This is a genomic window from Pseudomonas sp. F9001 (genome assembly GCF_013385435.1).
Classification (GTDB): domain Bacteria; phylum Pseudomonadota; class Gammaproteobacteria; order Pseudomonadales; family Pseudomonadaceae; genus Aquipseudomonas.
The window spans coordinates 53,323-221,252 of sequence record NZ_JACAPX010000014.1; the positions used below are offsets into that span (position 1 = coordinate 53,323).

Sequence of the window (167,930 nt, forward strand, 5' to 3'; positions counted from 1 at the left end):
AAGCCCGCTCCCACATTGGATAGTCGTTGTTTTCCAGACCGTGTTCCCGCAGCGAGAACCCCATGTCTCAAACCCCACCCACCGGCCAACCCGCCTACGTCTTGCACAGCCGCGCCTACCGCGAGACCAGCGCCCTGGTGGACTTCCTCACGCCCCAAGGCCGCCTGCGCGCGGTCTTGCGCAGTGCACGCGGCAAGGCCGGCACCCTGGCGCGGCCCTTCGTGGCCCTGGAAGTGGAGTTTCGTGGACGCGGCGAGTTGAAGAACGTCGGCCGCATGGAAGCTGCCGGCGCCTCCAACTGGCTCAACGGTGAGGCGCTGTTCAGCGGCCTCTACCTCAACGAATTGCTGATCCGCCTGCTCCCCGCCGAAGACCCGCACCCCGGCGTCTTCGATCATTATGCCGCCACCTTGCTCGCCCTCGCCGAAGGCCGTCCCCTGGAACCGCTGCTGCGCGCATTCGAATGGCGCCTGCTGGATGACTTGGGCTACGGCTTCGAACTGAGCAACGACCTGCACGGCGAGCCCATCGCCGCCGACGGCATGTACCGCCTGCAAGTGGACGCAGGCCTGGAGCGGGTCTACCTGCTGCAACCCGGCCTGTTCCAGGGCACCGAATTGCTCGCCATGAGCGAAGCCGACTGGACCGCCCCCGGCGCCCTGTCCGCCGCCAAGCGCCTGATGCGCCAAGCCCTGGCCGTGCATCTGGGCGGTCGGCCACTGGTCAGCCGCGAGTTGTTTCGAAAGCCCTGACATCCCCGTGTATGCTGTGCAGCGATTCCTTCCCTCTTCAGGAGCGCTTTTCGTGACCACCAGCAATCGCATTCTTCTCGGCGTGAACATCGACCACGTTGCCACCCTGCGCCAGGCCCGGGGCACCCGTTACCCGGACCCGGTCAAGGCCGCGCTGGACGCCGAAGAAGCGGGCGCCGACGGCATCACCGTTCACCTGCGCGAAGACCGCCGCCACATCCAGGAGCGCGACGTGCTGCTGCTCAAGGACGTGCTGCAAACCCGCATGAACTTCGAAATGGGCGTCACCGAGGAGATGATGGCGTTCGCCGAGCGCATCCGCCCGGCGCATATCTGCCTGGTGCCGGAAACCCGCCAGGAACTGACCACCGAAGGCGGCCTCGATGTGGCTGGCCAGGAAGCGCGGATCAAGGCTGCCGTGGAGCGCCTGTCGAAGATCGGCAGTGAAGTCTCGCTGTTCATTGATGCCGACGAGCGCCAGATCGAAGCTTCGCGCCGTGTCGGTGCCCCGGCCATCGAACTGCACACCGGCCGTTATGCCGACGCGACCACGCCGACCGAAGTTGCCGACGAATTACAGCGCATCATCGACGGCGTCAACTGCGGCCTGGGCGAAGGCCTGATCGTCAACGCCGGCCACGGCCTGCACTACCATAACGTCGAAGCCGTGGCTGCGATCAAGGGCATCAACGAGCTGAACATCGGCCATGCGCTGGTGGCGCACGCGCTGTTCGTCGGCTTCAAAGGCGCCGTCGCCGAGATGAAGGCCTTGATTCTGGCCGCCGCCAAGGCCTGAAGTAACGAAGATCCAATGTATGACTTGTGTGGGAGCCGGGCTTGCCCGCGATGGCGTCACCTCGGTATTTCAGTTGCACCGAGGTGATGCCATCGCAGGCAAGCCAGCTCCCACACCAAGCCCGCTCCCACATGTGGCAATGCGAACCCTTACTGTTTAGGTGATGCCGGTGTATGGTATCTGCCCTTTGCGGGTCTCGGACCCGCGGCAGATACGTGAGGTTGTTGTGTCCCAATCGTTTTCCCGTCGACAAATCCTGGGTGGTCTTGCCGGTCTCGCGGTGGTGGGCGTCGGTGCCGGTGGCGCCTATCGCTACTGGCTCGGGAAGGTGGCCGAGGCCGAGGCGGGGCACGATTACGAGCTGATCGCCGCGCCGCTCGACGTGGAGCTGGTGCCGGGGCACAAGACCCAGGCCTGGGCCTTCGGCCCTTCGGCGCCGGGCACCGAGTTGCGAGTGCGCCAGGGTGAATGGCTGCGGGTACGCTTTATCAACCACCTGCCGGTCGCCACTACCATCCACTGGCATGGCATTCGCCTGCCGCTGGAAATGGACGGCGTGCCGTATGTCTCGCAACTGCCGGTACTGCCGGGCGAATACTTCGACTACAAATTCCGCGTGCCCGATGCCGGCAGCTATTGGTATCACCCCCACGTGAACAGCAGCGAAGAACTGGGCCGTGGCCTGGTGGGCCCGCTGATCATCGAGGAGCGCGAACCCACCGGTTTCAAGCACGAACGCACCTTGAGCCTGAAAAGCTGGCACGTGGACGAAGAGGGCGCCTTTGTCGCCTTCAGCATTCCCCGCGAAGCGGCCCGGGGCGGCACCGCCGGACGCCTGTCGACCATCAATGGCGTGTCCCAGGCGGTGATTGATTTGCCGGCCGGGCAGATCACCCGTGTGCGCCTGCTCAACCTCGATAACACCCTGACCTATCGCATCAACATCCCCGACGTTGAAGCGCAGATCTATGCCCTGGACGGCAACCCCATCGAACCGCGCCCGCTGGGCAAGGAATACTGGCTCGGCCCTGGCATGCGCATCTGCCTGGCGATCAAGGCGCCGCCCGCCGGTGAAGAGTTGTCGATCCGCAACGGCCCGGTACGCCTGGGCACCTTCCGCTCGGTGGCCAGCACCGACACGGCGACCGAATGGCCGCCTGCGTTGCCGGCGAACCCGATTGCCGAGCCGGACCTGGCCAATGCCGAGAAACTCAACTTCAATTTCGAATGGGTTGGATCGGTCTCGGTGAACGTGGACAATAAGCCACCGAGCCTGTGGCAGATCAACGGCCAGGCCTGGGACATCACCGACAAGACCTGCGCCGACCGCCCGATTGCCAAGCTTGCAAAGGGCAAGAGCTACATTTTCGAATTGAAGAACATGACCCAGTACCAACACCCGATCCACCTGCACGGCATGAGTTTCAAGGTGATCGCCTCGAACCGCCACAAGGTGATTCCGTACTTCACCGACACCTACCTGCTGGGCAAGAACGAGCGTGCCCGCGTGGCGCTGGTGGCGGATAACCCGGGTGTCTGGATGTTCCACTGCCATGTGATCGACCACATGGAAACCGGCCTGATGGCCGCCATCGAGGTGGCGTGATGCGTCAGTTTCGCCCCACGGCGATTATCGACCGCAGCCGCGACCAGGACTTCATGCGTGAAGCGCTGGCCCTGGCTGCCCAGGGGGCCGCGCTGGGCGAAGTGCCGGTGGGCGCGGTGCTGGTGCAGGATGGCGAAGTGATCGGGCGCGGCTTCAACTGCCCCATCAGCGGCAACGACCCCAGTGCGCATGCCGAGATGGTCGCGATTCGGGCCGCTGCTCAGGCCGTCAGCAATTACCGGCTGCCGGGCAGCACGCTCTACGTCACGCTGGAGCCGTGCAGCATGTGCGCCGGGCTGATCGTGCATTCACGGATTGCCCGGGTGGTGTACGGCGCGCTGGAGCCGAAAGCCGGGATTGTGCAAAGCCAGGGGCAGTTTTTTACCCAGGGCTTTCTCAACCATCGGGTGCTGTATGAAGGCGGGGTGTTGGCCGAGGAGTGCGGGACGGTGTTGAGCGAGTTCTTCAAGGCGCGAAGAGCCAAAGGCTGACACGATGCCCTGTGGCGAGGGAGCTTGCTCCCGCTGGGCTGCATAGCGGCCCCACAATCTGGGGAGCGCTGCGCACTCCAGCGGGAGCAACCTCCCTCGCCATAACAGCAGTCTTATTTCTTCGCGACAATCACCGCCCGCATCGGCGCCGGCAGCCCTTCGATGGTCTTGCTGTGATCTTCAGGGTCCAGGAAGTCGCTGAGGGACTGATACTTCATCCACTCCGTGCCGCGCTGTTCCTCGACCGTGGTCACGCTCACGTCCACACAGCGCACCTCACTGAAGCCCGCACGTCGCAGCCACAGCATCAGCGCCGGCACCGACGGCAGGAACCAAACGTTGCGCATCTGCGCGTAGCGGTCTTCCGGCACCAGCACCTGCTGCTGATCGCCTTCAACCACCAGCGTCTCCAGCACCAGCTCCCCACCCTTGACCAGGCAATCCTTCAGCGCCAGCAAATGCTCGATGGGCGAGCGGCGATGGTAGAACACGCCCATGGAAAATACCGTGTCGAAGCCTTCCATGTTCGACGGCAGGTCTTCAAACGGGAACGGCAGGTGCCAGGCCTTGGGCGTCGGCAGATAACGCTGCACCGCCTGGAACTGGCAGAAGAACAACCAGTTCGGGTCGACGCCAATCACACTGTCGGCGCCGGCGCCGAGCATGCGCCACATGTAATAGCCGTTGCCGCAGCCCACATCGAGGATGCGTTTGCCCTTGAGGTCCAGGTGCGGCGCGACCCGTGACCACTTCCAGTCCGAGCGCCATTCGGTGTCCACGTGCACGCCGAAAAGATCGAACGGCCCCTTGCGCCACGGGCAAAGGCCCATCAGCGCAGTACGCATTTGCGCACGGGTGTCGTCGTCGCAATCGGTATCCAGCACCAGGCCGTTCAGCAGGTCGATTTCACTGGGCATGATCTTCGGCAGCGCATCCAGCGCGCTCTGCCAGCGTTCCAGGTCGCCATGGCCTTTTTCCATCTTTGCATCGAGTTGCGCTTGCAGGCCCTGGGCCCATACGGCCAGGGGAGTGCCGACCAGGTGGCGGGCGAGGGGAGACAGATCAATCATGGCAAGGCAATCAACGAAGCAAAGTTAAGACACTGGAACCACGGCACGACTTTCGAGAACCCGGCCGCCAGCAGGCGTTCGCGGTGTTCTTCGAGGCTGTCGGGCTTCATGACGTTTTCGATGGCGCTGCGCTTCTGGGCGATTTCCAGTTCGCTGTAGCCGTTGGCACGCTTGAAGGCGATGTGCAAATCGGTGAGCAGCGCATGTTCTTCCGGGTCATTGAAGCGCAGCTTTTCCGAAAGGATCAGCGCGCCGCCCGGCAGCAGCGATTGGCGAATGCGCGAGAGCAAGGCCAGGCGTTGTTCGGGGGCGATAAATTGCAGGGTGAAGTTCAGCGCGACCACCGAAGCCGGCTGGAATTGCAGGGCGAGGATATCGCCCTCGATCACCTCCACCGGCAGCAACTCCTGGAACATCGAGTCCTGGCCGTTGAGGTATTCGCGGCAACGCTCGACCATCGCCGCCGAGTTATCCACCGCGATCACCCGGCAACCGTCGGTGCGCACGTGACGGCGCAGGGCCTGGGTCACCGCGCCGAGGGATGAGCCGAGGTCGTAGAGCACGCTATTGGGCTGGGCAAACTGCGCCGCGAGTACGCCGAGGTTTTCGACGATGGTCGGGTAGCCGGGCACCGAGCGCTTGATCATGTCCGGGAAAACCCGCACCACGTCTTCGTTGAAGGCGAAGTCCGGCACCTGGGGCAGGGGCTGGGCGAATAGGCGATCGGGTTCTTTGCTCACGGCTGTTCCGGCGACGAAGGGGGAAAGCCGGGCATTTTAGCGTAGGAGCTGGCTTGCCGGCGATGTTCGTTAACGATGACGCGGACTTTCTGGATGAACGCGGCAACTGTGGGTTTTTTCGCTGGCAAGCCAGGTCCTACAGGTTGACGGTTTTTTTCTGAGGAAAGGAAGAGGCCGTAATGCCCCACTGCCCCAGCCAGTAGCTGACAATCAGCAAATACGGCGCCGCTTCAAACGCCACCACAAACCGATTGATCCCGATCAGCGTGTCGGAAAACACGAACGACACCGCACCTGCGGCCGCCAGGTATGCCGAGCGCTTGGGCGCGCCGCTGCCCAACCGCGCAAGCGCTCGCCACAGCATCGCGCTGATCACCAGCGCATACACCACCACCGGCACCAGCAATGGGCCCAGGCCATGGGAAATCAGAATGCTCAGCAAGATCGCGCCCACCACCAGCGCCAGTACCAGCGGCAAAATCGCCGGGCGGCGGCAGTCGCTCAAGTAGGCTTTCAGGTACGCCAGGTGTGCGAACAAAAACGCACCGAGGCCGAAGATGAACAGGTCGCCGGGCCAGGCCAGCAGCACGTCGCCCACCAGGGAAAAAATCAGCCCCAGGCTGATCCAGCGTCGATAGTCAGTGGGCGGCGCATCATGCAGCCAGCCCAGCAGCGCCAGTACCGGCAATGGCTTTACCAACAGGCAGAGCAGGGTGGCGTGGGTGCTCAGGCCGTAGATAAAGGTTACCGCCCCCATCAACGCAAGGATCATCCATGGCATATCAGTTCACCGTAATGGCGCAGTCGAAGGTTTCGGCCGGTTCTGCTTCCGGCTCCCAGGGTTGTTGTGAGGTGAGGCGCAAACGGCCCTGGCCGGCGTTGAAGGCCTGGAAGCGCCAGGTGGATTGGCCGCCACTGCCGACCACGCCGGTGTCGTCGGTGTTGCTGTAGACCTCGGGGCTCAGGCTGCGCAGCACGCCGCCGGCCGAGTCCTGGATGGCCCAGCGGTAACCGGTGGTGGGATTGCTGGGCAGGGTCAGGATCAGGTTTTGCCCGGTCTTGAGTTGCAGCGGGCAGGCGCTCTGTTTTTCCACGGTGACGTTTTGCTTCGGCGCACTGGCGCAGGCGGCGAGCAGGCAAAGGCTCAGGGGGAGAAGCAGACGGGCAGCGGTCATGGGGGCTCCGTTGTTTGGCGACGAAGGGCGAGCATAACCGAAGATGAGACAAGGTGTGACAGATGGCGTTGTGTTGGCTGCACCGGCCTCTTCGCGAGCAAGCCCGCTCCCACATTCGACCGCATTCCAAAGCATGGACTCGGTCAAGTGTGGGAGCGGGCTTGCTCGCGAAGAGGCCAGCTCAGGCGCTACATAACTATCAGAACAACACCTTCGCCACATCCGCAAAGCGCTTGGCAAAGTGCACCGTCATCCCTTCCTTCAGGTACTCCGGCAGCTCTTCAAAGCTCCCCCGGTTAGGCTCCGGCAAGATCAACTCGTGAATCTTCTGGCGCCGCGCCGCAATCACCTTCTCGCGCACCCCGCCAATCGGCAGCACATGCCCGGTCAGCGTCAGTTCACCGGTCATCGCCACGCCTTTTTTCGGCGGCTGGTTACGCGCCAGCGACAGCAGCGCACTGGCCATGGTCACGCCCGCGCTCGGGCCGTCTTTCGGTGTGGCGCCTTCCGGCACGTGCAGGTGCACGAAGGCTTCATCGAAGAACTTCGGGTCACCGCCAAACGACTTCAGGTTCGAGCTGATGTAGCTGTAGGCAATCTCGGCCGACTCCTTCATCACTTCACCCAGTTGCCCGGTGAGCTTGAAGCCACGGTTCAGCGTGTGGATGCGCGTCGCCTCGATCGGCAGGGTCGCGCCGCCCATGCTGGTCCAGGCCAGGCCGGTGATCACACCGGTGCCCGACAGCACTTGCTCGTTACGGAACACCGGCATGCCCAGGGAGGCTTCCAGGTCCTTGTTGCCGATCTTGATCACCGAGTCCGGCTCATCCAGCAGCTTGACCACCGCCTTGCGCACCAGTTTGCCCAGCTGTTTCTCCAACTGACGCACCCCGGCTTCGCGAGCGTAACCATCGATCAGGGCGCGCAGGGCGCCGTCGCTGATGGACAGGCTGTTTTTCGACACGCCGGCTTTTTCCAGCTGCTTTGGCCACAGATGACGCTTGGCAATCGCGACCTTTTCTTCGGTGATGTAGCCCGACAGGCGAATCACTTCCATCCGGTCCAGCAACGGGCCGGGGATCGAATCCAGGGTGTTGGCGGTGCACACGAACAGCACTTTGGACAGGTCCAGGCGCAGGTCCAGGTAGTGGTCGAGGAATTCGACGTTCTGTTCCGGGTCGAGGGTTTCGAGCAGGGCCGAGGCCGGGTCGCCCTGGTAGCTCTGGCCCATCTTGTCGATCTCGTCGAGCATGATCACCGGGTTCATCACTTCCACATCTTTGAGGGCTTGCACGAGCTTGCCCGGCATCGCACCGATGTAGGTGCGGCGATGGCCCTTGATCTCGGCCTCGTCGCGCATGCCGCCGACGCTGAAGCGGTAGAACGGCCGGCCGAGGGATTCGGCAATCGATTTGCCGACACTGGTCTTGCCCACGCCCGGCGGGCCCACCAGCAGCACGATGGAACCGGCGACTTCGCCCTTATAGGCGCCCACGGCGAGGAACTCGAGGATGCGACTCTTGATGTCATCCAGGCCGGCGTGGTGTTTGTCGAGCACTTTGCGGGCGTGCTTGAGGTCAAGTTTGTCCTCGCCATACACGCCCCACGGCACCGAGGTGGCCCAGTCCAGGTAGTTGCGGGTGACCGCGTACTCCGGCGAACCGGTTTCCAGGATCGACAGCTTGTTCATTTCTTCGCTGATGCGTTTCTGCGCCTGGGTCGGCAGGACCTTGTCCACCAGGCGCTGTTCGAATTGCTCGACGTCGGCGCTGCGATCGTCCTTGGTCAGCCCCAGCTCTTGCTGGATGACCTTGAGTTGTTCCTTGAGGAAGAACTCGCGCTGGTGTTCGCCGATCTTGCGGTTCACTTCGGCGGAGATTTCTTTTTGCAGGCGCGCGACTTCGACTTCCTTGCGCAGCATCGGCAGGACTTTTTCCATGCGCTTGAGCATGGGCACGCAGTCCAGCACTTGCTGCAGTTCAGTGCCGGTGGCCGAGGTGAGGGCGGCGGCGAAGTCGGTCAGCGGCGACGGATCGTTGGGGCTGAAGCGGTTGAGGTAGTTCTTCAGTTCTTCGCTGTACAGCGGGTTGAGCGGCAGCAGTTCCTTGATCGCATTGATCAGCGCCATGCCGTAGGCCTTGACCTCGTCGGTCGGCTGGGTCGGCTGGTGCGGGTATTCGACTTCCACCAGGTACGGTGGGCGGTGGTGCTTGAGCCAGGTCTTGATCCGCACGCGGGTCAGGCCCTGGGCGACGAATTGCAGCTTGCCGTTTTCGCGGCTGGCGTGGTGCACCTTCACCAGGGTGCCGTATAGCGGCAGGCTGGAGGTGTCGAAGTGGCGCGGATCTTCGGGCGGGGTTTCCATGAAGAACAGGGCAAGGGAGTGGTGGTCGGACTTGCTCACCAGCTCCAGGGTTTCGGCCCACGGCTCTTCATTGACGATCACCGGCAACACTTGCGCCGGGAAGAAAGGCCGGTTGTGGATCGGGATGATGTAGACCTTGTCGGGCAGGTTTTGCCCTGGGAGGGCCAAGCCAGTGTTGGCGGAAGTGTGTTCAGCGTTTTCCGGGTCGGCGTAGTCGTTGAGGTCGATGTCCGGGAATTCTTGCTGGTCGCTCATGGGGCACCTGCATAAGGAAGTATGCAAGTTAGATGGGGCGGGTCGGCAGTGGTTTCAATGGGTGGGGTGAGATAGCAACATATTGCACACTATTTTCAAAAGCACCGCTGAACAAATGTGGGAGCGGGCTTGCTCGCGAAGGCGGTCTGTCAGTCGATGCATCTGTGACTGATGCGCCGCCTTCGCGAGCAAGCCCGCTCCCACATTTTCGATTGCATTTCGTCAGCTGAGTTTGTGCAAGTAGGCCGGTAAAGGTTGTTCAGGCAGCACCGACAGCACCTTCAAACGCTGCAACATCCGCTGCCGGGCCCGTTGCAGGTGCTCGCGCAGGTTCAGTGCGGCGGCGTCGAAGGCGCCATGCAGCAACAGCTCAAGGATCAGACGGTGCTCGGCCAGCATCGCCGGATCGGCACCGATGCCCAGCAGCCGGTAGAAAATCCGGCTGATGATCATCGGGCTTTGCCCCTGGCGAATCAGCGCGGCGATCTTGCGATTTTGCAGGCCGGCGAGGCAGTGCTGGTGCAGGTCTTCCTCGATCTGCTCGATTTCTTCCAGGCTGCAATGGGCGCTGTTTTGCGCATCGAGCACGCGCTGCAACATGGCGTGCAGCAGGTCGCGGTCGAGGTTCGGCGCGCTCTGGCGCAGGGCTTCGGGCTCCAGGCAGGCGCGCAGTTCGTAGTCTTCGGTGACTTCCCGGGCAGTCAGTGGCCCGGCCAGCCATTGGGAATAGGGTTCCTTTTCCACCAGGCCACGGTCCCGCAGGCGCATCAGCGCTTCACGCACCACCGCGCGGCTGACGTTGTAGTGCTCGGCGGCGGCCTGTTCATCGAGGCGATAATGCCCGAAGGCGATACAGGTCGAGAGCGCTGCGCCGATTTCCTCGACGATGCGCTCCCCCAGTGGCCGGGTGTCCACCAACTCATCTTCACCGTTGAGGCCCAGGTGCGCATGGCTCAGGGGCAAGCGCAGCGGCTCCATGTCCAGGCCGTCGGGGTTGATCAGGTAACCCCGGCCATCAAAGCGGCAGATCAGTCCTTCGTCATGCAACAGGTTCAGCGCCTTGCGCACCGGCACCCGGCTGGTGCCGAACAATTCGGCCAGCGGCGCTTCCAGCAACACCAGGCCATGGCGGGCGGTGCCGTGGGTGATGGCGTCGCGCAGAACCTGGTGAATCATCGCGTAACGGGAAGCCGAGGCTGACACTGCTTTCATCGGGCTCTCTGGAGCAAACGGGTCGGTGGCCGGGGATTCTCTCATAGTTGCGCCTGTCACTCTGCGCCACGTCGGTGGCACTTTTTTGGGGCCTTCAGAGGGTTGATGTTACTTTTCTGCACCAAAATGTATTTATTAATAAAAGATACATTATTTCATTCCTGGCGAGCCTTAAACACCAGCCGATATTTCTTTTAATGCCTGAAACCCATCTAGCCCGTGGATCTGCTCCAAAGTGCCAGGTGTGGCAACCGAGCTGTCCACAAGACTGGCACGAAAGCTGCCTTTGTAAAATGTACATTTTATTAATATGTACATTTTTTAAAGGTCGTTCCCATGTCAGACGCCACTTCAATGGCCGAGGATTTCGCCAGCGGTCGCAGCGACCCGGTGCAGGTCCTGGAACAGGCAATTGCCCACGCGAGCATGGCCCCCGGCGTGTTCATCTCCCTGACCGCCGAGCGCGCTCGCCGTGAGGCCGAAGCGTCGGCCGCCCGTTGGCGTGCCGGCCAGCCGTTGAGCGTGTTCGACGGGGTGCCACTGGCCTGGAAAGATCTGTTCGATGTGGCCGGCAGCATTACCACGGCGGGCGCGGCCTATCGCCGTAATGCGCCGGCCGCCTTGCTGGACGCGCCAAGTGTGGGCCTGTTGTGCCGCGCCGGAATGGTCAGCGTCGGCAAGACCAACCTCAGCGAGCTGGCCTATTCCGGCCTGGGCCTGAACCCGCATTTCGGCACGCCGCACAACCCGGCCAGCGTCGATCAACCGCGGATTCCCGGCGGCTCGTCGTCGGGCTCGGCGGTCGCCGTGGCAGCCGGCATCGTGCCGATCGCCATGGGTACCGACACCGCCGGCTCCATCCGTATTCCGGCTGCGCTGAATGGCGTGGTCGGTTATCGCAGCAGTTGCCGGCGCTACAGCCGCGACGGCGTTTTTCCGCTGGCTCACACCCTCGACAGCCTCGGCCCGCTGACCCGCAGCGTGCGCGATGCACTGGCCATCGACGACCTGCTCAATGGTCGCGACCAGCGCCCACCACGCCCGCCCCGCAGCCTCAATGGCCAGCGGTTCTGGGTCGAGCAAAGTGTGCTGGAAGACGCACGGGTTGAACCTGCGGTGCGCGATAACCTGCAACGTTGTGTGGACCGATTGAAGGCAGATGGCGCGCTGATTGACGTGCGCCCCTCGAAGACCTTCCAGGCCACCCTCGACCTGATCCTGCACCAGGGCTGGCTCGGCGCCTTCGAAGCCTTCGCCCTCCACGAAGCCCTGCTCGACAGCCCTGATGCCGAGCAACTCGACCCCCGCGTTCGCCGTCGCCTTGAAGCGGCCCGCACACTGCCGGCCAGCCAACTGCTGGCGCTGTACGACGCCCGTCGCCGCCTGCAACAGCAGCTTGTCGACGAACTCGACGGCGCGATCCTCATCACCCCCACCGTGGCCCATGTGGCCCCGGCCCTGGCGCCGTTGGAAGTCGACTTTGAACTGTTCGTCAGCACCAACCTCGCCACCCTGCGCCTGACCATGCCCGGCAGCCTGCTGGACATGCCCGGCGTCAGCCTGCCCAGCGGCCGTGATGCCCTGGGCCTGCCCACCGGCCTGTTGCTCAGCGCCCCCAGCGGCGAAGACGCGCGCCTGCTTCGGGCCGCGCTGTCAGTAGAAACCGCACTCACTTTTTAAGGAGACACATCATGGCTAAAGACATCCTCTGTGCATTTGGCGTCGACGTCGACGCGGTCGCCGGCTGGCTCGGTTCCTATGGCGGCGAAGATTCCCCGGACGACATTTCCCGCGGCCTGTTCGCCGGTGAAATCGGTGCGCCACGCCTGCTCAAATTGTTCGAGCGCTACGGCCTGCGCACCACCTGGTTTATTCCCGGCCACTCGATGGAAACCTTCCCCGAGCAGATGAAGGCGGTGGCCGACGCCGGTCACGAAATCGGTGTGCACGGCTACAGCCACGAAAACCCGATTGCGATGACGGCCGAGCAGGAAGAAATCGTCCTCGACAAGTCCATCGAACTGATCACCCAGGTCACCGGCAAACGCCCCACCGGCTACGTCGCGCCGTGGTGGGAATTCAGCAAGGTCACCAACGAACTGCTGCTGAAAAAAGGCATCAAGTACGACCACAGCCTGATGCACAACGACTTCCACCCGTACTACGTGCGCAAGGGCGACACCTGGACCAAGATCGACTACAGCCAGCACCCCGACACCTGGATGAAACCCCTTGTGCGCGGCGAAGAAACCGACCTGGTGGAGATCCCGGCCAACTGGTACCTAGACGACCTGCCGCCGATGATGTTCATCAAGAAAGCCCCGAACAGCCATGGCTTCGTCAACCCGCGTCACCTCGAAGAAATGTGGCGCGACCAGTTCGACTGGGTCTACCGCGAGCACGAACACGCGGTGTTCACCATGACCATCCACCCCGACGTGTCCGGGCGCCCGCAAGTGCTGCTGATGCTTGAGCGGCTGATCGAACACATCCAGAGCCATGCCGGCGTGCGCTTCGTCACCTTCGACGAAATCGCCGATGACTTTATCCGCCGCCAACCACGTACCTGACACCCGTACCTAAACCCTGGCCAACCTCCCGAGGCGCGATTCATGTCTATCTACAACAAGCTTGATCTGACTGGCTGGAAACCCCGGCAACTGACGCCCAAGGAAGTGCGTTTCGCCACCTGGATCGCGTTTTTTGCCTGGGTGTTTGCGGTGTATGACTTCATCCTTTTCGGCACCTTGCTGCCGGAAATCGGGCGGCACTTTAACTGGGGTGAAGTGGAGCAAGCGGAGATTGCGACATGGGTGGCGGTAGGCACCGCCGTGGTCGCGCTGGCCATCGGTCCGATCGTGGACAAACTGGGTCGGCGCAAAGGGATTATTTTCACCGTGGCCGGTTCGGCGATCTGCTCGGCGCTCACCGCCATTGGTGGTGCGTGGGGCAAGTCGTCGCTGATCCTGATCCGTTCGCTGGGCGGCCTGGGTTATGCCGAGGAAACCGTCAACGCGACTTACTTGAGCGAACTGTACGCAGCTTCCGATGATCCAAAACTGGCCAAGCGTCGCGGCTTTATCTACAGCCTGGTGCAGGGCGGCTGGCCGGTGGGCGCGTTGATCGCGGCGGGTTTGACCGCGCTGTTGCTGCCGGTGATTGGCTGGCAGGGGTGCTTCGTGTTTGCGGCGATCCCGGCGATTGTCATCGCGGTCATGGCGCGCAAGCTCAAGGAAAGCCCGCAGTTCCAGATTCACCAGCGCATCAGCGAGCTGCGTAAAAGCGGCGCGGTGAAAGAGGCGCAAAACGTCGCTGTGACCTACGGCGTGGACTATGACGAACACAGCAAGGCCGGCCTCAAGGCCGCATTCCGTGGCCCGGCCCGCCGTGCAACCCTGGTGATCGGTGCGGCGCTGCTGCTCAACTGGGCGGCGATCCAGGTGTTCAGCGTGCTGGGTACGTCGGTGATCGTCAGCGTGCACCACATCTCGTTCGAGAACTCGCTGATCATCCTCGTGCTGTCGAACCTGGTGGGCTACTGCGGCTACCTCAGCCACGGCTGGATGGGCGACAAGATCGGCCGGCGCAATGTCATCGGCCTGGGCTGGATGCTCGGCGGGCTGTCGTTTGCCGGGATGCTGTTTGGCCCGAGCAACATGGCGATGGTGGTGGGGCTGTACAGCCTGGGCCTGTTCTTCCTGATCGGGCCGTACTCGGCGGCGCTGTTTTTCATCAGTGAAAGTTTCCCCACCAGCATCCGTGCCACCGGCGGCGCGATCATCCATGCCATGGGGCCGATTGGTGCGGTGGTTGCCGGGTTCGGCGCGACCCAGGTGTTGTCGGCCGGGAGTGACTGGCAGACCGCTGCGCTGTGGTTTGGCGCAGTGCCGTGCTTCCTCTCCGGTGCGTTGATGTTTGCCGCGCGCCATGTGCGTCCGGAAACCGTCCAGTAAGGAGTTGATTCGATGAGTCGTAAAGTTGCATTGATTACCGGTGCCGCCAGCGGCATCGGCCAGGCCCTCGCGGTGGCGTACGCCCGCAGCGGCGTGGCGGTGGTGGGTGGGTATTACCCGGCCGATCCCCATGACCCGCATCACACGGTTGCGCTGGTGGAAGAGGCGGGCGGTGAATGCCTGATGTTGCCGCTGGACGTGGGCGATACAACCTCTGTGGATAACCTGGCGGCGCAGGCGGTCCAGCACTTCGGTCGCCTCGATTACGCGGTGGCCAACGCCGGTTTGTTACGCCGTGCGCCACTGCTGGAAATGACCGACGAGCTATGGAACGAGATGCTCAACGTCGACCTGACCGGGGTGATGCGCACCTTCCGGGCGGCAACCCGGCACATGCATGAAGGCGGTGCGCTGGTGGCGATTTCGTCGATTGCCGGTGGCGTGTATGGCTGGCAGGAGCACGCGCACTATGCGGCGGCCAAGGCCGGCGTGCCGGGGTTGTGTCGGTCGCTGGCGGTGGAATTGGCGCCGTTGGGGATTCGTTGCAACGCGGTGATTCCGGGGTTGATCGAGACGCCCCAGTCGCTGGACGCGAAGAACTCCCTCGGCCCGGAAGGGCTGGCGAAAGCCGCGCGGGCGATTCCGCTGGGCCGAGTCGGGCGGGCGGATGAAGTGGCGTCCCTGGTGCGGTTTTTGACCAGTGAGGAGTCGAGCTACCTGACCGGGCAGAGCATTGTGATTGATGGTGGCTTGACCGTGCGCTGGCCGGACTAACCCCCAGTTTTAAGCCGGACTCGCTCCAAATGTGGGAGCGGGCTTGCTCGCGAATGCGGTGGATCAGTTCCGCATGTATTGGCTGGCACTCCGCTTTCGCGAGCAAGCCCGCTCCCACATTTTTGACCGCGTTCGCCGTTTGATTATTTCAGGAGTTCACCATGCCCCAACTCGCTAACCGCCGTGCCGTGATCACCGGTGCCGGCAGCGGCATCGGCGCCGCCATCGCCCGTGCCTACGCCGTCGAAGGCGCGCGCCTGTTGCTGGCCGACCGCGATGCCGCCACCCTCGCCGAAACCGCCATCACCTGCCGCAACCTCGGCGCCGAAGTCCTCGAGTGCGTGGCCGATGTCGGCACCGTCGACGGCGCCCGGGCCAGCGTCGATGCCTGCGTCACCCACTACGGCGGCATCGACATCCTGGTCAACAACGCCGGCATGCTGACCCAGGCCCGTTGCGTCGACCTGACCCTGGACATGTGGAACGACATGCTGCGCGTCGACCTCACCAGCGTGTTCGTCGCCAGCCAGCGCGCCTTGCCTCACATGATCGCCCAGCGCTGGGGCCGGATCATCAACGTCGCCTCGCAACTGGGGATCAAGGGCGGCGCCGAGTTGACGCACTATGCGGCGGCCAAGGCCGGCGTGATCGGCTTCACTAAATCCCTGGCCCTGGAAGTGGCCAAGGACAACGTACTGGTCAACGCCATCGCACCCGGGCCCATCGAAACGCCATTGGTAGGCGGCATCAGCGACACCTGGAAACGCGCCAAGGCCGCCGAGTTGCCCCTGGGTCGTTTCGGCCTGGCGGACGAAGTCGCGCCGACTGCCGTGCTGCTGGCCAGCGAGCCGGGCGGCAATCTGTTCGTCGGCCAGACCCTTGGCCCGAACTCCGGCGACGTCATGCCATGAGCGGGTATTAAGCATGTGCGGACTTTGCGGCCTGTTGGGCGAAGACCTGCACTGGAGCGATCCCTTGGGCGATGAATTGCCGCGCCGACGCGAACGTCTGCGCCGAATCGCGGCGATCAACCAGGTGCTGGCGGTGTTCCGGCTCAAGGTCGAAGACTTCCAGGGCGCGTCCTATCTGCTGCTGGGCGCCACCGGCAAACAGGAACTGGCCAGCGGCCTGGATCAACTGTGGCAGGCGGCAGAGACCATGCTCGGTCGACCGCTGGACCCGTTGGACCCGCGCCTGCTCGATCATCTGGAACTGTAGGAGCCCGGCTTGTCGGCGATGGCGTCCTTGATATCGCCATCGCCGGCAAGCCGGACTCCTGCAGGGGCATCATTGAGGTAGAACTATGAGCATCGCGCTAAACGTCATCACCGGCTTCCTCGGCAGCGGCAAGACCACCTTGCTCAAGCGCCTGCTGCAAGGTGAAAGCCTGGGCGACACGGCGTTGCTGATCAATGAGTTCGGCGACGTCGGCATCGACCACCTGCTGGTGGAGGAAGTCGCGCCGGACACGGTGCTGCTGCCCAGCGGCTGCGTGTGCTGTTCGATTCGCGGCGAGTTGAAAGACGCCTTGCTCGGCCTGTTGCAGCGTCGTGAGCGGGGTGAGATTCCGGCTTTCAAGCGGGTGATCCTGGAAACCACCGGCCTGGCCGACCCGGCGCCAATCCTCGCGACCTTGAACAACGACGTGCAACTGCGCGGGCGCTTTCATATCGGCCTGGTGGTGACGCTGGTGGACGCCAGCCACGCCGCTTTGCAAGAGCGCCTGCACCCGGAATGGCTGGCGCAAGTGGCCGCTGCCGATCGCCTGCTGTTGAGCAAGACCGACCTCGTCGAAGACTGTGGCCCGTTGCGCTTGCACTTGCAGGCACTGAACGCCGGTACGCCGATCCTCAATACCTGCGATATCGACAGCGGTGAACAACTGCTGCTTGGCGAAGGCCTGCGCAGTGCCGAGCCCGTTGCAGAAGTCCGCCGCTGGAAACTCCATCAAACCACCGCCGCCAACCACGGCGCTGCGCAAGTCTGTTGCCTGACCTTCGATCAGCCGCTGGATTGGGTCGGTTTCGGGGTCTGGTTATCGATGCTGTTAAGATGCCACGGCGAACGTATTCTTCGCGTCAAAGGACTGCTCAACGTGAACGCCAGTAACGCTCCCATCGTCATTCATGGCGTGCAGCATTGCCTGCATGCCCCGGTTCACCTGCCTGCCTGGCCGGGGACCGATCGGCAATCGCGCCTGGTGTTTATCCTGCGCGGGCTCGACCCGGCTCTGCTGCGGCGCTCCTTTGAAGTGTTCTCCAGAAGGTTCGCCGCATGATCACGCTTCGCGTCCTCGGCACCTCGGTGACCTTGCTCGAAACCTTGCGTGTGCGAGCGGAAAAAGAGCTGGGCATTCGCCTGGTGTACCAGGTGCATGATGTCGAGCAGGCCCAGCGCATTGCGGTGATGCAACCTGACAGCTACGACCTCTACGACCAGTGGTTTCACAACGTCGATTTCGTGTGGCCGGCGCGGGCGATCCAGCCGATCGACACCCGGCGCATCGCGCTGTGGCACGAGATCAACGACCTGCCCAAGCGCGGACGCTTGTCCGCCAACGACCGTCTGGGCAGCGGCAGTGTGCCCAGCGAGCGCCTCTTCGTGCAGCACGACGGCAGCCTCGGCAGCACCGTCACCGAACGCATCAGCATGCTGCCCCTGACCCACAACGCCGACAGTTTTGCCTACCGCCCCGAGCGCTTGCCCGAAGGGTTCAACCGCGCCAACGAGAGTTGGGGCTGGTTGCTGGACCCGGCCTGGGGCGCACGCACTGCGTTGCAGAGCGACGCCGCCATCGGCGCCCTCGACGCGGCGCTGGCCGTGCAAGGCGCGGGCCTCGCGAGCTTCAAGGACATCGGCAACATGAGCATCGAAGAGATCGATGTACTGGCCGATATCCTGGTGCGTAAACAGAAGGAAGGCCACTTCGCGGCGTTCTGGTCCGATGACGAGGAAGCCGCGCAACTGATGCTCAGCCCGAGCATCGATATCCAGAGCCTGTGGTCACCGACCCTGATGCGCCTGCATCGGGCCGGGGTCAAATACCGCCTGGCGGTGCCCCGTGAAGGCTATCGCGCCTGGTTCGGCGGGTTGTCGCTGTCGCGCCATGCCAAGGGCCCGGTGCTGGATGCGGCCTATGCCTACCTCAACTGGTGGCTGTCCGGCTGGCCGGGTGCGGTGATGGCGCGCCAGGGTTATTACATCGGCAACCCGGCTCGCAGCCGTGATCACCTGAGCAGTGCCGAATGGGACTACTGGTACGCCGGGCTGCCCGCCCGGGAAGAGCTGTTGGGCAGCGATGGCTTGCCGCTGATCGATGTGGGTGACGTGCGCGACGGCGGTTCCTATGAACAGCGCATGGGGCATATCGCGGTGTGGAACTCGGTGATGGATGAGCACAACTATCTCGTGCGGCGTTGGGGGGACTTCATGCGGGCGCGAACGTCGTAACGGCACCCTGTCGCCAAATTAATGACATATAAACTCCCGTATTTATTGGGTGCACTTCTTCTCTTGCGCAGCTAATCTGGATAATTCAAATATCCCTGTAAAAAGGATATTTATTTGACGCCGGTTCAGCTATCGCGAGGGACGCGTATGACGAAGGGACGTTTCGGCTGGAGGGGGCAGGCGCTGCCAGAGGGCAACAGAATGAGGTGGCGCCATACGTTTCAAACCCGGATTGCCGGGGTGCTGGCGCTGCTGTTGCTGGTGGTCGTGGCGGCGGTGTATTTCGCGGTGAAGACCGCCACCAATCGCGCCGTGGAAAACCAGGCCCAGGTGCAGCTGGAAACCGGCAGCCAGGTGTTCGAACGCCTGCTCGACCTGCGTGGCCGGCGCCTGCAATACGGCTTGAACTGGCTGACGGCGGACCTGCCGTTTCGCCAGGCTGTCGCCGATGGCGAGCCCGACGCGATTCTCGCGACCCTGCGCCGGCATGGCACCGGCCTGAGTTCCAGCGAGGTATTTGTGCTGGGGCTCGACGGCCGCGTGATGGTCAGCACGTTACCGGCGCTGACGTCCGGCCAGGCCTTTCCCTATAACGATGCCTTGCGCCAGGCCCGGCGCAGCGGCCTGCAAATGTTGATCGTGGCCCTGGATGGCCGGCCTTTCCTGCTGGTGCAACAGGAAGTCGTCGACCCCGCGCCGATCGCCCGTGTCGCCATGGGCTTTCCGATGGACGAAATCTTTGCCAGTGAATTGCGCTCCATGAGCAACCTGGAAGTGTCGTTCATCAGCGCGCAGCATGGTCAGCCCGGCGAATTGTTCAGTACTCAGCCCGAGGCGCTACAGGCGTCGATTGCCGGCGACCTGCAGGGCGCGTACATCACTCCGGTGGCGCAATTGAACCTGTTCCACGGCCAGCGCTATCTCAGCCAGGTGCTGCCGTTGGGCAACACGGCAGACGGTGGCGAGGTCCGGGTGCTGCTGCAAAGCCCGCTGGACCACGCCCTTGAATCCTTCGCGCCGCTGGACCGGCAATTTCTCGCGATCGCCCTGGTGGTGCTGCTGGTGTCGCTCGCGGGTGCGTTGTTTCTGGCGCGGCGGGTTTCACGCCCACTCAATGCGTTGGTGCAGGCGGCCGAACGCATCGGGGCCGGTGACTATCGCACACCGGTACAGGTGCGCAGCCACGATGAGTTCGGCCTGCTGGCCCAGGCCTTCAACGCCATGCAAAACGGGATTGCGGTACGCGAGCGACAACTGGCCCACAACGCCTTGCACGACCCGCTCACCGGCCTGCCTAACCGCGCGCTGGCCATGGAGCGCCTGGGCAGCGCCATCAGCGCTGGCCGGCCGGTGGTGTTGCTGTACCTGGGGATTGAAAACTACCGGGTGATCAACGAAGGCTACGGCCCGGAAGGCGTGGAAGAAATGCTCCGCGAAGCCAGCCGCTGCCTGCTGTCGAGCCTGTCGGCCAGCGACACCGCCGCGCGCATCACCGGCAGCGAGTTTTTGCTGCTGCTGGAAAACACCGCGATCGACCGCGCGGTGGCCCTGGCTGACCGCTTGTATGGGCTGCTCACCGAACCCCAGCGCATTGGTGGTGATGAATTGCGCCACGAAGTGAGCATCGGCATCGCCGCCTACCCGGCCGACGGCCAGCAGGTTGAAGAGCTGATCAGCCGCGCCGCGATTGCCCGCCACGATGCGGCAGCGTTCCCGGGTTACTTACAGATCTACCAGCAGGACCGCGACCTCGCCCATCAACGCCAGATCAGCCTGATTCGTGACCTGCGCCGGGCGCCGACTGAGGGCGAGTTGTACCTGTGTTACCAGCCCAAGCTCGACCTGCACCATGGCCATGTGCGCCAGGCCGAAGCGCTGTTGCGCTGGCAGCACCCGACCCTGGGCCTGGTGTCGCCGGCCGAGTTCATTCCCCTGGCCGAGCGCACCGGCAGCATGGGCAGCCTGACCCAGTGGGTGATCGAAGAAGCCATTCGCCAACTGGCCGAGTGGGCGGTGCGCGGGTTGGAGGTGCAGTTGTCGGTGAACATCTCGGTGGATGACCTGGCCGATGACGGCCTGGCCCCGCGGGTGACCGAGTTGCTGGCGCACTACCGGGTATCGGCCCGGCAACTGATTTTCGAAATCACCGAAAGCGCGATCATGCACAACCCGGCCCAGGCCCTCAGCGTGCTGGAGCAACTGCGCGCTTGTGGCATCAGCCTGTCGGTGGATGACTTCGGCACCGGCTATTCATCCCTGGCGCAACTGCAACGCCTGCCGGTGCAGGAATTGAAGATCGACCAGTCGTTTGTGCGCAACCTCGACAGCACTTCCGGCGACGGCGTGATCGTGCGCTCGACCATCGAAATGAGCCACAACCTGGGGCTCAAGGTGGTGGCCGAAGGGGTGGAGTTCGAGCCCAGCCTCAAGCTGCTCAAGCTCTGGAAGTGCGACACGGCCCAGGGCTATCTGATCAGCCGGCCGTTGAATGCCATGGCGTTTGAGATGTGGATGCGCCGCGAGCGCGTGCCGGTCTAGGGCGTCGGTGGCTGCACCGACGCCGGTCTTTCAGTGTTCCACCGTTGCATCGACCAGGCTTTGCAACCGTTCCCACAAGCCTTCGACGTGGTGGCGCTCCGTCCCCAGCGCGCCAATGGACACGCGTACCATCCAGCGCTCGTCGAGCACGGCGGGGGTGACGTAGGCGCTGCCTGAATGGTTGAGCTTTTCCGCCCAGGCCCGGGTGTAGGTATCCAGCGCCTCACCATCAAGGCCTGGTGGCTCGTGGCGAATGCACAAGGTTTGCAGGGCGACGGCGGCCACCAGTTTCCAGTGTTTGCTGCCTTCAATCTGTTCTGCCAGCCAGCGGGCATTCGCCAGGTCACGCCGCAGCCGGGCCTGCAGGCCGCTGACGCCTTGCTCGCGGATCAGGAACCACAGCTTCAGCGCGCGGAACCGGCTGCCCAGGGAGATCCGCCAGTCGCGGTAGTTCCTGACCTGGCCGTCAGCCTTGGACTGTAGATAGCTGGGGTTGGTGGTCATGATGCGAATCAAGTGCTCGGGGTCGCGTACAAAGTACACCGAGCAATCAAACGCCGCCCCCAGCCATTTGTGAGGGTTGAGGACCAGCGAGTCGGCGTTCTCGATGCCGTGCCACAGCGCGCGGCATTCCGGGAGGATCATCGCGGCCCCGGCCATGGCTGAGTCGACATGCAACCACAGGCCGTGGCGTTGCGTCAGGGCGCCGATGGCTTCCAGGGGATCGATGGCCATGGCTGCCGTTGTGCCGGTGGTCGCAATCACCACACAGGGTCTGTTCCCGGCAGCCAGGTCTTGTTCGATTGCCCGCTCCAATGCATGCGGTGACATTGCATTGTGTTCGTCGGTTGCCACGGTACGGATATTGTTCTGGCCGAACCCCGCCAGGATCGCGGCCTTGTTCACTGAACTATGGGCGTGGGCCGAGGTGTAGACGATCAAGGGGGCGCCGCTGTTTTGCAGGCCATCGTGCATCAGCGCGTAGTGGGAGCTGCGTTCGCGGGCGCTGATCAGCGCCACGAGGGTGGAGGTCGAGGCCGAGTCCTGGATCACTCCGCTCCAGTTGGCGCTCAGGCCGATCATGTCGCGCAGCCAATCGGTGGTGACTTCCTCTATTTCAGTCAGGGCCGGGCTCGATTGCCACGACAATCCCACCACGCCCAGGCCGGTACTCAAGCAATCGCCGAGGACGGAGGACAGTTCCACATTCGACGGGAAGAACCCGAAGAAGCTTGGATGCTGCCAATGCAACAGACCGGGCATGATCAGTGTTTCGACGTCGCCCATGATCTGTTCGAACGGTTCGGCTGTCTCAGGCGGGCTGGCCGGCAATGCGGACCTGATTTCTCCCGGGGCCGTGGTGGGTTGCACACCGCGTTGCTCGATGTTTTGTCGATAGTCTGCAATCAGGTCGATCATGGCGTGGCCATGTCGGCGGAATTCTTCAGGTGTCATATCAGGGTGTCCGTCAGGAAGAGAAATAAAGGCGTTAGCACCAGAAGTAAAACGGCTGGCCAGTGGTATAGCCGATAAACGACTGGATGCTGATGCGCTTGCCTGAATCGAAACCGCAAATGGCATGGGGACGGCGAGTATTGATAATCACCAGTTCGTTTTTCTGCGGCTGGATGCGCAGCGGTTTTTGCAAACGATCTTCGGGCAGTTCCGCCCCTTCGAAACGGATGACCTCGTCGTAGGTAAACGCCTCGGTATCCCAAATGACCAGTTCACCTCCGGAAGGGGGTACTTCGAGGTAAATATTCGCGCTGAATTGATGTTCCAGTTCGGCAATCGACAAGGGCAGGCAATCGACATGGGGGACTGTTTCGGAGAGGTGGGCTGTCTCCGGGAACATGGCGCGGATAATGCCGCAGAACATCGGCTGGCCCTGGAACGCCGCGGTTGTCGCACCTTCTGGCCACACCTGCCGGATATGCTCCATCAGTAGATGGATGGGTGGTTTGCGCGGGGCACAGAGGTCATCGATCACGCAGCGCATGTGGGTGGCGTCTGCGTAGTATTTCTGCTGCGAATAGCTGTCTGCGGCCTTGCCGTAGGTGGAGTTGAACGGTGTTCCCCAGCGATGGACACCATAGAAATGCTGGACAACTTTTCCGTGCTCATAGGTCTCGTGGTTATATTCCTGGAGCGTCGCCGTTTCGTTGATATGTTTATTTAGTACTTCGCTGGTTTGTTCATTCGCGTAGTCAGGTACCCGGATGGCAAGTATTTCTCCGCGAATAAGTTTTTCCAGGCTGAGTGTGTCGAGTTGCTCAAGCGCCAGGATCCCGGGCACCTGGCTATGCGGGACTGCAGGTATTGATTCAACGCTGTTGAGGTCCGTCATGATGAAAACTCCATGTTAGTTACAGCACGTCATATAGATAACGTTTGTTTGGCTGGGGATTTACTGGCGACAGTGAGCGTCGGATGGCGCAGGGCCAAAGTTGAGGGAAAGACTTTTGGGGAGGTATAGGACTTTTCCGAGTAAACTTTTAAATACATCGGCGCTATCGGATCGCTTTATTTCACGCATAAAAAAAGGCGGCTACCCACTTAGGTAGCCGCCTTTTTCTTACTGCCGGTTTTGCTTAATCCGGCAGTTTGAACGCCATCACATAGTCACCCTGCTTGGTGCCCAGGGAACCATGACCGCCGGCCATGACCAGCACGTACTGCTTGCCGTCCTTGCCGGTGTAGGTCATTGGTGTGGTTTGCGCGCCTGCTGGCAGGCGGCCTTCCCACAACTGCTTGCCGTTTTTCACGTCATAGGCACGCAGGTACTGGTCAAGGGTACCGCTGAGGAAGGACACGCCACCGGCGGTGGTAAAAGTCCCGCCCAGGCTTGGCACGCCCATGGTCAGTGGAATCGGAACCGGCGAGCTGTCACGCACGGTGCCGTTCTTGTGCATCCAGATGGTCTGGTGGTTGGTCAGGTCGACAGCGGCCACATAACCCCACGCCGGCGCCTGGCACGGCAGGCCCAGTGGCGACAGCATGGCTTCGAGGATCACGCCGTATGGCGCGCCTTTGTTTGGCTGCACGCCTTCGGTTTCGCTGACCCGTGGGCCTTGCTTGGCAATATCGGCAGCCGGGATCAGTTTCGATTTGAACGCCATGTAGCTTGGGTTCACGAACGCGATCTGGCGAACCGGGTCGACGGAAATGCCACCCCAGTCGAACACGCCGAAGTTACCTGGGTAAACGATCGAGCCCTGCAGCGACGGCGGGGTGAACGGACCGTCGTAGCGCATGGATTTGAAGTCAATCCGGCACAGCATCTGGTCGAATGGCGTCACGCCCCACATGTCGCGCTCCTTGAGGGGCGGTGGCATGAAGTTCAGGTCGGACTTCGGTTGGGTCGGTGCGGTGTGATCGCCGGCCACTGCGCCTTGCGGTACAGGGATTTCATTGATCGGCACTACAGGCTGACCGTTCGAGCGGTCGATCACGTAGATGCTGCCTTGCTTGGTCGACGCCATCACCGCTTGCTTCACGCCGTCAGCGGTCTTGATGTCGATCAGCGAAGGCTGGCCGCCCACGTCCATGTCCCACAGGTCATGGTGAGTGAACTGGAAGGTCCACTTCACGTGGCCGCTGTCGATGTCCAGGGCAGTCAGGCCGGCGCTGTACTTCTCGGAGTCCGGAGTCCGGTCGCCGCCGTACTGGTCGGGCATCTGGTTACCCATCGGCAGGTAGAGCATGCCGAGTTTTTCGTCCACCGCGAACATCGACCACATGTTTGGCGAGTTGCGGGTGTAAGTCTTGCCCTCGGCCAACGGGGTGGTGTCGTCCGGGTTGCCGCTGTCCCAGTTCCACACCAGCTTGCCGGTGTGCACGTCGAACGCACGGATCACGCCGCTAGGCTCGTCGGTGGAGACGTTGTCGGTCACGTGACCGCCGATTACCACCAGGTTCTTGGTAACGGCCGGTGGCGAGGTGGAGTAGTAACCGCCCGGGGCGAAGGTGCCGATGTTGGCACGCAAGTCGATCTGGCCTTTGTCACCGAAGTCTTCGCACATCTTGCCGGTGTCGGCGTTCAGGGCGATCAGACGGGTGTCGGCGGTAGGGACGAAGATGCGTTTCGGGCAGGCATTCGGCGCGGCGGCCGGGCTGGCGCTGCCAGTCGGGCTCTGTTCCGAGGCATACACGGCATCATCGTGATACGACACGCCACGGCAGGTCATGTGCGCCCAACCCTTGAAGTTGGCAGCGCCTTCGCTGCTGATCTTCGGGTCGAAACGCCAGATTTCCTTGCCGGTGTCCGGGTCCAGGGCAATCACCTGGCTGTGGGGCGTGCACACGTAGAGCATGCCGTTGACTTTCAGCGGGGTGTTTTCCGCGGTGGTTTCACCGGGATCGCCTGGGCCAGGGATGTCGCCCGTACGGAAGGTCCAGGCTGGAACCAGCTTGTGGGCGTTTTCCGGAGTGATCTGTGCGAGTGGCGAGTAACGATCACCGAAGGCTGAACGGCCATAGGAGTTCCAGTCACCATCAGCCTGGGCTGGCGCAGTGCTTGCCATGCCCGGTACCGCATCGCGGTCCAGCTGGCCTTTCTTGACCATGGCGCCCGGGTCGGTGAATTGGCTGGCCAATGCAGCGGCGCCGGCCAGTACGACCGCGACGCTCAGCGCGCCAGTGCCCAGCGGCGAGGCTTGGCCACGCAGCAACGGACGGCGGAACCACGGGAGCAGCATGACGATGCCGAGGGCAAACAGCAGGGCCAGGCGCGGTACCAGTTGCCACCAGTCCAGGCCGACTTCCCACAGCGCCCATACGGTGCTGGCAAACAGCACCAGTGCGTACAAGCCCAGCGCCGCACGGCGTGTTGCCAGCAGCAACAGGCCTGTGACGGTGATGCCGAGACCGGCCAGCAGGTAATACAGCGACCCGCCGAGCATGCTCAGCTTGATCCCCCCGGCCAACAAGGCCAGGCCCATTATCAGCAGCAAGATCCCCAGCAGCCTGGGCAGCAGGCGACTTGGACTTGAAGCACCATCAGTGCTCATAGTGTGGTTCTCCGTTACGTTTTGAATTGATTGCGCACAGTTCACTGTAGATGACGTTCCGGCGCAGGCTTGGTTCAGGGCTAATTCGTTTTCTTCAGAATTTACTTACAACGTCAGAATGAGCTTTGCAGCTTGATCCCGCCGATGAGCGCGTCATCCACCTGGGCCACGGCTCCGGGGTGACGGATGTATTGCAGGTTCGGGCGCACCGTCAGCCACTGGGTGACATGGATGCCGTAATAGAGCTCAGCGCTGTATTCCGTGTGTTGAATCGGCAGGTAGGATGGGTCATCGAAGTCGTATACCGCGTGGGCCTGGTTGCTTGCCTCGGCATTCTTGCGGTAGGCCGGGTTGACGTGCACCCGGGCCACGGCGAAACCGATATCGTCCTTGGCGCGGGCGTCGAACAGGCCCTTGTAGACCACGCCGGCTTGCACGTAGTTATCCACAGCGTTGGTTTTCTTGTCGTGCATCGTGCCGTTGGCGAACACGTTCAAGCCCCGAGAATGGTCGCTGGCCAGGCTGGTGACTTGCTGCTGCACCCCCAGCCACACCCCGTGCTTGCTGGAGGCGCTGCGATAGGCCTCGCCGCTGAGGGCTGCCGGCTGGTCGTTGCGGTCTTTATACACATCGCTGGCCTTGGCGCTGCTGTAGTAGTAGCCGGCGCGGTATTCGCCGGGCAGGCCGTTCAGCGTAGGCGTCCACACCAGCTCAACCGGGAGCAGGGCGCCTTGGGTGCCGCTGCCGCTGAGCTTGAAGCCGTTGCCGCGATCGAGGTTGGACGGGTTCTGTTCGTAGGCGCCGACCTGGGCGTACAACTCGGGCGTCAGGTGATATTTGACCCGCAACGCCCACTGGCTCACCGGCCAGTTGTACCAGATGCTGCCAACCCAGTTACCGACCTGCGAGCCGCAGAATGCGAGGTTCTGGAAGTCGCAGGGGAAGCTGTTGAAGTCTTCACCTTCGCCAAAGCGCCCGGCCTTGATGTCGAGCTTTTGGTCGAAGAATTTCTGCTGGTACCACATCTGCGTCAGGCGCCAGGTCTGGCCACGGCCCCAGACTTCCTGGGACGAGGTAAAACCGCCCACACGCGGATCGTTGACCCGGTCATTGGTGATGTTGTTGCCGCTGCGCTCGGTCACCGTCAACTGGAACTCGGCGTCGTGCCAGCCGAGGATCTTCTGCAGATCCAGGTGCGTGCCCAGGCCGAATTGGTCGCTGTAGCGCGCAGTGCGGTCGTGATCCGAGCCGCCGTGCAGGTTGCTGCCCATTTCGCCGGTGTAGTCGAATTTGAAGTCGTAGCCTTGTTGAGACAGCGCTGTCCGAGCGCCGCCGAAATCACCCAGCATCCACGGTGATTCAGCGTCAAAGGCAGGTGCGGCCTGGGCACAGTTGATCAGGCCGAACGGTAACAGCGCAGCGCACAGGCGCAGGTTTGGGAAAGCAGGCATAGGCAAAATGGGGTCTTAATATTTTATGGTTTTGAAACGCAAACAGCGGCCTGGCGCGTTCGCACAAGGGCGTTGAACACGGGCGGTCGATGGTTTGGTGGAATGATGAAACGTTTCAGTTTGTTGCTGACAAGGATAAAGCCCTGGCGCGGGGAGAGAAAGGGCTAAACGGAAGATGGATTCTTTCGGATTTGGTAATAGTGCGCTGGATCGTCGGATTTGGTAGCAATCTGTGCGTTGGTTTGTGTTTGAGGGCGTGGTTATCTGCGTCACCAAAACAGATGGGGGGTCGACATGGAAGGCGACGATAACGTGGGTGAGGCAAAGGCCGTAACAGCCGGGGAACTAGTCATTATTCTCGGTCAGTATCACAGTGCAATTGCTAGGCTCGGCTCCGGCATCATTAGCTTGTCCGGTGCGCTCAAACATAGTGAAGACGTGGATGTAAAACAGGCGGCAGATGAAGCATGGGTGAAGCTGAATGAATTTATCGACTGCATGGAAGGTGTAGCTGATGGACTGAATGCTTTGACCCAAAAGAAGGAGGCCTGAAATGGCGAATGACCTCAAGGATAATGTGAGCTATCTTCGCCAGGAGTACCGTCAAGGTTCGTCATCAGGCTACGACCGCAAAGGCGGCGCAGGCGGTGGGGGCAACGGAGGAGAAAACGATTTGGAAAAGCGTATTTCACAAGTTGAGGCAAGATTGGAGCGCGTCGAGACGAAGTTGGATGGCATGCAGGAGCACATGGCCACCAAGTCCGATCTGATGCAGACCAAAATCGACCTGCTCGAAGCAACCTCCAGGTTGGATCTCTCAATCGCCAATTTCAGAACGGATATGCAATCGTTGGAAACCCGACTGCTGAAATGGTTTGTCGGAACAGCTGGCGCCTTGTCTGCCATCGCCTTTGGCGTCGCCCGACTCGTCCACTGACGTTTTCCGTTCGAAGCCCGGCTTCCCGCCGGGCTTTTTGGTTTTTAAGCCAACTTCGCCAAACACTCTTCAAGAATATCCAGCCCTTCCTCCAGCACCGCCGCTTCAATCGTCAACGGCGCCAGCAGGCGGATGATATGCCGCGATTTGCCGCTGGGCATCAGCAACAAACCCGCCTCGCGGGCCAGTGCCAGCAGCTGGGTCAGTTGTTGTGGCGCCGGGCTGCCGTCGGCGTTGGCCAGTTCGATGCCACGCATGGCGCCCACGCCGGTCAAGCGGCCGAGGTAGGGGGAGAGCCTTTTCGAACACCATGATTCATAGCGACTGACGATCGCTTCTTCCTGCTGAGTGCCCCAACCTTGCAGGTGCTCGTCCGTCATTTCATCCAGGGTGGCCAAGGCCGCCGCGCAGGCAATCGGGTTACCGGAGTAGGTGCCGCCGAGGCCGCCTTTGGGCAGGTTGTCGAGCAATGTCTTGCGACCCACCACCGCACCCAACGGCACACCGCCGGCGATGCTTTTGCCCAGCAGGATCAGGTCCGGTTCGATGCCCAGGCGTGAGAAGGCGAAGCGCTGGCCGGTGCGGCCGAAGCCGGACTGGATTTCATCGGCAATCAACAGGATGTTTTTCTCATCGCAGAAGCGTCGCAGGGCCTGGGAAAATTCCACGTCCAGCGCCAGGAAACCACCTTCGCCCTGCACGGGTTCGATGATGAAACAGGCCACGTCGTCGACGTCGATTTCCACGCTGAACAGGCGGTCCATCGCCTTGAGTGCTTCGCCGCAGGTCACGCCGTTGTCGCGGCTGGGGTAGGGCAGGTGGAACACCGGCCCCGGCAATACGCCGACTTTTTGCTTGTATGGCGCGACCTTGCCGTTGAGATTGAGCGTCGCCAGCGTGCGCCCATGAAACGCACCGTCAAAGGCGATGACGGCGGTGCGGCCAGTGGCGCCGCGGACAATTTTCAGGGCGTTTTCCGCTGCTTCCGCACCACTGTTGGTGAGCATGCCACTGACCGGGTAATCCACCGGGATGAATGCGGTAAGACGGTCCATCAGTTCGATGTAGGGCGCGTGAGGCGCAGCATTGAAGGCGTAGTGGGTGAGCCTGGTGGCCTGGTCGCGGATCGCCTCCACCACACGCGGGTGGCAGTGGCCCAGGTTGAGCACGCCGATGCCGCCGACGAAATCGATGAAGCGCTTGCCGGTGGTGTCCCAGACTTCGGCGTTCCGGCCATGGCTGAGACTGATGGGGTGGACGATGGAAATCGACTGGCTGATGGTTTCGCGGCTCATGGATCCGGGACTCAAGAATAGGATGCGTCCTTTTATCTAAGCCGTGAGCCGCCTTGCCCCGCAAACGAAATAAAGTCGCCGGGTCATTATTAAAAGTCGGGATGTGCTATGGCGAGGGAGCAAGCTCCTTCGCCACATCCACCATCCAGTTCAGGAACGCCTTCACTTTCGGGATCTCCCCGGCATGTTCGGCATGGGCGATAAAGTGCGCGCCGGCACTCGGCATTCTGTAATCCCAGGGGATCATCAGGCTGGCGTTCGCCAATTCCTCGGCCACCAGATACTGTGGCACCAACGCCACGCCGTACCCCGATTGCGCGGCGCGGATGCACATGTAGAACGTGTCGAAACGCGGCCCGTGGTAGCTGTTTTGCGAGTGCAGGCCCTGTTCCAGAAACCACTCGTGCCAGGCTTCCGGGCGCGAGGTGCATTGCAGCAAGGTGTGGCGGGACGAGGCGTTGCTGCCAGCGGCAACAAACCCGGGGGCACAGACCGGCACCACGGCTTCGCGAAACAACTCGATGCAAGTTGCCCCCGGCCACGCTCCCTGGCCGAAGAAAAACGCGATATCCGCCTTGGCCTGCAACACGTCGAACGGCTCCAGTTCGTTGCGCACGTCCAGGTGGATATTGGGATGACGCGCGGCAAAATCCTTGAGCTTGGGCACCAGCCAGCGGTCACCGAAGGTCGGCTGGGTGGCGATGCGCAGCACTTCGGTCTCGCCACCGTAGGTGAGGATGTAGCGGCTGGAAATATCCACCTGGTTGAGGATCTTGCGTACTTCCTCCAGGTACAGCGAGCCCGCCGGCGACAGGTACAAGCGCTGGCGCACTCGCTGGAACAGCGGGTGGCAGAGCATCTCTTCGAGCTGTGCCACCTGCTTGCTCACCGCGCTCTGGGTCAGGTGCAGTTCTTCGGCCGCGCGGGTGAAACTCAGGTGGCGGGCGGCGGCTTCGAAGCACTGCAGGGCGGTCATTGAAGGGGTCAAGCGTTTCGAGATCATGAGAAGTTCATTCCAAATCGGAAGGAGCCTTTGCCTAAACGTCGTTTGTGGCCAAGGTGTAAAGCCGTTGATACTGACCGGCAACACTATAAACGGCGCGGGTTTGTGGCGCCGAATAATAAAGACCGACAGGGAGCGCCTTGCATGAAGCACATGAAATCCACGTTGGCGGCATTCACCGCCGCAGCACTATTGGGGCTGGCCGCAAGCGCACACGCGGGGGCAACCCTGGATGCGATCCAGAAGAAGGGTTTTATCCAGTGTGGGGTCAGTGATGGGTTGCCGGGTTTTGGCGTGCCGGACGCCAACGGCAAGATGACCGGCATTGATGTGGACGTGTGCCACGCCGTCGCCGCAGCACTCTTTGGTGACGCGTCGAAAGTGAAGTTCAGCCAGTTGACCGCCAAGGAGCGTTTCACTGCGTTGCAATCCGGCGAGATCGACCTGATTTCCCGCAACACCACCTGGACCAGTTCCCGTGACGCGGGCATGGGCATGGTGTTCACCGGCGTGACCTACTACGACGGCATCGGGTTCCTGGTGAACACCAAGCTCGGTGTGAAGAGCGCCAAGGACCTGGACGGCGCGACCATCTGCATCCAGGCCGGCACCACCACCGAGCTGAACGTCTCGGATTACTTCCGCGCCAACGGCCTGAAGTACACGCCGATTACCTTCGACACTGCTGACGAAAGTGCCAAGGGCCTCGAAGCGGGCCGCTGCGACGTGCTCACCACCGACCAGTCGGGGCTGTACGCCCAGCGGATCAAGATGGCTCACCCGGATGAGTTCGTGGTGTTGCCGGAAGTGATTTCCAAGGAGCCATTGGGCCCGCTGGTGCGCAAGGGCGACGACGAGTGGTTCAGCATCGTCAAGTGGACGTTGTTCGCCATGCTCAATGCCGAGGAAATGGGCATCACTTCGCAGAACGTTGAAGAGCAAGCCAAGTCCAGCAAGAACCCGGACGTCGCCCGTTTGCTCGGCGCAGACGGTGACTACGGCAAGGATCTGAAACTGCGCAAGGACTGGGTCGTGCAGATCGTCAAGCAAGTGGGCAACTACAGCGAGGTGTTCGAGCGCAACATCGGCCAGGGCAGCGTGCTGAAGATCAAGCGCGGCCTTAATGCCCTGTGGAGCAATGGCGGGATCCAGTACGCGCCGCCGGTTCGCTGAGGTTTCACGAAGAAACCGTGTCCTTGCCCGCCGCCTTGGAGCGATACAACGCCTGATCGGCCCTGGCCATCAGGCAGGCGGGTGACTCATCGTTGCGTCGCTCTACCACGCCGAGGCTCAACGTCACCTTGAAGCTGCCCACGGCGGGCAAGTCCTTGAGCGCACAGCGCATCCGCTCGGCCAATTCCCGCGCGGTCTCCAACGTGCTTTTGGGCACGATGACCATGAATTCATCGCCGCCCCAGCGGGCCAGCAAGTCGCCGTGGCGAATGCAGGCCTCCAGGCATTCCACCACGCGCACCAGGGTTTCATCGCCTACGGCATGGCCGTGCTGATCGTTGATGGGCTTGAAGTCGTCAATGTCCATGGCGATCAGCGACAGCGGCAGGCGAAACCGTTGGGCGCGAGCGCACTCTTCCAGCAGGACGCGTTCAAGGCGGTAACGATTGGCCACGCGAGTCAAGGCGTCGCGTTCGGCCAGGGAGCGATTCTCGTCCAGTTGCAACTGCAGTTGTTGATTGACACGCGACAGCTCGCGGGTGCGCTCGGCCACCAGGGCTTCAAGGGATTGATTGCGGCGCTCCAGCTGTTCGATGGACTGTTTGCGCGCCTGGATACTGCGGTGGGCGCCGACCATGCGTGCCACCGAGCCGTCGTCGTTACGTGCGATCACGTAGCCGCGGTCTTCGATCCACAGGTAGGAGCCGTCTTTCTTGCGGCAGCGGTATTCGGCTTGATAGTGAGTGGTGCGGCGGTTGATGTAGTTATCAAACAGCACCATCACTTGGGGATAGTCATCGGGATGAATCACGTTTTCCCAGGTGAATACGCTGTTTTCCAGGGAGTGATGGGCATAGCCGAGCATTTCGTACCAGCCGGGGTTGCGGTAGACGAACCCGGTGTTGGCGTTCCAGTCCCAGATCCCGTCGCTGACCAGTTCCATGATGGCATGCAGCATGTCGGCGTTAAGGTCGCAAAAGTCCTTCCTTGACGGTTCGCTGTCGGATGTATCGTCCATTGCGCACTCCCTGCGTGGACTGGCTCCTGGGGCCAGCCAAAATTGATGCCGATACTCCGTGGCTGGCGGTACTGTACAACGGCGCCTTGGCGCTTAGAAGGGGGTCTTTGGTCTAGTGAGAATGTGGCTAAAAGCCACTACTTGCTTGGGTTCAGCTTCTGATCAGGCGCCGCCATCCTGGTCCTGGGCGCCCCATTGGCATTGTGCTGATAAATCGCCTCAGGCTGCCCCTGCCGGTTAAAAAACACCTGCCCGATCCCGGCAGAATTCCAGAGCCGTTCGCCCGCTTCAGCGTGTTCCGGAATATGCGGCACTACCTGCATGAGTCGGCGACGGGTGAACCAGTTCAGCGGTGAGCGCGGTGAGTAGAGCCATCGATTGAGACGGTCGAACCATTCCAGCAAGCGCGGCGGGAATTCGTTCTTGATGCCGCTGCTGGTGATCTGCCAGATTTTTGGACCGGCATTGCGGTGGCGAATCAGCACTTCATAGACAAACGAGTAGTGCACGTCTCCCGAGAGGATCACGTAGTTGCCCGGTGTGCGGGAGTGACGAAAGATGTTGAGGATCACCTGTGCCGCGCCGCGGTGGGCCATCCAGTTTTCCGCGTCCACCAACAGCGGGTAGCCGCACCAGCTGAAGGCCTTCTGCACGGTTTCGATCAGCTTGACGCCGAAGATCGGCGCCGGTGAAACGATGATCGCGCAAGGGTGATCCAGCAGCTCCTGTTGCAGTTCGCTCAGTGCTTCCCAGTCCAGCAGGCCGGAGGGTTGCTTGAGGTTGAACTCGCTGCGCCAGCGCCGGGTACGGGTGTCGAGCACTACCAGTGCGGGGGTGGTGGGCAGCACGTAATGCCATTGCTGGAACTTCAGCAGGTCATCCACCAGCTCATCTTGAGCGTCAGGCTGCAGGTAGTTGTCGTGGGCCTGTGTGGTGAGCGCCAGGGTTTTGCCGATCACCGTATCGAACGCATCCGGGTTATTGCCCCAGCCCTGGCACAGCATGTAGGCCAGCAGTGCGTTGCCGATGATGCGCTTGGAGAACGGATGCCCGTAGGCGGTTTCTTCCCATTGGGCGCTGAGGTTCCAGTCGTCGGTGATGTCGTGATCATCGAAGATCATCAGGCAGGAGAGGTGGGCGAACACCCTGGCCACGCCACCCAGGCCGTCACGGAACGTGTCGATCTGCACTTGCTCGTGCCCATAGCGTACGTGCCCTTCGGCGCGCAGTTGCGGCGCTTGCGGTGTGATCAGTTGCCACGGTACGGGCGACCACGCCAGCAGGTACATCGCCATGACTTCGGCAAAAGTCACCAGGTGGTTGTCGGCGCTGCTGCTGGTGAAAATAGGCTTCTTCACCCCGCCAAAAAAACGCTCGCGCAGGGTCTCGTTGCTCTTCAGGGCGGGCAACAGGTCGGCTCGATGGTAGTAGCTGGCGGCATGCTCATAAAGCGCGGCGCTGTTGTCGACGACGGCACCGTCGAGGTGTTCGTCGAACAGGCCGAGGCGCGTGATCAGCGCATGAATGGCCCGCAGCATCGGCCCCGCGACATCGTCGGCGTAGACCTGGTCGCCACTCATCATCAACAAGGCCGGGCGTTCCTCCAGGGTGTTCGATGCGGCCAGCAGCCGGTCGACACACAGCAAACCGTCGGCTGCGCTGTGATGGGGCTTGCGGCAGGAACCGTGGACCAATTGGTGGATGCGGCTGTGCAGGACGAAATGCGGGCCTTGTGCGCCCGGGTAGAGCAGGTGCGGCGCCCATTCGGCGATACCGGCACGGTTTACCAGCAGGTCGTAGCCTATGCTCACGTCCTGGGGCAGGGCTTCCGCCAGCGGTACGTCGATCAGGTGGATAAAGGCCTGGCGCCCGACGGGCACCACCTTGCATTGGCTGGCGTCCAACTCGATATCGAGCGCCGCGCCTTGGGCGACTTGCAGCCTTAGGGTCAATGCCAGGGGACGACTTCCCACCAGCCACATCACCAGGCGCCGCGGTTCCAGGCGTCGCAGCAACGGGCCGGCGAGTACAGCGGGAAGTGTGTCGGGGTGAGGCATCAAGGCAACGGCTCTGGGCAAGGTTGGGCCGAAAAGGTAACGCATTGAATGTCAGCGTTTTGTTAAGGCGCGATACCCGGGCGAGCCGCAAATTACCCGGCGCCCACTGGCCCGGGCTATAAACCTTTCATCTCAAATCATGACTGCGTGGCGCAGGTCTCGCCTTCGGCAATCATCCAGCGCAGCACTTCGGCCAGGGCCACACTGTGCTGGCGCTCGACCCAGCGCACACCCTGCGGGCTGTACCGTTCGACATAGCGGCTCAGCACCAGGCGGCCCTGCTCCGACGACAGGCTCAGGCGGGTCTCCCGGCAGAGCAGGGCGCTGGTCCCGCGTTTACGAACCTGACGTTGCAGGACCAGTGAGCTTGATTCAGAAATCATCGCCGGCTCCCTGTGCACAATTATCGGCCTGAGGCGACGTCGCCCCCTGCTTGCCCTCCAGCACAAAGGCCGCGCGGTGTTCGGCCACCACGTTACGCAAGGCACTGTAGTAGTCCGGCAGCTTTTGCAGGCTGTCGGTCAGCGGCAGCAACGAGGCGCGCGTGTCCACTGTGCCACCCACCAGGCTGATGGTGCCCAGGGTTTGCACGGTATCGCTGTCGCCCAGCGGCGCCACCAGGAAGTTCAGGACCTTGCCCGCCGCATCGCGGCTGTTGCCGGTGCCCAGCAACGGCAGTTCGACAATCGGCCCGTTGCCAATCCCCCACACGCCAAAGGTCTGGCCGAAGTCGGCGGTGTGGCGAGGGATGCCCAGCGGGTCCGAGACATCGATCAAGCCGACGATCCCCACGGTGGTGTTCACCGCAAAACGTCCCAGGGTGTTGATCGAGCGCCGTGGGTTGCCTTGCAGCAGGTCGTTGATGAAGACCTTGGGCTCGCTGAAGTTGCTGGCGAAGTTATGCACACCCTGCTGGAAAAACTCCGGCATGTATCGGTAGCCCCGGGCTACAGGCGCCAGGGCGTAGTCATCCACCGCGCGGTTGAAGGCGAACACGCCCCGGTTGACTGGTTCGGCGGGGTCATACACCGGGTAGGAAACCTGTGCGCAGCGTGTGGTACTCGTTACGTTGGCCGGGCTCGCGCAGCCTGTGAGGTAAGACACAGTCAGCAACAACACCGCCTGGCGAGCCAGGTGCTGGGGATACGTCAGCGAGCGCATGGGGTCAGTCTCCGGGAAAAGGAAGCCGATGCTGGCAGCCGCAGCTTGCGCAAAGATGTCTGCTTTATTGCGCCGTTGACGCTTTATTGCACGATTGAAATATATGACGGGCCGCGTCGAATGGTTTTAGATGGCGCATCGACAAGACCAAGTGATGCCCATCGGTGAGCCATCTTTTAATCGTGGACGATGACCTCGAGGTCCTCGCCCTGCTGAAGAAATTCTTCCTGCAACATGGCTACACGGTCGAGACCGCCGCCAATGGCGCCGAGCTGTGGGCGGCCATGGAGCGTACACCTGCCGACCTGATCATCCTCGACCTGATGCTGCCGGGGGATAACGGCCTGTTGCTGTGCCAGCGCCTGCGCCAGCAATACGCAACACCGGTGATCATGCTGACCGCCATGGGCGAACTGAGTGATCGCGTGGTGGGCCTGGAAATGGGCGCCGATGATTACCTGAGCAAACCTTTCGATGCCCGTGAATTACTTGCCCGGGTGCGCGCCGTACTGCGTCGGGCGGGTGAAAACCGGCCGACGTTGGGCGACGTGTCGCGCCCGCTGATTCGTTTCGCCGGCTGGCAACTGGACCTGACGCGCCGTGAGTTGCGCTCGCCGGACCAGGTGATGATCCCGTTGTCGTCCGGGGAGTTCGACCTGCTGCTGGTGTTCGTCGAACACCCTCAGCGCGTACTGACCCGCGAGCAATTGCTGAACCTGGCGCGGGGCCATAGCCACGACGCGTTCGACCGCAGCATCGACGTGCAGGTCAGCCGCCTGCGACGCAAGCTGGAGTTCGACACCAAGCGCCCGGCGATGATTCGTACCGTGCGCAACGGTGGTTACCAGTTCACCGTCGCGGTGACCCGCTCATGAGCCGCTTCAAACCTCGGGACACCGTGGCCCGCTGGATTGCCCTGACCATCCTGATTGCGATGCTCACAGCGCTGGCCTTCAATGCGCTGTTTGTGCAACTGGCTGGCGTTTGGGCCAGGCCGCCGTTGGGTGAAACCGGCCTGTTGGAGAAGGTCGCGGTGATCGTGCGGATGATCGAAGCGGCAGAGCCGTCCCAGCGCGCGCAACTGACTCGGGCAGTGGCCGATGACAGCTTCAATGTGAGTTGGTCGGCCACCCGCACAGGCATTGATGTGCCGGTTCTGGAAGACCCGGGGTTTCACTCCGACCAGGTGTTCAAGCAGCTGCTCAAGGGGCCGGAGCGGCGAATGGAAGCCTACGAACCGTCCGACTGGCCTGGCCCCGGCGGGCGCTATGCGCTGGTGGTGCAGCTGGTGGATGAATCCTGGCTGATGTTCAGCGCGCCGTCGCGCAGCTGGGGCCTGGCGGAAGGCCCGCGAAGCCTGATCGTGCTGATGCTGGTACTGATTTCCACCGCGCTGGTCACGCTGATCGCCACCCGGCGCCTGGCCCGGCCGCTGCAGTATTTCGCCCAGGGTGTGCGACGTTTCGGCGCCGACTTTCGTGCGCCGCCTATCGAGCCGGTCGGCCCCCAGGAAATCCGCCAGGCGATTCTCGCGTTCAACGGCATGCAGGCGCAGTTGCAGCACTTCATCCAGGACCGCACCCAGATGCTCGCCGCGATTTCCCATGACCTGCGTGCGCCGCTGACCCGCCTGCGCCTGCGGGGGGAATTCATCGAAGATGCCGACCAGCAGCACCGCCTGTTCCGGGATGTCGACGAGATGCAGGCGATGATCAACACCGCGCTGGAATTCTTTCGCGACGATGCGCGCCTGGAACAGGCCACCCAACTGGACCTTGCGGAGTTGCTGCAAACGCTGATTGACGACTACCGCGACCAGTCCATCGACATCGGCTTCAATGGCCCGCCACGGCTGGTGTATTTCGGTCGTCCGCTGGGGCTCAAGCGAGTGATGACCAACCTGATGGACAATGCGATCCACTACGGGCTGGCGCCGGAGATTGAGCTGCAACAGAGCCCGGGAAGGGTGACGGTGCGGGTGCTGGACCGTGGCCCGGGCATCCCGCAGGAGCAGCATGAGCAGGTGTTCCTGCCGTTCTTTCGTCTGGAAGGTTCACGCAATAAAAGTACCGGGGGTGTCGGTTTGGGACTCTCCACGGCACGGGCGATCGTCCTGGAACACGGTGGAACGCTGACCCTGGAAAATCGCCCGTGCGGCGGGTTGGCCGCCGTGGTGGTGTTGCCGGTTTAGGAAGGCTTAACGGTCAGAGCAAATTGGGTCCCAAACCGCTCAGATTACTGCTGTTCGACTGAAAACTTTGCTGGTTGGAACTGCTACGCGAGGGCTCATCGTTTGGTTTGGGGGCCGGCTGAACAGGTTGGACGGGTTGAGTGGCTTGAGGCGAATGAGTGGGTCCATTGAAGGATTGGATATGGAAAGCGCTGCCAATGATTGGAAAGGACATAGATGTTGGCTCTCATTAGAAAGGACGTGAAGTGTGCGCATTCACCTCCCTTTGAGTGCGTCCTGATCAGTGGCCCTGGCCCGGTCCGGCGTTCCGGGCCTTTGGGTTTCCATATGCTTCGCCGTCTCGATGAGGCGCCGTTTCAAGCCGGCTTGGGCACCGTAAACCGAAACTCGCTGCCTCGCCCCAACTCACTCTCAGCCTCGATCCGCCCGCCGTGGGCCTGCACGATGCCTTGGGTGATGTACAAGCCCAGGCCGCTGCCGGTGGGATTGTTTTCGGTTTGCGTCCAGTAGCGATCAAACACGTGAGGCAACTGATCAGGGGCGATCCCTTCGCCGGAGTCACGCACCGAAAACACGATCTCTTCGCCATTGCTCAACGCACTGATGCCGATATTGCCCTGGCGCGGGGTGAACTTGATGGCGTTGCCGATCAGGTTCGACAGCACCTGGAACAACCGTTCCGGGTCGGCATGGATTTGCAGCCCGGGTTCGGCATTGAAGGACAGGTCGATGCCCTTTTCCATCGCCAGGGGCGCGAGCAGTGAATAGGCCTCCTCGAACATCTGGCTCACGTCCAGGGCCACCGGCTTGACGGTGTAGCGCCCGGCTTCGATCTTCGAGGTGTCGAGCAAATCTTCCAGCAGCACATTCATGCGCCCGGCGGCTTGTTGCATGGTATCGATGGCCGAGGAAATCCGTCGCGAGGTGTGTGGGCCATCGGAACTGAAGGCCTTTTGCATCATGCCGCAGAGCATCGAGATCACCGTCATCGGGTTGCGCAGGTCGTGGGAAACCACCGCCACCAGTTCATCCCGGGCGCGCACCGCCTGTTGTTCACGCAGCACCTGGCGGGCCAGGTCATTTTCCAGGGCCGAGCGGCGCAGGTCGTTGGCGGCGAAGCGGTCACCGTGGCTCCATTTGGTGGAGATGCCAGCCATCTCCACCTTCCAGATTTCAAACGAGGTGCGTGGGCGAAGGTGCAGGCCCGCGTCGGTGCTTTCCAGGTCCAGGGGTTTGTTCGGGTCGCCGCTCCAGTTGATGTTTTCCTTCACTTCGGGACGAAACCACAACACGCCGTTGTCCACCGGCTTGGGCAAGCTCATGGCCAGCACGCCACTGGCTACGTGCTGGTATTCAGCCGCCGGCGGGTAAACCGAGGCCAGGTTATGGCTGGCAAACACCGGCTGCCCGGTCTCTTGCAGCCACTTGTGCAGGGCGCGAATCTGCGCAGGTTCCGGGCAATTACCGTAACGGTGCAGTTGCTTGTCTTCGATGATCGCCACACCGCCTGCGAGGGTCAGGTCCATCAGCAATTGCGGACGCTGCGCCAGGCCATCGAAGACGTTTGCGGGCGAGGCCTGCATGGCCTGGCTGAGCAAGGCCAGGGCCTCGACTTTTTCTTCGCGCTGGCGGCTTAGGTCCAGGGCCTCCATGGCGCTGATCTGCAACGACAGCACCTGGCCGATGGTCTGGCACGCGGTGCGCAAATCATTGGGCACCAGCAGCGGCTGGCGGTTGCCGCAACTGATCAGGCCCCAGAGTTTGTCGCCGGCCATCAGGGAGATGCTCATGGACGACAGCACCCCCATGTTTTTCATGTACTGGCAGTGAATCGGCGACACGCTGCGCAGGGTGGCGAAGCTCAGGTCCAGGGGCTGGCCGGTGTCCGGGCGCAACCTGGGCACCAGCGGCACTGCCTCGTAATCGGCATTGGGGATGATCCGCAGCCAATTGGTGCGGTACAGCTCCCGGGCTTGTTCGGGGATGTCAGACGCCGGGAAGAACAGGCCGTTGAACAATTCCATCGACGGGGCGGACGCTTCGGCGATCACCTGGCCGTGGCCTTCCTCTTCGAAACGATAAATCAGCACCCGGTCATAGCCGGTCATGGCCTGGATTTCGTTGACGCTGATTTCATACAAGGCTTGCAGGGTTTTCGCTGCCTGCAGGCGTTGCAGCATCTTGCCCAGGTTGCTGGTCCGACCATTGAGTGCCCGCGGCTGGAAGTCCTTGAGCCGTGGTTCGAACTCCAGCACCAGCACATCCTGATGGCGGTGCAGCAAGCCTTCGAACTCGGCGCCGTTGAGGGTCATGTGCAGCGGTGCGGCGTCGAAAAAGCTGTTTTGCGTGACCATGGCCCGGACGGCTTCGGCATGTTCAATGCCGATCAATGTGTGCAGCGGCTGGCCTAGCAGGGATTCCGGTGAGTGGTTGAACAGTTCGGCTACGTTGGCGCTCACCTGCACGATATGCAGGTCCGGCTCGGACAGGGTCAGCAGCGCACCGTGGGGCTGGATGGCCCCCGGGAAGCGGATGGGTTCGTCTGCACAGTTGGCAAGCAACTCTTCAAAATCTTCGGGTTTCATAGCAGTACCTCCTGGATGTCGAGCCATTGCTCAAAGCAGCTGAATGTCGAGCGAGCCGCGTTCACGGCGCGCAGTTTGGCGTGCGCATCGAGGGGCACATGGCTCAGGTAGTCGAGAAAGTCTTTCCAGCGCCGACCGGTTTCAGCGCCGTACACGTTGAGAAACGCGCCGCCGTTGTCGGCATCCAGTCCCAGGCGCTGGGCCATTTCCCGGCGCAGGATCTGCCCGCCCAGGGTGGCGCCTTCCAGCACATACAGCGCGCCCAGGCAGGCGGCCGGCGTGTCGAGGAGCGGTAGCGACATGCAATGGGGAAGGGCGGCGATGGCTCGGGCGTCCAGGCCCAGGGCGTGAAGATCCGTCAGCAAGGTGGGAGTTTTGCGACGCAGCACCTGATCAAACCCCACGGGGATCAAGCCGCTGTCGTTCAGCGTCGTTTCCAGAGGGTTGTAGAACCCGTAATAGGCCTGGAGCAGGCGTTTATACCGAGTGTGATCGAGCTGCGGGGAGAAAAACGGCAAGCGCTTTTCCAGGGCGACGTGCAGTAAAGCGGTACCCGAGCGCAGGGCTTCAAGTACAGGGGGCGCACCAACGTCATGGGCCTGTGAATGCATTCAGTAAACTCGAACTGGGGGCCTGCTGGCCATGTAAGGTTGCTTAATAACTGACCGCAGGAGTCGCCGTGAAGTTCGCCTTGGCTGATATCGCGATGCTATCAGTGCATGGGCGAACCCTGCACCAGGGCCGACTGCACGCAGTCGATCAGGCGCTTGGTGGTCCACGGCTTGGGCAGGAACCGCACGGTGCTGCCCAACTGCGAGGCCATTGCGGTGTTGCCCGAGGTCAGCACCACCGGCAGCGTCGGCCAGCGATGGGCGACTACTTTGCTCAAGTCGTAGCCATTGAGCAGGCCGGGCATCTGGATATCGCTGACAATCAAGTCTACCGGATCACTGGCCCGTTCAAGAAAAATCATTCCTTCGTCTGCGGACGGGAACGAGGTCACCACCGCGCCGAAATCCTCCAGTACATCTACCATCAACGAGCGAATGATTTCGTCGTCTTCCAGCACCAATATCGATGGCTGAGCCATGATCCTTACTCCACCATCCGGGTTAAGTAAGGTGGAGTGGGGCGCCGTTGATTAGGTTCGATTGGATGTTTTTTTTGCGATGGGTGGTCATTTGGTTGTCTTTGAATTGCGTCAGGGCAGGGCGCTCCACTGGCGAAACCTGCTAGAAGCGTTCATCCAGCAGCGCCGGCAACGTCAGCTCCTTGACGAAACTGGCGCCGGACAGGCTCAAGACCATACGCACCACCTGCACCACGTCATGCACCGGAATCAATTGGCCCTCACCGCGCTGTTCGGCCTGGGTGCGTGAGGTGCTCAAGGAATCTTCGGTATTCAGATAGCCCAGGTTCAGGCAAGTGACGCCCAGGCGCTGCTGGCGATAGCCTTCACGCAGCGCATCGGCGATGCCGCGCAAGGCGAATTTCGAGGCGCCGAACGCCACTTCGGGCCGGCCGCTCTGGGGCAGTCCCGAGGTCGAGCCTGTGAGGATGATGCGCGGCTGTGGGCTCTTCAATAACACCGGCAGCAGCCGCTTGATCAACAACAGCGGTGCGGTGATGTTGCAACTGACGATGGCTTCCAGTTGCGTGTCCTCGTCGGTGAGATAGCTGTACGCCGGATCAAACGCCCGCGCCTCCCAGATGCCCAGGTTATAGATCAGTGTGTCCAGCCCGCCTGCCGCCACCGCCTGCTCGATGACGTGCGCCGCTTGGCCAGGCACGCCAAGGTCTGCTTCCACCCAGCGCACCTCGGCGCCAGTGCTGCACGTCAAGGGATCAGGGCGACTGCGGGACACCCCGATCAGCGTATCCCCAACCCCGCCCAGCCCTTCCATCAAGGCCCTGCCCAATCCTTTGCTTGCACCGACCACCATGGTTTTCATCGCTTGTCTCCTGAACCGCTGTGCCGAGAGGAGCGGGCATGCAAGCAGAGTGGTGGGGTGATATCAATTGAGTGGCTGTTTCCAGATGTTAATCTCAGGTGTTTCAACGATCCCGGGTTGCCTCATGCTCACTGTTATCCGACTTGCCGCCGCACCCGACGCAGTGTGTTTACCTGCAATAGAGCGCAGTGCGGCCCAGTCCTTTCGTGCGATCGAATCCTTGAGCTGGCTGGCCGATGCCGAGGTCATGAGTGTTGAACGTCATCTGCAGTTGATCGCGTGGGGTACGTGTTGGGTGGCGGTGGATGCTGCTGGCCAGGTCCAGGGTTTTCTCAGTGCACAGATGTTTGATGACGACCTGCACATCCATGAACTGTCGGTGGCGCAGGTCATGCAGGGCCGTGGCGCAGGGCGGCAATTGCTTGAGGCCGTGATGAATGAGGCTCGCTCGCGCCGGTTGCGGGCAGTCACCTTGACCACATTTTGCGACGTGCCCTGGAACAGCCCGTTTGATCAGCGGCTGGGATTTGAGCAAGCACATTCGCTGGCGCCGGATCATCGTTTGGCAGAGGCTCTGCGTGAGGAGTATCGTCACGGTTTTGCGCCGGGCAGTCGCTGTGCCATGTCATGGCAAGTCCCCAGCTGAACCGGCACAACGGATGGAAAGTTACCCATGAAGTACGTCGTATTATTCAGCCTCGCCCTGATTGCCGGTCTCGTCAGCCTGCCGGCAGCGGCGGCGGGAGACGCCGAAGCCGGTGGAAAGTTATTCAGCAAAACCTGCGGCGGTTGCCATAGCGTCGGCGAAAATGCCCGGGGCGGTTTCGGGCCGCAGCTCAACGGCATCATTGGCCGCCCGGCCGGCACGACCACTGATTACCAGTATTCAGATGCGATGAAGAATTCAGGCGTGGTCTGGACGCGGGACAAGCTGGCCGCCTACATCGAGGCACCGAAAAAGGTCGTGAGCGGCACTCGGATGATTTTCTGGGGGATCAGCGACCAGGAGAAGATCGATAACCTGCTGGCGTACCTTGCGACGTTCCAGGCGCAGTAATTCACATTGATTGACGGCACGCGTCCCGATAATGCCTCGGGGCCTTTCCTGTCACTCGCTTGAAGGCGTTGCTGAACGCACTTTCAGAACCGTACCCCAACGACTGCGCTAGCACGCCCACTGACAGATTCCCCTCGCGCAACGCTCGTTGCGCAAGGCGCATGCGCCACTCGGTCAGGTACGCCAACGGTGGTACCCCGGCAACGCTCTTGAAGTAGTGCGAAAAGGTGGTGCGCGACATCGCAGCCGCCGTAGCCAGGTCTTCCAGTGTCCAGGCACGCCCCGGCTCGCTGTGTATCAAGCGCAGCGCGGGGGCCAGGCGCTTGTCGCTGACCGTGCGCAGCCAGCCTTCGGGTAATACGCCCGAGGTCTCGACATAGGCCCGCAGGATCTGGATAAACATCAACTGCGCCAGTTGCGCCGACGCCAAGCTTGCCCCGAGCAAATTGGCTTGCCCCTCATGTGCCAACTGGCCGAGTAGCCATTGCACGATTGTCGCTTGCGGCGACGTGGCCCGCACGTGGATCAGGGGCGGCAGCGCGTTGGCCAGCAGGCCGCCACTCTCCGGGTCCAGTTGCACGTAGCCGCCGATTTGCACACAGCCCTGGCCGTCACCGATTTGCGGGAAGCGGCCGGCGTCAGCGAATAATTGCCGCGCTTCCAAAGGCGCGACCGACACATCGCCTGCAAGCACAAACGAGCGTTGCGCACACAGCAGGAACACATCGCCCGCCTCAATCAACACCGGCGCCAGTTCGCCATCCATCCACAACCAGCACTGCCCCTTCACCACCCCGAAAAACTTGATCTTGTCCGGCGCGGGAAAACGCAGGGCCCAGGCGCCGCCCGCGCTGAAGCCGCCGGTCATAACCGATTGGGCATTCACGAACGTGAGAATCTCGGAAAACGGGTCGCTGGGCATATTCGTACTTTTACGCATGTAAATGGGATAATCGAGTATTCAGAGTACGGCTTTCGAGGGGTAGCGTGTTAACCACACGTCCAATGGAGACTCTGTCATGCCCACAGTACAAAAACCGATCCACAGCGGCTATGGAGCAGCAACCACCGTCGCCGAAGTCATCCGGGGCGTCGATCTCTCGGGCAAGGTGGCGATTGTCACGGGCGGCTACTCCGGCATTGGCCTGGTCACCGCCCGTACCCTGGCTGCCGCGGGCGCCCGCGTGATCGTCCCGGCCCGTGACCTGGCCAAGGCACGCGCCGCACTCAAACCTTACCCACAGCTGCAACTTGAACCCCTGGACTTGATGGACGCCCAGTCCATCGAACAGTTTGCCGAGTGCTTTCTGGCGAGAGGCTGCCCGCTGCACCTGCTGATCAATAACGCGGGCATCATGGCGCCGCCGTTGAGCCGCAATGCCCAGGGCTACGAATCTCAGTTTGCGACCAACCATCTCGGGCATTTCCTGCTTACCCAGCGCCTGTGGCCGGCCTTGCAGCGCGCCGAAGGTGCACGGGTGGTGACGCTGTCCTCACGGGGGCATGTGCACGGCGCCGTCGACTTTGACGACTGGAATTTCGAGCGCCAGGCCTACGATCCATGGAGGGCCTACGGTCAGTCCAAGACTGCCAATGCGCTGTTCGCCGTGCATCTGGATACGCTCGGTGCGGCGAGTGGGGTAAGGGCTTTTGCGGTGCATCCCGGTGGAATCATTACCGATCTGGTGCGGCACATGAAGCCTGAAGTCTTGCAGGCATCAGGCTATGTCGACGAGCACGGGAAACCGGTGATCGACCCTGAGCGGAACATGAAAACCCCGGAGCAAGGCGCGGCCACCAGTGTGTGGTGCGCGGTGAGTGGGCAGTTGGCGGGAATGGGCGGGGTCTATTGCGAGAACTGTGATGTGGCGGCGGCAGTGAGTGCGGAATCGGAAGAGCAGTTGGGTGTCAGGCCGTGGGCGGTGGATACCGGGTTGGCGCAGCGGCTGTGGATACTTAGCGAGCAGCTTGTCGCAGGGCGATAGGCCGCAGTGTGGGGTCAGCTCACTGACCCCATCGGCCCATCAAGAACCCTGCGGCGTTTCTCCGCGCGCCAAACGCGCATTGATATCGTCGATCACCGCCGGCAGTTCGACGATGGTGTCGATCAGGTAATGCGGCCGCGAGCCCTCGAACATCTGTGTAATGCGCGCACGCTCCAGCGCCAGCTCAGCAGCAGGCAGCGCCTTGTATTGCTCGTAGGTCAAACCCAGTGCGTTGCCGGAACAGGTCAGCGCCACCGTCCACATGCCGGCGCTACGGCCTTCCAGGATCCCCGGCCAGGTGTCGTCGACCTTCACGCACGCGGCCACATCGCTGACCCCCAGGGCAATCACGTTGGCCAGTGCCTGCGCCGGATGCGGGCGCCCGTTGGGCACTTCGTCGGTCGCCACCACATGGTCGGCGACGTAGCCGTTCTGTCGCGCCAGCTCGACCACCTTGGCCATCACCACCGCCGGGTACCCGGAGCAGGAGCCAATCTTCAAGCCCTGCCCGCGCAGGGTGTTGATCGCCTCAAGGGCGCCGGGAATGACCGCCGAATGCAGCGCGATTTTCTCGATCTGCAACGGCATGAAGCGCTCATACAGTGCGGTGACATCCTCGTCAGTCGGCAAGCGATCAAATACCGCCCGATAACGCTCGGCAATCTGCGGCAGGTTGCACAAGGTGCGGATGTGATCCCACTTGCCCATGCCCATCGGGCCGCGGGCTTCCTCCAGGGAAACGGCGACGCCGAACTCGCCGAACGCCTCGACAAAAATCTGCGTGGGGGCGAAGGAACCGAAGTCGACGACGGTGCCGGCCCAGTCCAGGACCACGGCTTGCAGCTTGGAAGGTTGTTGGTAGTGCATGGCAAGTCTCCATTTTCAGGTGTGAGCAGGCCGTCCCTCTCTCAAAGAAGAGGTAAGCGCCTGGTGAGGGTTTAAACGGTCAAGACGATCAGGTGGCCGGGATCGGGCTGGCCTCGAATAGCTCGGCGATCATCGGTCGGTTGCGGCGGATGCCCAGGCAACACAAGTGGTAGTCGATGAAAAACGGATGGTCGACGAAGGTGATCGGCGTGGTGCCCGGGGTTTCGGCGTATTCCACGGCAGACACAAAGCCGATGCCGATGCCCTTGGTGATCGCGTGCACAATGGCTTCGCGACTGTTCAGCTGCATCACGCAGTTCACGGCGATGCCCTGGCGCTTGCAGCTTTCTTCCACCAGTTGCCGGGTGCGTGAGCTTTTCTCGCGCATCACCCACTTTTCGCGGCTGATCTGTTCCACGTGCACCTCTTTCTGCCGGGCCCACGGATGGTCATCGCGCACCACCGCAATAATCGGATAGCGCCGATACAGCTGGGTATCGAAGCGCTGGTCGAACTCCGAAAGGGCCAGGATCGCCACGTCGATATCGAAGTTGAAGAGCCGGTCCAGGGTTTCCTTTTCCGGGGAAAACGAGGTTTCCAGTTCGATGTCCGGGTGGCGCTGCATCAGCTCGTAGGTCAGGTTCATCGCGATCGGCGGCGACACCGCGCCCAGGCGCAGCAGCCCGGTCTTGCGCTGCTTGAAACTCTGCAACAGTTGCATGGCTTCATCCTCCTGGCCGAACAGCCCCTGGGTGATCCCGTAAAGGGCGTGCCCGGCGGCACTCATCTCGATAAACCGCCCGCGACGGTGGAACAGCTCCACCGAGAACTGCTTCTCCAGCCCGTTGACCTGCTCGCTGACCGTCGGCTGGCCGACGCTCAGGTATTCGGCGGCGAGGGTGAAACTGCCGGTCTTCGCCACCGCATGAAACGAGCGCAGCCACTTGTGGTACTGGTACATAACGAGTCCTGTTCCTGAGGTCCGCCGGGCCGGTCATCAACGTCGGATAAACAACGCCACCGCTGCGCTGCACAGGCAGGCCGAGGTCACGACGATGAAGATCAGCGAGGTATTGCCGGTACTGTCGAGCATACTGCCGATCAGCGGTTCCGCCAGGCCGGCGAACAGATAGGATGAGAAGTTCATCACGCCCGTGGCCGTACCCGCACGCTTGGCACCGACCAGGTCCGGGCACAGCGCCCAGAAACTCGACGCCGGCCCGTACACGAAGAACCCACAGAGGAACAACGCCACCAGGCCGATTGCGCTGTGGGGCGGCAAACTCCACATCCACAGGCTGGTGGCGGCGCCGAGGAACATGTAGAGCATGATCGCCAGGTAGCGTTTGGAGCCGAACAGCTTGTCCGAGACCCAGCCGTTGCTCAGGGCGCCGATGGCCATGCCCACCGGCAGGGCCACGGTGATCCACTTGGGGTCGATCATGCTGTCGCCGCTTTTCCAGTTGGCCCCGAGGAAGTGCACCGGCACCCAGACGATCAGGCCGTAGCGGGCGGCGTTCTGGAAACCCAGGGAGATCGCGGCGATGATCAGCCGCGGATTTTTCAGCACCGCCTTGTAGCGCTGCGCCGAGGATTCGACTTCGCCGTGGGCCACTTCATGATTCTTGTCTTCGGCATTCGCCACGCCGGTATCGGCCAGGGGCTCGAAGCCCATGTCTTGAGGCCGCTCGCGGGCCACCAGGTAGAAAATGATGCCGCCCGCCAACATCAACAGCACCGGCAGGCGGAAGATCCAGCGCCATTCCAGTTGGAACACTTCCAGCACCACAATGGAGGTGACGTACGACAGGACCGAGGCGCACCCGGCGGCGAACACATAAAAGCCATACACCTTGCCGCGCTCGCCGGCGCTCCACCAATTGGAAATCAACCGGCTGCCGGGTGCCCAGCCGAGAGCCTGGAAGTAACCGTTGATGCCCCACGGCAGGATCAACCCGGCAAAGCCGCTGGCGAAACTGGTGACCCAGTTGGCCGCGCAGGACAGCACCGCGCCCAGGGTCATGATGCGGCGGCCGCCGAACTTGTCGGCGAGGTTGCCGTTGATCGCCTGGCCAATCGCATAGGCCCAGAGCATCGCCGCGGAGGCCCAGCCGAGGGTTTCCTTGGTCAGGCCGAACTCGGCCTGGATCCCGGGGATGGCAAAGCCGAAGGTCTGGCGGCCGGTGTAGAAAAACAGATAACAAAACATCGCCGCCAGCAGCATGCGCCACTGGGCTACGCGAAACGATGAGGTACGGACGGCAGGAACAGGCAGCACGTGTGCACGATTCATGATGTTTTCCTTATTGTTATTCGCCCCGGCGACCGCAGCCGCAGGGGGGCACTCTTGATAGGTGCAACAGGAAACGACCGAATTACGATGAGTCTAGGCCGCTTGCGCGCCGATGAAATTCTTGCCGCGTGCGCCTTGCAGGGCGAAGCGGATCATCGCCTCGGCCTCGGTGGCGTTCACGCCGTAGTCGGCAAATTCGGTCTTCACGTCCAGGCTGTGGAGGAAGTCGCGCAACTGCGCCTGGGCCTGCTGCAGGTCGGTGCCGAATACCCGTTGCAGGGTGCGGTCCCGCGCGGCGTCGTGCCCCCATGCCAGGCCCAGTACCAGCGGCAAAGTGAAGGAACAGGCGATGCCATGGGGCAGGCCGTGGTGCAGAGTCATCTCATAAGAGATGGAGTGGGCGAGGGCGGTCTTGGTGTTGGAAAAAGCCAGGCCGGCTTTCAGCGCCGCCAAGGCCATGCGCGAGCGCAATTCCTGGTTGCCGAGGTCACGCCGCAAGCGCGGCAGGCATTCCAGGATGTCTTCGATGGCGGAGATGGCGAAGGTGTCGGAGACCGGGTTGGCGTTGACGTTCCAGATCGATTCCAGCGCATGGGACAAGGCATCCAGCCCGGTGGACACCGTGACCCCTGCCGGCACCGTCAGCATCAACTGCGGGTCGATGATCGCCACTGTCGGCCAGGTGCAGTCCAGGTGCAGCGAATACTTCTTGAGGCTGGCGGAGTCCCAGATCGTCGCCCATGGCGTGACTTCGCTGCCGGTGCCGGCGGTGGTCGGTGCGGCAATCAACAGCTTGTGGCGGGCCGGCGCGAAAGGTTTGCCGGTGGACAGCAACGCCAGCAGCTCGTCGAAATCCCCGGAATCGGTGCCGACGATCAAGGCCTTTGCCGTATCAATTGCACTGCCACCGCCGACGGCGACCACCACCTGGCAGTCACCGGCCTGCAGCCAGAAACGCTCGTAGGTGTCGCGCAGTTGGGCCACGTCAGGGTTGGGCTGTACGTCTTCAATGACGTACACCAGGCGCTCACCCAGCAGGTCCTGGATGCGGTCTACCAAACCGAGCCCGCGGGCTTCGGGAAAGGTCACGAGGGCGACGCTCTGGCCTTCGGTAAGAGCGGCGAGTTCTTGCAGGCAGCCCCAGCCGAAGCGGGTGTCTACCGGGTTGTGGAAGCGGGCAGTCATGGCGGGTTCCTGGTTTTTGTTATTGGAAGTGCCGCCATAGTCGGGGAGGGTGAGGTGGACCTCAAATCGATAGATTGTGGGGATGGATTGGCTGGGCCGATAGTACAGCCCGACCGTCAGGTGACTTCAGCGCACGTTCCGGAACAACATCAACCGCGCGCTCTCATGCAGGCCACGAGTCAGCCCCTGCAACCGCTCAAACTCCTCGGGATACTGCTGAGCCACATTGTCCCTCGGCGTTTGCGACGCCAGGTCATGCAGGGTCGGCGAGCTGCCGTCGTGCTCCATTTGCAGCAGGAAGTCCTTGGTCACGCCGCCGATCAGCGGGAACGTGCCCTCGCGCAATACCAGCGGCACCACGCGCTCGCCTTCCGGCGCAGGTTGCTGGATATCCCGGCCCATCGCGCCATTGCGGAACGGTATGCCCGCCATGCCGGCCACGGTCGGCAGCAGGTCCGCCAGGCCGACGGCTTCTTCGATCACCCGGGGTTGCAGGCCGGGCGCGTGGATCATCATCGGCACGTTGTTGCTTTCCAGCCCAAGCTGCTCGAATGCCGGCGCCATGTGCGGAATCTGGCTGATTCGGGTGTTGTGGTCGCCGAAGAACACGAAGATGGTGTTGTCGTAGTAACCGCCAGCCTTGGCGATTTCCATCAGGCGGCCGATGTTGAAGTCCAGCAGGCGCACGGCGTTGTACTGCTCGACGCTGCGGCTGCCTGCGGACTGGACTTGTTCCACGGTGAGGTCATGCACCTTGAAGCCATCGTTGGTCTTGGGGATGGTAAACGGTCGGTGGTTGCCGGAGGTTTGCAGGTAGGCGAAGAACGGTTGGTCCTTGGGGATGGCCCGCAGCAGTTCGTCGCCTTCCTTGAACAGGTCCAGATCCGAAACGCCCCACACGTCCACCCGTGGCGAGCGCCAGTGGCTTTCGTCATACAGCTTCACGCCGTCGATGCTCTGGCGGATCAAGGCGTTGATATTCGCCCAGCCGGCATTGCCGCCGATCATGTAGAGCTTCTGGTAGTCCTCGAACGCATTGATCAAGGTGTGTTGCCGGGTGATCAGCGGGTTGCGGGTCGCCGTCTCCTGGCGGGTAACGTCGGGCACGCCGGTGATGCTCGCCCACACGGTTTTGGCGGTGCCGGTGACGGGCACGTAGAAGTGTTTGAAGAACCAGCTTTCCTTCGCCAGCTTGTCGAGGTTCGGCGTGGGGTTCAGCGGGTTGCCATAGGCGCCCACGGCGCTGGTGCCGAGGGACTCGAGCATCACGAAGATCACGTTCGGCGGGCGCTCGCCCTTGAGCCGATAAGGCTGCACGGCTTGTTCACGGGCGAAGTTCAACTGCTCGGGGTCGGGCTGGCTGACCCCCAGATAATTCGCGACTTGCGGGTAATGCTCTCGTACCCGCGCCTCATCGAATTGCGACTGGCCGACCTTGAGGGTGTCGTACAGAAACAGCACCGGGTTGAGGCCCGCGGCGGCGATCTGGTTGTTGCCGGAAAAGAACGCGTCGCTCCAGCGCAGGGGCACGGGATTTTCGATATTGAGGTTGGCGACGCGGCCGAGCAGGGCCAGCAATACCGCGATCACGCCGACGGTGGCCACGGATGCGATGGCCAGCTTGCCAATGGGTTTGCGTTCGCCATCCAGGGTGATGCGTTCAAGGCGAACCAGGGCGTAGGTCCATAGGCCGACGGCGGCAAGCCAGCTCAAGGTTATCCACAGCACCGGGTAGGTTTCCCACACCATCTGTTGTGAAATCTGCGCGTCTTCCAGGTAACGCAGCACCGTGGCGTTGATGCGCACACCGAGGTAGGCGTAGTGGCCGAAGTCGATGATGTACACCAGCCCGACGATGGCCAGCGCCAGCAGCAGATAACCCCGTGCCAGCCAGCGCAGGGCGGGGACAGTCACCAGGTTCCAGCGTGGCAGCCAGGCGAGCAGTGCCAGGGGCAACAGGATCAGCACCGCCAGGCGCAGGTCGAAACGCAGGCCGATGCCCACGGTTTCCAGCAGTGCGGGCTCCCTCAGGCCGACCCCGGAAAATCCCCATACAAACACCAGCCGCAGTGCCGCCAGCAACGCAAATACCAAACCGATCGCGCCCACGCCGTAGCGCAGGCGGCGCGAGTGCAACCATCCCATCATTGACCTCTGTGCAATTTTAAAAGAGGGCGCCAGGCAGCCATCGCCAGCATCCACAACCCGGCCACCAGGCAGTAGCCCGTCAGCAGTGGGTCGATCAGATAGTCCCAGTAGTTTTCCGAGGCCTTGAGCCGCAGCGCGAACGCCAGGGTGCCCGCCGCGAGCATCCACACCGCCAGCGTATTACGCAGCCAGAGCATCAACAGTGCTGCCGCGCCTATCAGCACGATCATCGGCCGAGGGTTGAAACCCCAGCGGTAGGGGTCAAAGTACGTCAGGCCCATCGTTGCCGGGTACAGCACCAGGCTCAGGATGCCAAACAGCAGCAGCACCTGGACCTTCAGCGGGCGCTGGAGCGGCTGCACCACACCCAACCGGCACAGGCTGACCCACGCCAGCAACACCAGGGTGCTGATGGCCAGGTCATCGGTGAAGCTGCGCACATACGCCGCCAACGGCAGTTCGTTGACCGGGATAAAACTCACCACCACCAACACCGGCAGCAGCCAGGGGCGCCAGGGTGTTGTGACGCGCAACAGGCTGAGCAGCACAAAACCCAACAGCACAAAACTCAAATGCGCTTGCCATACAGAAACCATCACAGGCGCTCCGACAGCCAGGCTTCGTTGAAGCTGACATGTTTGATAAAGGTGTTATTCCACGAGTACACCAGGTGGTACATGCCGTCCGGGCTGCGGCTGAAGTACGGGTACTCGTATTCGAAATCGCAGCCACGGGGCTTGCACACCCGGTAATCCAGGTTGCTGAGAAAGCGTTGTTCCAGCGGCAGGCGCAGGGCACCGCTGGAGGCGCGGAAGCCTTCGCCGATGATTTCCTTGTAGGCCTCGGGGGAGAACGGTTGGCCCAAGGGGTCGGGGGATTGATCCAGTTCCACCACGGTGCGCCACTGATTGAGCTTGGCATCGGTGCCGTACAGGCTGAGCTTGAAGCGGCCGTCCTGCAGGTCGTTGAGGGCCACGAGCAAACCGTCGCCTTCAGTGCTGACGGCTGCCAGCGAGGAGTTGGGATTGGACGGTTCCAATGGGTAAGGCTCGCTCCAGGTTTGGCCGGCGTCTTCGGTGCGACTGGCGAGGACTCGGTGATGGGTTTCGCCGGCGTAACGCAACATGGCGATGGCGCGTTGGCCGTCCTGCGGGACGATGGTCGGCTGCAGCGAGTTCTTCCCACGGCTGATACGGAATTTGTCGACCACCGCACCGTCGGGGCTCAAGTACAGGTACTCGGCGAATTTGCCCATGAACTCGTGGTACACCGGCAGGCCGATGGAACCGTCAGCGTGGAATACCGGTGCGGCGCGCACCAGCGTGCTGATATTGAAGAATGGCGAGGTGATCAGTTGCCGAGGGGCCGACCAGTTCGTCCCGAGGTCATCCGAGACCATCACGTTGATCGCGCTGGTGGCCCAGCCGCCTACCGACACCGAAACGTAGAACATCCACAGGCGATTGTCCGGTGCCAGGGCGATCACCGGGTTGCCCAGCTTGCGGATGTAGCGGTGCGTGCCGTCGCGCGTGCTTTCGCGGGTGGCCAATACTTGCTCCGGGCCCCACTCGGCGCTTTTCGCGTCAAAGCGCGCGGTGCGCACCTGCACATCGGCGGCGCCCTCGCGGGACCCGGCAAACCACACGGCCATCAGGTCGCCGCCGGGCAGGGCGGTGACCGAGGAGGAATGCACAAAGTCATTGAGCTGCGAGGAGACAAAGCGGCTGCTGTATTGCGGGGCGGCCGCTGCAGGGGACGTGTCCTTGCCAGCTTGGGCAAACGGCGCCAGCACGTGGGGCGGGTGACTGGTCCAGGCAACTAGAAACACCAGTAGCAGACTGCAGATCGTTAAAGGCGCGCGTATCGAAAACGTGTCGAAAAAAGGCTTGTTGCGCACAGAAACACTCTCAACAGGCATAGGAGGTTTCACTGTGCAAAACCAACCTTAGCGAAAGCTTAGTTGGCAACGGCCCGTAACATCTTTCCCGAAATAGCCTCGACGGTTACACGGCATCATGCCGCCGGTTACTCCAGAGAATCAGTTATGCGCCTGCTCCTTGTCGAAGATGATCGTGCCCTTGGCCAAGGGATCCGCGTGGCCCTGGGCGCCGAAGGCTACACCCTGGACTGGTTGCAGGATGGCGTCAGCGCCTTGCACGCGTTACGCACCGAAAGCTTCGACCTGCTGCTGCTTGACCTCGGCCTGCCGCGCCTCGACGGCCTCTCACTCCTGCAAACCCTGCGCGCCGAGCAATACGACCTGCCGGTGCTGATCCTTACCGCCCGCGACGGCACCGCCGAGCGCATCGCCGGCCTGGACGCCGGCGCCGACGACTACCTGGTCAAACCCTTCGACGTCGAAGAGTTCAAGGCCCGTGTGCGCGCCCTGTTGCGCCGCAGCCAGGGCCGCGCGCAGCCATTGCTGGAACATGCGGGCGTGAGCCTGGACCCGGTGACCCAACAGGTCAGTTATCAAGGCGAGGACGTTGTGGTCACGCCGATGGAATACCAACTGCTCCATCAACTGATGGTGCGCCCCGGCAAAGTCGTCACCCGCGAACGTCTGTCCCGCGCGCTGTACGGCTGGCAGGACCGCGTCGAAAGCAACACCCTCGAAGTCCTTATCCACAACCTGCGCAAAAAACTCTCCACCGAACTGATCCGCACCGTACGCGGCGTGGGCTACGTGGTGGAATTCAAGGCATGAACTCGGTCCGCGCGCGCATCCTCATTCCGGTGCTGGTGCTGATCCTGCTGGGAGATGGCCTGATCAGTTGGCTGGTGCTGCGGGACAGCCACCACGAAATCGAAGAAGTCTACGACGCCCAACTCGCCCAAAGCGCCCGTTTGCTGCAAGGCGTACTGCGCCAGCGCGACCCCGGCGATGCCGACTGGGACCGCCTCTACCAGGCTTTCGATCAAGCCATGAGCCGCGTCGGCGAAGACGGCGCCGCGCACCCCTACGAAACCCGCCTGACCTTCCAGGTATGGCGCGCCGACGGCCAACTGCTGGTGCGCTCCACCGACGCGCCGATCCTCAACGCACCGCCCGCCACCCTCGGGCCTCACGACCTGATGGAAAACGGCAATGATTGGTGCGCGTTCATGCTCGCCGACATGCAACAAGGCCTGCTGATCTGGGTGGGCGAGCGCGACGACATTCGCCAGGACGTGATCCAGCGCATCATCCGCCACACCCTCTGGCCGATCCTGGTTGGCGTGCCGCTGCTGGCGTTGTTGATCTGGCTGACCATCGGCTGGGGCCTCAAGCCCCTGCGCGCCATGGCCCAGGCCATTCGCGGGCGGGACAGCAATACGTTGCGACCGCTGCAACTTGAGCCATTGCCCACCGACCTGGAACCGATGCAAACCGCGCTGAACCGCCTGCTGGTGCAGGTGGATGACCTGCTGGAGCGGGAGCGTCGGTTTATCGCGGACGCGGCGCATGAACTGCGCACGCCGTTGGCGATATTGCGCATTCACGCGCAGAACGCCCAGAGCGCGGGTACCGGGGAGGAGCGGCGAGAGGCGTTGGACTTCCTGGTGAATGGCGTGGACCGGGCGACGCGCATTGGCAGCCAGTTGCTGACCATGGCGCGGATCGAGCCGCAGTTGAACAACACCGTTCGCGTGCGCGTTCCGTTGACGGAGTTGGTGCGTGAAGAGCTTGCGGAGTTGACGCCCCTGGCGATGGAGAAAGGCGTTGAGTTGGTGCTGGAAGGGGATGAGGAATGCTGGATTGAAACGGACCCCGTGGCGTTGGCGATTGCGCTGCAGAACCTGGTGACCAATGCGCTGAATTTCTCGCCGGCGGGGAGTGAGGTGAGGGTGATGGTGCGGGGGACGGATTCAGGAGGGGTGCAGCTGTGTGTGGAGGATGCGGGGCCGGGGATTGATGAGGGGGAGATTGGGCGGTTGTTCGAGCGGTTTTATAGCCGTGGGAATGCAAATGGGGCGGGGTTGGGGTTGGCGATTGTGCAGATGATCGTGGGGAAAATCGGGGGGCGGTTGGAGTTGTATAACCGGGAGGTGGGTGGGTTGTGTGCGCGGTTGCGTTTTAGCGAGGGGGCTGCTTGAAAAGGCCGTCGTTATAACCACGGCTTTCATCGCAAGGCTACGGTGCTGTGCTGAATAAATGCGGATGTTCTGCCTGAAATGCTTTGAAAGTCTTGTACTTCCAGCGGTCGCCGCCCGGGTCTTCATCCGATGAACTGACCTCGCCGAAATACCAATGCTCTGACTCGAACTGTTCTCCGTCCTCATCTTCGTGGATGAAGTGAAAACCCACCTCGTGTAGGCCTGGGGGGATGATCAACCCCCATTCGTTTGCAAGGCTTCTGCCCGTTATTCGGGTTTGACGAAAGTAGTCGTAGTCGAAGGGCAGAATAGCGCCGAGGTAGCGGCTTTTATCGATGTAGACGCAGACTTCGCTTGAGAACATGTCGGGCACCAGAATGGCTGCTACGATCCAGCATTCAGGTGTTTCATCGGGCCGGGCTTGAATCAGGTGCGCGGCCGCGTTGATCAATTGCTGAGCGCAGTGTGCCTGGATCGCCGGGGTTGTTTGCTTGCCTTCGACCAAGGTTTCTATGACGGGGATTTTGAAATTTTCAAATCCTCGCCTCACTGGGAAGTCTTCTAAAAACCAGCCTTCGAAACTATCTGCCCATCGGCTTATTGCGCGCAAGCGCCTGGGGATGTTGCGGAGTTTTTTGTCTGAAAGTGCAAGACGACGCATAGGGTATGAATACTCTTGGTTTGCTTCTGTTTGTGAGGCCCGGGCTTATTCTTGATCACCAGGACTTTCTATAATCGAGAGCGAGAAAGTAGTCACTTTCCGACGAAATAATTTTGTGACTGAAGAGCGGCTGTATAGTTAATAGCCATTCTTCACGCAGCTGGAACATTCCGTTGTTAATGTCGTCTTCAACGGACAGTCTGAGCGAGTCGACAACGGTATAGTCCTCGCCCAAGTCTGCGGAGCGCTCTATTCCTAAACCAAGCTCTGTCGACTTATCGAACCATTCCAGTCTTAATTTCAGTCCCATATGCCCTCACAAAAATTTTTTGATATTTCGTTTTTTCTTAGGCTTTTTCAGCCGTTCACCAGTTATGTGGTTGAACGCCCCCAAGTGACTGCCATCGCTTGCTCTATACGCCTCTAGTTCGCCGTGCTGCGAGTCCCACTCGTAAATTATCCGTCCTTTGTCATCAATCCAGCGCTCTCTAAGCCCTGCCCCACCTTGCTTTGGGGTCTTGGGTTTTGCCTTGCTCAGGTTTAGGAAACCGGTGATTTCGTCTGTGCCAGGAGCGGAATGGTATTTGTGATCGCCCGCCCTAACGCTAACCACCACATACAGCGGCCGAACCCCCGACTCCACTGGAAACACCAGAATAAAATCCCGATACTCCGGCGGATAAATCGGGTTAACCAGAATCTGCTCGGCAGCCTCCGTCGGCGGATAAATCCACATCACCGGAGCTTGCGGTGCAGCTTCCAATGCCGGAATGCCAAGGGTGTCGCCAGGATCAATGGCCGGCGTCCAAATCAGCTCCACACCCTCGCCAAGATCCGCCACGAATTGACTGTCACGACTCTGAAACTGCACCACATCGATCATCTGCCAGTCGGTATTTTTACCGGTGTAAAACCCATACCCCTTGAGCGTCCCGTCGTCGCGTTGCTCGATATGCAAGCGCATCCGCGAGCGGGCTTTTTGCAGGTTACGAAGCTGCTCTTCGCTATAGAGCGCACTGTCGCCAAGCTCCGATGGCCAAGCCAGCGCCACCAGCCCTGCAAGCAAGCTCCCCGCTGCGGCGCCGACCGCCGCAGCCGAGGACTCCAATGCCGCTGTGCGCAATACAAGCTGGCCAAGCCCTACGGGCAGGGCACTACCACTGATTTTCCTGAGGGACACGCCGCCGTGGCTGTCCATCTCCCGCCCGCCTAACAGCGTGAAGTGGCCGTAGTCCTTGATCAGCTCAAGCGGCACATAGCCGGTGGGATTGTTGTAGCTGATGATCCCGTCGGGCAACTGGCACGACTTGGCGAATACGTGGCCTGGAATCCTCGCGGGTTCAGGCGATGGCGGGGGAGGCGCTTCATACAAATCAATGAACGGTGAATTCGAAATCTGCTTAGGCTGCGGAGTCAGGATTCGCCGCTTCAGCTGCTCTTCTTCGGTAATTGGATACGCGCGCTCTGTCATGACGACTCACTTCCCTGTGCAAGGAAGCGAGCCTATGAGAGCGGAGAAGAACCTGAAATTCTCGCTGTTCGATGGGAGGTGTGGGAAATGTCATCAGATCAACAGCGACAATCGCGTCCCACGCTGCAGGCCGCAAAGTACGACGAGTAAGTAGATTCGTCCCCTGTGCTCCTTACTGACGAACAGCTCACTGACTAGCGGTCGTTTCGTTTATTGCGATTTTCGTTTATTTCGTCTAGCGTTGGTCTCACTCAGTTGAGTACTTGCCGGAGCGAAATCATGATTGCCAGCCATCTCCCCAAAACCGTCCTGCCGTTGGAAAAGGAAGTCGAAGCCGCCGTACAAGGCCAGCGAGCGTTGGCGTCTCTACTATCGACCAAGTTTGAGACCCAGCGTATCGACATTTTCGACAAGGAAGACAAGCCTCATACGCTGGTGCTACCTACCTCAGCGCTGCGCCTGCTGGTCGATATTTTGGGTGAGTTGGCCATTGGTAATGCCGTAAAGGTTGTGCCGGTCCACGCTGAACTGACTTCCCAGGAAGCTGCCGACATGCTCAATGTGTCGCGACCGCATTTGGTCAAGATGCTGGAAGAGGGCGCTATTCCATTCACCAAAACCGGACGGCATCGGCGGATACGGTTTTCTGATTTGATGGCGTTCAAGCAGCGGCGTGAGGATGAAAGTCAGGAGGCGATGGATGCGTTGGCGCAGCAGGCGCAGGAGTCGGGAATGGGGTATGAGGGATGAGGTGTTCGCCTTTTACTGCGGTATACGACGCCTGTGTTCTCTACCCTGCGCCACTCAGGGACTTGCTTATGTGGCTTGGCCTTTCGGGGCTTTTTCGAGCGCGATGGACTAATCAGATTCATGAAGAGTGGAAGCGAAATGTGCTCAAGAATCGACCTGACTTAACGGTAGCTCAAATGGATTGCACTTCGGCGCTGATGGACATGGCGATACCGGATGCTCTGGTGACGGGGTACGAGGATCTTTGTTCGAGCCTGGATTTGCCTGATCCTGATGATCGTCATGTGCTCGCGGCGGCGATCAGGAGTAAGGCCGAGGTTATCGTGACCTTCAACTTGAGGGATTTTCCAGCGCGGGTGTTGGACGCTTACGACATTGAAGCGATGCATCCGGATGACTTTGTTTCGGATCTTTGGGATTTGGATCAGGCAGCTGTGTTGGCTGCGGCGCAGAAGCAAAGGCGATCGCTGAAGAGGCCGCCGATGGATGCGGGGAATTACCTGGAGATGTTGATGCGGCAGGGGTTGGTGCAGACGACTAAGTTTCTTGGGCCTTATGAGGTGATGTTGTAGAGATTGTGTCAGATGGGCTGCATCTGCCGGTCAGATGTTTCTTGGCATATCTGGAGTAAATAGATCTGCCCCCCTAAGTTTCTGACCCCTAAGTTTCTAATGTTGAGATTGATTTCACTCGTCACAGGCGAGGTAGAGCGACGCATTTTTTGGAAGAACCTGTGACGTGAGGTTTTCAATGACCTTGATCTGATTTGCTGTAAGCAGATAGTCGTAGACGCCGTCACTCTCTGTCTGCCAACCCATGATGGTGCGCAAATCTTCAGCTTTCACATTGAGGGAGATTTCAGCTGAAATGTTGTCGCTACTTATAGGCACAACGTATATCAAGTGCTTCACGGCTTTACTCTTTTCAAGTCATCTGTGTCTTTAGTTTCTTCACCCGTTATCGGATCGAAATTCGCCGCTTCAGCTGTTCTTCTTCGCTAATTGGATACGCGCGCTCTGTCATGGCTGCTCACTTCCCTGTACAAGGAAGCGAGCCTATGAGGGCGGAGGCGAACCTGAAATTCCCGTTGTTCGATGGTGTGCGTGGGAAAACTCACTTTCTGAATGGGTGCTCACCTCCTAATCAGGTGTAGGAAGCTTCCAGTTCGCGTGCAGGCGTCGAAAAACCGGTGTGTCGATATGCTAGGGTCGTGCGCCATAACCGATAGGGATAAGGCGAGTGCCTGCCCTCAGTGGAAATTGGACAGGACGCCAGTTGATGATTTATGAAGATGTAGACCCGCAACTACTTGCCTTTTTGCATGACCCTATGGCGAACACGACTGCCCTCCCGCCAGCTGGCAAACGTCTCACCTGGCGCAGTCGAATGCTTTACAAAATACCCGCACTGCGTCGGCTGATTTGTCCCGAACAGGTTCAGGCAATACTCTGGGAGAAACTTAAGGCAAACCTGGAACAGGCCCGACAATCGCTGCCGCAGTATCTCTTCGAAGACAACACACCGCTCAACCCTAATACGGTTAACCGGTTCACAGATCAACTGGGTAGCTATTTCAGGATTGAGGTGGCGTCTGCAGGTCATGGTGCGTCATCAGCGTCGGGAAGTGATACTTACGCTGATTTTAGTAAAGCCTACACATGGGCGGCGCTTGAATATACGTGCAACAGGATTGCCGAAAACCTGCAGCTGCGAGCCGTACATAACTTATCCATCCTGAAGAATGCTAACTTGTGGTTGTGTTATTACCTCAGTGAAATCTATTTTCTCATGGGGCATGGGCTTCTGACTGCCAGGTTGGTTGGGAGCACTCTTCACATTGTACCTACCGCGAAACTACAGCGACGGATCAAGGGGTATTGGTTGGCGGAGGTTACTGAGGCTAATTCTAAAATCAGTGATACACGCACATTGTATGACATGGCGGAACTGTTGCAGAAATATGGCCGTTTGAATCCGGATTTGCGTGGGCTTCTGGTGGATCAGACTCTCGATAAATGCCTGTCTATACATTCGGAGTACTTGTCCGCCGCCATGACACGGCATCCCAAGTATCATTACTTGCGAGAAATAGTCGATTTTGCCGTTCACCTGGAGCTGCGTGTGATGTCGGGCGAACGTACAACCGATGAAGCTTACCTGAGGACTATTGTCAGTCCTGCCACGGTGGATATGATCAACAGTGCCTTGGCCGGACGCGCACCAACGTTGGACTCCGCCAGCAGTTTCATAGAATACAAGGGCGGCGTTTATGTGCGGGGAGCGCTGAACTTTAAGTATGGGTTGAGAAAATTCGTCAGGTACTTGCTAGGTACCGCAACCATCAATGGGAAAGAGGCGGACTTTGGCCAACTGCTCGGAGCCGGCTTCGAAAAAGATTACGTTTTAAATTACATTAAAAAACTCAACGATCCACGCCTGGAAGTGTTTGGGGAATTCAAGCCGGGCAATAATGCGAAAATCAAGGGGTATGATATTGATTTGGTGGTTCGGGACCTAGAGGATGATATTTATTACTTTATTCAGGTTAAATATCAATTATCGGAAATTCCAACCTATCTTTCGGAGCAGTGCCAGCTATTTCTTAATGCTAATTTTCGTACCGGCTTTGTCAGGCAGTTGGCCGTGCTAAGGGACACTATTTCCGATGAAAGTATTCGCCAGAAACTGAGCCAGCATGGCCTGGCCGGTGCTCACGCAGGTAATAGTCACTTTGTATTGTTGCACAATATCCCCTTCCTGAACTTTTATGAACTGGATGGTATTTTCTTTTATGAGTGGAATCTGCTTCGGAATATTCTACGTGATGGGCGGGTGCAGGTTCGAAAAGATCAACACATTACCGAAGAGCGAGTGTTGAGCAAACCACGGATGCATCGGCCTCAGGAGATGGTAGACGCTTACTTCAACCAGTCGCAGAGCGGAAGGCAGATGACCGAGCACTATGATGTCTATTGCAGGGCTAATACGCGCTTTGTTTTCGATGAGCTGGACGTGATCTGCAAACTGTTATGACGTCCAGTGGTTTGCCCCTGAGCGGGCGTGATTGTTTAGGTCCGATCACGGGCAAGGCTGGCTTCTTCAATGGTTTTTTCAGGTAGTCCTGAGCAGCGCATTGGTTCAAAGCATATGCCGGGAAATCACCCTCGATATCTCAACAATCGACGTCTTCCCCGTGAACTCAAACTTCACTTTCCCCACCGCCGAAAAGTAAATCTCCAACTCCGAATCCAGGTCAAAGGTCCCCGAGGTTTCCACCGAATACGCGACGATATTTTTATACGGCAGGGACGTGAAATCCTTTTTGCTGCCGGTAATTCCCTGCACGTTCACGGCGATGATGCGCTTGGTGGTGAACACCACCCCATCGCGCATGGCCTTATAGGAATCGATGACCTGCTCATCATCCAGCAGCAATGACGAAACGCGCTCGGCGTATTCGTTGTTCTGCTTGAGCTTGAAGAAGCCTTTGTTGTTGAAGTCGATCATGTGCCTTTCCTTGGGTGAGTGGTGCAGCAGACGCCGGTACCGGTGTATGACGTTTTGCTCGCGGATCTGTATCTAACGGCGTTCCTTTTATCGACCTACCATGGCGCCAACAACCCGCCGGCCATTACAAGGTTTTACGTCGTCAAGGAGCCACACCATGCCCGAACTCTCCAGCCTGCTTGCCTACGGCCTGATCTCGCTCGGCATGGTACTGACGCCCGGCCCGAACATGATTTACCTCATTTCGCGGTCGATCTGCCAGGGGCGATTGGCCGGGCTGATTTCCCTGGGCGGCGTTGCGATGGGTTTTGTCGTCTATATGTTCTGCGCGGCATTGGGTATCACCGCGTTGGTGATGGCGGTTCCCTATGCCTACGACGCGCTGCGGCTCGGCGGGGCGCTGTATCTGGTTTACCTGGCCTGGCAGGCGGTGAAGCCGGGTGGCCGGTCGCCCTTCCAGGTGCGGGACTTACCCAAGGACAGCCCGCGCAAGCTGTTCATGATGGGCTTTGTCACCAACCTGCTGAATCCCAAAGTGGCAGTGATGTATCTGTCGTTGCTGCCCCAGTTTATCGACCCCAACGGGCACGCCAGTGTGCTCTCGCAATCGCTGGTACTGGGCTTTACGCAGATCATGATCAGCGTGAGCGTCAACGGGCTGATCGCTCTGATGGCGGGCTCGATCGCGGGGTTCTTCATCCGCAAACCGGTCTGGCAAACCGTACAGCGCTGGTTGATGGGCTCGGTGCTGATGGGCCTGGCTGTACGCATGGCGGTCGAAGGCAGGCGTTAAAGGATCGCCTTCAGGTAATCCTTGAGTGCGTTGAGCGGGGCATTGAGTTCTTCGAGTGTCGTCGCTTGGCGCACATCCACCGCGAGCCGTTGCAGCTCGCGGCCCATCACGGTGTGTGCACCGCCCAGGGATTCGAGGGCCAATGCCAGGCACTCGTCGATCTTATGCTGGATGGCATTGATATCGCCCTTGCGCACCAGCAAGCCAAACACCTCCCGCTCATAGCCGTCCATGACCAGGTCGTCCCGCAGAATCGGGCTCGCGCCTTCGGTCTCATGCACCAGCTTGAGCGCAAAAAGCGCTACAGCTTCCAGCGTCTGTTCCATGGCCAAGGTTCCTCTTTTCTCGCGTTCGCCCGCCCATCATCACTTTCCCGCAGGCGAAAAAAAAGACCTTGAATTTCAAGGTCTTTTTTTAAGATGGTGCCCCGAGGGAGACTCGAACTCCCACTCCTTTCGAAAACGGATTTTGAATCCGCCGCGTCTACCAATTCCGCCATCAGGGCTCAATGGCGGCGAAGTATAGAGATGAGATTACCGTTGGTCAATCACGTTTCATGGTCAATTTTCACTATTTCCGCTAGACTTCCCGGCCCTGCTAGACGAACCCCATCATGCGCGTTGCTGACTTTACTTTTGAGCTCCCTGATTCGCTGATCGCTCGCCATCCTTTGGCCGAGCGTCGCGCCAGTCGACTGCTGACCCTGGACGGGGTCAGCGGTGCCCTCGCACACCGTCAATTCACTGATTTGCTTGAGCATTTACGCCCGGGCGACTTGATGGTTTTCAACAATACCCGGGTGATTCCGGCTCGCCTTTTTGGCCAGAAAGCATCCGGCGGCAAGCTGGAAATTCTGGTGGAGCGGGTGCTGGACAGCCATCGCGTGCTGGCCCATGTGCGCTCCAGCAAGTCGCCGAAACCGGGTTCGAAGATCCTTATCGATGGCGGTGGCGAAGCAGAAATGCTGGCCCGTCATGATGCGTTGTTCGAGCTGGGTTTTGCCGAGGAAGTGTTGCCGCTGCTGGAGCGTGTCGGCCACATGCCGCTGCCTCCTTATATAGACCGCCCCGACGAAGACTCGGACCGCGAGCGTTATCAGACGGTGTACTCCCAGCGCCTGGGTGCCGTGGCTGCACCGACGGCGGGGCTGCATTTCGACCAGCCGCTGCTGGATGCGATCGCCGCTAAAGGCGTTGAAACGGCCTATGTGACCCTGCACGTGGGGGCCGGTACGTTTCAGCCGGTGCGTGTGGATAACATCGAAGACCACCATATGCACAGCGAGTGGCTGGAAGTCAGCCAGGACGTCGTGGATGCGGTTGACGCGTGCAAGGCGCGCGGCGGGCGGGTGGTGGCGGTCGGTACGACCAGCGTGCGCTCGCTGGAAAGCGCGGCGCGCGATGGCGTGCTCAAGCCGTTCAGTGGCGACACAGACATCTTTATCTACCCGGGCCGGCCGTTTCATGTGGTCGATGCCCTGGTGACCAATTTCCATTTGCCGGAATCCACGCTGTTGATGCTGGTGTCGGCATTTGCCGGTTATCCCGAGACCATGGCCGCTTATCAAGCCGCCATCGATAACGGATACCGTTTTTTCAGCTACGGTGATGCGATGTTTATCACCCGTAATCCGGCGCCGCGCGGCCCAGAGGAACAATCATGAGTCGTATGTCGTTTGAATTGCTGGCCACGGATGGTAAAGCTCGCCGCGGCCGTTTGACTTTCCCTCGCGGTACCGTCGAGACCCCGGCTTTTATGCCGGTCGGTACCTACGGCACGGTAAAAGGCATGCTGCCGCGTGACATCGTCGCCACGGGCGCCGAGATCATCCTCGGCAACACCTTCCATCTGTGGCTGCGTCCGGGCACCGAAGTGATCAAGAAGCATGGCGACCTGCATGACTTCATGAAGTGGCAAGGCCCGATCCTCACTGACTCCGGTGGTTTCCAGGTGTTCAGCCTGGGCGCCATGCGCAAGATCAAGGAGGAGGGCGTGACCTTCGCCTCCCCGGTGGACGGCGCCAAAGTGTTCATGGGCCCGGAAGAGTCGATGCAGGTGCAACGTGACCTGGGCTCCGACATCGTGATGATTTTCGACGAGTGCACGCCGTACCCGGCCGATGAAGACGTCGCGCGGATTTCCATGGAACTGTCGTTGCGTTGGGCCCAGCGCTCGAAAAACGCCCATGGCGATAACACCGCTGCCCTGTTCGGTATCGTGCAGGGCGGTATGCATGAAAGCTTGCGCAAGCGCTCGCTCGAAGGCCTGGACAAGATCGGCTTCGACGGCCTGGCCATCGGCGGCCTGTCGGTGGGCGAGCCCAAGCACGAGATGATCAAGGTGCTGGATTACCTGCCGGGCCTGATGCCGGCTGACAAACCTCGTTACCTTATGGGCGTTGGCAAACCGGAGGATCTCGTAGAGGGTGTGCGCCGCGGTGTGGACATGTTCGATTGCGTGATGCCAACCCGTAATGCCCGCAATGGGCATCTGTTCATCGATACAGGCGTGCTGAAGATCCGTAACGCGTTCCATCGCCATGATGAATCGCCGCTGGATCCTACCTGTGACTGCTACACCTGCCAGAACTTCTCGCGCGCTTATCTGCACCATCTGGACAAGTGTGGGGAAATGCTGGGTAGCATGTTGAATACCATCCACAATTTGCGTCACTACCAAGTCCTGATGGCTGGTTTGCGCGAGGCTATTCAACAGGGTACATTGGCCGCCTTCGTCGATGTCTTCTATGCCAAGCGCGGGCTGCCTGTGCCGCCCTTGGACTGAGTTTTCCGACCCTAAGATTCACTATTTGCAACTGGAGTGCTAAATGAGCTTTTTTATCTCTAATGCCATGGCTGATGCCGCTGCACCGGCCGCTGCCGGTCCTATGGGCGGTGGTTTTGAGTGGATTTTCCTGGTCGGCTTCCTGGTCATCTTCTACCTGATGATCTGGCGTCCACAGGCCAAGCGCGCCAAAGAGCAGAAGAACCTGCTGGGCAGCTTGCAGAAAGGCGACGAAGTCGTGACCACTGGCGGCATCGCCGGCAAGATCACTAAAGTGTCCGACGCTTTCGTGGTTCTGGAAGTCTCCGACACCGTAGAAATGAAGTTCCAGAAGGGCGCCATCGCTGCCACGCTGCCAAAAGGCACGCTCAAAGCGATCTAAGTAACAACCTTTACCAATCGACGGGGCGCGCAAGGCGCCCCGCGTTATAAGCGGGCGGCGTGATGCTGAACAAATACCCTCTGTGGAAATACGTACTGATCCTGGCGGTGCTGGCGATCGGTTTTATTTATTCCGCTCCCAATCTCTATCCTGATGACCCGGCTATCCAGATCACTGGCGCCAGCACTGCGCTGCAGGTCAATCAGGCTGATCTGGACCGTGCGAGCAAAGCGCTCACCGACGCGGGTATCCAGGTTAAAGCGGCAAGTTTGGCTGCTGATGCGAAGGGCGGCTTGTTGCGCCTGACCAAGCAAGAAGACCAATTGCCGGCAAAAGACGTTGTGCGCAAGGTCATGGGTGATGACTACGTCGTCGCACTGAACCTGGCACAGACCACGCCAAAATGGCTGCGCGCGATCGGCGCACACCCGATGAAGCTGGGTCTGGACTTGTCCGGTGGTGTGCACTTCCTGCTGGAAGTGGACATGGACAAGGCCCTCGACGCTCGCCTGAAAGTCTACGAAGGCGATGTGAAGAGCCTGCTGCGTAAAGAGCGCCTGCGTTATCGCAGCCTGCCGCAGCTCAACGGTGCCATCCAGCTGGGCTTTGCTGACGAAGCAACTCGCGAACAGGCCCGTGCGCTGATCCGCAAGAACTTCAACGATTTCGACATTGTTCCGGCCGACCTCAATGGTCAGGCGGTACTGCGTCTGGCGATGACCCCGGCCAAGCTGGCGGAAATCCGTGAATACTCGATCAAGCAGAACTTGACCACGGTACGTAACCGCGTCAACGAGCTGGGTGTGGCCGAGCCGATCGTTCAGCGCCAGGGTGCCAACCGCATCGTGGTTGAACTGCCGGGCGTGCAGGACACCGCTGAAGCCAAGCGTATCCTGGGTAAAACAGCCAACCTGGAATTCCGCCTGGCGGCTGAGCCGGGTGCTACCCGTGCTACTGCAGAAGAGTTCGAGTTCCGTGAAGGCAATCGTCCTCCTGCACTGATCGAGCGTGGTTTGATCATTACGGGTGACCAGGTGACCGACGCCAAGGCTGGTTTCGGCGAGCACGGTACGCCTGAAGTGAACATCCGCCTGGATGGCCACGGCGGCGAACTGATGAGCCGCGCAACCCGCAGCAACGTCGGTCGCAGCATGGCGGTGATCTTCATCGAGCAACGTCCTGTCACCACCTACACCAAGCAAGTGGTCGACGGCGTCGAGAAAGACGTACCGGTACAGACCTTTAAAGAAGAGAAGAAGATCATCAGCCTGGCGACCATTCAGTCGCCGCTGGGTGCTCAATTCCGCATCACCGGCCTGAACGGCCAGGGTGAGTCGTCCGAGCTGGCGCTGCTGCTGCGTGCCGGTGGCCTGGCGGCCCCGATGTACTTCGCTGAAGAACGTACCATCGGCCCGAGCCTGGGTGCTGACAACATCACCAAGGGTATCGACGCTGCTCTGTGGGGCATGCTGTTCGTCTCCCTGTTCATCATCGCCATCTATCGCTTCTTCGGCGTCATCGCCACCGTCGCGCTGGCGGGCAACATGGTGATGCTGCTGGCCCTGATGTCGCTGCTGGGTGCAACGCTGACCCTGCCAGGTATCGCCGGTATCGTACTCACCATGGGTATGGCGGTTGACGCCAACGTACTGATCTTCTCGCGGATTCGTGAAGAGATTGCTGCGGGCATGACCGTGCAACGGGCAATCAACGAAGGCTTCGGCCGGGCATTTACTGCAATTCTCGACTCCAACCTGACCACCCTGTTGGTCGGCGGGATTCTCTTTGCCATGGGCACCGGCCCGGTCAAAGGTTTTGCGGTGACCATGTCCCTCGGTATCTTTACCTCGATGTTCACGGCCATCATGGTGACCCGCGCAATGGTCAACCTGATCTTTGGCGGACGTGACTTCAAGAAGTTGTGGATTTAAGGGGCTGCCATGTTACGTACAATCAACTTCATGGGCGTTCGCAACGTTGCGTTCGGCTTCACCATGCTCCTTACCGTTCTGGCGTTGTTCAGCTGGTTCCATAAGGGCCTGAACTACGGTCTGGACTTCACCGGCGGTACGCTCATCGAGCTGACCTACGAGAAGCCGGCCGACGTTAGCCTGGTGCGCAACGAGCTGGTCAAGGCCGGCTATCACGAAGCCATCGTGCAGAGCTTTGGTGCAACCACCGACCTGCTGGTGCGTATGCCGGGCGAAGACCCGCAACTGGGTCACCAGGTAGCCGAGGCCTTGCAGAAGGTCGGCGGCGACAACCCGGCGTCGGTCAAGCGCGTCGAGTTCGTGGGCCCGCAAGTGGGTGAAGAGCTGCGCGACCAGGGCGGCCTCGGCATGCTGATGGCGCTGGTCGGCATCATGATCTACCTGGCTTTCCGCTTTCAGTGGAAGTTCGGTGTCGGCGCCATTGTGTCGCTGATCCACGACGTGATCGTGACCGTGGGCATCCTGGCCTACTTCCAGATCACCTTCGACCTGACGGTATTGGCGGCGGTGCTGGCGATCATTGGTTACTCCCTCAACGACACCATCGTGGTATTCGACCGGGTGCGTGAGAACTTCCGGGTACTGCGCAAGGCGACGTTGATCGAGAACATCAACATCTCCACCACCCAGACCCTGCTGCGCACCATGGCGACGTCGATCTCCACCTTGCTGGCGATTGCCGCGCTGATGGTGTTCGGTGGCGACAACCTGTGGGGCTTCTCGCTGTCGCTGTTCATCGGCGTGCTGGCGGGTACCTACTCGTCGATCTACATCGCCAACGTGGTACTGATCTGGCTGAACCTCAACAGCGAAGACTTGATTCCTCCTGCCAGCACCGGCAAGGAGGTCGACGACCGCCCTTGATGGGTGATTGTTGATCTGCTGTTACAAATAAGGCGCGAGTATTGAACTCGCGCCTTTTTTTTTGCTCCAAGGCTGGGTATAGCGCGGATCGTTCGGTCCGTTTGTGATGGTCAGGAGGTTCACGTGAACAAGTCGTTACTGGTTGGTGCGGTATTGGGTGCTGTCGGTGTGACTGCCGGGGGTGCTGTTGCCACCTACAGCCTGGTAAAAAGCGGCCCTGAGTATGCGCAAGTGCTGGCGGTGCAGCCGGTGAAAACCCAGATTAAAACCCCGCGTGAAGTCTGCAAGGATGTTGCCGTAACCCGGCAGAAACCTGTGCAGGATCAGCATCAGATCGTCGGTACGGTGGTCGGTGCGCTGGCGGGCGGCCTGTTGGGTAATCAGGTCGGCGGCGGTAATGGCAAGAAGCTGGCCACCGTGGCCGGTGCGGTCGGTGGCGGTTACGCTGGTAACAAGGTTCAGGAAGGCATGCAGAACCGCGATACCTACACCACCACGCAAACTCGTTGTAATACCGTTAATGACATCAGCGACAAGGTTGTCGGGTACGACGTACGTTACACCCTGGACGGCAAGGAAGGCTCCGTGCGCATGGATCGTGATCCAGGCAACCAGATCCCCGTCGACAAGGAAGGGCGCCTGGTTATCGGTCAGAACCAGCCGCAGCAGTAATCCCAGGTATAAAAAAAGCACCCCGAGGGGTGCTTTTTTGTGCTCGCTCGCTTAGCGCTTCAGCGAAGCCGGCAGATGCGGCTGGATCGCCGTCAGGACTGCCTTGAAGCATTTGGTGTTGCCGGCAACCACGTGACCCTTCTCCAGGAAGTCGTGACCACCGGTGAAGTCGCTCACCAGGCCGCCCGCTTCTTGGATCAGCAGTGCGCCTGCAGCCATGTCCCACTCGGACAGGCCCGACTCCCAGAACGCATCAAAACGGCCGGCAGCGACATATGCCAGGTCCAGGCTGGCTGCGCCGGCGCGACGGATGCCGGCGGTCTGGCCAACCAGGGCGCGGAACATGCCCAGGTAGTTTTCCAGGTTGTCCATCTGGTCGTCACGGAACGGGAAGCCGGTACCCAGCAGGGCGCCGTCGAGGCTGGTGCGACCGCTGACACGCAGGCGGCGACCGTTCAACTGAGCGCCACGGCCACGGCTGGCGGTGAATTCTTCCTGGCGAACCGGGTCCAGCACAACGGCGTGTTCCAGGCGGCCACGGTATTTGCAGGCAATGCTCACGGCAAAGTGCGGGATACCGCGCAGGAAGTTGGTGGTGCCATCCAGTGGGTCGATGATCCACAGGTAGTCTTCGCCTTCGCCGCTACCTTTGTGCAAACCGGTTTCTTCACCGAGGATGCCGTGGGTAGGGTAGGCCTTGCGCAGCGCGTCGATGATTTTCTGCTCGGCGGCGCGATCCACCTCGGATACGTAATCCTTGGCGTCTTTTTCGTCGACCTTGATGGTATCCAGGCGCTCGATGGAGCGGAAGATCAATTCACTGGCGCTGCGGGCGGCGCGCAGCGCGATATTCAGCATGGGCTGCATGGATGTGTCACCTAAGGTTGTTAAAGAAAGCCGAGCATTCTAGCAGAAACTTTCTTCAGGTGAAGGACGACGTTACCTTTCATGGCATAACCTTAGGCTGTTCTGTAAGATTTGCTCCCCTTTCCCGTGTCCGAGAGCGCCTCCCTTGCTGCAAAACATCCGTGTCGTCCTCGTCAATACCAGTCATCCCGGCAATATCGGCGGCGTGGCGCGAGCCATGAAGAACATGGGGCTGACGCGCCTGGTGCTGGTGGAGCCGCGGGTGTTCCCGCACCACGAGGCCGATGCGCGCGCGTCTGGCGCCAATGACATCCTCGAAAAAGCCCAGGTCGTTGCCACCCTGGAAGACGCCCTGGTCGGCTGCAACCTCGTGCTCGGCACCAGCGCTCGCGACCGTCGCATCCCCTGGCCGCTGCTGGATCCTCGCGAATGCGGGACCAAAGTCGTGGAAGAGGCCGCCGGCGGCGCTGAAATCGCCTTGGTATTCGGCCGTGAAGACTCCGGCCTGACCAATGAAGAGCTGCAGCGATGTCATTATCACGTGCACATCCCATCAGACCCCGAGTTCAGTTCGCTGAACCTCGGGGCAGCGGTGCAGGTGTTGAGCTATGAAGTGCGCATGGCTTGGCTGGCCGCTGAAGGCCAGCCAAGCAAGGTTGAAAAGGACGAGGTTGCATCGACCAAGAGTGGCGAACTGGCCACCATGGACGAGCTGGAGCGATTCTATGAGCACCTGGAGCAAACCCTGGTGGCCATCGAGTTCCTCGATCCGGAAAAACCGCGGCACTTGATGGCGCGTCTGCGCCGGCTATACGGACGCAGCTCGGTCAGCCGGGCAGAAATGAATATATTGCGTGGCATCCTCACGGAAACCCAGAAAGCGGCCCGTGGCGAGCTTCTTAAGCGGAAGGATTAAAAATGTTCGAGCGTTTGCGAGAAGATATCCAGAGTGTTTTCCACCGTGACCCGGCGGCGCGCAACGCCTTTGAAGTGCTGACCTGCTACCCGGGCATGCACGCGATCTGGATCCATCGCCTGTCCGGCGCCTTGTGGGGCATGGGCTGGAAATGGCTGGCGCGGCTGGTGTCGAACTTCGGCCGTTGGTTGACCGGGATTGAGATTCATCCGGGCGCCAAGGTCGGCCGCCGCTTTTTTATCGACCACGGCATGGGCATCGTTATCGGCGAGACCGCCGAGATTGGTGATGACGTGACCCTGTACCAGGGCGTGACCCTGGGTGGCACAACCTGGAACAAAGGCAAGCGCCACCCTACGCTGGAAGATGGCGTTGTAGTAGGGGCGGGCGCCAAGGTGCTCGGTCCGTTTACCGTCGGTGCGGGCGCCAAAGTCGGCTCCAATGCTGTGGTGACCAAGGCCGTGCCGCCTGGCGCAACGGTTGTCGGCATTCCCGGGCGGATCATCGTCAAGCCGGAAGTGGGTGATGAGCAGGAAGCCAAGCGCAAGGCCATGGCCGAGAAGATCGGCTTCGATGCCTATGGCGTCAGCGAAGACATGCCTGACCCGGTAGCGCGTGCCATCGGTCAGTTGCTGGATCACCTGCAAGCGGTGGACGGCAAGCTGGACGGTATGTGCGGTGCCCTGAAAGACCTCGGCAGCAGCTACTGCGCCAAGGATCTGCCTGAGCTGCGCAAGGAAGACTTCGCCGAGATCAAGGACGAAAGTGCCGCCACCAAGGCTGGCTGAAGTCTCGCAATCACTGCAAAACCCATGTGGGAGCGGGCTTGCTCGCGAAAGCTGCGCGTCAGTCACCGAATATATTGACTGAATCACCGCATTCGCGAGCAAGCCCGCTCCCACATTTTGACCTTCATTAGCCCCGAATTCCCGCTTGGCCCTGTTCCCGCTGGTCCATCCCGTCCCGCCCTGCTATGATTTGCGCGCCCTTTTTACGGGTATTCCTGACTAAAGTACTAGGTCTTATAGTTGACTTAAATACTCGGGAATCGCATACTTGCTCCCATTCTGAAACACCTTGGTACTTGTCCATGAGACTGACTACAAAAGGCCGATACGCGGTGACCGCCATGCTTGACCTGGCCTTGCACGCGCAAAATGGGCCGGTGTCCCTGGCCGATATCTCCGAGCGCCAAGGCATTTCCCTGTCCTACCTCGAGCAGTTGTTCGCCAAGTTGCGCCGCAGCAATCTGGTTTCCAGCGTTCGTGGTCCAGGCGGCGGCTATCAATTGTCCCGCGACATGCAGGGCATCCAGGTCGCCCAGGTGATCGACGCGGTGAATGAATCCGTCGATGCCACCAAATGCCAGGGGCTGGGTGATTGCCACGCTGGTGACACCTGCCTCACGCACCACTTGTGGTGTGACCTGAGCCTGCAGATCCATGAGTTTTTGAGTGGTATCAGCTTGGCTGATCTTGTGACTCGCCGTGAGGTGCAAGAAGTAGCCCAGCGTCAGGACCAGCGCCGTTGCAACACCAAGGCGCCGCGTCTGGACAAGATTGAAGCGTCCGCCGTCGAGTGACAGCCGAAGAGCTAACGGCACGCCAGCCAGCCTGATTTAGGAGAAAGTCCATGAAATTGCCGATTTACCTTGATTACTCAGCGACCACCCCGGTTGATCCGCGTGTCGCGCAAAAGATGAGCGAATGCCTGCTGGTTGACGGAAACTTCGGTAACCCGGCGTCCCGTTCCCACGTTTTCGGCTGGAAAGCCGAAGAAGCAGTGGAAAACGCTCGTCGCCAGGTCGCTGACCTGGTGAATGCCGACCCACGTGAAATCGTCTGGACCTCCGGTGCCACCGAATCCGACAACCTGGCAATCAAGGGTGCGGCGCATTTCTACGCGACCAAAGGCAAACACCTGATCACCACCAAGATTGAGCACAAGGCTGTCCTCGACACCATGCGCCAACTGGAGCGTGAAGGTTTTGAGGTTACCTACCTCGAGCCAACCACCGACGGTATCGTGACCCCTGCGATGATCGAAGCCGCGATGCGTGAAGACACCATCCTGGTTTCCGTGATCCACGTGAACAACGAAATCGGCACCATCAACGACATCGCCGCCATCGGCGAGCTGACCCGCTCCAAGGGCGTGTTGCTGCACGTCGACGCTGCGCAGTCCACCGGCAAGGTCGATATTGACCTGTCGAAACTGAAAGTCGACCTGATGTCGTTCTCTGCCCACAAGACCTACGGCCCTAAAGGCATTGGCGCGCTCTACGTGAGCCGCAAGCCTCGCGTACGTATCGAAGCCACCATGCACGGCGGCGGTCACGAGCGCGGCATGCGTTCGGGCACCCTGGCGACCCACCAGATCGTCGGCATCGGCGAAGCGTTCCGTGTGGCCAAGGAAGACATGGCTGCCGAAAACGTGCGCATCAAGGCCCTGAGCGATCGCTTCTACAAGCAGGTCGAGCACCTTGAAGAGCTGTACATCAACGGCAGCATGACCGCCCGTGTACCGCACAACCTGAATTTGAGCTTCAACTACGTCGAAGGCGAGTCGCTGATCATGGCGCTCAAGGACCTGGCGGTTTCGTCCGGTTCGGCCTGCACCTCGGCTTCCCTTGAGCCGTCTTACGTCCTGCGCGCCCTGGGCCGCAACGACGAACTGGCTCACAGCTCGATCCGCTTTACATTCGGCCGTTTCACCACCGAAGAAGAAGTCGACTACGCCGCGCAGAAAGTCTGCGAGGCCGTCACCAAGCTGCGTACCTTGTCCCCGCTGTGGGACATGTACAAGGACGGTGTCGACATTTCCAAGATCGAGTGGGCGGCACACTAAATATAGAAGCCGCCACCCAAAAGGCTCTGTAAAGACGTGGCGGAAAACGCAGGCGTGTTTGCAGGGTTCCAGAGCGGCCCTGATGAGTGAGGATTCAGTACCATGGCTTACAGCGAAAAGGTCATCGACCACTACGAAAACCCGCGCAACGTCGGCAAGATGAACGCGGAAGACCCTGATGTCGGCACCGGCATGGTCGGCGCTCCGGCGTGCGGCGACGTTATGCGCCTGCAGATCAAGGTCAACGAAGCTGGCGTTATTGAAGACGCCAAGTTCAAGACCTACGGTTGCGGTTCGGCCATCGCCTCCAGCTCCCTGGCGACCGAATGGATGAAAGGCAAGACCCTGGATGAGGCTGTGACTATCAGCAACACCCAGCTGGCCGAAGAACTGGCCTTGCCGCCAGTGAAAATCCACTGCTCGGTACTCGCAGAAGACGCTATCAAGGCGGCCGTTCGCGACTACAAGCAGAAGAAAGGCTTGATCTAAGCAATTTGGCGACGAGTAAGGAGTCACGATGGCTATCAGCATGACAGAAGCGGCTGCGCAGCACATTCGCCGCTCCCTGAATGGGCGCGGTAAAGGTGAGGGGATTCGTCTGGGTGTTCGCACCACGGGCTGTTCCGGCCTTGCCTACGTGCTGGAGTTTGTCGACGAGGTGGTCGAGGAAGATCAGGTGTTCGAGAGTCACGGCGAAAAAGTGATCATCGACCCGAAAAGCCTGACCTACCTGGACGGCACCGAACTCGATTTCGTCAAGGAAGGGTTGAACGAAGGCTTCAAGTTCAACAACCCCAACGTACGCGGTGAATGTGGCTGCGGCGAAAGCTTCAACATCTGAGGCTGATCGTGGGTACTCCTTGTCATTTCGCTTTGTTCGAGCTGCAGCCGAGTTTTCGACTGGACCTTGAACAGCTTGCCACGCGCTACCGTGAATTGGCGCGTGGGGTGCATCCGGACCGCTTCGCTGACGCTTCCGAGCGTGAGCAACGCCTGGCGCTGGAGCAATCAGCCAGCCTCAACGAAGCCTATCAGACGCTCAAGAACCCTCCCAAACGCGCGCGCTACCTGCTCGCGATGGGCGGTCGCGAGCTGCCGCTTGAAGTCACGGTCCAGGACCCTGATTTCCTGATGCAGCAGATGCAATGGCGCGAGGAGCTTGAAGAACTGCAGGACGAGGCTGATCTGGCCGGAGTCGCAGTGTTCAAGCGCCGTCTGAAAGTGGCCCAGGATGAACTCAACGAAAGCTTCGCAGCCTGTTGGGATGATGCAGCGCAACGTGAACAAGCCGAACGCCTGATGCGGCGCATGCAGTTCCTCGACAAGCTCACCTACGAAGTGCGCCAGTTAGAAGAGCGCCTCGACGATTAACCCAGTGCCGCCCAGGTTGCACGCCTGATATACAGATAAGTCCTGATTACCATGGCCCTACTGCAGATCGCCGAACCCGGTCAAAGTCCTCAACCGCACCAGCGTCGTCTGGCGGTCGGGATTGACTTGGGCACTACCAATTCGCTGGTCGCTGCATTGCGCAGCGGTCTTTCCGAGCCGCTGCCCGACGCGGATGGCCAGGTCATCCTGCCGTCTGCCGTGCGCTATCATGCTGACCGCACTGAAGTGGGCGAGTCGGCCAAGCTGGCCGCGTCTACTGATCCCCTGAACACCGTGCTGTCGGTCAAGCGCTTGATGGGTCGTGGTCTGTCCGACGTCAAGCAGCTGGGCGACCAGCTGCCGTACCGCTTTGTCGGTGGCGAATCCCATATGCCGTTCATCGACACCATCCAGGGCCCGAAAAGCCCGGTGGAAGTGTCGGCCGATATCCTCAAGGTCTTGCGCCAGCGCGCCGAGGCCACTTTGGGTGGCGAACTGGTAGGTGCGGTGATTACTGTTCCTGCATATTTCGATGACGCTCAGCGCCAGGCCACCAAAGATGCGGCGAAACTTGCCGGCCTGAACGTGCTGCGCCTGCTCAACGAGCCGACCGCAGCCGCTGTGGCTTACGGCCTGGATCAGCACGCCGAAGGCCTGGTGGCTATTTACGACCTGGGCGGCGGTACCTTTGATATTTCGATCCTGCGCCTGACCGGCGGTGTCTTCGAAGTGCTGGCTACCGGTGGCGATACCGCCCTGGGTGGCGATGACTTCGATCACGCCATTGCTGGCTGGATCATCACCAGCGCCGGCTTGTCTGCCGACCTGGACCCGGGTGCGCAACGTAATTTGCTGCAAACTGCCTGTGCCGCCAAAGAAGCGCTGACTGACGCTGCGTCGGTTGAAGTTTCCTACGGTAGCTGGTCGGCTCAACTGACCCGCGAAGCGTTCGATTCGTTGATCGAACCGATGGTCGCCCGCAGCCTGAAAGCCTGCCGCCGCGCCGTGCGTGATTCCGGTGTCGAGCTGGAAGACGTGGTCGCCGTGGTCATGGTGGGTGGTTCGACCCGCGTGCCGCGTGTTCGTGAGGCGGTCGCTGAAGCCTTCGGCCGTCAGCCGCTGACTGAAATCGACCCGGATCAAGTGGTGGCTATCGGTGCCGCGATCCAGGCCGATACCCTCGCCGGTAACAAGCGTGATGGTGGCGAACTGCTTCTGCTCGACGTGATCCCGTTGTCTCTGGGGCTGGAAACCATGGGCGGCCTGATGGAGAAGGTGATTCCACGCAACACCACCATCCCCGTTGCCCGCGCCCAGGACTTCACGACTTACAAAGATGGCCAGACGGCCATGATGATTCACGTGCTGCAAGGCGAGCGTGAGCTGATCAGCGACTGCCGTTCCCTGGCGCGCTTCGAATTGCGCGGCATTCCGGCGATGGTGGCTGGTGCGGCGAAGATTCGCGTGACCTTCCAGGTCGACGCCGACGGCTTGCTCAGCGTTGCCGCTCGCGAACTGGCCTCTGGCGTTGAAGCCAGCATCCAGGTCAAGCCGTCCTACGGCCTGACCGACGGCGAAATCGCCAAGATGCTCAAGGATTCGTTCCAGTACGCCGGGGACGACAAGGTCGCCCGCGTGCTGCGTGAGCAGCAAGTCGACGCCCAGCGCCTGCTCGAAGCGGTGCAGGGCGCCCTGGAAGCTGACGGCGAACGTCTGCTGGATGCCGAAGAGCGCATGGTCATCGACCTGCAAATGCAGGAACTGGCTGAATTGATGAAAGGCACCGATGGTTACGCCATCGAGCAACAGACCAAGCGCCTGTCGCAAGTGACCGATGCCTTTGCCGCCCGTCGTATGGACCAGACGGTAAAAGCCGCCCTGGCGGGCCGCAACTTGAATGAACTTGAGGATTAACTGATGCCGCAGATCATTTTTCTGCCACACGCCGAGCATTGCCCGGACGGTATGGTTGTGGAGGCTGAGACCGGCAAGTCCATTCTCGAAGTCGCTCACGATAACCACATCGAGATCGAAAGCGCCTGCGGCGGCGTTAACGCCTGTACCACGTGCCATTGCATCATCCGCGAAGGTTTCAATAGCCTGGAAGAGGCTGATGAGCTGGAAGAGGACTATCTTGATAGGGCGTGGGGCCTTGAGCCGACGTCGCGATTGAGCTGTCAGGCAAAAGTGGGAACAGAAGACCTCACCGTCGAGATTCCGAAGTATTCGCTCAACCATGCCGCCGAAGCGCCGCATTGATTCAAGGAAATGTCATGAGCCTGAAATGGGTTGATGTACAAGAAATCGCTATACAACTTGCTGAAGCTCACCCGGATGTCGATCCTCTGTCGGTGAACTTCGTCAAGTTGCGCAACCTGGTGATGCAGCTGCCGGAATTTGACGACATCCCGGATCGGGGTGGCGAAAAGGTTCTTGAGGCGATACAAGGCCTGTGGATCGAAGAAGCAGACTGAATCGCCTTTTTACGCAGTTAGGCAATACCCAAGAACCCGCGTATAATTCGCGGGTTTAATTTTTCGCAAATTACCGTTTCTGGAGTTACACCATGGCTGTTCAACGTACTTTCTCCATCATCAAGCCTGACGCTGTTGCAAAAAACGTCATCGGCGAGATCACCACTCGTTTCGAAAAAGCCGGCCTGAAGGTTGTAGCTTCGAAACTCAAGCAACTGTCCAAGGCTGAAGCTGAAGGCTTCTACGCTGAGCACAGCGCTCGTGGTTTCTTCGGCGACCTGGTTGCCTTCATGATCTCCGGCCCTGTTGTTGTTCAGGTTCTGGAAGGCGAAAACGCTATCGCTCTGAACCGTGAGCTGATGGGCGCTACCAACCCTAAAGAAGCTGCTGCCGGCACCATCCGTGCTGACTTCGCTGAATCGATCGACGCCAACGCCGTTCACGGTTCGGACTCCGAAGCCGCTGCTGCCCGCGAAATCTCGTACTTTTTCGCTGCTACTGAAGTAACCGCTCGCTAAGCATTGGCTTAAAAGAGCGAAGGTGAATCCATGACTACATTGACTGCAAAAACCAACCTGCTGGGTCTGACTCAACAGGAAATGGAAAAATTCTTCGACTCAATCGGGGAGAAGCGTTTTCGTGCCGCTCAGGTAATGAAGTGGATTCACCATCTTGGCGTCGATGATTTCGACGCCATGACGAACGTCAGCAAGGCCCTGCGCGACAAGCTCAAGGCCATTGCCGAAGTTCGCGGCCCCGAAGTGGTCAGCGAGGACATTTCCACCGACGGCACCCGTAAGTGGGTGGTGCGCGTGGCGTCCGGCAGCTGCGTCGAGACCGTGTACATTCCCCAGGGCAAACGCGGCACTCTGTGCGTTTCGTCCCAGGCAGGCTGTGCCCTGGACTGCAGTTTCTGCTCCACCGGCAAGCAAGGTTTCAACAGCAACCTCACCGCCGCCGAAGTCATCGGCCAGGTGTGGATTGCCAATAAATCGTTCGGCAGCATCCCGGCGACCGCCGACCGTGCCATCACCAACGTGGTGATGATGGGCATGGGCGAGCCGCTGCTGAACTTCGACAACGTTGTCGCGGCCATGCACCTGATGATGGACGACCTGGGCTACGGTATCTCCAAGCGCCGCGTGACCCTGTCGACCTCCGGCGTGGTACCGATGATCGATGAGCTGGCCAAGCACATCGACGTCTCCCTGGCGTTGTCGCTGCACGCACCGAATGACGCATTGCGTAACCAATTGGTGCCGATCAACAAGAAGTATCCGCTTAAGATGCTGCTCGAATCTTGCCAGCGCTACATGGCGACCTTGGGCGAAAAGCGTGTGTTGACCATTGAGTACACCATGCTCAAGGACATCAACGACAAGGTCGAGCACGCGGTCGAGATGATCGAGTTGCTCAAGAACGTACCGTGCAAGATCAACCTGATTCCGTTTAACCCGTTTCCCCATTCTGGCTATGAGCGGCCGAGCAACAACGCCATCCGCCGTTTCCAGGATCAACTGCACCATGCAGGCTTCAATGTCACCGTGCGCACCACCCGCGGCGAAGACATCGATGCGGCATGTGGCCAATTGGTAGGACAGGTGCTGGATCGCACCCGTCGCAGCGAACGTTATATCGCCGTGCGTGAATTGAGTGCCGCCGACGATATGCCGCAAAGCGCCGCGACTCGAACCTGAGAGAGGATCTCTATGCCCTTGCGCCTTGCGCTGCTTTTGCTTGTTGCCAGCCTCGCGGCTGGCTGTGTTTCATCGGGCCATGACAGCCCGTTGCAAACCGGCAAGGGCCGTGACGAAGCGCGAGCTGCCTATGTGCAGCTGGGCTTGGGGTACTTGCAGCAAGGGATGACCGAACAGGCCAAGGTGCCGCTGAAAAAAGCCCTCGAGCTGGATGGCAGCGACGCCGACGCCAATGCTGCGTTGGCCTTGGTGTTCCAGGCCCAGGCCGAGCCCGAATTGGCCGATCAATATTTCCAAAAGGCCCTGGCCACACGCCCTGGCGACCCAAGACTGCTGAATAACTACGGCAGTTTTTTGTTTGCGCAGAAACGTTATGCCCAGGCATCCGAATATTTCCAGCAGGCTGCGGCCGATACCCTCTATCCTGAGCGTTCGCGGGTTTTCGAGAACCTGGGGGTGACCTCAATGCTTCTCGGCCAGCGCGACACCGCACGCCAGCAACTGGAAAAAGCCCTGCACCTGAACCAGCGCCAGCCACGGGCCTTGCTCGAAATGGCTGAGTTGTCCTTCGAAGACAGGCATTATGTGCCGGCACGTGACTATTACGAGCGTTTTAGCCTGCTGAGCGGGCAAAATGCACGTAGTCTATTGCTCGGTGTGCGCCTGGCGACGGTTCATGAAGAACGCGACAAGGCCGCACGTTTTGGCCAGCAACTCGAACGACTCTATCCCGGTACGCCGGAATATCAGCAATACCTGTCGGAGCAATGATGAAAGCGGCGCACCCGGAAGTTGTAGCAGCTAATCGTGGAAACCCAGGCGAGACCTTGCGTCAGGCCCGCGAAAGCAATGGTTGGTCGCTGGCAGAAGTGGCCCTCAAGCTCAATTTGACCACGACTTCATTGGGCAACCTTGAAGCTGGCGCATTCGACAAGCTGCCAGGGCACACCTTTGCCCGCGGCTATATCCGCGCCTACGCCAAGTTGCTGGGTATCGACCAGGCTGCATTGGTCCAGGAATTCGACCAAATCACCGGTACCGATTCCCAGGGCAGCAATGTCCATGGTCTTGGCCGCATTGAAGAGCCTGTGCGGGTTTCCCACACCATTTTGCGCATTGTCAGCCTGTTGCTGCTCATCGCCGTGATCGGCGGTGGTTTTGTATGGTGGCAGGATCAGACCGCCCAGCGTGGCAAGGACTTGTCCAGCAACGCCATGGAGCACGTCGAAGTCGAAAGCGCCGACGGCACCACCCAGATTCATCCGTTGGATGAGCCGGAAGACCAGGCCGTGGCCCAGGGTCAGGCGGCGCCTGAGGCAGAGCCAAGCGCCGAGCAGCCTGCGCCCGAAGCAGGTACTGCCGCCGCAGTGGCACCCGTCGCACCCGCTCCAGCGGTTGCAGTGACGCCTGCTGCTCCAGCTCATACGCCAGCAACGCCAGCAGTACCGGCGCAGGCTCCGGCAACAACGGCTCCCGTCGCCCCGGCGATTTCCGCGCCAACCACCCCGGTACTGATCGCCGGTGATGGCCGAGTACAAATTACCTACGTCGCTGACTGCTGGACGCAAGTCTCCGATGGCAACGGCAAGGTGCTGTTCAGTGGTCTGAAGCGTAAGGGAGATACACTTGACCAGGGCGGCAAGCCTCCTTTGACGCTGCGTCTGGGCTTTGCCCGTGGCGCGCAAGTGGCCTACAACGGCCAGCCTGTGGACGTGGCGCCGTTCACCAGTGGCGAGACTGCTCGCCTCAAGTTGGGACAATAAAGTCATGCACGGCGAATCTCCAATCAAACGTCGCGTATCGCGCAAGATCTGGGTCGGCTCGGTGCCGGTGGGCGGCGATGCCCCCATCGCAGTACAAAGCATGACCAACAGCGACACCAATGATGTGGCGGCCACTGTCGCCCAGATCAACCGCCTGGAAGCGGCGGGCGTCGACATCGTGCGTGTATCCGTACCGGATATGGACGCTGCCGAAGCCTTTGGCCGCATCAAGCAACTGGTCAAGGTGCCGCTGGTCGCCGATATCCACTTCGACTACAAGATCGCGTTGCGCGTGGCCGAGTTGGGCGTCGATTGCCTGCGGATCAACCCGGGCAACATCGGTCGTGAAGACCGGGTTCGCGCCGTGGTGGATGCCGCCCGTGATCGCGGGATTCCAATTCGCATCGGCGTCAACGCCGGCTCCCTGGAAAAAGACCTGCAAAAGAAATACGGCGAGCCGACGCCGGCCGCACTGGTCGAGTCCGCGCTGCGCCACGTTGAACACCTTGAACGCCTGAATTTCCAGGACTTCAAGGTCAGCGTAAAGGCTTCCGACGTGTTCATGGCGGTAGAAGCGTACCGCCTGCTGGCCAAGGAAATCGTCCAGCCGCTGCACCTGGGTATCACCGAAGCCGGCGGTTTACGCTCAGGCACAGTGAAATCTGCGGTGGGTCTCGGTATGCTGCTGGCCGACGGGATTGGCGATACTATTCGCATCTCCCTCGCGGCAGACCCGGTAGAGGAAGTGAAAGTCGGTTACGACATTCTCAAATCCCTGCATTTGCGTTCCCGTGGCATCAACTTCATTGCCTGCCCGAGCTGCTCGCGGCAGAACTTCGACGTGGTGAAAACCATGAACGAACTGGAAGTACGCCTCGAAGACCTGCTGGTGCCGCTGGATGTCGCGGTGATCGGCTGTGTGGTCAACGGGCCGGGTGAGGCCAAAGAGGCCCATGTGGGCCTGACCGGTGGTACGCCAAACCTGATTTACATCGACGGCAAGCCGTCGCAGAAATTGACGAATGACAATCTGGTGGATGAGCTGGAACGGCTGATCCGCCAGAAAGCGGCCGAAAAGGTCGAAGCTGACGCAGCGGTTATCGCGCGCGGCTGATCGAACGAATTTAAGGATTTGATGTGAGCAAGTCTCTGCAAGCCATTCGTGGCATGAACGACATCCTGCCTGAGCAGACGCCCCTGTGGCGCTACTTCGAGGGCACTGTCGCGCGCCTGCTGGATAACTACGGTTACAAGCAGATCCGCATGCCGATCGTCGAGTTCACCGAGCTGTTCAAGCGCTCCATCGGTGAAGTGACCGACATCGTCGAAAAAGAGATGTACACCTTCGAAGACCGCAACGGTGACTCCCTGACCCTGCGTCCGGAAGGTACTGCCGCGTGTGTGCGTGCGGTACTCGAACATGGCCTCACCGGCGGTGGCCAGCCGCAGAAGCTCTGGTACATCGGCCCGATGTTCCGCCACGAGCGTCCGCAGAAAGGCCGTTATCGCCAGTTTCACCAGATCGGCCTGGAAGTCTTCAACCTCGACGGTCCGGACATCGACGCCGAGCTGATCGTGCTGACCTGGCGCCTGTGGGGCATGCTGGGCATCCGTGATGCGGTCAAGCTTGAACTCAACAGCCTGGGCACCAGCGAATCCCGGGGCCGCTACCGCGAAGCCCTGGTGGAATTCCTGTCGGCCCACCTGGACAAGCTGGACGAAGACAGCCAGCGCCGCCTGAAAACCAACCCGCTGCGGGTACTGGACACCAAGAACGCCGAGACCCAGGCCGTACTGATGGACGCGCCGAAAATGGCCGACTACCTGGACGACGAGTCCCGTATCCACTTCGAGGGCCTCAAGGCTCGCCTGGATGCAGCCGGTATTCCTTACGTCATCAACCCGAAACTGGTGCGTGGCCTCGATTACTACAGCAAGACCGTGTTCGAGTGGGTCACCGACAAGCTCGGCGCCCAGGGCACGGTGTGTGCCGGTGGTCGTTACGACGGCCTGGTCGAGCAGATGGGCGGCAAGCCGACCACCGGCGTAGGTTTTGCCATGGGCATCGAGCGGCTGATCCTGCTGCTGGAAACCCTGGAGCAGGTTCCCGAAGAAATCTCCCGTCAGGTGGACGTGTATTTCTGTGCCTTTGGCGAGGCGGCCGAACTGGCTGCCCTGGCCCTGAGCGAGAAACTGCGCGACCAACTGTCGAACCTGCGCCTGCAAGTCAATGCCGGCGCCGGCAGCTTCAAAAGCCAGTTCAAGAAAGCCGACAAGAGCGGTGCGTTGTATGCACTGATCCTGGGTGATGATGAGTTGGCCCAGCAAGTGGTAAGTTTCAAACCCCTGCGTGGTCAGGGTGAACAACAAAGCATTGCCTTTGATGCGCTTGCAGCGCACCTGGCCACCTGCATCGTGCAGGGTTGAAGCTGTCAAACAGCCGATTTAGCGATTAAGGAGTATTGGGGTGTCGAGTACTGATGATGACCAGCTGGCCGAGTTCAAAGACTGGTGGCAGCGCAACGGCAAGCCCCTGGTCACTGGCGGCTTGCTGGCTTTAGTAGTGGTGTTCGGCTGGCAAGCCTGGCACAAGTATCAGGCTAACCAGTCGCAAGGCGCCTCGATTATCTATCAGCAACTGCTGGAAACCACGCTGACGCCAAACGGCAAGCCTGACCTGGCCCAGGTTGCAGACCTGGCCGGCAAGCTGAAGAGCGAATTCGGCGGTAGCACCTACGCGCAATACGGCAGCCTGTTCGTCGCAAAAGTTGCGGTCGACAACGGCAAGCTGGATGACGCCGCCTCCGAGCTGAAAGCCATCACCGACAAGCCGGCCAACCCGACACTGGGTGAAATCGCACGTCAGCGTCTGGCTCAGGTACTGGCGGCACAGAACAAGGCCGACGAAGCACTGAAACTGCTCGACGGCGATGCTGACAAGGCATTCCTGGCCACTCGTGAAGAGCTCAAGGGCGACCTCCTGGTCCAATTGGGTCGTACCGACGAAGCCAATGCTGCGTACCAAAAAGCCAAGGCGGCGCTGTCTGATGAAGCGGCGGTCGGTGGCTTACAAATCAAGCTCGACGACTTGGCCAAAGGGGATGCGTGACGTGATCCGTTGGAAACATGCAGCATTGCTGGCTCTGGCCGTTTTGGCCGCGGGTTGCAGCAGCAACAGCAAAAAAGAACTGCCTCCGGCCGAGCTGACCAGCTTCAAGGAAGAAGTGGTCCTGCAAAAGCAGTGGAGCCGCTCCATTGGTGACGGTCAGGGCGATCTGTACAACCTGATGGTCCCGGCGATCGACGGTGACACTATCTACGCCGCTGATTCCACCGGTGTTGTGGTCTCCATGGATCGCATGAACGGCGACGTCAAGTGGAAGAAAGACCTCGAACTGCCTGTGTCCGGCGCCGTTGGCGTGGGTTCTGGCCTGGTGATGCTCGGCACGCTGAAAGGCGACGTCGTGGCACTGGATTCGAGCACCGGTGAAGAGAAATGGCGCGCTCGCGTGACCAGTGAAGTGCTCTCGCCGCCTGCTACCAACGGTGACGTAGTTGTCGTGCAGACCCAGGATGACCGTGTGATCGGCCTCGACGCCGCCACTGGTAACCAGCGCTGGTTGTATGACAGCACGCCGGCGGTCCTGACCTTGCGCGGTACCAGCGGTCCGGTTGTAACCAGCAACCTGGCACTGGCAGGCCTGTCGACCGGTAAAGTGGTCGCCCTGGACACCCAGAACGGCGTGCCGGCCTGGGAAACCCGGGTCGCGATTCCTCAAGGTCGTTCGGAACTGGACCGCGTAGTGGACATCGACGGTGGCTTGCTGCTGTCGGGTGATACCCTTTACGTCGCTACTTATCAGGGCCGTGTTGCGGCGCTGGACGTGCAGAGCGGCCGGATCAACTGGCAGCGTGATGCTTCCAGCTACGCCGGTGTCGCCCAAGGGTTTGGCAGCGTCTACGTAAGCCTGGCGTCCGGCACCGTTGAAAGCGTCGACGAGCGTTCCACCACTGCATTGTGGAGCAACGACTCCCTGGCCCGCCGTCAGTTGTCGGCACCGGAAGTGTTCTCCAGCTACGTAGCGGTAGGCGACTTTGAAGGTTACCTGCACCTGCTGAGCCAGGTGGACGGTCGCTTCGTGGGTCGCGAACGTATCGACAGCGACGGCCTGCGTGCCCGTCCGCTGGTGGTAGGTAACATGCTTTACGTGTATGGCAACAGTGGCAAACTGGAAGCGCTGACCATCAAGTAATGGTTTGACTATGCTTGGGGTAATTCCCAGGCGGCCCTGCTTCGGCAGGGCATGCGGCGCTTTCGAGCGCTGCCCCGAGCACCAGCCGCTGCCTTGCAGCGGCTTTTGTATTTTCTGAAATAACGAAGTGGAGAGCCGCATGGTTCCCGTAATCGCCCTGGTGGGCCGACCGAACGTCGGCAAGTCCACCTTGTTCAACCGCCTGACCAGGACTCGCGACGCCATCGTCGGCGACTTGTCCGGTCTGACCCGTGATCGCCAATACGGTGAGGCAAAGTGGCAAGGGCGCTCCTACATTATTGTCGACACCGGTGGTATCTCCGGTGACGAGCATGGCATGGACGAAAAGATGGCCGAGCAGTCGCTGCTGGCCATTGAAGAAGCTGATGTCGTGTTGTTCCTGGTGGACGCCCGCGCGGGCTACACCGCTGCAGACCAGATGATTGGCGAGCACCTGCGCAAGCGCAACAAGCGTTCCTACGTGGTGGCCAACAAGATCGACAATATCGATCCTGAAATGGCCCGCGCCGAGTTCAGCCCGATGGGCCTGGGCGATGCGATCCCGATCGCCGGTGCCCACGGTCGCGGCATCACCCAGATGCTGGAAATCGCCCTGCGCGACTTCCCGCGTGATGACGTGGATGAAGTCGAAGGCGAAGAAGAAATCGTTGCCGAAGGCGAGGAAGCCAAGCGCATTCCTGGCCCAAGCGAAAAAGACGGTATCAAGATCGCGATCATCGGCCGTCCGAACGTCGGCAAGTCGACCCTGGTCAACCGCATGCTCGGTGAAGACCGGGTAATCGTCTATGACGAGCCGGGCACCACTCGCGACAGCATCTACATCCCGTTCGAGCGTAACGACGAGAAGTACACGCTGATCGACACTGCCGGTGTGCGCAAGCGCGGCAAGATCCACGAAGAAGTTGAAAAGTTCTCCGTGGTGAAAACCCTGCAGGCGATCAAAGACGCCAACGTAGTGATCTTCGTCATGGACGCCCGCGAAGGCGTGGTAGACCACGACCTGAACTTGCTGGGCTTTGCCCTGGAAGCCGGTCGCGCCCTGGTGATTGCGATCAACAAGTGGGACGGCATGACGCCGAGCGAGCGCGACTACGTCAAGGTCGAGCTGCAGCGTCGCCTGTTCTTCGTCGAGTTTGCCGATATCCACTTTATATCGGCACTGCACGGTACCGGCGTGGGTAACCTCTACGCCTCGGTGCAGAACTCGTTCAAGTCCGCGGTTACCCGCTGGCCGACCAACCGCCTGACCCAGATTCTTGAAGATGCGGTCAGCGAGCACGCGCCGCCGATGGTCAACAACCGTCGGATCAAGCTGCGCTACGCTCACTTGGGTGGTGCCAACCCGCCGATTATCGTGATTCACGGTAACCAGCTGGAGAAGGTGCCGAAGTCCTACGTGCGTTACCTGGAAAATACCTACCGCCGCGTCTTGAAACTGGTCGGTACGCCGATCCGTATCGAGTTCAAGGGTGGCGAGAACCCGTACGAAGGTAACAAGAACAGCCTCACCGACCGCCAGGTAAACAAAAAGCGCCGGATGATGACGCACCACAAGAAGGCCGACAAAAAGCGCCGCGACAAGCGCTGATCCTGATCGGTTGAAAAAGGGCTCTTTCGGAGCCCTTTTTTTGTGCCTGGCGGTTGACCCTTCGCGGCATGCAGCTTAAAACTTGGGGCTCACCGCAAGGGGCGCACCGATGATCACCAGCAAGCTGCCGAATGTCGGCACCACCATCTTCACCACCATGTCGCAACTCGCTGCCGAAACCGGTGCGCTCAACCTGTCCCAGGGCTTTCCCGACTTTAACGGGCCCCAGGAGTTGCTCGATGGAGTGGGCAGACACATTGCCCTGGGCCATAACCAATACGCCCCGATGACCGGCCTGCCGGTACTGCGCCAGCAAGTGGCGGCCAAGATCGCCCGCAGCTATGGCGCAACGGTGAATGCCGACAGCGAAGTGACCATCACCCCAGGCGCCACTGAAGCGATCTTCTGTGCGATCCAGGCGGTGATCCGCAGCGGTGATGAAGTCATCGTGTTCGATCCGGCCTACGACAGCTACGAGCCTTCTGTGGAACTGGCAGGCGGTCGCTGCGTACACGTGCAACTGGGCCTGGATGATTTCGCCCTGGACTTCGAGCAACTGCGCGCTGCGCTGTCGCCGCGCACCCGCATGATCATCCTCAACAGCCCGCATAACCCCACCGGTGCCCTGATCAGCCGTGCCGAGCTGGACCAGTTGGCCGAGTTGATCCGCGACCGCGACATCTACCTGGTCAGCGACGAGGTCTACGAGCACCTGGTGTTCGACGGTGTGCCCCACGTCAGCGTGTTGGCCCACGAAGAGCTGTATCAGCGTGCGTTTGTGGTCAGTTCGTTCGGCAAGACCTACCACGTCACCGGCTGGAAAACCGGCTACGTGGTCGCGCCGCCAGCCCTCAGCGCCGAGCTGCGCAAGGTGCATCAATATGTCAACTTTTGCGGCGTGACCCCGTTGCAGTACGCTTTGGCAGACTTCATGGCCGAACACCCGGAACACGTCGAGGAGCTGCCGGCTTTTTATCAAGCCAAGCGCGACCTGTTCTGCGACCTGCTGGAACCGTCGCGTTTCAGCTTTACCCGGGTGGCCGGTACCTACTTTCAATTGGTGGATTACTCACAGATTCGCCCGGACCTGGATGACGTCGCCATGTCGCTGTGGATGACCCGCGAACACGGCGTTGCGACCATCCCGGTCTCGGTGTTCTACCAGAACCCACCGCAAGGCCAGCGCCTGGTGCGACTGTGCTTTGCCAAACGCGAGGAGACGCTGCGTCAAGCAGCCGAGAAACTATGCGTGATCTGAGTGCACTGCCCAACCTGAACATCGCCCTGGTGCAAACCACCCTGGCCTGGCACGACCGCCAGGCCAACCTGGAGCATTTTGAACTGTTGCTGGAGCAGGCCAAGGGTGCCGACCTGATCGTGCTACCGGAGATGTTCACCACCGGTTTCTCGATGGAATCGGAAACCCTCGCCGAGCCTGAAAACGGCCCCACCCATCAATGGCTGCAGGCCCAGGCGAAGAAGTACAACGCGGTGATCACCGGCAGCGTGATCATCCAGGCCGCCGATGGCAGCCACCGCAACCGCCTGCTGTGGGCGCGACCGGATGGTGAGGTGTTGCACTACGACAAGCGTCACCTGTTCCGTATGGCCGGTGAACACGACCACTACACCCCCGGCGAGCGCCAGGTGCAGTTCGAACTCAAGGGGTGGCGGATTCGTCCGTTGATCTGCTACGACCTGCGATTCCCGGTGTGGAGTCGTGACGCCCAGGACACTGACTTGCTGCTGTACACCGCCAACTGGCCGGGCGCACGTCGCCAGCACTGGAACCGTCTGCTGCCGGCACGGGCCATTGAAAACCTGTGCTACGTGGCGGCGGTGAATCGGGTGGGCACGGACGGCAAGGGCTTTGCCTACACCGGCGACAGCCAGGTCGTGGACTTCCAGGGCGAAAGCCTGCTGAGCGCAGGGGAGGCGGACGGGGTGTTCCAGGTGTGCCTGGACGCAGCGGAATTGGCGGAGTACCGCACACGCTTCCCTGCGAACCTGGATGCGGACAGCTTCGAGTTCACCTGAAGGATTTTCGCCGCCTTATAGATTGCCTTCGCGAGCAAGCCCGCTCCCACATTCGTCCTGCGCTACCTGAAAGAACGCGGTCAAAATGTGGGAGCGGGCTTGCTCGCGAAGCGGCCCTTAAAATCACCACAAATTCCAATAAAAAGGCCCCTGGATTCTCGTCCCGGGGCCTTTCGCATTTCAGCGGTCGTGTTTATGCCGCTTTCGCTTCCAGCTGGCTCAACGAGCGGTTCAGCGCGCTGAACACCGCCTTGAAGCTCGCCGTGGTGATGTTTTCATCAATGCCCACGCCATGCACCGGACGCTCACCGTTCACTCGCAGCTCGATGTAGGCCGCTGCCTTGGCATTGGTGCCGGCACCAATCGCATGTTCGTTGTAATCCATGATCTCCACACCAATCGGCAGCCCGGCCACCAGCGCTTCCAGGGCGCCGTTGCCCTTGCCGTGCCAGCGCAGGTTGGTTTCGCCCTGGCCCTTGCCGGAGACTTCAACTTCCACCGAGCTGTTGCCGTTCTCTTCCTGCAAGCGATGGCTGACCAGCGCGTAAGGAATGTTGGCTTGCAGGTATTCACGCTGCAACAAGCTGTAGATCTGCGCGGCGGTCATCTCCAGGCCCACTCGGTCGGTTTCGGCCTGTACCACCTGGCTGAACTCGATCTGCATGCGGCGCGGCAAGCTGATGCCGTATTCCTGCTCCAGCAGGTAGGCGATGCCGCCTTTGCCCGACTGGCTGTTGACGCGAATCACCGCCTCGTAGCTGCGGCCGATGTCGGCCGGGTCGATCGGCAAGTACGGCACTTCCCACAAGGCGTCGTCTTTCTGCTGGGTGAAGCCCTTGCGGATCGCGTCCTGGTGGGAGCCGGAGAAGGCGGTGTGAACCAGGTCGCCGACGTACGGGTGACGCGGGTGCACCGGGATCTGGTTGCACTCTTCGACAACTTTGCGAATACCGTCGATGTCGGAGAAGTCCAGCTGAGGGTCGAGGCCCTGGGTGTACATGTTCAAGGCCACGGTGACCAGGTCGACGTTACCGGTACGCTCGCCGTTGCCGAACAGGCAGCCTTCGACACGGTCGGCGCCGGCCATCAGGCCCAACTCGGTGGCGGCTACGCCGGTGCCACGGTCGTTGTGGGTGTGCAGGCTGATGATCACGCTGTCGCGACGGTTGATATGACGACCGAACCACTCGATCTGGTCGGCATAGATGTTCGGGGTGGCGCACTCGACGGTGGCTGGCAGGTTGAGGATCACCTTGTGCTCAGGCGTCGGGTTCCAGACCTCGATCACCGCGTCACAGACTTCCTTGGCGAACTCAAGCTCAGTGGCGCTGAACGTCTCTGGCGAGTATTCGAAGGTCCACTGGGTTTCCGGCTGCTGGGCGGCGTATTTGACGAACAGCTTGGCCGCGTTGACCGCGATGGCCTTGATGCCGTCCTTGTCCTGGTTGAACACGATGCGGCGGAACGACGGCGAGGTGGCGTTGTACAAGTGAACGATGGCTTTCTTCGCCCCGCGCAGGGATTCGAAGGTGCGTGCGATCAAGTCTTCACGGCCCTGGGTCAGCACCTGGATGGTGGTGTCCTCGGGGATGTGATTGTCTTCGATCAGGGTGCGCACGAAGTCGAAATCGGTTTGCGACGCAGCCGGGAAGGAGGCTTCGATTTCCTTCACACCGACGGCCACCAGGGTCTTCCAGAAACGCAGCTTTTTCACCGCGTCCATCGGTTCGATCAGCGACTGGTTGCCGTCGCGCAGGTCGGAACTGCACCAGATCGGCGCGGTGGTGATGGTTTTCGAAGGCCAGGTGCGGTCCGGGATATCAATGGTCGGGAACGCGCGGTACTTCGAAGACGGGTCTTTGAGCATGCTCATCGGGAAATCCTTTGTCTAGGGGCCGAGAAAAGGCGGCCTGCCGTAAAACTGTTATTGGGGATAAAGCGGAAGACGAGGCAGATCGATTCAGCCTGGCAGTCGTGCGCTGACTAGGCACAGGCTGCGGTGCTGGCGGAGCTGAATGAGGGTGTGAGAGGTTTTCATAGGTCCAACCCTAACCGCCGGGGTGAAAGATGGCAAGCAGTCGGAAAAAATTGAGAGAAGTTCTGCTATTGCTGAGGAAAACGAGATTTTATGGTTGAGAATTGTGCGCGGGGTTGTTTTGTTTGCGCACCCTTTGCCGGGTGCGCAATTGAGCATCAGGGCTGAAACGCGCCGATAAAGATCGCCGGATCCACCCGTGCGTCGTTCAGGCTGATGTTCCAATGCATATGCGGCCCGGTCGCCCTGCCGGTGGAACCGACCTTGCCCACCACTGCACCACGAGCCAGTTGCTGGCCCACGCTCACATCAATCTTCGACATATGGCAGAACATGCTGATAAAGCCCTGGCCATGGTCGACAAACACGGTGTTGCCGTTGAAGAAGTAGTTGCCGGTCAGGATCACCTTGCCCGCTGCCGGGGTCTTGATCGGCGTGCCGGCGCCCACGGCAAAGTCCAGGCCGGAATGCGGATTCCGCTCCTCGCCATTGAAGAAACGTCGTACGCCGAACTTGCTCGACAGCGGCCCGTTCACCGGCTTGTCCAGCAGCAGGTTGCTCGGCGTGTTCGGGCTGAAACTGCGATACGCCTTGAGCTGGACCGCCAGCTCGCCTTCGATGCGCTTGAGTTGCGCCGGGTCCGGGTTCACCTGGCTCTTGTTCTTCAGGGTGATGTGCTGCTCGGGGTATTTCTTGAAGCCCACGACAAACGGCAGGTTCTGGCTGCCGCTGGTGATGCGTTGGGTGCCGGGCTTGACCGTCAGCGGGATGCCCACAATCGCCAACCAGTTGTTTTGCTCCTTCACCACCAGCACTGGGCGGTTCATGTAGGTGGCTTTGGGCGCCGTGGCCGAAGTGCCGAGGTCGACCACCGCCACGCCACCGGGCACCGGCTTGTTCAGCAGGCGGGTGATGTAGCTGTCGGCATGGGCGTTAAAGGTCAGGCACAGCAGCATCAACAAACTTAAAAAGCGTGGCATCAATCAATCCAGTAACGAGAGGGTGACGGGCGTCAGGTGGTTGTCTTCCACCCGTACCTGCAATTGGCCTTCACCGAGGCGCGCGGTCAGGCGCTGGCCGGTGTGGGTTTGCGCGGCGTTGCGAATCGCCTGGCCGCGTTCGTCGAGCAAGATGCTGTAGCCGCGTCCAAGCGTCGCCAGCGGGCTGACCACGTGCAGCGTCTGCACCTGGCTTTGCAGTTGCAGGCGACGGGCCTTGAGGCCTTCGCGCATGGCACGGGGCAGGCGTTCGGCAAGGCTGTCCAGGCGCTGGCGCAACAGCGCCAGTTGGCGGCCGGGGTGTTGGCCGGCGAGGCGGGTTTCCAGGCGGATCAAACGCTCGCGACGGGTGTTGAGGCTGCGCTCGAAGGCACGCCGCAGGCGCATGTCCAGGTCATCCAGGCGCTGGGCCTGTTGGCGCAGGCGCTCGCCCGGGTGACGCAGGCGACGAGCCATGCCTTCCAGGCGCAGGCGGTCGTGGGTCAGGCGGTTGCGCATCAGCATCACCAGGCGGCGGTGCAGGTTCTCTACCTGGCGAGTCAGGTGGCTGGAGTCCGGCGCCAACAGCTCGGCAGCGGCGGAAGGCGTTGGGGCGCGTACGTCGGCGACAAAGTCGCTGATCGACACATCGGTCTCATGGCCAACGGCGCTGACGATGGGCGTCACGCAGGCGTCCACCGCACGCGCCACGGCTTCTTCGTTGAAGCACCAGAGGTCTTCCAGCGAGCCGCCGCCACGGGCCAGGATCAGCGCGTCGAAGCCGCGTGCATCGGCCAGCTTCAGTGCGCGGACGATCTGCGCCACGGCTTCACGACCTTGTACGGCTGTCGGGATCAACGTCAGTTCCACGTTGGGCGCCCGGCGACGGAACACGCTGATGATGTCGCGAATCACCGCACCGGTGGGCGAGCTGATAATCCCGATGCGCCGTGGGTGTGCGGGCAGCGGCACCTTGCGCTCGACACTGAACAGGCCTTCGGCGCTGAGTTTTTCCTTCAGCGCGTCGAAGGCCAGGCGCAGTGCGCCGTCACCGGCCGGCTCCACCGTGTCGAGAATCAGCTGATAGTCGCCACGGCCCTCAAACAGCGAGACCTTGCCACGTACCTTCACCGCCAGGCCGTCTTTCAACGCCTGGCGCACCCGGGCGGCGTTCTGCCGGAACAGCGCACAACGCACCTGGGCGCCACTGTCCTTGAGGGTGAAATACACGTGGCCGGAGGCCGGGCGAGCGAGGTTGGAGATCTCGCCTTCGACCCAGATATTGGTGAACACGTCTTCCAGCAACACCCGCGCGCGGCCGTTGAGCTGGCTGACAGTCAGGACTTCGCGGTCCAGGCCCAGACGGGCAAAGGGATCTTTAATCATGGGCGGCAGTTTATAGGCATTCGTGCAGGGTTTGACAGAACTGCTCCACCAGCGCGCTCGGCGTTTGCTGGCAGGCGAGGGCGACGGTGCTTTGGCAATCGGGATCGGCCAGGGGTAAAAAATGGATGTTGGCCGGCGCAATGTCCCGCATCGACTCCGGCAGCAAGGCGATTCCGAATCCGGCCTGGATCAGCTGTAGCTGCGTGGTCTTGCGCGACATCACCCGCGCCGCCTTGGGGAAAAATCCTGCACGCATGCACAACTCGGCTGACAGGTAACTCAGCCCTCCGCGCTGGGGGTGAGGGATCGAGATAAACGCTTCGTTCTTCAGTTGCGCCAAATCGATACCGGATGTGTGCCCGGCCAACCGGTGGTTCGGCGGCACGGCCAGCAACAGTCGCTCGCTATATAAAGGCACGATGCGCACGCCTTCGCGCTGGCGCAACACCGGTAAGCGCAACAGCCCGACCTCCAGTCGGCCGTCGGCGATTTCTTCCAACTGGGCTTCGGAGGACAGTTTGGCGATGTCCATCGATACGCCCGGGCATCGTTCCAGCCAGGCACCGATGCCGCGCAGCAGGCGGCCACTCATCGGCACCGTGCTCGAATGGCTCATCCGCAGCGTGCCGAGCTGTCCATTGCCCACTTGCGTCGCCATCTCACTGGCCTTGAGCAGTTCGCCCAGCAGGTTGCGTGCCCGCGGATAAAAAGCCTCGCCCGCAGCCGTCAGCCGTGGCTGGCGCGCAGTGCGTTCAAACAGCGGCGTTTGCAGCAGGTTTTCCAGCTCCTTGATCTGCCGGCTCAGTGCCGATTGCGCCACAAACAGCCGCTCGGCCGCTGCGCTGAAGCTGCCGCTCTCGGCGATTTCGACGAAGTAACGCAATTGCCGGGTGGAAATCACAAGTCATGCCTTTTCGAGATGAGTGATGGGCTTTGAAGATATTAGTCGCAACGCTTGCCAATGGCTAAAGTGATGGCCATCTCTAATAAGGAATACGTCATGAGTCCGGTCGAGCTGTTGAGTCATTGGTCGTTTGGCGGTGTGGACTGGCTGGTGATAGGCGTGGCGATTGCCCTGGCGTATATCGTGTTCGGCATTGCAGGCTTTGGTACCGCATTGGTGGCGGGGCCGATCCTGATTCTGTTCATGCCGCTGTCGAAGATCATCCCCTTGCTGGTGCTGCTGGATTTTGTCGCGGCCTTCGGCAACCTTCTGCAATCGCGCCGGGATGTGGTGAAACCGGAGTTGTTCAGGCTACTGCCGTGCATGGCGATTGGCTGCACCCTTGGGGTGATCTTCCTGCTCAACCTGCACTCTGATTTATTGCTGCTGTTGATGGGGCTGTTTATCAGCGCCTATGCGATCTACAGCCTGGCGGTGAAGGCCAAGCCCACGCAGATGGCAGCCGGCTGGGCGATTCCCATGGGGGTTGTCGGCGGGCTGTTTGGCGCGTTGTTTGGCAGTGGCGGCTTTCTGTATGCGATCTACCTCAACAGCCGATTGCCCAAGGATGGCGCGCGGGCGACCCAGAGTGCGTTGATCAGTTGCAGCACGGTGGTGCGCCTGAGCCTGTTTCTGATCGCGGGCGTGTATGCCGAGCTACCCTTGTTGATGTTGGCGGTGTGCCTGTTGCCGGCCATGGCGCTCGGGCTGTGGGCGGGGCGGCGGTTGACCCTGCGCATGTCCCGCGAGGCGTTTGTGCGGTTGGTGACCTGGCTGGTGCTGGCCAGTGGCATTGCCTTGATTGCCCGTTACTTGAGTACTTGACCTGATTGTTTCAGGGATTAAGCTGCCAGCCTTCAGGGCCTCTTCGCGAGCAAGCCCGCTCCCACATTTGGAACGCATTCCCCCTGTGGGAGCGGGCTTGCTCGCGAAGGCGCCAGTAGCCACGCCGCAGGACTCCCATGAATTCCCAAAGCATCCTTGTCCCGAAAATCTCCACGCTACCCGTCCACGAACCCCGCGCCCGGGCGATCGTGCGCTGGCTGGTGCGCAAGAACATCGTCAAGGAAGAACTCACCACCTGCGGGCGCACCGGCAACCGCATGGGCTATGCCCTGGCCGACGGTGCCCGCGCCGTGGTGCTGCACCCCGACGCGCTGCCGTTCAACGAGCCGATCAACGGCCTGGAGATCATCTACAAGCGCTGCATCTACACCCCGGCCAAAGGCTTCCTGGAAGAGGCCGGCTGTCCCGAGTGCCTCAAGGAAGTCGGCGAAGCCCTGTTCGAAAGCCTGGAAGACTGGATGCCCGGCCACACCGATAACTTCACCTGCCCGCTGTGTGGGCATGAGGACGACATCAACGGTTTCCTGTTCCTGCAGGAATGCGGCTTTTCCAACCTGGGATTCATCTTCAATAACTGGGCGGAGGCGGGGTTCAAGCAGAGTTTTATCGACGAATTTGCCGACTGGCTGGACCAGAAGATGAGCTGGGTCAAAGTCGAACTTTAATTCGATGTGAGCGTTCCCACGCTCCCGCGTGGGAACGCTTCCCGTGACGCTCCGCGTCGCCCTGGCCAGGACGCGGAGCGTCCAAAGCGGCGTTACCACGCAGAGCGTGGGAACGATCAGCGCTGCAAAAATCATCCATCTATCAGTATTACCAAGTTTGTCAGAGTTTTACATTGAACCCGAGGGGGTGTCTGACTATAATGGCGCGCTTCCATTTTCCCGCTCGGGAGCCCCCGCGATGCTGCGTATCAGCCAAGAAGCTCTGACATTCGACGACATTCTCCTAGTGCCCGGTTATTCCGAGGTGCTTCCTAACGAAGTCAGTCTCAAGACCCGCCTAACCCGTGGCATCGAGCTGAATATTCCTCTGGTTTCCGCTGCCATGGACACCGTCACTGAAGCCCGTTTGGCAATCGCCATGGCTCAGGAAGGCGGCATCGGCATCATCCACAAGAACATGACCATCGAGCAGCAAGCTGCCGAAGTTCGCAAGGTCAAGCGTTACGAAGCCGGTGTGGTCAAGGACCCGATCACCATCGAGGCCGATGCCACCGTTCGTGACCTGTTCGACCTGACCCGCCTGCACAACATCTCCGGCGTTCCGGTGCTGCACGATGGCGACCTGGTCGGCATCGTCACTTCCCGTGACGTGCGTTTCGAGAACCGCCTTGAAGTCACCGTCCGTGAAGTGATGACGCCTAAAGAGCGCCTCGTTACTGTCAAGGAAGGCGCCGACAAGAACGATGTGCGCGAGCTGCTGCACAAGCACCGCATCGAACGCGTACTGATCGTCGACGACAAATTCGCCCTCAAGGGCATGATGACCGTCAACGACATCGAAAAAGCCAAGGCTTACCCGCTGGCCAGCAAGGACGATCAGGGTCGTCTGCGCGTAGGCGCTGCGGTCGGTACCGGCAAAGACACCGGTGACCGTGTAGCGGCCCTGGTGGCTGCCGGTGTTGACGTGGTGGTGGTCGACACTGCCCACGGTCACTCCAAAGGCGTGATCGACCGCGTTCGCTGGGTCAAACAGAATTTCCCTGACGTGCAAGTGATCGGCGGCAACATTGCCACCGGCGCTGCCGCCAAGGCCCTGGCCGAAGCCGGTGCTGATGCGGTCAAGGTCGGTATCGGCCCTGGCTCGATCTGCACCACCCGTATCGTGGCCGGTGTAGGCGTGCCGCAAATCAGCGCCATCGCCAACGTCGCCGCTGCCCTTGAAGGCACTGGCGTACCGTTGATCGCCGACGGCGGCATCCGTTTCTCCGGTGACCTGTCCAAGGCCATCGTCGCCGGTGCTTCCTGCGTGATGATGGGCTCGATGTTCGCCGGTACTGAAGAAGCGCCGGGCGAGATCGAACTGTTCCAGGGTCGTTCGTACAAGGCTTACCGCGGCATGGGTTCCCTGGGCGCCATGTCCCAGGCTCAAGGCTCTTCCGACCGCTACTTCCAGGACTCCTCCGCGGGCGCCGAGAAGCTGGTACCGGAAGGCATTGAAGGGCGTGTTCCGTACAAGGGCACCCTGAGCGCCATCATCCATCAACTGATGGGCGGCCTGCGTTCCTCGATGGGTTACACCGGCAGCGCCGACATCGAAGAAATGCGCACCAAGCCTGAGTTCGTGCGGATCACCGGTGCCGGCATGGCCGAGTCCCACGTCCACGACGTACAGATCACCAAGGAAGCGCCAAACTACCGCGTAGGTTGATGTTTCCAGCAAATAGTTAAGTAACCGGGGCTGTCTTATTCAGCCCCGAGTTGTTTCTGATTCATTAGACGAGACTGATCTCATGGCCCTCGACATTCACGCCCACCGCATCCTGATCCTCGACTTCGGTTCCCAGTACACCCAGCTGATCGCCCGCCGCGTGCGTGAAATCGGCGTGTACTGCGAACTGCATCCGTTCGACATGGACGACGAAGCGATTCGCGAATTCGCTCCAAAAGGCGTCATTCTCGCCGGCGGCCCCGAGTCCGTGCACGAAGCCAACAGCCCGCGTTGCCCGCAGGCGGTGTTTGACCTGGGCGTGCCGGTCTTCGGTATCTGCTACGGCATGCAGACCATGGCCGAGCAGCTGGGCGGCAAGGTTGAAGGTTCCGAGCTGCGTGAATTCGGTTACGCCCGTGTCGACGTGGTCGGCAAGAGCCGCCTGCTGGACGGCATCGAAGACCACATCGACGCCGACGGCCTGTTTGGCCTCGACGTATGGATGAGCCACGGTGACAAGGTCACCAGGATGCCGGAAGACTTCCACATCCTGGCCAGCACCCCGAGCTGCCCGATTGCCGGCATGTTCAACGACGAGCGCGGCTACTACGGCGTGCAGTTCCACCCGGAAGTGACCCACACCAAGCAAGGCGGTCGCATCCTGTCGCGCTTCATCCTCGACATCTGCCAGTGCGAAGCCCTGTGGACCCCGTCGAAGATCGCTGAAGACGCCATCGCCAACGTACGTGCCCAGGTCGGCACCGACAACGTCCTGCTGGGCCTGTCCGGCGGCGTTGACTCCTCCGTGGTTGCGGCGCTGCTGCACAAGGCCATCGGCGACCAACTGACCTGCGTCTTCGTCGACAACGGCCTGCTGCGCCTGCACGAAGGTGAGCAAGTGATGGCCATGTTCGCCGAGAACATGGGCGTCAAGGTGATCCGCGCCAACGCTGAAGATCAGTTCCTGAACAACCTGGCCGGCGAGTCCGACCCGGAGAAGAAGCGCAAGATCATCGGTCGCACCTTCATCGACGTATTCGATGCCCAGTCCAACAAACTGGACAACATCAAGTACCTCGCCCAGGGCACCATCTACCCGGACGTGATCGAATCGGCCGGCGCCAAGAGCGGCAAGGCCCACGTGATCAAGTCCCACCACAACGTGGGCGGCCTGCCTGAGGAAATGAACCTCAAGCTGGTAGAACCACTGCGCGAACTGTTCAAGGACGAAGTCCGTCGTCTGGGCCTGGAATTGGGCCTGCCGTACGACATGGTCTACCGCCACCCATTCCCGGGCCCGGGCCTGGGCGTGCGGATCCTCGGTGAAGTGAAGAAGGAATACGCCGACCTGCTGCGTCGCGCCGACCACATCTTCATCGAAGAACTGCGCAAGGCCGACTGGTATCACAAGGTCAGCCAGGCGTTCGTAGTGTTCCAGCCAGTCAAGTCGGTTGGTGTCGTAGGCGATGGTCGTCGTTACGCCTGGGTTGTTGCCCTACGTGCGGTGGAAACCATCGACTTCATGACCGCCCGTTGGGCGCACCTGCCGTACGAACTGCTGGAGACTGTCAGCGGTCGTATCATCAATGAGATCGAAGGTATTTCGCGCGTGACTTATGACGTGTCGAGCAAGCCGCCGGCGACGATTGAGTGGGAGTGAACCTGCGGTAGCAGGTGAGCGCTGAATAACAAAACCCCGGCCTGGTGCCGGGGTTTTGTGTTTCTGGCGTTTGTCTACCGCCGCGCAATATCCGAAAAGTAAAACTTATCCAGCGTATGCCGCGACTCGGTGTACTCGAACTGCCGTCCATCCTGCAAAAACGTCTGGTTGCTCACCACGATCACATGGCTCTGGCCTTCGAGGTCCAGGTGTGTCTGGTCGTCCTTCCCCCGCGGCAGCGCTTCGATGGTGCGCTGGGCATAGCTGATCTGCAGCTGCAAGGTCTGTTCGATAAACGCATAGATCGACTGCTCGGCAATCTCCCGATCCAGCCCCGGTATCAGGTCGGCGACGAAGTGGTTGATGTCGAGGATCACCCGTTTGCCGTCGATCCGCCGCACCCGTTTGACCCGGGTAATCAGGCTGCCAGCTTCGGCCTCAATGTGTTGCATCAACGGGCCTTCCAGCGGGAATTGGCTGAACTCCACCACTTCGGTACTGACGTCGTCGCCGAGGGCGGCATGGGTCTCGCGAAAGCTGACGATACCGCCGAGCTGGAACTCGATGGGGTTGGGTGACAGCACGAAGGTGCCCTTGCCGTGGATCTTTTGCGCGAAGCCGCGCTCCTGCAATTGCTCGATCGCCCGGCGTACCGTGCCACGGCTGGCCTGGTAAGCGTCCATCAGTTCGGTTTCGGAGGGCAGGCGCGTGCCGCGTTGCAGGCGTTCGGTGGTGATGCTGGCAAGCAGATCGGTATAGATCTGGTTGTATTTACTCATGGGGAAGGGCTCTGTGCCGCGTTGGCGTTCAAGGCAGGAACCTTAGTGGCAGCGATGGGGTTTGTCCATGCAACCCATTGTAGAACTCGGAAATTTCTGACTCAAAAAACAGAAAATTAATCATTTTTAAACTCGTACATACGAGTTATTGCTTTAACTCGTACAGACGAGTACTTTTGGCTTCGGCGTGCTGCCTATGACCGCCCAATAAAAAAAACCAGAGTGGATACCAAGCATGAGCCACGACTATCCGAATATTGCCCGCGAGATTCTCAAGAACCTCGGCGGCAGCGACAACCTTGAGCAAGCTGCCCACTGCGTGACCCGCTTGCGCCTGGCCCTCAAGGACCCGAGCCTGGCCAACAGCGGCGAGCTGAACCAGGTCGACCTGGTCAAGGGTTCGTTCTTCACCGGCGGCCTGTTCCAGATCGTGATCGGCCCCGGCGAAGTGGAAAAGGTCTACGCCGCACTGCGTGAGCAAACGGGCCTCGCCGCATCGACCATCGCGGACGTGAAACAGAAAAGCGCCGACAAAATAAACCCGATGCAGCGCCTGGTGCGGGTGTTCTCCGATGTGTTCATGCCGATTTTGCCGGCGCTGATCATTGCCGGTTTGCTCATGGGGGTGAACAACCTGATGGGCGCCAAGGGCATGTTCATCGCGGACAAGACCTTGCTCGACGCCTATCCGAACCTGGATGGCCTGTGGAGCCTGATCAACCTGATGGCCAACACCTCGTTCGTGTTCCTGCCGGCACTGGTGGGCTGGTCGGCGGCCAAGCGCTTTGGTGGCAGTGAAATCCTCGGCATTGTCCTCGGCCTGATGCTGGTGCACCCCGATCTGCTCAACGCCTGGAACTACGGCAAGGCGGTCGCCGGCCTCGACGGCCAGAGCCTGCCGTACTTCGATATTTTCGGCTGGTTCAAGATCGAGAAGGTCGGCTACCAGGGCCAGATCCTGCCGATCCTGCTGGCCGCCTACGTGATGAGCGTGATTGAGAAATGGCTGCGGGCACGGGTGCCGAATGCCATTCAGTTGCTGGTGGTGCCGATCACTACCATCGTCGTCACCGGCGTACTGGCGCTGGCGATCATCGGCCCGGTGACCCGCCACCTCGGCATCCTGATCACCGAAGGCGTGGTCACTCTGTTTGACCTGGCGCCGATGGTCGGCGGCGCAATCTTCGGTCTGCTGTATGCACCGCTGGTGATCACCGGCATGCACCACATGTTCCTCGCCGTGGACCTGCAACTGATCTCCACCCAGGGCGGCACCTTTATCTGGCCGATGATCGTCATGTCCAACCTGGCCCAGGGCAGCGCGGCGCTCGGCGTGTTCTACATGAGCCGCAATGCACGGGACAAGAGCATGGCGTCCACCTCGGCGATTTCCGCCTACTTCGGCATCACCGAGCCGGCGATGTTCGGCGTCAACCTGCGCTTCAAGTTTCCGTTCTACGCGGCGCTGACCGGCTCGGCGCTGGGCAGTATTTTCCTCTCGCTGAACAAGGTGCAGGCCTCGGCGATTGGCGTGGGTGGCTTGCCCGGGTTCATCTCGATCATCCCGCAGTACATCCCAAGTTTTGTCATCGGCATGGTCGTCGCGATTGTCGTGCCGTTTGTTTTGACCTGTGTGTTGAGCATGAAAATTGTCCGGCCTGGCTACCGGGTCGCCTGATCTACCGCTATCGCAGGCAAGCCAGCTCCCACAGTTGATCGCATTTCCAGATTGAAGGAACCCGTCATGCAAAACTGGCAACATTCGGTGATCTACCAGATCTACCCCAAAAGCTTCCACAGCCACGCGGGTAACGCCACCGGTGACCTGCTGGGCATCGTGGACAAGCTCGATTACCTGAAGTGGCTGGGCGTCGATTGCCTGTGGATCACCCCGTTCCTGCGCTCGCCCCAGCGCGACAACGGCTACGACATCAGCGACTACTACGCCATCGACCCGAGCTACGGGACCATGGCCGATTGCGACCTGCTGATCAGCGAAGCCGCCAAGCGCGGCATCACGCTGATGCTCGACATCGTGGTCAACCACACCTCCATCGAACACGAGTGGTTCCAGCAGGCCCGCAGCAGCCTCGACAACCCGTACCGCGACTTCTACATCTGGCGCGACCAGCCGAACAACTGGGAATCCAAGTTCGGCGGCTCGGCCTGGGAATACGAGGCTCAGACCGGCCAGTACTTCCTGCACCTGTTCGACCACACCCAGGCCGACCTGAACTGGGACAACCCCAAGGTGCGCGCCGAAGTGTTCAAGCTGATGCGCTTCTGGCGCGACAAGGGCGTGGGCGGTTTCCGCCTGGACGTGATCAACCTGATCTCCAAGCCGGCGGATTTTCCGGAAGACAACAGCGACGGTCGGCGCTTCTACACCGACGGCCCGAACGTGCATGAATACCTGAAGGAAATGCACCGCGAAGTGTTCGAGGGGCATGACCTGATCAACGTCGGCGAGATGTCGTCCACCAGCCTTGAGCACTGTATTCGTTATTCGAATCCACAGTCGAAAGAGCTGTCGATGACCTTCAACTTTCACCACCTGAAAGTCGATTATCCGAACCTGCAGAAGTGGATCGCGGCCGACTTCGACTTCCTGCAACTCAAGCAGATTCTGTCCGACTGGCAACTCGGCATGCAGGCCGGTGGCGGCTGGAATGCGCTGTTCTGGTGTAACCACGACCAGCCGCGGGTGGTCTCGCGTTTTGGTGACGACGGCGAGCACCGCGTGGTCTCGGCGAAGATGCTCGCCACTGCGCTGCACTTCCTCCAGGGCACGCCTTTCGTGTACCAGGGCGAAGAGTTGGGCATGACCAATCCGGGCTTCGACACCATCGACCAATACCGGGATGTCGAGACGCTGAACATCTATCGGCTCAAGCGTGAGGCCGGTGAGTCCGAGGCATCGAGCATGGCTGCGATCATGCAGAAGTCCCGCGATAACAGCCGCACACCGATGCAATGGAACGCCGAGCAAAACGCCGGCTTCAGCCGCGGCGAACCGTGGATCGGCATCCCGGCCAACGCGGCGCAGATCAACGTGCAAAGCGAGCTGGATGACCCGCAATCGGTACTGCATCACTACCGTGCGCTGATCAAGCTGCGTCGGCATGAGCCGCTGATTCAGGAAGGCGTTTATCGCCAACTGCTGCCGCAGCACACCCAGGTCTGGGCGTACCTGCGCGAAGGCCACGGCGAACGCCTGCTGGTGCTGAACAACTTCTACGGCACGCCATGCCAGATCGAACTGCCCGATGGCCTGCTGACGGCGGCGAGTGAGCAACGCCTGCTGATCAGCAACTACAACGACTGCCCACAGCGCTCGAGCCAGGTCTCGCTGCGCCCGTATGAATCGTTTGTGCTGCATCTCAAGGACTGAGACCCGCTTTACCCCCGGCGTGGGAGAGCCGGGGCGCTTAAAAAAACATAATAAAAATATCGGAGTGCTTCATGAAAACAACAATAAAGCTGGGCCTCGTTGCATCCTGCCTGACCTTGCCGATGGCAGCCCAGGCGTTGGAATTTGCCGGCTACTTGCGTAGCGGTGCGGGGACTTCAACCGGCAGTGGCAAGCAGCAGTGCTTCCAGTTGCCGGGTGCACAATCCAAATACCGCCTGGGCAACGAGTGCGAGCAGTACGCCGAACTCGAATTGCGCCAGGACCTGCTGACCCTCGACGACGGCTCGGTGTTCAGCGTCGACGCCATGGCTTCGCTGTACAACAAGTACGACCGGGCGCTGAAGTTCCAGGGCGAAGACAACGGCTCGGCACGCATGCCGCAGATGTATGCGCAGTGGTCGAACATCCCCAGCCTCAACGGCGGTTCGCTGTGGGCCGGCCGGCGCTACTACAAACGAAACGACATCCATATCTCCGACTTCTACTACTGGAACCAGAGCGCCACGGGCGGCGGTATCGAGGACGTGAAAATCGGCGACCTGAAATACAGCTACGCGCTTTCCCGCAAGGACAACCTGTACCAGAAGGAATACGCCACCCGTCACGACTTTAACGTGGCCGGCTTCAAGACCAATCCCGGCGGCGAGCTGGAACTGGGCTTGAGCTATATCGAAAAAGCCGGTGGCCGTGACACCAACAGCGGCTGGGCCATTACCGCCCAGCATGTGCAGAAACCCTTCCTCGGCGGGCGCAACAAATTTGCCCTGCAGTACGGCGAAGGCCCCGGCACCGGCCTCGGCTACACCGGCGATACCTTCCTCGATAAAAGCAGCAAGAGCTACCGCGCAGTGGAGTTCTTCGACTGGCAAGTGACACCACGGTTTGGCGGGCAGATCGAGGCCGTGTACCAGAAGGATATTCGCCCGGGCAACCAGGATCAGACCTGGATGTCGCTGGGCGTGCGCCCGGCCTATGCGATTTCCGAACAGTTCAAGCTGGTCACCGAACTCGGTCATGATCAGGTCGAGGCTACCGGTGGCACGCGCAAGCTGAGCAAATTTACGTTCGCCCCGACCTGGTCGCCCAAAGGCCCGGATTTCTGGGCACGACCGGAAGTGCGCCTGTATTACACCTACGCGACCTGGAACGAAGCGGCCAAGCGTGCGGCCAATGAACTGGCGGCAGGTTCGGCGTTGTCCGACACCGGCAGTTATGGCTCGGCGTTGCATGGCTCCAACTTTGGTGTGCAGGTTGAGTACTGGTGGAAATAAAGCCGTCGATGCCCAATGATTTTTACAGAACCAAACAGCAGGTGAAGTCATGACCACAACCCATTCCCTGGAATTGCTGGCGCCATTGTCCGGGGTGCTGCTCGCCCTGGACCAGGTGCCTGATCCGGTGTTCTCCAGTCGCCTGATCGGCGATGGCCTGTGCATCGATCCGACCTCGCAGACCCTCTGCGCGCCACTGGCCGGGGTGATCAGCAATATCCAGGACAGTGGTCATGCGGTGAGCATCACCGATGACAACGGCGTCCAGGTGCTGATGCACATCGGCCTGGACACCGTGAACCTGGCGGGCAAGGGTTTCACCCGATTGGTCGAGGAAGGCCAGCGGGTGGAAGCCGGGCAACCGCTGATTGAATTCGATGCCGACTACGTGGCGCTCAATGCCCGTAGTTTGCTGACCCTGATGCTGGTGGTCAGTGGCGAGCCCTTCAAGCTGCTGACGCCCGAGCAGGGCCTGGTAGACGTGGGGCAGCCACTGCTGCGAGTCACGCCGCAAGCCGTTGCCGACGAGGTGAAAGACGAGGAGGGTGACGCCCTGTTCTCCAGGCCACTGACCTTGCCCAACGCCAACGGCCTGCATGCGCGCCCGGCGGCGGTGCTGGCGCAGGCGGCCAAAGGCTTCAAGGCGAGTATTTACCTGCACAAGCAAACCGAGAGCGCCAACGCCAAGTCGCTGGTACGGATCATGGCATTGCAAACGGTGCAGGGTGACACCTTGCAAGTCAGCGCGGCTGGCGAGGATGCCGAAGCGGCGATCCAGGCGCTGGTGACCTTGCTGGCCGAAGGCTGCGGCGAAACCGTCGCGGCTCCTCAACCTGGCGCTGCACCCGTGGCGCCTGATTCATCGGCGACCTTGCTGCGCGGCGTGTGCGCCTCGCCCGGTTCGGCGTTCGGCCAGGTGGTGCAGGTCAAGGAGCCGGCACTGACGTTCGTAGAGACCGGCAAAGGTGAAGCGCTGGAACGTGCGGCCCTGACCCATGCCCTGAACAACGCCAATCAGGCGCTGCAAGCCCTGCAGGAAAAGGCCGTCGGCACTGCCCAGTCCGAGATCTTCCGCGCCCATCAGGAGTTGCTGGACGATCCGGCCCTGCTGGAACAAACCCGCGACCTGCTGGACCAGGGCAAGAGCGCGGCCTTCGCCTGGAACAGCGCCACCGAGGCCACCGCCACGCTCTTCCAGGGCCTGGGCAACGCCTTGCTTGCCGAGCGCGCTGCCGACCTGGCAGACGTTGGCCAGCGGGTGCTGAAATTGATCCTCGGGGTTCAGGACAGCACCTGGGATTTGCCGGAGCAGGCAATCCTGATTGCCGAACAACTGACTCCCTCGCAAACCGCCAGCCTCGACACGCGCAAGGTGCTGGGTTTTGTGACGGTGGGCGGCGGCGCTACCAGCCACGTCGCAATTCTCGCCCGCGCCCTTGGCTTGCCGGCCATCTGCGGGCTGCCGGCGCAGGTGCTGGAACTGGCCAACGGCAAGCAAGTGCTGCTGGATGCCGACAAGGGCGAGTTGCACCTGGACCCGGACCTGGCCGAGATCGAACACTTGCAAGCCAGCCGCCAACAACAAGTGCTGCGCCGCCAGCGGGAAGTGGAGCAGGCGTCGTTGCCCGCTACGACCCGCGACGGTCATCACGTCGAAGTGACGGCCAACGTCGCATCGTTGCAGGAGGTGGAGCAGGCATTGTCCCTGGGGGGCGAAGGCGTTGGTTTGCTGCGTTCCGAGTTCCTCTACCTGGACCGCAACCGCGCGCCGAGCCCCGAAGAGCAGGCGGGCACCTACAGCGCCATCGCCCGTGCATTGGGCCCGCAGCGCAATCTGGTGGTGCGCACCCTCGACGTTGGTGGCGACAAGCCGTTGGCCTATGTGCCGATGGACAGCGAGACCAACCCGTTCCTTGGCCTGCGCGGGATTCGCCTGTGCCTGGAGCGCCCGGAACTGTTGCGTGAACAATTCCGTGCAATTCTCGCCAGTGCCGGTTTCGCCCGTTTGCACATCATGTTGCCGATGGTCAGCCTGCTCTCGGAGCTGCGCCTGGCGCGGCAGATTCTTGAAGAGGAAGCGCTGGCCCTGGGGCTGACGGAACTGCCGAAGCTGGGAATCATGATCGAAGTGCCATCGGCGGCATTGATGGCCGATCTGTTTGCGCCGGAGGTGGATTTCTTCTCCATCGGCACCAACGACCTGACCCAATACACCCTGGCCATGGACCGCGATCACCCGCGCCTCGCCAGCCAGGCCGACAGCTTTCACCCGGCGGTGCTGCGCCTGATCGCCGCCACCGTCAAGGCGGCCCATGCCCATGGCAAGTGGGTCGGCGTGTGTGGGGCGTTGGCGTCTGAAGCGCTGGCGGTGCCGGTGCTGATCGGGCTGGGGGTGGATGAGTTGTCGGTCAGCGTGCCGCTGATCCCGACCATCAAGGCTACCGTGCGCGAGCTGGACCTGGCGGACTGCCAATCCATCGCCCGCCAGGTGCTCGGCCTGGAAGAAGCGGCGCAGGTTCGCGAGGCCTTGCGCCTGTACCACGCGGCTACCGTTGAAACCTCATTGGTTGTGGAGAACTGACATGTTCGAGAAATTTCAGCGGGCGTTCTGGAAGGCCCTGACGCCGGATCTGGTGCTTGAAACGCCGCAGGCAGCTCCAGTGAGCGAAACACTGTTGGCCCCGGCAGTGCTGAATGCGCTGGGAGGCGCGGAGAATCTCAAGTCGCAGCAGCGGGTAGCACTGACCCGGGTGCGGGTGCAGTTGCAGGATGCGGGGCGGTTGGATGCGCAGGCGCTCAAGGCGGCAGGCGTGCCGGGCGTGATGGTGTTGGCGGGTGGGGTGGTGCACCTGCTTACCGGCCTGAACACCGCTCTATAAGACGACGAAGATCAAATGTGGGAGCGGGCTTGCTCGCGAAGGCGGTGTGTCAGTCAATCCATGTGCTGGCTGAACCACCGCCTTCGCGAGCAAGCCCGCTCCCACATTGGTTTTGTGGTGTTTGGAGAATCGGGGGATTACAGCGGCGGGGTTTCTTCCGTCGGCTTGGTCTTGTCCACACCCGGCACATGCAGGTTGCCTTCGACCACCTGGTTGCCTTCCAGCTGCGGCTGCGTCACCCACGTCAGAATGTCGTAGTAACGCCGGATGTTCGCCACAAAATGCACGGGCTCACCGCCACGGGCATAGCCATAACGCGTCTTGCTGTACCACTGCTTCTGCGACAGGCGCGGCAGCATCTTCTTCACGTCCAGCCACTTGTTCGGGTTCAGGCCTTCTTTTTCGGCCAGCTTGCGCGCGTCGTCCAAATGCCCGGTGCCGACGTTGTACGCCGCCAGGGCAAACCAGGTGCGGTCCGGCTCGGCAATCTTGTCGTCCAGCTCATCCTTGATCTTGGCCAGGTACTTGGCGCCGCCCATGATGCTCTGCTTGGCGTCCAGGCGGTTGGACACGCCCATGGCCTGCGCCGTGTTCTGGGTCAGCATCATCAGGCCGCGCACGCCGGTCTTGGAGGTCACCGCCGGCTGCCAGAGTGATTCCTGGTAGCCGATGGCCGCCAGCAGGCGCCAGTCGACCTTTTCTTCCTTGGCATAGGCCCGGAAGTGTTTCTCGTATTTGGGCAGGCGCTGCTGCAGATGCTGGGCGAAGGTGTAGGCGCCCATGTAGCCGAGTACATCGACGTGCCCATAATAGCGATCTTTCAGGCGTTGCAGCGTGCCGTTCTTTTCCACCTTGTCGAGGTAGTTGTTGACCTCGTTGAGCAGGCTGTTGTCTTCGCCGGCGGCGACCGCCCAGGCCTGATGGCTGGCGTCACCGAGGTCAAAGGCCACCCGCACGTTGGGGAAGTACACCTGGTTCATCGCCACTTCGTTGGAGTCCACCAGGGTCAGGTCGATCTGGCCCTCATCCACCATGCGCAGCAGGTCGACCACCTCAACGGCGTCGGACTCTTCGTAGTCAATCCCGGGAAACTGTTTTTTCAGCTGCGCCAGTTGCTCGGCGTGGGTGCTGCCCTTGAGCACCATGATCTTCTTGCCCACCAGGTCTGCCGCGGTGGTCGGCCGGGACTGGCCGTTGCGGTAGATGATCTGCGGGGTGACTTCCAGATAAGGGTGGGAGAAACGCACTTGCTGGCGACGCTGCTCACTGCTGACCAGGCCGGCGGCGGCCAGTACCGGGCCGTTGGGTTTGCCGATCTGCGAGAACAGGTCATCCAGGTTGTCGGCCGCCTCGATCTCGAGCTTTACCCCCAACTCGTCGGCAAAACGTTTCACCAGTTCGTATTCGAAGCCGGTTTCGCCGTTACGGTCCTGGAAATAAGTGGCCGGACTGTTTCGGGTGACCACCCGCAATACGCCATCCTCCTTGATTCGCTCGAGCGTGTTGGGTTTATCCACACACGCACTGAGCAGCAGGAAGAGTCCGGTAACGAAGAGCCATTTGGCGCATCGCGGGCGTAAAGCAGTAGGGGAGAACATCTGCGCAGTATACGCAAAGGACCCTCGGCGCCATATCTCGACAGCGGGGCACTTGTCTGCTAGCGCCCGTAAACCTTGGCTGCAGCCCGCAGAAACGGGGCTTGGCAGCCGATTGTGACGGTTAAAATAACTGCCCGGAATAGCCTGTATGGCCATATGATATCGTGCGATTTATGCCAACTGACGTCCGGCTGCGGCCACTGGTGCCGTTTCGGGTGCCGTTGGCGACGGTTTACGCTAGAATGCACGGCCTCAAAGCACACCCCCTTCCCGAGGCTGTCCCGAAGATGTTGATCCTGCGCGGCGCTCCTGCCCTTTCTGCCTTTCGCCACAGCAAACTCCTTGAGCAACTGAGCCAGAAGGTACCTTCTGTCAGTGGCTTGTATGCTGAATTTGCTCACTTCGCCGACGTTACTGGCGTTTTGACCGCCGACGAACAGCAAGTGCTGGCGCGCCTTCTGAAGTACGGTCCCAGCGTTCCTGTCCAAGAGCCTAACGGCCGCTTGTTCCTGGTCCTGCCACGGTTCGGCACCATCTCGCCCTGGTCGAGCAAGGCCAGCGACATCGCCCGCAACTGCGGCCTGGACAAAATCCAGCGCCTGGAACGCGGGATTGCCTTCTATGTAGCAGGCCAGTTCAGCGAGGCCGAGGCCGAGCTGATCGCCAGCAGCCTGCACGACCGCATGACCCAGATCATCGTCAGCCAGCTGGAACAGGCCGCCGGTCTGTTCAGCCACGCCGAGCCCAAGCCGCTGACCGCGATTGACGTGCTCGGTGGTGGCCGTGCCGCCCTGGAAAGCGCCAACACCGAGCTGGGCCTGGCCCTGGCCGAAGACGAAATTGACTACCTGGTCAACGCCTTCATCGGCCTGAAGCGCAACCCCCACGACATCGAACTGATGATGTTCGCCCAGGCGAACTCCGAGCACTGCCGTCACAAGATCTTCAACGCCAGTTGGGACATCGACGGCCAGAGCCAGGAAAAAAGCCTGTTCGGCATGATCAAGAACACCTACGTGATGCACAGCGAAGGCGTTCTGTCGGCTTATAAGGACAACGCCTCGGTCATCGTCGGCTCTGTCGCCGGCCGTTTCTTCCCGGACCCTGAAACCCGCCAATACGGCGCGGTGCAGGAGCCGGTGCACATCCTGATGAAAGTCGAGACTCACAACCACCCGACCGCGATTGCCCCGTTCCCGGGCGCAGCCACCGGTTCCGGCGGCGAGATTCGCGACGAAGGTGCAACCGGTCGTGGCGCCAAGCCAAAGGCTGGCCTCACCGGCTTCACCGTGTCCAACCTGCAGATCCCGGGCTTCGAACAGCCGTGGGAAGTGCCGTACGGCAAGCCTGAGCGCATCGTCACCGCGCTGGACATCATGATCGAAGGCCCGCTGGGCGGCGCCGCGTTCAACAACGAATTCGGGCGTCCGGCCCTGACCGGTTACTTCCGTACTTTCGAGCAATCCATCACCACCCCCCGTGGCGATGAAGTGCGCGGTTACCACAAGCCAATCATGTTGGCCGGCGGCATGGGCAACATCCGCGCCGAACACGTACAGAAAGGCGAGATTCTGGTCGGCTCCAAGCTGATCGTCCTCGGTGGCCCGGCGATGCTGATCGGCCTGGGTGGCGGCGCCGCTTCCTCCATGGCCACCGGCACCAGCTCGGCCGACCTGGACTTCGCTTCCGTACAGCGTGAAAACCCTGAGATGGAACGCCGTTGCCAGGAAGTCATCGACCGTTGCTGGCAACTGGGTGACAAGAACCCCATCAGCTTCATCCACGACGTCGGCGCAGGTGGCTTGTCCAACGCCTTCCCGGAACTGGTCAACGATGGCGACCGTGGCGGCCGTTTCGAACTGCGCAACATTCCAAACGACGAGCCGGGCATGGCCCCGCACGAAATCTGGAGCAACGAATCCCAGGAACGCTACGTGTTGGCGGTAGGTCCTGCAGACTTCGAACGCTTCCAGGCGATTTGCGAGCGCGAGCGCTGCCCGTTTGCGGTAGTCGGCGAAGCCACTGCCGAGCCGCAACTGACGGTCACCGACAGCCACTTCGGCAACAGCCCGGTGGACATGCCGCTGGAAGTGCTGCTGGGCAAAGCCCCGCGCATGCACCGTTCGGCCGTGCGTGAAAACGAACTGGGCGACGATTTCGATCCATCGACCCTGGCCATCGCCGACTGCGTGGAGCGCGTCCTGCACCACCCGGCCGTTGCCAGCAAAAGCTTCCTGATCACCATCGGCGACCGCACCATCACTGGTCTGGTTGCCCGTGATCAAATGGTCGGCCCGTGGCAGGTCCCGGTGGCTGACGTTGCCGTCACCGCCACCAGCTTCGACGTGTACACCGGTGAAGCCATGGCCATGGGCGAGCGTACTCCGCTGGCGCTGCTGGACGCCCCGGCGTCGGGCCGCATGGCCATCGGCGAAACCCTGACCAACATCGCGGCTTCGCGTATTGCCAAGATCTCCGACATCAAGCTGTCGGCCAACTGGATGTCCGCTGCCGGTCACCCGGGTGAAGATGCGCGCCTGTACGACACCGTGAAAGCGGTCGGCATGGAGCTGTGCCCTGAGCTGGGCATCACCATTCCGGTGGGCAAGGACTCCATGTCCATGGCCACCCGCTGGAACGATGAAGGCGTGGACAAGAGCGTCACCTCGCCGCTGTCGCTGATCGTTACCGGCTTTGCGCCAGTCACCGACATTCGCCAGACCCTGACCCCGCAACTGCGCATGGACAAGGGCACCACCGACCTGATCCTGATCGACCTCGGTCGCGGTCAGAACCGCATGGGCGCCTCGATCCTTGCCCAGGTGCACGGCAAGCTCGGCAAGCAGGCCCCGGACGTCGACGACGCCGAAGACCTGAAAGCCTTCTTCGCCGTGATCCAGGGCCTGAACGCCGACGGCCACCTGCTGGCTTACCACGACCGTTCCGACGGTGGTTTGCTGACCAGCGCCGTGGAAATGGCCTTCGCCGGTCACTGCGGCCTGAGCCTGAACCTCGATGGCCTGGCAGAAACTTCCGCTGACATCGCAGCAATCCTGTTCAACGAAGAGCTGGGCGCCGTTATCCAGGTTCGCCAGGACGCAACCCCGGACGTACTCGCACAGTTCAGCGCCGCTGGCCTGGGCGACTGCGTGGCCGTGATTGGCCAGCCGATCAACAACGGTGAAATCAACATCGTCTTCAACGGCGAAACCGTGTTTGAAGGCCAGCGTCGCCTGCTGCAACGCCAGTGGGCCGAGACCAGCTACCAGATCCAGCGCCTGCGCGACAACGCCGATTGCGCCGAGCAGGAATTCGACGTGATCCTGGAAGAAGACAACCCGGGCCTGAGCACCAAGCTCAGCTTCGACGTCAACCAGGACATCGCCGCGCCTTACATCAAGAAAGGCATCCGTCCACAAGTGGCCGTCCTGCGTGAGCAGGGCGTCAACGGCCAGGTGGAAATGGCGGCAGCGTTCGACCGTGCCGGCTTCAATGCGATCGACGTGCACATGAGCGACATCCTCGCCGGTCGCGTCGACCTCAATGAGTTCAAAGGTCTGGTTGCCTGCGGTGGTTTCTCCTACGGCGACGTACTGGGTGCCGGTGAAGGCTGGGCCAAGTCGGCCCTGTTCAACAGCCGTGCCCGTGACGCGTTCCAGGGCTTCTTCGAGCGTAATGACAGCTTCACCCTGGGTGTGTGCAACGGTTGCCAGATGATGTCCAACCTCAGCGAACTGATCCCGGGCAGCGAGTTCTGGCCGCACTTTGTGCGTAACCGATCCGAGCAGTTCGAAGCGCGGGTTGCGATGGTCCAGGTACAGGAATCCAACTCGATCTTCCTGCAGGGCATGGCCGGTTCGCGCATGCCAATCGCCATCGCCCACGGTGAAGGCCATGCCGAGTTCGCCAGCGAAGAAGCACTGCTGGAAGCCGACCTGTCCGGTACCGTGGCCCTGCGTTTCGTCGACAACCACGGCAAGGTCACCGAAGGCTACCCGGCCAACCCGAACGGCTCGCCGCGCGGGATCACCGGGCTGACCAGCCGCGACGGTCGCGTCACCATCATGATGCCGCACCCGGAGCGTGTGTTCCGCGCCGTGCAGAACTCGTGGCGCCCGGAAGAGTGGAACGAAGACGGCGCGTGGATGCGCATGTTCCGTAACGCTCGCGTCTGGGTGAACTAAGGCGGTGTACAAGCTCAGCTTCTTTGTGCCCGACAGCCACGTGGAGACGGTGAAAACCGCCGTCTTCGCAGCCGGCGGCGGGCGCATCGGCAACTACGACAGCTGCGCCTGGCAGGTACTGGGCCAGGGCCAATTCCGCGCGATGGACGGCAGCCAGCCGTTTATCGGGCAGGTGGGGCAGGTTGAAGTGGTTGAAGAGTGGAAGGTTGAGCTGGTGGTGGCGGATGAGTTGATCGTGGCTGTGGTGGCTGCGTTGAAGCTTAGCCATCCGTATGAGACACCGGCGTATGAGGTGTGGCAGTTGGCGGATTTTTGATTCGCTGGTTGTGAAAACAAGAAACCCGCTGGACCAGTTTGGTCAGCGGGTTTTTTGTTGCCTGTAGGGCCTCATCGCGGGCAAGCCCGGCTCCCACATTGGACCGCGTTGCCATGCCTGGTGACGATCAAATGTGGGAGCTGGCTTGTCGGAGCGACTCGGATTTTTCTGACAAGTCTTTCAGGTTGTCCCTCGGAACCTGCCTCTCTAACCTTCGCCAGTCGCTGCCAATTCAGTGACCGGGACTGCAAGCTCGTAAACATCACTAGGAGCGTATTCTTCTCGGAGCTTCACGATGGTCAACGAAAACACTTCATCTTCCATAGCCTCGCTTCAAGCTGCAGCCCGTCAGGCGACGAGTCAACCTGCCGATCAGTTATTCACCCTTGTACCTAATCTGGATAGCGAAACCCTGCTGGCCAACGCCTCTCAGGACCTTGCCTCAGTGCAGGCGCTGACGGTTCATCTGGCGTTTGAAGTCGACGGTTCCCACCGTGATGTGGCGCTGGGGATTTGTCGGATGCTGGAGGGGATTCAAATGATGGTGGATCGGATGCTGGACTTGTATGAGGTGCCTGAGCCTGAGTAATTCGGCGCCTGTGAGGGCCATTCGCGAGCAAGCCCGCTCCCACATTTGACCGCGTTGCCATGACGGGCACCGATCAAAATGTGGGAGCGGGCTTGCTCGCGAAGAGGCCCTGATGCTCAGCAAAGATTCAGGCTTTTACCCCAACCTCACGGCCACTGACCAACCGCTCCAACGCCTCACCCAACCCCGAAGCCTTGTCACCAATCAGCAAGTGCCAAACCCCACTCTCAAGCTGGCTAACCCCCTGGCAACCTAGCGCAGTCAGTTGGGATTCCGACAACACCGAACCATCCCCCAGCTCCACTCGCAGCCGCGTCATCGCCACCGCATCCAGTTGCAATACATTGGCCCGACCGCCCAGCGCACTCAGCCATTTCTCGGCCTCATGCACATTCACCGGTGTGCTCTTCTCAACAGGCGCTACCACCACCGCAGGCGCCGCAACATACGAAGGCATCGCCAACCGAATCTCATCGGCAATGCTGTCCGCCATCGGCCCGACCACCACCTGCAAACTCCCGCCATTACCCGGTCGAACCACGGCCATCGCACCCAGCGCCTTCAACTCGGCATCTACCGCCTTGTTGCGATCCACCATGTCCAGCCGCAGACGCGTCGTGCAAGCACCCACACTCAGCAGATTCTCTGCACCACCCAGCGCCCGAATGTAAGCCCCGGCCCGTTGGTTATCGGTCATGGCCTCGGCCTGCGCGACCTGAATATCCTCACGCCCCGGCGTCTTCAAATTGAAGCGACGGATGCAGTAGTTGAACACGCTGTAGTAGATCACCGCATACGCCAGCCCAACCGGGAATACCAACCAGCCGTTGGTGGATTTACCCCAGCCCAGCACCATGTCGATAAACCCACCGGAGAAGGTAAAGCCCAGGTGAATGTTGAGCATGTTGGTGATCGCCATCGACAACCCGGTCAGCAGCGCATGCACCAGGTACAGGAACGGCGCGAGGAACATGAAGGCGAATTCGATCGGCTCGGTGACCCCGGTCAGGAACGAGGTCAACGCCATCGACAGGAAAATCCCGCCCATGATCTTGCGCCGCTCCGGCAGTGCATTGCGGTACATCGCCAGGCACGCCGCCGGCAGGCCGAACAGCATTACCGGGAACATGCCGGTCATGAACTGCCCACCTTTCGGGTCGCCGGCAAAATAGCGAGTCAGGTCGCCGGTCACTACCGCGCCGGTCGTCGGGTCGGTGAAGGTGCCGAACACAAACCACGCCATGTTGTTGAGGATATGGTGCAAGCCGGTGACGATCAGCAGGCGGTTGAACACGCCAAACACGAACGCGCCAAAGCTGCCGCTTTCCATCAGCAGCACGCCGAAGCTGTTGATGCCTTGCTGCACGGGTGGCCAGATCAAACCAAAGATCACCCCCAGCGCCACTGCGGAGAACCCAGTGACAATCGGCACAAACCGTCGCCCACCAAAGAATGCGAGGTACTCCGGCAGCTTGATGTCCTTGAAGCGGTTATAAAGGGCACCGGCCATCAAGCCGCTGGCGATCCCCGCGAGCATGCCCATGTTGATGCTGGCGTCCATCACCTTGAGGGTGGAGACCATCACCAGGTAGCCAATGGCACCCGCCAGGCCCGCCGTGCCGTTGTTGTCGCGGGCAAAACCCACGGCAATGCCGATGGCAAAGATCAGCGCCAGGTTGGCGAAGATCGCCTGCCCGGCGTCGTGCATCACCGCGATGTTCAGCAGGTCAGTGTCGCCCAGTCGCAGCAGGAGGCCGGCGATCGGCAAAATCGCGATCGGCAGCATCAGTGCACGGCCCAGGCGTTGCAGCCCTTCGATAAAATATTGGTACACGGCGTGTCTCCCTATTCTTGTTGTTTTCAGCTCAGCGGCCAGTGGTGTTGACAGGCTTGGCGAACGGCCTTGGCGCTGCTCAGGTTAAGCAGGTTTTGGCTCAGTTGCCGGCATTGGGCTGCGTCCAGGTGACGGACACGGTCCTTGATTTCTCCGATTTGCGGCGGGCTGACGGACAGCTCGCTGATGCCCAGACCGATCAGCACCGGCGTGGCCAGCGGGTCGGACGCCAGCGCCCCGCACACACCGACCCAGCGCCCATGCTTGGCTGCGCCGATGCACGTCTGGGCGATCAGCCGCAGCAGCGCCGGGTGCATGGCATCGACCCGGGCGGCGAGGCCGGCGTGGTCGCGGTCCATGGCGAGGGTGTACTGGGACAGGTCATTGGTGCCGATGGACAGAAAGTCCGCGTGCTCGGCCAGTTGTTCGGCCATCAGCGCCGCCGCGGGCACTTCGATCATCACCCCCAGTTCCGGGCGTTGGGTCAGTTCCAGCTCGGCGCACAGTTCATCGAGGCGCTGGCGAATGTGCAGCAGTTCGTCGACTTCGCTGACCATTGGCAGCAGGATGCGGCAGCGTTCCAGCGGGCTGACCTGGAGAAGGGCACGCAGTTGCTGGTCCAGCACCTCCGGACGCACTTGCGCCATGCGAATGCCCCGCAGGCCCAGCACCGGGTTGGTCTCGAACGGCAGCGGCAGGTAGTCGAGTTGCTTGTCGCCGCCGACGTCGATGGTGCGGATGATCACTGATTTGTCGCCCATGGCATCTAGCACGGCTTGGTAGGCCTGGCGCTGCTCCTGTTCATCGGGCGCAGTGCGGCGGTCGACGAACAGAAATTCTGTGCGCAGCAGGCCGACGCCATCGGCGCCATTCTCGAAGGCCAGTTGGGCTTCGACGCTGGAGGCGACATTCGCGGCCACTTCAATACGCACGCCATCCTGAGTGCTGGCGGTGCCTTGAGCCTGCGCGTGCTGCTGTTGGCGCCGCAGTTTCTGTGCATCGCGCAACTGGTGAACCTGAGCGTGGCGCGCATCATCCGGCGTCAGCTCCAGGCGGCCGTTGGCGGCATCCAGCACCACGCGCTGGCCTTGGGGCACATCTAGCAATTCAGTGCCCAGTGCAACCACGCACGGCAAGCCTTTACCCCGCGCCAGAATCGCCACATGAGACGTCGCGCCGCCTTCGGCCATGCAGATACCGGCGGCGTGTTGATTGCTCAGTTGCAGCAGATCCGATGGGGTCAGCTCATGGGCCGAGACGATAGCGCCGGCCGGCAAATCAAAATTCCAGGCCTCGCCCAGCAACGCCCGCAGCACGCGTTGCTGCAAGTCGCGCAGGTCGTTGGCGCGTTCGGCGAACAACGGTTTACCCAGTGCCAGCAGCACCGCGCATTGGGCCTGGATCGCATCACGCCAGGCGTGAGTGGCGGCGCTGCCCTGTTCGATGGCGGCGGTGGCGGCCTCCAGCAACGTAGGGTCTTCCAGCAGGGCCAGGTGGGCGGCGAAGATCTCTTCTTCCTCCACATCCTTGCGCTGACGGGCCTGGTCCAGGGTGTGGCGGATTTCGCTACGCACCTGTTCCAGGGCACTGTCCAGGTGCTGCAGCTGTTCATCCGGGGCGTTGTTGCCCGGGTCCACCGGCAGCTCGATTCCGTTCAGGCGGAACAACGGGCCGCAGACCAACCCCGGCGCGGCACACACGCCTTGCAGTACTCCGGCTTCGGTATTCGCGCGGCGTGGGGCGACGGCCACTGGAGCGTGATGCGCTTCGCCAACTTCCACCGACAGCGCAGCGATCAGTGCTTGCAGCGCGGCTTCACAATCCTTGCCACGACAGGTGACCTGCACCTCGTCCTGCTCACCAATCCCCAGGCCCATCAAGCCGATCAGGCTGTCGCACGAAGCCGACTTGCCGGCGAAATGCAGCTGCGACTGGCTGCTGAATGCCTGTGCGGTCTTGCGGATCAAGGCAGCGGGGCGCGCATGCAGGCCGCCACGATGGGTGATGCGAATAGTCGCGCTGGCTTCGGTGACCGACTCATCAATCACTTTCGCTGCACCGGCCAACCGTGCAACCACATGCAGCAGCGGCTCGCCGACCTTCACTGTTTTCAAGGTGATCGGCCGTAGCTCAAACAGCTCGCTGTTGGTCAGGATGATCAGGCTGACCAGGCTTTTGCACTGGCGCGCAATCAGGTCCAGGTCAAACTGCACCAGTGCCTGGCCCTTGCTGACCCGCGCACCTTGCTTGACCAGCAGCGCAAAGCCTTCGCCATTCAATTCCACCGTGTCGATGCCCACGTGCATCAGCAATTCAGCGCCATTATCGGCGCGAATGGTCAGCGCATGCCCGGTGCGGGCGACGTGGATGATCACGCCATCACACGGCGCGTGCAGGCAATCGTTGAGCGGGTCGATGGCAATGCCGTCGCCCATGGCGCCACTGGCGAACACTTCGTCGGGAACGTCGCCCAGGGTCAGCACCGGCCCACTGAGGGGAGCGCTGAGGGTGAGGTCTTTATTATTGTGGGACATGGGCACGGTACTCATCAGGAAAACGCTGCAATCAACTCAGTGGGTGCGGGTCACTTTGCTCAAGTGACGCGGTTGGTCCGGGTCCATGCCCCGGGCCTCTGCCAAACCGGCGGCCATCACGTAGAAACTCTGGATCGCCAGGATCGGGTCCAGGGCCGGGTGTTCGGCGCGGCTCAGGGTCAGGTCGCGCTCGGCGATGTCATCGGGGGCGGCCAGCAGCACGCGGGCACCGCGCTGGCGCATATCGGCGGCCAGGCTCAGCAGGCCGGCTTGTTCGGCGCCGCGTGGGGCGAAGACCAGCAGCGGGTAGTTGTCATCGATCAGGGCCATCGGGCCATGGCGCACTTCGGCGCTGCTGAAGGCTTCGGCCTGGATCGCCGAGGTTTCCTTGAGCTTGAGCGCGGCTTCCTGGGCAATGGCAAAACCGGCGCCACGGCCGATCACCATCAGTTGCTGGCAGCCGCGCAGGGCTTCGATGGCCAGGCTCCAGTCTTGCCTGGCGGCTTCACGCAAACCTTCGGGCAGTGCCTTACAGGCTTGCAGCAACTCGTCTTCCTGATTCCAGTGGCCGATCAGCTGGGCGCTGGCGCTCAGGGTCGCGATAAAGCTTTTGGTGGCGGCGACGCTGCGTTCCGGCCCGGCGCACAGCGGCACATGGAATTCGCAGGCGGCTTCCAGTGGCGAGTCTTCGGCGTTGACCATCGAGATGCTCAAGGCGCCGCGCTTGCGCAACAGGCGCAGGCTGTTGACCAGGTCCGGGCTCTGTCCCGACTGGGAGAAACCGAACGCCACTTGCCCGCTGACCTTGAGCGGCGATTGCAGCATGGTCACCACCGACATCGGCAGCGACGCCACCGGAATCCCCAGATGTTGCATGGTCAGGTAGGCGAAGTAACTGGCGGCGTGGTCCGAGCTGCCACGGGCGATGGTCATCGCCACTTGCGGTGGCTGGCGACGCAGGCGGCCGGCGACTTCCACCAGCAGCGGGTCCAGGCGTTGCAGTTGAGCCTCGACGGCCTCGCAGGAGGCCAGGGCCTCTTCAAGCATTTTTGAAGTCAATGGTTTCTCCTTCGACCATTACGTCGGTGAGGTGCAGGGAGCGGTCCAGGCGCACGCAGTCGGCAAAGCTGCCGGGTTGCAGGCGACCGCGTTCTTCGAGGCCCAGGTAGTCCGCAGGAAATTGCGACAGGCGTTGTGAGGCTTCGCTGATCGGCAGGCCGATCTTCACCAGGTTGCGCAACGCCTGGTCCATGGTCAGGGTGCTGCCGGCCAGCGTTCCATCGGCCAGGCGGACGCCGCCCAGGCACTTGGTCACGGTGTGGCTGCCCAGCTTGTATTCGCCGTCGGGCATGCCGGCGGCGGCGGTGGAATCGGTGACGCAGTACAGGCACGGGATCGAGCGCAGCGCCACGCGCATGGCACCGGGGTGCACGTGCAGCAGGTCGGGAATCAACTCGGCGTATTTGGCGTGGGCCAGGGCCGCGCCGACGATGCCGGGCTCGCGGTGATGCAGCGGGCTCATGGCGTTGTACAAGTGGGTAAAGCTGGTGGCCCCGGCGGCGAGGGCGGCGACACCTTCTTCATAGCTGCCCAGGGTGTGGCCGATCTGCATGCGCACGCCACGTTCGCTGAGGGCGCGGATCAGGCCGTCATGGCCGGCGATTTCCGGAGCAATGGTGATCACCCGGATCGGCGCCAGGCGCAGGTATTCTTCGACTTCGGCCATCAAGGCGGTGTGGGCGAAGTTCGGTTGTGCGCCGAGTTTTCCCGGATTGATGTAGGGGCCTTCCAGGTGCACGCCCAGGACGCGAGCGGTGCCGGTCGGGCGGCTTTCGCAATAGGTGCCGATTTCGCCGAGCACGCGGGAAATCTCATCCACTGGCGCGGTCATGGTGGTGGCCAGCAGCGAGGTGGTGCCAAACCGCACGTGGGTGCGGGTGATGGTGTGGAAGGCGTCGGTGCCTTCCATGATGTCTTTGCCGCCACCGCCGTGCACGTGCAGGTCGATAAAGCCTGGCAGCAGGTACGGCAGGTCGTTGTCAGCCGGGTTGCACGGGCTGCCTTCTACGGCAGTGACCTTGCCGTGCTGGTGCACCAGGCGGCCGCGAATCCAGCCGTGTGGCGTGAGGATATTGTCTTCGGACATGGGCAGTTCTCTAAATTCGCAGTTCAGCGGAATAGTCGTGGCGGCGCAGTTCTGCGACGAAGTCGTAGTAGTCGTTGCGGCAGTAGGTGTCGGTGATTTCAATCGGGGTGTTGTCGGCGGTGTAGCCCACCCGGGTCATCAGCAGCATGGCGGTGCCAGGGGCGATGCCCACCAGGGCTGCGAACTCGTCCGAGGCGTTGATCGCCTGGATGTGTTGCAGGGCGCGGACGATGGGCTTGCCGATGCTTTCCAGGTATTCGTAGAGCGAGTTGCCGATGGCCTGCGGGTGAGGGAGGACGGAGGCGGGCATGGCGGTCATTTCAATCGCCATCACCGTGTCGTCGGCCTTACGCAAACGCTTGAGCCGCGCGACTTTGTCGCTGGGTGACAGGCCCAGGCGAATCAATTCTTCATGGGTCGGCGGGGTGATGTCGCGCTCGAGCCACTGGGAAGTCGGCACAAAGCCCTTGAGCCGGAGCATTTCGCTGAAGCCCGAGAGGCGCGACAGCGGTTGTTCCAGGCGTGGCGTGATGAAGGTTCCGGAGCCTTGGCTGCGACGGATCAGACCTTGTTCGAACAGCACTTCCAGCGCCTTGCGGGCGGTCACCCGGGAAATGCTCAGTTGCTCGCTGAGGGCACGTTCCGACGGCAATGCCTGCTCGGATTTCCACTGGCCGGCATGAATCGCGGCTTCGAGGTTGCGGGCCAGTTGCAGGTACAGCGGCGTCGATTGTTTATCGTCGGGGCGCAGGGCCAGGATGGGGTTCATCGTGTCGGTTTCCGATGCGGTTATTGGAGTGTTGTCGCCCGGTAGTGATCGCAAGCTAATACCACTTAAATACCATGTCAATGCAGCGAAAACGGTGCAGGCGAGCGTTTGCGGGCGCCTTAATAGTGCGCCAGTTCAAGTGGTATTAGAGAGGTCTTTATTTCAGGCAGAAGCGCGCAGCTTGCCGAGGTGAACTGGTATTCACCGGCAGGCCACCCATGGGGCGGGAATTTTTTTTGAATTATTTTACGAGGGGCAGGAAATTACGGACGAATCTCGATCATCGTGCCGTCTTTCACCAGGTTCCAGACTTCGCGCATGTCGACATTGCGCATGCCGATGCAGCCGTCGGTCCAGTCCAGGGTGTGGAACAGCTCTTCGGGGTAGTCCTCGGCGTCGGGGGTGCCGTGGATCATGATCATGCTGCCGGGCTTGACCCCTTCGCGGCGGGCGCGCGCGGAATCGCTGATATTGGGGTAGGAGATGTGCATGGCCAGGTTGAAGCGGTCGCTGGTCTTGCGCCAGTCGATCCAGTAGAAACCTTCCGGGGTGCGGCGGTCGCCTTCCATCAGCTTGGTGCCCTTGGGGTTCTTGCCCAGGGAAATGCGGTAGGTCCTGAGGGGCTTGCCGTCATTGATCAGTTGCAACTGATGGGCAGACTTGAGCACCAGGATTTTCTCGACGGGTTTGCCCCCCAGGATCACTTGGGTGGAGGCTGGCGACAGCGTGGCAAACGACAGGCAGATCAGAGCAAGCAACCAACGCATTGAAACGGTATCCCCTGAAAAGACTACGTGCCGCCTGGATTGTTATTTGGCCAACTGGGTCAGCGGCGGCACCGATTCGCTGCGCACCGGATACGACTGTTGCCGACGGTCAGCAAAAAAGCATTCTAAGGTACGCCCGACCGTGCGGAAAGCCAGCTCGGACCAAGGGATGTCGGCTTCATCGAATAAGCGCACTTCAAGGCTTTCCGGGCCGGCGGCAAAATCCAGGTCGATCAGTTCGGCCCGGTAGAAGATGTGCACCTGGCTGATGTGCGGCACGTCGATCAGGGTGTAGATGCTCAGGTTGCGCACCCGGGCGCAGGCTTCTTCCAGGGTTTCGCGCATGGCGGCCTGCTCGACGGTCTCGCCGTTCTCCATGAAGCCGGCGGGCAAGGTCCAGAAACCCAGGCGCGGCTCGATGGCGCGCCGGCACAGCAGCACCTGGTCGCCCCACACCGGTACGGTGCCCGCGACGATATTGGGGTTCTGGTAGTGAATGGTCTGACAGTGATCGCAGACATAACGCAAGCGTGCGTCGCCTTCGGGAATGCGCTGGGTGACCGGTTTACCGCACTGGCTGCAGAAGTTCATGCTGGGGTTCCTGGAGAGTGCGCCTATCTTGGCGTGACCGGGTATGGGCTGCAAGTTGTCGTTTAGCGACATGGCCAGGGTTTTGGGGTTGGGCGTGCGCAAGGTTTGGTGCATGATGCAAGGTAGCCAACAGACCGAGATGACTCATGCTGGACGAGCTACTTCGCCGGGTAAGCAATCATACGCCCCACACGCTGGAGACCGACGGTCGTTTCCCGGAGGCGGCGGTACTGGTGCCGATCACCCGCAGTGACGAACCCGAGCTGATCCTGACCTTGCGCGCCAGCGGGTTATCCACCCATGGCGGCGAAGTGGCATTCCCTGGCGGGCGCCGCGACCCGGAAGACCCGGACCTGATCTTCACCGCGCTGCGCGAAGCCGAAGAAGAGATCGGCCTGCCGCCGGGCCTGGTGGAAGTCATCGGCCCGTTGAGCCCGCTGATTTCCCTGCACGGTATCCGTGTCACGCCTTATGTAGGCGTTATCCCCGATTACGTCGAATACCTGGCCAATGACGCCGAGATCGCCGCTGTTTTCAGCGTGCCCCTGGAGTTTTTTCGCCAGGATCCCCGCGAACACACTCACCGTATCGATTACCAGGGCCGCAGTTGGTATGTGCCCAGTTATCGGTTTGGCGAATACAAGATCTGGGGGCTGACGGCGATCATGATTGTCGAGCTGATCAATCTGCTCTATGACGATGCCGACATCAGCCTGCATCGACCGCCGAAAAGCTTCATCAATACCTAAGAGCCAGATGGCCATCGTACCTGCCGTGAGGATCCACCTATGAAATACCGCCTGGGCGACGCCCGAGTCGAAACCCATCCCAACAGCTGGGTGGCCCCCAATGCCACGCTGGTGGGCAAGGTCAAGCTGGAGGAGGGCGCCAACGTCTGGTTCAACGCGGTGTTGCGCGGCGACAACGAGCTGATCCTGATCGGCAAGAACAGCAACGTGCAGGACGGCAGCGTGATGCACACCGACATGGGTTACCCGCTGACCCTCGGCACCGGCGTGACCATCGGCCATAACGCCATGTTGCATGGCTGCACCGTCGACGATTACAGCCTGATTGGCATCAATGCGGTGATTCTTAACGGGGCGAAGATCGGCAAGCACTGCATCATCGGCGCCAATTCGCTGATCGGCGAGGGCAAGGAAATTCCCGATGGTTCGTTGGTGATGGGCTCGCCGGGCAAGGTGGTGCGGGAGCTGACCGACGTGCAGAAGAAAATGCTCGAGGCCAGCGCTGCGCACTATGTACATAACGCCCAGCGGTATGCCCGTGACCTGGTTGAGCAGGAAGAATGAACCCGGTAGAACGACCCGTCGCCTCGCCGTGCGTGAGCATTTGTGCGCTGGATGACGATGATATCTGCACGGGATGCCAGCGGACGGTGGATGAAATCACCCGCTGGAGTCGCATGGACAATACCGAGCGCCGGGTAGTGCTGGGGTTGTGCCATGAGCGGGCGAAGGCGAGTGGGCTGGTGTGGATGATTCCCGGTAAATCCGGCGCCTGATCGCTAGGGGCTGTACTTAATGTGGCGAGGGAGCTTGCTCCCGCTGGGCTGCGAAGCAGCCCCAAATCAGACGACAGGATTACTTCAGGTACACCGCTATCGCCCTTTCCGGGGCCGCTTCGCGCCCCAGCGGGAGCAAGCTCCCTCGCCACATTGATGGGTTGTGAAGTACCCTGTGCCCCTTGTTCACAGGTCCCTCGCCCCATGTTCTTCCTGATTGCCTACATCAGCAGCGTCGTGCTGATCAACTTCGCCTTTTCTACCGCTCCGCACCTGGATGTCATCTGGTCTGCCTGGGGCGGCCTGGTATTTGTCCTGCGGGACATGGTGCAAACCCGTTTCGGCCATGGCGCGATCATCGCCATGCTGGCGGCGCTGGTGCTGTCCTATATCACCTCCGATCCGTCCATCGCCCTGGCCAGCGCCACGGCGTTCGCGGTGTCCGAATGCATTGACTGGCTGGTGTTCAGCATCACCAAGCGCCCACTCCACGACCGCCTGTGGATAAGTTCGGCGCTGAGTATCCCCCTCGATACCTTCATCTTTTTCGGCCTGATCGGCGCCTTGACGCCCGCGGTCGCCGGCACTGCCCTGGTGTCGAAATTCGCCGGCGTTACCGTGGTGTGGCTGGCCATGGCCTGGCGTTTGCGCCGGCAGCGCGTCGCCAACTGAAGCCAATCCTTACAGTTCATGTAAAATGCCGGCCTTTCTCCCCACGATCCGCTCCCCTGAGGACCTGAGATGACCCGAATCGGAACTCCATTGTCGCCAACCGCGACCCGCGTAATGCTGTGTGGCTGCGGTGAGCTGGGCAAGGAAGTGGTAATCGAACTGCAACGCCTGGGCGTTGAAGTGATTGCCGTGGATCGCTACGCCAACGCACCGGCCATGCAGGTTGCCCACCGTAGCCACGTGATCAACATGCTCGATGGCGCCGCCCTGCGTGCCGTGATCGAAGCCGAAAAGCCGCACTTCATCGTGCCGGAAATTGAAGCGATCGCCACCGCGACCCTGGTTGAGCTGGAAGCCGAAGGCTTCAACGTGATCCCGACCGCCCGCGCGACCTTGCTGACCATGAACCGCGAAGGCATCCGTCGCCTGGCCGCCGAAGAGCTGGACCTGCCGACCTCGCCGTACCACTTCGCCGACACCTTCGAGGACTACAGCAAGGCCGTCACCGACCTGGGCTTCCCGTGTGTGGTCAAGCCGGTGATGAGTTCGTCGGGCAAGGGCCAGAGCTTGCTGCGCAGCGCCGATGACGTGCAGAAAGCCTGGGATTACGCCCAGGAGGGCGGGCGTGCCGGCAAGGGTCGCGTGATCATCGAAGGCTTTATCGACTTCGACTACGAAATCACCCTGCTGACCGTGCGCCACATTGGCGGCACTACCTTCTGCGCACCTGTCGGTCACCGTCAGGAGAAGGGCGATTACCAGGAGTCCTGGCAGCCACAGGCCATGAGCCCGATTGCACTGGCGGAATCCGAGCGCGTTGCCAAGGCGGTAACCGAAGCATTGGGTGGTCGTGGTCTGTTTGGCGTCGAGCTGTTTATCAAAGGCGATCAGGTGTGGTTCAGCGAAGTGTCGCCGCGCCCCCATGACACTGGCCTGGTGACCCTGATTTCCCAGGACTTGTCGCAGTTCGCCCTGCATGCGCGGGCAATTCTCGGCCTGCCGATCCCGTTGATCCGTCAGTTCGGGCCTTCGGCTTCGGCGGTGATCCTGGTGGAAGGCAAGTCGACCCAGACGGCGTTTGCCAACCTGGGTGCAGCCTTGAGCGAGCCGGATACGGCGTTGCGTCTGTTCGGCAAGCCGGAAGTGAATGGCCAGCGCCGTATGGGCGTGGCGTTGGCGCGGGATGAGTCGATTGAGGCAGCGCGGGCTAAAGCGACCCGTGCTTCGAAAGCGGTTGTTGTCGAGCTGTAACCCCCCGCCGATCGTTCCCACGCTCCGCGTGGGAATGCCGCGCTGGACGCTCCGCGTCCGCTCTTAAGGGCGTGACGCAGAGCGTCACCGGATGCATTCCCACGCAGAGCGTGGGAATGATCATCATTAGGCGACCTTGTTCAAATCGTTATTGCGCGTCTCTTTCAGGCACAACACAGCAATCAAGCTGATCACCGCTGCCGCCGACACATACCCGCCGACATAACTCAAACCGCCCATCGCCACCAGCTTGGTCGCGAAGAACGGTGCCGCCGACGCACCCACGATCCCACCCAGGTTATACGCCGCCGAAGCACCGGTATAACGCACGCGGGTCGGGAACAGTTCCGGCAACATCGCGCCCATCGGGGCAAACGTCACGCCCATCAGGAACAGCTCCAGCGCCAGGAACAGTGCCACGGCCCAGGTTGAACCGTGGGTCAGCAACGGTTCCATGGTGAAGCCGGAGAGGATGGTTAGAATCGCCCCCACAATCAGCACCGGCTTACGCCCGTAACGGTCGCTTGCCCACGCCGCCAGCGGCGTCGCCGCGCCCATGAACAGCACCGCGAAGCACAGCAAACCCAGGAACGTTTCACGGCTGTAACCCAGCGTAGACACGCCGTAGCTCAGGGAAAACGCGGTGGTGATATAGAACAGCGCATAACACACCACCATCGAGGCCGCACCCAGCAGGACCGGCAGCCAATGCTGGCTGAACAGTTCCACCAGCGGCACCTTCACCGGCGCTTCCTTGGCCACGGCGTTCGCGAATACTGGCGTTTCATGCAGTTTGAGCCGCGCGTACAGGCCCACCATCACCAGCGCCGCGCTGAGAATGAACGGAATGCGCCAGCCCCAGCTGCGGAACTGTTCGTCGCTCAGGCTCATGGCCAGGATCAGGAACAGCCCGTTGGCTGCCAGAAAGCCAATCGACGGGCCCAGCTGCGGGAACATGCCAAACCAGGCGCGTTTGCCCTTCGGGGCGTTCTCGGTGGCCAGCAACGCCGCGCCGCCCCATTCGCCGCCAAGCCCGAGGCCCTGGCCGAAGCGCAGTACGCAGAGCAGGATCGGTGCCCAGGCGCCGATGCTGTCATATCCGGGCAGCAAGCCGATCAGCGTGGTGCACACGCCCATCAGCAGCAGGGAAGCCACCAGTGTCGACTTGCGGCCAATCCGGTCACCAAAGTGGCCGAACAGCGCCGAGCCCAGTGGCCGCGCGATAAACGCGATACCGAAGGTCAGGAACGAGGCGAGCATCTGCGCCGTGCCGGAGGTTTGCGGGAAGAACACCGGGCCGATCACCAGCGCGGCGGCAGTTGCGTAGATATAGAAGTCGTAGAACTCGATGGCGGTGCCGATGATGCTCGCGGTGGCGACCCGGGCCGTCGAGTTGGTCGGGGCGGCGGTCGCCGTCTCGTTATAGGTGGTGCTCATTGAGGTATCCCTGACGGTCATTGCGCGTTTGGACGCGGATTATTATTGGTCGAACACCCATGGATCAGGGTTGTGCGCGGGGCGGCTCGGGATGGGAGCAAACACCGGTCAGACACGGTAAAACGCTGCCTGGACGCGCTCAGTGCGGGTAGCACGCGGTCGGGCGGGGCTTGGGTAAGCCGCCCGATTATAGGAAGGGGTTTGCGGATCCAACAAGGGGCTTAAGCGGCGACCGGCACCGTGCTGGTGTGCCAGATCAGCACCTTGGCGACGCGGTTGTCCTCGGTCTCGAGGATTTCCAGGCGATAGCGGCCGATTTTCAGGCACACGGCGCAATCCGGAATGGTCTCCAGTGCTTCGGTCACCAGGCCGTTGAGGGTCTTGGGGCCGTCGCTGGGCAGGTGCCAGCCGAGGGTTTTGTTCAAGTCACGGATCGAGGCGGCGCCGTCGATCACGTAGCGGCCATCCAGTTGCGGCTGGATGTGCGGGTTGTCGAGGTGGTGCTCGCTTTCGAACTCACCGACGATTTCTTCAAGAATATCTTCCAGGGTCACGATGCCCAGCACTTCGCCGTATTCATCCACCACCATGCCCAGGCGGCGCTGTTGCTTGTGGAAGTTCAGCAATTGCAGTTGCAGCGGTGTACTTTCCGGGACGAAGTAGGGCTCGTGGCAGGCGGCCAGCAGGGCTTCCTTGGTCAGGCTGGCGTCCGGCAGCAGGTGGCGGATCTGCCGGGTGTTGAGCACCGCTTCGACCTGGTTGATGTCGCTGTGAAACACCGGCAGCCGGGTGCGCGTGGAAACCCGCAGTTGCTCGATGATTTCCTCTACCGGGTCATCCAGGTTGATGCCGTCCACTTCGCTGCGGGGCACCAGGATGTCATTCACGGTGATGTTGTCCAGGGCATGAATGCCTGGCATGCCCGGTGCACGGGTGTTGGGGATTTCGGCTTCCGGCTCGTCGTCCTGATCCGGCTGCGGCTCATCGCTTTTCTTGACCACACCCGGCTTGCGGGTGAACGGGCGCAGCAGCAACAGGCTGATTCCGTTGAGCAGCCAGGCCAGCGGGGAAAGGATTTTCAGCGGCACGCTCAGCAGGGTGTTGCCAAAGCCGAGGATGGTTTGCGGGTGGCGAGTGGCCAAGGCGCGCGGCAGGTAGTCGGCCAGCACCAGCAGCACCGCGCTGGAGATCACCCAGCCGAGCCACGGGCCGTTTTGCGCCCAGGCGTAGATCGCCAGCAGGGTGCAGAGAATCACCACCACGGCGCGGCACAGGGTGTTGCAGAGGATCAGGCTGTTGCGCGGGAAGTTCAGGCGGGCGGCGGCTTTGTCACCCTGGCGGGTGCCGGGGCGCAGGGCCAGCAAATGTTGCTGGGCGGCTTCGATGGCGGTAAACAGCGCCGACCATAAAACCAGCAAGGCTACTACCGCAAGCATCGGCCCCAAGGGCAAGTTGTCCATGTCGGCTGCCCGTCAGATATGCAGGATGTATTCGCGAACCAGCTTGCTGCCGAAATAGGCCAGCATCAGCAGGCAGAAACCGGCCAGGGTCCAGCGGATCGCCTTGTGCCCGCGCCAGCCGAGACGGTTGCGGCCCCACAGCAGCACGCTGAACACCACCCAGGCCAGGCAGGCCAGCAGGGTTTTATGCACAAGGTGCTGGGCAAACAGGTTCTCGACGAACAGCCAGCCGGAGATCAGTGACAGCGACAGCAGCGTCCAGCCGGCCCAGAGGAAGCCGAACAGCAGGCTTTCCATGGTTTGCAGCGGCGGGAAGTTCTTGATCAGCCCCGACGGGTGCTTGTGCTTGAGTTGGTGGTCTTGCAACAGCAGCAGCAAGGCCTGGAACACCGCGATGGTGAACATGCCGTAGGCGAGGATCGACAGCAGGATGTGGGCGAGGATGCCCGGCTCTTCATCAATGACCTGCACGGTGCCGGTCGGTGTGAATTGCGCCAGCAGCACCGTCAGCATCCCGAGCGGGAACAACAGCACCAGCAGGTTCTCCACCGGGATCCGATAGCAGGCCATCAGGGTCAGCGCGATCACCGCGGCGGCAATCAGGCTGGCAGCGCTGAAGAAATCCAGGCCCAGGCCGACCGGCGTCATCAAGTGCGTGAACAGGCTGGCGGCGTGAGCCAGCAGGGCGAGGACGCCAAGGCCTACCAGCAGGCGTTTGTCGGCCTTGGCGCCTTGGGCCAGACGAGTGCCCTGATAGAGGGTCGCAGCGGCATACAAGATGGCGGCGGCGAGGCTGGGTAGCAAACTGGGTGACAAAGGGAGCATAAATCCTGTTAAGCAGGCCCGAAAGGCGCTGAGTTTGGCATACACCTGCGTAACACGAAAGACTCTCAGGCCAGACAGCGGGTGTGCATGGCGACAGTCTTCGCTATAATCCGCGACCTGCCCACGCCGCAGGCTCGCCGAGCGCTGTTTTTAATAGCGATTTACCACAGCCTGGGCCGCCATTACCTCGGTCTAACAATGCATTTCGATGAATAGGGCCTGAAAGGATCGCGCATGTTTGAAAATCTGACTGACCGTCTCTCGCAGACGCTGCGCCATGTCACCGGCAAGGCCAAGCTGACCGAGGACAATATTAAAGACACCCTGCGTGAAGTGCGCATGGCGTTGCTGGAAGCCGACGTCGCCTTGCCGGTGGTGAAGGACTTCGTCAACTCGGTCAAAGAGCGCGCGGTCGGCACCGAAGTGTCCCGCAGCCTGACGCCGGGCCAGGCCTTTGTGAAGATCGTCCAGGCCGAACTCGAAAGCCTGATGGGCGCGGCCAACGAAGATTTGAACCTCAGCGCCGTGCCGCCAGCCGTTGTGCTGATGGCCGGTCTGCAAGGTGCGGGCAAGACCACCACCGCCGGCAAACTGGCGCGCTTCCTTAAAGAGCGCAAGAAAAAGTCGGTGATGGTGGTGTCTGCCGACGTTTACCGCCCGGCGGCTATTAAACAGCTGGAAATGCTCGCGGGCGAAGTGGGGGTGACCTTCTTCCCGTCCGACCTGAGCCAGAAGCCGGTCGATATTGCCCAGGCGGCTATTAAAGAAGCCAAGCTGAAATTCATCGACGTGGTCATCGTCGATACCGCCGGTCGCCTGCACATCGATGAAGAGATGATGGGCGAGATCAAGGCGCTGCATGCCGCGATCAACCCGGTAGAAACCCTGTTCGTGGTCGATGCCATGACCGGCCAGGATGCGGCCAATACCGCCAAGGCCTTTGGTGATGCGCTGCCGCTGACCGGTGTGATCCTGACCAAGGTCGACGGCGATGCCCGTGGCGGTGCCGCCTTGTCGGTACGCGCCATTACCGGCAAGCCGATCAAGTTCATCGGTATGGGCGAGAAGAGCGAAGCGCTCGAGCCGTTCCACCCTGAGCGGATCGCCTCGCGTATCCTCGGCATGGGCGACGTGCTCAGCCTGATCGAGCAAGCGGAAGCGACCCTCGACAAGGACAAGGCCGACAAGCTGGCTAAAAAGCTGAAGAAGGGCAAGGGCTTCGACCTCGAAGACTTCCGTGACCAGCTGCAACAGATGAAGAACATGGGCGGCCTCGGCGGCCTGATGGACAAGCTGCCGAACATCGGCGGCGTGAACCTGGCGCAAATGGGCAATGCCCAGGGCGCGGCAGAGAAGCAATTCAAGCAGATGGAAGCCATCATCAATTCCATGACCCCGGCCGAGCGCCGCGACCCTGAGCTGATCAGCGGTTCGCGCAAACGTCGGATCGCCATGGGTTCCGGCACCCAGGTGCAGGACATCGGTCGCTTGATCAAGCAGCACAAGCAGATGCAGAAGATGATGAAGAAATTCTCCGCAAAAGGCGGGATGGCCAAGATGATGCGCGGCATGGGCGGTATGTTGCCCGGCGGCGGCATGCCGAAAATGTAAAGAATTCGAGCAGAAGTTCGCTTCTGCTCCGACCCGCAGGGATGCGGGATCTCCAGCAAACCCGCCATTGGCGGGAGCTGACTTGCCGTTTTAACCGACGGCTCTATAGCAGATCTGAATGGCACGCTGATAGGCGCCAGAAAAAGACATTTGCAAAAGTCCGGATATTCCTTAGAATATGCGGCCTTTCGGGCACCTATGCCCGCTGTGCATTTAGATTTGCAGCACCGACTACAGGAACGATGTTCACATGCTAACAATCCGTCTTGCCCTTGGCGGCTCCAAAAAGCGCCCGTTTTACCACTTGACCGTAACTGACAGCCGCAACCCACGTGACGGCTCTCACAAGGAACAAGTTGGCTTCTTCAACCCGATCGCTCGTGGTCAAGAAGTCCGTCTGTCCGTGAACCAAGAGCGCGTAGCCTACTGGCTGAGCGTTGGTGCACAACCTTCTGAGCGCGTTGCTCAGTTGTTGAAGGATGCATCTAAGGCTGCGGCCTGAGCAATATGAACGCGACGCCAGCGGTAGCTGATGATTTGATCGTTATCGGCAAGATTTATTCTGTTCATGGCGTTCGCGGCGAAGTGAAGGTGTATTCCTTTACTGATCCGACTGAAAACCTGTTGCAGTACAAGACCTGGACGCTCAAGCGCGAAGGTAGTGTGAAACAGGTAGAGCTGGTCAGTGGACGCGGGAGCGACAAGTTCCTGGTCGCAAAGCTCAAGGGTCTTGATGATCGTGAAGAAGCTCGTCTTCTGGCCGGTTATGAGATCTGCGTGCCGCGCAACCTGTTCCCTGAATTGACCGACGGCGAGTACTACTGGTACCAGCTGGAAGGTCTGAAGGTTATTGATCAACTCGGGCAATTGCTCGGGAAAATCGATCATCTTCTGGAAACCGGCGCCAATGATGTAATGGTGGTCAAGCCTTGCGCTGGCAGCCTGGATGATCGCGAACGCCTGTTGCCCTATACCGAGCAATGCGTGTTGGCCGTCGACCTGGCAGCGGGCGAGATGAAGGTGGAATGGGACGCGGACTTCTAACGTGGCTAACCTGCGCGTTGAAGTGATCAGTTTGTTTCCCGAGATGTTTTCCGCCATCAGCGAGTACGGCATCACCAGTCGGGCGGTGAAACAGGGGCTCTTGCAGCTCACCTGTTGGAACCCGCGAGACTACACGACGGATCGACATCACACTGTGGACGATCGCCCATTTGGCGGTGGTCCGGGCATGGTGATGAAGATCAAGCCCCTGGAAGATGCGTTGGTTCAGGCCAAGGCAGCCGCCGGGGAGAAGGCGAAGGTAATTTACCTGTCCCCTCAAGGCCGTCAGCTGAATCAGTCGGCGGTACGCGAGTTGGCGAATCTGGAAGCATTAATCCTGATTGCCGGTCGCTATGAAGGCATTGACGAGCGTTTTATTGATGCTCATGTCGATGAAGAGTGGTCGATTGGGGACTATGTCCTGTCTGGCGGCGAGCTGCCGGCGATGGTCCTGATAGATGCGGTTACACGACTGCTGCCTGGAGCTTTAGGGCATGCGGACTCCGCGGAGGAAGATTCCTTCACGGATGGTTTGCTGGATTGCCCGCACTACACCCGACCGGAGGTGTATGCGGATCAGCGTGTTCCCGACGTATTGCTAAGTGGCAATCACGCACACATCCGGCGTTGGCGTTTACAGCAGTCCCTCGGGCGGACCTATGAACGACGCGCCGATCTTCTGGAAAGCCGCTCGCTTTCTGGAGAAGAGAAGAAGCTGCTCGAGGAATACATCCTCGCGCGGGACGATAGTTAACAACGTATCGATGGTAGGTCCGACGACTTACCTTAGGAGCACAGCATGACTAACAAAATCATCCTTGCACTCGAAGCAGAGCAGATGACCAAAGAGATCCCTACCTTTGCCCCGGGCGACACCATTGTCGTTCAGGTGAAAGTGAAGGAAGGCGACCGTTCGCGTCTGCAAGCGTTCGAAGGCGTGGTAATTGCCAAGCGTAACCGTGGTGTGAACAGTGCTTTCACTGTTCGTAAAATCTCCAACGGTGTTGGCGTAGAGCGTACTTTCCAGACCTACAGCCCGCAAATCGACAGCATGGCCGTTAAACGTCGCGGTGACGTACGTAAAGCCAAGCTGTACTACCTGCGTGACCTGTCCGGTAAAGCAGCTCGCATCAAGGAAAAACTGGCTTAAGTCCAGCTTCCCGATGCAGAAAAAAGCAGCCTACGGGCTGCTTTTTTGTTGCCTGAAATTTGTCCATTTCCCCGGTATCTATTCATGACTCCCCGCCTCGAAGAAATTCAGCGTCGCACTGACCTTAAAGCCGTTTTCCGCTTTTGTGGCGAGGGAGCTTGCTCCCGTTGGGCTGCGCAGCGGCCCTGAAACCGGCAATAGAAGTCTCTCTGTTGGACCTCAATGGTCAATCAGGGCCGCTTCGCGCCCCAGCGGGAGCAAGCTCCCTTGCCACAGATTATTTGCCCGCCTTTATTGATGTGTAGCGGCCTGTGCTGCGATAGGATCTACCCGACATCGCCATTTTCCCTGCTTGAGCCCTCATGCCCGCCATCGACCACCCGCAGATAGATCGCTTCCTCGACGCCCTCTGGCTGGAAAAAGGCCTGTCGGACAACACCCGCCAGGCTTACCGCAGCGACCTCGCGTTGTTCAATGGCTGGCTGCAGGAGAAAAACCTCGAGCTGCTCGACGCCGGTCGTGAGCTGATTCTCGACCACCTGGCCTGGCGCCTGGAGCAAAACTACAAGCCTCGCTCTACTGCGCGTTTTCTCTCAGGCGTGCGTGGCTTCTATCGCTACCTGCTGCGGGAAAAGCTGATCGCTGTCGACCCAACCCTGCAAATCGACATGCCACAGCTGGGCCGGCCACTGCCCAAATCCCTGTCGGAAGCCGACGTCGAAGCCCTGCTCGCAGCCCCCGACCTGAGCGAAGCCATCGGCCAGCGCGACCGTGCCATGCTGGAAGTGCTGTATGCCTGCGGCCTGCGCGTCACCGAGCTGATCAGCCTGACCCTGGAACAGGTCAACCTGCGCCAGGGCGTATTGCGCGTAATGGGCAAGGGCAGCAAGGAGCGCCTGGTGCCCATGGGCGAAGAGGCGATCGTGTGGATCGAACGCTACATGCGCGACGCCCGAGCCGAGTTGCTCAACGGTCGGCCCAGCGATGTACTGTTTCCCAGCCAGCGCGGCGAACAGATGACCCGCCAGACCTTCTGGCATCGCATCAAGCACCAGGCCAAGGTTGCCGGCATCGGCAAGTCGCTGTCGCCCCACACCCTGCGTCACGCGTTCGCTACGCATTTGCTCAACCACGGCGCGGATTTGCGTGTGGTTCAAATGCTCCTGGGCCACAGCGACTTATCCACCACCCAGATCTACACCCACGTGGCGCGGGCACGTTTGCAGGAGATGCACGCCAAGCACCATCCCCGTGGATGAAAAATACTTCGGAAAAAGCCCAATTTCCCCGCGACTGGCTGCCCTGCGGCCCAACTGTGGTAGGCTTTGCCGGTTCGCAAAGGGGACGGCCCAAACCCGTGTTTGAAGATCGGTGTTCCTGCTCCCGTCCCTGCATCTGCCTTCAGGAGTTCCCATGCGCTTGACCCAGATTTTTGCCATCGCAGCCATTGCGTTGGTCTCAACCTTTGCCGTCGCCGACGACGCCGCAGAGAAGACAATCCGCAAGAGCCTGGAAGCCCTCCAGCTCGACACCCCGATTGAAAGCATCAACGCCAGCCCGATGGCCGGCCTGTACGAAGTTAAGCTCAAGGGCAGCCGCGTGCTGTACGCCAGTGCCGATGGCCAGTACATCGTCCAGGGCTACCTGTTCCAGCTCAAAGACGGCAAGCCGGTGAACCTCACCGAGAAAGCCGAGCGCCTGGGCGTGTCCAAGCTGATCAACGGTATTCCGGTGGCTGAAACCGTGGTTTACCCGGCCATCGGCGAAACCAAGACCCACATCACCGTGTTCACCGACACCACCTGCCCGTACTGCCACAAGCTGCATGCCGAAGTGCCTGAGCTGAACAAGCTCGGCGTTGAAGTGCGCTACGTGGCGTTCCCGCGCCAGGGCCTGGGTTCGCCGGGTGACGAGCAGTTGCAAGCCGTCTGGTGTTCGGCCGACAAGAAAGCGGCCATGGACAAGATGGTCGATGGCAAGGAAATCAAGGCCGCCAAGTGCGCCAACCCGGTTTCCAAGCAGTTCGCCCTCGGCCAGTCGATTGGTGTGAACGGTACGCCGGCCATCGTTTTGGCTGACGGCCAGGTGATTCCGGGCTACCAGCCTGCGCCGCAAGTTGCCAAACTGGCACTGAACGCAAAGTAAGCACTATCGTCGAGCCTTGACGATCATGATCCGCCGACAGTTCGGCGGGTCATTAATAGAGAGCCGCAGTTGTGCGGCTGTTTTCACGGCCGACCTTGAGTCGGCCGTTTCATGGGGAGTTCTTCAGTGAAACCGGTCAAAGTAGGCATCTGTGGGTTAGGGACCGTCGGTGGCGGCACCTTCAACGTACTTCAGCGTAACGCTGAAGAAATTTCCCGCCGTGCAGGGCGTGGGATTGAAGTGGCACAAATTGCCACGCGTACGCCAAAGCCTCAGTTCCAAACGACCGGTATTGCGATTACCAACGATGTCTTCGAAGTCGCCACCAACCCTGAAATCGATATCGTCATCGAGCTGGTAGGCGGCTACACCGTGGCCCGCGAGCTGGTGCTCAAGGCTATCGAAAACGGCAAGCATGTGGTCACTGCCAACAAGGCGCTGATTGCCGTGCACGGTAACGAAATCTTCGCCAAGGCCCGCGAGAAGGGCGTGATCGTGGCATTCGAAGCCGCCGTGGCCGGTGGTATCCCGGTGATCAAGGCGATCCGTGAAGGCCTGTCCGCCAACCGTATCAACTGGGTGGCCGGCATCATCAACGGCACCGGTAACTTCATCCTCACCGAAATGCGCGAGAAGGGCCGTACCTTCGAAGACGTGCTGGCCGAAGCCCAGGCCCTGGGTTACGCCGAAGCCGATCCGACCTTCGACGTGGAAGGCATCGACGCTGCCCACAAGCTGACCATCCTGGCGTCCATCGCCTTTGGTATCCCGCTGCAGTTCGACAAGGCCTACACCGAAGGCATCACCAAGCTGACCACCGCCGACGTGAACTACGCCGAAGCCCTGGGCTACCGCATCAAGCACCTCGGTGTGGCGCGCAGCACCCCGGCCGGTATCGAGCTGCGTGTGCACCCGACACTGATCCCGGCCGACCGCCTGATCGCCAACGTCAATGGCGTGATGAACGCCGTGATGGTCAACGGTGACGCTGCCGGTTCCACCCTGTTCTACGGCGCCGGCGCCGGCATGGAGCCGACCGCTTCGTCTGTGATCGCCGACCTGGTGGACGTGGTGCGTGCCATGACCAGCGACCCGGAAAACCGCGTACCGCACCTGGCCTTCCAGCCGGACTCGCTGTCGGCCCACCCTATCCTGCCGATCGAAGCCTGCGAAAGTGCCTACTACCTGCGCATCCAGGCCAAGGATCATCCGGGCGTGCTCGCTCAGGTGGCCAGCATCCTGTCGGAGCGCGGCATCAACATTGAATCGATCATGCAGAAGGAAGTCGAAGAACAAGACGGCCTGGTGCCCATGATCCTGCTGACCCACCGTGTGCTGGAGCAGCACATCAACGACGCCATTGCCGCGCTTGAAGCGTTGCAGGGCGTGGTTGGGCCGGTGGTGCGGATTCGCGTCGAACACCTGAACTAATCGTTTTGCGGCAAGGGCCCCACGCGTTCGGCGGCCCTTGTTCAAGCATGCTCTAGAGGAGCCAGTCATGCGTTATATCAGCACCCGCGGCCAGGCACCGGCCCTGAATTTCGAAGACGTTCTGCTGGCCGGTCTGGCCACTGACGGCGGCCTGTACGTGCCGGAAAACCTGCCACGCTTCACCCAGGAAGAAATCGCTTCGTGGGCCGGCCTGCCGTACCACGAGCTGGCGTTCCGGGTCATGCGCCCGTTCGTCACCGGCAGCATCCCGGATGCGGATTTCAAGAAGATCCTGGAAGAAACCTACGGCGTGTTTTCCCACAGCGCCATTGCCCCGTTGCGCCAACTGAACGGCAACGAATGGGTCCTGGAGCTGTTCCACGGCCCGACCCTGGCGTTCAAGGATTTCGCCCTGCAACTGCTGGGTCGCCTGCTGGACTATGTGTTGGAAAAACGCGGTGAGCGCGTGGTGATCATCGGCGCTACTTCCGGTGATACCGGCTCGGCGGCGATCGAAGGCTGCAAGCACTGCGAAAACGTCGACATCTTCATCCTGCACCCGCACAACCGCGTGTCGGAAGTGCAGCGTCGTCAGATGACCACGATCTTCGGCGAGAACATCCACAACATCGCCATCGAAGGCAACTTCGATGACTGCCAGGAAATGGTCAAGGCCAGCTTCGCCGACCAGAGCTTCCTCAAGGGCACCCGCCTGGTAGCGGTGAACTCGATCAACTGGGCGCGGATCATGGCCCAGATCGTCTACTACTTCCATGCTTCCCTGCAGTTGGGCGGCCCGGCGCGTTCGGTGTCGTTCTCGGTGCCAACCGGCAACTTCGGCGACATCTTCGCCGGTTACCTGGCACGCAACATGGGCCTGCCGATCAACCAGCTGATCGTCGCCACCAACCGCAACGACATCCTGCACCGCTTCATGAGCGGCAACCAGTACGTCAAGGAAACCCTGCACGCCACACTGTCGCCGTCGATGGACATCATGGTCTCGTCGAACTTCGAACGCCTGCTGTTCGACATGCACGGTCGCAACGGTGCTGCCCTGGCCGGCCTGATGGACAGCTTCAAGCAAGGTGGCGGTTTCAGCGTCGAACAGGAGCGCTGGACCGAAACCCGCAAGCTGTTCGACTCCCTGGCGGTGGACGACGCAGAAACCTGCGAGACCATCGCCGAAGTCTACGCCCAGACCGGCGAGCTGCTGGACCCGCACACCGCCATTGGCGTCAAGGCCGCGCGCGAATGCCGCCGCAGCCTGGACATCCCGATGGTGATTCTCGGCACCGCGCACCCGGTCAAATTCCCGGAAGCGGTAGAGAAGGCCGGGGTTGGCAAGGCGCTGGAATTGCCGCCGCACCTCACCGACCTGTTTGAGCGTGAAGAGCGTTGCACGGTATTGGCCAATGACCTGAAAGCGGTACAGGCGTTTGTCAGCCAGCATGGCAATCGCGGCAAGCCACTCTGAGCCAACGGCTTTGCGTGGTGGATCAAGCCCGTCTTCGTGACGGGCTTTTTCATTCTGGCGAGCCATACTTGCGCGGCGACCAACAAGAATAATCAAGGAAACCCAACCGGTGTATTTATCGACCCGAGCACACGCGTGGCTGGCATGTGTGCTGCTGCTTGGCCATGGTTCGGCAAGCCTCGCGGCTGTCAGCCTGCCGTTCAAGCTGGTGCCGGCGTTCATTGCCCTGGAGCCCATGCCCCTGACGGCCAGCGAGCAGCAATGGCTGGCGGCCCATCGGCCACTGAGAGTGGGCATTTCGATTGATGACTATCAGCCGATCGATATCACCCGCGACCGCAATCGCTACCAGGGCATCAGCGCCGATTACCTGAGCCTGATCGGCGCGCGTCTGCATGCACCGATGCAAGTCCTGGGTTTTGCCGAGCGGGCGCAGGCGGTGGAGGCCCTGCGGAGCGGCGCCATCGATATTCTCACCAGTGCCAACGGTTACGAGCGTGATGTGTCGGGGTTGCGCTTTACCGAAGACTACATGCCGGACCGCTCGGTGGTGGTCGTGCGCCGGGATGACAGCACCCAGAACGAGGACCTCAAGGACAAGAAGCTGGTGTTGCTGGACGGTTACGCCAACGTCAAGAACGTCCATCAGGCGTATCCCGGCAGCCACATCATGCTGGCACCGAATCTCTACAGTGGCCTCGAAGCGCTGAAGCAAGGTGATGCCGATGCGTTTATCGGCAACGAAGTGATCGTGCGCGCCTATAAATCGCTACGGCCCTACCTGGGCTTGCAGATCAAGGTGGAAAGCCGGCTGGCGCCCATCGGCTTTGCCTTTGCCACGCGGGAGGCCGACCCGCTGTTGGGGACGCTGATGGACCGGGCGCTGGCGAGTATTGATGAGTCTGTGCGGCGGGAGATCCTTGCGCGCTGGACCACCGGACTGGGGGTGGGCATTGCCGCCGAGCGCATCGCCTTGTCGGCCCCGGAGCGGGCCTGGGTACTTCAGCATCCGCATGTGGTGGTGGCGTCCCAGCAACTGTCTCCCTATGTATTCAAGGACAAGGACGGCCAGTGGGTGGGGCTGAATGTGGACTTGCTCAACCGCATTTCACGCATGACCGGCCTGCAGTTCGTGATGGAGGAAGTGTCCTCCACGGCACAGACCCTGGGGTTGCTGGAAACGGGCAGGGCGGACATGAACACCACCCTGGCCGAGAATCAGGAGCGCAAGGCCTTTCTCGATTTCAGCCATGGGTTCGGGGGCTCAGGCTGGGTGTTTATCCAGCGCGCTGACGCACCGCCAGTGGCCAGTTTGAGCGAGCTTTCAGGCAAGGTGCTGGCGCTGCCGGCACGCCATGTCCTGGAGGGATATATTCGTCGCGAGCACCCCGGGATCAAGCTGCAATCGGTGGATAACTACGTCCAGGCCCGGGAGCTGGTAACGCAGGGGCGCGCGGCGGCGACTATCCAGAGTGAAGTGGAAGTGCAGAGTTACCCGGCCGATGAGTTGCGCATCGGCCGCAGTGTCGAGGGCAAGTGGTCGGCCAACAGCCTGTCGGTGCGCAAGGATCAACCGGAACTGCTGAGCATTTTGAACAAGGCGCTGGAAGCGCTGCCGGTCGCGGAATTGAGCGCCCTGCGTTTGCGTTGGCTGGGTAGCGTACCCGTCCCGGTGCCGGCCTGGCAGCGGGTGCCGCCATGGGCCTACTGGACGGTCGCCATGGCGCTGCTGTTTGTGCTGGTGTCCCTGGCCTGGAACAGCCGGCTCAAGCGCCAGATTCGCCAGCGCCTCCAGGCCGAGCAGCGGCTCAACGACCAGTTGGCGTTCAAGCGCGCGCTGCTGGACGGCATGCCCAACCCGGTATTTGTGCGTGATCTGGAAGGACGCCTGGTGACCTGCAACACCAGCTATGAACAACAGTTGAACACCCGGCGCGAGCAGATCCAGGGCCTGACGCTGATGGAAAGCGGGCTGATGCCTGACGCTACGGCCGCGCGCCTGCATGCCGGCCACATGGAGCAATTGGCGAGCCAGCAGTCGCTGTTCGTCGACCGGCAGCTGGAGTTCAATGGCGGGGCGTTTCATGTGTATCAGTGGACGGTGCCGTTCTTCGACGCCAAGGGCCAGCTCCAGGGTTTGCTCGGTGGCTGGGTCGATATCAACGAGCGCAAGGTCCTGGAGCTCCAGCTGATGGATGCGCGGCAGGCCGCTGACGAAGCGAACTACGCAAAAAGCGCGTTTCTCTCGACCCTGAGCCACGAGATTCGCACGCCGATGACCGCCATTATCGGTCTGCTCGAGCTGGAGCAGGAGCGTGCCCAGGCTGAAGGCAAGCCAGTGTCTGAAGCCCTGCGAGTGGCCCATCGCTCGGCGCGTGAGTTGATTGCCCTGATGGGTGACAGCCTGGACCTGGCCAAGATTGAAGCCGGTCATCTGCAACTGGCGCCGCAGGCCACTGACTTGAAAGGTTTCTTCGAGGGCATACAGCGCTTGTTCGAACCCATGGCGCAGAAAAAGGGCCTTCACCTGACCCTGGCATTCGACCCGAGCGCGCAAGGATATTACTGGTTCGACCCGCTGCGCCTGCGTCAGGTTATCCATAACCTGTTGGGCAACGCGCTCAAGTTCACCTCGCGCGGTGAGGTTCGGGTCAGTGTTGCGCGCAAGCTTGACCCGGCGGGGGCCGAATATTTGCAGCTGTGTGTGGAGGACAGCGGGCCGGGCATTGGCGTCGAGCAGCAGGCGCGAGTGTTCAAGCCGTTTATCCAGGTCAGCGCGCGGACGGCTGCCGAGCACGGCGGCACGGGACTGGGCTTGAGCATCTGCCAGCAACTGGTGGAATTGATGGGAGGCAGCATCACCCTGAGCAGCGTGGTGGGAGAGGGCACGGTGGTGTGCATCGACCTGTACCTGGATCGGGTCATCAGTGACGACGTGCCGGCATCTGCCGGTGTACCGCTGCTGGTCGCCGGCCGCAACCTGTCGGTGTTGGTGGTGGATGACCTGCCGGCCAATCGGCTGGTGCTGGTTCAGCAGTTGCAGTTCCTGGGTCATCAAGTAGTGGCCGTCGACTCGGCCGAAGCGGCCTTGCAGCGTTGGCACCATGAGGTGTTTGACGTCCTGGTCACCGATTGCAATATGCCGGGCATGTCCGGCTACGCCTTGAGTGAGGCCATCCGCCGGCTGGAAGCCCAGGAGCAACGGCCACGCCTGGCGCTGGTGGGTTGCACGGCGAATGCCCTGGATGATGAACAGCAGCGCTGCCGGGAGGCGGGAATGGATGAACTGCTGGTCAAGCCCGTGACGCTTGAGCACTGGACGCGTGTGCTCGCCCGCGTCGTGCCTGCACGCTCTTTCAGCATCCAGACCCTGCGCACCATGACCCAGGCCGACGGACCGGTTTTGCAGCGGATGCTGCAGGAGTTGGCGAGGAGCCTTGAGCAGGAGCATAACCTGATGGCCTCCGCCATGGCGGACCACGACCAGGTCCGGCTGGCCGCCTCGCTGCACCGCCTGAAGGGCATATGCTGCCTGGTGGATGCGTTGCCGCTGGCCAAGGCCTGTGTGGCGCTGGAAGGGTGTATTCGGGAGCAGCGCAACGCTGAGATTGAACTGCATTGGTTAGCGCTGCGCGAAGCATTGATCGAATTCCAGGTCGAGCTTGAGGCTTATCTGGACCCGTCCGAATAAGACATGTCCTATGGGGAAGGCGCGGGGTTTTTATTAGTCTGTGCACCCTCGCTTCTCCCCGGTAACGTTTTTCATGCGCTCCCTCAACGTCCTGATCCTCGAAGATAACCCGTTCCAACTGATGGCCCTGCATCAGATGCTCAACGCCAACGGCGTATTCAATGTACGCACGGCCGAAACGGTTGACGCCGCTCGCCAGTCACTGGAGAGCAAGGGCGCGGTGGACATCGCGATTTGCGATCTGTACCTGGAGCAGGGTGATGGCCTTGAGCTGATTCGGGAAATGGCCGAGCGCCGCCAGGCTCAGGTGTTGATCCTGCTGAGCAACGCCGAGCCGGATGTGCTGGAAGGCGTGGCGCACATGGCCCGACAGTTGGGGCTCAACGTGCTCGGCTGCCTGACCAAGCCGGCGTCGGCAACGCTGATCGGGAAAGTCCTCGAGGCGTGCCGGGAGCGCTTGCGGCCCGGGCCGCCGGTGGTGTCCTGGGAGCGGGTGCGCCAGTTGCTGGACTTGAGTGAGTCCGAGCAGTTGCCGCCTTCGGCGGATCTGAGCCAGGTCGCTATCGCCCGCTGCGGCACGGTCTGGTATCAGCCCATTGTCAGCCAGGCGGGCGTGTTGCAAGGTGTCGAAGCGCTGGCCCGCTGGCAGCTTCCTGACGGCGAGTTGCTGTTGCCTGACGCGTTTCTGCCGGTGCTGGAGTTTGCCGGAATGGAAGAGGCGTTTACCTGGTACGTGCTGGAACAAGCGCTGGGCCAGGCGGCACACGTCATGCGCGAAACCGGGCAGGTGCTGCCGGTGGCGGTGAATATCCCGGGGCGGATGCTGGAGCGTCCGCACTTTCCCCAAGTGCTGCAAGGCTTGCTGCAACTTCACGGCGTGCCCGCCCGTGGCCTGACCCTGGAACTGGTGGAAACCTCGCGCCTGAACACCGACAGCGCCCACGTCACCGGCTTGCTGCGTTTGCGGATGATGGGGTGCAAGCTGTCCATCGGTGATTTCGGCGTGGGCGGCACCAGCCTGCAACGCTTGCTGGAATTGCCCTTCAGCGAATTGAAGATCCCGCCGGCGTTTGCCAGCGGCATGGCCAGGGACGATCGCAAGGCGGCAGTGGTTGCCGGCGCCATGAGCATGGCGAGGCGACTGGGTGTGGGTGTGGTGGTGACCGGGGTTGAAAGCGCCGCCGACTATCACGCGGTGAGTGAACTGGGGGCTGCGTGGTTGCAAGGCTGCTTTATCGCCGGCCCCATGGACGCCGAGGCGCTCAAGCAGTGGATCGCGTTTCAGGCTAGGCCAGCCCGTGTTCCTGCACATAGATAAACAGCGCGGCGTCGTTGCTCAGGCCCAGCTTGCGCATGGCGCTGACCTTTTGTGCACTGACGGTTTGCTTGCTGCGATGAAGATTCGCGGCGATCTCGCCTACCGTCAGGCCGCCGGCCAGCAGGCGGATGACTTCCAGTTCACGGGGTGATAGTTGATCCTGGGATTGCACACGCTCGACGCCTGCCAGGTTCAGTGACTGACTGATGGTCTGGGCCACATAACGTCGCTGCTGGCGCACCTGACGGATTGCTTCAGGCAATTCGTCTGCGAGACTGGCCTTGCTCAGCAGGCCCATGACACCCAACTCCAGGATGGCGTGGAACAGGCCGGCGTTGTTCAGCATGGTCACCACCACGATGGGCAGGCCCGGGTGATGCCGGCGCAGTTGTTCGATCAGGCGCAAGCCGTCGGCCTGGGGCTCGGCGGGCATCATGAAGTCGGTCACCAGAATGTCGCAGGCACAACGTTGCAGCAGTTCGCCAAGGGCCTGGGGTGAGTTGGCTTCACCGACGATGGTTAGCCTCTCGTCACGTTCCAGGACCGCCCGCAGACCGATGAGGAAAATCGGGTGGTCGTCGGCGAGGACGATGCGCAATGGCTTGTCAGACGTTTCGTTCAATACAGGCTCCCGGGGTAATTCGGGGATTCTAGCCTGTTAACGCAGGAGAGGGTCTGATGGTGCGGTTTACAAAGGTGTAAAAAACGCCGCGTCCCCGTCCGTGGGGCAGCGGCGTTTTTCGTTTCTGGCAGGCCCGGCCGGAGCGACCGTTTAGGCGAGTAGTTTTTGCGCCACTGCCATTACGGTTCCGACAGCCGTGAAGAAGCCGATGGCGATACCAACGGGATACCAGAAATTCTCTCGGGTTATCTTGTGGGATTCTGCGTTTAGCTTGCGTTGCTCGGCATAAATTCTGGATATGTCGGCGTGAATCTTCTCTAGTATTGCCTGCTCTTTTTCGTGTTCCAGCATGGTCTTCGTCCTTCGCAACGGGGCCTTTTGGTATGCGCTGTTTATCGATGTGCCGGCATGATCAGCACTCACCGAGTATAGGATTCACCCTCGGCATCAGCGCCAAAACGGCAACTCATTGAGTAAGCAGTTATGTGCTGCCGTTTTTTGCTTGTCATGTTGCAAGCGCATGCTGGACACGTCATCCCCCGGCAACCCTTGAAAGACGAAAAAGCGAACTTTCCTACGACGCAAATAGTCACTTAGGATAGATGCAGCTCCCGTTTACACGATTGTTTCCGAACTATTGAGTGGTGATCGAGATGGAAAGTATCAGCCTATTGCTCGGTGAAGCACTGAGCCCTTATCAGGTCACGCTGACCACCTCGGGTGTGCAGGGCGAATGCCTGGTGACCGTAAAGAATCCGGCCGGTGCCATCGTGGTCGAACGAGAAGTCGACCAGGCACAATTGACCGACAAGCGTGCATTGGTGGATGTGGTGGACTGTTTGCACCGCGACTTGATGATTGCCGAAGGACGCCTGGAACCCTCGGTCATGGCGGCCCTGCGCAATGCGGCCCTGACTCGGCCGATTGCCTGCGCATGAAGATTTATTTTTGTTGGGAACCTTCCTACGGCAAGGTGAGTCAGATTTTGTAACAGCGAGATCAAGCATTGTGCTCCGGTGCTTGTGGCTCGTTGTTACTGGTCTTTTTAGGCCCTTATTAACCCCGAGTTGTCTCCCCACTGCTCGGGGTTTCTTTTTGCCTGCGATTTGTCATGGGCTCGGGGCATCCTGGAAAAACGTCGGGTGGTCTTGCAGGTATTGCTCACGCATGACCGGGTCGAGCCATGAGGCGTAGGACTGTCGCAGTTGCTCCTGCGGGATCTCGCGCAGCACCTGATTGATCCGCTCGATAGCCGTGCGGCCTGAGGCGTTATCCGTGCAGGCAATCCGGGTCAGTTGATAGGGCGGGGTGCCTTTGATGGGGTAGAAGATCAGCTCTTGTGGATCAATGCCTTGTTGCAGCGCCTGGTAGCGCACTTCTGTCCAGTAACCCAGCACCGCTTCCAGCCGCCCCTTTCGTTGCATCTGCAGCAGGCTGCCGAGGGCGTCATTGCCGTAATGTGGCGCCAGTTTGTGAGCACTGGTGTGCTTCAGCGCTTCATCGATGATGGCGCCGTAGCTGCGTTCGGCGATGATGCCAAGGCGCGCATCCCGTGCATTCAAAAATGCCTCCAGGTCGAACCGTCCATCCACCACAAACGGCGCCAGCAGCGCCCGCTGACCCTGGCGGATCGTCACCCCGTTGCTCACGGCCGCGAAGGCCTGGGCGGAAAACACGATGGTTTTAGCGCGCTCCGCCGTCCACAGCAGGGACGGGTCGCAGGTAAGCGTGCCGGGGTCGCGGAGCATCTGCATGCCGCGCGCGCGGTTCACGTGGAGGATCTGATGTCGATACTCCGGCATGTGTTCGGCGAGTATCGGCAGCAGTTGGTCGAGGGCGCCCTGGCCTTTTTGCGGGCCTTCGAAAATCGTCACTGGCGGCAGGTCACGCAACAGCCAGATCAAGGTTTCCTGGGCCTGGCTCGACAGTGGCCAAGTCCCGAGCAGTGAACCCAGGAGGCAGAGTCGAATGATGAAGCGCCGGCCCATCAGATCGCGCCGTTCTCACGCAGGCGAGTAACGGCGGCCGCATCGTAGCCCAATTCAGCGAGCACCACGCTGTTGTGCTCGCCCAACTGCGGTCCGACCCATTCACAACTGCCCGGTGTGTCCGACAGTTTGGGCACGATGCCGGGCATCTTGAAGTCCTTGCCGCCCGGGAGCTGCGCCTTGAGGAACATCTCGCGGGCGAGAAATTGCGGGTCTCCCAGCATGTCTTCCGCGCTGTAGATACGGCTGGCGGGCACTTCGGCCTTGTTCAGCTGTTCCACCACTTGCTCAAGCGGCAGCGAGTTGACCCAGCGATCAATCACCCCGTACAACTCATCGCGCCGGCTGTCGCGGCCATCGTTGCTGGCCAGTGCCGGGTCGTTGGCCAGGTCGTCGCGACCAATGGCCGACATGAAGCGCTTGAAGATCGCGTCGCCATTGGCGCCGATCTGCACATGCTTGCCATCTTTGCTGGTGTGGATCGAGGAGGGCGTGATGCCGGGCATGATGTTGCCGGTGCGCTCGCGGATAAAGCCGAACACGTCGAACTCCGGGATCATGCTCTCCATCATCGCGAAGATCGCCTCATACAGCGCCACATCCACCACCTGGCCGAGCCCGCCATTCACTTCACGATGACGCAGGGCCATCAGCGCCCCGATCACGGCCCACAACGCCGCGATCGAATCCCCGATGGAAATCCCGGTGCGCACCGGCGGGCGGTCCTCGAAACCGGTGATGTAACGCAGGCCCCCCATGGATTCGCCCACCGCGCCAAACCCTGGCTGGTCCTTCATCGGCCCGGTCTGGCCAAAGCCCGAGAGGCGCACCATCACCAGTTTCGGGTTCAGGGCGTGCAAGGTTTCCCAGCTCAGGCCGAGCTTTTCCAGCACGCCAGGGCGAAAGTTCTCAATCAAAATGTCGGCATCCGCCAACAGTTGCTTGAGGATTGTCAGGCCGTCCGGGTGTTTCAGGTTCAGGGTCAGGGATTTCTTGTTGCGCGCCTGCACAAACCACCACAGCGAGGTGCCTTCATACAGCTTGCGCCACTTGCGCAGCGGGTCGCCGCCATCCGGGGATTCGACCTTGATCACCTCGGCGCCGAACTCGGCGCAGATGCGCGATGCAAACGGGCCGGCGATCAAGGTGCCGAGTTCGATGACTTTCAGGCCGGCAAGTGGTTTGGCGGTAAACGACATGAGGAACCTTTCGGGCAGGGCAGGGATGTGAGCCTTTTAACATAGGCGAGTGGCGCAGTGATAAGGATGATGCAGCGCAGTATTCGTTGAATCACCTCGCCATCGGTTAGACTTGCCGCCTTTCCCTGTCTCTAGAAGTCCGTTCATGGCCCAGCCGTCCACGACCTACAAGTTTGAACTCAACCTCACCGACCTTGACCGTTCGGTGTACGAGAGCGTCAAGCAGACCATCGCCCGCCACCCTTCGGAAACCGAAGAGCGCATGACCGTGCGTTTGCTGGCCTACGCGCTTTTCTACAACGAGCAGCTGTCTTTCGGTCGTGGCCTGTCAGATGTAGACGAGCCGGCGCTGTGGGAAAAAAGCCTGGATGATCGCGTCCTGCACTGGATCGAAGTCGGCCAGCCGGACGCGGACCGCCTGACCTGGTGTTCCCGCCGTACCGAACGCACGACCTTGCTGGCCTACGGCAGCTTGCGCGTCTGGGAAGGCAAAGTGGTGCCGGTGGCGAAGAACCTGAAAAACGTGAGCATCGCCGCCGTACCCCAGGAAATCCTGGAAGTGCTGGCCAAGGACATGCCCCGGGTGATCAAGTGGGACGTGATGATCAGCGAAGGCACGATCTTCGTGACCGATGACCGTGGGCAGCACGAAGTCCAGCTGGAATGGCTGGCTGGCGAGCGCGGCTGAAACGTCGATAACTGATTGGACGCTGGTCGAGTGTGGGAGCTGTCGAGCTTCAGCGAGGCTGCGATGCAGGCGCTGCGGTCTGACAGGTACACCGAGGTGATCCCATCGCAGCCTCGCTGGGGCTCGACAGCTCCTACAAGGGATCACCGCTAATTTTCAACATTAAAGAGAAGCTTCCGTCACCCCATGCGTATCGATCCTCGCCCGTTGCCCGCCGTCCTGCCATTCCTCGGTGAATTGCCACCGTTGTTGACCCGTCTCTACGCCGCACGCGGGGTGCAATCGGAAGCCGAGCTGGATAAAAGCCTGGCGCGGCTGATCCCGTATCAGCAGCTCAAGGGCATCGATGCTGCGGTGGACTTGCTGGTGACGGCCCTGGAGCAGCGCCAGCGGATCCTGATCGTGGGTGACTTCGACGCCGACGGCGCCACCGCCAGCACCGTGGGCACCCTGGGCCTGCGCTTGTTGGGCGCCGCCCATGTCGACTACCTGGTGCCCAACCGTTTCGAATACGGCTACGGCCTGACCCCGGAAATCGTCGCCGTGGCCCTGCAGCGCCAGCCACAGCTGCTGATCACCGTGGACAACGGTATCTCCAGCGTCGAAGGCGTGGCGGCCGCGAAAGCGGCGGGGCTCAAGGTGCTGGTTACCGACCACCACTTGCCGGGCGACGAACTGCCCGCAGCCGACGCCATCGTCAACCCGAACCAGCCGGGCTGTGAATTCCCCAGCAAGGCCCTGGCCGGTGTGGGCGTGATCTTCTACGTGCTGATGGCCCTGCGTGCGCGCTTGCGCAGTTTGGGTTGGTACGAGAACAAGCCGCAGCCGAATATCGGCGAACTGCTGGACCTGGTGGCCCTGGGCAGCGTGGCCGACGTGGTCCCGCTGGACGCCAACAATCGCATCCTGGTCTACCAGGGCCTGGAACGCATTCGCGCCGGTCGTGCCCGGCCGGGGATCAAGGCGATCCTCGAAGTGGCCAAACGCGATCACGCCCGCATCACCTCCACCGACCTTGGTTTTATCCTGGGCCCGCGCCTGAACGCCGCCGGGCGCCTGGATGACATGAGCCTGGGCATCGAATGCCTGCTCACCTCGGATTTCGCCGCCGCCCGGGAAATGGCCGCGCAACTGGACGGCATGAACCAGGACCGCAAGTCCATCGAACAAGGCATGCAGCGTGAGGCCCTGGCCCAGCTCAAGGACTTGCCGGTGGAGTCGATGCCGTATGGCTTGTGCCTGTTCGACCCGGAATGGCACCAGGGCGTGATCGGCATCCTCGCCTCGCGCATGAAAGAGCGTTACTTCCGCCCGACCATCGCCTTTGCCGACGCCGGTGACGGCCTGCTCAAGGGCTCCGGGCGCTCCGTGCCGGGTTTTCATATTCGTGACGCGCTGGCCGTGGTGGCCAGCCAGCACCCAACGCTGATCGCCAAGTACGGCGGCCACGCCATGGCGGCGGGTCTTACCTTGCCCGAGGCCAACTTCCCACTGTTCGCCGAGGCCTTTGACGCCGAAGTGCGTCGGCAACTGCGCGAAGAAGACCTGACGGGCCGTCTGCTGTCCGACGGCACCCTGGCGGTTGAAGAGTTTCACCTGGAACTGGCTCGCGCCCTGCGTAACGCCGGGCCGTGGGGCCAGCATTTCCCAGAGCCGTTGTTTCACGGGGTGTTCCAACTGGTGGAGCAGCGCGTCGTCGGCGAGCGCCATCTGAAGGTGGTGCTCAAGAGCGAGTGTGGATCGGTGAAGCTCGATGGCATTGCTTTCGGCATCGACCGCGAGATCTGGCCCAATCCCACCATTCGCTGGGTGGAACTGGCCTACAAGCTCGACGTGAACGAGTTCCGTGGCCAGGAAACCGTGCAACTGATGATCGCGCATATCGAGCCGCGCTGAACCCTGTGCAATCCTCTGTTGTCGACTAGTCTCTAAGCACTGTGTGATCGGTCTTGTGACCTTGTCTTATTTCAGCCCGCCGGGGACGGGTTTTTCGTCGACCTTTCAAACAGAACCCTGGAGCCTGCCCACTGCATAAAAGAGGTGCCCCATGAGTCTGCTGCTTGAACCCTATACCCTGCGCCAACTGACCCTGCTCAACCGCATCGCCGTGTCACCAATGTGCCAGTATTCCAGCGTCGATGGTCTGGCCAATGACTGGCACCTGGTGCACCTCGGCAGCCGTGCCGTCGGTGGCGCCGGGCTGATCTTTACCGAAGCCACCGCCGTGACTGCCGATGGCCGCATCACCGCCCAGGACCTGGGCCTGTGGAACGACGAACAGATCGAACCGCTGCAACGCATCACGCGCTTTATCAATGCCCAGGGCGCGGTGGCGGGCATTCAACTGGCCCACGCCGGGCGCAAAGCCAGCACGCACCGGCCATGGATCGGCAAGCACGGCAGCGTCAAGCCGGAAGACGGTGGCTGGGTGCCGGTGGGCCCCTCGCCGATTGCCTTCGATCCGCAGCACACTTCACCCAAGCAACTCGATGAAGGGCAGATCCAGCAAGTGATCGCTGACTTCGTCGCTGCCGCCAAGCGCGCGTTGACCGCCGGTTTCAAAGTGGCGGAAATCCATGCCGCCCATGGCTACCTGTTGCATCAATTTCTTTCGCCCCTGAGCAACCAGCGTCAGGACCAGTACGGCGGCTCGTTCGAAAACCGCATCCGCCTGGTGCTGCAAGTGACCACGGCGGTGCGTGAAGCCTGGCCGCAGGAGCTGCCGCTGTTTGTGCGGGTCTCGGCCACCGATTGGGTCGAGGACGGCTGGAACCCGGATGAAACCGTCGAACTGGCGCGCCGCCTGAAAGACCTGGGCGTCGACCTGATCGACGTCTCCTCGGGTGGCACCGCGGCCAATGCGGAAATTCCTACCGGGCCCGGCTACCAGACCCGCTTTGCCGAGCGTGTGCGCAAAGAGTCGGGAATCGCCACCGGCACCGTGGGCATGATTACCGAGCCCGCCCAGGCCGAGCACATCCTGCGCACCTGCCAGGCCGATATCATTTTCCTCGCCCGTGAACTGTTGCGTGACCCGTACTGGCCACTGCATGCCGACGATGACCTGGGCGGGCGCAAAGCGACCTGGCCGGCGCAGTATCAGCGGGCTACGCATCGCGACCAGCCGATTCATGAGTCGGACTTGCGGGATTAACCTTGCGTAGGAAAACGCCTGAAGCTAATGTCGAAACTATGACTCTATTACTGAACGCCTCGATTATTCCCACCCTCCAGGAGAGGGTGGGCTGACGCGTGCTGGAAAAGCATGAAAAACCCGCCCTTGATCCGGCGGGTTTTTTATTGCCCGCCGATCACCGGCCAAGCCCTGCGACACAAGGAGAAGCTCATGTTGCACCTGATCTGCGGCAAAATCGCATCCGGTAAATCGACCCTGACCCAGCAGTTGTCGCAAGCCCCACAGACGGTATTGATCAGCGAGGATGAGTGGCTGTCACGCCTTTATCCCGGACAGATCCAGGCTCTGGGCGACTACGTGCGCTGCACCGGCCACCTGCGCGATGCGTTGACGGCCCATATCATCTCGTTGCTCAAAGCCGGCGTCTCGGTGGTGCTGGATTTTCCCGCCAACACCCTGGCCAGCCGCCGCTGGATGCGCTCATTGTTCGAAGGCGCAGGCGCTGACCATCAATTGCACTACCTGGATGTGCCGGACGAGGTCTGCAAGGCACGCCTGCGTGCGCGCAACGCGGAGGGTACCCACGCGTTCGAAACCAGTGACGCCCAGTTCGACTTGATCACCGGCTATTTCGAAGCACCGACACCTGCGGAAGGCTTCAACCTTGTTCACCATCAACCCTTGGAAGCACAGCATGTTGATCAAGCGTGACCTGACCGAACAGGACCTGCCGTTGCTGGCGCTGATTGACCGTACCGAACGGATCGAGGCGTGCTATCGCGTGGAGCACGGGGAGTTGCTGCTGTACCCCGAGCACCACGACATGCGCGGCTGGCCCGAAGGCGAAGCCGAGCAGGATGCCGTGGCCTTGCAGGCGTGCCTGAAGCGCGGCGGGTGGCTGCACGGTGTGTTTGACGATGCAAAGCTGCTGGCGGCCGTGGTAGTGGACAACCGGGTTATCCTCAACCAGGGCCTGCGTATGCGCCAGCTCAAATTCCTGCATGTGAGCCATGGGGCCCGTGGCCTGGGCCTGGGTGGCCAGCTGTTTGCCCTGGCCTGTGAACACGCCCGCGCAGCCGGGGCCGAGGCGTTGTACGTATCGGCCACGGAATCGCGCAATACGGTGGAGTTCTATCTGCGGCTCGGCTGCCGGTTGCTCAAGCAGCCGGATCCCGAGCTGTTTCAACAGGAGCCGCACGACATCCACCTGTACCGGCCGCTTGTGGGATAACGCTGTAGGTCATTGCCCTGCAAGCGTTTTTTTAAGTGATTACTCTAAAAAAGTCCCACGCCTGGCAAGATAGTTTCTACGCTTAAGGTAAGCATGATTTCTGGCCCAGGAAATCGGCTTGTTGATCCTCGCAGGTCGCATCGCGGGATGGGGTTATGGGCAACCAGGAGCAGTTGATTGATACGAGGAGACAGTCCATGGCCAAGTCTTATGGTGTAGCGGGGGTGTTGTCGTCTTTTCTGGCCCGCAGGATGTCGCTGCGCAGCCGGCGCCTGAGTTCGGACGAAGAGCAATTGCTGGAACAGTACCGCGCCCTGACCGAGAGTGATCAGGTGGCGATGCGGTACTTGATTGGGGCGATGAAGAGTATTTCGCGGTTCTGAAGATCCCGAAGGGGCGTTCCCACGCGAGCGTGGGAACGTTCGGTATCAGGTGTACTTGCGCTTGTCTGGTGCAGGTGGGAAGTATTGGTACAGCCAGGTTTCGCTCAAGGTGCGGTCCTGGGTGCGGATGAACAGCCGCAGTTCAACCGGCTCGACGCTGTCGCTGGTCGGGTACCAGTCAAACAGAATTCGATAGCCCTTGATGGCATCCAGTACCAACACGCTGAAGTCTTTGACCTCACCATGGGAGCAGGTCACCACCGGCTCGATCCCGGTGCCTTCAGGCAAACGATCCAGCCCGCCGCCGTTGAAGTCCACGGCAAAGCGCCGCGCCCAGACTTCGGGGTAGTGCTCGCCCGGCGCCCAACCTTCGGTGAAACCGCCCATGCCCGAACGGGTGGCATTGACCTGCGCCAGTGGCGTGCTGACCGGCGGCAGGGCGCTCCAGTAGAGCTTGTAGCCGTAGTTCAGGGATTCGCCGGCAGCGACGGGCTTCTTCGGGGTCCAGAAGGCCACGATGTTGTCCAGGGTCTCGCCGGTTGTAGGAATTTCCAGCAGATCGATAGAGCCTTCGCCCCACGCGGTTGTAGGTTCTACCCACAGGCTTGGGCGTTTGCTGTACCAGTCCACCGTGTCCTGATAGCTGGCGAACTCATGATCGGTCTGCACCAGGCCGAAGCCTTTCGGGTCGGTGTCGGCAAACGCGTTGAATTGCAGGGTAGCCGGGTTGTTCAGCGGGCGGCAGATCCACTCGCCATTGCCGCGCCACATGGCCAGGCGATCCGAGTCGTGGATTTGCGGGTGAATGGTGTCGCACATCCGCCGCTCAACGGTGCCGCAGCTGAACATGCTGGTCATCGGTGCGATGCCCAGTTGCTCGATGGCGGTACGCGCATTGATATGGGCGTCGATGGCCATTACCACCTGGTTGGCCTGGCAGTCGATATCGAAGCGATAGGCACCAGTGGCGCTCGGCGAATCCAGCAGGGCGTAGACCACGAAGCGGGTGCTGTCCTTGTTCGGGGTTTCGAACCAGAACTTGGTGAAGTCCGGGAATTCCTCGCGCTTTTTCGCGTAGGTGTCGATGGCCAGGCCGCGTGCGGAAAGGCCGTACTGGCCGGTGGAATCAACCGCACGGAAGTAGCTGGCGCCGAGGAAGGACAGCACGTCGTGGCGGTCCAGTTCCGGGGCCTTGAACAGCTTGAAGCCGGAGAAACCCAGGTCACCGGTCAGCTGCTTGGTGTCTACCGTGGTTTTTTCATAGTTGAACAGCGAAGGGCGGAAGTGCACCTCGCGGGCCTGGCGGGTTTTCGGGTCGACGCTGTACATGCGCACCGGCGTCTTGAAGCCCATGCCGACGTGGAAGAACTGCACGTCCAGTTGGCCGTTCAATTCTTTCCACAGCGAATGCTTGCCGTCGTAGCCGATGGCGTTGAAATTCTGCGGGGTCATGGTCGCCAGGGTCGGCGGCAATACCTGCTTGGTGTCCTGGTAGCGATTGCTTGCCAACTGCTTGGCCTGGATCTTCAGGGCCTCGAAATCGAAGGCCTGGGCCTCGCCATCAGCGGCGCGGTTGCCCGCCCAGGCCTGGGCGGCCAGCAGGCCACTGGCCGACAGACCGGTGTAAGCCGCGATGGCCATGGACGCTTTGAGCAAATTCCTGCGGTGCATAAATACAACCTGTCGTGAACAATCCCGCGCCGTTCCTGGCACGTGCTGGATCAAGGAAAACGGTTCGGACATGCCTTCGGCCAAACGCAACGGACATTAAACAGATACCAAATAGCTTAAGCGGTTCGGTGCGCAAGGAAAAATGATTGATGGCGGGTTGATGGCGCTGCATATGAAACAAGACGTTTCTGTGGAAACCGTGTGGTGAGGGAGCTTGCTCCCGTTAGGGCGCGAAGCGACCCCAGCTCAGGCGATCGAGATCCTTCAGGGATATCTCGATCGCCTGGTTTGGGGCTGCTGCGCAGCCCAGCGGGAGCAAGCTCCCTCGCCACGACAACCTCTTCAGGAACGCCGGGATCAGCCCACTTCGCCTACCGCTCGATATGCCTCATCAATCGCCGCATGGGCATACGCGCTCCATGCGGCATCCGAGTTGGCGATGCTCACATGCCCCACCGGCTGGCGCGCCAGGTCCTTCAGTTTTTCGCTTTCATCGGCATCGTCAAACAAGCTGTTGGAGAAGGTCGCATAGCCGTGTGACCAACGGTTGACAGTGATCGCCAGAATGTCGGTCTGGTGGTTGAAGCCACCCGGGCCGAGCATGCGCTGCAGCTGATCCCGCAGTTGCGCTTCCAGTTGTTCAAATGTCTGCCCATACAACTTGCCCCGCCCGGCGCGGGCCTGGTCGCGGCCGTTCATGCCGCTGTTGGGGCTGGTGGGCACGTACACCATGTGCAAACCAATCGGCTGCGTCGGGTCGCGCGGGTGCTCGTAGCCGCCCATGCTCACCGGGTAATCCAGCTTGATCCGGCTGTAAGGCTGGGTCGCTGCATAAATCTCGTGCACCCCCAGCTTCTGGAACGACGTCCAGTTGCGCACCACCACTTTGGTGTAGACCAGCGGGTACTTCACGTTCTGGCTCAGGGCCTGGGCTTGTTCTGCCGGCAGATCGCGCAGCAGGTACGGGATCATCATGTTGTAGCAGGCCAGGATGCAGCGTTTGCCGCGTACCTGTGCGAGTTGGCCGCCACGGCTGTAGCCGATGTGCACACCGTCACCGACGTTACGCACACTGACCGCAGTGCTGTTCAAACGCACCCGCACCGGCGTCCTGGGCTGATCAAGCCTGGCGTAGTCAAACGGCGCCAGCACGATGTCATCCATGGTGTGCCCCGGTGCCACTGCCGGAATCAGGCTGCGCACCAGCAAGCGTGCCAGCGAGGCGTTGCCGTCGGGGAAGTGGTAGATGTAGGGTTCTTCCATTTCTGCGGCGGCTTCTTCGCTGATCGGTGCCAGGTTCATTCCGCCGAAGCCAGGGAAACCCACGCTATAGGCATCAGCCGACGCCACCGCGTCGATACTCAAGGCCATGAAGTCGTTGGTGCGGCTTTGGAAGTACTTCACCGCGCCTTCCGAGAGTCCTACGTTCTTGAGCAGGAAATCGCGGTAGCTGGTGGTCGCGAGGTACTCGGCCTTTTCCTCGGCAGTCTTGCCCGGCAGGTAATCCTTGGGCGCGACGTGCAAGGCAATCAGCGCCTGACGGTCGGTTTCCGGCAGCGGGAAATCATTGATGAAGTCGCTGATGGAGCGCGCATGCAACTGGTCCGGGGCGATGTCGTCGGCGACCATCGGCGTCGGGTCGCCGGTCACCAGTTTGTCTTCGCCAAAGTTTTCCTTGTCGAAGAACACCCCACGGGACAAACCCAGGCCCGGGTAGAACTGGCGGTCGAAGGCGGTCTCGAAGCGCTTGATGTTCACCCCGAGTTTTTTCAACAGCCCGTTTACTTCCTTGCTGTAAAGATGATTCGGTGACTGGAACGCTTCGCTGCCGCCGTAGCCGATGATCAGCCGGCCACCGGCCTGGAACTCATTGCGCTTGGCATGGCCGCCGAAGTCGTCGTGGTTCTCCAGGATCAGGATCTTCGCCTTCGGGTGCTTCTCACGGTAGAACCACGCCGCCGACAAACCGCTCAAGCCACCGCCGACCACCACCAGGTCGTAGTCTTCGGTGATCGGCAGTTTATCGGTGTCGAAGGCCTTCTTTTCCCAGCCCATCTGGTGGGCAACTTCGAATGAGCCGACATGGCTGCCGCGCAAGCCGGTGAGGGCGGGCGGGTAGTAGCGGCCATCGGGAGCGGCCTGGAGGATTTGCAGCGGGGTCATACCGGCGGCAATCGTGATAGCGACGCCGTTGAGGAAGTCGCGGCGGGTGATGTCCATGGGAACCTGCGAATTATTTATTGTTATGAGATCCCTGCAGGAGCCGGCTGTTGTGGCGAGGGAGCTTGCTCCCGCTGGGCTGCGTAGCGGCCCCAAAAAACCTGGGAGCACCTCGCACTACAGCGGGAGCAAGCTCCCTCGCCACAGTGAGCTCGCTTCGACAGGGGTAAGGGGTCAGTGCTTGAACATCACATGGCGAACCGTGGTGTAGTCCTCCAGGCCGTACATGGACATGTCCTTGCCGTAGCCGGACAGTTTCTGACCGCCATGGGGCATTTCGCTGACCAGCATGAAGTGGGTGTTCACCCAGGTGCAGCCGTACTGCAACCGTGCAGCCAGGCGATGGGCGCGGCCGACATCGGCGGTCCACACGGAAGAGGCCAGGCCGTAGTCCGAATCGTTGGCCCAGGCCAATACCTGGGCCTCGTCGTTGAATTTGGTTACCGACACTACTGGCCCGAACACTTCGCGGCGCACGATTTCATCGTCCTGCTGCGCGTCGGCCAACACCGTCGGCTCAAAGAAGAACCCGTTGCCTTCCACCGCCTTGCCACCCGTGATCAGGCGGATATGGGATTGCGCCACGGCACGCTCCACAAACCCGGCCACACGGTCACGGTGCTGTGCGGTGATCAGCGGGCCCAGCTCGGTGGCCGGGTCATCCTGCAAACCGTATTTGATGCTGGCAACCGCCGCGCCGAGCTTTTCGACGAACGTGTCGTAGATATCGGCCTGTGCATAAATCCGGCACGCAGCGGTGCAATCCTGCCCGGCGTTGTAGAAGCCGAAGGTGCGAATGCCTTCCACCGCCGCGTCGATATCGGCGTCGTTGAAGATGATCACCGGCGCCTTGCCGCCCAGTTCCATGTGCATGCGTTTGACGCTGTCGGCAGTGCTGGAAATGATATTGGCCCCGGTGGCAATCGAACCCGTCAGCGACACCATGCGCACTTTCGGGTGATTCACCAGCGGGCTGCCCACGGTTGGCCCACGGCCAAACACCAGGTTGAGTACACCGGCCGGGAAAATTTCAGCGGCCAGTTCCACCAGGCGCAGCGCGGTCAGCGGGGTTTGTTCCGAAGGCTTGAGCACCACGGTATTACCGGCGGCCAGGGCCGGGGCGATTTTCCAGGCGACCATCATCAGCGGGTAGTTCCACGGCGCGATGGAGGCAATTACGCCCACCGGGTCACGGCGGATCATCGAGGTGTGGCCCGGCAGGTACTCGCCGCCGGCCGAACCGCTCATGCAGCGGCTGGCGCCGGCGAAGAAGCGGAACACATCGGCCACCGCCGGGATCTCGTCGTTCAGCGCGGCGCTGTAGGGTTTGCCGCAGTTGTCCGACTCAAGCTTTGCCAGCTCTGCGCCGTGGGCTTCGATGGCGTCGGCGAGTTTGAGCAGCAGCAGCGAGCGATCCTTCGGTGGCGTTTGCGACCAGCCTTCAAAAGCGCTGTCGGCAGCACGCACCGCGGCGTCGACCTGGGCTTCGCTGGCTTCCTTGATTTCCACCAGTACCCGACCCAACGCCGGGTTGAACACCGGCTGCGCCGGGCCTTCGCCTTCGACCAGATGGCCGTTGATCAGCAGTTTGGTTTGCATGGTTCAGTCCTCTTAAAGCTGCATCGTTTCCCCTGCCGAAACCGGTTCAAGTGTGGGAGCGAGCAAGCCCGCTCCCACATTTGAATCTCATTCCTTCAGTGGCAATGTGTTGTCAGTTATTTACCGCCACTACCGGCCACGCTTTCGCCGCCGCGGGTCAGGTAATAGGCACCCAGGATCGGGAACATCGTCACGATCATCACCAGCATCGCCACCACGTTGGTCACCGGCACATCCCGTGGCCGGCTCAACTGGTTGAGCAGCCACAGCGGCAAGGTGCGCTCGTGGCCGGCGGTGAAGGTGGTGACGATGATTTCGTCGAACGACAGCGCGAACGCCAGCATGCCGCCGGCCAGCAACGCCGAGCCGAGGTTGGGCATGATGATGTAGCGGAAGGTCTGCCAGCCGTCGGCGCCCAGGTCCATCGAGGCTTCGATCAGGCTGTGGGAGGTGCGGCGCAGGCGGGCGATCACGTTGTTGTAGACGATCACCACGCAGAAGGTCGCGTGGCCGACGATGATGGTGAACATCCCCGGCTCAATCCCCAGGGTCTTGAAGGTCGCCAGCAACGCGATACCGGTGATGATCCCCGGCAGTGCAATCGGCAGGATCAGCATCAGCGAGATGCCTTGCTTGCCGAAGAACTCCCGGCGATACAACGCCGCCGAGGCCAGGGTGCCGAGCACCATCGCAATCAGCGTGGCGATGGCCGCGATTTGCAGCGACAGCTTGATTGCTTCCAATACGTCCGGCCGCGAGAAGGCCACGCTGAACCACTTCAGGGTGAAGCCCTGGGGTGGAAAGCTGAACGCCGCCTCTTCGGTGTTGAAGGCGTAGAGGAAGATGATCAGGATCGGGAAGTGCAGGAAAACCAACCCGCTCCAAGCCGCGATTTTTAGACTGAGTGAGGCTTTTTCAGAGTGCATCGAAGGCCCCCAGACGTTTGACGATGGACAGGTAAACCGCGATCAGCACGATCGGCACCAGAGTGAACGCCGCGGCCATGGGCATGTTGCCGATAGCGCCTTGTTGCGCGTACACCATGCCGCCGACGAAGTAACCCGGCGGGCCCACCAGTTGCGGCACGATGAAGTCGCCCAGGGTCAGCGAGAACGTAAAGATCGAACCCGCCGCGATCCCCGGCACCGACAGCGGCAGAATCACCTGCATGAAGGTCTGGCGCGGCTTGGCGCCGAGGTCTGCCGAGGCCTGCAGCAACGATGGCGGCAAACGCTCCAGCGAGGCCTGGATCGGCAGAATCATGAACGGCAGCCAGATGTACACAAACACCATGAACCGCCCCAGGTGCGAGGTGCTCAAGGTGCTGCCGCCCACGCCGGGAATGCCCATGATGAATTGCAGCGCCGGCTCCAGGCCCAGGTGCTGCACGAACCACTGCGCCACGCCGCCCTTGGCCAGCAGCAGGGTCCAGGCGTAGGCCTTGACGATGTAGCTGGCCCACATCGGCATCATCACCGCGATGTAGAAAAACGCCTTGGTCTTGCCGGTGGTGTAGCGCGCCATGTAGTAGGCGATCGGGAACGCGACGATGGCACTGGCGATGGACACCACCACCGCCATGCTCAAGGTGCGCACGATGATGTCGAAGTTCGACGGCTGGAACAGCGCGGCAAAGTTGGCCAGGGTCAGGTCCGGGGTGACCGCCATGGTGAAGTCATCGAACGTATAGAAGCCTTGCCACAGCAAGGTCAGCAGCGACCCCAAATAGATCGCGCCGAACCAGATCAGCGGCGGCACGAGCAGCAGCGACAGGTACAGGTTGGGCTTCTTGTACAGCAGGTTGGAAAACCTGCGCATCGGGGGTTGGGACAGGGCCAGGCTCATGTCACACCTCGCCTGCGATGTCGGTCAACGGCGTCATGGCTTCCCGCGCCCAGCGCGCGGTGATGGACTGGCCGACTTGATGCCCGGCGGTGGTGTCCAGCCATTGGTTGTTGGCCTGGCTGATGTTCAGGGCCTGGCCGTTTTCCAGTTTCAGTTCGTAGCGGGTGGCGCTGCCCTGGTACTGGATGTCATGCAGCAGGCCGCTGACTTCCACCTCGCCGCTGCCCAGCGGGCCTTCGGCGAAGCGCACGTGTTCCGGGCGGATCGAGAACGGCTGCGGGTTACCGCTCAAGCGTTGCGCCAATTCGCCGCGAATCACGTTGGAGGTGCCGACGAATTCCGCGACGAAGGTGGTGGCGGGCTTCATGTACAGGTTGCGCGGGGTGTCGACCTGTTCGATGCGGCCCTTGTTGAATACGGCCACACGGTCGGACATCGACAGTGCTTCGGTCTGGTCGTGGGTGACGAAGATGAAGGTGATGCCAAGTTGGCGTTGCAGTTTCTTCAGCTCGCTTTGCATCTGTTCGCGCAGCTTCAGGTCGAGAGCGCCGAGGGGCTCATCCAGCAGCAATACGCGCGGACGATTGACCAGTGCGCGGGCCAGGGCCACACGTTGACGCTGGCCGCCGGAGAGTTGCACCGGCTTGCGGTCGCCGTAACCGCCGAGGGCGACCATGCCCAGCGCTTCTTCGGCGCGGTTGAGGCGTTCGGTCTTGCCCACGCCTTTGACTTTCAGGCCGTAGGCCACGTTGTCCCGCACGTTCATGTGGGGGAACAGCGCGTAATCCTGGAACACAGTGTTCACGTCGCGCTGATACGGCGGCAAGCCGGCGGCTTCCTCACCGTGGATGCGGATGGAGCCGGCACTGGGTTGCTCGAACCCGGCGATCAGGCGCAGGCACGTGGTCTTGCCCGAGCCGGAAGGGCCGAGCATGGAAAAGAACTCGCCGTCCTGGATATCGATGGAAACCCGGTCAACGGCTTTCACTTCGCCGAACTGACGGGAAACGTGGGTGAATTGGACTGCAAGCGTCATGGTGCGGTGCTCCAAAAAGGCGCGTCTTGTAAAAATTAAATCGGAGGTAGACGTGATCGTTCCCACGCTCTGCGTGGGAATGCAGCGCTGGACGCTCCGCGTCCGCCCTTAAAGTCGTGACGCGGAGCGTCACAGGAGGCATTCCCACGCGGAGCGTGGGAACGATCAACTAGGGAGTGCTTAGCGCCCGCCCATGATCGCGATGTAATCCTGGGTCCAGCGGCTGTACGGCACGAACTTGCCGCCTTCAGCCTGCGGGGTTTTCCAGAAGGCGATCTTCTCGAACTGGTCGAAACCGTTGGTCTTGCAACCCTCGGCGCCCAGCAGTTCGCTTTCCTTGCACGCCGCGGGAACCGCCGGCAACGAACCGAACCACGAGGCCACATCACCCTGGACCTTCGGCTGCAGCGACCAGTCCATCCACTTGTAGGCGCAGTTCGGGTGCTTGGCATCGGTGTGCAGCATGGTGGTATCCGCCCAGCCGGTGGCGCCTTCCTTCGGAATGGTCGAGGCAATCGGCTGCTTCTCATTGACCAGGCCGTTGACCTGATACGGCCATGCGCTGGAGGCCACCACGCCTTCGTTCTTGAAGTCGCTCATCTGCACGGTGGTGTCATGCCAGTAGCGGTGGATCAACGGCTGCTGGGCGCGCAACAGGTCGAGCACGGCCTTGTACTGGGTTTCGGTCAGCTCGTACGGGCTCTGGATGCCCAGTTCCGGCTTGGTGGCCTTGAGGTACAGCGCCGCATCGGCGATGTAGATCGGGCCGTCATAGGCCTGCACGCGGCCTTTGTTCGGCTTGCCGTCCGGCAGGTTCTGCGCATCGAACACTACGTTCCAGCTGGTGGGCGCGGTCTTGAACACGTTAGTGTTGTACATCAACACGTTCGGGCCCCACTGGTACGGCGTGCCGTACGTTTGCTGGCCGACCACGTACCACGGCGCATCTTTCAGGCGCGGGTCGATGTTCTTCCAGTTGGGAATCAGCGAGGTGTTGATCGGCTGTACGCGCTTGCCGACGATCAACCGCAGCGAGGCATCGCCGGATGCGGTGACCAGGTCGTAGCCGCCCTTGGCCATCAAGCTCACCATCTCGTCGGAGGTGGCGGCGGTCTTGACGTTGACCTTGCAGCCGGTCTCTTTCTCGAAACCGGTGACCCAGTCGTAGTTCTTGTCGCTTTCGCCACGTTCGATATAGCCGGGCCAGGCGACAATATCCAACTGGCCTTCACCGGCACCCACCGCCTTCAGCGGTTCGGCGGCCTGGATGCTGACACTGGCCAGCAGCGCGGTGGTCAGGGCACTGAGCAGAGCGGTCTTGTGCGCAGACATGGGGGTTCCCTCTTCTTTAATTATGGTCGGGGCAGTTTTTGCAGCAGGTGGTGCGTGAGCGTAGTTGTTGTTTTAAAGATGCTGGCCGTGGCGCGCCATGATGTGCCGCACCACGCTGTAGTCCTGTAGCGAATCGCTGGACAGATCTTTGCCATACCCCGAGCGCTTCAAGCCGCCGTGGGGCATTTCGCTGACCAGCATGAAATGACTGTTGATCCAGGTGCAGCCGTATTGCAGGCGCGACGCCACTTGCATCGCCTTGTCCAGATTCTGGGTCCACACGGAGGAGGCCAGGCCGTATTCCGAGTCGTTGGCCCAGTCCACCGCCTGTTCCAGCTCGTCGAAGCGGGTCACGGTGACCACCGGGCCGAACACTTCGCGCTGCACGATTTCATCATTCTGTTTACAACCGGCCAGCAAGGTTGGCTGGTAGAAGAAGCCAGCACCGGAATGCACGGCGGCGCCGGTGATGCGTTCGATATGCGGCTGGCCGAGGGCGCGTTCGACAAAACTGGCGACGCGGTCGCGCTGGCGGGTGCTGATCAGCGGGCCGAGTTCGTTGTCGGCATCGCGCTTGCCGGCAAACCGCAGGCTGCTGACGGCGGCGCCGAGCTCGGCCACCAATTTGTCGTGGATGCCGGCCTGGGCGTAGATGCGGCACGCGGCGGTGCAGTCCTGGCCGGCGTTGTAGTAACCGTAGGCGCGCACGCCTTCGACCACGGCTTGCAGGTCGGCGTCGTTGCACACGATCACCGGGGCCTTGCCGCCCAGCTCCAGGTGCGTGCGCTTGAGTGTCTTGGAGGCGGCCTGGAGGATCTTCTGCCCGGTGACGATATCGCCGGTCAACGAGACCATGCGCACCTTCGGGTGGCTGACCAAATGGCTGCCGACCCCTTCGCCGCCGCCACACAGGATGTTGATCACCCCGCGCGGCAACAACTGGCTCAGTACGGGCGCCAGGGCCAGGATCGACAGCGGGGTATGTTCCGACGGCTTGAACACCAGGGTATTACCGGCCGCCAGGGCCGGGGCGATTTTCCAGGCGGCCATCATCAGCGGGTAATTCCACGGCGCAATGGAGGCCACCACGCCAATCGGATCGCGACGCACCATGCTGGTGTAGCCCGGCAGGTATTCACCGCTCAGTTGCCCGGTCTGGCAGCGCACGGCGCCGGCGAAGAAACGGAACACATCGACGGTCGCGCTCAAATCGTCCTGACGTGCCAGGTGCAGCGGCTTGCCGCAATTCAGCGATTCCAGGCGGGCGAGGTAGTCGGCTTGTTTTTCGATTGTCTCGGCGATGCCCAGGAGGATGTTCGAACGCTGCTGGGGCGTGGTCCGCGACCAACCGGCAAAGGCCCGGTGGGCGGCGAGGATTGCGGCTTCGACCTGCTCGGTACTGGCTTCGGCGATATGGGTGAGGATTTCACCGGTGGCCGGGTTGATGATCGGCTCGACAAACCCCTGGCCCGGGACCAGTTCGCCGTCGATCAGCAACGCAGTGAGCAGCGGTGTGGGCGCGCCAGACATTTTTCGCGATCTCTTTTCTTGTGTGGTCATGGCTGTTCTCGTGCGAGGCGCCTGACCTTCTCTTATGGGATGAGCAGAGACTAGAGGTCAGGCGCGAGGTCAACAAATACTAAATACTGAAAGCAGCATTCGATTAAATAGATGGCTTGCGTGGGTGGGGCTGTTCGCGGGCCACCGTCAGGAATGGGTCCACCAGCGCCGGGCGCGCCGTGCCCCGGCGCCAGGCCAGGCCCACGTCTAGGGTCTGGCTGAGGTCGGCAATCGGCCGGGCCTCGATGATGTCGCCTTCCAGGGACCAGGGGCGGTAGGTCATGTCCGGCTGGATCGACACGCCCAGTCCGGCGGCGACCAGGCTTCGCACGGCTTCCGTCGAGGCGGTGCGCAAGGTGACGCGAGGTTGCAGCCCCGCGCCGGTCCACATGCGTTGGGCGTTGTGGCCCATTTCGTCGACGTTCAGTTGAATCAGCGGCTCGCGCGCCACATCCGCCAGGTTGATGCTGTCGTGTTCCAGCAGCGGGTGCTGGGCGGGCAGCCATAAACGGTGGGGCGAGTGGGTGAGCACTTCGGTTTGCAGGGCGTGGCGGTCTTCGAGGTTGGAGAGGATCAGCACGCCGACGTCGATTTCACCGCTGACCAGCAGGTGTTCGATGTAGGGGCGTTCGTCCTCCATCACGCGGATTTCGACATTGGGGTAGGCGCGCTGGAAGCGGGTAAGCAAGTCCGCCAGGTAGTAGCCGGCGACCAGGCTGGTCACGCCGATGATCAACTGCCCGGCCACCTGGTCGGTGCTCTGTTGCAGGCTGCGCTTGGCGTTGTCGACGGTGGCGAGGATGAGGTGCGCCTGGCGCAGGAACTGGTGGCCCTGGTGGGTCAGGGTCATGCCCTTGGCGTGGCGGTTGAACAGGTTGACGCCGATTTCCTGTTCCAGTTGCTGGATCGCCAGGGTCAGGGTGGACTGGGAGATGAAGGCGGTCTGGGCAGCGGCGGAGATTGAGCCGGTCTCGGCCACGGCGATGAAGTGACGGATTTGACGCAAGGTCATCATGCTGGAATTACCAGTGGGGTGTTTTTATAGATTTGTTCGAGTGTATATCGTTTTAATTGAGGGGTAAGCGCGTTACATCTGGAAGCACTCTAGATCGGGGGTTTTTGGCACTTAGTTTTACGCTGGGGGCCTATTGGTCCTGTGAACTTGAGTTTCTGGAGGTTGTGAATGAATACCCGTGGATTGCTCGATCAACTGCTCAAATCCGGCCAGGACATGTTGCAGAACAAGGCTGGCGGGCAGCGCAAGTCAGATGACAAGGGTGCCCTTGGCGGACTGCTGGGTGGCGGCGGGTTGGGTAGCTTGCTTGGCGGTGCCGGTGGTGGGGCCCTCGCGGCCGGCGCCATGGGTTTGTTGCTGGGCAACAAGAAAGCCCGCAAGTTTGGCGGCAAGGCGCTGACCTATGGCGGGTTGGCTGCTTTGGGGGTGATTGCCTACAAGGCCTACGGTAATTGGCAGGCGCAGCAGGCCAGTGCGCCTCAAGGGGAGCCGCAGACCATTGATCGGTTGCCACCGGCCCAGGTCGAGCAGCACAGCCAGGGGATTTTGAAGGCGCTGGTGGCTGCGGCCAAGGCTGACGGGCATGTGGATGAGCGTGAGCGGGCGTTGATCGAAGGGGAGTTTGTGAAGCTGGATAACGATCGTGAGTTGCAGCAGTGGTTACATGCCGAGCTGAACAAGCCGCTGGATCCGGCAGATGTGGCTCGTGCTGCCAGTACTCCGGAATTGGCCGCCGAGATGTATATCGCCAGTGTGATGTTGGTGGATGAGGAGAACTTCATGGAGAAGGCTTACCTCGATGAGTTGGCGCGGCAGCTTAAGTTGGAGCCTGGGTTGAAGGCTGAACTGGAGAAGCAGGTGCGGCAGGCTGTGGTGGTTTGATTGTGTACATATCCGTTTCTGCGGTAACGGCTACTTATGGTTTCGCTCTTACAGCGAGTCACTTTGCAAAAGCGGCAAAGTAACCAAAGCGCTCTGCCCCGCCTGTCGGCACCTCGCCTAGGCTCGGTGTTCCCTCACTCCGGCATTGCTCCGCGGGCCGCCGCGACGGGCCATCCATGGCCCGGCGCGGCTAAACCGGCGTCCTGCCGGTTTACCCGCTCCGCAATACCTGCGTTCGGCCTCGGGCTTATTGGGGCAGTCAGATCA

At 61.1% G+C, this 167,930-nt stretch carries 154 protein-coding genes and 1 tRNA gene; 90 read left to right on the top strand and 65 right to left on the bottom strand.

Going from position 1 to position 167,930, the window contains the following annotated elements; all coding sequences use genetic code 11:
* Positions 1-62: 62 nt before the first annotated feature.
* From recO to tadA, 4 genes are all read left to right on the top strand, one after another.
* On the top strand, positions 63-752 hold the full coding sequence (recO, locus tag HX818_RS15810; RefSeq protein WP_003210428.1) for a DNA repair protein RecO: 690 nt from the start codon (positions 63-65) through the stop codon (positions 750-752).
* A 52-nt stretch (positions 753-804) separates the two neighbouring features.
* Entirely contained in the window at positions 805-1,548 is a 744-nt protein-coding gene (gene pdxJ / locus HX818_RS15815; RefSeq protein WP_063033049.1) for a pyridoxine 5'-phosphate synthase, read from the top strand.
* Between the two features lie 226 nt (positions 1,549-1,774).
* On the top strand, positions 1,775-3,154 hold the full coding sequence (locus HX818_RS15820; RefSeq protein ID WP_087695164.1) for a multicopper oxidase family protein: 1,380 nt from the start codon (positions 1,775-1,777) through the stop codon (positions 3,152-3,154).
* Positions 3,154-3,645, top strand: a complete 492-nt coding sequence (tadA, locus tag HX818_RS15825) for a tRNA adenosine(34) deaminase TadA (RefSeq protein WP_003210422.1) — start codon at positions 3,154-3,156, stop codon at positions 3,643-3,645. The genes HX818_RS15820 and tadA overlap by 1 nt, the downstream gene beginning before the upstream one ends.
* 113 nt (positions 3,646-3,758) lie before the next feature.
* On the opposite strand, the gene cmoB is transcribed toward tadA, so the two are convergent.
* From cmoB to HX818_RS15855, 6 genes are all read right to left on the bottom strand, one after another.
* Positions 3,759-4,715 (bottom strand): tRNA 5-methoxyuridine(34)/uridine 5-oxyacetic acid(34) synthase CmoB, encoded by a 957-nt coding sequence (gene cmoB, locus HX818_RS15830; protein WP_003210420.1) that lies wholly within the window; start codon positions 4,713-4,715, stop codon positions 3,759-3,761.
* Complete coding sequence (cmoA, locus tag HX818_RS15835; protein ID WP_093201534.1) at positions 4,712-5,455, bottom strand: carboxy-S-adenosyl-L-methionine synthase CmoA; 744 nt, start codon at positions 5,453-5,455, stop codon at positions 4,712-4,714. Before cmoA ends, cmoB begins: the two co-directional genes overlap by 4 nt.
* Positions 5,456-5,591: 136 nt before the next feature.
* Positions 5,592-6,236: a lysoplasmalogenase gene (locus HX818_RS15840; protein WP_177020383.1), complete on the bottom strand. Its 645-nt coding sequence runs from the start codon at positions 6,234-6,236 to the stop codon at positions 5,592-5,594.
* Between the two features lies 1 nt (position 6,237).
* A complete protein-coding gene (locus tag HX818_RS15845; RefSeq protein ID WP_003210413.1) occupies positions 6,238-6,630 on the bottom strand; it encodes a protease inhibitor I42 family protein in 393 nt (130 codons plus the stop codon).
* Between the two features lie 199 nt (positions 6,631-6,829).
* Positions 6,830-9,250, bottom strand: coding sequence for an endopeptidase La (lon, locus tag HX818_RS15850; RefSeq protein ID WP_003210412.1), 2,421 nt, complete (start codon positions 9,248-9,250; stop codon positions 6,830-6,832).
* A 222-nt stretch (positions 9,251-9,472) separates the two neighbouring features.
* Positions 9,473-10,462: a GntR family transcriptional regulator gene (locus tag HX818_RS15855; RefSeq protein WP_003210410.1), complete on the bottom strand. Its 990-nt coding sequence runs from the start codon at positions 10,460-10,462 to the stop codon at positions 9,473-9,475.
* A gap of 336 nt (positions 10,463-10,798) precedes the next feature.
* Between HX818_RS15855 and HX818_RS15860 the strand changes: the two genes are divergently transcribed.
* From HX818_RS15860 to HX818_RS15900, 9 genes are all read left to right on the top strand, one after another.
* Positions 10,799-12,142: an amidase gene (locus tag HX818_RS15860; protein ID WP_177020384.1), complete on the top strand. Its 1,344-nt coding sequence runs from the start codon at positions 10,799-10,801 to the stop codon at positions 12,140-12,142.
* A gap of 11 nt (positions 12,143-12,153) precedes the next feature.
* The gene (locus HX818_RS15865; RefSeq protein WP_003210406.1) at positions 12,154-13,032 is read left to right on the top strand and encodes a polysaccharide deacetylase; all 879 of its coding nucleotides are present in this window, start codon (positions 12,154-12,156) and stop codon (positions 13,030-13,032) included.
* Between the two features lie 42 nt (positions 13,033-13,074).
* Positions 13,075-14,415 (top strand): MFS transporter, encoded by a 1,341-nt coding sequence (locus HX818_RS15870; protein ID WP_003210404.1) that lies wholly within the window; start codon positions 13,075-13,077, stop codon positions 14,413-14,415.
* Between the two features lie 12 nt (positions 14,416-14,427).
* Positions 14,428-15,189, top strand: a complete 762-nt coding sequence (locus HX818_RS15875; protein WP_003210402.1) for an SDR family NAD(P)-dependent oxidoreductase — start codon at positions 14,428-14,430, stop codon at positions 15,187-15,189.
* Between the two features lie 161 nt (positions 15,190-15,350).
* Positions 15,351-16,100, top strand: a complete 750-nt coding sequence (locus HX818_RS15880; RefSeq protein ID WP_177020385.1) for an SDR family NAD(P)-dependent oxidoreductase — start codon at positions 15,351-15,353, stop codon at positions 16,098-16,100.
* Positions 16,101-16,113: 13 nt separating this feature from the next.
* Positions 16,114-16,407, top strand: a complete 294-nt coding sequence (locus HX818_RS15885; protein WP_003210398.1) for a hypothetical protein — start codon at positions 16,114-16,116, stop codon at positions 16,405-16,407.
* A gap of 85 nt (positions 16,408-16,492) precedes the next feature.
* Entirely contained in the window at positions 16,493-17,467 is a 975-nt protein-coding gene (locus HX818_RS15890) for a GTP-binding protein (protein WP_102368163.1), read from the top strand.
* Positions 17,464-18,639, top strand: a complete 1,176-nt coding sequence (locus HX818_RS15895; RefSeq protein WP_134325784.1) for a PotD/PotF family extracellular solute-binding protein — start codon at positions 17,464-17,466, stop codon at positions 18,637-18,639. Before HX818_RS15890 ends, HX818_RS15895 begins: the two co-directional genes overlap by 4 nt.
* A 201-nt stretch (positions 18,640-18,840) precedes the next feature.
* Positions 18,841-21,177 carry a bifunctional diguanylate cyclase/phosphodiesterase gene (locus tag HX818_RS15900; RefSeq protein WP_177020386.1) on the top strand — a complete coding sequence of 779 codons (2,337 nt, stop codon included), beginning with the start codon at positions 18,841-18,843 and terminating at the stop codon, positions 21,175-21,177.
* A gap of 30 nt (positions 21,178-21,207) precedes the next feature.
* On the opposite strand, the gene HX818_RS15905 is transcribed toward HX818_RS15900, so the two are convergent.
* The 4 genes from HX818_RS15905 to HX818_RS15920 all read right to left on the bottom strand — a co-directional run bounded on the left by HX818_RS15905 (position 21,208) and on the right by HX818_RS15920 (position 27,637).
* Positions 21,208-22,632, bottom strand: a complete 1,425-nt coding sequence (locus HX818_RS15905) for a pyridoxal-dependent decarboxylase (RefSeq protein ID WP_177020387.1) — start codon at positions 22,630-22,632, stop codon at positions 21,208-21,210.
* A gap of 34 nt (positions 22,633-22,666) precedes the next feature.
* On the bottom strand, positions 22,667-23,524 hold the full coding sequence (locus HX818_RS15910) for a 2OG-Fe(II) oxygenase (protein WP_003210388.1): 858 nt from the start codon (positions 23,522-23,524) through the stop codon (positions 22,667-22,669).
* A 244-nt stretch (positions 23,525-23,768) separates the two neighbouring features.
* Positions 23,769-26,186, bottom strand: coding sequence for a glucose/quinate/shikimate family membrane-bound PQQ-dependent dehydrogenase (locus tag HX818_RS15915; protein ID WP_008438499.1), 2,418 nt, complete (start codon positions 26,184-26,186; stop codon positions 23,769-23,771).
* A gap of 113 nt (positions 26,187-26,299) precedes the next feature.
* Positions 26,300-27,637 (bottom strand): carbohydrate porin, encoded by a 1,338-nt coding sequence (locus tag HX818_RS15920; RefSeq protein WP_177020388.1) that lies wholly within the window; start codon positions 27,635-27,637, stop codon positions 26,300-26,302.
* Between the two features lie 294 nt (positions 27,638-27,931).
* Here HX818_RS15920 and HX818_RS15925 point away from each other — a divergent pair, with 294 nt between their 5' ends.
* On the top strand, positions 27,932-28,189 hold the full coding sequence (locus HX818_RS15925) for a hypothetical protein (RefSeq protein WP_003210383.1): 258 nt from the start codon (positions 27,932-27,934) through the stop codon (positions 28,187-28,189).
* A 1-nt stretch (position 28,190) separates the two neighbouring features.
* A complete protein-coding gene (locus HX818_RS15930) occupies positions 28,191-28,574 on the top strand; it encodes a DUF1640 domain-containing protein (protein WP_003210382.1) in 384 nt (127 codons plus the stop codon).
* Positions 28,575-28,618: 44 nt separating this feature from the next.
* Here HX818_RS15930 and HX818_RS15935 read toward each other — a convergent pair whose 3' ends face one another.
* Entirely contained in the window at positions 28,619-29,869 is a 1,251-nt protein-coding gene (locus HX818_RS15935; RefSeq protein ID WP_177020389.1) for an aspartate aminotransferase family protein, read from the bottom strand.
* A 106-nt stretch (positions 29,870-29,975) separates the two neighbouring features.
* Entirely contained in the window at positions 29,976-30,872 is an 897-nt protein-coding gene (locus HX818_RS15940) for a LysR substrate-binding domain-containing protein (RefSeq protein ID WP_177020390.1), read from the bottom strand.
* A gap of 144 nt (positions 30,873-31,016) precedes the next feature.
* On the opposite strand from HX818_RS15940, the gene HX818_RS15945 reads away from it, so the two are divergent.
* The gene (locus HX818_RS15945; protein ID WP_008438485.1) at positions 31,017-32,045 is read left to right on the top strand and encodes an amino acid ABC transporter substrate-binding protein; all 1,029 of its coding nucleotides are present in this window, start codon (positions 31,017-31,019) and stop codon (positions 32,043-32,045) included.
* Positions 32,046-32,049: 4 nt separating this feature from the next.
* Here HX818_RS15945 and HX818_RS15950 read toward each other — a convergent pair whose 3' ends face one another.
* From HX818_RS15950 to HX818_RS15965, 4 genes are all read right to left on the bottom strand, one after another.
* Positions 32,050-33,063, bottom strand: coding sequence for a diguanylate cyclase (locus tag HX818_RS15950; protein ID WP_177020391.1), 1,014 nt, complete (start codon positions 33,061-33,063; stop codon positions 32,050-32,052).
* A 137-nt stretch (positions 33,064-33,200) separates the two neighbouring features.
* On the bottom strand, positions 33,201-35,120 hold the full coding sequence (locus tag HX818_RS15955; protein ID WP_177020392.1) for an alkaline phosphatase D family protein: 1,920 nt from the start codon (positions 35,118-35,120) through the stop codon (positions 33,201-33,203).
* Between the two features lie 137 nt (positions 35,121-35,257).
* A complete protein-coding gene (locus HX818_RS15960; RefSeq protein ID WP_003210371.1) occupies positions 35,258-35,503 on the bottom strand; it encodes a hypothetical protein in 246 nt (81 codons plus the stop codon).
* Positions 35,493-36,281 (bottom strand): VacJ family lipoprotein, encoded by a 789-nt coding sequence (locus HX818_RS15965; protein ID WP_003210369.1) that lies wholly within the window; start codon positions 36,279-36,281, stop codon positions 35,493-35,495. The genes HX818_RS15960 and HX818_RS15965 overlap by 11 nt, the downstream gene beginning before the upstream one ends.
* Before the next feature lie 164 nt (positions 36,282-36,445).
* Between HX818_RS15965 and HX818_RS15970 the strand changes: the two genes are divergently transcribed.
* Both HX818_RS15970 and HX818_RS15975 read left to right on the top strand, forming a co-directional pair.
* Complete coding sequence (locus tag HX818_RS15970) at positions 36,446-37,156, top strand: response regulator (RefSeq protein WP_023659139.1); 711 nt, start codon at positions 36,446-36,448, stop codon at positions 37,154-37,156.
* On the top strand, positions 37,153-38,472 hold the full coding sequence (locus HX818_RS15975; RefSeq protein WP_008438475.1) for an ATP-binding protein: 1,320 nt from the start codon (positions 37,153-37,155) through the stop codon (positions 38,470-38,472). The genes HX818_RS15970 and HX818_RS15975 overlap by 4 nt, the downstream gene beginning before the upstream one ends.
* A gap of 356 nt (positions 38,473-38,828) precedes the next feature.
* Here the strand turns inward: HX818_RS15975 and HX818_RS15980 are convergent, their stop codons facing one another.
* The 4 genes from HX818_RS15980 to HX818_RS15995 all read right to left on the bottom strand — a co-directional run bounded on the left by HX818_RS15980 (position 38,829) and on the right by HX818_RS15995 (position 43,009).
* Positions 38,829-41,057: an ATP-binding protein gene (locus tag HX818_RS15980; protein WP_102605925.1), complete on the bottom strand. Its 2,229-nt coding sequence runs from the start codon at positions 41,055-41,057 to the stop codon at positions 38,829-38,831.
* Positions 41,054-41,668 (bottom strand): biliverdin-producing heme oxygenase, encoded by a 615-nt coding sequence (locus tag HX818_RS15985; RefSeq protein WP_177020393.1) that lies wholly within the window; start codon positions 41,666-41,668, stop codon positions 41,054-41,056. The genes HX818_RS15980 and HX818_RS15985 overlap by 4 nt, the downstream gene beginning before the upstream one ends.
* 101 nt (positions 41,669-41,769) lie before the next feature.
* Complete coding sequence (locus HX818_RS15990) at positions 41,770-42,147, bottom strand: response regulator (RefSeq protein ID WP_003210361.1); 378 nt, start codon at positions 42,145-42,147, stop codon at positions 41,770-41,772.
* 142 nt (positions 42,148-42,289) lie between these two features.
* Positions 42,290-43,009 (bottom strand): SDR family oxidoreductase, encoded by a 720-nt coding sequence (locus HX818_RS15995; protein ID WP_008438472.1) that lies wholly within the window; start codon positions 43,007-43,009, stop codon positions 42,290-42,292.
* 124 nt (positions 43,010-43,133) lie between these two features.
* Here HX818_RS15995 and HX818_RS16000 point away from each other — a divergent pair, with 124 nt between their 5' ends.
* Positions 43,134-43,655, top strand: a complete 522-nt coding sequence (locus HX818_RS16000; RefSeq protein ID WP_177020394.1) for a GNAT family N-acetyltransferase — start codon at positions 43,134-43,136, stop codon at positions 43,653-43,655.
* Positions 43,656-43,682: 27 nt separating this feature from the next.
* Positions 43,683-44,066 carry a cytochrome c family protein gene (locus HX818_RS16005; RefSeq protein ID WP_003210355.1) on the top strand — a complete coding sequence of 128 codons (384 nt, stop codon included), beginning with the start codon at positions 43,683-43,685 and terminating at the stop codon, positions 44,064-44,066.
* Position 44,067: 1 nt separating this feature from the next.
* Here the strand turns inward: HX818_RS16005 and HX818_RS16010 are convergent, their stop codons facing one another.
* Positions 44,068-45,006 (bottom strand): AraC family transcriptional regulator, encoded by a 939-nt coding sequence (locus HX818_RS16010; protein WP_023659137.1) that lies wholly within the window; start codon positions 45,004-45,006, stop codon positions 44,068-44,070.
* Between the two features lie 79 nt (positions 45,007-45,085).
* On the opposite strand from HX818_RS16010, the gene HX818_RS16015 reads away from it, so the two are divergent.
* On the top strand, positions 45,086-46,051 hold the full coding sequence (locus tag HX818_RS16015) for an oxidoreductase (RefSeq protein WP_177020395.1): 966 nt from the start codon (positions 45,086-45,088) through the stop codon (positions 46,049-46,051).
* Between the two features lie 39 nt (positions 46,052-46,090).
* Here the strand turns inward: HX818_RS16015 and phnX are convergent, their stop codons facing one another.
* The 7 genes from phnX to HX818_RS16050 all read right to left on the bottom strand — a co-directional run bounded on the left by phnX (position 46,091) and on the right by HX818_RS16050 (position 54,408).
* The gene (phnX, locus tag HX818_RS16020) at positions 46,091-46,918 is read right to left on the bottom strand and encodes a phosphonoacetaldehyde hydrolase (RefSeq protein ID WP_003210349.1); all 828 of its coding nucleotides are present in this window, start codon (positions 46,916-46,918) and stop codon (positions 46,091-46,093) included.
* 88 nt (positions 46,919-47,006) lie between these two features.
* Positions 47,007-47,879: a LysR substrate-binding domain-containing protein gene (locus tag HX818_RS16025; RefSeq protein WP_087695146.1), complete on the bottom strand. Its 873-nt coding sequence runs from the start codon at positions 47,877-47,879 to the stop codon at positions 47,007-47,009.
* Between the two features lie 36 nt (positions 47,880-47,915).
* Positions 47,916-49,211, bottom strand: a complete 1,296-nt coding sequence (locus HX818_RS16030) for an MFS transporter (protein ID WP_003210345.1) — start codon at positions 49,209-49,211, stop codon at positions 47,916-47,918.
* Between the two features lie 93 nt (positions 49,212-49,304).
* On the bottom strand, positions 49,305-50,396 hold the full coding sequence (psrA, locus tag HX818_RS16035) for an iron-containing alcohol dehydrogenase PsrA (RefSeq protein ID WP_177020396.1): 1,092 nt from the start codon (positions 50,394-50,396) through the stop codon (positions 49,305-49,307).
* Between the two features lie 126 nt (positions 50,397-50,522).
* A complete protein-coding gene (locus HX818_RS16040; protein WP_177020397.1) occupies positions 50,523-52,541 on the bottom strand; it encodes an LTA synthase family protein in 2,019 nt (672 codons plus the stop codon).
* Positions 52,541-53,140, bottom strand: a complete 600-nt coding sequence (locus HX818_RS16045) for a hypothetical protein (RefSeq protein ID WP_087695143.1) — start codon at positions 53,138-53,140, stop codon at positions 52,541-52,543. Before HX818_RS16045 ends, HX818_RS16040 begins: the two co-directional genes overlap by 1 nt.
* Positions 53,140-54,408: a sialidase family protein gene (locus tag HX818_RS16050; RefSeq protein WP_177020425.1), complete on the bottom strand. Its 1,269-nt coding sequence runs from the start codon at positions 54,406-54,408 to the stop codon at positions 53,140-53,142. The genes HX818_RS16045 and HX818_RS16050 overlap by 1 nt, the downstream gene beginning before the upstream one ends.
* Positions 54,409-54,588: 180 nt before the next feature.
* Between HX818_RS16050 and HX818_RS16055 the strand changes: the two genes are divergently transcribed.
* Both HX818_RS16055 and HX818_RS16060 read left to right on the top strand, forming a co-directional pair.
* Complete coding sequence (locus HX818_RS16055; RefSeq protein WP_177020398.1) at positions 54,589-55,251, top strand: response regulator; 663 nt, start codon at positions 54,589-54,591, stop codon at positions 55,249-55,251.
* Positions 55,248-56,621: a sensor histidine kinase gene (locus tag HX818_RS16060; RefSeq protein ID WP_177020399.1), complete on the top strand. Its 1,374-nt coding sequence runs from the start codon at positions 55,248-55,250 to the stop codon at positions 56,619-56,621. The genes HX818_RS16055 and HX818_RS16060 overlap by 4 nt, the downstream gene beginning before the upstream one ends.
* Before the next feature lie 37 nt (positions 56,622-56,658).
* On the opposite strand, the gene HX818_RS16065 is transcribed toward HX818_RS16060, so the two are convergent.
* From HX818_RS16065 to HX818_RS16075, 3 genes are read right to left on the bottom strand one after another with little or no spacing between them, the layout of a single operon-like run.
* Positions 56,659-57,282 carry a DUF3916 domain-containing protein gene (locus HX818_RS16065; protein WP_177020400.1) on the bottom strand — a complete coding sequence of 208 codons (624 nt, stop codon included), beginning with the start codon at positions 57,280-57,282 and terminating at the stop codon, positions 56,659-56,661.
* 55 nt (positions 57,283-57,337) lie between these two features.
* On the bottom strand, positions 57,338-57,592 hold the full coding sequence (locus HX818_RS16070; RefSeq protein ID WP_102368185.1) for a colicin E3-like toxin immunity protein: 255 nt from the start codon (positions 57,590-57,592) through the stop codon (positions 57,338-57,340).
* Between the two features lie 6 nt (positions 57,593-57,598).
* Entirely contained in the window at positions 57,599-58,753 is a 1,155-nt protein-coding gene (locus tag HX818_RS16075) for an S-type pyocin domain-containing protein (protein WP_177020401.1), read from the bottom strand.
* A 279-nt stretch (positions 58,754-59,032) separates the two neighbouring features.
* Here HX818_RS16075 and HX818_RS16080 point away from each other — a divergent pair, with 279 nt between their 5' ends.
* Together HX818_RS16080 and HX818_RS16085 are read left to right on the top strand one after the other, a co-directional pair.
* The gene (locus HX818_RS16080) at positions 59,033-59,503 is read left to right on the top strand and encodes a helix-turn-helix domain-containing protein (protein WP_177020402.1); all 471 of its coding nucleotides are present in this window, start codon (positions 59,033-59,035) and stop codon (positions 59,501-59,503) included.
* Positions 59,500-60,075, top strand: a complete 576-nt coding sequence (locus HX818_RS16085) for a PIN domain-containing protein (RefSeq protein ID WP_177020403.1) — start codon at positions 59,500-59,502, stop codon at positions 60,073-60,075. Before HX818_RS16080 ends, HX818_RS16085 begins: the two co-directional genes overlap by 4 nt.
* 114 nt (positions 60,076-60,189) lie before the next feature.
* Here HX818_RS16085 and HX818_RS16090 read toward each other — a convergent pair whose 3' ends face one another.
* Positions 60,190-60,414 carry a hypothetical protein gene (locus HX818_RS16090; protein ID WP_177020404.1) on the bottom strand — a complete coding sequence of 75 codons (225 nt, stop codon included), beginning with the start codon at positions 60,412-60,414 and terminating at the stop codon, positions 60,190-60,192.
* 367 nt (positions 60,415-60,781) lie between these two features.
* On the opposite strand from HX818_RS16090, the gene HX818_RS16095 reads away from it, so the two are divergent.
* A complete protein-coding gene (locus HX818_RS16095) occupies positions 60,782-62,536 on the top strand; it encodes a hypothetical protein (protein WP_177020405.1) in 1,755 nt (584 codons plus the stop codon).
* Positions 62,537-62,641: 105 nt separating this feature from the next.
* On the opposite strand, the gene HX818_RS16100 is transcribed toward HX818_RS16095, so the two are convergent.
* Entirely contained in the window at positions 62,642-63,010 is a 369-nt protein-coding gene (locus tag HX818_RS16100; protein WP_177020406.1) for a PH domain-containing protein, read from the bottom strand.
* Positions 63,011-63,167: 157 nt separating this feature from the next.
* On the opposite strand from HX818_RS16100, the gene HX818_RS16105 reads away from it, so the two are divergent.
* Positions 63,168-63,803 (top strand): LysE family translocator, encoded by a 636-nt coding sequence (locus HX818_RS16105; protein WP_102605677.1) that lies wholly within the window; start codon positions 63,168-63,170, stop codon positions 63,801-63,803.
* Here HX818_RS16105 and HX818_RS16110 read toward each other — a convergent pair.
* Positions 63,800-64,129: a hypothetical protein gene (locus HX818_RS16110; RefSeq protein WP_177020407.1), complete on the bottom strand. Its 330-nt coding sequence runs from the start codon at positions 64,127-64,129 to the stop codon at positions 63,800-63,802. The genes HX818_RS16105 and HX818_RS16110 overlap by 4 nt on opposite strands.
* Before the next feature lie 94 nt (positions 64,130-64,223).
* Positions 64,224-64,308, bottom strand: a tRNA-Leu gene (locus HX818_RS16115).
* Positions 64,309-64,416: 108 nt separating this feature from the next.
* Between HX818_RS16115 and queA the strand changes: the two genes are divergently transcribed.
* From queA to HX818_RS16145, 6 genes are all read left to right on the top strand, one after another.
* On the top strand, positions 64,417-65,466 hold the full coding sequence (queA, locus tag HX818_RS16120) for a tRNA preQ1(34) S-adenosylmethionine ribosyltransferase-isomerase QueA (protein WP_003210316.1): 1,050 nt from the start codon (positions 64,417-64,419) through the stop codon (positions 65,464-65,466).
* A gap of 5 nt (positions 65,467-65,471) precedes the next feature.
* A complete protein-coding gene (gene tgt / locus HX818_RS16125; RefSeq protein WP_177020426.1) occupies positions 65,472-66,587 on the top strand; it encodes a tRNA guanosine(34) transglycosylase Tgt in 1,116 nt (371 codons plus the stop codon).
* A 43-nt stretch (positions 66,588-66,630) separates the two neighbouring features.
* The gene (yajC, locus tag HX818_RS16130) at positions 66,631-66,969 is read left to right on the top strand and encodes a preprotein translocase subunit YajC (protein ID WP_003175975.1); all 339 of its coding nucleotides are present in this window, start codon (positions 66,631-66,633) and stop codon (positions 66,967-66,969) included.
* Positions 66,970-67,031: 62 nt separating this feature from the next.
* On the top strand, positions 67,032-68,900 hold the full coding sequence (secD, locus tag HX818_RS16135; protein WP_003210312.1) for a protein translocase subunit SecD: 1,869 nt from the start codon (positions 67,032-67,034) through the stop codon (positions 68,898-68,900).
* Between the two features lie 9 nt (positions 68,901-68,909).
* Positions 68,910-69,824 (top strand): protein translocase subunit SecF, encoded by a 915-nt coding sequence (gene secF / locus HX818_RS16140; protein ID WP_003210311.1) that lies wholly within the window; start codon positions 68,910-68,912, stop codon positions 69,822-69,824.
* 123 nt (positions 69,825-69,947) lie between these two features.
* Positions 69,948-70,496 (top strand): glycine zipper 2TM domain-containing protein, encoded by a 549-nt coding sequence (locus tag HX818_RS16145; RefSeq protein ID WP_003210309.1) that lies wholly within the window; start codon positions 69,948-69,950, stop codon positions 70,494-70,496.
* Positions 70,497-70,547: 51 nt separating this feature from the next.
* Here the strand turns inward: HX818_RS16145 and suhB are convergent, their stop codons facing one another.
* On the bottom strand, positions 70,548-71,363 hold the full coding sequence (gene suhB, locus HX818_RS16150) for an inositol-phosphate phosphatase (RefSeq protein ID WP_003175971.1): 816 nt from the start codon (positions 71,361-71,363) through the stop codon (positions 70,548-70,550).
* A 145-nt stretch (positions 71,364-71,508) separates the two neighbouring features.
* Here suhB and trmJ point away from each other — a divergent pair, with 145 nt between their 5' ends.
* From trmJ to HX818_RS16255, 21 genes are all read left to right on the top strand, one after another.
* The gene (gene trmJ, locus HX818_RS16155; protein WP_003210307.1) at positions 71,509-72,279 is read left to right on the top strand and encodes a tRNA (cytosine(32)/uridine(32)-2'-O)-methyltransferase TrmJ; all 771 of its coding nucleotides are present in this window, start codon (positions 71,509-71,511) and stop codon (positions 72,277-72,279) included.
* Between the two features lie 2 nt (positions 72,280-72,281).
* Complete coding sequence (cysE, locus tag HX818_RS16160; protein WP_008438291.1) at positions 72,282-73,067, top strand: serine O-acetyltransferase; 786 nt, start codon at positions 72,282-72,284, stop codon at positions 73,065-73,067.
* Positions 73,068-73,369: 302 nt separating this feature from the next.
* Complete coding sequence (gene iscR / locus HX818_RS16165) at positions 73,370-73,861, top strand: Fe-S cluster assembly transcriptional regulator IscR (RefSeq protein WP_003210305.1); 492 nt, start codon at positions 73,370-73,372, stop codon at positions 73,859-73,861.
* Between the two features lie 50 nt (positions 73,862-73,911).
* A complete protein-coding gene (locus tag HX818_RS16170) occupies positions 73,912-75,126 on the top strand; it encodes an IscS subfamily cysteine desulfurase (RefSeq protein ID WP_008438290.1) in 1,215 nt (404 codons plus the stop codon).
* 102 nt (positions 75,127-75,228) lie between these two features.
* A complete protein-coding gene (gene iscU / locus HX818_RS16175; protein WP_003209682.1) occupies positions 75,229-75,615 on the top strand; it encodes a Fe-S cluster assembly scaffold IscU in 387 nt (128 codons plus the stop codon).
* Between the two features lie 28 nt (positions 75,616-75,643).
* Entirely contained in the window at positions 75,644-75,967 is a 324-nt protein-coding gene (iscA, locus tag HX818_RS16180; RefSeq protein ID WP_003209680.1) for an iron-sulfur cluster assembly protein IscA, read from the top strand.
* 8 nt (positions 75,968-75,975) lie between these two features.
* Positions 75,976-76,497, top strand: coding sequence for a co-chaperone HscB (hscB, locus tag HX818_RS16185; protein WP_008438289.1), 522 nt, complete (start codon positions 75,976-75,978; stop codon positions 76,495-76,497).
* 51 nt (positions 76,498-76,548) lie between these two features.
* On the top strand, positions 76,549-78,411 hold the full coding sequence (hscA, locus tag HX818_RS16190; RefSeq protein ID WP_177020408.1) for a Fe-S protein assembly chaperone HscA: 1,863 nt from the start codon (positions 76,549-76,551) through the stop codon (positions 78,409-78,411).
* A 3-nt stretch (positions 78,412-78,414) separates the two neighbouring features.
* A complete protein-coding gene (gene fdx / locus HX818_RS16195) occupies positions 78,415-78,756 on the top strand; it encodes an ISC system 2Fe-2S type ferredoxin (protein WP_003209674.1) in 342 nt (113 codons plus the stop codon).
* Positions 78,757-78,770: 14 nt separating this feature from the next.
* Positions 78,771-78,971, top strand: coding sequence for a Fe-S cluster assembly protein IscX (iscX, locus tag HX818_RS16200; RefSeq protein ID WP_003209673.1), 201 nt, complete (start codon positions 78,771-78,773; stop codon positions 78,969-78,971).
* A 92-nt stretch (positions 78,972-79,063) separates the two neighbouring features.
* Positions 79,064-79,489 (top strand): nucleoside-diphosphate kinase, encoded by a 426-nt coding sequence (gene ndk / locus HX818_RS16205; RefSeq protein ID WP_003175956.1) that lies wholly within the window; start codon positions 79,064-79,066, stop codon positions 79,487-79,489.
* A gap of 30 nt (positions 79,490-79,519) precedes the next feature.
* Complete coding sequence (gene rlmN / locus HX818_RS16210) at positions 79,520-80,668, top strand: 23S rRNA (adenine(2503)-C(2))-methyltransferase RlmN (protein WP_003209670.1); 1,149 nt, start codon at positions 79,520-79,522, stop codon at positions 80,666-80,668.
* A 12-nt stretch (positions 80,669-80,680) separates the two neighbouring features.
* Positions 80,681-81,439 carry a type IV pilus biogenesis/stability protein PilW gene (gene pilW / locus HX818_RS16215; RefSeq protein WP_003209669.1) on the top strand — a complete coding sequence of 253 codons (759 nt, stop codon included), beginning with the start codon at positions 80,681-80,683 and terminating at the stop codon, positions 81,437-81,439.
* Positions 81,439-82,431: a RodZ family helix-turn-helix domain-containing protein gene (locus tag HX818_RS16220; protein ID WP_003209667.1), complete on the top strand. Its 993-nt coding sequence runs from the start codon at positions 81,439-81,441 to the stop codon at positions 82,429-82,431. Before pilW ends, HX818_RS16220 begins: the two co-directional genes overlap by 1 nt.
* 4 nt (positions 82,432-82,435) lie before the next feature.
* Positions 82,436-83,545 (top strand): flavodoxin-dependent (E)-4-hydroxy-3-methylbut-2-enyl-diphosphate synthase, encoded by a 1,110-nt coding sequence (gene ispG, locus HX818_RS16225; RefSeq protein ID WP_003209666.1) that lies wholly within the window; start codon positions 82,436-82,438, stop codon positions 83,543-83,545.
* A gap of 23 nt (positions 83,546-83,568) precedes the next feature.
* Complete coding sequence (gene hisS / locus HX818_RS16230; protein ID WP_177020409.1) at positions 83,569-84,858, top strand: histidine--tRNA ligase; 1,290 nt, start codon at positions 83,569-83,571, stop codon at positions 84,856-84,858.
* Positions 84,859-84,898: 40 nt separating this feature from the next.
* A complete protein-coding gene (locus HX818_RS16235; RefSeq protein WP_003209663.1) occupies positions 84,899-85,540 on the top strand; it encodes a tetratricopeptide repeat protein in 642 nt (213 codons plus the stop codon).
* Positions 85,533-86,684 carry an outer membrane protein assembly factor BamB gene (gene bamB, locus HX818_RS16240; protein WP_003209662.1) on the top strand — a complete coding sequence of 384 codons (1,152 nt, stop codon included), beginning with the start codon at positions 85,533-85,535 and terminating at the stop codon, positions 86,682-86,684. Before HX818_RS16235 ends, bamB begins: the two co-directional genes overlap by 8 nt.
* A 139-nt stretch (positions 86,685-86,823) precedes the next feature.
* Positions 86,824-88,293: a ribosome biogenesis GTPase Der gene (gene der, locus HX818_RS16245; RefSeq protein WP_003209661.1), complete on the top strand. Its 1,470-nt coding sequence runs from the start codon at positions 86,824-86,826 to the stop codon at positions 88,291-88,293.
* A gap of 109 nt (positions 88,294-88,402) precedes the next feature.
* Entirely contained in the window at positions 88,403-89,551 is a 1,149-nt protein-coding gene (locus HX818_RS16250; RefSeq protein WP_008438276.1) for a pyridoxal phosphate-dependent aminotransferase, read from the top strand.
* Entirely contained in the window at positions 89,539-90,330 is a 792-nt protein-coding gene (locus tag HX818_RS16255; RefSeq protein WP_102368191.1) for an amidohydrolase, read from the top strand. The genes HX818_RS16250 and HX818_RS16255 overlap by 13 nt, the downstream gene beginning before the upstream one ends.
* A gap of 193 nt (positions 90,331-90,523) precedes the next feature.
* On the opposite strand, the gene leuA is transcribed toward HX818_RS16255, so the two are convergent.
* The 4 genes from leuA to HX818_RS16275 all read right to left on the bottom strand — a co-directional run bounded on the left by leuA (position 90,524) and on the right by HX818_RS16275 (position 95,629).
* Entirely contained in the window at positions 90,524-92,203 is a 1,680-nt protein-coding gene (gene leuA / locus HX818_RS16260) for a 2-isopropylmalate synthase (protein WP_003209657.1), read from the bottom strand.
* 320 nt (positions 92,204-92,523) lie between these two features.
* Positions 92,524-93,345: a peptidoglycan DD-metalloendopeptidase family protein gene (locus tag HX818_RS16265; protein ID WP_008438272.1), complete on the bottom strand. Its 822-nt coding sequence runs from the start codon at positions 93,343-93,345 to the stop codon at positions 92,524-92,526.
* 3 nt (positions 93,346-93,348) lie between these two features.
* Positions 93,349-94,728: an exodeoxyribonuclease VII large subunit gene (gene xseA / locus HX818_RS16270; protein ID WP_177020410.1), complete on the bottom strand. Its 1,380-nt coding sequence runs from the start codon at positions 94,726-94,728 to the stop codon at positions 93,349-93,351.
* A 10-nt stretch (positions 94,729-94,738) separates the two neighbouring features.
* Entirely contained in the window at positions 94,739-95,629 is an 891-nt protein-coding gene (locus HX818_RS16275) for a LysR family transcriptional regulator (protein ID WP_177020411.1), read from the bottom strand.
* Positions 95,630-95,728: 99 nt separating this feature from the next.
* Between HX818_RS16275 and HX818_RS16280 the strand changes: the two genes are divergently transcribed.
* From HX818_RS16280 to guaA, 4 genes are all read left to right on the top strand, one after another.
* The gene (locus HX818_RS16280) at positions 95,729-96,496 is read left to right on the top strand and encodes a sulfite exporter TauE/SafE family protein (RefSeq protein WP_003209649.1); all 768 of its coding nucleotides are present in this window, start codon (positions 95,729-95,731) and stop codon (positions 96,494-96,496) included.
* A gap of 137 nt (positions 96,497-96,633) precedes the next feature.
* Complete coding sequence (locus HX818_RS16285) at positions 96,634-97,182, top strand: hypothetical protein (protein WP_003209647.1); 549 nt, start codon at positions 96,634-96,636, stop codon at positions 97,180-97,182.
* A gap of 238 nt (positions 97,183-97,420) precedes the next feature.
* Entirely contained in the window at positions 97,421-98,890 is a 1,470-nt protein-coding gene (gene guaB / locus HX818_RS16290; protein ID WP_003209646.1) for an IMP dehydrogenase, read from the top strand.
* An 82-nt stretch (positions 98,891-98,972) separates the two neighbouring features.
* Positions 98,973-100,550: a glutamine-hydrolyzing GMP synthase gene (gene guaA, locus HX818_RS16295; protein ID WP_003209644.1), complete on the top strand. Its 1,578-nt coding sequence runs from the start codon at positions 98,973-98,975 to the stop codon at positions 100,548-100,550.
* A 74-nt stretch (positions 100,551-100,624) separates the two neighbouring features.
* On the opposite strand, the gene treR is transcribed toward guaA, so the two are convergent.
* Positions 100,625-101,329, bottom strand: a complete 705-nt coding sequence (gene treR, locus HX818_RS16300) for a trehalose operon repressor (RefSeq protein WP_003209636.1) — start codon at positions 101,327-101,329, stop codon at positions 100,625-100,627.
* A gap of 235 nt (positions 101,330-101,564) precedes the next feature.
* Here treR and treP point away from each other — a divergent pair, with 235 nt between their 5' ends.
* The 5 genes from treP to HX818_RS16325 all read left to right on the top strand — a co-directional run bounded on the left by treP (position 101,565) and on the right by HX818_RS16325 (position 108,891).
* A complete protein-coding gene (treP, locus tag HX818_RS16305; RefSeq protein ID WP_008438268.1) occupies positions 101,565-103,007 on the top strand; it encodes a PTS system trehalose-specific EIIBC component in 1,443 nt (480 codons plus the stop codon).
* Between the two features lie 66 nt (positions 103,008-103,073).
* Complete coding sequence (gene treC / locus HX818_RS16310) at positions 103,074-104,720, top strand: alpha,alpha-phosphotrehalase (RefSeq protein ID WP_177020412.1); 1,647 nt, start codon at positions 103,074-103,076, stop codon at positions 104,718-104,720.
* A 71-nt stretch (positions 104,721-104,791) separates the two neighbouring features.
* Complete coding sequence (locus HX818_RS16315; protein ID WP_032899755.1) at positions 104,792-106,012, top strand: carbohydrate porin; 1,221 nt, start codon at positions 104,792-104,794, stop codon at positions 106,010-106,012.
* A 49-nt stretch (positions 106,013-106,061) separates the two neighbouring features.
* Positions 106,062-108,593, top strand: a complete 2,532-nt coding sequence (gene ptsP, locus HX818_RS16320) for a phosphoenolpyruvate--protein phosphotransferase (RefSeq protein WP_177020413.1) — start codon at positions 106,062-106,064, stop codon at positions 108,591-108,593.
* 1 nt (position 108,594) lies between these two features.
* Positions 108,595-108,891: a PTS transporter subunit EIIB gene (locus HX818_RS16325; protein ID WP_003209625.1), complete on the top strand. Its 297-nt coding sequence runs from the start codon at positions 108,595-108,597 to the stop codon at positions 108,889-108,891.
* A gap of 137 nt (positions 108,892-109,028) precedes the next feature.
* Here HX818_RS16325 and mltF read toward each other — a convergent pair whose 3' ends face one another.
* On the bottom strand, positions 109,029-110,489 hold the full coding sequence (gene mltF / locus HX818_RS16330; RefSeq protein ID WP_177008154.1) for a membrane-bound lytic murein transglycosylase MltF: 1,461 nt from the start codon (positions 110,487-110,489) through the stop codon (positions 109,029-109,031).
* 287 nt (positions 110,490-110,776) lie between these two features.
* Between mltF and purL the strand changes: the two genes are divergently transcribed.
* The 3 genes from purL (at position 110,777) to HX818_RS16345 (ending at position 115,578) form a co-directional block, all read left to right on the top strand.
* Complete coding sequence (gene purL, locus HX818_RS16335) at positions 110,777-114,673, top strand: phosphoribosylformylglycinamidine synthase (protein ID WP_177020414.1); 3,897 nt, start codon at positions 110,777-110,779, stop codon at positions 114,671-114,673.
* Between the two features lie 4 nt (positions 114,674-114,677).
* The gene (locus HX818_RS16340) at positions 114,678-114,989 is read left to right on the top strand and encodes an NGG1p interacting factor NIF3 (protein ID WP_087695123.1); all 312 of its coding nucleotides are present in this window, start codon (positions 114,678-114,680) and stop codon (positions 114,987-114,989) included.
* Positions 114,990-115,284: 295 nt separating this feature from the next.
* Positions 115,285-115,578, top strand: coding sequence for a DUF6124 family protein (locus HX818_RS16345; protein ID WP_177020415.1), 294 nt, complete (start codon positions 115,285-115,287; stop codon positions 115,576-115,578).
* A gap of 127 nt (positions 115,579-115,705) precedes the next feature.
* On the opposite strand, the gene nagE is transcribed toward HX818_RS16345, so the two are convergent.
* From nagE to HX818_RS16380, 7 genes are all read right to left on the bottom strand, one after another.
* Positions 115,706-117,364 carry an N-acetylglucosamine-specific PTS transporter subunit IIBC gene (gene nagE, locus HX818_RS16350; RefSeq protein WP_218166742.1) on the bottom strand — a complete coding sequence of 553 codons (1,659 nt, stop codon included), beginning with the start codon at positions 117,362-117,364 and terminating at the stop codon, positions 115,706-115,708.
* A 74-nt stretch (positions 117,365-117,438) separates the two neighbouring features.
* Complete coding sequence (gene ptsP / locus HX818_RS16355) at positions 117,439-119,946, bottom strand: phosphoenolpyruvate--protein phosphotransferase (RefSeq protein WP_177020416.1); 2,508 nt, start codon at positions 119,944-119,946, stop codon at positions 117,439-117,441.
* Between the two features lie 36 nt (positions 119,947-119,982).
* Positions 119,983-121,005: an SIS domain-containing protein gene (locus HX818_RS16360; protein ID WP_177020417.1), complete on the bottom strand. Its 1,023-nt coding sequence runs from the start codon at positions 121,003-121,005 to the stop codon at positions 119,983-119,985.
* Positions 120,986-122,092, bottom strand: a complete 1,107-nt coding sequence (nagA, locus tag HX818_RS16365) for an N-acetylglucosamine-6-phosphate deacetylase (RefSeq protein WP_087695120.1) — start codon at positions 122,090-122,092, stop codon at positions 120,986-120,988. Before nagA ends, HX818_RS16360 begins: the two co-directional genes overlap by 20 nt.
* 10 nt (positions 122,093-122,102) lie before the next feature.
* On the bottom strand, positions 122,103-122,861 hold the full coding sequence (locus tag HX818_RS16370; protein WP_003209609.1) for a GntR family transcriptional regulator: 759 nt from the start codon (positions 122,859-122,861) through the stop codon (positions 122,103-122,105).
* A gap of 263 nt (positions 122,862-123,124) precedes the next feature.
* Complete coding sequence (locus HX818_RS16375) at positions 123,125-123,628, bottom strand: murein L,D-transpeptidase family protein (RefSeq protein WP_003209608.1); 504 nt, start codon at positions 123,626-123,628, stop codon at positions 123,125-123,127.
* 42 nt (positions 123,629-123,670) lie between these two features.
* A complete protein-coding gene (locus HX818_RS16380) occupies positions 123,671-124,219 on the bottom strand; it encodes an NUDIX hydrolase (RefSeq protein WP_003209606.1) in 549 nt (182 codons plus the stop codon).
* Between the two features lie 146 nt (positions 124,220-124,365).
* Here HX818_RS16380 and HX818_RS16385 point away from each other — a divergent pair, with 146 nt between their 5' ends.
* The 5 genes from HX818_RS16385 to purT all read left to right on the top strand — a co-directional run bounded on the left by HX818_RS16385 (position 124,366) and on the right by purT (position 127,667).
* Positions 124,366-124,968, top strand: coding sequence for a CoA pyrophosphatase (locus tag HX818_RS16385; protein ID WP_003209605.1), 603 nt, complete (start codon positions 124,366-124,368; stop codon positions 124,966-124,968).
* A gap of 39 nt (positions 124,969-125,007) precedes the next feature.
* The gene (locus HX818_RS16390) at positions 125,008-125,532 is read left to right on the top strand and encodes a gamma carbonic anhydrase family protein (protein ID WP_008438249.1); all 525 of its coding nucleotides are present in this window, start codon (positions 125,008-125,010) and stop codon (positions 125,530-125,532) included.
* Positions 125,529-125,744, top strand: a complete 216-nt coding sequence (locus HX818_RS16395; RefSeq protein ID WP_008438244.1) for a DUF1289 domain-containing protein — start codon at positions 125,529-125,531, stop codon at positions 125,742-125,744. The genes HX818_RS16390 and HX818_RS16395 overlap by 4 nt, the downstream gene beginning before the upstream one ends.
* 204 nt (positions 125,745-125,948) lie before the next feature.
* Positions 125,949-126,416: a hypothetical protein gene (locus tag HX818_RS16400; RefSeq protein ID WP_003209599.1), complete on the top strand. Its 468-nt coding sequence runs from the start codon at positions 125,949-125,951 to the stop codon at positions 126,414-126,416.
* A gap of 69 nt (positions 126,417-126,485) precedes the next feature.
* Positions 126,486-127,667: a formate-dependent phosphoribosylglycinamide formyltransferase gene (purT, locus tag HX818_RS16405; RefSeq protein WP_026078133.1), complete on the top strand. Its 1,182-nt coding sequence runs from the start codon at positions 126,486-126,488 to the stop codon at positions 127,665-127,667.
* 126 nt (positions 127,668-127,793) lie between these two features.
* Here purT and HX818_RS16410 read toward each other — a convergent pair whose 3' ends face one another.
* The 3 genes from HX818_RS16410 to HX818_RS16420 form a co-directional block, all read right to left on the bottom strand.
* A complete protein-coding gene (locus HX818_RS16410; RefSeq protein ID WP_003209595.1) occupies positions 127,794-129,104 on the bottom strand; it encodes an MFS transporter in 1,311 nt (436 codons plus the stop codon).
* A gap of 221 nt (positions 129,105-129,325) precedes the next feature.
* Positions 129,326-130,564 carry a transporter associated domain-containing protein gene (locus HX818_RS16415; RefSeq protein WP_177020418.1) on the bottom strand — a complete coding sequence of 413 codons (1,239 nt, stop codon included), beginning with the start codon at positions 130,562-130,564 and terminating at the stop codon, positions 129,326-129,328.
* Between the two features lie 12 nt (positions 130,565-130,576).
* Positions 130,577-131,389, bottom strand: a complete 813-nt coding sequence (locus tag HX818_RS16420) for an inner membrane protein YpjD (protein ID WP_010176828.1) — start codon at positions 131,387-131,389, stop codon at positions 130,577-130,579.
* Positions 131,390-131,623: 234 nt separating this feature from the next.
* Between HX818_RS16420 and ffh the strand changes: the two genes are divergently transcribed.
* The 11 genes from ffh (at position 131,624) to HX818_RS16475 (ending at position 145,256) form a co-directional block, all read left to right on the top strand.
* Positions 131,624-133,000, top strand: coding sequence for a signal recognition particle protein (ffh, locus tag HX818_RS16425; protein WP_003209589.1), 1,377 nt, complete (start codon positions 131,624-131,626; stop codon positions 132,998-133,000).
* A gap of 250 nt (positions 133,001-133,250) precedes the next feature.
* Complete coding sequence (gene rpsP, locus HX818_RS16430; protein WP_003209587.1) at positions 133,251-133,502, top strand: 30S ribosomal protein S16; 252 nt, start codon at positions 133,251-133,253, stop codon at positions 133,500-133,502.
* Between the two features lie 5 nt (positions 133,503-133,507).
* Positions 133,508-134,044, top strand: coding sequence for a ribosome maturation factor RimM (gene rimM / locus HX818_RS16435; protein ID WP_003175898.1), 537 nt, complete (start codon positions 133,508-133,510; stop codon positions 134,042-134,044).
* A gap of 43 nt (positions 134,045-134,087) precedes the next feature.
* Complete coding sequence (gene trmD, locus HX818_RS16440) at positions 134,088-134,798, top strand: tRNA (guanosine(37)-N1)-methyltransferase TrmD (protein ID WP_237151084.1); 711 nt, start codon at positions 134,088-134,090, stop codon at positions 134,796-134,798.
* A 45-nt stretch (positions 134,799-134,843) separates the two neighbouring features.
* On the top strand, positions 134,844-135,194 hold the full coding sequence (gene rplS, locus HX818_RS16445; protein ID WP_003175895.1) for a 50S ribosomal protein L19: 351 nt from the start codon (positions 134,844-134,846) through the stop codon (positions 135,192-135,194).
* Between the two features lie 362 nt (positions 135,195-135,556).
* On the top strand, positions 135,557-136,453 hold the full coding sequence (gene xerD / locus HX818_RS16450) for a site-specific tyrosine recombinase XerD (RefSeq protein WP_177020419.1): 897 nt from the start codon (positions 135,557-135,559) through the stop codon (positions 136,451-136,453).
* Between the two features lie 154 nt (positions 136,454-136,607).
* On the top strand, positions 136,608-137,339 hold the full coding sequence (dsbC, locus tag HX818_RS16455; RefSeq protein WP_003209582.1) for a bifunctional protein-disulfide isomerase/oxidoreductase DsbC: 732 nt from the start codon (positions 136,608-136,610) through the stop codon (positions 137,337-137,339).
* Positions 137,340-137,465: 126 nt separating this feature from the next.
* On the top strand, positions 137,466-138,770 hold the full coding sequence (locus HX818_RS16460) for a homoserine dehydrogenase (protein ID WP_003209580.1): 1,305 nt from the start codon (positions 137,466-137,468) through the stop codon (positions 138,768-138,770).
* 67 nt (positions 138,771-138,837) lie between these two features.
* Entirely contained in the window at positions 138,838-140,247 is a 1,410-nt protein-coding gene (gene thrC / locus HX818_RS16465) for a threonine synthase (RefSeq protein ID WP_003209579.1), read from the top strand.
* Positions 140,248-140,356: 109 nt separating this feature from the next.
* Positions 140,357-143,938, top strand: a complete 3,582-nt coding sequence (locus HX818_RS16470; RefSeq protein ID WP_177020420.1) for a transporter substrate-binding domain-containing protein — start codon at positions 140,357-140,359, stop codon at positions 143,936-143,938.
* Positions 143,939-144,011: 73 nt separating this feature from the next.
* The gene (locus HX818_RS16475; protein ID WP_177020421.1) at positions 144,012-145,256 is read left to right on the top strand and encodes an EAL domain-containing protein; all 1,245 of its coding nucleotides are present in this window, start codon (positions 144,012-144,014) and stop codon (positions 145,254-145,256) included.
* On the opposite strand, the gene HX818_RS16480 is transcribed toward HX818_RS16475, so the two are convergent.
* Positions 145,225-145,878: a response regulator transcription factor gene (locus HX818_RS16480; protein WP_177020422.1), complete on the bottom strand. Its 654-nt coding sequence runs from the start codon at positions 145,876-145,878 to the stop codon at positions 145,225-145,227. The two genes, HX818_RS16475 and HX818_RS16480, sit on opposite strands and share 32 nt — an antisense overlap.
* Before the next feature lie 150 nt (positions 145,879-146,028).
* Positions 146,029-146,229: a hypothetical protein gene (locus tag HX818_RS16485; RefSeq protein ID WP_003209572.1), complete on the bottom strand. Its 201-nt coding sequence runs from the start codon at positions 146,227-146,229 to the stop codon at positions 146,029-146,031.
* Between the two features lie 302 nt (positions 146,230-146,531).
* Here HX818_RS16485 and HX818_RS16490 point away from each other — a divergent pair, with 302 nt between their 5' ends.
* On the top strand, positions 146,532-146,816 hold the full coding sequence (locus HX818_RS16490; protein ID WP_003209570.1) for a DUF3509 domain-containing protein: 285 nt from the start codon (positions 146,532-146,534) through the stop codon (positions 146,814-146,816).
* 171 nt (positions 146,817-146,987) lie between these two features.
* Here HX818_RS16490 and HX818_RS16495 read toward each other — a convergent pair whose 3' ends face one another.
* Entirely contained in the window at positions 146,988-147,866 is an 879-nt protein-coding gene (locus HX818_RS16495) for a TIGR02285 family protein (protein ID WP_003209569.1), read from the bottom strand.
* A complete protein-coding gene (locus HX818_RS16500) occupies positions 147,866-149,065 on the bottom strand; it encodes a CaiB/BaiF CoA-transferase family protein (protein WP_008438232.1) in 1,200 nt (399 codons plus the stop codon). Before HX818_RS16500 ends, HX818_RS16495 begins: the two co-directional genes overlap by 1 nt.
* 145 nt (positions 149,066-149,210) lie before the next feature.
* On the opposite strand from HX818_RS16500, the gene HX818_RS16505 reads away from it, so the two are divergent.
* The 6 genes from HX818_RS16505 (at position 149,211) to HX818_RS16530 (ending at position 154,503) form a co-directional block, all read left to right on the top strand.
* Complete coding sequence (locus HX818_RS16505) at positions 149,211-149,753, top strand: YaeQ family protein (protein WP_003209567.1); 543 nt, start codon at positions 149,211-149,213, stop codon at positions 149,751-149,753.
* Between the two features lie 186 nt (positions 149,754-149,939).
* A complete protein-coding gene (gene recJ, locus HX818_RS16510; RefSeq protein WP_008438230.1) occupies positions 149,940-151,649 on the top strand; it encodes a single-stranded-DNA-specific exonuclease RecJ in 1,710 nt (569 codons plus the stop codon).
* Between the two features lie 151 nt (positions 151,650-151,800).
* Complete coding sequence (locus tag HX818_RS16515) at positions 151,801-152,907, top strand: NADH:flavin oxidoreductase/NADH oxidase (RefSeq protein WP_003209564.1); 1,107 nt, start codon at positions 151,801-151,803, stop codon at positions 152,905-152,907.
* Between the two features lie 192 nt (positions 152,908-153,099).
* Positions 153,100-153,600: an ATP-binding protein gene (locus HX818_RS16520; protein WP_102605541.1), complete on the top strand. Its 501-nt coding sequence runs from the start codon at positions 153,100-153,102 to the stop codon at positions 153,598-153,600.
* Entirely contained in the window at positions 153,584-154,120 is a 537-nt protein-coding gene (locus HX818_RS16525; RefSeq protein WP_177020423.1) for a GNAT family N-acetyltransferase, read from the top strand. Before HX818_RS16520 ends, HX818_RS16525 begins: the two co-directional genes overlap by 17 nt.
* Before the next feature lie 197 nt (positions 154,121-154,317).
* A complete protein-coding gene (locus HX818_RS16530; RefSeq protein ID WP_003209560.1) occupies positions 154,318-154,503 on the top strand; it encodes a hypothetical protein in 186 nt (61 codons plus the stop codon).
* 45 nt (positions 154,504-154,548) lie between these two features.
* Here HX818_RS16530 and HX818_RS16535 read toward each other — a convergent pair whose 3' ends face one another.
* From HX818_RS16535 to HX818_RS16575, 9 genes are all read right to left on the bottom strand, one after another.
* Positions 154,549-156,174, bottom strand: a complete 1,626-nt coding sequence (locus HX818_RS16535; protein ID WP_023659126.1) for a glucan biosynthesis protein D — start codon at positions 156,172-156,174, stop codon at positions 154,549-154,551.
* A gap of 357 nt (positions 156,175-156,531) precedes the next feature.
* Positions 156,532-158,394 (bottom strand): NAD(P)/FAD-dependent oxidoreductase, encoded by a 1,863-nt coding sequence (locus HX818_RS16540; RefSeq protein WP_134325817.1) that lies wholly within the window; start codon positions 158,392-158,394, stop codon positions 156,532-156,534.
* A 174-nt stretch (positions 158,395-158,568) separates the two neighbouring features.
* The gene (locus HX818_RS16545) at positions 158,569-159,993 is read right to left on the bottom strand and encodes a gamma-aminobutyraldehyde dehydrogenase (protein ID WP_008438218.1); all 1,425 of its coding nucleotides are present in this window, start codon (positions 159,991-159,993) and stop codon (positions 158,569-158,571) included.
* A gap of 116 nt (positions 159,994-160,109) precedes the next feature.
* Positions 160,110-160,919 (bottom strand): ABC transporter permease, encoded by an 810-nt coding sequence (locus tag HX818_RS16550; RefSeq protein ID WP_177020424.1) that lies wholly within the window; start codon positions 160,917-160,919, stop codon positions 160,110-160,112.
* Positions 160,909-161,838 carry an ABC transporter permease gene (locus tag HX818_RS16555; protein ID WP_003209552.1) on the bottom strand — a complete coding sequence of 310 codons (930 nt, stop codon included), beginning with the start codon at positions 161,836-161,838 and terminating at the stop codon, positions 160,909-160,911. Before HX818_RS16555 ends, HX818_RS16550 begins: the two co-directional genes overlap by 11 nt.
* Position 161,839: 1 nt before the next feature.
* Positions 161,840-162,874: an ABC transporter ATP-binding protein gene (locus HX818_RS16560; RefSeq protein WP_003209551.1), complete on the bottom strand. Its 1,035-nt coding sequence runs from the start codon at positions 162,872-162,874 to the stop codon at positions 161,840-161,842.
* A 180-nt stretch (positions 162,875-163,054) separates the two neighbouring features.
* On the bottom strand, positions 163,055-164,206 hold the full coding sequence (gene ydcS, locus HX818_RS16565) for a putative ABC transporter substrate-binding protein YdcS (RefSeq protein WP_003209550.1): 1,152 nt from the start codon (positions 164,204-164,206) through the stop codon (positions 163,055-163,057).
* A 72-nt stretch (positions 164,207-164,278) separates the two neighbouring features.
* Positions 164,279-165,736 (bottom strand): gamma-aminobutyraldehyde dehydrogenase, encoded by a 1,458-nt coding sequence (locus HX818_RS16570; protein WP_003209549.1) that lies wholly within the window; start codon positions 165,734-165,736, stop codon positions 164,279-164,281.
* 133 nt (positions 165,737-165,869) lie between these two features.
* Positions 165,870-166,781 (bottom strand): LysR family transcriptional regulator, encoded by a 912-nt coding sequence (locus HX818_RS16575; protein WP_003209548.1) that lies wholly within the window; start codon positions 166,779-166,781, stop codon positions 165,870-165,872.
* A 168-nt stretch (positions 166,782-166,949) separates the two neighbouring features.
* Here HX818_RS16575 and HX818_RS16580 point away from each other — a divergent pair, with 168 nt between their 5' ends.
* Complete coding sequence (locus tag HX818_RS16580; RefSeq protein WP_177008139.1) at positions 166,950-167,663, top strand: tellurite resistance TerB family protein; 714 nt, start codon at positions 166,950-166,952, stop codon at positions 167,661-167,663.
* Positions 167,664-167,930: the final 267 nt, after the last annotated feature.

Coding starts and splice junctions, on each gene's coding strand:
- recO (WP_003210428.1), top strand. CDS start 63: ATGTCTCAAACCCCACCCACCGGCCAACCCGCCTACGTCTTGCACAGC.
- tadA (WP_003210422.1), top strand. CDS start 3,154: ATGCGTCAGTTTCGCCCCACGGCGATTATCGACCGCAGCCGCGACCAG.
- cmoB (WP_003210420.1), bottom strand. CDS start 4,715: ATGATTGATCTGTCTCCCCTCGCCCGCCACCTGGTCGGCACTCCCCTG.
- HX818_RS15840 (WP_177020383.1), bottom strand. CDS start 6,236: ATGCCATGGATGATCCTTGCGTTGATGGGGGCGGTAACCTTTATCTAC.
- HX818_RS15845 (WP_003210413.1), bottom strand. CDS start 6,630: ATGACCGCTGCCCGTCTGCTTCTCCCCCTGAGCCTTTGCCTGCTCGCC.
- lon (WP_003210412.1), bottom strand. CDS start 9,250: ATGAGCGACCAGCAAGAATTCCCGGACATCGACCTCAACGACTACGCC.
- HX818_RS15855 (WP_003210410.1), bottom strand. CDS start 10,462: ATGAAAGCAGTGTCAGCCTCGGCTTCCCGTTACGCGATGATTCACCAG.
- HX818_RS15860 (WP_177020384.1), top strand. CDS start 10,799: ATGTCAGACGCCACTTCAATGGCCGAGGATTTCGCCAGCGGTCGCAGC.
- HX818_RS15865 (WP_003210406.1), top strand. CDS start 12,154: ATGGCTAAAGACATCCTCTGTGCATTTGGCGTCGACGTCGACGCGGTC.
- HX818_RS15870 (WP_003210404.1), top strand. CDS start 13,075: ATGTCTATCTACAACAAGCTTGATCTGACTGGCTGGAAACCCCGGCAA.
- HX818_RS15875 (WP_003210402.1), top strand. CDS start 14,428: ATGAGTCGTAAAGTTGCATTGATTACCGGTGCCGCCAGCGGCATCGGC.
- HX818_RS15880 (WP_177020385.1), top strand. CDS start 15,351: ATGCCCCAACTCGCTAACCGCCGTGCCGTGATCACCGGTGCCGGCAGC.
- HX818_RS15885 (WP_003210398.1), top strand. CDS start 16,114: ATGTGCGGACTTTGCGGCCTGTTGGGCGAAGACCTGCACTGGAGCGAT.
- HX818_RS15890 (WP_102368163.1), top strand. CDS start 16,493: ATGAGCATCGCGCTAAACGTCATCACCGGCTTCCTCGGCAGCGGCAAG.
- HX818_RS15895 (WP_134325784.1), top strand. CDS start 17,464: ATGATCACGCTTCGCGTCCTCGGCACCTCGGTGACCTTGCTCGAAACC.
- HX818_RS15900 (WP_177020386.1), top strand. CDS start 18,841: ATGAGGTGGCGCCATACGTTTCAAACCCGGATTGCCGGGGTGCTGGCG.
- HX818_RS15905 (WP_177020387.1), bottom strand. CDS start 22,632: ATGACACCTGAAGAATTCCGCCGACATGGCCACGCCATGATCGACCTG.
- HX818_RS15910 (WP_003210388.1), bottom strand. CDS start 23,524: ATGACGGACCTCAACAGCGTTGAATCAATACCTGCAGTCCCGCATAGC.
- HX818_RS15915 (WP_008438499.1), bottom strand. CDS start 26,186: ATGAGCACTGATGGTGCTTCAAGTCCAAGTCGCCTGCTGCCCAGGCTG.
- HX818_RS15920 (WP_177020388.1), bottom strand. CDS start 27,637: ATGCCTGCTTTCCCAAACCTGCGCCTGTGCGCTGCGCTGTTACCGTTC.
- HX818_RS15925 (WP_003210383.1), top strand. CDS start 27,932: ATGGAAGGCGACGATAACGTGGGTGAGGCAAAGGCCGTAACAGCCGGG.
- HX818_RS15930 (WP_003210382.1), top strand. CDS start 28,191: ATGGCGAATGACCTCAAGGATAATGTGAGCTATCTTCGCCAGGAGTAC.
- HX818_RS15935 (WP_177020389.1), bottom strand. CDS start 29,869: ATGAGCCGCGAAACCATCAGCCAGTCGATTTCCATCGTCCACCCCATC.
- HX818_RS15940 (WP_177020390.1), bottom strand. CDS start 30,872: ATGATCTCGAAACGCTTGACCCCTTCAATGACCGCCCTGCAGTGCTTC.
- HX818_RS15945 (WP_008438485.1), top strand. CDS start 31,017: ATGAAGCACATGAAATCCACGTTGGCGGCATTCACCGCCGCAGCACTA.
- HX818_RS15950 (WP_177020391.1), bottom strand. CDS start 33,063: ATGGACGATACATCCGACAGCGAACCGTCAAGGAAGGACTTTTGCGAC.
- HX818_RS15955 (WP_177020392.1), bottom strand. CDS start 35,120: ATGCCTCACCCCGACACACTTCCCGCTGTACTCGCCGGCCCGTTGCTG.
- HX818_RS15960 (WP_003210371.1), bottom strand. CDS start 35,503: ATGATTTCTGAATCAAGCTCACTGGTCCTGCAACGTCAGGTTCGTAAA.
- HX818_RS15965 (WP_003210369.1), bottom strand. CDS start 36,281: ATGCGCTCGCTGACGTATCCCCAGCACCTGGCTCGCCAGGCGGTGTTG.
- HX818_RS15975 (WP_008438475.1), top strand. CDS start 37,153: ATGAGCCGCTTCAAACCTCGGGACACCGTGGCCCGCTGGATTGCCCTG.
- HX818_RS15980 (WP_102605925.1), bottom strand. CDS start 41,057: ATGAAACCCGAAGATTTTGAAGAGTTGCTTGCCAACTGTGCAGACGAA.
- HX818_RS15985 (WP_177020393.1), bottom strand. CDS start 41,668: ATGCATTCACAGGCCCATGACGTTGGTGCGCCCCCTGTACTTGAAGCC.
- HX818_RS15990 (WP_003210361.1), bottom strand. CDS start 42,147: ATGGCTCAGCCATCGATATTGGTGCTGGAAGACGACGAAATCATTCGC.
- HX818_RS15995 (WP_008438472.1), bottom strand. CDS start 43,009: ATGAAAACCATGGTGGTCGGTGCAAGCAAAGGATTGGGCAGGGCCTTG.
- HX818_RS16000 (WP_177020394.1), top strand. CDS start 43,134: ATGCTCACTGTTATCCGACTTGCCGCCGCACCCGACGCAGTGTGTTTA.
- HX818_RS16005 (WP_003210355.1), top strand. CDS start 43,683: ATGAAGTACGTCGTATTATTCAGCCTCGCCCTGATTGCCGGTCTCGTC.
- HX818_RS16010 (WP_023659137.1), bottom strand. CDS start 45,006: ATGCGTAAAAGTACGAATATGCCCAGCGACCCGTTTTCCGAGATTCTC.
- HX818_RS16015 (WP_177020395.1), top strand. CDS start 45,086: ATGCCCACAGTACAAAAACCGATCCACAGCGGCTATGGAGCAGCAACC.
- phnX (WP_003210349.1), bottom strand. CDS start 46,918: ATGCACTACCAACAACCTTCCAAGCTGCAAGCCGTGGTCCTGGACTGG.
- HX818_RS16025 (WP_087695146.1), bottom strand. CDS start 47,879: ATGTACCAGTACCACAAGTGGCTGCGCTCGTTTCATGCGGTGGCGAAG.
- HX818_RS16030 (WP_003210345.1), bottom strand. CDS start 49,211: ATGAATCGTGCACACGTGCTGCCTGTTCCTGCCGTCCGTACCTCATCG.
- psrA (WP_177020396.1), bottom strand. CDS start 50,396: ATGACTGCCCGCTTCCACAACCCGGTAGACACCCGCTTCGGCTGGGGC.
- HX818_RS16040 (WP_177020397.1), bottom strand. CDS start 52,541: ATGGGATGGTTGCACTCGCGCCGCCTGCGCTACGGCGTGGGCGCGATC.
- HX818_RS16045 (WP_087695143.1), bottom strand. CDS start 53,140: ATGGTTTCTGTATGGCAAGCGCATTTGAGTTTTGTGCTGTTGGGTTTT.
- HX818_RS16055 (WP_177020398.1), top strand. CDS start 54,589: ATGCGCCTGCTCCTTGTCGAAGATGATCGTGCCCTTGGCCAAGGGATC.
- HX818_RS16060 (WP_177020399.1), top strand. CDS start 55,248: ATGAACTCGGTCCGCGCGCGCATCCTCATTCCGGTGCTGGTGCTGATC.
- HX818_RS16065 (WP_177020400.1), bottom strand. CDS start 57,282: ATGCGTCGTCTTGCACTTTCAGACAAAAAACTCCGCAACATCCCCAGG.
- HX818_RS16070 (WP_102368185.1), bottom strand. CDS start 57,592: ATGGGACTGAAATTAAGACTGGAATGGTTCGATAAGTCGACAGAGCTT.
- HX818_RS16075 (WP_177020401.1), bottom strand. CDS start 58,753: ATGACAGAGCGCGCGTATCCAATTACCGAAGAAGAGCAGCTGAAGCGG.
- HX818_RS16080 (WP_177020402.1), top strand. CDS start 59,033: ATGATTGCCAGCCATCTCCCCAAAACCGTCCTGCCGTTGGAAAAGGAA.
- HX818_RS16085 (WP_177020403.1), top strand. CDS start 59,500: ATGAGGTGTTCGCCTTTTACTGCGGTATACGACGCCTGTGTTCTCTAC.
- HX818_RS16095 (WP_177020405.1), top strand. CDS start 60,782: ATGATTTATGAAGATGTAGACCCGCAACTACTTGCCTTTTTGCATGAC.
- HX818_RS16100 (WP_177020406.1), bottom strand. CDS start 63,010: ATGATCGACTTCAACAACAAAGGCTTCTTCAAGCTCAAGCAGAACAAC.
- HX818_RS16105 (WP_102605677.1), top strand. CDS start 63,168: ATGCCCGAACTCTCCAGCCTGCTTGCCTACGGCCTGATCTCGCTCGGC.
- HX818_RS16110 (WP_177020407.1), bottom strand. CDS start 64,129: ATGGAACAGACGCTGGAAGCTGTAGCGCTTTTTGCGCTCAAGCTGGTG.
- queA (WP_003210316.1), top strand. CDS start 64,417: ATGCGCGTTGCTGACTTTACTTTTGAGCTCCCTGATTCGCTGATCGCT.
- tgt (WP_177020426.1), top strand. CDS start 65,472: ATGTCGTTTGAATTGCTGGCCACGGATGGTAAAGCTCGCCGCGGCCGT.
- yajC (WP_003175975.1), top strand. CDS start 66,631: ATGAGCTTTTTTATCTCTAATGCCATGGCTGATGCCGCTGCACCGGCC.
- secD (WP_003210312.1), top strand. CDS start 67,032: ATGCTGAACAAATACCCTCTGTGGAAATACGTACTGATCCTGGCGGTG.
- secF (WP_003210311.1), top strand. CDS start 68,910: ATGTTACGTACAATCAACTTCATGGGCGTTCGCAACGTTGCGTTCGGC.
- suhB (WP_003175971.1), bottom strand. CDS start 71,363: ATGCAGCCCATGCTGAATATCGCGCTGCGCGCCGCCCGCAGCGCCAGT.
- cysE (WP_008438291.1), top strand. CDS start 72,282: ATGTTCGAGCGTTTGCGAGAAGATATCCAGAGTGTTTTCCACCGTGAC.
- iscR (WP_003210305.1), top strand. CDS start 73,370: ATGAGACTGACTACAAAAGGCCGATACGCGGTGACCGCCATGCTTGAC.
- HX818_RS16170 (WP_008438290.1), top strand. CDS start 73,912: ATGAAATTGCCGATTTACCTTGATTACTCAGCGACCACCCCGGTTGAT.
- iscU (WP_003209682.1), top strand. CDS start 75,229: ATGGCTTACAGCGAAAAGGTCATCGACCACTACGAAAACCCGCGCAAC.
- iscA (WP_003209680.1), top strand. CDS start 75,644: ATGGCTATCAGCATGACAGAAGCGGCTGCGCAGCACATTCGCCGCTCC.
- hscA (WP_177020408.1), top strand. CDS start 76,549: ATGGCCCTACTGCAGATCGCCGAACCCGGTCAAAGTCCTCAACCGCAC.
- fdx (WP_003209674.1), top strand. CDS start 78,415: ATGCCGCAGATCATTTTTCTGCCACACGCCGAGCATTGCCCGGACGGT.
- iscX (WP_003209673.1), top strand. CDS start 78,771: ATGAGCCTGAAATGGGTTGATGTACAAGAAATCGCTATACAACTTGCT.
- ndk (WP_003175956.1), top strand. CDS start 79,064: ATGGCTGTTCAACGTACTTTCTCCATCATCAAGCCTGACGCTGTTGCA.
- rlmN (WP_003209670.1), top strand. CDS start 79,520: ATGACTACATTGACTGCAAAAACCAACCTGCTGGGTCTGACTCAACAG.
- pilW (WP_003209669.1), top strand. CDS start 80,681: ATGCCCTTGCGCCTTGCGCTGCTTTTGCTTGTTGCCAGCCTCGCGGCT.
- HX818_RS16220 (WP_003209667.1), top strand. CDS start 81,439: ATGAAAGCGGCGCACCCGGAAGTTGTAGCAGCTAATCGTGGAAACCCA.
- ispG (WP_003209666.1), top strand. CDS start 82,436: ATGCACGGCGAATCTCCAATCAAACGTCGCGTATCGCGCAAGATCTGG.
- bamB (WP_003209662.1), top strand. CDS start 85,533: ATGCGTGACGTGATCCGTTGGAAACATGCAGCATTGCTGGCTCTGGCC.
- der (WP_003209661.1), top strand. CDS start 86,824: ATGGTTCCCGTAATCGCCCTGGTGGGCCGACCGAACGTCGGCAAGTCC.
- HX818_RS16250 (WP_008438276.1), top strand. CDS start 88,403: ATGATCACCAGCAAGCTGCCGAATGTCGGCACCACCATCTTCACCACC.
- HX818_RS16255 (WP_102368191.1), top strand. CDS start 89,539: ATGCGTGATCTGAGTGCACTGCCCAACCTGAACATCGCCCTGGTGCAA.
- leuA (WP_003209657.1), bottom strand. CDS start 92,203: ATGAGCATGCTCAAAGACCCGTCTTCGAAGTACCGCGCGTTCCCGACC.
- HX818_RS16265 (WP_008438272.1), bottom strand. CDS start 93,345: ATGCCACGCTTTTTAAGTTTGTTGATGCTGCTGTGCCTGACCTTTAAC.
- xseA (WP_177020410.1), bottom strand. CDS start 94,728: ATGATTAAAGATCCCTTTGCCCGTCTGGGCCTGGACCGCGAAGTCCTG.
- HX818_RS16280 (WP_003209649.1), top strand. CDS start 95,729: ATGAGTCCGGTCGAGCTGTTGAGTCATTGGTCGTTTGGCGGTGTGGAC.
- HX818_RS16285 (WP_003209647.1), top strand. CDS start 96,634: ATGAATTCCCAAAGCATCCTTGTCCCGAAAATCTCCACGCTACCCGTC.
- guaB (WP_003209646.1), top strand. CDS start 97,421: ATGCTGCGTATCAGCCAAGAAGCTCTGACATTCGACGACATTCTCCTA.
- guaA (WP_003209644.1), top strand. CDS start 98,973: ATGGCCCTCGACATTCACGCCCACCGCATCCTGATCCTCGACTTCGGT.
- treR (WP_003209636.1), bottom strand. CDS start 101,329: ATGAGTAAATACAACCAGATCTATACCGATCTGCTTGCCAGCATCACC.
- treP (WP_008438268.1), top strand. CDS start 101,565: ATGAGCCACGACTATCCGAATATTGCCCGCGAGATTCTCAAGAACCTC.
- treC (WP_177020412.1), top strand. CDS start 103,074: ATGCAAAACTGGCAACATTCGGTGATCTACCAGATCTACCCCAAAAGC.
- HX818_RS16315 (WP_032899755.1), top strand. CDS start 104,792: ATGAAAACAACAATAAAGCTGGGCCTCGTTGCATCCTGCCTGACCTTG.
- ptsP (WP_177020413.1), top strand. CDS start 106,062: ATGACCACAACCCATTCCCTGGAATTGCTGGCGCCATTGTCCGGGGTG.
- HX818_RS16325 (WP_003209625.1), top strand. CDS start 108,595: ATGTTCGAGAAATTTCAGCGGGCGTTCTGGAAGGCCCTGACGCCGGAT.
- mltF (WP_177008154.1), bottom strand. CDS start 110,489: ATGTTCTCCCCTACTGCTTTACGCCCGCGATGCGCCAAATGGCTCTTC.
- purL (WP_177020414.1), top strand. CDS start 110,777: ATGTTGATCCTGCGCGGCGCTCCTGCCCTTTCTGCCTTTCGCCACAGC.
- HX818_RS16345 (WP_177020415.1), top strand. CDS start 115,285: ATGGTCAACGAAAACACTTCATCTTCCATAGCCTCGCTTCAAGCTGCA.
- nagE (WP_218166742.1), bottom strand. CDS start 117,364: ATGCTGCCGATCGCGATTTTGCCGATCGCCGGCCTCCTGCTGCGACTG.
- ptsP (WP_177020416.1), bottom strand. CDS start 119,946: ATGTCCCACAATAATAAAGACCTCACCCTCAGCGCTCCCCTCAGTGGG.
- nagA (WP_087695120.1), bottom strand. CDS start 122,092: ATGTCCGAAGACAATATCCTCACGCCACACGGCTGGATTCGCGGCCGC.
- HX818_RS16370 (WP_003209609.1), bottom strand. CDS start 122,861: ATGAACCCCATCCTGGCCCTGCGCCCCGACGATAAACAATCGACGCCG.
- HX818_RS16375 (WP_003209608.1), bottom strand. CDS start 123,628: ATGCGTTGGTTGCTTGCTCTGATCTGCCTGTCGTTTGCCACGCTGTCG.
- HX818_RS16380 (WP_003209606.1), bottom strand. CDS start 124,219: ATGAACTTCTGCAGCCAGTGCGGTAAACCGGTCACCCAGCGCATTCCC.
- HX818_RS16385 (WP_003209605.1), top strand. CDS start 124,366: ATGCTGGACGAGCTACTTCGCCGGGTAAGCAATCATACGCCCCACACG.
- HX818_RS16390 (WP_008438249.1), top strand. CDS start 125,008: ATGAAATACCGCCTGGGCGACGCCCGAGTCGAAACCCATCCCAACAGC.
- HX818_RS16395 (WP_008438244.1), top strand. CDS start 125,529: ATGAACCCGGTAGAACGACCCGTCGCCTCGCCGTGCGTGAGCATTTGT.
- HX818_RS16400 (WP_003209599.1), top strand. CDS start 125,949: ATGTTCTTCCTGATTGCCTACATCAGCAGCGTCGTGCTGATCAACTTC.
- purT (WP_026078133.1), top strand. CDS start 126,486: ATGACCCGAATCGGAACTCCATTGTCGCCAACCGCGACCCGCGTAATG.
- HX818_RS16410 (WP_003209595.1), bottom strand. CDS start 129,104: ATGAGCACCACCTATAACGAGACGGCGACCGCCGCCCCGACCAACTCG.
- HX818_RS16415 (WP_177020418.1), bottom strand. CDS start 130,564: ATGGACAACTTGCCCTTGGGGCCGATGCTTGCGGTAGTAGCCTTGCTG.
- HX818_RS16420 (WP_010176828.1), bottom strand. CDS start 131,389: ATGCTCCCTTTGTCACCCAGTTTGCTACCCAGCCTCGCCGCCGCCATC.
- ffh (WP_003209589.1), top strand. CDS start 131,624: ATGTTTGAAAATCTGACTGACCGTCTCTCGCAGACGCTGCGCCATGTC.
- rpsP (WP_003209587.1), top strand. CDS start 133,251: ATGCTAACAATCCGTCTTGCCCTTGGCGGCTCCAAAAAGCGCCCGTTT.
- rimM (WP_003175898.1), top strand. CDS start 133,508: ATGAACGCGACGCCAGCGGTAGCTGATGATTTGATCGTTATCGGCAAG.
- trmD (WP_237151084.1), top strand. CDS start 134,088: ATGTTTTCCGCCATCAGCGAGTACGGCATCACCAGTCGGGCGGTGAAA.
- rplS (WP_003175895.1), top strand. CDS start 134,844: ATGACTAACAAAATCATCCTTGCACTCGAAGCAGAGCAGATGACCAAA.
- xerD (WP_177020419.1), top strand. CDS start 135,557: ATGCCCGCCATCGACCACCCGCAGATAGATCGCTTCCTCGACGCCCTC.
- dsbC (WP_003209582.1), top strand. CDS start 136,608: ATGCGCTTGACCCAGATTTTTGCCATCGCAGCCATTGCGTTGGTCTCA.
- thrC (WP_003209579.1), top strand. CDS start 138,838: ATGCGTTATATCAGCACCCGCGGCCAGGCACCGGCCCTGAATTTCGAA.
- HX818_RS16475 (WP_177020421.1), top strand. CDS start 144,012: ATGCGCTCCCTCAACGTCCTGATCCTCGAAGATAACCCGTTCCAACTG.
- HX818_RS16485 (WP_003209572.1), bottom strand. CDS start 146,229: ATGCTGGAACACGAAAAAGAGCAGGCAATACTAGAGAAGATTCACGCC.
- HX818_RS16490 (WP_003209570.1), top strand. CDS start 146,532: ATGGAAAGTATCAGCCTATTGCTCGGTGAAGCACTGAGCCCTTATCAG.
- HX818_RS16495 (WP_003209569.1), bottom strand. CDS start 147,866: ATGGGCCGGCGCTTCATCATTCGACTCTGCCTCCTGGGTTCACTGCTC.
- HX818_RS16500 (WP_008438232.1), bottom strand. CDS start 149,065: ATGTCGTTTACCGCCAAACCACTTGCCGGCCTGAAAGTCATCGAACTC.
- HX818_RS16505 (WP_003209567.1), top strand. CDS start 149,211: ATGGCCCAGCCGTCCACGACCTACAAGTTTGAACTCAACCTCACCGAC.
- recJ (WP_008438230.1), top strand. CDS start 149,940: ATGCGTATCGATCCTCGCCCGTTGCCCGCCGTCCTGCCATTCCTCGGT.
- HX818_RS16515 (WP_003209564.1), top strand. CDS start 151,801: ATGAGTCTGCTGCTTGAACCCTATACCCTGCGCCAACTGACCCTGCTC.
- HX818_RS16520 (WP_102605541.1), top strand. CDS start 153,100: ATGTTGCACCTGATCTGCGGCAAAATCGCATCCGGTAAATCGACCCTG.
- HX818_RS16525 (WP_177020423.1), top strand. CDS start 153,584: ATGTTGATCAAGCGTGACCTGACCGAACAGGACCTGCCGTTGCTGGCG.
- HX818_RS16530 (WP_003209560.1), top strand. CDS start 154,318: ATGGCCAAGTCTTATGGTGTAGCGGGGGTGTTGTCGTCTTTTCTGGCC.
- HX818_RS16535 (WP_023659126.1), bottom strand. CDS start 156,174: ATGCACCGCAGGAATTTGCTCAAAGCGTCCATGGCCATCGCGGCTTAC.
- HX818_RS16540 (WP_134325817.1), bottom strand. CDS start 158,394: ATGGACATCACCCGCCGCGACTTCCTCAACGGCGTCGCTATCACGATT.
- HX818_RS16545 (WP_008438218.1), bottom strand. CDS start 159,993: ATGCAAACCAAACTGCTGATCAACGGCCATCTGGTCGAAGGCGAAGGC.
- HX818_RS16550 (WP_177020424.1), bottom strand. CDS start 160,919: ATGCACTCTGAAAAAGCCTCACTCAGTCTAAAAATCGCGGCTTGGAGC.
- HX818_RS16555 (WP_003209552.1), bottom strand. CDS start 161,838: ATGAGCCTGGCCCTGTCCCAACCCCCGATGCGCAGGTTTTCCAACCTG.
- HX818_RS16560 (WP_003209551.1), bottom strand. CDS start 162,874: ATGACGCTTGCAGTCCAATTCACCCACGTTTCCCGTCAGTTCGGCGAA.
- ydcS (WP_003209550.1), bottom strand. CDS start 164,206: ATGTCTGCGCACAAGACCGCTCTGCTCAGTGCCCTGACCACCGCGCTG.
- HX818_RS16570 (WP_003209549.1), bottom strand. CDS start 165,736: ATGTCTGGCGCGCCCACACCGCTGCTCACTGCGTTGCTGATCGACGGC.
- HX818_RS16575 (WP_003209548.1), bottom strand. CDS start 166,781: ATGATGACCTTGCGTCAAATCCGTCACTTCATCGCCGTGGCCGAGACC.
- HX818_RS16580 (WP_177008139.1), top strand. CDS start 166,950: ATGAATACCCGTGGATTGCTCGATCAACTGCTCAAATCCGGCCAGGAC.